Origin of the sequence: Longibacter salinarum, assembly GCF_002554795.1 — a bacterium.
GTDB lineage: Bacteria > Bacteroidota > Rhodothermia > Rhodothermales > Salinibacteraceae > Longibacter > Longibacter salinarum.
On record NZ_PDEQ01000003.1, the window covers coordinates 288,357 to 518,372 of the forward strand.

The 230,016-nt window shown below is 59.0% G+C and carries 184 protein-coding genes and 1 pseudogene (1 of these 185 cut by a window edge); 106 read left to right on the forward strand and 79 right to left on the reverse strand.

The window, feature by feature from the left end:
• On the reverse strand, positions 1-172 hold the 5' end (the start) of the coding sequence (gene chrA / locus CRI94_RS07525; RefSeq protein ID WP_098075062.1) for a chromate efflux transporter. It extends 1,058 nt beyond the left edge of the window; the window shows 172 of its 1,230 coding nt (coding positions 1-172); the start codon lies at positions 170-172; the stop codon falls past the left edge of the window.
• A 243-nt stretch (positions 173-415) separates the two neighbouring features.
• Between chrA and CRI94_RS07530 the strand changes: the two genes are divergently transcribed.
• Positions 416-856 carry a thiol-disulfide oxidoreductase DCC family protein gene (locus CRI94_RS07530; protein WP_098075251.1) on the forward strand — a complete coding sequence of 147 codons (441 nt, stop codon included), beginning with the start codon at positions 416-418 and terminating at the stop codon, positions 854-856.
• A 41-nt stretch (positions 857-897) separates the two neighbouring features.
• On the opposite strand, the gene CRI94_RS07535 is transcribed toward CRI94_RS07530, so the two are convergent.
• Positions 898-4,509, reverse strand: coding sequence for a DUF4175 family protein (locus tag CRI94_RS07535; protein ID WP_098075063.1), 3,612 nt, complete (start codon positions 4,507-4,509; stop codon positions 898-900).
• A 221-nt stretch (positions 4,510-4,730) separates the two neighbouring features.
• Here CRI94_RS07535 and CRI94_RS07540 point away from each other — a divergent pair, with 221 nt between their 5' ends.
• The 3 genes from CRI94_RS07540 (at position 4,731) to CRI94_RS07550 (ending at position 6,264) form a co-directional block, all read left to right on the forward strand.
• Positions 4,731-4,964 (forward strand): hypothetical protein, encoded by a 234-nt coding sequence (locus CRI94_RS07540; protein WP_098075064.1) that lies wholly within the window; start codon positions 4,731-4,733, stop codon positions 4,962-4,964.
• Positions 4,965-5,136: 172 nt separating this feature from the next.
• Positions 5,137-5,664 (forward strand): hypothetical protein, encoded by a 528-nt coding sequence (locus tag CRI94_RS07545; protein ID WP_098075065.1) that lies wholly within the window; start codon positions 5,137-5,139, stop codon positions 5,662-5,664.
• A gap of 144 nt (positions 5,665-5,808) precedes the next feature.
• Entirely contained in the window at positions 5,809-6,264 is a 456-nt protein-coding gene (locus tag CRI94_RS07550; protein ID WP_143815335.1) for a hypothetical protein, read from the forward strand.
• 61 nt (positions 6,265-6,325) lie between these two features.
• Here CRI94_RS07550 and CRI94_RS07555 read toward each other — a convergent pair whose 3' ends face one another.
• From CRI94_RS07555 to pyrF, 3 genes are all read right to left on the reverse strand, one after another.
• Complete coding sequence (locus CRI94_RS07555; RefSeq protein ID WP_098075067.1) at positions 6,326-6,643, reverse strand: putative quinol monooxygenase; 318 nt, start codon at positions 6,641-6,643, stop codon at positions 6,326-6,328.
• 105 nt (positions 6,644-6,748) lie between these two features.
• Positions 6,749-8,233 (reverse strand): DUF2851 family protein, encoded by a 1,485-nt coding sequence (locus tag CRI94_RS07560; protein ID WP_098075068.1) that lies wholly within the window; start codon positions 8,231-8,233, stop codon positions 6,749-6,751.
• 115 nt (positions 8,234-8,348) lie between these two features.
• The gene (gene pyrF / locus CRI94_RS07565; protein ID WP_098075069.1) at positions 8,349-9,182 is read right to left on the reverse strand and encodes an orotidine-5'-phosphate decarboxylase; all 834 of its coding nucleotides are present in this window, start codon (positions 9,180-9,182) and stop codon (positions 8,349-8,351) included.
• 831 nt (positions 9,183-10,013) lie between these two features.
• On the opposite strand from pyrF, the gene CRI94_RS07570 reads away from it, so the two are divergent.
• From CRI94_RS07570 to CRI94_RS07585, 4 genes are all read left to right on the forward strand, one after another.
• Entirely contained in the window at positions 10,014-12,113 is a 2,100-nt protein-coding gene (locus tag CRI94_RS07570; RefSeq protein ID WP_098075252.1) for an acyl-CoA dehydrogenase family protein, read from the forward strand.
• A 358-nt stretch (positions 12,114-12,471) separates the two neighbouring features.
• Positions 12,472-14,934, forward strand: a complete 2,463-nt coding sequence (locus tag CRI94_RS07575; protein WP_179862199.1) for an FG-GAP-like repeat-containing protein — start codon at positions 12,472-12,474, stop codon at positions 14,932-14,934.
• Between the two features lie 159 nt (positions 14,935-15,093).
• Positions 15,094-17,295: a GNAT family N-acetyltransferase gene (locus CRI94_RS07580; protein ID WP_098075071.1), complete on the forward strand. Its 2,202-nt coding sequence runs from the start codon at positions 15,094-15,096 to the stop codon at positions 17,293-17,295.
• A gap of 54 nt (positions 17,296-17,349) precedes the next feature.
• Positions 17,350-17,580: a hypothetical protein gene (locus tag CRI94_RS07585; RefSeq protein WP_098075072.1), complete on the forward strand. Its 231-nt coding sequence runs from the start codon at positions 17,350-17,352 to the stop codon at positions 17,578-17,580.
• A gap of 161 nt (positions 17,581-17,741) precedes the next feature.
• Here CRI94_RS07585 and serS read toward each other — a convergent pair whose 3' ends face one another.
• From serS to CRI94_RS07610, 5 genes are all read right to left on the reverse strand, one after another.
• On the reverse strand, positions 17,742-19,019 hold the full coding sequence (serS, locus tag CRI94_RS07590; RefSeq protein ID WP_098075073.1) for a serine--tRNA ligase: 1,278 nt from the start codon (positions 19,017-19,019) through the stop codon (positions 17,742-17,744).
• Between the two features lie 285 nt (positions 19,020-19,304).
• Positions 19,305-20,213 carry a dTDP-4-dehydrorhamnose reductase gene (gene rfbD / locus CRI94_RS07595; RefSeq protein ID WP_098075074.1) on the reverse strand — a complete coding sequence of 303 codons (909 nt, stop codon included), beginning with the start codon at positions 20,211-20,213 and terminating at the stop codon, positions 19,305-19,307.
• A 133-nt stretch (positions 20,214-20,346) separates the two neighbouring features.
• Positions 20,347-20,772 carry an RNA polymerase subunit sigma-54 gene (locus CRI94_RS07600; protein WP_098075075.1) on the reverse strand — a complete coding sequence of 142 codons (426 nt, stop codon included), beginning with the start codon at positions 20,770-20,772 and terminating at the stop codon, positions 20,347-20,349.
• A gap of 98 nt (positions 20,773-20,870) precedes the next feature.
• Positions 20,871-21,419 carry an acyl-CoA thioesterase gene (locus tag CRI94_RS07605; RefSeq protein ID WP_098075076.1) on the reverse strand — a complete coding sequence of 183 codons (549 nt, stop codon included), beginning with the start codon at positions 21,417-21,419 and terminating at the stop codon, positions 20,871-20,873.
• Positions 21,420-21,513: 94 nt separating this feature from the next.
• Positions 21,514-22,743 carry an asparagine synthetase B gene (locus CRI94_RS07610; RefSeq protein WP_098075077.1) on the reverse strand — a complete coding sequence of 410 codons (1,230 nt, stop codon included), beginning with the start codon at positions 22,741-22,743 and terminating at the stop codon, positions 21,514-21,516.
• Positions 22,744-23,060: 317 nt separating this feature from the next.
• Between CRI94_RS07610 and CRI94_RS07615 the strand changes: the two genes are divergently transcribed.
• Positions 23,061-24,587, forward strand: coding sequence for an asparagine--tRNA ligase (locus tag CRI94_RS07615; RefSeq protein ID WP_098075078.1), 1,527 nt, complete (start codon positions 23,061-23,063; stop codon positions 24,585-24,587).
• Positions 24,588-24,997: 410 nt separating this feature from the next.
• Here CRI94_RS07615 and CRI94_RS07620 read toward each other — a convergent pair whose 3' ends face one another.
• Positions 24,998-26,452 carry an Ig-like domain-containing protein gene (locus CRI94_RS07620; protein WP_098075079.1) on the reverse strand — a complete coding sequence of 485 codons (1,455 nt, stop codon included), beginning with the start codon at positions 26,450-26,452 and terminating at the stop codon, positions 24,998-25,000.
• 401 nt (positions 26,453-26,853) lie between these two features.
• Between CRI94_RS07620 and CRI94_RS07625 the strand changes: the two genes are divergently transcribed.
• Positions 26,854-28,038, forward strand: coding sequence for a hypothetical protein (locus CRI94_RS07625; protein WP_143815336.1), 1,185 nt, complete (start codon positions 26,854-26,856; stop codon positions 28,036-28,038).
• Positions 28,039-28,222: 184 nt separating this feature from the next.
• Positions 28,223-28,960, forward strand: a complete 738-nt coding sequence (locus CRI94_RS07630; RefSeq protein ID WP_098075081.1) for an SIMPL domain-containing protein — start codon at positions 28,223-28,225, stop codon at positions 28,958-28,960.
• Between the two features lie 48 nt (positions 28,961-29,008).
• On the opposite strand, the gene CRI94_RS07635 is transcribed toward CRI94_RS07630, so the two are convergent.
• Positions 29,009-29,878: an alpha/beta hydrolase gene (locus CRI94_RS07635; protein WP_245846113.1), complete on the reverse strand. Its 870-nt coding sequence runs from the start codon at positions 29,876-29,878 to the stop codon at positions 29,009-29,011.
• 186 nt (positions 29,879-30,064) lie between these two features.
• On the opposite strand from CRI94_RS07635, the gene CRI94_RS07640 reads away from it, so the two are divergent.
• The 6 genes from CRI94_RS07640 (at position 30,065) to CRI94_RS07665 (ending at position 38,305) form a co-directional block, all read left to right on the forward strand.
• Positions 30,065-30,730, forward strand: coding sequence for a nitroreductase family protein (locus CRI94_RS07640; RefSeq protein ID WP_098075082.1), 666 nt, complete (start codon positions 30,065-30,067; stop codon positions 30,728-30,730).
• A gap of 197 nt (positions 30,731-30,927) precedes the next feature.
• Complete coding sequence (locus CRI94_RS07645) at positions 30,928-31,530, forward strand: hypothetical protein (RefSeq protein ID WP_098075083.1); 603 nt, start codon at positions 30,928-30,930, stop codon at positions 31,528-31,530.
• A gap of 279 nt (positions 31,531-31,809) precedes the next feature.
• Complete coding sequence (gene secD / locus CRI94_RS07650; RefSeq protein WP_245846114.1) at positions 31,810-33,840, forward strand: protein translocase subunit SecD; 2,031 nt, start codon at positions 31,810-31,812, stop codon at positions 33,838-33,840.
• A 150-nt stretch (positions 33,841-33,990) separates the two neighbouring features.
• Entirely contained in the window at positions 33,991-34,902 is a 912-nt protein-coding gene (gene secF, locus CRI94_RS07655) for a protein translocase subunit SecF (protein ID WP_098075085.1), read from the forward strand.
• A 97-nt stretch (positions 34,903-34,999) separates the two neighbouring features.
• On the forward strand, positions 35,000-36,322 hold the full coding sequence (locus CRI94_RS07660; RefSeq protein WP_098075086.1) for an adenylosuccinate synthase: 1,323 nt from the start codon (positions 35,000-35,002) through the stop codon (positions 36,320-36,322).
• A gap of 570 nt (positions 36,323-36,892) precedes the next feature.
• Positions 36,893-38,305 (forward strand): sensor histidine kinase, encoded by a 1,413-nt coding sequence (locus tag CRI94_RS07665; protein WP_098075087.1) that lies wholly within the window; start codon positions 36,893-36,895, stop codon positions 38,303-38,305.
• Between the two features lie 151 nt (positions 38,306-38,456).
• Here the strand turns inward: CRI94_RS07665 and CRI94_RS07670 are convergent, their stop codons facing one another.
• Both CRI94_RS07670 and CRI94_RS07675 read right to left on the reverse strand, forming a co-directional pair.
• Positions 38,457-39,713 (reverse strand): hypothetical protein, encoded by a 1,257-nt coding sequence (locus CRI94_RS07670; protein ID WP_098075088.1) that lies wholly within the window; start codon positions 39,711-39,713, stop codon positions 38,457-38,459.
• 44 nt (positions 39,714-39,757) lie between these two features.
• Complete coding sequence (locus CRI94_RS07675; protein ID WP_098075089.1) at positions 39,758-40,624, reverse strand: SAM hydrolase/SAM-dependent halogenase family protein; 867 nt, start codon at positions 40,622-40,624, stop codon at positions 39,758-39,760.
• Positions 40,625-40,983: 359 nt separating this feature from the next.
• On the opposite strand from CRI94_RS07675, the gene CRI94_RS07680 reads away from it, so the two are divergent.
• Positions 40,984-41,643, forward strand: a complete 660-nt coding sequence (locus CRI94_RS07680) for a GbsR/MarR family transcriptional regulator (RefSeq protein WP_245846115.1) — start codon at positions 40,984-40,986, stop codon at positions 41,641-41,643.
• 58 nt (positions 41,644-41,701) lie between these two features.
• Positions 41,702-42,079, forward strand: a complete 378-nt coding sequence (locus CRI94_RS07685; RefSeq protein WP_098075090.1) for a YraN family protein — start codon at positions 41,702-41,704, stop codon at positions 42,077-42,079.
• 8 nt (positions 42,080-42,087) lie between these two features.
• Here the strand turns inward: CRI94_RS07685 and CRI94_RS07690 are convergent, their stop codons facing one another.
• The 5 genes from CRI94_RS07690 to CRI94_RS07710 all read right to left on the reverse strand — a co-directional run bounded on the left by CRI94_RS07690 (position 42,088) and on the right by CRI94_RS07710 (position 49,395).
• Positions 42,088-43,104 carry a class I SAM-dependent methyltransferase gene (locus tag CRI94_RS07690; RefSeq protein WP_098075091.1) on the reverse strand — a complete coding sequence of 339 codons (1,017 nt, stop codon included), beginning with the start codon at positions 43,102-43,104 and terminating at the stop codon, positions 42,088-42,090.
• A 162-nt stretch (positions 43,105-43,266) separates the two neighbouring features.
• Positions 43,267-44,487, reverse strand: a complete 1,221-nt coding sequence (locus CRI94_RS07695) for a carboxypeptidase-like regulatory domain-containing protein (protein ID WP_098075092.1) — start codon at positions 44,485-44,487, stop codon at positions 43,267-43,269.
• Positions 44,488-44,661: 174 nt separating this feature from the next.
• Positions 44,662-45,864, reverse strand: a complete 1,203-nt coding sequence (locus CRI94_RS07700; RefSeq protein WP_179862200.1) for a carboxypeptidase-like regulatory domain-containing protein — start codon at positions 45,862-45,864, stop codon at positions 44,662-44,664.
• 262 nt (positions 45,865-46,126) lie between these two features.
• Entirely contained in the window at positions 46,127-47,287 is a 1,161-nt protein-coding gene (locus tag CRI94_RS07705) for a carboxypeptidase-like regulatory domain-containing protein (protein ID WP_098075094.1), read from the reverse strand.
• Between the two features lie 128 nt (positions 47,288-47,415).
• Positions 47,416-49,395: an AMP-binding protein gene (locus CRI94_RS07710; RefSeq protein ID WP_098075095.1), complete on the reverse strand. Its 1,980-nt coding sequence runs from the start codon at positions 49,393-49,395 to the stop codon at positions 47,416-47,418.
• Between the two features lie 556 nt (positions 49,396-49,951).
• Here CRI94_RS07710 and ftsH (CRI94_RS07715) point away from each other — a divergent pair.
• The 7 genes from ftsH (CRI94_RS07715) (at position 49,952) to CRI94_RS07745 (ending at position 60,196) form a co-directional block, all read left to right on the forward strand.
• A complete protein-coding gene (gene ftsH, locus CRI94_RS07715) occupies positions 49,952-51,940 on the forward strand; it encodes an ATP-dependent zinc metalloprotease FtsH (RefSeq protein WP_098075096.1) in 1,989 nt (662 codons plus the stop codon).
• Positions 51,941-52,246: 306 nt separating this feature from the next.
• Positions 52,247-53,938: a hypothetical protein gene (locus CRI94_RS07720; RefSeq protein WP_098075097.1), complete on the forward strand. Its 1,692-nt coding sequence runs from the start codon at positions 52,247-52,249 to the stop codon at positions 53,936-53,938.
• Between the two features lie 144 nt (positions 53,939-54,082).
• Positions 54,083-54,496 carry a peptide-methionine (R)-S-oxide reductase MsrB gene (gene msrB / locus CRI94_RS07725; protein ID WP_098075098.1) on the forward strand — a complete coding sequence of 138 codons (414 nt, stop codon included), beginning with the start codon at positions 54,083-54,085 and terminating at the stop codon, positions 54,494-54,496.
• Complete coding sequence (locus CRI94_RS18005; protein WP_098075099.1) at positions 54,474-54,857, forward strand: CHY zinc finger protein; 384 nt, start codon at positions 54,474-54,476, stop codon at positions 54,855-54,857. The genes msrB and CRI94_RS18005 overlap by 23 nt, the downstream gene beginning before the upstream one ends.
• 74 nt (positions 54,858-54,931) lie before the next feature.
• On the forward strand, positions 54,932-55,120 hold the full coding sequence (locus CRI94_RS07735; RefSeq protein WP_098075100.1) for a YegP family protein: 189 nt from the start codon (positions 54,932-54,934) through the stop codon (positions 55,118-55,120).
• A gap of 481 nt (positions 55,121-55,601) precedes the next feature.
• Positions 55,602-57,473 carry an alpha-amylase family glycosyl hydrolase gene (locus CRI94_RS07740; protein ID WP_098075101.1) on the forward strand — a complete coding sequence of 624 codons (1,872 nt, stop codon included), beginning with the start codon at positions 55,602-55,604 and terminating at the stop codon, positions 57,471-57,473.
• 155 nt (positions 57,474-57,628) lie between these two features.
• Positions 57,629-60,196, forward strand: coding sequence for a zinc-dependent metalloprotease (locus tag CRI94_RS07745; protein WP_098075102.1), 2,568 nt, complete (start codon positions 57,629-57,631; stop codon positions 60,194-60,196).
• Positions 60,197-60,490: 294 nt separating this feature from the next.
• On the opposite strand, the gene CRI94_RS07750 is transcribed toward CRI94_RS07745, so the two are convergent.
• The 3 genes from CRI94_RS07750 to CRI94_RS07760 form a co-directional block, all read right to left on the reverse strand.
• Entirely contained in the window at positions 60,491-61,714 is a 1,224-nt protein-coding gene (locus CRI94_RS07750; protein ID WP_098075103.1) for a homogentisate 1,2-dioxygenase, read from the reverse strand.
• Positions 61,715-61,816: 102 nt separating this feature from the next.
• On the reverse strand, positions 61,817-62,962 hold the full coding sequence (hppD, locus tag CRI94_RS07755; RefSeq protein ID WP_098075104.1) for a 4-hydroxyphenylpyruvate dioxygenase: 1,146 nt from the start codon (positions 62,960-62,962) through the stop codon (positions 61,817-61,819).
• 241 nt (positions 62,963-63,203) lie between these two features.
• Entirely contained in the window at positions 63,204-63,941 is a 738-nt protein-coding gene (locus tag CRI94_RS07760; RefSeq protein WP_098075105.1) for an energy transducer TonB, read from the reverse strand.
• Positions 63,942-64,192: 251 nt separating this feature from the next.
• On the opposite strand from CRI94_RS07760, the gene CRI94_RS07765 reads away from it, so the two are divergent.
• The 6 genes from CRI94_RS07765 to CRI94_RS07790 all read left to right on the forward strand — a co-directional run bounded on the left by CRI94_RS07765 (position 64,193) and on the right by CRI94_RS07790 (position 71,236).
• Positions 64,193-65,533 carry an amidohydrolase family protein gene (locus CRI94_RS07765; RefSeq protein WP_098075106.1) on the forward strand — a complete coding sequence of 447 codons (1,341 nt, stop codon included), beginning with the start codon at positions 64,193-64,195 and terminating at the stop codon, positions 65,531-65,533.
• A 215-nt stretch (positions 65,534-65,748) separates the two neighbouring features.
• Entirely contained in the window at positions 65,749-66,996 is a 1,248-nt protein-coding gene (locus CRI94_RS07770; protein WP_098075107.1) for an amidohydrolase family protein, read from the forward strand.
• A gap of 409 nt (positions 66,997-67,405) precedes the next feature.
• Positions 67,406-68,413 (forward strand): MDR family oxidoreductase, encoded by a 1,008-nt coding sequence (locus CRI94_RS07775; RefSeq protein ID WP_098075108.1) that lies wholly within the window; start codon positions 67,406-67,408, stop codon positions 68,411-68,413.
• Between the two features lie 93 nt (positions 68,414-68,506).
• Complete coding sequence (locus tag CRI94_RS07780; protein WP_098075255.1) at positions 68,507-69,694, forward strand: NAD(P)/FAD-dependent oxidoreductase; 1,188 nt, start codon at positions 68,507-68,509, stop codon at positions 69,692-69,694.
• Between the two features lie 160 nt (positions 69,695-69,854).
• Complete coding sequence (locus tag CRI94_RS07785; RefSeq protein WP_098075109.1) at positions 69,855-70,625, forward strand: porin family protein; 771 nt, start codon at positions 69,855-69,857, stop codon at positions 70,623-70,625.
• A gap of 182 nt (positions 70,626-70,807) precedes the next feature.
• Entirely contained in the window at positions 70,808-71,236 is a 429-nt protein-coding gene (locus CRI94_RS07790) for a DUF4174 domain-containing protein (RefSeq protein WP_179862201.1), read from the forward strand.
• Between the two features lie 97 nt (positions 71,237-71,333).
• On the opposite strand, the gene CRI94_RS07795 is transcribed toward CRI94_RS07790, so the two are convergent.
• Entirely contained in the window at positions 71,334-74,435 is a 3,102-nt protein-coding gene (locus CRI94_RS07795) for a M1 family metallopeptidase (RefSeq protein ID WP_179862202.1), read from the reverse strand.
• A 299-nt stretch (positions 74,436-74,734) separates the two neighbouring features.
• On the opposite strand from CRI94_RS07795, the gene CRI94_RS07800 reads away from it, so the two are divergent.
• The 4 genes from CRI94_RS07800 to CRI94_RS07815 all read left to right on the forward strand — a co-directional run bounded on the left by CRI94_RS07800 (position 74,735) and on the right by CRI94_RS07815 (position 79,092).
• Entirely contained in the window at positions 74,735-76,024 is a 1,290-nt protein-coding gene (locus CRI94_RS07800; protein ID WP_098075111.1) for a zinc-ribbon domain-containing protein, read from the forward strand.
• A gap of 98 nt (positions 76,025-76,122) precedes the next feature.
• Complete coding sequence (locus tag CRI94_RS07805) at positions 76,123-76,647, forward strand: hypothetical protein (RefSeq protein WP_098075112.1); 525 nt, start codon at positions 76,123-76,125, stop codon at positions 76,645-76,647.
• A gap of 594 nt (positions 76,648-77,241) precedes the next feature.
• Positions 77,242-77,946, forward strand: coding sequence for a TPM domain-containing protein (locus CRI94_RS07810; protein WP_098075113.1), 705 nt, complete (start codon positions 77,242-77,244; stop codon positions 77,944-77,946).
• An 81-nt stretch (positions 77,947-78,027) separates the two neighbouring features.
• On the forward strand, positions 78,028-79,092 hold the full coding sequence (locus CRI94_RS07815; protein ID WP_179862203.1) for a TPM domain-containing protein: 1,065 nt from the start codon (positions 78,028-78,030) through the stop codon (positions 79,090-79,092).
• Positions 79,093-79,247: 155 nt separating this feature from the next.
• Here CRI94_RS07815 and CRI94_RS07820 read toward each other — a convergent pair whose 3' ends face one another.
• The 8 genes from CRI94_RS07820 to sufB all read right to left on the reverse strand — a co-directional run bounded on the left by CRI94_RS07820 (position 79,248) and on the right by sufB (position 88,863).
• Entirely contained in the window at positions 79,248-79,682 is a 435-nt protein-coding gene (locus CRI94_RS07820) for a VOC family protein (RefSeq protein WP_098075115.1), read from the reverse strand.
• Positions 79,683-79,729: 47 nt separating this feature from the next.
• Positions 79,730-82,705, reverse strand: coding sequence for a sigma 54-interacting transcriptional regulator (locus tag CRI94_RS07825; protein WP_098075116.1), 2,976 nt, complete (start codon positions 82,703-82,705; stop codon positions 79,730-79,732).
• A gap of 116 nt (positions 82,706-82,821) precedes the next feature.
• On the reverse strand, positions 82,822-83,238 hold the full coding sequence (locus tag CRI94_RS07830; RefSeq protein WP_245846116.1) for a DUF59 domain-containing protein: 417 nt from the start codon (positions 83,236-83,238) through the stop codon (positions 82,822-82,824).
• A gap of 48 nt (positions 83,239-83,286) precedes the next feature.
• Positions 83,287-83,712: a SufE family protein gene (locus tag CRI94_RS07835; protein WP_098075118.1), complete on the reverse strand. Its 426-nt coding sequence runs from the start codon at positions 83,710-83,712 to the stop codon at positions 83,287-83,289.
• Positions 83,713-83,745: 33 nt separating this feature from the next.
• Complete coding sequence (locus CRI94_RS07840) at positions 83,746-84,990, reverse strand: cysteine desulfurase (protein ID WP_098075119.1); 1,245 nt, start codon at positions 84,988-84,990, stop codon at positions 83,746-83,748.
• Positions 84,991-85,137: 147 nt separating this feature from the next.
• Positions 85,138-86,484, reverse strand: coding sequence for a Fe-S cluster assembly protein SufD (gene sufD, locus CRI94_RS07845; protein ID WP_098075120.1), 1,347 nt, complete (start codon positions 86,482-86,484; stop codon positions 85,138-85,140).
• Between the two features lie 54 nt (positions 86,485-86,538).
• Positions 86,539-87,309 (reverse strand): Fe-S cluster assembly ATPase SufC, encoded by a 771-nt coding sequence (gene sufC / locus CRI94_RS07850; RefSeq protein ID WP_098075121.1) that lies wholly within the window; start codon positions 87,307-87,309, stop codon positions 86,539-86,541.
• An 87-nt stretch (positions 87,310-87,396) separates the two neighbouring features.
• Positions 87,397-88,863 carry a Fe-S cluster assembly protein SufB gene (gene sufB / locus CRI94_RS07855; RefSeq protein WP_098075257.1) on the reverse strand — a complete coding sequence of 489 codons (1,467 nt, stop codon included), beginning with the start codon at positions 88,861-88,863 and terminating at the stop codon, positions 87,397-87,399.
• A gap of 650 nt (positions 88,864-89,513) precedes the next feature.
• On the opposite strand from sufB, the gene CRI94_RS07860 reads away from it, so the two are divergent.
• Both CRI94_RS07860 and CRI94_RS07865 read left to right on the forward strand, forming a co-directional pair.
• A complete protein-coding gene (locus tag CRI94_RS07860; protein ID WP_098075122.1) occupies positions 89,514-89,846 on the forward strand; it encodes a HesB/IscA family protein in 333 nt (110 codons plus the stop codon).
• A 110-nt stretch (positions 89,847-89,956) separates the two neighbouring features.
• Positions 89,957-90,286, forward strand: a complete 330-nt coding sequence (locus tag CRI94_RS07865; RefSeq protein ID WP_098075123.1) for a hypothetical protein — start codon at positions 89,957-89,959, stop codon at positions 90,284-90,286.
• Positions 90,287-90,339: 53 nt separating this feature from the next.
• Here CRI94_RS07865 and CRI94_RS07870 read toward each other — a convergent pair whose 3' ends face one another.
• The 5 genes from CRI94_RS07870 to CRI94_RS07890 form a co-directional block, all read right to left on the reverse strand.
• Positions 90,340-90,858, reverse strand: a complete 519-nt coding sequence (locus CRI94_RS07870) for a DUF192 domain-containing protein (protein WP_098075124.1) — start codon at positions 90,856-90,858, stop codon at positions 90,340-90,342.
• 49 nt (positions 90,859-90,907) lie between these two features.
• Positions 90,908-91,489 carry a DUF192 domain-containing protein gene (locus tag CRI94_RS07875; protein WP_245846118.1) on the reverse strand — a complete coding sequence of 194 codons (582 nt, stop codon included), beginning with the start codon at positions 91,487-91,489 and terminating at the stop codon, positions 90,908-90,910.
• Positions 91,458-91,982 carry a GNAT family N-acetyltransferase gene (locus CRI94_RS07880; protein WP_098075126.1) on the reverse strand — a complete coding sequence of 175 codons (525 nt, stop codon included), beginning with the start codon at positions 91,980-91,982 and terminating at the stop codon, positions 91,458-91,460. The genes CRI94_RS07875 and CRI94_RS07880 overlap by 32 nt, the downstream gene beginning before the upstream one ends.
• A gap of 304 nt (positions 91,983-92,286) precedes the next feature.
• Positions 92,287-93,459 carry a coproporphyrinogen-III oxidase family protein gene (locus CRI94_RS07885; RefSeq protein WP_098075127.1) on the reverse strand — a complete coding sequence of 391 codons (1,173 nt, stop codon included), beginning with the start codon at positions 93,457-93,459 and terminating at the stop codon, positions 92,287-92,289.
• A gap of 158 nt (positions 93,460-93,617) precedes the next feature.
• On the reverse strand, positions 93,618-94,685 hold the full coding sequence (locus CRI94_RS07890) for a hypothetical protein (protein WP_098075128.1): 1,068 nt from the start codon (positions 94,683-94,685) through the stop codon (positions 93,618-93,620).
• Positions 94,686-94,906: 221 nt separating this feature from the next.
• Between CRI94_RS07890 and CRI94_RS07895 the strand changes: the two genes are divergently transcribed.
• Both CRI94_RS07895 and CRI94_RS07900 read left to right on the forward strand, forming a co-directional pair.
• Positions 94,907-96,112, forward strand: a complete 1,206-nt coding sequence (locus CRI94_RS07895; protein WP_098075129.1) for a DNA double-strand break repair nuclease NurA — start codon at positions 94,907-94,909, stop codon at positions 96,110-96,112.
• A gap of 129 nt (positions 96,113-96,241) precedes the next feature.
• Positions 96,242-96,829 carry an HAS-barrel domain-containing protein gene (locus tag CRI94_RS07900; RefSeq protein WP_098075130.1) on the forward strand — a complete coding sequence of 196 codons (588 nt, stop codon included), beginning with the start codon at positions 96,242-96,244 and terminating at the stop codon, positions 96,827-96,829.
• Positions 96,830-96,890: 61 nt separating this feature from the next.
• Here CRI94_RS07900 and CRI94_RS07905 read toward each other — a convergent pair whose 3' ends face one another.
• Complete coding sequence (locus tag CRI94_RS07905; RefSeq protein ID WP_143815337.1) at positions 96,891-97,409, reverse strand: hypothetical protein; 519 nt, start codon at positions 97,407-97,409, stop codon at positions 96,891-96,893.
• Between the two features lie 326 nt (positions 97,410-97,735).
• On the opposite strand from CRI94_RS07905, the gene CRI94_RS07910 reads away from it, so the two are divergent.
• The 3 genes from CRI94_RS07910 (at position 97,736) to topA (ending at position 103,093) form a co-directional block, all read left to right on the forward strand.
• The gene (locus CRI94_RS07910) at positions 97,736-98,989 is read left to right on the forward strand and encodes an acyl-CoA dehydrogenase family protein (RefSeq protein ID WP_098075132.1); all 1,254 of its coding nucleotides are present in this window, start codon (positions 97,736-97,738) and stop codon (positions 98,987-98,989) included.
• A gap of 588 nt (positions 98,990-99,577) precedes the next feature.
• Positions 99,578-100,171 (forward strand): Dps family protein, encoded by a 594-nt coding sequence (locus CRI94_RS07915; protein WP_245846119.1) that lies wholly within the window; start codon positions 99,578-99,580, stop codon positions 100,169-100,171.
• A 288-nt stretch (positions 100,172-100,459) separates the two neighbouring features.
• Positions 100,460-103,093 (forward strand): type I DNA topoisomerase, encoded by a 2,634-nt coding sequence (gene topA / locus CRI94_RS07920; RefSeq protein ID WP_098075259.1) that lies wholly within the window; start codon positions 100,460-100,462, stop codon positions 103,091-103,093.
• Between the two features lie 249 nt (positions 103,094-103,342).
• Here topA and rsgA read toward each other — a convergent pair whose 3' ends face one another.
• A complete protein-coding gene (gene rsgA / locus CRI94_RS07925) occupies positions 103,343-104,350 on the reverse strand; it encodes a ribosome small subunit-dependent GTPase A (protein WP_098075133.1) in 1,008 nt (335 codons plus the stop codon).
• 50 nt (positions 104,351-104,400) lie between these two features.
• On the opposite strand from rsgA, the gene CRI94_RS17655 reads away from it, so the two are divergent.
• Genes CRI94_RS17655 through CRI94_RS07935 form a run of 3 tightly spaced genes read left to right on the forward strand, consistent with a single transcriptional unit; the run spans position 104,401 to position 105,289 of the window.
• Positions 104,401-104,538, forward strand: coding sequence for a hypothetical protein (locus tag CRI94_RS17655; protein WP_179862204.1), 138 nt, complete (start codon positions 104,401-104,403; stop codon positions 104,536-104,538).
• Between the two features lie 18 nt (positions 104,539-104,556).
• The gene (locus tag CRI94_RS07930; protein ID WP_143815338.1) at positions 104,557-105,015 is read left to right on the forward strand and encodes a hypothetical protein; all 459 of its coding nucleotides are present in this window, start codon (positions 104,557-104,559) and stop codon (positions 105,013-105,015) included.
• Between the two features lie 34 nt (positions 105,016-105,049).
• Positions 105,050-105,289 carry a hypothetical protein gene (locus CRI94_RS07935; protein ID WP_098075135.1) on the forward strand — a complete coding sequence of 80 codons (240 nt, stop codon included), beginning with the start codon at positions 105,050-105,052 and terminating at the stop codon, positions 105,287-105,289.
• Positions 105,290-105,445: 156 nt separating this feature from the next.
• Here the strand turns inward: CRI94_RS07935 and lon are convergent, their stop codons facing one another.
• Complete coding sequence (gene lon, locus CRI94_RS07940; RefSeq protein ID WP_098075136.1) at positions 105,446-107,968, reverse strand: endopeptidase La; 2,523 nt, start codon at positions 107,966-107,968, stop codon at positions 105,446-105,448.
• 468 nt (positions 107,969-108,436) lie between these two features.
• Between lon and CRI94_RS07950 the strand changes: the two genes are divergently transcribed.
• Positions 108,437-109,150, forward strand: coding sequence for an ACT domain-containing protein (locus CRI94_RS07950; protein WP_218919364.1), 714 nt, complete (start codon positions 108,437-108,439; stop codon positions 109,148-109,150).
• Positions 109,151-109,197: 47 nt separating this feature from the next.
• On the opposite strand, the gene CRI94_RS07955 is transcribed toward CRI94_RS07950, so the two are convergent.
• Positions 109,198-109,962: a LytR/AlgR family response regulator transcription factor gene (locus CRI94_RS07955; protein WP_098075138.1), complete on the reverse strand. Its 765-nt coding sequence runs from the start codon at positions 109,960-109,962 to the stop codon at positions 109,198-109,200.
• Positions 109,963-110,004: 42 nt separating this feature from the next.
• A complete protein-coding gene (locus CRI94_RS07960) occupies positions 110,005-111,186 on the reverse strand; it encodes a sensor histidine kinase (RefSeq protein WP_179862205.1) in 1,182 nt (393 codons plus the stop codon).
• 203 nt (positions 111,187-111,389) lie between these two features.
• On the opposite strand from CRI94_RS07960, the gene CRI94_RS07965 reads away from it, so the two are divergent.
• The 5 genes from CRI94_RS07965 to hemL all read left to right on the forward strand — a co-directional run bounded on the left by CRI94_RS07965 (position 111,390) and on the right by hemL (position 116,905).
• On the forward strand, positions 111,390-112,109 hold the full coding sequence (locus CRI94_RS07965; RefSeq protein ID WP_098075140.1) for an RluA family pseudouridine synthase: 720 nt from the start codon (positions 111,390-111,392) through the stop codon (positions 112,107-112,109).
• Between the two features lie 85 nt (positions 112,110-112,194).
• Positions 112,195-113,169: an oxygen-dependent coproporphyrinogen oxidase gene (gene hemF, locus CRI94_RS07970; protein ID WP_245846120.1), complete on the forward strand. Its 975-nt coding sequence runs from the start codon at positions 112,195-112,197 to the stop codon at positions 113,167-113,169.
• 332 nt (positions 113,170-113,501) lie between these two features.
• The gene (gene hemH, locus CRI94_RS07975; protein WP_281253310.1) at positions 113,502-114,728 is read left to right on the forward strand and encodes a ferrochelatase; all 1,227 of its coding nucleotides are present in this window, start codon (positions 113,502-113,504) and stop codon (positions 114,726-114,728) included.
• 71 nt (positions 114,729-114,799) lie between these two features.
• Positions 114,800-115,405: a class I SAM-dependent methyltransferase gene (locus CRI94_RS07980; protein ID WP_179862206.1), complete on the forward strand. Its 606-nt coding sequence runs from the start codon at positions 114,800-114,802 to the stop codon at positions 115,403-115,405.
• Between the two features lie 186 nt (positions 115,406-115,591).
• On the forward strand, positions 115,592-116,905 hold the full coding sequence (gene hemL / locus CRI94_RS07985) for a glutamate-1-semialdehyde 2,1-aminomutase (protein ID WP_098075143.1): 1,314 nt from the start codon (positions 115,592-115,594) through the stop codon (positions 116,903-116,905).
• A 549-nt stretch (positions 116,906-117,454) separates the two neighbouring features.
• On the opposite strand, the gene CRI94_RS07990 is transcribed toward hemL, so the two are convergent.
• From CRI94_RS07990 to CRI94_RS08030, 8 genes are all read right to left on the reverse strand, one after another.
• Positions 117,455-119,545 carry a WD40 repeat domain-containing serine/threonine protein kinase gene (locus CRI94_RS07990; protein WP_179862207.1) on the reverse strand — a complete coding sequence of 697 codons (2,091 nt, stop codon included), beginning with the start codon at positions 119,543-119,545 and terminating at the stop codon, positions 117,455-117,457.
• 441 nt (positions 119,546-119,986) lie between these two features.
• Entirely contained in the window at positions 119,987-121,039 is a 1,053-nt protein-coding gene (locus CRI94_RS07995) for an FHA domain-containing protein (RefSeq protein WP_179862208.1), read from the reverse strand.
• 57 nt (positions 121,040-121,096) lie between these two features.
• On the reverse strand, positions 121,097-122,611 hold the full coding sequence (locus tag CRI94_RS08000) for a hypothetical protein (protein WP_098075146.1): 1,515 nt from the start codon (positions 122,609-122,611) through the stop codon (positions 121,097-121,099).
• 582 nt (positions 122,612-123,193) lie between these two features.
• On the reverse strand, positions 123,194-124,024 hold the full coding sequence (locus tag CRI94_RS08005; RefSeq protein ID WP_098075147.1) for a protein phosphatase 2C domain-containing protein: 831 nt from the start codon (positions 124,022-124,024) through the stop codon (positions 123,194-123,196).
• Positions 124,025-124,655: 631 nt separating this feature from the next.
• Positions 124,656-125,393 (reverse strand): HAD family hydrolase, encoded by a 738-nt coding sequence (locus CRI94_RS08010; protein ID WP_098075148.1) that lies wholly within the window; start codon positions 125,391-125,393, stop codon positions 124,656-124,658.
• 609 nt (positions 125,394-126,002) lie between these two features.
• Entirely contained in the window at positions 126,003-127,631 is a 1,629-nt protein-coding gene (groL, locus tag CRI94_RS08020; RefSeq protein WP_098075150.1) for a chaperonin GroEL, read from the reverse strand.
• Positions 127,632-127,723: 92 nt separating this feature from the next.
• Complete coding sequence (locus CRI94_RS08025) at positions 127,724-128,014, reverse strand: co-chaperone GroES (RefSeq protein ID WP_098075151.1); 291 nt, start codon at positions 128,012-128,014, stop codon at positions 127,724-127,726.
• Positions 128,015-128,328: 314 nt separating this feature from the next.
• A complete protein-coding gene (locus tag CRI94_RS08030) occupies positions 128,329-128,934 on the reverse strand; it encodes a hypothetical protein (protein WP_098075152.1) in 606 nt (201 codons plus the stop codon).
• Between the two features lie 237 nt (positions 128,935-129,171).
• On the opposite strand from CRI94_RS08030, the gene CRI94_RS08035 reads away from it, so the two are divergent.
• The 4 genes from CRI94_RS08035 (at position 129,172) to CRI94_RS08050 (ending at position 136,487) form a co-directional block, all read left to right on the forward strand.
• On the forward strand, positions 129,172-130,509 hold the full coding sequence (locus CRI94_RS08035; RefSeq protein WP_179862209.1) for a BamA/TamA family outer membrane protein: 1,338 nt from the start codon (positions 129,172-129,174) through the stop codon (positions 130,507-130,509).
• Between the two features lie 62 nt (positions 130,510-130,571).
• The gene (locus CRI94_RS08040) at positions 130,572-132,371 is read left to right on the forward strand and encodes a hypothetical protein (RefSeq protein WP_098075154.1); all 1,800 of its coding nucleotides are present in this window, start codon (positions 130,572-130,574) and stop codon (positions 132,369-132,371) included.
• Between the two features lie 118 nt (positions 132,372-132,489).
• Positions 132,490-135,405: an Npt1/Npt2 family nucleotide transporter gene (locus CRI94_RS08045; protein WP_098075155.1), complete on the forward strand. Its 2,916-nt coding sequence runs from the start codon at positions 132,490-132,492 to the stop codon at positions 135,403-135,405.
• Positions 135,406-135,770: 365 nt separating this feature from the next.
• Positions 135,771-136,487, forward strand: coding sequence for a S24 family peptidase (locus tag CRI94_RS08050; RefSeq protein WP_098075156.1), 717 nt, complete (start codon positions 135,771-135,773; stop codon positions 136,485-136,487).
• A gap of 103 nt (positions 136,488-136,590) precedes the next feature.
• Here CRI94_RS08050 and CRI94_RS08055 read toward each other — a convergent pair whose 3' ends face one another.
• The gene (locus CRI94_RS08055) at positions 136,591-138,117 is read right to left on the reverse strand and encodes an XRE family transcriptional regulator (protein WP_098075157.1); all 1,527 of its coding nucleotides are present in this window, start codon (positions 138,115-138,117) and stop codon (positions 136,591-136,593) included.
• A 437-nt stretch (positions 138,118-138,554) separates the two neighbouring features.
• Here CRI94_RS08055 and CRI94_RS08060 point away from each other — a divergent pair, with 437 nt between their 5' ends.
• Positions 138,555-140,303, forward strand: coding sequence for a malate synthase (locus CRI94_RS08060; RefSeq protein ID WP_179862210.1), 1,749 nt, complete (start codon positions 138,555-138,557; stop codon positions 140,301-140,303).
• A gap of 103 nt (positions 140,304-140,406) precedes the next feature.
• The gene (gene aceA / locus CRI94_RS08065) at positions 140,407-141,711 is read left to right on the forward strand and encodes an isocitrate lyase (RefSeq protein ID WP_098075159.1); all 1,305 of its coding nucleotides are present in this window, start codon (positions 140,407-140,409) and stop codon (positions 141,709-141,711) included.
• 5 nt (positions 141,712-141,716) lie between these two features.
• Here the strand turns inward: aceA and CRI94_RS17660 are convergent, their stop codons facing one another.
• Positions 141,717-141,896 (reverse strand): hypothetical protein, encoded by a 180-nt coding sequence (locus CRI94_RS17660; protein WP_179862211.1) that lies wholly within the window; start codon positions 141,894-141,896, stop codon positions 141,717-141,719.
• A gap of 129 nt (positions 141,897-142,025) precedes the next feature.
• Between CRI94_RS17660 and CRI94_RS08070 the strand changes: the two genes are divergently transcribed.
• Positions 142,026-142,850 (forward strand): hypothetical protein, encoded by an 825-nt coding sequence (locus CRI94_RS08070; RefSeq protein WP_098075160.1) that lies wholly within the window; start codon positions 142,026-142,028, stop codon positions 142,848-142,850.
• Between the two features lie 57 nt (positions 142,851-142,907).
• On the opposite strand, the gene CRI94_RS08075 is transcribed toward CRI94_RS08070, so the two are convergent.
• Positions 142,908-143,222: a hypothetical protein gene (locus tag CRI94_RS08075; RefSeq protein ID WP_098075161.1), complete on the reverse strand. Its 315-nt coding sequence runs from the start codon at positions 143,220-143,222 to the stop codon at positions 142,908-142,910.
• Positions 143,223-143,522: 300 nt separating this feature from the next.
• On the opposite strand from CRI94_RS08075, the gene CRI94_RS08080 reads away from it, so the two are divergent.
• Positions 143,523-144,164 carry an OmpA/MotB family protein gene (locus CRI94_RS08080; RefSeq protein ID WP_098075162.1) on the forward strand — a complete coding sequence of 214 codons (642 nt, stop codon included), beginning with the start codon at positions 143,523-143,525 and terminating at the stop codon, positions 144,162-144,164.
• 103 nt (positions 144,165-144,267) lie between these two features.
• Here the strand turns inward: CRI94_RS08080 and CRI94_RS08085 are convergent, their stop codons facing one another.
• Both CRI94_RS08085 and CRI94_RS08090 read right to left on the reverse strand, forming a co-directional pair.
• Positions 144,268-145,335 (reverse strand): phosphotransferase family protein, encoded by a 1,068-nt coding sequence (locus CRI94_RS08085; RefSeq protein WP_098075163.1) that lies wholly within the window; start codon positions 145,333-145,335, stop codon positions 144,268-144,270.
• Between the two features lie 212 nt (positions 145,336-145,547).
• Positions 145,548-146,567, reverse strand: a complete 1,020-nt coding sequence (locus tag CRI94_RS08090; RefSeq protein WP_098075164.1) for an alcohol dehydrogenase — start codon at positions 146,565-146,567, stop codon at positions 145,548-145,550.
• Positions 146,568-146,864: 297 nt separating this feature from the next.
• Here CRI94_RS08090 and CRI94_RS08095 point away from each other — a divergent pair, with 297 nt between their 5' ends.
• The 4 genes from CRI94_RS08095 to CRI94_RS08110 all read left to right on the forward strand — a co-directional run bounded on the left by CRI94_RS08095 (position 146,865) and on the right by CRI94_RS08110 (position 150,958).
• Positions 146,865-148,850 carry an ABC transporter ATP-binding protein gene (locus tag CRI94_RS08095; RefSeq protein WP_143815339.1) on the forward strand — a complete coding sequence of 662 codons (1,986 nt, stop codon included), beginning with the start codon at positions 146,865-146,867 and terminating at the stop codon, positions 148,848-148,850.
• A 79-nt stretch (positions 148,851-148,929) separates the two neighbouring features.
• Positions 148,930-150,183 carry a nucleotidyltransferase domain-containing protein gene (locus CRI94_RS08100; protein WP_179862212.1) on the forward strand — a complete coding sequence of 418 codons (1,254 nt, stop codon included), beginning with the start codon at positions 148,930-148,932 and terminating at the stop codon, positions 150,181-150,183.
• Positions 150,180-150,641 carry a lasso peptide biosynthesis B2 protein gene (locus CRI94_RS08105; protein ID WP_098075167.1) on the forward strand — a complete coding sequence of 154 codons (462 nt, stop codon included), beginning with the start codon at positions 150,180-150,182 and terminating at the stop codon, positions 150,639-150,641. Before CRI94_RS08100 ends, CRI94_RS08105 begins: the two co-directional genes overlap by 4 nt.
• A gap of 8 nt (positions 150,642-150,649) precedes the next feature.
• Positions 150,650-150,958: a PqqD family protein gene (locus CRI94_RS08110; RefSeq protein WP_098075168.1), complete on the forward strand. Its 309-nt coding sequence runs from the start codon at positions 150,650-150,652 to the stop codon at positions 150,956-150,958.
• Between the two features lie 236 nt (positions 150,959-151,194).
• On the opposite strand, the gene CRI94_RS08115 is transcribed toward CRI94_RS08110, so the two are convergent.
• Positions 151,195-151,695 (reverse strand): HNH endonuclease, encoded by a 501-nt coding sequence (locus tag CRI94_RS08115; protein WP_098075169.1) that lies wholly within the window; start codon positions 151,693-151,695, stop codon positions 151,195-151,197.
• Between the two features lie 488 nt (positions 151,696-152,183).
• On the opposite strand from CRI94_RS08115, the gene CRI94_RS08120 reads away from it, so the two are divergent.
• Both CRI94_RS08120 and CRI94_RS08125 read left to right on the forward strand, forming a co-directional pair.
• Complete coding sequence (locus CRI94_RS08120) at positions 152,184-152,783, forward strand: hypothetical protein (protein WP_098075170.1); 600 nt, start codon at positions 152,184-152,186, stop codon at positions 152,781-152,783.
• Between the two features lie 14 nt (positions 152,784-152,797).
• Entirely contained in the window at positions 152,798-153,400 is a 603-nt protein-coding gene (locus CRI94_RS08125; RefSeq protein WP_245846123.1) for a hypothetical protein, read from the forward strand.
• Between the two features lie 144 nt (positions 153,401-153,544).
• Here CRI94_RS08125 and CRI94_RS08130 read toward each other — a convergent pair whose 3' ends face one another.
• The 4 genes from CRI94_RS08130 to CRI94_RS08145 form a co-directional block, all read right to left on the reverse strand.
• Entirely contained in the window at positions 153,545-154,963 is a 1,419-nt protein-coding gene (locus tag CRI94_RS08130; RefSeq protein WP_179862213.1) for a M56 family metallopeptidase, read from the reverse strand.
• Positions 154,956-155,393 carry a BlaI/MecI/CopY family transcriptional regulator gene (locus CRI94_RS08135; protein WP_098075172.1) on the reverse strand — a complete coding sequence of 146 codons (438 nt, stop codon included), beginning with the start codon at positions 155,391-155,393 and terminating at the stop codon, positions 154,956-154,958. Before CRI94_RS08135 ends, CRI94_RS08130 begins: the two co-directional genes overlap by 8 nt.
• Before the next feature lie 98 nt (positions 155,394-155,491).
• On the reverse strand, positions 155,492-156,178 hold the full coding sequence (locus CRI94_RS08140; protein WP_245846124.1) for a TIGR04283 family arsenosugar biosynthesis glycosyltransferase: 687 nt from the start codon (positions 156,176-156,178) through the stop codon (positions 155,492-155,494).
• Positions 156,175-157,068 carry a dimethylarginine dimethylaminohydrolase family protein gene (locus CRI94_RS08145; RefSeq protein WP_098075173.1) on the reverse strand — a complete coding sequence of 298 codons (894 nt, stop codon included), beginning with the start codon at positions 157,066-157,068 and terminating at the stop codon, positions 156,175-156,177. The genes CRI94_RS08140 and CRI94_RS08145 overlap by 4 nt, the downstream gene beginning before the upstream one ends.
• A gap of 368 nt (positions 157,069-157,436) precedes the next feature.
• Here CRI94_RS08145 and CRI94_RS08150 point away from each other — a divergent pair, with 368 nt between their 5' ends.
• Entirely contained in the window at positions 157,437-158,102 is a 666-nt protein-coding gene (locus CRI94_RS08150; protein ID WP_098075174.1) for a hypothetical protein, read from the forward strand.
• A 154-nt stretch (positions 158,103-158,256) separates the two neighbouring features.
• On the opposite strand, the gene CRI94_RS08155 is transcribed toward CRI94_RS08150, so the two are convergent.
• From CRI94_RS08155 to gap, 5 genes are all read right to left on the reverse strand, one after another.
• The gene (locus CRI94_RS08155) at positions 158,257-159,270 is read right to left on the reverse strand and encodes a hypothetical protein (protein ID WP_143815340.1); all 1,014 of its coding nucleotides are present in this window, start codon (positions 159,268-159,270) and stop codon (positions 158,257-158,259) included.
• 113 nt (positions 159,271-159,383) lie between these two features.
• Entirely contained in the window at positions 159,384-160,205 is an 822-nt protein-coding gene (locus tag CRI94_RS08160; RefSeq protein ID WP_098075176.1) for an ABC transporter permease subunit, read from the reverse strand.
• 66 nt (positions 160,206-160,271) lie between these two features.
• Complete coding sequence (locus tag CRI94_RS08165; RefSeq protein WP_098075177.1) at positions 160,272-161,246, reverse strand: ABC transporter ATP-binding protein; 975 nt, start codon at positions 161,244-161,246, stop codon at positions 160,272-160,274.
• 262 nt (positions 161,247-161,508) lie between these two features.
• Positions 161,509-162,705 carry a phosphoglycerate kinase gene (locus CRI94_RS08170; RefSeq protein WP_098075178.1) on the reverse strand — a complete coding sequence of 399 codons (1,197 nt, stop codon included), beginning with the start codon at positions 162,703-162,705 and terminating at the stop codon, positions 161,509-161,511.
• Between the two features lie 143 nt (positions 162,706-162,848).
• Positions 162,849-163,865 carry a type I glyceraldehyde-3-phosphate dehydrogenase gene (gap, locus tag CRI94_RS08175; protein ID WP_098075179.1) on the reverse strand — a complete coding sequence of 339 codons (1,017 nt, stop codon included), beginning with the start codon at positions 163,863-163,865 and terminating at the stop codon, positions 162,849-162,851.
• 692 nt (positions 163,866-164,557) lie between these two features.
• Here gap and CRI94_RS08180 point away from each other — a divergent pair.
• The 11 genes from CRI94_RS08180 (at position 164,558) to CRI94_RS18150 (ending at position 176,554) form a co-directional block, all read left to right on the forward strand.
• A complete protein-coding gene (locus tag CRI94_RS08180; RefSeq protein ID WP_245846125.1) occupies positions 164,558-165,316 on the forward strand; it encodes a tetratricopeptide repeat protein in 759 nt (252 codons plus the stop codon).
• Positions 165,317-165,467: 151 nt separating this feature from the next.
• Positions 165,468-166,847, forward strand: coding sequence for a sigma-54-dependent transcriptional regulator (locus CRI94_RS08185; protein ID WP_098075180.1), 1,380 nt, complete (start codon positions 165,468-165,470; stop codon positions 166,845-166,847).
• A gap of 100 nt (positions 166,848-166,947) precedes the next feature.
• Positions 166,948-167,703 (forward strand): ABC transporter ATP-binding protein, encoded by a 756-nt coding sequence (locus CRI94_RS08190; RefSeq protein ID WP_098075181.1) that lies wholly within the window; start codon positions 166,948-166,950, stop codon positions 167,701-167,703.
• A gap of 137 nt (positions 167,704-167,840) precedes the next feature.
• Positions 167,841-168,833 carry a quinolinate synthase NadA gene (nadA, locus tag CRI94_RS08195; protein WP_098075182.1) on the forward strand — a complete coding sequence of 331 codons (993 nt, stop codon included), beginning with the start codon at positions 167,841-167,843 and terminating at the stop codon, positions 168,831-168,833.
• 113 nt (positions 168,834-168,946) lie between these two features.
• The gene (locus CRI94_RS08200; RefSeq protein ID WP_098075183.1) at positions 168,947-169,450 is read left to right on the forward strand and encodes a hypothetical protein; all 504 of its coding nucleotides are present in this window, start codon (positions 168,947-168,949) and stop codon (positions 169,448-169,450) included.
• 254 nt (positions 169,451-169,704) lie between these two features.
• Positions 169,705-171,579: a sodium:solute symporter family protein gene (locus CRI94_RS08205; RefSeq protein WP_098075184.1), complete on the forward strand. Its 1,875-nt coding sequence runs from the start codon at positions 169,705-169,707 to the stop codon at positions 171,577-171,579.
• Between the two features lie 78 nt (positions 171,580-171,657).
• Positions 171,658-172,296, forward strand: a complete 639-nt coding sequence (locus tag CRI94_RS08210; protein ID WP_098075265.1) for an LON peptidase substrate-binding domain-containing protein — start codon at positions 171,658-171,660, stop codon at positions 172,294-172,296.
• A gap of 396 nt (positions 172,297-172,692) precedes the next feature.
• A complete protein-coding gene (locus CRI94_RS08215) occupies positions 172,693-173,550 on the forward strand; it encodes an MBL fold metallo-hydrolase (protein ID WP_098075185.1) in 858 nt (285 codons plus the stop codon).
• Positions 173,551-173,669: 119 nt separating this feature from the next.
• Positions 173,670-173,969 carry a histidine kinase dimerization/phospho-acceptor domain-containing protein gene (locus CRI94_RS08220; protein WP_245846126.1) on the forward strand — a complete coding sequence of 100 codons (300 nt, stop codon included), beginning with the start codon at positions 173,670-173,672 and terminating at the stop codon, positions 173,967-173,969.
• A 637-nt stretch (positions 173,970-174,606) separates the two neighbouring features.
• Positions 174,607-175,776, forward strand: a complete 1,170-nt coding sequence (porV, locus tag CRI94_RS08225) for a type IX secretion system outer membrane channel protein PorV (protein WP_143815341.1) — start codon at positions 174,607-174,609, stop codon at positions 175,774-175,776.
• A 568-nt stretch (positions 175,777-176,344) separates the two neighbouring features.
• Entirely contained in the window at positions 176,345-176,554 is a 210-nt protein-coding gene (locus CRI94_RS18150) for a PID-CTERM protein-sorting domain-containing protein (protein ID WP_425437377.1), read from the forward strand.
• A 134-nt stretch (positions 176,555-176,688) separates the two neighbouring features.
• On the opposite strand, the gene CRI94_RS08235 is transcribed toward CRI94_RS18150, so the two are convergent.
• Positions 176,689-176,907 carry a hypothetical protein gene (locus tag CRI94_RS08235; RefSeq protein ID WP_143815343.1) on the reverse strand — a complete coding sequence of 73 codons (219 nt, stop codon included), beginning with the start codon at positions 176,905-176,907 and terminating at the stop codon, positions 176,689-176,691.
• A gap of 680 nt (positions 176,908-177,587) precedes the next feature.
• Between CRI94_RS08235 and CRI94_RS08245 the strand changes: the two genes are divergently transcribed.
• The 7 genes from CRI94_RS08245 to CRI94_RS08275 all read left to right on the forward strand — a co-directional run bounded on the left by CRI94_RS08245 (position 177,588) and on the right by CRI94_RS08275 (position 189,231).
• Complete coding sequence (locus CRI94_RS08245) at positions 177,588-178,214, forward strand: TetR/AcrR family transcriptional regulator (RefSeq protein WP_098075190.1); 627 nt, start codon at positions 177,588-177,590, stop codon at positions 178,212-178,214.
• A 111-nt stretch (positions 178,215-178,325) separates the two neighbouring features.
• Positions 178,326-180,224, forward strand: coding sequence for an AMP-dependent synthetase/ligase (locus CRI94_RS08250; protein WP_098075191.1), 1,899 nt, complete (start codon positions 178,326-178,328; stop codon positions 180,222-180,224).
• A 271-nt stretch (positions 180,225-180,495) separates the two neighbouring features.
• The gene (locus CRI94_RS08255) at positions 180,496-182,907 is read left to right on the forward strand and encodes a 3-hydroxyacyl-CoA dehydrogenase/enoyl-CoA hydratase family protein (protein WP_098075192.1); all 2,412 of its coding nucleotides are present in this window, start codon (positions 180,496-180,498) and stop codon (positions 182,905-182,907) included.
• A 105-nt stretch (positions 182,908-183,012) separates the two neighbouring features.
• Positions 183,013-184,218 (forward strand): thiolase family protein, encoded by a 1,206-nt coding sequence (locus CRI94_RS08260; protein ID WP_098075193.1) that lies wholly within the window; start codon positions 183,013-183,015, stop codon positions 184,216-184,218.
• A 249-nt stretch (positions 184,219-184,467) separates the two neighbouring features.
• Positions 184,468-187,119: an acyl-CoA dehydrogenase gene (locus CRI94_RS08265; RefSeq protein ID WP_098075194.1), complete on the forward strand. Its 2,652-nt coding sequence runs from the start codon at positions 184,468-184,470 to the stop codon at positions 187,117-187,119.
• 223 nt (positions 187,120-187,342) lie between these two features.
• Complete coding sequence (locus tag CRI94_RS08270; protein ID WP_098075195.1) at positions 187,343-188,200, forward strand: SDR family oxidoreductase; 858 nt, start codon at positions 187,343-187,345, stop codon at positions 188,198-188,200.
• A gap of 305 nt (positions 188,201-188,505) precedes the next feature.
• Positions 188,506-189,231, forward strand: coding sequence for a hypothetical protein (locus CRI94_RS08275; RefSeq protein WP_098075196.1), 726 nt, complete (start codon positions 188,506-188,508; stop codon positions 189,229-189,231).
• A gap of 50 nt (positions 189,232-189,281) precedes the next feature.
• Here the strand turns inward: CRI94_RS08275 and hemG are convergent.
• Positions 189,282-190,682: pseudogene (hemG, locus tag CRI94_RS08280) on the reverse strand (protoporphyrinogen oxidase); the annotation flags it as partial.
• Between the two features lie 204 nt (positions 190,683-190,886).
• On the opposite strand from hemG, the gene CRI94_RS08285 reads away from it, so the two are divergent.
• The 4 genes from CRI94_RS08285 to trhA all read left to right on the forward strand — a co-directional run bounded on the left by CRI94_RS08285 (position 190,887) and on the right by trhA (position 194,859).
• Complete coding sequence (locus CRI94_RS08285) at positions 190,887-191,081, forward strand: general stress protein CsbD (RefSeq protein ID WP_098075198.1); 195 nt, start codon at positions 190,887-190,889, stop codon at positions 191,079-191,081.
• A gap of 303 nt (positions 191,082-191,384) precedes the next feature.
• Entirely contained in the window at positions 191,385-193,070 is a 1,686-nt protein-coding gene (locus tag CRI94_RS08290) for an acyl-CoA carboxylase subunit beta (RefSeq protein WP_098075199.1), read from the forward strand.
• A gap of 307 nt (positions 193,071-193,377) precedes the next feature.
• Positions 193,378-193,875, forward strand: coding sequence for a YkvA family protein (locus tag CRI94_RS17665; protein ID WP_179862214.1), 498 nt, complete (start codon positions 193,378-193,380; stop codon positions 193,873-193,875).
• Between the two features lie 342 nt (positions 193,876-194,217).
• Positions 194,218-194,859 carry a PAQR family membrane homeostasis protein TrhA gene (gene trhA, locus CRI94_RS08300; protein WP_098075201.1) on the forward strand — a complete coding sequence of 214 codons (642 nt, stop codon included), beginning with the start codon at positions 194,218-194,220 and terminating at the stop codon, positions 194,857-194,859.
• Between the two features lie 109 nt (positions 194,860-194,968).
• Here trhA and CRI94_RS08305 read toward each other — a convergent pair whose 3' ends face one another.
• From CRI94_RS08305 to CRI94_RS08320, 4 genes are all read right to left on the reverse strand, one after another.
• The gene (locus CRI94_RS08305) at positions 194,969-195,730 is read right to left on the reverse strand and encodes an MBL fold metallo-hydrolase (protein WP_098075202.1); all 762 of its coding nucleotides are present in this window, start codon (positions 195,728-195,730) and stop codon (positions 194,969-194,971) included.
• A gap of 181 nt (positions 195,731-195,911) precedes the next feature.
• Complete coding sequence (locus tag CRI94_RS08310) at positions 195,912-197,027, reverse strand: polyprenyl synthetase family protein (protein WP_098075203.1); 1,116 nt, start codon at positions 197,025-197,027, stop codon at positions 195,912-195,914.
• A 180-nt stretch (positions 197,028-197,207) separates the two neighbouring features.
• Positions 197,208-198,233: a FecCD family ABC transporter permease gene (locus CRI94_RS08315; protein ID WP_098075204.1), complete on the reverse strand. Its 1,026-nt coding sequence runs from the start codon at positions 198,231-198,233 to the stop codon at positions 197,208-197,210.
• Between the two features lie 39 nt (positions 198,234-198,272).
• Positions 198,273-199,091: an ABC transporter substrate-binding protein gene (locus CRI94_RS08320; RefSeq protein ID WP_179862215.1), complete on the reverse strand. Its 819-nt coding sequence runs from the start codon at positions 199,089-199,091 to the stop codon at positions 198,273-198,275.
• 588 nt (positions 199,092-199,679) lie between these two features.
• On the opposite strand from CRI94_RS08320, the gene CRI94_RS08325 reads away from it, so the two are divergent.
• The 3 genes from CRI94_RS08325 (at position 199,680) to CRI94_RS08335 (ending at position 202,710) form a co-directional block, all read left to right on the forward strand.
• Complete coding sequence (locus CRI94_RS08325; protein WP_098075206.1) at positions 199,680-201,065, forward strand: sigma-54-dependent transcriptional regulator; 1,386 nt, start codon at positions 199,680-199,682, stop codon at positions 201,063-201,065.
• 44 nt (positions 201,066-201,109) lie between these two features.
• The gene (gene deoC, locus CRI94_RS08330) at positions 201,110-201,955 is read left to right on the forward strand and encodes a deoxyribose-phosphate aldolase (protein WP_098075207.1); all 846 of its coding nucleotides are present in this window, start codon (positions 201,110-201,112) and stop codon (positions 201,953-201,955) included.
• Positions 201,956-202,146: 191 nt separating this feature from the next.
• Positions 202,147-202,710 carry an SPOR domain-containing protein gene (locus tag CRI94_RS08335; protein WP_098075267.1) on the forward strand — a complete coding sequence of 188 codons (564 nt, stop codon included), beginning with the start codon at positions 202,147-202,149 and terminating at the stop codon, positions 202,708-202,710.
• 76 nt (positions 202,711-202,786) lie between these two features.
• Here the strand turns inward: CRI94_RS08335 and CRI94_RS08340 are convergent, their stop codons facing one another.
• Complete coding sequence (locus CRI94_RS08340) at positions 202,787-204,223, reverse strand: pyridoxal phosphate-dependent decarboxylase family protein (RefSeq protein WP_098075208.1); 1,437 nt, start codon at positions 204,221-204,223, stop codon at positions 202,787-202,789.
• Between the two features lie 216 nt (positions 204,224-204,439).
• Between CRI94_RS08340 and CRI94_RS08345 the strand changes: the two genes are divergently transcribed.
• The 4 genes from CRI94_RS08345 to CRI94_RS08365 all read left to right on the forward strand — a co-directional run bounded on the left by CRI94_RS08345 (position 204,440) and on the right by CRI94_RS08365 (position 207,451).
• Positions 204,440-204,910, forward strand: a complete 471-nt coding sequence (locus CRI94_RS08345) for a MarR family winged helix-turn-helix transcriptional regulator (protein WP_245846127.1) — start codon at positions 204,440-204,442, stop codon at positions 204,908-204,910.
• Between the two features lie 159 nt (positions 204,911-205,069).
• Positions 205,070-205,429, forward strand: coding sequence for a nuclear transport factor 2 family protein (locus CRI94_RS08350; protein ID WP_098075209.1), 360 nt, complete (start codon positions 205,070-205,072; stop codon positions 205,427-205,429).
• A 133-nt stretch (positions 205,430-205,562) separates the two neighbouring features.
• A complete protein-coding gene (locus tag CRI94_RS08355) occupies positions 205,563-205,976 on the forward strand; it encodes a DoxX family protein (RefSeq protein WP_218919365.1) in 414 nt (137 codons plus the stop codon).
• Positions 205,977-206,365: 389 nt separating this feature from the next.
• Positions 206,366-207,451, forward strand: coding sequence for a hypothetical protein (locus tag CRI94_RS08365; protein WP_098075211.1), 1,086 nt, complete (start codon positions 206,366-206,368; stop codon positions 207,449-207,451).
• Positions 207,452-207,492: 41 nt separating this feature from the next.
• Here CRI94_RS08365 and CRI94_RS08370 read toward each other — a convergent pair whose 3' ends face one another.
• From CRI94_RS08370 to CRI94_RS08380, 3 genes are all read right to left on the reverse strand, one after another.
• Positions 207,493-208,524, reverse strand: coding sequence for a galactose-1-phosphate uridylyltransferase (locus CRI94_RS08370; protein WP_098075212.1), 1,032 nt, complete (start codon positions 208,522-208,524; stop codon positions 207,493-207,495).
• A gap of 124 nt (positions 208,525-208,648) precedes the next feature.
• The gene (locus CRI94_RS08375) at positions 208,649-209,485 is read right to left on the reverse strand and encodes a 2,3,4,5-tetrahydropyridine-2,6-dicarboxylate N-succinyltransferase (RefSeq protein WP_098075213.1); all 837 of its coding nucleotides are present in this window, start codon (positions 209,483-209,485) and stop codon (positions 208,649-208,651) included.
• Between the two features lie 138 nt (positions 209,486-209,623).
• Positions 209,624-210,304, reverse strand: coding sequence for a diacylglycerol/polyprenol kinase family protein (locus tag CRI94_RS08380; protein ID WP_245846128.1), 681 nt, complete (start codon positions 210,302-210,304; stop codon positions 209,624-209,626).
• A 401-nt stretch (positions 210,305-210,705) separates the two neighbouring features.
• On the opposite strand from CRI94_RS08380, the gene CRI94_RS08385 reads away from it, so the two are divergent.
• Entirely contained in the window at positions 210,706-211,650 is a 945-nt protein-coding gene (locus CRI94_RS08385) for a dienelactone hydrolase family protein (RefSeq protein WP_245846129.1), read from the forward strand.
• A gap of 240 nt (positions 211,651-211,890) precedes the next feature.
• Positions 211,891-212,958 carry a uroporphyrinogen decarboxylase gene (hemE, locus tag CRI94_RS08390; RefSeq protein ID WP_098075214.1) on the forward strand — a complete coding sequence of 356 codons (1,068 nt, stop codon included), beginning with the start codon at positions 211,891-211,893 and terminating at the stop codon, positions 212,956-212,958.
• Between the two features lie 157 nt (positions 212,959-213,115).
• Here hemE and CRI94_RS08395 read toward each other — a convergent pair whose 3' ends face one another.
• Complete coding sequence (locus CRI94_RS08395; RefSeq protein ID WP_098075215.1) at positions 213,116-213,334, reverse strand: hypothetical protein; 219 nt, start codon at positions 213,332-213,334, stop codon at positions 213,116-213,118.
• 325 nt (positions 213,335-213,659) lie between these two features.
• Between CRI94_RS08395 and CRI94_RS08400 the strand changes: the two genes are divergently transcribed.
• Entirely contained in the window at positions 213,660-215,990 is a 2,331-nt protein-coding gene (locus CRI94_RS08400) for an acyl-CoA dehydrogenase family protein (protein WP_098075272.1), read from the forward strand.
• A gap of 10 nt (positions 215,991-216,000) precedes the next feature.
• Here CRI94_RS08400 and CRI94_RS08405 read toward each other — a convergent pair whose 3' ends face one another.
• Both CRI94_RS08405 and CRI94_RS08410 read right to left on the reverse strand, forming a co-directional pair.
• A complete protein-coding gene (locus CRI94_RS08405; RefSeq protein WP_179862216.1) occupies positions 216,001-217,353 on the reverse strand; it encodes a M16 family metallopeptidase in 1,353 nt (450 codons plus the stop codon).
• Positions 217,354-217,581: 228 nt separating this feature from the next.
• Positions 217,582-218,085 carry a hypothetical protein gene (locus CRI94_RS08410; RefSeq protein ID WP_098075217.1) on the reverse strand — a complete coding sequence of 168 codons (504 nt, stop codon included), beginning with the start codon at positions 218,083-218,085 and terminating at the stop codon, positions 217,582-217,584.
• A gap of 238 nt (positions 218,086-218,323) precedes the next feature.
• On the opposite strand from CRI94_RS08410, the gene CRI94_RS08415 reads away from it, so the two are divergent.
• Positions 218,324-218,968 carry a hypothetical protein gene (locus CRI94_RS08415; protein ID WP_098075218.1) on the forward strand — a complete coding sequence of 215 codons (645 nt, stop codon included), beginning with the start codon at positions 218,324-218,326 and terminating at the stop codon, positions 218,966-218,968.
• An 84-nt stretch (positions 218,969-219,052) separates the two neighbouring features.
• Here the strand turns inward: CRI94_RS08415 and CRI94_RS08420 are convergent, their stop codons facing one another.
• Complete coding sequence (locus CRI94_RS08420) at positions 219,053-219,424, reverse strand: hypothetical protein (RefSeq protein WP_098075219.1); 372 nt, start codon at positions 219,422-219,424, stop codon at positions 219,053-219,055.
• A gap of 103 nt (positions 219,425-219,527) precedes the next feature.
• The gene (locus CRI94_RS08425; RefSeq protein ID WP_098075220.1) at positions 219,528-219,719 is read right to left on the reverse strand and encodes a hypothetical protein; all 192 of its coding nucleotides are present in this window, start codon (positions 219,717-219,719) and stop codon (positions 219,528-219,530) included.
• A 312-nt stretch (positions 219,720-220,031) separates the two neighbouring features.
• Between CRI94_RS08425 and porW the strand changes: the two genes are divergently transcribed.
• From porW to CRI94_RS08455, 6 genes are all read left to right on the forward strand, one after another.
• Positions 220,032-223,190, forward strand: coding sequence for a type IX secretion system periplasmic lipoprotein PorW/SprE (gene porW / locus CRI94_RS08430; RefSeq protein WP_143815344.1), 3,159 nt, complete (start codon positions 220,032-220,034; stop codon positions 223,188-223,190).
• Between the two features lie 280 nt (positions 223,191-223,470).
• Positions 223,471-225,651: an ATP-dependent zinc metalloprotease FtsH gene (gene ftsH / locus CRI94_RS08435; protein WP_098075222.1), complete on the forward strand. Its 2,181-nt coding sequence runs from the start codon at positions 223,471-223,473 to the stop codon at positions 225,649-225,651.
• A 444-nt stretch (positions 225,652-226,095) separates the two neighbouring features.
• Positions 226,096-226,470 (forward strand): 30S ribosomal protein S12, encoded by a 375-nt coding sequence (rpsL, locus tag CRI94_RS08440; protein ID WP_098075223.1) that lies wholly within the window; start codon positions 226,096-226,098, stop codon positions 226,468-226,470.
• 221 nt (positions 226,471-226,691) lie between these two features.
• Positions 226,692-227,162, forward strand: a complete 471-nt coding sequence (gene rpsG / locus CRI94_RS08445; RefSeq protein ID WP_098075224.1) for a 30S ribosomal protein S7 — start codon at positions 226,692-226,694, stop codon at positions 227,160-227,162.
• A gap of 206 nt (positions 227,163-227,368) precedes the next feature.
• Positions 227,369-229,471: an elongation factor G gene (fusA, locus tag CRI94_RS08450; RefSeq protein ID WP_098075225.1), complete on the forward strand. Its 2,103-nt coding sequence runs from the start codon at positions 227,369-227,371 to the stop codon at positions 229,469-229,471.
• Positions 229,472-229,637: 166 nt separating this feature from the next.
• Positions 229,638-230,016, forward strand: a 379-nt coding sequence (locus CRI94_RS08455; RefSeq protein WP_179862217.1) for a GTP-binding protein, incomplete at its 3' end; no start/stop codon positions are given.

A 230,016-nucleotide genomic window follows, 5' to 3' on the forward strand; every position in this document is an offset into this window, starting at 1 on the left:
CCATCATGGCGATATGCGCTGCCGGACCGCCGAACGCAATTACACCCAGCTTGAAGAAGAGTCGGGCTAGTTCGACGAGAGAGGTTTCATCGGTGTCGGAGGTCGACGTATCGTTTGTCGAGTCCGACGCCCGAGCATCGGCTGGATCAGGGCCCGGAGAGGAGTCCGCCATGGGTGGGGCAATCGAAAGGGGAGATCAAGGAAAGACGCGCGTACACGATACGATGTGTGGATATGAATCGACAGTCGTGCCTGTTACCCTATAGAAATGCTCCTGCTCTCTGGAAACTACAGGTTAAGACGGAAGGTTTGATGACGTGATGTAGACGATGGGTCATGACCGTCTCTCGCGGCTTGCACGCCACCTCTCGACTTCTTCCGGCTCGCTATGGAAACCGACGCTTCGACGTATCAGATGAACGGCCACATCAATCCTGCACACGTCGACACAGACGTTCTAAAGGATCATGGCGTGCTCCTCTTCGACGGAGTCTGTAACCTCTGCAATGGGTTCGTCAACTTTGTCATCGACCACGACCCCGGTGCGTATTTTCGGATGGCCGCCCTGCAGTCGGAGGAGGCGAAGCCGTACGTCGAGGCTTTTTCGATCGACACAGACCGTGTCGACAGTGTCGTTTTGATCGAAGGCGGACGGGTCTATCGGAAGTCAACCGCGGCGCTTCGTGTAGCGCTCCATCTACCGGCTCCGTGGCCGCTAACCGCCGCGTTTCTCCTCGTCCCGCGGGCCCTGCGTGACTACATCTACGACGTGGTGGCGGAGAATAGATACCAGTGGTTCGGCCAACGCAACTCCTGTCGTATGCCGTCCCCGGATGTCGATCGGCATTTTCTGTAGTCGACCGTCGCACGTCAAGCGACAAGACATCGACCTTCCGCTTATTCCTCGTTTTCCTCCAGTAGCTCGAAGTAGCGTTTGATTAGCCGCTCGTAGTCCGGAGCGTATCCGCTATCGAGTGCCCGGATAAGGTCGCGGCGGAGTTGCTCGATCTCTTCCTGTGGAGTGAGGTCCGCCGGAGAACGACGCTCGTAATCCCCGGGCTCTCGGCCTTCGCGCCGGTCATCTTTGCCCTGTTTGCGGAGAGAGCGCTGAGCGTTCAGAAGCCGCGTCAAAATCTGTTGTTGGCGTTCAACCGTCCGGCTGTTCTGCTGCCCACGCTGGAGCTCGCGGATGGTCTCTTCCATTTGTTCGGCAATCCGGTCGAGATCTCCAAGCACCTGGTTGCGCATCCCGTTCTCTTTGCCGAGTTCGTCCAGCTTCTTTTTGATCTCCGCCTGTTGACGAGCCATCTGCTGCAGCCGCTCCTTCTGGTCGACGGACAGACGGTTGCCCTGCATGTCGTTGAGGAATTGCTGGACTTGACGGTTGAGCTTCTGCTGCTGGCCTGACATCTGCTGCATTTGCTGAAGCATCTGCTGCATCGATTGACCGCCGCCTCCGCCCTGCGCGTTCTGCATCTGTTTGAGCAGATCCGCTAGGAGGAGCGCGAGTTCGTTCAGATGCGTCATGGATGCCTTCTGCGTACTGCTGGCCTGCGCGGCGTTACGTTCCGTCAGGGCCTCAGTTGCACGGTTCATTTCTCGCAATGCATCACCGCTTTCCTTCTGGACGACCCGCTTCATCTGCGGAATTTGCTTCGCCAGGGCCTGAATCGAGTCACTAACTGAAAGAAGACCGGACTTGAGCTGCTCCTGGTTTGGTGCATACGTGCGCAGGGTCGGGCTGTCTGCAGACAATTCGCGGACCGTTCCTCGCAGCGATTCCTGCCGCTCGGACAGCCGGAGTGTCGCTTGGAGCGCACGGTGGATGCCGGCGATGTTCATCTGTTGCTTCTGTCCGCTCATGCCCTGCTTCATTTGCTGCATCTGCTGGGACATCTGCTGCAACTGCTGCTGCATCTGCTGCTGACCCGACTGAGCGTCCTGAAGCTGGTCCTTGCGGAGTTGCTGGCTGTTCTGCTTCATCTGCTCCGGCATGTCTTGCTGCTTCAGACGCTGCTGCATCTGGCGCATCTGTTCGTTCGGCGCCTGCGGCGAGGACTGCATCTGCTCGGACAGCTCCTGCATCTCTTTCATGAGCTCCTGCATGCGCTCCCGCGCCCGGTCCTGCTCTCGCGCCAGGTCTTCGTTGGCACCGGCCTTCTGCTCCCCCGATTCGTCCGATGGCGTATTCTGATCGTTCGCCTGCTGGTTCTCCGATCCCTTCTCCTCTGACTGCTCAGACGGATTGCCCTCGCTCTGCTGCCCAGCATCTTCCTGTGAGGCGGCCTCCTGGTTTTCCGGGGAAGACGCTTCGTCCGGGGCGTTTTCATCCGCGCGTTCCGCGTCATCCTGTGGATCCGTGTCCTGCTCGTCCGCCTGCTCGTTCATACGCTCAGACGTCTTTTCAGAGAGCTTCTGCTCCGTCTGGCCGAGTTCGTCCAGGCGCCGCGAAAGCTCCTCCATTTTCTGGGACCGACGGAGTTGCTTAAAGAGTTCGAGGGTCCGATCGAGGCGCTGGCGATACTGCTCCTCGTTGAACTCGAAGTCTTCCATCGCCTTCTGCATTTGCCGGAGGTCGAGGTTTTCCATCGACTCCTGCATCTGCTTCAGGGCGTCCATCAGCTCCGGCGAGTTGATCTCTTCGATAACGCGCTGGAGCTCTTCGAACTTCTGCGCCGTCTCGGGACTTGTCAGGTTTTCCTCCTGCATCTGGCGCGTCATGTCCTCGACTTTCTTCGCCAGGTCGCTCACGCTCTTCTCGACCGACTCCTGCTGCTTCTTGAGGCGTTCGAGCTGCCGGCGGTCTTCCCAGCTGGCGTCTTGCTTCCGTCGGACTTCGTCACGGAGTTCGTTAAACTGGCGCTTTACATCGGAGGCTTCTTCGCGCAGGTTTTCGATGTCGGACGCCGTCTCCTCCTGCGTCTCGTCGAGGTCGCGGTATTTTTCAGTTAGGGAGGCCAGGCGCAGGCGCTGGGTTCCGGTGCGGCTGCTCTTGGCTCCCGCGAAGCCGTCGTTGTCCCAGACTTCAACGTAATACTCGACGACATCGCCGGGAACGAGGTCGAGGCCCGACTCCTGGGCGAGCAGCCAGTCATGCGTGGTGACCTGGTCGACCTGTCGGGGATTCTCGAGAGGCAATTCGATCGAGGAAAACTCCTTTTGTCCTTCTCCGAAGCGCTGCTCGGCGAGACGATAATGAAGTCTCAGTTTCGAGAAGCCGAAGTCGTCTCGCATGCGGAGGCGCAGGGAGGCAACCAGGTCTTCCTCGAGCTTGGCATCTGGTTCTGGCGCCAGAAACGCGATCGATGGTCGAGCGTCCGGGCGCGTGGAGATGCGGTACCGAATTGGATCGCGGTTAGCAACGCCGTTAGCGCTGTGGAGAACGATGTGGTATTGCCCGTCACCGGTGATCGGAAACTGACCGGTAACGGATCGATCGGCGACATTGAGCGAGATCGTGGAGCTGTCCTCGAATACGACAGCCGCAGAATCAAGCTCTGGGCCAGCGACGTCCGCCTGCAGCCGGACCGTGCTCCCGGGAAGTCCCGTCACGTCGCCCACGTTCGCATCGATTGCTCGCTCCGGTAGGCCCGTGTATCGCGGCGGTTGTACGCGAAGCTGGAGGCCTCGCACAAGGGGGCGCGCTTCGACATCGGCGCGGAACCACCCCGTTTCGACTCGCCCGGCCGTGATACGATAATCGATATCTTCCCGGACGCTCGCCAGCGTATGACGGAAAATGCCGGCGGTATCGGCGCGCAGCGTAATGGTGGATGATGGTGCATCCGTCGTGGGACGAAGGTCGAGTTGCAGTTCGTCCGGCACATCGCCCGCAGCTCGAACCGAGATCGACAACGAGTCACCACGGATGAGGCGGACGTCGCCGGGATACACATCGACGGTAAAGGGCGCCGGGCGCTGGAATGTCGTGCCGGGTGCAAGAAGGCGCTGCGAGGCGCCGAGGAACGTGGATGGCGCGACGAGGAGGAACGCGAGTACGCCGACGATCGGGAGCGATGCCATGCGTGCCGCCTTACGGGCCTCCGCAAAATCCTCCGTTTGCTCGAACGGCACGGTTTGCACGTCCTCGCTGAGGCGGCGGACAGCGGCATCCACCATTGCGTCGGGCGCGTGAGAGCGGCTTCCCCCCGCGAGTTGCAGCAGGTTCAAGAGACGGTCGGACACCTCCGGGTAGCGTTCGCCCACCGTTCGAGCGACCGATTCCTCAGATGGCTGCGACCAGAGGCCAATGAGTTGGGCGACCGGTCGGGCAAGGAAGACGGCCGATACGCCGAGAACGAGAAGCGCTGTGACGCCGGTGAGAACGGTTCGCGGTCCCTGGTTGAGCCAGAAGCCGGCTTCGACGGCCGTGGCAATGAGCCAGATCGCGGCTGCCACGCCGAGGACGACACTCGCGCCCCGGACGACCTGCGCCAGGGTGATGCGACGGAGCGTGTCGCGGAGCCGGGCGCGAAGATGTTCGACGAGTTGGGCCGTTTGCTCGCTCATGTGGGTCGGGCGCGGTCCTGCAGACGAGAGGGATCTGAATCGCTACTTGGTACTTTCGGGGAGGAAGGGGTGTTTCTAACGAACACGAACGGATCTTCATCTCTCCCTTCGTACGGGGCCGGTGATTTTTGTCGGCGCCAGTGGCGGTGGGGCAAACCCAAACGGAAAAAGAGCGTATTCTATGACAACTTGCGACTGCACTCAAAAAATCACGCACTGTCATGCTACTCGTAAATGTGGGAGCTCACACAATCAATGTTGAGCAGGCGCTCGCTTTCCACGACGATGGTGACACCGTGGAGATCATTTTTGCCTCAGATGGAGAAGAGGATGAGCGGTATACGATTGAGCTTGATGGCAAGCAGGCGGAGCGAATGCGTGCGTGGCTCGATCGGAATGCAGAGGGGGTGCGTGGGAACGAGCGCGCGGGTTTTCACATCGAAAGCGAGCACTAATCTCGACTCCCTCTCGGTGTGGTGAAAAAGGAAAAAAGATGCCTCGTCGGCATGTGATCCAGCCCGTCCGAGAGCTATACTTACTCTGTTTCCAACCTGTGTCCGACGATCGGAAGCCTACCCGGCCGTCTGATACACGTCTCATCCTTTCGTCGTCGAAGACCCGGACATTATGACCGTTCGTTCGTTCCGCCTCGTCCCCGTTCTGTTGCTCATCCTCGTCGTGACGGGATGCCGTACCTACGGAGACTATGGTACGGAAGCCGAGCTACAGGAGCAGATCGCAAAGATCACCAGTGACTTTGCAGACAATCTCGCGCGAACCGAAGCTGATCTTCAGGTTCTAGAGCGGGCCGCTGCCGATCGCGGGGACCTCGCGCCTCTGGTCGAGCGCTTCAAGAGCAACCTCGAATCCCACCGCGAGCTTCTGGCCCATCACCGCGACATTGCCGAGCGTCTCTCGGACTCCGGAAACTACCGGGCCCTCCACCGCAATTATGGTGCGATCACGACGGAGCAGCGCATGATGCGACAAGGATACAACCAGACGATTCGTCGGATTCAGACGGTCGTTAGCGGCGATGCATCGTTCGAACTGAAGCCGCTGCCCTTGCGGAGCTTCTACTTCGTCGAGCCGCTCGAGTACGTCCGGATGGAGAACCCGCGTCAGATTACCATGGAGGAAGCGCTGAACCTGTAATTGGGCACCGTGTGGTGCCATTTCCTCCGATTGCGCCAAGCCTGGAGTAGACCTCGCCCGGTGCCTCGCCGATTTGACTCGGACGGTTCCGGGCGTCTCTCTTTCGCCACCCCAAAACGATCCTTCGTCGACGCAAGTGTGTCCGTGCGACCTTGTCCTCACAATTCGGCTCACGTATCCGGCTGGTGCACATCGCTCCTGTTGGCAGCGCTGACGCTCGTCGTTCTTGTCGTGGGCGGCTGCGAGGACGGACCGTCTCCCGACACGCATCCGGGTGAGTTTTCAAGCCTGCTGCGTGTCGTGGCGGCCGATGCCAGTACGCAGGGCGACTCAACGGCTCTCTATCTGCGAAATGACGAGAACCCGCAGCTTCGGACCCGAATGCTTGCGTTGCGGATCGACTTCGTCCGCTATGATCGCCGGGCGGGCCTCGTCTGCATGTGGCGAGGGGGCGGAATGAGCAGGGCGGGCGGGTACGCCCATCCTTTGCCCGCGACGACGCCGGTGCCGATCGACTCCGTGGGGGAGGCATGTTATCGCACCGGTCCGTGTACGGAGGTGCGCATCGATAGCAACTGGACGCAGTGGACCTGTCCGTGACGGCGCCGAGCCGCTCGGGCCCGGACAGGGACGGCAACAACGCCCGGTCGCCGTACTTCCGTCACTTCGGCTCCACCTTCCGTGCGGGAGCATAGCTCTGTGCAACCGGTCGAGCGGCGAAGAGACGTTTGGCCGTCTGCCACGCTCCGCTAAACAGGTCGCTGTTGCGGTATGCGTCGAGAGCACCCTGGCTTTCCCAGTGGCTGTACGTCGTGCAGATGTTGGGATACCGAGCATCGCGCCACAACTCCAGGTGCGTGCAGCCCGGAAAGGATCGTATGCGCGGAGACACGTCGTCGAAGTGATCAATGAAATCGTCCACCGTATCCGGGTGGAAGGTCATTCGGACGATGCGAACGAGCGGCTCAGCGTCTGGCATAACGAGGGAGGTCCGATACGCGGTGTAAAAATGAGGGCGACCGGTGCGTCGTGCTCATGCACGGTCATCTTGAAACGTACAAATCCTTGCGCCGACAATGTAGCATCATCGCGGCTTGGCGGAATCTCCATTCGCCGTTTTTCCCTCTCGGTGGGAGAGAGGGCGCGAGAGCAGGTGGCGACCGATGTCGCATTGAAGGCATCCCCCGCTCGAGCAATAGTTGCGAAAGAGCTCGTGCATTCCCTGAGCTTCCGATGCCGATCGTGCCCGCGTGCCGAGGTCGCGAAAGCGTCGGATGACAGAGTCGCGCTTGGCGGGGAGCAGATCGAGCAGGCCTCGTGCATGATCTTCGTGATTGTCGCCGTCGCCGGTCTCGTATTCCGCCAGTGCGAGCAGGAGGGGAGCGACGGCGTTTACGATCAACGTGTCGATCCGTGAGCGACCGAGCGCAGCCGAATGTTCTTTCGTGCGTGCCGTGAGGCGATAATGCGTTCGCCAGAAGGAGGTCGGTGTGGCCGTAAGGAGATTGCGGATGGTTGGGATGGCACGTTCTGTACACGCTGCTTCGCGAAGACGGTCGACCGGGGATGTAGAGAACAGACCGCTCTCGCCGAACCAGGCGGCTGCCTGCGCGATTCGCAGCGGCGGAAGGTTGTTTGGGCGGAGCCGAAACGACGTCCATGCGGTAGGCTTCATGATGGGGACGGGCCGGTGTGCGTGGAGCCGGGCGAAGCGGGCACGGAGGTTCATGACCGCGTCTGCCGTCTCCCGGTCTGACGTCAGAAGTTTGCTCGGCTCTGGGAGCAGTCCGGCGATCCCGAGTAGCAACGCTTCCCGGTCTGTTGGATCCGAGATGTCGCGGAGGACGGAGGGAGGGGTTCGCCGCGCAAGATCCATCATTGGCGACGTATTTTTGGCGTAGCCGAGTCCGGCAAACAGGCGCTCGTGCAGCACGGTCGCGGGAGGCGTTCCCGTGCGAAGCCGCTCTCGAAGATGTTTAGCGCGGCGATAAAGGCGCTTTCGGCCGAGGGTGTCAATCCAAGTGCGCCGGATGCGTTTGGGTACGTCGTCCCACTGTGGAGCACACACCAGGTCGTCCCGGTCGCGCCGGTAGAAGGAGCGAAGCAAGGAACGAAGCGGACGCCTAAGGCGCGGGGCCAGGATAATCTCCGGGATGATCGAACCATCGCTTCGCGGAAGCGAACCGGTGTGGAGATCTGGATGGAGCGTGACATGCAGGACGACGCGGTCGTACCTCGGATCCTCATCGTGACCATGATCGAGCCAGGATCTTGACGTGACGTGGATTTCCACATCCCCGTACCAGTCGATGCCGTCGATCTGGATGTGGGCGTGGGAAAAGTCGGGGCCGGCATCGGTGTTCAGCTGACCCGGATCCAGCACGCGAACCGGTGCACCGCTCGTTTCTGTCAGATCGGTGCGGTCAAATCGTTGTGCGTCCCAGAGATCCTGGACGAGCGCCTCGGGAACGGAGGCGCCGTCCGGAGCAGGCTCATGCACCTCGACACGGTCTGTCGCAAAGCGAGGTTCATGAACACGCGAGAGTCGTCGATCGGGTACGCGGAGCATGGGGTACAGGCAGCGAGAAGATTCTCAGGACCGTCTACCTGTAAGACCCATCCAGAACCAATCGCATAACGTCATCCTTCGCGACCTTTCATTTGTGCAGCGCGATGCCTCAAGCTCAGGCGCCAGCATCGCCGTTTAGCACGTCGCGAAGACTTTTCGCTGCTCGCGCCGCGGCATCGGCATAGTCTTCGTCTTCAGACGCGTAAATGACGCTGCGACTGCTATTTACGACGACGAGGCCTTCGTCTGTTGCTGCTGCGTTCATGACGGCGGTCGGGTCGCCGCCCTGTGATCCGACGCCAGGCACGAGAAATGGGAGCGTCGGGCACGCCTGCCGCAGCTCGCGGAGGGCCTCCGGCGACGTGGCTCCGGCAACGAGGCCTGCTGTTCCCGCATGATCGTCGTTCCACTCATTCACGAGCTTCGCCGTCCGGAGATACAACGGCTCATCGTCGCACACGCAGGCTTCCTGAAAGTCGCGTGCGCCCGGGTTCGATGTGCGGGCCAGGACAAAGGCGCATGTATCCTCTTTTTCCAGAAACGGGGTTACGCTGTCCCGTCCCATATACGGAGCCACAGTAATCGCGTCGCAGTGCATGTGATCAAAGACTGCCGTTGCGTAAAAGCGCGCTGAATTGCCGATGTCGCCGCGCTTTGCGTCGCCGATGATGATGCAGTTCTCTGGAATGATCGATGCTGTGTGTTCGAGCACCGTAGCGCCCTCGGGGCCCAGCGCTTCGAAAAAAGCAAAGTTGAGCTTGAATGCGCACGCGTACTCTGCTGTCGCCTCTACGATCTCGTAGCAGAACTTCGCGACCGCATCGGCGGGAGCGTCGGCTCCGGACAACGGAGACGGCAAACGGCTCGGATCCGGGTCGAGACCTACACAGACAGCAGAATTCTTCGATTGCTGAATGGCGCGCAGTCGGTCGACAAATGCGTCGGGCATAACGGGGCGGGCTGGCAGGTGAAGGGCTGACGGAGATGCGTGCGGGACGGAATCACCGAAAGTGTACAGCCGATAAGCTATGGGAGCGCGGATCGTGTATCCACAAGCGACGATGAAAACGACCTGCGAACCCAATCTTTGAGACGTAGGGTCGAGAATGGACGTTATCACTGGAGTAGCCGTAGACACGCGGCTGATATGGACGTGCTTGCTCCGTGTCGCCGGATGCTTCAGTAAATGACGAACGCCCTCATCCGGGGAGACAGCAAAGAGGAATCGTCTGACAGATGACTCTGGCGTGGTGGACCCTGACGTACTGGGAAAAACGGCTCATACGGACGGGGATGGGCATGTAATGGGGCGGGTGGCCTGGAACCGACCCAATTCTCATACTTTACACGTCGCGAACTGTACTGGAAGCACTTCCAGAGGTACATTTGTTTACGGTGTTAAGTCTGTCTGCTTAAGAGGAGGTCGTCACGCGGGAGTAGCGGGGATCTGCTCTAGCGTAGACCGTCTCGTGCGGCACGTCAGCGTTCGTGGTTGCAATCGGCACGTCTACCACTGCAACCCGTACGTTACCGCAGGTTTCGGTTGCGTTCTGCGTGATGGCAGTCTCTCGAGGACGGACCGCGTTCCGTACGGTTATGGCAGGAAGAGAAAGCGATGGATGCCATCGTCTTCGAAAGAACCACGGGTTCCGCCATACAGACTGCACCGGAGTCTTCCCAACTTGCAGCACGACTGAAGAACACAATCCGTCCGCGGGGCCAGGCACGGCTTTCGTCGACGGACCGATCACTTGCTACTCAAGAGCGCACCGAACACGTTATGGCCAACAAAGGCTTAAGCAATATCAAGGGTGTCTCGAAAGCGGATCAGCAGATGATCCAGGACATCGAGACGATGATGGGTCCGGAGCCCGAAGACATGGGCTTCATGAAGAACGCTTTCTGGGGCCGGTTCCGTGAGGACCTCGTCTTTCCGTACCCTCGCGAGAGCAAGGACGAGCGGGAGAAGTGCGATGCCCTTCTCGAAGAACTGGAAGAGTACCTCGAGAACGAGCACCCGGCAGTTGAAATCGACCAGGAGCAGTACATCCCGCAGGAGTCCATCGATCGACTCTTCGATCTGGGCGTCATGGGAATGATCATTCCCGAAGAGTACGGCGGGCTCGGTCTGGGTGTGACGAGCTACAACCGCGTGCTAGAAATGATCGGTAGCTACTGTGCGTCGACGGCCGTCATGGTCTCGGCCCACCAGTCGATCGGTTGCAAGGCACTCGTTATGTTTGGTGACGAGCGGCAGAAGGAAGATTACCTTCCGATGGTCGCGCGTGAGAAGCTCAGCGCCTTTTGCCTGTCGGAGCCCAATGTGGGTTCGGATGCGGCCGGTCAGGAATCCTTCTCCGTGAAGACGGAGGATGGTGATTACATCCTGAATGGCGAGAAGAAGTGGTCGACGTCCGGCGCGTTCAGCGGTCTGATGACCGTGATGTGCAAGAACATGGTCAAGAACGAAGAGACCGGTGAGCTCGAGGAGCGTGGCGTCAACGCGCTTATCGTTACGCCGGATATGGACGGCGTCGAGATCTTCGAGAACAACCGCGCCAAGACCGGCATCCGCGGCACGTGGCAGGCACGTTTTCGCTTCAATGACGTCCATGTGCCGAAGGAGAACCTGCTTCACAAAGAGGGGGCGGGTCTCAAGGTTGCGCTCAACTGCCTCAACTACGGTCGTTGCACGCTGAGTGCCGGCGTCACGGGGGCAGCCAAAGCGGCCATGAACCAGGGCATCAAGTGGGCACAGACGCGCTATCAGTTTAAGCGGCCGCTTGCCGACTTCGAGCTCGTTCAGCAGAAGATCGCCCGGATGTCCGCGCTGACGTATGCGATGGACGCCATGCTCTACATGATGACGGGCATGCTCGATCGCGGCGACAAGGACATCATGGTCGAGACCGCCATCACGAAGGTGTTCTGCAGCCACTACGGCTGGGAGGTTATCGATGACGTGATGACCGTCATGGGCGGTGAAGGCTACATGGAAGAGAACGAGCTGGAGCGCTCCTGGCGCGACAATCGTATTCACGCCATCGTGGAGGGCTCGAACGAGGTCATGCAGTCATTCATCTTTGCGTACGGCGGCAAGCAGCTCGCCGAGCAGATGATCTCGATCCAGGACGCGCTAACCTGGGACACCGACGAGTCGATCGGGGACAATCTGTCGCGCATGTTCAACGCAGCGACGAACCCGACCATCATGCAGAAGGCCATCCCCCTCGGAGCGCAGCTCTTCCTCGGGTACAAGCCGAGCGCACCCGACATCCGGAGCGTCCACCCGGCCCTGCGCGAACAGGCCGAACAGCTTGCTACGCTTGTGCAGAAGCACTCGCACTACGTCAAGCTTGTCAGCAAGTGGGAGCGGGAGGACATCGTCAAGCATCAGGCGCAGCAGGCCCGCGTCGCCGACAACGCGATCTACATTTTCGCGCTGGCTACGTCGCTCTCGAAGATGGACGACCAGCTTCGCACCGGCGAGTACGGGCCGAAGTTTGAGCGCGATCGCGCCGCCTTCGAATACCTGTTCGACTGGTTCGACAACAAGATCCACCAGAACTTCGGCGAGATGCGTCGTAATGCCGACGAGAAGATGCGCGTGGCTGCAGAAGCCGCTCGCCGGTACAACGACACGCTCCCGAACAAGGAGTACTACATCCACGAAGGCTCGCCGCTCGGACGCGGGGCCGGCAAGGACGTGCCGACGGAGCACATCAAGCAGTTCCCGGGTGAAGGTCAGGATCCGCGTGCGATTGACCGTTCGCCGGGTGAGACCGCCGAGCTGGAGGTCGACGAGCTGGAGGAGAAGGCAGCCTCCGGCGATGGCGCGCCTGAAGAGCCGAAGCCGGCTGCAGAAGATGGTGTGGCATAAGGCAGTGTGAACGTATGAACGTGCGAAGGTGTGAACGTATAAAGGCCCTGCGGTGGTGATGTAGGGAATCGCGCCTTTGATCAAACGAAGCGCCCGCTCCCAGGATGGGGGTGGGCGCTTTTGTTTTTCCTACGAGGGATCGCTTGGCACCTCTGCGCGAGGATATTAACGATGCGTCGGAGCGGAAAATCAGGTTTTCGGCCCGGATTCCAGATCTCTCGCTTTTTGGCTGTGTCCGGTGTGAAATGAATTTGTCGCTATACAAGACGAAGGATCGGTGGGCATTTTACAGACCGCGCGTAATTCTGTGTGCCCGACCGGTACTACCCACGTCTTTCTTCATTTGTTAAATATGCAAATGCCTGACGATACGACGAAGAATCACAATCATCCTCCATCGGTTTCGCCGGGGGATTCCATCGCGGATCGCGTCCGTAGAAACCCAGGCGGCAGCGTCCTTCGGGATGTTCTGACGTACACGGCCCAGGCTGCGCTTCTCGGGGCAGTCGCTGGTGCCGGTGTTGCAGCCGTGCCTCAGACGGCAAACGCACAGGCGGACTTCACCGAGCGACCTGGGACGAACAACCCGCTCGATGGCGTTGACGTTGGCGACAACAGCACGCCGCAGTTTTTCGATTATGAGAGCGATGGCGACCTCGACATCGCCATCGGTCGCGCAGATGGCACCATTGCCTTCTTCGAAAATACCGGGTCCGCAACCAGTCCGAATTATGTGGAGCAGACGGGGTCGTCGAACCCGTTTGACGGGGAAGATGTCGGAGACAATGCCGCCATCGACTTTGGCGACATTGACGGAGACGGTGACCTCGATATTGTAGCGGGCAAGAATGCCGGCGCTCTTCTATACATCGAGAACACGGGTTCTGCTACGAGCCCCAATTATGTTTCACAGTCCGGTACGGACAACCCGTTTAACGGTATCGGGGTAGGGACGAATAGTGCTCCGAAGCTCGCTGACTTCGATGGCGACGGGGACCTGGATGTTGTTGTCGGCCGTGCCGACGGGACGCTCGCGTACGTGGAAAATACAGGGTCGGCTTCCAGCCCGAACTACGTACAGCAAACCGGAGCGTCCAACCCATTTGATGGTTTCGATGCCGGAGACGATTCCATACCGGGTCTCGCAGATATCGATGGCGACGGTGATCTCGATCTCGCGGTCGGTAAGAACGAGTCGACCGTGAGCAACTCGATCACATATTTCGAGAATGTTGGCTCGGCATCGGACCCAGACTATCAGCAGCGCACGGCATCGGACAATCCGTTCGACGGTTTTGCAGGCACTGACAGTGCGCCAGTCTTCGGCGACGTGGACGGTGACGGAGACGTTGACGCTGCGGTTGGGGCCGCGGATGGGCAAATCCGCTACCTGGAAAACACGGGCGATGTTACCCGTTCTGAATCGTTCGTCGAGGCCGAGAATAATCCACTGTCTGGCCAGAGCTTGACCGATGGCAACAGCGCGCCTGCCGTAGCCGACCTCGATGCCGATGGCGACCTCGACATCGTAGCCGGGAAAGGCGATGGTACGCTCGTTTACTTCAAGAATACCGGGAGCGCCACGAATCCATCGTACAGTCAGGAGTTCGGCGTCCTGCCCGGCAATGACTACGGTGAAGACTCGGCGCCACTGGTTGTCGACTTTGATGCGGATGGCGACTACGACATCGCTGTCGGTCAAGGGGATGGCAACGTTAGTTATCTCGAAAATACCGGTTCGGTCACGTCTCCTTCGTTCACCCAGCGTACCGGATCTAGCAATCCGTTTAATAGCATCGCGCTGCTCGACAAGTCGAAGTTGACGACAGCCGACATTGACGCGGATGGCGATCTCGACATTGTTGCGGGGAAAGGAGGCACGGATTCGTCCCTGCTCTACTTCGAAAACGACGGATCCCGTACGAGCCCGAACTACGTGGATGCCACGGACGGGAGCGCGTTCGATGGACTGACCGCGACCGATGGAGCGCCGGAGTTCGATGACGTCGACAACGACGGCGACTACGACCTAACCGTTGGTACCGGTAGCGGTGCGGTGAAGTACTTTGAGAATACCGGAACGAAGACAAATCCTTCGTTTAGCGAACGCACCGGGACGGACAATCCATTCGCCGGCGCGACGCAGAATGGGCAGACCGCACCACGGTTTGCGGATCTGGACGGCGACGGAGACCGCGACCTCGTTCTCGGTCAGGATGATGGATCGTTCGACGTCTATCGCTACGGCGACTCAGACGTCCTTCCTGTTGAGCTGACGAACTTCGCGATTCAGCCGGATGGGAATGCGGCCATGCTGACGTGGTCGACCGCGTCCGAGAAGAATAACTCGGGCTTTGAGGTTCATCGGATGCTCGGCGGAGGCATGTTCGAGAAGCTCGGCTTCGTCGAAGGTGCAGGTACGGTCAGCACGCCTCAGACCTATCGGTTCCGTACGGACGATCTGCCGAACGGCACACACCAGTTCCGCCTGAAGCAGGTCGACGTGGACGGCTCGTCCGAATACAGTAAGACGAAGACCGTCGAGATCACGATCGATAGCAAGTACGAGCTCACAGCGCCGTCGCCGAACCCTTCGAGTGGGGAAGCGGCCGTGAAGCTCACCGTCGAACAGGCTCAGAACGTACGCGTCGAGGTGTTTGACCTCCTTGGCCGCCGCGTCTCCGTCGTCTTCGACGGTCAGATGGGCGCCCAGAAGGAACAGCGCTTCCGCGTGGGCGATGACCTGAGCGCAGGTACGTACTTCGTGAAAGTGACGGGCGAAGGGTTCGAGAAGAGCCAGAAGTTCGTCGTGGTACGTTAACCTACAGCGCAGCATGAGGCATGGAGGCCGGGGCGGTTGTCGCTCCGGCCTTCTGTCGTTGATAGCGATGTAAGTTGATCGTGACGTAAGCGACAGATAGCCTTAACATGTAGCGACGCGTTTTCCTCGAAGTGACTTTCTCTACTACCCCAAGATTGTATGTCTTCCTTCGCGTCCTTTCCACCAACCGTTTTCCAGGGATCCGGTGATCTTCGGGACTGGCTACGGGAAACGGGGGCCAGTCTTGCACTTGCTTTACCCCGCTACAATCGCCTGGCTGTTCTCCGATCGGGGGCGACCCCGCAAAAGCAATCGAGCGAAGCGGTCCGTGATGACGAACGTCACGATTCTGACGCTCTGGCCGTGTCGCTTCATACCATCGAGACCCCGATGAAACTTCGGTCGAATGCGGAGCGCCTCTTCGTGTCGACTCGCCACCAAATGCACGAGTTCACCAATGTGCTTAGTGGCGATGCGACGTATCAGGGGCACGATTCTGCGTACATCCTTCGTCGTTCACACACGACAGGAGCGATTGGTGCTCACGATCTCGGATTCGGCGTCGACGGGGTTCTTCGGTTCGTGACGGCCCGCTACAATGCCGTTGCTGGACTCGACGACGTACACAGTTTCCGGTTGAGGTGGCAGTTGTCCGATCTCCGCGAGGAACTGCTTGGTTCCGACGCTCGACTGACGGGCATGGCTTACGATGCCGACGATCGGCCACGGTTTGCTGCTGTGGAAGGGATTCAGCCCAGCTCAAACGACTCAACGTCGACGACGGGAGGCATCGTGGATGTAGCGTCCGGGGACATTCTGGCGTCTCAGCTAGACGCGCCACAGCATCCTCAATGCTACGACGGGAAGCTGTTTTTCGTGACAAGAGGGGACCGCAGTCTCTGGTGGAATCCGACGGAGCCCGCAGGCGAGCCCAAGCGGATCGCAACACTGCCCGGCTATCCGGTCGACATGGACGTGCTCGACGGATGCGCGATCGTCTCTATTTCGGCGACTCCCCCCGATCGGTCACCGAAAGAGAATGGGACAGAGGCTTCTCATCACGCGCAAGGTGATGACCTCCGAAACGGACTTTGTGTCGTCGATCTGTCGACGGGTGACGTGATTGCAGAAACGCACGTCGCAGATACGCTCGGTCCAATCTCTGGCGTGTGCGTGCTCGACGACGCGCTCCATCCGACTGTTCTCACGGCGGATGACGATGAGCTTCGCCGCACAATCACGTTTGCGACGGATCAGGGCGCGGTGTATCACCGACTCCCTGATTCCGCCTCGTCCACATCCGGGGACAAGACTGAGGCTCACGCTGCATCGGCAAACGCTGAATCGACTCCGACATCGGCTGCTCCCGCTCCGTTTTCGGGGGGCTCTATCGATCAGTTAGACCTCGACCTCTCGGAGGCGCGCCGGCGTGACACTCGTGTTAGGGCGGGTCAGCCATATCAGCTCTTCGCCGGGCAGATGCTGGCAAAAGATGTGATTAGCCGGTTTCAAGAGCTCCTACCAGGTCGATTCGTGCGGCGGGTTAAGACAGGAGCGGTGAGCGGAGATCTTCCGCTCGTTGGAGTCGTGGCGGTCGTTGGAAAACGCCCCATCGGGATCGCCGTCGCCGCCATCCCGTCGAATGCTTCAGCCTCTACGTTGCATGCGTTGAGTGTGCTTCCGGCTCAGCGCGGTCAGGGTGTCGGAACGGCGTTGTTGCAGCGTCTTGAAGCGCTTATCCAGACGGGCGGAGCAGAGGAACTGCAGGCCGAGTACCGACAATCGAATTCCTCTCGACAGGCGCTGGAACGCGTTCTTGAAAAATCTGGATGGGACGCGCCACGCGCGAAACGCAAGCTCTATCAGGGAGATCGGGAAAACATTCCCAAACCGTTCCTGGAAACGTTGGCAAAGCGATCCCTGCAGGCCGGTGAGCTGTTTTCATGGAGTGACTTGACGACACAGGAGAAACAGAATTTGCAGGGTCGACTACGACCGGGGGCGGAACGGTCGATTCCCGTCCCTCTCAGTCCATTTCAGCTCGATGCCACGGTCGATTACGACTGTAGCCTAGGTCTTCGGCACGAGGATCGGGTGGTGGGCTGGATGATTACCCATCGCCTCGCACCAGAAGTTCTTCAGTACACATGCCTGTACGTCGAGCCGGACATTCGGGGGCCGGGTGTGGGGCTCTCGCTCCTTGCTGAAGCTATGCGTCGGCAGGCCGAGCGGACAGACATTCCCCGCTTCATCTGGATGATCGATGCCGAGAACACACGAATGCATCGGTTCGTGGAGGGACGCCTTGCCTCGGTGATCGATAAGCAGGATACGTTACTTCACGCCGTGACCCGTTTTTGATGGTTATCTTGGTTGAGTAGGGGCGTTGTCTTCGGCCGGCCGTCGCCCAATCCAGTGCGAAGCCAGCTGGCATTCACGCTCGGCATGGCAGAGAGCCGCCCGGTGCGGATCGTGATGTACGACCTCCTCGGCCGACCGGTCGCGATGCTGTACGACGGCACGCCGACAGCGGGGCAGGAAGAGACGCTCACGCGCTCGCTGCCGCGCCTCCCGAGCGGACGCTACTTCCTTCGTCTCGAAGGCGAGTCCGTAAACGCCGTCCAACCCGTCACTATCGTCCGGTAGCGCACGTGCCGTGAATGGCAAAGGCACCCGTTCACGCACCATTTTCTGAGCTAAAAGAAAGGGCTGCCCCTCCACGATCGGAAGGGCAGCCTTTTTACGTCATCTGAAGATGTTGATGAATCAATACGTCGACACGTCACCACATCCGTACCTCAACACGTTTATTCGATCGTGTCAAATCCGGTGTACGGCTGCAGAACCTCTGGTATCAGCACGTTGCCGTGCTCGTCCTGGTACTGCTCGAGAATGGCGGCGACAATACGGGGAAGGGCGAGCCCACTCCCGTTGAGCGTGTGGACCAACTTGGGTTTTGCTTCGGCTTCCGGGCGGTAGCGAATCGCCATCCGACGCGCCTGGAATGCCTCGAAGTTCGAGATGGACGAGACCTCCAGCCAGCGTTGCTGGCCCGCGCTCCAGACTTCCAGGTCGTACTTCTTCGCCTGTGTGAATCCCATGTCGCCGGTGCACATCAGGAGACGGCGGTACGGCAGGCCGAGATCATCGAGCAGGGCCTCGGCATTTTCGCGGAGCGATTCGAGGGCACGGTAGCTGTCGTCTGGCTCCACGACGTGAACGAGCTCCACCTTATCGAATTGATGCAGGCGGTTCAGGCCGCGCACGTCGGCGCCGTGCGACCCGGCCTCGCGGCGAAAGCACGGTGTGTAGGCGCACAGCTTGACGGGAAGCTCATCGGCCGAAAGAATTTCGTTCCGGAAGAAGTTCGTGACCGGGACCTCGGCTGTGGGAATCGGGAAAAGCTCATCCCGCTGAATCTCGTACATCAGATCCTCCTTGTCCGGCAGCTGACCGGTACCGCGGGCGCTGTCCTCGTTGACGAAGTGCGGGGCCTGTACTTCGCGATAGCCGTTTTCCTGCGCTCGGTCAAGAAAGAAGTTGATCAGCGCACGCTGCAGACGGGCACCCTTTCCAAGGTAGAACGGGAAACCCGCTCCTGTGACTTTCGCGCCTCGCTCGAAATCGACGAGGTCGTGCTGCTCTGTAATCTCCCAGTGCGGCTTTGGATCGAAGTCAAACGTCGGCTTCTCACCAACCTCCGCAGCCACCTCGTTGTCCTCCTCCGTGGCGCCGACCGGAACGCTTCGGTGCGGGACGTTCGGAATCTCCAGCAGAAGCCGCTGCTGCTTTTCCTTCACCTCGCGAACCGTTTCTTCCAGCTCTTTGACGCGGTCCTTGAGCCGACTCGTCTCCTCAATCTTCTCCTGCGCCTCCTCGTCCTTGCCCTCACGCTTGAGCTGGCCGATCGAGCGGGAGACCTTGTTTTGCTTCTCCTGTGTCTCCTGCATCTCCGTGATCGCCGCACGCCTCTCCTCATCCACCTCCAGTAGCTGGTCGACGATGGCCGGATCCCCCGCGCCTTTCGCCCGGATGGCCTCCTTGATTCGCTTCGGCTCTTTTCGGATGCGTTCGATGTCGAGCATACGGTACGATTCGGTGGTCGATAGATAAGGGCAGAACGGGGACGCTAACTATAAAACGTACGAAGCGAATTCCACTCCGTCGTCAAAAGGTTTTCGAATTGCGGATTGCGAAATGCAAAGCGTCGATTGGGAAATGCGGATTGTGAATTAAGGATTCCGGATTAGGTACGTTCGATTTTACGTACACTTCAGGAGCCCGAGAACGAAGCGCCGCTTTCCCATGGAATAGCACATAGGCCGTGGAAAAGAATCCAATCCACCATCCACGATTAACAATCGACTGCGTCACTTCATCTCATCCCGCACAGCGGCAAGCCCATCCCGCAGCGAATGCGGCGAATATCCGAGTTCGGTTTCTCCTTTCAGAATAATGAATCCGGTTCGCAGGGGACGATCGACGGCATCGTCGAAGTAGTCGCTCGAAACGGGACGGATGAGGGTGTCGTCAAGGTCGCAGACATCGGCGACGGTACACGCGAGGTCGTAGACGGACACGAGTTCGCGTCCAGAAAGATGGAAGACACCGTCTTTCTCGAAGTGCAGAAGACGCTCGATTCCCGTTGCGAGGTCGACAACGTACGTCGGTGTTCGGTACTGATCGTCGACAACATGAATGGTTTCGCCCCGAGACAGGGAATTGACCACCCAGAGCACGAAGTTGGACCGGCTGAGGCGGTTGGCAGTGCCGTAAAGAAGGATGGTTCGCACGATCGCCCATGAGCCGAGGCCGGATGCGCGGACGGCGTTTTCCCCGGCGAGCTTCGAGCGTCCGTAGTAATTTACCGGGTCCGGGCGGGCAGATTCGTCGTATGGACCGTCTTCGCCATCAAATACAAAATCGGTTGAGACCTGGACGAGACGAGCCCCGATCTTGCGGCACTCGTTCGCGAGCGTCTCGACCGCGGCTGCATTCACATTCCAGCACCGCTCTCGATGATTCCGGCACTCGCCGACGCTCGAAACCGCAGCACAGTTGACGACCACGTTCGGCGTGAAGTCCTGGAACGTCCTGTGGACGGCCGAGGCGTCGGTGACGTCGAGCGGCGCGTACCCGAACGACCCTTTGTCAAACCGGGGGCCATCATCACGAGCCGTTGCCAGCACATCGTACTCTGGCAGCCGGCTGAGTCGCTGAACGAGAGCCTGACCGAGCAAGCCATTCGCACCCGTTACGAGTACGCGATTGTACAGCATCGGCGACGGAGATAGACATCAGAAATGAGGGCAGTGCGACAACGCTGGCGTCGGACAGCAGGGTTCGACGTTTCACGTTACAAAGATGCACGGGAGAGAAGGACGCGGTGCAGCGGAGTGGGTTGGTCCGGTCCTAAAAGTAGTAGCGGAGTCCTACGCTACCACCAATGCGCGGTTTTACGTCGGGTTGGACTTGGAACCGAGGAATGATCTGGAGAAAGACTTCAAAGTGCTCGGCGTAAAAATTCAGACCGCCGATGGAACTGACGCCCAGGATGGGCGCCGGTTCGGTGGTCAGCTGTTCGGCTCCTCCGATGAGGCCGGGTCCAAAATAAATCCAGAGGGGCGATTCCGGGATGGGTTGTTCCCAGACGCGGTGGAGGTACAGGACGGCACGGTCGTCGAGGTCGGTGCTCACGAGTAGATCGTACGCTATGCTGTCCTCGCGGTACAGCTTCACGGAGGCACCACCGGGCAGACCGGCCTGTCCTCCCACGCCCAGAGCGCCGATCTGCCGCTGGGCGATCGCATCGGTTGGCCATGCGATAAGAAGGAGCACAAGGACAGGGATCCCAACACAAGCGCCTCGACCCGAGAGGGAAACCACTAGCTGTCGAAACGGAGAAGGAGGTGGAGGGGTTGCCAGACGGGTCGTCATCAGGAGTGAGATGGGGAGGCCTGAATGGCGGCGCGCATGTCCTCTCGCAGATTGGTTGCATCCTCCAGACCCAGACGCCCGGCGAGCACGAGGCGGATTTCGCGCCGCTTCGCCGCGGCATCATATCGTTCCTTTTCCTCTTCGGTCTCCGGTTGGATCGGTGGGATTTCGACAGGGCGGCTTTCGTCGTCGAGTCCGACGAACGTGTAGAACGCGCGGTTGGACTTCAGCTTCGTCTGCTGCTTTGGGTTTTCCGCCCAGACGTTCAACTCCACTTCCATCGACGTCCGAAACGCCCGGTTGACCTGGCTCTCGATGACGACGACATCCCCGCCTCGAATGGGAGCCTGGAACTCGACATTGTCAACAGACGCCGTCACGCACACGGTGTTGGCATGACGCTGCGCCGAGATCGCTGCGCATTTGTCCATCAGGTGCAGTAGCCGGCCCCCCATCATGTTGCCCAGACTGTTGGTATCGTTGGGCAGGACAATTTCGTTGATAATGGCGCGGGAATCCGCAACCGGCTTGGCCTTGGTCGACGACATAGAGGCAGAGAAGCGAAGGGAGAAGGGGAGGCGATTCGGTCATTCAAAACGTACCCACGACACAATAGCAAAGGCCACCGAAGCACCGACGCGCTTACGTCTTTTGCTTCTTTTTCTTCGCTGCGGGAAAGAGAATATTGTTGAGGATGAGCCGATATCCCGGAGAGTGCTTGTGGAGGGCAAGATCGGTCGGCGGGTCACCGACGAAGTGTTGGTAGTCTTCCGGGTCGTGGCCGGCGTAAAACGTGAAGGTGCCCTGGCCAAGCGTCCCGTGCAGGTAGCGAACCTGGTCACGGTTGGGCGCTTCCGCGAGAATCACAACGTCATCCTTGACGAGGCTCTTCTTGAACGCGGTCGTTTGCCCGACGAAACCCTTTACAGTCGCAACGTGGTTCTGCGTGAGCATTGTTGGCACCGGATCCCATTTTGCACTGAACTCGAACAGGGTGAAGTAGTCGAGCGATGGGTCGCGGAGCTGGGGGGGCGGTGGCCCAACATCGATGTTCGAGTGCTCGTACTCGTGCGGGTTGAAGTTCGGCTGGAAGTTTTCGAAGGCGATGGTGTTCGAAAAATCAAGCTTGTCTATCGCATCCGGGTCGACCGGATCGCCGTCGTATTCGCGCGGCACGATGTCCGTCTGGTGTGCAGCGAGAGCGATGTCGAACGTGTCCGTTCCCGAACACATCGAGAAGAGGAAGCCGCCCTGTGACACGTAGCCACGGATGCGTTCGGCGACCGCGAGTTTCAGTTCGCTGACCTTGCGAAAGCCGTGCTTCCGGGCGAGCGTCTCGGCTTCCTGCTGCTGCTTGATGTACCATGACTGGTTGCGGTAGCGGAGAAACTTCCCGAACTGGCCGGTGAAGTCTTCGTGGTGCATGTGGACCCAGTCGTAGTCCGACAGCTTCCCGTCTAGAACCTCCGCGTCGTAAATCATGTCGTGCGGCACTTCCGCGTACGTCAAGGCCAGTAGCACCGCATCGTCCCAGGGGAGCGTCGCATCGGGCGCGTACACGGCGATCTTCGGTGGCTTCTGCAGCCGAACGACGGACATGTTGCTCCCCTCGGCTTCGACTTCGGAGATCACCTTCGAAGCCGTCCCGCCGTTCAGGAGCTCGAAGGAGACGCCGCGGACGCGGAGCTCTTGTTTGATCGATGGAGAGGCGGGCGCCATGAACGAGCCCCCGCGGTAGTTGAGGAGCCAGTCGACATCGATGCCCTGCTCCAGAGCCCAAAAAGCTGCACCGTATGCCTTGAGGTGGTTCGTCTGCCGGTCATCCATCGGGACGAGGATGTCCTCGCCGTGGGCCGGGCGTACCGCGAGCATCAGCACGGGCACCAACAATACGAAAAGCCATCGAAGCCCCGCTTGCTTTGAGGGTGCCACTGCTGTTCGATGATCGAGAGAAAAACGCATGTCCGAACCGCGTCGCGCGTGGGAGGGAAGAATGTAGAGCGGTGATTCACAACGCTGAAGCCGGAAAGTCGTTCACTTTCGTGGGACCGATCGCGAGGGATACACCCATGTTCGCGCTACCAGACGCCGGAACATGAACGGTGCTCCGTGTATCACGCATGGGCCAAGACCCCGGCACCGTGTCCGGCCCTGTTCACCCTCTTTCCCACGCATCCAACTCGTTCTGAATGTCCCAGACGCCCGACCCGATCGACGACTTTACACGGATCGAAGACTTGCCTGACCACGTCGATGAGACGGTCACCCTCAAGGGGTGGCTCCATAATAAGCGTGGATCGAAAGGACTCTACTTTCTGATTCTGCGTGATGGTTCGGGCTTTGTGCAATGCGTGGCCGCGGAGGATAATCTCGATGATACGTCCTGGACGGCCGCCGACGATGCGAGTCAGGAAGCAGCCCTCGCCATAACCGGTTCTGTATCAGCGGACGATCGCGCCCCCGGAGGCTACGAGATTCAGGTGTCGAGCATTGAAACCGTCGGCTCATCCGGCGACTATCCGATCACGCCGAAGGAGCACGGCATCGACTTCCTGATGAACAACCGTCACCTCTGGCTGCGGAGCGAGAGCCAGTGGGCGGTCATGCGGATTCGCAACCGTACGATCATGGCGATCCACGAGTTCTTCCAGGATCGCGGCTTCATCCAGATGGACGCTCCGATTCTCACGGGGAACGCGGTCGAGGGAACGTCGACGCTGTTCGAGTTGGATTACTTCGACGATCAGAGCGCGTACCTGACGCAGAGCGGCCAGCTTCACGGCGAAGCCATGGCGATGGCGCTCGGCAAGATCTACACGTTCGGCCCGACGTTTCGCGCGGAGAAGTCCAAAACCCGGCGTCACCTGACGGAGTTTTGGATGATCGAGCCGGAGATGGCGTTCTACGATCTGGACATGGACATGGAGCTCGCGGAGCAGTTCGTGAGTCACGTGGTCCAGACCGTCCTCGCAGACTGCAAGGCAGAGCTGGAGACGCTGCAGCGCGACACCGAGGCGCTCGAGAACGTTCAGGCCCCCTTCCCGAGAGTCAGCTACGATGAGGCTGTCGACATCCTGCGCAGTGATGAAACGGCGGAGATGATTGACGAGCGAATCGAGTCGATCAAGCAGGAGAAGGAAGACCTCGAAACGGAGAAAGAGGAGAACCAGAAGGAGCGCGGCCAGGCGAAGAAGTGGCGCAAGCGCCAAATTGATCAGCGCGAGATCGAGATCAACAAGCGGATCGACGAGATCGAGGAGGAGCTCCGCAACCTGCCCGACTGGAAGGAGTCCGCGCAGACGTTCGAGTGGGGCAACGACTTCGGCGGAAGTGACGAGACGGTACTTACGTGGCACTATGATCGCCCGATCATCGTCCACCGCTTCCCGGCGAAGATCAAAGCCTTCTACATGAAGCGTGACCCGGAGGACGACCGTCTGGCGCTCGGCATGGATGTGCTGGCCCCGGAAGGGTACGGCGAAATCGTCGGCGGGGGCGAGCGTGCGACGGATCTCGATTTTCTGGAGGAGCAGATCGAAGCACACGGACTGCCGCAAGAGGTCTTCGACTGGTACCTCGACCTTCGCAAGTTCGGCTCGGTCCCACACAGCGGCTTCGGACTTGGCCTCGAACGAACCGTGTCGTGGCTCTGTGGTCGCGAGCATGTGCGTGAGACCATCCCGTTCCCGCGGACGATCGGACGGCTGCATCCGTAGGGTTCGTTGGTCGGTAGTTGATTGTGGATGGTGGACAACCTGTTTGGCGGATGGATCGCAAAAAAAACAAGGTAAGAAGCTTACGCCTCCGATAGGGCCGAAGGTTTTCATTTGGCACTGGCTTAGTGAACACGCAGCGCTAGATCCAAGACGATCCAGTGTTTGGAGCGTTGCGAGGACCGACCTCGGGAGGTCCGTACCCTTGGGGGCCAAAGGCTGTCCGCCAAACAGGTTCTGATTGGATCAGGGGCGGGACAAGACGCCTGACCGTATCCGATCAGCCCGACGCACTCGATCGATATAAAAAGCGCCTCTGCCGATTGCCGGCGAGGCGCTTTTTTGGTGCGTCACATTCATTGAGTGGCCCGGACCTGGGGCCGTATGATCGAACCCTCTTCGGGCATAAACTGCTACTGAACGACCGTAATCGGCTGCGTCACCTGACGAGAGCCGGTACGCGCACGGATCAGGTAGCGTCCGGGTGCGAGTCCGTCGGCTGAAATCGAAACCTCGTGGAGGCGACCCGGCGTCGGCGTTCCGTTGTAGAGCGTCCGGACGCGGCGCCCGAGCACGTCGAACAGGTCGATGACGAGGGGCTCGGCGGTTTCCACACCGTACTCGATTGCGCTCTGCGTTGAGAATGGATTCGGCCCAGCAGCTTGAAGAACGAGTGCTTCCGCGATGTCCACGCGTGCCGACACCTCAGGTGAGTATTCGGATGTGCCGTCGACATCGACCTGCCGGAGCCGGAATGTGTGCTCGCCGGGCTCGAGGTTCTCAAGCTGGTACCGATACGTCGTTGCTTCTGTCGTCGTATGCTGACCGTTGACGAATCCGACTTTTTCGAACCCGAAGTCAGTTTTATGCTCGATGTCGAATCCTTCATTGTTCGTTTCTGCGAGCGTCGTCCACTTCAGGATCACCGATCGGCCGCTGGCAGTTGCCGCAATCTCGCCGAGTTCGACCGGGATGGCTGTGTTGAAGTCGGCAACGCCCGTTGCGCACTCAACATCGTACCCGTCATCGCAGACCTCGTATTCGAAGCTGTCTGCCCCATCCGACGTTGGCGCGTATTCGAAGGAGCCGTCGCTGTTGAATGTTAGCGTTCCATTGCTCGGTTCGGTGGTGACGGACACCGTGAGCGGTCCGTCGTCGAAGCCGGCCGCAATGTCTGGGTCCGAGTCGTTGTCGAGCACGTTGCCCGTTACCGACTGACCCCACGTCGTACTGTAGCTTTCATCCGCAACCGACGGTGCCTGGTTGCTGTAGTCGTCGGTGCCGCGATCGTAGACGGGGACCTCCGTCACCGCTACGTTATCCAACTTCAGTACGCGTCCTCCGGCATTGTCTCCATTAAACTCGATTGCGATGCGCGCCCGGTCGATCGAACCGCCGACGGCAGTCGAAACCTCTGTCGATGTAAACGTGCGCTGGTACGACTGGAGCGTCGTGACATTGGAGAGGTCCACCTCATCGAGCGGATAATAGGAATCGTCGCGCGTGATCAAGACGACGCGAACGAAGGTATTGGGTCCCGGGCTGATGGGCAGATACTCAAATGAGACACACACGTCGCCATCGACCGTGACGTACGGCGTGCGGACCATGCGGTTGTCATTCGGGTCGTCGCCGTTCGCTCCACTCGTTAGAAAGCTCTGCTGTCCGTCAATGGGATCTTTCGTGGTGAACGAGGTACCAAAGGTTTCCCAGCCGTTGTTGCGGATTTCGCCGGTGTCAATGTTTTCGGCATCCTCGGTGATGGTCGCGCCTGTGCATTGAGCGAACGCTCGATCTGTGCTGGTTGAAGCAGCCAGAATCAGTAGAAGAGAAAATAGGAATGGTAGGTATTGGTATCGCTGGTGCATATCAGAAGGGGGGAAAGGGAATTGGCCTGGACTCTCAGTAAAAGAAGGCCCGTTGGGTTATGCAAGATTCTGGCTGCATATTTGGGGGAATCTCAAGTCGAAAAAGTGGGTGACGTCGACATGCGGTACGGGTCCGATCTACGATTCGCTGACGTTTCCACCTCGCTTCGTTAGCGCCTCCGCTGGCTCTCTTTTTCGACCACCTAAGGTATACTGGAAAATTGAGGACGGCTGTTACGGTGAATTTGTGAGGCAAGAATTTATTCGTAAACTATCGTGTGCCTACTTTCGGCTTGTGGCACTGAGGTCGATGTTGCAATAACATTTGGCATGTATTTGTGTCGGGGCCGTCTTCTTGAAGTCAGCGGTCTGGGCCTTTCAGAAAAAGCGAAGTGATCTCAATGTCTCGTATCTCGATCGGATGTGTTTCCCTTCTTCTCTGTGCGTTGGTTGCCCAACCGGTATTTGCACAGTCGGACGAGCCGGTTGTCACGAACCGAACACTGAGCTATCTCGGTCTGTCGGTCACCAACGATCCCGGTCAGTATGCGCTGGGGGGCGGGACCGTGGCGCTCCGTGGGCGACCGGGCGCTGTGGATGTGAACCCTGCGGCCATTGGGGAAAATGAGACGGTACAGGTCGGGGTGGATGTTGGAGGCAATCCGGTTCTACAGTCAGACTTTATCTTTGATCAAACGCTTACCAGCCCTTTCGTGACGGTAAAGTCCGGCAGATGGGCAGCAGGTCTTCAATTCCTCCAGTTCTCCTACGGCCGGTTTCAGCGCCGTGCCCCGAATGGTGATGTCGTAGGTTCGTACGACAAGCACCATCGTACCGTGAAGGCAGTCGGTGCGTACGAGGTATCACAGACCTGGACGGTCGGGACCGCACTCGGCTACAGTACGGAGAACTTTATCACGTTTCAGGAGACAGACGACGCGAGAAGCGTGACGATCGATCTTGGCATTCACGGTCGATGGGAGCGATCACTTGGAAATGGCGGCCAGCTTCGCCCCAGCATCGGCGCCTCTCTGACAGACTTTGGCTCGAACAGTCAGATTACGGATCGGACCGATATCGCTACGCCGACACGGCTTCATCTCGGCGGGGCCCTGGCCTACGAGTCCGGGTCGACGTGGAAGGGGCGTGCACGCTTTAAACTTCTCGGACATGTGGCGATGTCGAAGCAAATGGTAAGAATTGAGTCTGGCCGGAATGGTCGCGACGTTGCCGGTCCCTTTGCCGCGTTGGTAGAGACTTGGCGTCCATCTGACGGATCGAGTCAACCAGATCCAAACGGAGGCATCATTCGATCTTCAATTGGGGTATGGGGACAGATCGAGAAACATATGGGTGTCGAAGTGAAGGCATTCGATATTGCCTCTTTGCGGATCGGCAAAAACTTCGTCAGCGATCAATTTTCCAGCAGCGAAACGGTGGTCGGAGTCGGTCTGAACTTCGTTTACGTCCGCCTGGATTATGGGACAGCGATTGCTTCCTCGTCGGAATATCGAGAGGATCTCTCATTCTTGCGTATCACGGCGAGCATTCCCCTCGACGGGACGTTCGACCACCACTGGTGGTAGTCGGGGGCGTGCGACCGGATCAGCGCGAGCGGTCCTCGATACGAATGCACAGACTGTGGCCGTTTCAAATGAACCTCCGTCTGCATGCCCCGGTGATGTATTCTCCGGCGGAACGGTGTTGCAGCAATGCACATCCGCTTGCAGACTCCGCTCCCACTACCTTTTACTTGCTTTCTGATCGGCTATGCGCCTCCAATCGCTTCGCTTTCTGACGCTAATCGCGCTCTTTCTCGCTCTGCCGTTGACCGCCATGGCACAGACGGACGCTTCCGCCTCCACCGATCGCACGGTCACCGTCAGCGGCGAAGGAGAAGCCTCCGCCGAGCCGGACAAGGCGACCGTACGGTTTGCGGTCGTCTCGCGAGCAAAGGAGGCCGAAGACGCGCGTACAGCGAACGCGGACGCGGCGCGCAACGCCATGAATGCGGTTCGTTCGCTCGAGATCGACGAAGCCGACATCCAGATGGAGTCGCTGACGCTGCAGCCGCGTCGACAGTACAATCGGCAGACGGGGGAGACCGAGGAGCTGGGATATGAGGCCACGCGCCGGGTCCGCGTAGAGTTGTCGGATCTCGAAAAATTGCCGGCGTTGATCGCTGATGTTGTTGAGCAGGGCGCCAATCGCCTGGACGGTGTGCAGTATGATTTGGAAGACCGGTCGGCGGTGCGGAATGAGGCGCTACAAAAAGCAGCGGAATCGGCGCGGGAGAAGGCCGAACTGCTGGCGAGCACACTCGGCGCGTCGCTCGGTCCGGTGCATCAGATTCGCGAACAGCAGTATTCGGGTCCACAGCCCCGCTTCGATGTCCAGATGGAAGCGATGGCGATGAAGTCCGGGGAAGATAGCGGGGAGCCAGAGGCCTTTGCCGCTGGTCGGATTTCTGTCGAGGCGACGGTCCAGGTCACCTTCTTGCTTCAGTAGCATCGCGTCGTGATCCCGCCCTTGAGTCGAGGCCTGAACCAGCCGGTCCTACGCGTTCCGGGGCGGGAGCCGCTCGTCGAGCCACCGGCAGATGTCGTTGATCACCTCGTCGCGTTCCGGCTCATTAAACGTCTCGTGGTACAGCCCATCGTACAGGCGAAGCGTCCGATCGCGCGACTGCGCCTCGTCGTAGAGGCGCTGACTGGCTTCCGGGCTCGTCACCGAGTCGGCCGTGCCGTGGACGATAAGAAAGGGGAGGGAGAGCGCCGACTGCTTTTGCTGGATCTCCCGGTTGATGCGGAGGAATTCCGCACCGATGCGAGCCCGGATCCGGCCGTGATAGTTGAGCGGATCCTCTTCGGCTTCGTCCACGACGTCGGGATCGCGTGATATCCGGCCCTCGGGCGATGGTACGACGGGAAGTCGCGGAACGAGGGCCGACACAATGTGCGCCGACTTCCGCAAAATCGGCGCGATGTCTGGATCCACCTCAATCGCGGGGCTGCTCAGAATGAGTCCATCGATGCCGTCGTGTTGCCGCTGAAGAGCGTACTGCAGCACCACGGCTCCACCCATGCTGTGTCCGAACAGATACAGCGGCTGGTCATTGATGCGTCGGCGTACGTGCGCGATCGCGAGCTCCAGGTCGTCCACGTAATCGTCGAATGAATCCACGTAGGCGCGAGGCCCTTCCGACCGTCCGTATCCGCGTTGGTCATACGCGTACACTTCAATCCCTCTGTCATTCATCGCGTCGGCGACATGACCGTAGCGCCCGCTGTGCTCGCCGTAGCCATGCACCAGAAGAACGCAGCCGCGCGGGTCCGTTGTCGTCCAATGCTTTGTGACGAGATGTAGTCCATCTCTGGTCATGAGACTATGCATGTCGTCGGGTGAGATGCGGGGCGGAACGGGCATGTCGGTTGACCGGGAGGGAAGAGGGCGTCGACTTTGTGTCGTTACGCTCCGTATGTTCAGAAGTCGTTGGGACATCTGCAAGCGGTGTGGCCAGGCGGCTCGTAACGTTCCGACCTTCGGTGACACCAATGCAGACCCTGCCACACTCTGACCGCGTTCGCCCCTTTCGAAAATCAGCTCTCCCTCATGTCGTACACGCCGGTTCCGCTTAACTTCGACGTCAATTCGCCGGAGGAAATGGAAGAGCGGGCACGAAGCTTTTTCGAGGAGATGAACCGACGCCGATCGGTGCGCGATTTTTCAGATCGCGATGTACCCCGTGAGTTGATCGAGTACGCGATCAGAACGGCAAGCACCGCTCCGAGCGGGGCGCACCGGCAGCCGTGGACGTTCGTGGCTGTGAACAATGCCGACCTCAAACGTGAGATTCGGGAGGCTGTCGAGGAGGAGGAAAAGAAGAACTACGACGAGCGAATGACCGATGAGTGGCTTGAGGCACTCCACCCGATCGGGACCGACTGGCAGAAACCTTTCCTCGAAACCGTGCCCTGGATCGTCGTGTGCTTTGCGCAGAATTACGGCGTCGACGAGAATGGCGAGAAGGTGAAGCACTACTACGTGCAGGAGAGCGTCGGCATCGCATGCGGCTTCTTTATTGCGACCCTGCACCACATGGGCCTTGCGACGCTAACGCACACGCCGGCTCCGATGCGCTTTTTGACGGATATCTTGAACCGGCCCGACAACGAGCGGCCCTACATTCTCTTTCCCATCGGCTATCCCGCCGACGATGCGGAAGTGCCCAACCTGTCACGTCGCGATCTCGATGACGTTGTCCAATGGAATCGGTAGACCGCCAAACCTGATCGGAGGCGCCGGAGCGAGGTTGCGCCGTTTCGATACGTCGTTGGAGAAGCTCACCCGCGGTCCCCAGACTTTTCATCCAGGAGGCTTGAGAGGAACAATCGTGATGGATACGTTATTCCTCTGAATGCTGTCAATGTCCGGGACCGAAGCCGGTCCCTTCTCCGCGACGACTCTCTCGCCTGATGCATCACCTGCGTTCCACATGGCTGAGCCGGATCGTGGTGGCCGTTCTGGTCGCCTCGATGGTGCCGTTGCTGGCGTTTCAAATGCCGGAGCGTACGTACCAGGCGGATCAGCACGCGTCGTGGTTACGCTCCCAACTGTCGGTTCAGCTAGAGGCATCGGCTGCTTCGGCTGTTGACCGGGCGCTGGACATGGCCGCCGAGGAGTCGCCGGGTTCTCTCCGGGGATATACCGCGGCGTTTGCGACAGCCTACGAGCAACTCGTTGCATCGTCTCATGCAGCCGCCGACGTGCTGGAGGCTGATCGGCTTCCGTCGTTGAGCGCGCTGTTTGCTACCACCGATGTCGATGCAGCCACGCTGTTCTCGCATCTCCGCTACCGCGCGATGCAGGGGACGCCCCCGGCCGTTTTGCCACGTTTCCAGGCGACGCCTTCGGCCCCTGTTCCGTCTGATTCTCCCCGCGTACTCGGCACCTCACCGGCCAAGCACTTCCCGCCGGTGCCGTGCATTGACAGCGCAGACGCCCTTTTCGAAACACCGGCGCGCGTCTGGAGCGTCCTTCTTCGTACGCTGTGGTCAGCGCAGCCGCTCGGCCCCTAGCTACCCCGCGTACCCGTCCTGGTACGCTATGATCGTCGATTGTCCCTCGAAGCCTCGGTTCTGGTTCGCAGAATCCGTGGGCGAGTACGTCATCCTCCTGCACGCACCCTTTGACCTGCGTGCGGTTGTTTGAATGGCGTCCTGTCGAGCGTGCTCTTCACCTTTCATCGAGGTGCACGTCTCGATTCGTGCGAGCGGAGAAGTCGACACGTCCTCCCAAACACATTTCCGGGAACGTCCGCTACAGTTTGCCCGGCACCCGCGATATGATGGACGTCTGTGTCCATTGCCCAGGTGCGTCTCGGTGCAACTGTACCCGACCTCCCACGCCATTTTACGAACAACCCCACGCTCATGAAGGGTAACGGATTCAAAGTATTCACCACCATCGCCTTCCTCGGGCTTTGCCTGTGGTCGCTCTTCCCAAGTTTTCAGTCGTTCTACTATTCGCAGAAGATGAGCGACATGACGGCGGAGGAGCAGGCCGCCTACATGGACGAGAATCGCCAGAACATTCAGCAGGCTCGGTCGGAGTCGCTTAAGCTCGGTCTCGACCTGCTCGGCGGCATGCACGTTACGCTCGAGGTGCAAACGGGCCAGCTGATCGGTCAGCTCGCCACGAACCGCGACTCCACGTTCGACGCTGCACTGAAAGAGGCCATCGATCGCTCGGAGGCCGCAGAGACTCCGGTCGTCACCGCGTTCGTTCAGGAAATGGAGGAGCGCGATCCGAACATTCGCCTCTCGCGCTACTTCCGCGATGAGGACGATGGAATCACACGTCGCTCGGAGAACGATCAGGTCGTCTCGTGGCTTCGCGATCAGGCCGATGAGGCCGTCACGCGAGGCATGGAGATCGTCCGTAATCGTGTTGACCGCTACGGCGTGACCGAGCCGTCGATTCAGCGGAAGGACGACCGCCAGATTGTCGTGGAGCTTCCGGGGATCGACGACCCGGATCGTATTCGCGAGCTGCTGAAGGGGACGGCACAGCTGGAGTTTCGCCTGATGGCGGAGCCCGCTCGCCTGCAGCAGGTCGCCCAGCGTCTCATTCAGTATTACGAACCGTCGGATAGCGCTCTCGCCGCTGCACAAACGTCGACGGTGGACACCGCGGCTGCCGCCGATGGTGCGTCTGAAGAAGGCACGGCTCTCACCGATGGCACGCAGTTGACCGAAGCGGACACATCGGAGCAGGGTACGTCGCTCACCGGGCCGGATACCGGCAGCGACGCCGCTGGCCCGAGTAACCCGCTCGTGGAAGCGGTGCAGCAGTTCCTGCCGCAGGGACGTCCGGTTACGATCGCCTGGGCGACGGCGCAGGATACCTCCACGATCAACAGTCTGATGGCGGACCCCGGAGCTGCGCGAATCATCCCCGGCGATATCGAACTTCTGTGGTCGGCGGCACCGGTCGCATCCACGCAGAACGGGCAAGAGATCTACAGTTTGCTCGGCGTGAAGCGACAGGCCGAACTCACGGGAGACGTGGTTGTCGACGCGTCGGTTGAGTTCAGCCAGCAGACGAACGAGCCCAGCGTATCGATGACGATGAACGCCGAAGGTGCGCGGATCTGGTCTCGCATCACCGGTGCCAACGTTGGCAAACAGGTTTCGATCGTGCTGGACCGCTACGTGGTCTCATGGCCGAATATCAACGAGAAGATTGCCGGCGGTCGGACATCGATTACGGGTCTCGAGTCGCGCCAGGAGGCGCAGGACATCGTTACGGTGCTGAAGTCTGGTGCCCTGCCGGCGCCGGTCGACATCGTCGAAGAGCGGACCGTTGGGCCGAGCCTCGGTGAAGCCTCGATCCGCGCAGGATTCATCTCCGTCGTGGTCGGGCTGCTCCTCGTTGCGCTGTTCATGATCATGTACTACCGGACCGCCGGTATCGTCGCCGATGTGGCGCTTCTCTTGAACGTGATCCTCATCTTCGGTGTGTTGGCCGGCTTCAATGCCACGCTGACGCTCCCCGGGATCGCAGGTATCGTGCTTACGATCGGTATGGCCGTCGACGCTAACGTGCTGATCTTCGACCGTATTCGGGAGGAGCAGAATGCAGGCAAGACGCTTCGAGCCTCTGTGTCTTCGGGATATGAGAAAGCGCTCAGCGCCATTCTCGACGCGAACATCACGACGTTTTTTGTCGGCGTGATTCTGTATTCCTTCGGCGTCGGCCCCATCCAGGGCTTCGCCGTCACGCTGATGGCCGGTATCCTGTCGTCGTTGTTCACCGCCATCGTGGTCACGCGCCTCATCTTCGACTACATGATTCTGGAGCGGCAGATGAAGGTCAGCTACGGCTGACGCACGGGCCAGACTCATCCCCGGTCTGCTCATGCGGACCGGGGATGAGCTGCTGGCTGATCCGCACACCTTCATCCGTTGCATCCCGACGCGCGGCTGCACACCCCGTGTCGAGAACCCGCTCCACCATGGAGCACAATCCTGACTCACATGCGCATATTTGAAGAAGCAAGTTACTCGTTCATTCCGAACCGCCGGATTGGCTACATCATCTCCAGCATTCTGCTGTTGCTGAGCATTGGCTCTCTTTCCACGCGAGGCCTGCAGATGGGCATTGACTTCCGTGGGGGTATCGAGATCGTCGTTGAGAACGTCGAGGGCCTTGAGGCCACCGATGTTCGCGCTGCCCTCGCAGCCCCCCTCGGGTCGGATCCGGAGGTGAAGACCTTCGGTGAAACCGGTCTCCTCGTTCGTACGTCAACGGAGTTGGCGACGACCGAAGCTGAAGAGCTCGTCATTTCGACGATCGAAAGTGAGTTCGCCGGTGCCCAACCGCAGATCGTGAAAACCGACAATGTTGGTCCACGCTTCGCTGAAGAACTGAAACGCGGCGCGTTGTACGCCGTCATGGGGGCGCTCGCGATCATCTTCCTCTACATTCTCATCCGATTCGAGTGGCGATACAGCATGGGCGCGGTGGCTGCTCTCGTGCACGATGTCACGATTACACTCGGACTCTTTTCGATCCTCGCGGGACTGGTGCCATTCTCTCTCCAGCTCGATCAGTCGGTGATTGCCGCGTTCCTGACGATTGTTGGTTACTCGCTGAACGATACGGTGGTCGTGTTCGACCGCGTGCGTGAAGTCTCCAACATGTTGAAGACGGAGAAATTCGATGTGATCGTCAACCGGTCCATCAACAACACGCTCAGTCGTACGGTCGTCACGTCGACGACGACGCTGATTGTGGTCACCATCCTCTTCTTCTTCGGGGGAGAGGTGCTGAAAGGCTTCTCCTTTGCACTGATCGTCGGTGTGATCATCGGTACGTACTCGTCCATCTTCGTGGCGTCGCCGGTGCTTGTTGAGCTGCGCCACCGAATTGAGAAAGCCGCCGCGTAACGATCTGCCGGGGGCGATGCGCTGACGCGTCATCGTCCCCGCACGGTTGTGACAACCTGCGCACTTCTATTCTATCTAAACGAACGACACCCACTTTATGCCGGTCTCCATTGTAATTGGAAGCCAGTGGGGCGACGAAGGAAAAGGCAAGATCGTCGACCTGCTCAGTCAGAATGACGCCGACGTCGTCGCCCGCTATCAGGGCGGAGCGAACGCCGGTCACACCATCGTATGGGAGAATGAGGATGGCGAGGACGAAGAGTTCGTGCTCCACCTCGTACCCAGCGGCATTTTCCATCAGGGCGTCACCTGTGTCATTGGCAACGGCGTCGTGCTGGACCCGGAGGCCGTGATGGACGAGATCGACAAGATTCAGGAGCTCGGCGTCGACGTCGAGGGACGCCTGAAGATCTCGCACAATGCACACCTCATCATGCCGTATCATAAGGCGATTGAGGCCGCCCGCGAGAAGGCTCGGACGTCGGACGACGGGGATGACGCGATTGGTACCACCGGCCGCGGCATCGGTCCGTCGTACACCGACAAGTTCGCCCGAACGGGCATTCGGGTCGTTGATCTCCTTGACCGCGACGTTCTGCGGAAAAAGCTTCGCCGTTCAATCCAGGAGAAAAACCAGATTCTCCAACACGTTCACGATGCGGAGGCGCTCGACGTCGACCAGATCGTCGAGAAGTACGTCGAGTTTGACCAGCTCATCGACGAGTACGTCACCGATACGTCGGAATACCTGAACAAGCAGCTTGCGCAGGGCAAGCACGTCCTCGCGGAAGGCGCCCAGGGATCGCTTCTGGACGTCGACTTTGGCTCGTACCCGTACGTCACGTCGAGCCATCCCACGGCGGGCGGTTGCTGCACGGGACTTGGCGTGCCGCCGACGGCCGTCGATCGCGTCATTGGGATCGCCAAAGCGTACTGCACGCGTGTCGGAAACGGACCCTTCCCGACGGAGCTCTTCGATGACGCCGGCAAGCGCCTGCGTAAGATCGGTGCAGAATTCGGCGCTACGACGGGCCGTCCGCGTCGCTGCGGCTGGCTCGATCTCGTCGCTCTGCGCTACACGGCGATGATCAACGGCTTCAACGAGCTCACCATCACCAAGCTCGACGTTCTGAGCGGCTTCGATGAACTCAAGGTATGCGTCGCCTACCGCTACAATGGCAAGGAGACACGCCGTTTCCCGAGTGAGGCGCACACACTGGAGAAGATCGAACCCGTGTACGAAACGCTCCCGGGCTGGGATGAAGATATCACGGGCGTTCGCTCGTTCAATGACCTCCCGACCGAAGCCCGCGATTACCTGGACTTCGTGCAGGAAGAGATCGGCGTGCGCGTGAGCATGATCTCGAACGGTCCGAAGCGCCAGCAGATTATTCAGGCACCCGAGCGCAATCCGGCCTGATTCATCAGCACCACGTGATGCAAAAGCGCCGCTCCGGACGTTGAGTCTCCGGGGCGGCGTTCGTTTGTTTGGTTCAGGGTTCAGGGTTCAGGGTTCATAGACTTCGAGGCAAACCAGCGTCGCACGGCCGTGCGACGGTGGCTCAATCAGTTCGGACCTTCAAAAACCTGTTCGGCAGACAGGATTCGGCTATCCAACCGTATGGACCTCCCGACGGTCGCTCCTCGCCCCGATCATACTGCTAAGGTATCGTGCATGGCGCGCTAGGTGTCCAATGCATTCGTTCCAACAAATAACCTTCTGTTGTACCGGGAACGTGACCCCTCTGTCGTTTCATTTTTCGAGCCATTCCCCGCGCAGATTATCAGGGTTCTATTCGCGAGTTCGTGCTCTCACGCTCTCAAACTCCCAAACTTTCGTTAGCCCCTCCGCACGTCCACACCTCCGCACGTCCACACTTTCATACGTCGACCCGTCCATCCTTCCACACCTCTAATCGGATCGTCTTCCGCGTCGCAGCGTGCACGGTATCGTTGGATGCCTCCGTTCTTGTTCGTGTAGATTCCCAACATGAAAGCATACCGTCTCTCGGTCCGGTTGAAGCTGGGCCTGATCGTTTTCGCCGGTCTCATTGCGCTTGCCTCTCTCGCGTACACGCAGCGCCTCGTAGATCGTCTTCGGGACCGCGAACAGTCCGTGATCCAGCTCTGGGCCGATGCACAGGCGCAGGTGGCGCAGGCGCAGCAGCGAACGACCAATCCGTATCAGCAGGAGCTCAGCTCACTCGAGGCGTACCTGCAGGCTGCGTCTGCTGGCACGGTTGGAACGAGCGTAAATACAGCAGGCGGTACGGTGCGAGCGTTGTCGCCAGACGATGCAGCACGATTGCGAGAAGCCGTTGCCTGGGCGGAAACGATGCCTCCGACCGGGGAACTCAACTTCATTCTGAACGAGATCCTGGAGCCCAATCCATTTTCGATTCCAGCCATTATCACGGACTCGCTGCGCCAGGAGCCTCTCTTCTGGCGAAATGTGGATGTGCCGGAGTCGCTCGACGGTTTATCTGCATCTGACTCCGCTCGGGCCGTGCAAAAGCTGAAGCGGATGCGCCGCGAGATGGACGCGACGTACGAGCCGATCCCGATACGAATCGATCTTTCCGGCGTGGAGGCCGCCGATGGAGCGAAGCTTACGCAGTACGTTCATTACGACGAATCCTCCCTCGTCAAAGAGCTCCGCTGGTTTCCCTACATCCAGCTCATCTTCGTCGGGTTGTTCATCGCCGTTGGGTACGTCGGTTTCTCCTACGTGCGCCGAAGCGAGCAGAGCAACCTGTGGGTCGGGATGGCGCGCGAGGCGGCGCACCAGCTCGGCACACCGATCTCGAGCCTGATGGGGTGGACCGAGATTCTCCGGCTGCCCGATCTGGACGAGGAGCAGCGGATGGAGGCGGTGGAGGAGATCGATAAGGACGTGCAGCGGCTCAACCGCGTGGCCGCCCGGTTTTCGGACATCGGGTCGATGCCGAAGCTGGAAGAGCGAGATCTGGGGCCAATCATCGAACAGACGGCAGACTACATTCGTCGTCGTGCACCTCAGCGGGGCCGGCGCGTGACGATCAAGGTCGATATTCCGCATCCGGTGGTGGCCCGCGTGAACGAAGAACTCTTCGCCTGGGTGATCGAGAACCTTCTGAAGAACGCCCTGGACGCGATGGAGGAGGAGGGAGAGATTGAAATCACCGGTTTTGACGACGGGGAATATATCAATATTGACGTCCGAGACACGGGCTGCGGCATCGATCGACGGGAGTGGCGCAACATTTTCCGACCCGGTTTTAGCACAAAGAAACGAGGCTGGGGACTCGGGTTAAGCCTGGCGCGTCGGGTCGTGGAGGAGTACCACGGCGGGGCGATTCGCCTGATGGAATCCGTCCCCGGCGAGGGATCCACGTTTCGCGTCGAGATTCCGCGTGCGAGCTAGGATTGGTTGATTCAACCCGGGCACGACCAAGCCCGCGTGGCAGCGCCGGTGATGTAGAGACGCTCGGCCTGCCACAAAAACCGGGATATCGTCGCCGTTCAGGATGTGTCAGACAAGGGAGCACATCCATTCTGATACGATGTCGACCGGCCTACGGAGTAGGGCGGATACGTTTGGCCAGCGAGTCCACCGCTGCTGGTGTCACGGCGACGAAGATATCGTCTCGATGCCGCCAAAGTGAGATCTGAGTGTCGTCGACCCGACGGGAGATAAGACTATCGGCCGTGTCGAGTCCCCTCGCGAGGTCGTCGTCCAGTTTGTCGATGCGTTCGACTCGGTCGATCAGCGCGTAACTGTAAACGTAGGTCGTAATGCTGGATGTGGTTGTGGTATCGGTGTACAAGATCACCGGGACCGTCGCGGAGTCGACGGTAAGCGCTCCGATACTCGTCACGCGTGCCCCGTCGATTGTTGGTATTTGTACGCTTCGGTTGAATCGATTCCCGATCACGGCTGCGATGGAATCCGGGTCGCTGGACCGCACAAGGGGTTCAACGCCACTCACCTGGTGCGCGGAAAACTCCGTCAGCGATACCGACGCGGGAGGAGGGTCTGAAGTTGGCGTCGGTGTCAGCCAGGTGGCTGCGCCGTATGCGGCTGCACCTATCACCGTGAGGATCAAGAGCGCGAGGCCCGTGCGGCGGAGGTGGACGGAAATGCGGCGTTCCCTGTCCTTTCTGAGCGAATCAGCGTCCGGTTCCTCCCCTCGAAGACGAGCAGCTTCCCGCCGGACGAGTGCAGCAACTTCGGATCGCAGACGTGCGGGTGCTGGATGGTATGTGTCGGTCACGTAGGCGGTCAGTACCTCCTCGAGACGAGCGTCGGGTAGCGCCGTGTCGATGAGCATGCGCTCGGGCCCGGAGAGGATATCGCGAAGCGCGGCACGCAACTCGCCGTACGCTTCATCCAGCGCCGTCTCGATGTCTGACGCGATTGTTTTTGCGATCGGAGCGAGAACGTCGTTCGTACGCGTGCCAGAGACGTACAGCGTCAGCAGGGCGCGCTCCTGTTCGCTGCAGGCCGCGAGAGCGACTGGTAGAGCGCGTTCCGCCACTCCGCGTGCGACTTCGTGCCGAAATCCGCGCGTGTCGGCGAGCGACGGCTTGTCAGCGGCTTCCCGTACGTTCGCATCATCCGCGACGGGCATGGTGCCTTCACCGGCACGGACCTCGAGAATCAGTTGTACCAACCATGCTTCAACATCATCCGGCCGTTCCTCGACCGGTGTAGAACTCGCCCGTCGGTACGTCTCGCGAATCAGGCGCGGAGCCGTCTTGTCGCCAACGAGCACGCGGGCGATTGGATAGAGGGTGTCGATGTGCTGCGTGAGGGGCAGTCGGTCAGACATGCGTCGCGGGAAGAGACAGGAAGCGGAGCGATTCGGTTGGACGGTTACCCGGCTGCTGCGTCGTTTTGGAAGACCACCTTAATCGAGTCGCCCTTCCGAATGTTGAGCAGCTCCGCGGCACTCCCGGCATTCACTGCGACCTCGAGAAATCCTGAACTGCCGAAGAGGAGAAGCGGGTCGCCGTCGGCGACGGCGCCGTAGGTGCGGTGTAGATCGCGGATGACGGCGTTGCCGACGTACGCTTTGAGGGCCGGCAGATCGTCGATCGAGATCGTGTCGCCCGTGTGCTGCGCTTCATCGGCCGGATTGGCGTTCTCATCGTTCAGGCCGGTGCGCACGAGCGTCTGGCGACGGATGTTGGTGATGCAGTTGCCAAACCGATCGACGTGGGCGACGTACCCCTGCACGCTATGCGAATCGGTGATCGGCATGGCCCACCGTAGGGGGCGGAGGCCCTCGACGGGCGTGCCGATATCGGATGGGTCGCGTCCCGTATCAAGATGCGCCGCAACGGGCGCAAAGATGTCCCGCCCGTGGAAAGTGGTGCTGGGGGCGTCGGAGCGCCAGACCTCCGGCTGATCGAGCTCCAGAATCTCATCCGGCTCGGCATCGTCCATCACGAGCGGGAAGACGCCGTTGTCGGGCCCAACGAACCACTGTTTGCCGGACCGTACGGCGACGGCGCGCCGGTCCGTTCCCACACCGGGGTCGACCACCACCAGATGTACCGTTCCGCTTGGAAAATATGGGACCGTTGTACGGAGCACAAACGCGGCCTCCATCACGTCCTGAGGTTCAATCTGATGGGTGACGTCCACCAGTCGTGCCTCGGGATGGATCGACAGCATGACGCCTTTCATGGCAGCGACGTATCCGTCGCTCGTGCCGAAGTCGGTAGTGAGGGTGATCATGTAAGCACAGCGGCAGGTGCAGGAGAGAGTCGAAGGCTACGTACAAAACGTCAGCTAGAAAACGATTGTCCAACCGTGATTGTCGACACGGAGGGACCGGTGTTCAATCCCAACGGCACGTCCATGCCCGAGTTCAGCATGGTGGTGTTGGCGCTATCGGAGAAATCCTTTGTCAGGCATCCGGCAAGATCCGGAAGGAAAATATCCCTTCGTACAGCATCGTCAAAAGTACGAAGAGACAGGTCGGATGCAAACGGTATGACGCCAGCCGGGGAAACAAGATGCGGGGGCGCAGGAGTACGTTTTTATGCGACACACCTAGAGTAGGTCTCGGTCCGCGCTTTCGGGTTCGTCCGCCCATGCCAGATTCCACGGTTACATCACGAAACGGCTCCTCCCCGAGCGAGCGCTCCTCCAGTACGGATGATCCGTCTGCAATGGAAGACGGTGTGGCCCGGAAGGAATACGCCATGGAGCAAATCGTCGGTTTCTGGGGAGAGATGGCATCCAACTGGGGCATCAATCGGACGATGGCCCAGATCTACGCCCTGCTCTACCTCAGCGGCTCACCGCAACACACCGACGCGATCATGGAGCGCCTCGACATTAGTCGGGGAAATGCGAACATGAATCTACGATCGCTCGTCGAGTGGAATATTGTTCGTAAAACACGGCAGACGGGTTCGCGAAAGGACTTCTACGTCGCGGAAAAAGATCTCTGGGAGGCGACGGCTCAGATCATACGTGAGCGCGAGCGGCGCGAGATCCGACCAGTCAAAGAACAGCTTCAGGCCTGTGCAAAACATCTCGTCCGGGAAGACGAGAGGCTCGACGACCGACCGGCCGACGAGCAGGAGATGTATGTTCGATTGCAGGACCTGATCGAACTGGTAGAGGTATTCGAGTCCTTCTCGAAGGCATTGCTACCGCACGTTCGCCGGCAGAACGTTCCGGCGATCAAGCGCATGATGACGTTCGCACTGACGATGACTGACGCAGACCCGGACACCCGCGGGTGATTTCCGTGACGACGGTCCCATTTTGTCCTCTTTAAACCCTCTCTGTATCCCGTCTTTCATGAGCACAAAAGCGATCGGTGATCGCGGCGAGGCCATTGCCGCAGACCACCTGGAGGAGCAAGGCTACACGATCATGGACTCGAACTATCGGTTCGAGCGCAACGAAGTGGATTTGGTCTGTTTTGACCCGCACGCTCGGAAGGGGAGAGGCGAGATCGTGTTCGTCGAGGTGAAAACGCGGTCGAGTCTTAATTTCGGTGCCCCCGATGAAGCGGTGGATGAGGACAAGCGCTCCCGCATTGTGGGCGTCGCAAAGGCATATCTTTATGAGCGTCAACTGGAGGGGTCGCCCGCCCGGTTCGATGTCGTCGGCGTTCTGCTCAACCAGGGCGACGAGCCGGACGTCACGCACTATACCGATGCGTTCAAGGCGTAGTCTCCGCCTCAACGTTTCTGTGTCACTAAACCATTGTGCGCTTTGATGTAACCGGCGCGTTTGATGTCGAAGCCATTTTCATACGCGTACAAGCCGAGCTGGCGGGCATCCATCAATTCGCGGTACCCGTAGTTCATCAGATTACCCATGGCGACGTAAAAGAGCTTGGAGCGAAGTTGTCGCCGCGGTGTCGTCATGATGGCGTAGCCGCCAGGCTTGAGGAAGCGGCGGTGGAAATCGAAGACGAGCGGTTTGTACTCATCGGGAAAGTGTTCGATGAGACCGACGCTGATGACGATGTCGAATTCCTTTCCGTAGTCGAGATCCCGGATGTCACTGACCACGAAGTCAATGTCGAAGTCTTCGCGGTGATAGACCGTGTGAGAGCCGGTCGCCGGGTTATGTCCCAGAAAGGGATAAGCCTCTGGGAAATTGCCGAACCGGTCGGTTTTGCAAAATTCGTCGTAGTCAACGAGGACGGCGTGTCCGCCCGGGTACATGGCAAGCAGTTGCATGGCTTCATATCCGTCCGCCGCCCCGAGAAACAGGATGTTGGGCTTCTCGACATCGAGGCCCTCGAAAAGCGCTCGTTTGCCCCGCGGATCCCACACCGCATCCTGCACGCGGTGTACGTAATTCCAGATCTTCGTCTGCATTAGATCCCGTACGACCTCCACGGCACCATGGAGATCGGCCTCTTTGAGGTGCTCCATGAGATCCTGCCGGGCACGTACGGTCGCTTCGTCCGGATCCTCCATAAAGAGGGAGTGGAAGCGGCGGTTGAAATGCTCCCACTGGACTTCGACCGGCATGTCTTCGCCGTGTCGGTTCTCCCATTTCTCGCGCTCCGAGGAGTAGTTGTCCACCAAATACGGCCGTCCCAGATCAGACCACGTCAGACGGTTCCATTCCGTTGCAGACAGATCCTCAAAGACATCAGGAGGGGTAGTCCGGGTATCGTAGCGGTAATGCTGTGTTGTACCAGTTTGCTCGAGCGGGATCCGGCTGGCGGTCGAAACTTCCATGGCGCAAGACAAGACAAGGCGTAACGGGTTGGATACATGCTCTACGAGAGACCTTCACGTTTGTGCCCTTGATACCCTGCTTGGAGACGATGGCTGTAATAGCTCAAGGATGCCGACGTTTGCCTGGTCGGTACCACATCTTTGCCGAAATAGCTGAGACGGTCAGTTACGGGGTTGAAGATGCTTGAGGTCGGGTGGCGGAAGCGTCTGAAGGTGGACATCCGTTTCAGCATCGATGCCGACGTATGTCACCTCTTTGCCCGGCTCGTAATCGAGCGGAATCAGTTCGGCCAGACGCTCGAAGGCGAAGTATTGGTAGACGGTCGCTCCGTAGGGCTCGACGATCTTGCCGTGCCGATCTACGCGCACCGGGGGATCGTTGAGTTCGATCAGTGAGGTTTGAACGCGAGAGGGCGCACGCATTTCACGTCGCCACGCGCGATAATTGCGGCTTTCGGGTTCACCCCGATATACCACCTCGAGTCGGCCGTGAAAGTCGAGCTCCGTGACGTTATTTCCGTTGACCGACAGGATGTCGTCCCGGTCGGCGTGAAAGCGATCCGCGCGGTGGGGACTGGAGAACATACTGGCCCGTGGGAGTCGATAGATCTCGAAGTCTTCCTCTTCGAGTCGGTCGTCGAGAAGGGCTCGTAGAAAATGGCGAAAGGAGCCGAGATACGCCTGCCGGCGGTTTGTGCGCCACCGATCCGCCTCCTCGATGCTTGAGGCCGTGATGGGTGCGAAAAGAGGTTCGCCGTCCCAGCGGATCACGCCACCGCTTGCTTCGAACTCCTCCAGAAAATACTTGACGCGATAGCCGAGCGCGCGATTTTCGATGACGAGCGGCTCGGCAGCCTGCGCCGTAAACTTTCCCCACCAGCGCGAGGTGAATCGCAAAACCTCCGGATTTTGGATCCGGCACTCGCTCGCCCACTCCGATGACCCGAGAAAAAGGCGCTGGAATCGTTCGAGTCGTTTATGCCACTCTGGGTCGCGTTCGGCTTCTACGAGTACCCCCGGGCTTTCGATCACGCGGGGCGGAAGACGAAAGGCGAACGTGAGGGTTGTGTCCTCTCGCAGAAACAGGTCTACATGCTGCGGTTCATAGCCCAGCATGGAAGCATAAAGACGTTTCGCTCCGCGCCTAACGTCGTTGAGGGTGAAGCGGCCGTCCAGACCGGTCGTGGTGCCATTCATCGACTGCGCGATAAACACGTGCGCTCCGGGGAGCGGCGATCCGGTGGCCCGGTCCACGACAATGCCCGTCAGGGTAACGTCCGTTGCGCCCTGACCAACGGCCGACTGAGCGAGGGCACCGATCGTCAGCCATCCTATGAGGAGGGAGGCGAGGGATGTGTAGAGAAATGACAGACGATCGGGCATCGGGACGGGACCGTCCGGTGGTTCATATATCGTTTTGTGTTAATATGCATTGAAGACGGATTGGTTGCTGATACTCTCGCGGCCGGCAGGTCGATCGAAAACAAAAAGAGGGAGTCTACCATGGACTCATGGTGTCTCCCTCTCTTTAGCATCCCGGTGCACGAATCCAGCAGTCTACCGTGATGCGGAAACGCCCGGACGCGATAGGGCGTCTATGCGTTCTGTAACCTGGGGCATCAATGCTGTTTCGTCTCCAATGAACAGGGACTCATCATCCGGCACGTACTCGAAAGGTAGAAACCCTGCCGTCCGATGAAAGGCGAAATAACCGTCAACCGTTAAGGCGTATGGAGATTCGACACGGCCGGTTCGCCCGATGCGTACGGACGCTTGTTCGAGCCGAATTTCCGAGGACTGTACGTTGTCGGGTTGCTGATCTCCGTTTTCGTAGTCGGCGAACGCTTTTGTTTCCTGTGCGCCGTCGTAGATGACGCGGAGAGTGCCCGGGATTTTTAACCGGTAGACCGAGTCGGCGTCGACGTAGAGGATGTCATCGCGATCGACAGACCGGGGATTGGCGCCGAAGTGTTTGCTTTCTCTCTCGCCCCGGGTTGGAAGTTGAAACATGTGGAATCGCTCTTCCATGACTCGATCGCGAAGCAGCGACCGGAGAAAGTGGCGTAACGACCCGTGGTAAGCGCGCAAACGATTCCGTTCCCAGCGACGGGCTTCCTCAGGAGACGAGGGGGTCAGTTCGGAAAAGAGTGGTTCTCCCTTCCAACGCAAGAGCCGATGATCGGCGTCGAATCCTCTCAGGAAGTATTCAATCTTGTAGCCGAGTGCACGATTCTCGATAACGATGGGCTTGACGGCCCTCACGTCAAATTTTCCCCACCAGGTCGTCTCAAAGCGGAGAACCTCCGGGTTTGTGATGTGACAGTCTTTCGCCCATTGGGACGGGCCGAAAAACATTTCTTCGAACTTCTCGACATTGTCGACCCAATCTTTGTCGCGCTCGGCGCTGACGACGACGCCCTCCGCATTAACCACATCTTCGTTGAGTGAGAAGTCGTAACGAACGGCGTCGCTACGCCTCATAAAGAGCTCGAAGACGCGAGACTTAAATCCCATCATCGACACGTGCACGCGAGACGCCCCGCGAGGGACGTTGCCAAGTCGATATTCTCCGTTTTCGTTCGTGACGGTACCAATCATGGTTCCGGCAACGAAGACGTGCGCACCGGGAAGAGGAGCGTCCGTTTTTGCATTCGTAACAGTGCCGAAAAGCGTGAGACGGTTCGGATCATCCCCTTCCTCCTCACCTGACATCGTGTTCTGCGCGTGGACGCTGGAGAACATGCTCACGATCAGGAGCATGAGGACGCCGGCCGTGGAAACACGTGTGCGTATTCGCAATGACTCAGATGGCTGTGGGGTGTTGACACAAGAAGTCGTCGCGAAACGCATGTTTTTCTCCTACCTGTTTATAATCGTCGCACAATATATTAAGGAAGAGTAAAGACGAATTCCATTTGTGTCCTTCGGGCCGAATATGATACGATGGGATGGAGTTCATAATAGGTAGGTTTCGGGCTCTGGTACATCCATCCCGATGTCCACAGCGATGGGTTGACCGGTGCTACTGCGGCCGATATTCCTTCGGTACCTGATCTGCAACGCGTTCAAAGGCGAAAAAGCCGGAAACGGTGACGCCGTATGGATCGACAATGTCGCCCTTGTAGTCGATCGTGGCCGGACCCCGTTCGAGCCAGAACTGCGAGGTCTGAAACTTGGGCGCATTGCGGCGGATCGCGTCGCTCGACGCGTATTCATTGAGCCACGTTGTATACGCCTCCGTCTCCTTTTCTCCGAGATAGATGACTTCGGCCACGCCGTTGAAGTCGAGCACCCGTTCTGTTGCGACTTCGCCGTCCTTCATGATGTCGTCGACGGTCGTCGGATAGCGCTGGCCGCCTGAGATCAAGCTACCTCCCCCCAGTGGACCGCTGTCGGAGCCAAAGTTGCCGCCGGACGATGGACGCATGTACAGTTTGAAGCCATGCTGCTCGATGTTATTCGCGAGCATGGCGAGCATCAGATGGTGAAACGAACCGTAGAACGCTCTGCGACGCGCTTCGGCCCATTGCTCTCGCTCGTCCACGGAGCCCTCGAGTTCGGAAAACAGCGGCTCGCCGTTGTACCGCGTGCGGCCGGGGGTTGCGACGAACTCTTCCAGGAAGTACTCGACGCGATATCCCAGTGCCCTGTTAATGATAACAAGAGGTTCGACAGAGTAGGCTTCCAGCGAGCCGACGCCACCGTCGAACCGAAGGACTTCCGGGTTCTGGATCTCTGTCTGCTTTGCATTCGGCGTCTCGCCGATAAAGAGTCGCTGGAACTTCGCGTAGCGCTCCTGCCATTTCTCATCGCGCTCTGCTTCAACGGTGACGCCTTCTTCTTCGAGCACCGTGACCTGAAGCGCAAAGTCGACGTTGTATACCCGAGCCTCACGCAGATTCAGGTTGCGAGCGGCGGACTCATACCCGATGCTGGACACGTAGAGGCGGTGGGCACCGAGCGGAACGCGTTCGATGCGGTACCGGCCGTTTGCGTCGGTGGCCGTACCGGTCATGCTTTCTGCGATGAAGACGTTGACATCCTGCAGCGGATCGCCGGTTTCGGCATCGGTGACGACACCAGTCAGCACTGCACGACCGCTGGGTGTCTGCGGCTGGGCCTGTACGTCAGCGGCCGCGAAAAGGGTAAGAACGACGAGAACGACGGAGAAAAGACGCGTCATGGGGGCGGCAATTGAGGAAACGGGTGGCACGCACGTTCTAACGTCCGTGCACGGCGATTTCGTACGGCAACCTCAAAAACGAGCTATGGCCGTAACCGGTGTATCACATGTGCAGATCGCACGCCGGATTACTTCGCCTGCTGGATCGCGGTAATTGTACCCGGATCCTCGAGACTGGACGTGTCGCCGAGATCTTTTCCGAGATAAGCGTCGCGGATGAGTCGGCGCATGACCTTCGCGTTTCGCGTTTTCGGAAGGGCGTCGGTGAACAGAATCTCCCGCGGACGCAGCGGTTTGCCGAGTTCGGCGACCACCTGCTGCATGAGTTCGTCGCGCAAGTCATCGTCGGCGGTCTCGCCCGGGCGGAGAACGACGAAAGCGACCACTTCGCTTCCTTTGACTTCGTGCGGTACGCCGATGACGGCGCTTTCAGCCACAGCATCGTGCGCGTTCAACAGGGCTTCGACCTCGGCCGGTCCGAGCCGCTTCCCGGCGACATTGATCGTGTCGTCTGAGCGGCCGAGGATGTACCACAGGTCGTCCTCGTCGATGGCGGCAAAGTCGCCGTGGACCCACGTATCCTCGAAGCGTCGCCAGTAGGTGTCGAGATATCGCTGGTCGTCCTGCCAGAAGCTGCGCGTCATGCCGATCCACGGCTTCCGAATGACCAGCTCGCCGACTTCCCCGCGAACGGATTCCCCAGAGGGATTGACGACGTCGGCCGCCATGCCGGGGACGGGACCGGAGAAGGCGCCGGGCTTCAGGGGCTTGAATAGGTTTCCGCAAAGGATGCCACCGGAAATTTCCGTACCCCCTGAATAGTTCAGAATGGGCTTTTTACCGTTTAGCACCGTATTAAAGCACCATTGCCACGACTCCGGATCCCACGGGCTCCCCGTCGATCCGACCGCTCGGAGACTGGATAGATCATGGGACTCTACCGGGTCGCTGCCGTACGTTTTGAGGGCGCGGATTAGCGTTGGAGAGATGCCAAGATGGGTGACCTCGTGGTCTTCGACGAGCTGCCACAGGCGGTCGGGGGCGGGGTAGTCCGGAGCACCGTCGTAGAGGACCATCGTCGCGCCAATTGCGAGCGTCCCGAAGACGAGCCACGGCCCCATCATCCAGCCCATGTCGCTCATCCAATACATGGTTTCGCCGGGCTTCAAGTCCATCGCGTGATACATGTCCTGCGCTCCCTTGATCGGGAAGCCGCAGTGTGTGTGGACCGCGCCTTTCGGGGCACCCGTCGTCCCACTGGTGTAGATGATCATCACCATGTCTTCGGCTGCCGTGCGCTCTGTTTCAGCCGTTCCACTATGGCCCTGCATCGCATCGGACCAGTACATGTCGCGGCCTTCCGTCATTGGCGTGTCATCGCGGCCGAGGTGAGGATGGACGATGACGTGCTCGACGGTGGGGCACTGTTCGAGCGCCTCGTCGGCTGTTTCCTTGAGGTGAATTGGTTTGCCGCGTCGCGTGAAGCCGTCCGCCGTGAAGAGCGCCTTCGCTCCAGCCCCTTTGAGGCGCGTTGCGACGGCGCCGGCTCCGTATCCGCTGAAGAGGGGGCAGAGGACCCCACCGATCTTCACGATCGCGAGGAAGGCGATCACGATCTCCGGCGTCATCGGCATGAAGAGCCCGATCCGGTCGCCCTTTCCGAGTCCCATCGAGCGAAGAGCATTCGCGCACTGGCACACGCGATGGTTGAGTGCGCCGTAGGTGAGACTGACGGTGCTCCCGTCCTCTGCTTCGTAGCGGAGCGCGACGCGATCTTCGACGTCCGTATCCTGCCACTTGTCCAGCAGGTTGTGGACGATGTTCATCTCGCCGCCGACGCACCACTCGGGAAACTGGATGCCGTCGGACAGGTCGACGATGTCGTCGTAGTCCTTGTAAAACTCGATGCCGAGGTCGTCCAGCACGGCGTCCCAGAACCAGGCTACATCGTCCGTGGACCGGCGCTGCAGATCCTCGTAGCTATCGATTCCGTGTGCATCCATGAACGCCTTCAGGTTCGAGTTGGCCACCGCTTCGGGATCGGGTTCCCAGACGATTTCTTGGCCGAAAGGAAAAGCGGAGGTAGACGTGGAAGCGGTTTCAGACATGAACTGACGAGCGGGGATTGAGCCAGGTGAAGGTGAAGGCGAGCGCCGCACGACAGACGGTGCTCCATCTGTGTATGATACGGGCGAATCGTTGACGGTAGCAAACGCCCCCACACCGTGCGGGATGTCATTTTATGCGACTGGCATTGAACCGGCGGGCCAGCGGATTCACCGTGCCGATGGGCGGGATTGAAGGCGGGTTTCTCGATGGATTCGAGCGGGTAGGAGAGGGAACGTTTGTGTAACGCACCGTCAGATCGGCAGCAAATTCATACCTTTGGCAACGAATCGGCGAATCCCGGCGCTCCTGCAAGACACAATGTCCGAAGACACCGGTATGATGGATTGACTTTGCGATTGTCCGCACGTAGAGGCCGGTCAAATTGCAGTGCGATCTCTTCGCACAGCGGAACCGGACTCATGAATGCGGCGAAGCGTCGGTCCGCATCATACAGTTGACAACGGCGCTCCTCCATATCATCCCCACAACGCTGTACCGAACGTGGCTGATCGAGAACACCCTGAAGGACCTTCTAACGATAACGACCGCCCAAAAATGCCGGGACCACGCGAGAGCAGTGGTGGTCGTGGCAACATGATTATTTTCATTATCGCGGGTATTCTACTCGCGCTCTTTGCGTACCAACAGTTTACTGGCCCGACCGTCGGGGCGCAGGAGGTAAGCTACTCCGAGTTTCGACAGGAGGTACGCACTGGGAATGTTGACCAGGTGACGGTGCAGGGGCAACGCGTCGTCGGCGACCTGGTCAATGAGTCGAAGACGGCGACCGCTGAGGGCGATTCGACCTCGTACCAATCGTTCGTGACGTATTTGCCGTCCTTCGGCGACGAGAAGCTCATGGAGCTGCTCGAGGCGAATAACGTACAGGTCGTGACAGAGCCTCAGTCGGATTTCCCGTGGACGCTCGTCATCATGGGGCTTCTGCCCATCCTGCTCCTATTCGGAGTCGGGTATTTCTTCCTCCGGCGGATGCAGTCGCAGGGACAGGGCCTATTTTCCGTGCGTAAGAGTAAGGCCAAGTTGTTCGACAAGGGGGAAGAGGATACCACGTTCGACGACGTGGCAGGTGCGGAGAGCGCCAAGGAGGAAATGCGCGAGATCATCAAATTCCTGAAGAACCCGGAACGGTTCGAGCGGCTTGGCGGGAAGGTGCCGAAGGGCGTTCTCCTCGTCGGACCGCCTGGAACCGGTAAAACGCTTCTTGCTCGGGCCGTCGCAGGTGAAGCCGATGCTCCGTTCTTCAGCGTTAGCGGATCCGACTTCATGGAAATGTTCGTTGGTGTCGGGGCTTCTCGCGTCCGCGATATGTTTGAGGACGCCAAGGAGAACAGTCCGGCGATCATCTTTATCGATGAGCTTGACTCGATCGGGCGCCAGCGTGGGGCCGGCCTCGGTGGGGGCCACGACGAACGGGAGCAGACCTTGAACCAGCTGCTTTCTGAGCTTGACGGCTTCGAGGAGAATCAGGGCATTGTCGTCATGGCGGCTACGAACCGTCCGGACATTCTCGACTCCGCACTGACTCGCCCGGGACGTTTCGACCGGCAGATCACGGTGCCGCTTCCGACGAAGCAGGCGCGGAAGCAAATCCTGGAGATCCACGCGCGCAACAAGCCGCTGTCGGACGAGATCGACCTGGAGGTGATTGCCGGGAGTACGCCCGGATTCAGTGGTGCCGATTTGGAAAACCTTCTCAATGAGGCTGCTCTCCTCGCCGCCAGATTCGACCGCGAGCAGATCGAACGAGAGGATATCGAGGAGGCGCGGGACAAGGTGATCATGGGCCTGAAGCGCGAGGGCATGGTCATCGACGACGAGGAGAAGAAGCTGCTTGCCTACCACGAGGCCGGGCACGCTATTGTCGCCGCCGTCTTGCCCTACGCCGACCCAATTCACAAAGTGACGATTGTGCCGCGTGGCCAGGCGATGGGCGTCACACAGCAGATGCCCGAGAAGGAGAAATACTTGTACCGACGCGAGTACCTGCTGGATCGACTCGCCGTCGTCATGGGCGGCCGGGCTGCGGAAGAACTGATCTTCGACACGGCAACATCCGGGGCTGAGAACGACTTGAAACAGGTCCGGCAGATGGCGCGCAAGATGGTCCTCGACTGGGGCATGGGCGAACAATTCCGCCACATCGCTCTGGGCGACAACCAGGGGCGTGTTTTCCTCGGCGAAGAGCTTGCCAAAGGGAAGAATTACAGCGACGATACGGCCCGTCAGGTCGACGATGAGATCCGCGCGATTTCGGAGAATGCCTTCCAGCGCGCCATCGACACGCTCCGCGATAACCAGGAAGCGTTCGATAAACTTGCCGATCTTCTCATCGAACGAGAGGTTGTGCCGGGTTCGGATGTGCTGAAGCTCGTGAACGGTAACGCCGATTCATTCGATGATGTGCTTACGAACGGAACGGCAGGCGAGGATCAGACGCAATCCTCACGTGTCGACGGGCGGCATTCGACCGGAGGGGAATCTGGGTCGGACGCGTCGTCGAATGAGACGCGAGACGAAAGCTAAGGTCGCACAACAAAACGAGTAGCATTTTCGGTCGCCGCATGGAGCCTTTGCTCGATGCGGCGGCTTTCGTTTGCTCGAAGGGGATGCTTCATAAATCGATCGCTCTGGTGGGATAGCCGCCATTTGCAGCTACTGGAGAAGGGGGAGAATGGTCATATTTCGGCTTCAAGCATCATATTTATTAAGTTGCCGTCCGCAGCGACAAAAAGATGGCCGGTGCGACAGGACTCTTTCGCTCTTATCTATAGGCATCGGTCCCATCGGTGTGGCCTCTCGTCCCCTCTCTCTTCGTCTGACGTAGGTATCATGCGTATTTCTCTTCCATTTGCATCTCAAATCGGACGCATCTTCTCGGTCCTTTTCTCGCTCGTATTCATCGGGGCCGGTCTTGCCGTGATGTTTTTTGTGCCGGCAGAATCCGCGTCCGGGGACGGATTCAAACAGTATATTCCGTACGCCTTCGGCGGCATCTTCGTGTTGGCCGGCATATTTTCGCTTATCTCGTCGATCCGGAAGGGCAAGCAGCAGGCGGAGGCGAACCAAATGCTTGAAAAGCACTCCGATGAGCCATGGAAAGTACGACCTGAGTGGCGTTCGTCCGAAATCGTCGGGGAAGGATCACTGAGTCGTAGTGAAATCTTTTTCACGATCATCTGGAATGTGATTGCGTGGCCACTGGCCTATTTCATGATCTCAAAGGCGAATGTCGCGGAGGAAGGAGCCGTCATCTATTTGGTCCTTCTGTTTCCCCTCATTGGACTCGGCTTCCTTGGGAAGGTGGTGTACAACTACCTGCAGATGCGAAAATTCGGGACCACGATCCTGGAGATGGAATCCATGCCGGGCCGACTCGGAGAACGGTTGTCCGGGGTGCTGAAAACGGGCATGTCTGTGGACGGGCAGCCAGAGAACGGGTTTGAGGTGGAAATCAGTTGCTACCGCCAGTACGTACGGTACACGCGTGATTCGGACGGGGACCGCAAGAAGAAAATCGAGCGGGATCTCCTGTGGCGAGACGAAGCGCGCGTGCGGGGGCAGGCCTACGGTGATGGAACGAAGGTCCAGGTTCCGTTCTCCTTTCAGCTTCCGACGAATCAGCCTGCCTCATCACCGATGAAAACCGAGAGGCGAAAACTGTGGGAGGTCTCCATCGAGGCCGACGTGCCGGGTATTGACTTGAGCGATAAGATCGAAATCCCGGTCTTCGAGTCGGAAGGAACCGGAACCCCTTCTCAGCCAACTTCACCAGCGGACGGTCGTGAGTCTACGGGCGAGGCCGATGGGGAGGAAGCTTTCACGAAAGGAGACGGCGCCCCGGGATCCGACTCGGCCGTTTCTGCTGCGGTCGATCAGGCGGACGAGGCGCCCGCGTTTGACGAGGAATGGGAGTTCGATGAGCCGGTAACGAAGGGGATCACGATCGAGGATGCGCCGGGGAAATTCGAGATGCACTTCGGCTCGTCACGAAATCGGAGCGGTGGACTTACACTCGGTCTGATCGGCCTTGCTATGGTTATAGGCGGTTTCTTCCTGTTCGGTGCATCGTTCCTCTTTGCCCTGATCATGGTTGGCCTCGGCGGACTCATGGTGTATGGGGCGGTTCAAAACCTGACCAATGACACGGTCGTCTGGATTCGTAACGGTCAGATTGAGGTGACACACGACGGTATGGGGATGCCGGATGACGTCGCGTTTCCGGCATCGGAGCTGGAAGATGTCATGGTCCGGCTCGATAGTACGAACCAAAGCTCAGGGTACGGTATTTTCCTCGTCGCGTCAGAGTCAGCGGATCTAGGGGATCTGGAGAAGAAGGCGGCGAAAGCGAACAAGACACTATCTAACCTTGGCGTCAGTACCTCGAACCCCATGCGCAAACAGATGAAGGAAGGCATGGAGAAACCGCATGTGCGGGTGGCGAATCAGCTCGAAGATAAAGCGGAGGCGGACTGGCTCGCTCAACGAATCAAAGAGGCGGCCGAACGGGAGGCGTCGTTCTAATGATCAAAGCCGGAGGAGCAAAAGTCGTTACGCCTCCTCGCGCGCAGGAACGCGGGCAATAAATGGCAGGTGTACGTAATGTGCACGGCGGTCCGAAAGCGTGTACACGTCATGTTGACTCCAGGACGAGACTCACCTTTTACCATGGCTAAAGCTCCAAAGGCTCGAGACGCAAAGGATTTGAAACAGCGTCTTACCGATCAACAGTATCACGTAACTCAGGAAGCTGGCACCGAACGAGCATTTACGGGCAAATACTGGGATCACAAGGAAGATGGCACCTACGCCTGTGTCGTGTGCGGCACAGAGCTTTTCGACTCCGATACAAAATTTGAGTCCGGCAGCGGCTGGCCGAGTTTCTATGATGTCGTCGCTGAGGGAAATGTCGAGCTACGCCAAGACAACAGTCTCGGAATGCAGCGTACTGAGGTGGTTTGTGGTGAATGCGGCGCGCACCTCGGTCATCTGTTCAACGATGGACCGAATCCGACCGGGAAGCGCTACTGCATTAACTCGGCGGCCCTGAATTTCGAAGATGAGGACGACCGTGACGAATGAAGTGTCACCTTTTCCTGAATGCACCCTGGTGCACGGTGTCCCTGTCTGTGGAATCGACGTAGGCCCGGAGACGCGCTGCGCGCACTATCACGGAGACGCGGACATCATCGCCATTCGCTTCCCATGCTGCGACCGGTTCTATCCGTGCCATGCCTGCCACGATGCGGTCGCCGATCATGAGGCGGAGGTCTGGCCACGCGATGCATTTGACACGCCAGCCGTCCTCTGTGGGGCGTGCGGCGAGAAGTTGACCGTCTCCGAATACCTTCGGTCAAACTCGGCTTGCCCCGCGTGCAGCGAGGCCTTCAATCCAGGCTGCGCGCAACACCGGCATCTTTATTTTGAGACGCCACCTTCGTAGGATCTTGACACTTGTGTGGGTAGGCGCTAGATTCTCCAAAAAGCATATAGCCACTCACATACAAGCCTGTTGCTATGCCATACAAGTTCGAGATTTACAAAGACAAGTCGGATCAATTTCGATTTCGATTCAAAGCGCCGAATGGTCAGACGATGTTTAGCGGCGGTCAGGGATACGCCTCGAAAGCCTCACTCAAGAAGTCGATCGCGTCGATTCAGAAAAACGTTGCCGACGCGGATGTGGTAGAAGAGGCCGAAGCCTGATTACGCGTCGCCGGTCGTCGGCCTATGTGTCACGTTGATATGAAGCGCCGTTTTCCGGTTGGAAGACGGCGCTTACCGTTTCTAGGTACCTGTTTGGCGGACAGCTTTCGTGGATCCGAGGCTACGGACCTGCCGCCGGTTGATCCTTGCGACGTTCGCAACACGAGGCGCAGTTGATCTTGCGCACGGGATCCACTGCGTCATTGCAACGGAATTACCTTCAAGGCTGCGAATAGATATGAACGACCGCGAATGCTTGTTTGCGATCCATCGGCCAAACACGTTGTGAAGACCGCCATTTCCGAGAGAATATGAAATCGCCGAGTCGTTTATATTCTGGACATGAGGCTCGGGCTACGGAGAAGTGGGCGAGACCTCCGATCATGGCCAGGCCCCGTGCTACCGAAACCAGAAATACATAAACCGCAGACGTCACGTTTTCGTAGCCCTCTCACGTCGGAGTTGAATCATCTTGTTTCCTATGTCTTTGTCTCGTTTTCTCGCGGCCGCGTGTGCCGCTTTGCTCTTTCTACCCATTTCCGCCCAGGCGCAGGCGCCCACGGTCGATCGTGTTGACCCCTCCAACTGGTGGACGGGCATGGTGTGGAATGACGTCCAATTGATGGTCTATGGCGACCATCTCGACGCCGTCACAGCGCGTGCTCCAGCAGATGGTATCACAGTTACAGCCGTCCACTCGGTACCCAACGATGACTATGCGTTCATTGACGTGACGCTGGCGGAGGACCTTGCGCCCGGAAGGTATGATATCATCGTGTCATCGCCCGGCGGAGACGACACGATTGCCTTTCCAGTCCAGGAGCGCACCGTAGGCCCGGACGGACCGGACGGCTTTGGCCCGGACGATGTCGTGTACCTGATCACGCCGGACCGCTTTGCAAATGGAAACCCGTCGAACGACCGCGTCGAAGGCATCCGTGATGAGTACGATCCGTCCGATCCACGGATGCGGCACGGCGGCGACCTACGCGGCATCATTGAGCATCTCGACGAGCTCGAGGAACTCGGCGTTACGACGCTCTGGCTTACGCCCATTCTGGAAAATCGAGGGCGAAACAGCTATCACGGGTATGCAGCGACCGATCTCTATCGTGTCGATCCGCGCTTCGGGACGAATGACACATACCGGGAGCTCGTCGCGGAGGCGCACGAGCACGGACTGAAGGTGATCTACGACCATGTCAGCAACCACATCGGGATCGAGCATCCCTGGATGGAGAATCTGCCGCGGGAGAGCTGGGTGAACGGAAGCGTGGAGGATCATCACTCCGACAAGCACTACAAGATGTCGGTCGCCGACCCGCACGCGGACCCCGAGCAGGAAGAGTTGCTTCGAACGTTTTGGTTCGTCGACGCGATGCCAGACCTAAATCAGGAGGATCCATTTGTCTCCACCTACCTGATTCAAAACATGATCTGGTGGATTGAAACGACAGGACTCGATGGCATCCGCGAAGATACATATCCTTACGCCGACCCGGAATTTCTGTCTGAATGGGCAGAAGCTCTACAGGCGGAATACCCGAATCTTTCCATTGTCGGTGAGGTGTGGGATACGGCCCCTGCGTATACTGCGATGTATCAGTCCGGTAGTCCGTTGACGACGGGCGTTGAGACGCATCTTCCGTCCGTCATGGACTTCGCGCTCTCCACGGCGCTTCGAGATTATCTTCAGGGGGACGGCGGACTCTCGGACGTATATCAGGTCCTCGCTCAGGATCTCCTCTACGGCGACCCGATGCGTGTGATGACGCTTATCGACAACCACGATATGCCGCGTGCCGCCTATCTCGCTGACGGGGACCGGAAGCGCCTGAAGCAGGTGCTGACCATGCTGTTCACGCTGCGCGGTATCCCACAAATGCTGTACGGAACGGAAATCGGGATGGTCGGCGGACAAAGTCACGTTGAGCTTCGGGCGGACTATCCGGGCGGCTTTCCCGGGGACAAGCGGAGCGCCTTCACTCGCGAAGGAAGGACGGCATCCGAGAATGACATCTACGACCACATTCAGTCGCTACTCGCTCTTCGGTCTGAGCATGAAGCGCTTCGACGCGGACGCCTCGTTCAATATCCACCGACCTATGGTCACCCGGTGTACACCTACCGACGCGTGGGCGACAACGAGGAATTCCTAGTCATCGTTAATGGCGGTGATGAGGCTCGGCGCGTGGATCTAGAGGAGGAGCTGAACCATCGGACGGTGCCCGTACGTCTCGTCGATGCTGTGACACGTCAAGAGGCATCCCTCTCCGGCCAAACGCCATCCCGATCGATTGAGGTCGATGCTCGATCTGCAAATGTGTACCGGGTGGTTTCCCGGAAGAAATGATCGGTTGTTTTCTGTCATGAACGGGTCCGGAGAGCTGTAACCGTTTTCCTCGCTTCGTCGTATCAATAATGATTTGGCGAACGAACCCATGATGCCGACAGGCGGAAACGCCATGTATGGCGAAAGTAAGATTCCCTAGTCTAGATTCTGCACCCATGCGTATTCTCACATCACTGGTCGCCGTCGTCGTGGCGGCGCTTCTGCTGACAGGCTGTAGCTCGTCGGCACCCACAGCTCAATCGTCTGCGTCCGCAGAGGAGTCAGCATCGGGCGACGACTTCAAGAAAGCCCTCGCGAAAAGCGAGAAAATGGACGGTCTGTTCACCGTCTATCGCGACACCACAGACGGCTCTGTGCACCTCGAGATTAGTGAAGACCAACTCGGGAAGGAGTTCATCTATTTCACCCACACGGTCGACGGTGTCGTTCAGGCCGGCCACTTCCGCGGCGCCTACCGCGACAACGCCGTGTTCACGATCGAGCGACATTACGACCGCATCGAGTTCGTCGAGCAGAACACCAACTTTTACTTCGACGAGGAGAGCGCCCTCGCCCGCGCAGCAGCAGCGAACACGAGTCCATCCGTCCTGCATGCCGAAAAGATCGTCGCTCATGAAGACGACAGCGGCCGCATTCTGATCAAGGCCGATGATCTTTTCCTGACCGATGCGCTGCACCAGGTGAAGCCGTCACCGAATCCGAAGGCTCCCCCGACCGCGTTCAAGCTCGGCCGTCAGGACAAGGGCAAATCGAAGATCCGGTCGCTGCACAACTATCCCGAGAATACGGATGTTGTCGTCGATTACGTGTTCAGCAACTCCACACCGCTGAATGGTGGAGGCGAGGCGGTGACGGATGCGCGCAACGTTACGATCACGCTGCGTCACAGCCTGATTGAGATGCCGGACAACGATTATACACCGCGTTTTGCGGATCCGCGTGTCGGATACTTTGCATCGCAGAAGACAGACCAAACGTCCACGAGCGCGACGCCCTACCACGACCTCATCCATCGCTGGCACCTGGAGAAGAAAGATCCAGACGCCGAACTCTCCGAGCCGGTGGAGCCCATCGTCTGGTGGATCGAGAATACGACGCCGGAACGCATTCGCCCGATTGTGAAGGAAGCGGTGCTTGCCTGGAACGAGGCATTTGAGGCTGCGGGCTTCCGTAACGCTGTACAGGTCAAAGTGCAGCCCGACTCCGCGACATGGGATGCCGGTGACATCCGGTACAACGTGCTTCGCTGGACGTCCTCACCGCAGCCCCCATTCGGTGGCTACGGGCCGAGTTTCGTCAATCCTCGCACGGGACAGATCCTCGGGTCCGACATTATGCTCGAGTACGTCTTCCTGACAAACCGCGCCAATTACAATAAGCTGTTCGACATCACCGGTCTGACGAGCCTCAACGACGAGATGCCGTCGGATATGCAGAAAGGCGCGATGTGCAGCATCGGCACCTTCATGCACGCCAATACGATGTTTGGCCGTACCGCGGTTCGTGCGCTGTCGGATGACGGACCTACCGGTCTCGATGGTGAGATGACACAGCTGATGGAAGAGGGAATCTACTACCTTGCCCTCCACGAGGTTGGTCATACACTCGGCCTGATGCACAATATGAAGGCGAGTCAACTGCACGGACCAGACGAGGTCCACAATGCCGATATGACGCGCGCGTCGGGACTCACGGGATCCGTGATGGACTATCCCGCGATCAACGTCGCCCCACCCGAGACGAAGCAGGGCCAGTTTTACACGACCAAGCCGGGGCCGTACGACCTCTGGGCGATTGAGTACGGTTACACGACCGACGAAGATAACCTGGACGCGATTCTGTCGCGCTCGACCGAGTCGGAATTGGCGTTTGGAAACGACGCGGACGACATGCGGTCGCCCGGGAAAGCGATCGATCCGCGCGTGATGATTGGCGATATGTCCGCCGATGCTCTTCAGTACGCCGAGGATCGGATGGGGCTCATCGGCGAGCTGACGCCGGATCTCGTTAGCAAGTACGCTGATGCCGGCCAGTCCTGGCAGGAGCTTCGCGACGCCTACGGGATCATCATGGGTCAGCACGTCGGCATGATGCAGGCCGTTTCGCGTTACGTTGGTGGTGTATACGTCGACCGTGGGTTCGTGGGGCAGGAGGGAGCGGGTGATCCGTACACGCCCGTCCCCACAGAGGATCAGAAGCGTGCTGTCCAGATTCTGGAAACGCATCTCTTTGCTCCGGATGCGTTCGACAAACCGGCGGATCTCTACCGCCACCTGCAGCCACAGCGTCGAGGCTTCGAGTTCTTCGGTGATAGCGAAGACCCGAAGATTCACGCTCAGGCCCGCCGGGCACAGGAGAGCGTGCTCGCCCACCTGCTCCACCCGAATACGCTGGAGCGGATTACGGACACACGTCTCTACGGCAATGGCTACCGACTCATCGACTACATGGATGATCTCACGGACGCCGTCTTCGAGGCCGACGCCAACAGCAACGTCAACACGTTCCGTCAGAACCTGCAGCTTGCCTACGTGCAGGGACTCGCCGGTGTGTTGAGCGAAAAAGGTCGAAAGATGTACGACCCGATCGCGCAGACGGCCGCACTGCATAGCCTCAACCGGATCGAGGACATGATCGGCGACCGCCGTGGCGTGAATGCCGAGACGCGTGCTCACACCGAGCACATCCTCCTGATCGTGGAGAACGCGACGTCGGTGGACTAATGTCACGCAGTGTTTCGGTGTTGACGTGTTTGCGTTCGGTTGCAGACACGAGCATAGTAAGGGTGCCGCCTCCGATCGGGGGTGGCACCCTTTTTTTGTTTCGGCTGAAATGGTTTGCGCAGAGGCCGGGCCGAGGTAATACGCGGATGGTCCCGTCGCTTCGAAGTCGACGCCATGCGTAAGAAAGAAAAACGGCGCCCCCGCCCAAAGGCAGAGACGCCGCTCAATGCTGCGGAGAGAGACGACGGTTCAATCGTCACTCCCATCCACAATCAACAATCCACAATCAGCCCATCACGGCTTTGCCGGTTGCTCGCTCTGCACCTGTCCATCGCCGCCGGCGTGGCGCTCCGGCTGCCAGGAGTACGCGTAGTCGTTGTCTTCGACATCGAGCGCCGCTTTGGTCAGCTTGAGCGGGCGGAACGTATCGACCATCACGGCCAGCTCCTCGGTGCCTTCCTTGCCGATCGACGCTTCCGTCGAGCCGGGGTGCGGGCCGTGTGGAATGCCGCCCGGGTGGAGAGAGAACGAGCCGCGGGAGATACCGCGTCGGCTCATGAAGTCGCCCTCGGCGTAGAACAGCACCTCGTCGGAGTCGATGTTGCTGTGGTTGTACGGCGCCGGGATCGATTTCGGGTGGTAGTCGAAGAGGCGCGGCACGAACGAGCAAACCACGAAGTTATGCGCTTCGAAGTGCTGGTGCACAGGCGGCGGCTGGTGAATGCGGCCCGTGATCGGCTCGAAGTCGTGGATCGACGTGGCGTACGGGTACATGCAGCCATCCCAGCCAACCACATCGAAGGGATGGTAGCGGACAAAGTAGCGATGCAGCTTCCCGTGTTTTTTGATTCGGATCTCGAACGGACCCTCCTCATCGTACGCCTTCAGCTCCGTCGGCGGCCGAACGTCACGCTCGCAGAACGGGCTATGTTCGAGAAGTTGCCCGCGCTTGTTGCGATACTTCTTCGGGAAGCGAACTTCCGAGTTGGACTCGATCACGAGGAGCCGCGGTGGGTTTTCCTCGATGTCGCCATCAAAGACCCAGCGGTGCGCGATCGTCCGCGGGACGTGGACGTAGTCGCCCTCGGTAAACTCGACTGTACCCAGCGGGCTTTCGAGGCGTCCTTCTCCTTCGTGGACGTACACCAGCTCATCGCACGAGGCATTGCGGAAAAAGTAACCGTCCATCTGCTCCGTCGGCCGGACCAGGGCGAGGTTTACGTCCGAGTTGCCCATCATGTACGTCCGGCCCGAAAGCCAGTCGCCACCGGGTTCTACCTCAAAGCCCTTGATGTGGCGGTGCTGCAGGAAGTCCTCATCCGCGTATTCGATCTCATACGAGACCGGTTCCTCGATGCGATCGACGATCGTCGGTTGGTGGATGTGATACGCGATCGACTGAATGCCGCTGAAGCCTTCCGCGCCGATCACCTCTTCCGTATAAAGTTCTCCGTCAGGGCGGCGGAACTGGGTGTGCCGTTTCTTTGGCACATCGCCCATTCTCACGTAATATGGCATGGTGCGAATTCGAAATTTGGAATGCGAAGGTCGAAATGAGTTGCGGAGATCGATTCGCGAGGTCCGCCGGTGCTCCGACGGCCTCAGCGAACCCATGCAGTCTTACAGATTGCCGCGCTTTGCCTGCTCGCGTTCAATCGCCTCAAACAGGGCTTTGAAATTGCCGGCCCCAAAGGAGCGTGCGCCCTGGCGCTGGATGATCTCGTAAAAGACTGTCGGGCGATCCTGGATGGGCTTCGTAAAGATCTGCAGCAGGTAGCCGTCCGGGTCGCGGTCGATCAGAATGCCCAGTTCCTCGAGTGCGTCGATCGATTCGTCGATCTCGCCGACCCGATCCATCAAGACCTCGCGATCGTAGTAGGTGTCGGGGACGTGGAGGAAGTCGACGCCGCGACGGCGGAGCTCCTCAACCGTTTCGATGATGTTGTCCGTGGCGAGGGCGACGTGCTGGACACCAGCGCCGCGGTAGAATTCGATGTACTCCTCGATTTGGCTTTTCTTCTTGCCTTCCGCCGGCTCGTTGATGGGGAATTTGATCCGCTCATTCCCATTCGACATCACTTTCGACATCAGCGCCGAATACTCCGTCGAGATGTCCTGATCGTCGAACGAAATGAGGTTCTTGAATCCCATCACGTCGGCGTAATAGTCGACGTACTTATTCATGTCGCCGAGTTCGACGTTACCGACGCAGTGGTCGACGTACTTGAGTCCGACCGGGTCGGGCTGTTCCCAGAACTCGTTCTCCCACTCCTCAAAGCCGGGGAAGAAGAGGCCGTCGTACTCCGACCGATCGACAAACGTGTGGATCGTGTCACCGTACGTTGCGATCGCGGCCGTGATGACGCGGCCATGCTCATCCTCGTGAACGGTCGGTTCCTGGATCGGAATGCCGCCGCGCTTTGTGGTTTCGTTGAAACTCTTCTCTGCATCGTCAACCCAGAGCGCGATATCACGCACGCCGTCACCGTGCTTCTGAACGTGCTCCGCGATGAACCCTTCCGGACCCAGAGCGCTCGTTAGGACGAAACGGATTTTCCCCTGCTCGAGCAGGTAACTCACAGATTCGCGGTTCCCCGTCTCCGGGCCGCGGTATCCGCGGATCTGAAACCCGAGCACGTGAGCGTAGAAGAGCGCAGACTGTTTTGCATTGCCTACGTAAAACTCGACGTAGTCGGTGCCATTGATCGGAAGAAAATCCTCCGCAGTCTTGGCGCCAGGATGGGGAGCGACAGGTGTCTCTGCCATGATCAAAGAGGTGGTGGGTGACAGGGAACGGCGAGCGGTGTGGATGAGACGAGCGGTGCGTGGTGAAAGCGCTTCCGACCCGGTGGTACCCGGTGGAGGAGCAGCCCGGTTTGTAGAGTTTCCACTCGTCTCGATGAAGGGCGTGTTTACACGAAAACGTTTTCCTCACGTTCCTGTGGTCCCGCTTGATCTTAGACAGCCATTTCGAGACCGTCACGGCTCTGGCACGCATGCATCAAGGCTACGGGTGCCCGTCATCTGGACGTCGCTTGTTTGCCGTCAATTTCTCGGCATTCTCGTCCGCCGATATATCGACCGGGCGCGCAGCAGTGATCAGACGAAATCGGACGGGTAGCGACATCCGAATCGGCACAGGACGCCCGTCCACCTGGGCGGGCACGAATGCAGTTCGGCGTACGGCCCGAACGGCTGCGCTGTCGCAGAGCGCGTGGAGAGAGCGCAGAACCTCAACGTTCGATGTGTTTCCTTCCGTGTCGACGACAAACCTCAAGATCAGCCGCCCCTCGATTCCTTCCTCGATCGCTTTTCTCGGATAGGTAATGTTCAGGTAGAGGCGTTGCATGCCACCGCGAACTTTCGGCTTGAGGTCATCCGGGCCGAGAGTCGCCACCGAGCGCACCGGAGGACGAGTCGCCGGATCGGCTGCCGGATGGTCGCCAGCATGCGTATTTTCCTCGTTTCTCACGTCGGTGGTGAGCGACCTGGAGTCAGGAGAAGCTTCCTCGGTCACCTGTGGCGTCAGGGCCATCGCGGCGACGGCGCCGCCCAGATCATGCGCTGTGACCCGGTCGCCCCATCGATCTTTTCCCCATGGTGTTTTCTCGGCTGAGGGAGTACCGGGCAGGTTGACCAGAATGAGGAGTATCGCGAGGGCGGTAAAAAGACCAAGTTGAATGCGGATAACGTAGACGCCGAACACAGAAGTGGACGCGCCCCGTCGGTGATGTGCGGTTTCCATGATGGCACCGGGGCTTGCGTTAGCGGTAAATTCATATTATCAACGCGAGTTGAGCGCAGAAGTGCCCCGATATTTTGGTAGGTCACGCATGCAGCGGATGACGGTGCGTGCGTATGGGGATCGGATACGTTGCTTGTTTCCGCATGAACTCATAGCTTGCCTTTCCTGCATTTGCCGTCCGTTCCTCACTCTTCCCCGAACGAATCGCGGGCGAACGAACGTTTTTTCTTCCTGTCGAGATTATTCCGCATATGGACCGGTTTGCTCATTCTGCGTCATCCTGCCTTCTGGCGCTCCTCCTCGTCGTCGTTTCTGGGGCGCTGACAGCCTCGTCTCCCGCCCAAGCTCAACAACAAGTACAGGTCTTTCGAGGAGCCAAAGTCTACCCCATTTCCGCTGATCCGATCGATGATGGTGTTGTCGTCGTCCAGGATGGCGTGATTCAGGCGGTCGGTGCGGACGGTGAGGTCGAGATTCCTTCGGGAGCCACGGAGCACGACGTTTCCGGAAAGGTCATTATGCCGGGACTTGTGGATACCCACTCGCACATCAGCCAGGTAAACGGAGGCGATGGAGCGGCGCCAACGCATCCGGGCGTGCGTACCCTCGACGCCGTGAACGTTCGACACAGTTCCATTGGACGGGCGCGGTCCGGCGGGATCACGACGGTCAACGTGCTTTCGGGCTCCGGACACCTCCTCAGTGGTCAGACCACACATCTGAAGCTGCGCGACGGAGACACGGTTGAGGAACTGCTCTTCTGCGAGAACCCGCTGACGGATATTTGCGGCGGGATCAAGATGGCGAATGGAACGAACTCGATCCGCGACAACCCTGCGTTCCCGGGGACCCGCGCGCGCTCAGCGTCGATTGCGCGACAGATGTTCATCGACGCTCAGGAGTACAAGAAGAAGAAAGAAGCGGCAGAGTCGGAGGATGACATGCCGCCAATGGATCTCGGGAAAGAGGCGTTGATCGAGGTGCTGGAAGGACGCCGGATCGTTCACTTCCACACGCACCGCCACGACGACATCTTGACGGTCTTGCGCCTGAAAGAGGAGTTCGGCTTTGAGGTGGTTCTCCACCATGTGAGTGAGGGGTGGCGCGTCGCGGATGAAATCGCGGAGGCCGGTGTGCCGTGCTCCATCATTACGATCGACTCGCCGGGCGGGAAGCTGGAAGCCCGAAACCTCTATTTCCGGACGGGTGCCGTTCTCGAAGATGCGGGTGTCGATGTTGCCTACCACACGGACGACTTCATCACGGACTCCCGGCTCTTCCTTCGCTCGGCGGCTATCGGCGTTCGGGCGGGCATGTCCGAGGCAAAAGCTCTTGAGGCGATGACGCTTGCAGGGGCACGGATGCTGGGGCTCGAGGATCGCGTCGGATCGCTTGAGGAAGGAAAGGACGCAGATCTCATTGTTCTCTCCGGAGATCCGCTCAGCGTCTACACCAACATCGAGGAAACCTGGGTCGAAGGTCAGAAGGTGTTCGATCGCGAGAATCCCGACGATCGAGATTTCGCGACCGGCGGATACGGTGTCTACGACGACGGTACCCTCCATCACCATCACGGGCCCGCGCATGAGTAACCGATCGGCTAATGGGTAACCGCTGTGGGCACGAGTGTGATCGTTTCCACGTGTCGAGTCCATGCCCCGCCCGGTCGTCCGGTACACTACCGGCATGTCCGATCTCGTCCGGATATTCTTTGCTGGAGCGAATCCGGCGATCGGCAGACTGAACCGCCGCAAATGACTGCGTTTGCGTCTCCTCCTTGTTTCCGCTTGTAATCAAACCGACGTACATGTCTCGTTCGATTCAACATCGCTCGCTTTACAGTCTTACCCGTCGCGCGCTCGTCGGGCTGCTTCTGTTTCTGTTCGTCTCCTTTTGTGCGATGTCGGCCCACGCGCAAGTAGCGGTCATGGCCGACACCGTGTATACGATGGCTGGTGCCCCGATTGTCGACGGTGTCGTCCTGGCGAATGGACGCACGATCGAAGCCGTCGGCCCGGTCTCCGATATCGATATTCCCGATGATTACCGCCAGATCGAGGCGACGGTCGTCACGCCCGGGCTGATCGACGCCCGGTCCACCGTCGGTCTGTCGGGAATTGACAACGTTGAGGCGGATCAGATGCAGCTAGAAACGTCCTCGCCGATGCAGCCGGAGCTGCGCGCGATCGATGCCTACAACGCACGGGACGAACTGGTGAACTGGGTGCGGTCGCTGGGCGTCACCACGGTTCACACGGGGCACGGGCCGGGCGCGACGATTTCTGGCCAGACGATGGTCGTGAAGACGAACGGACGAACGATCGATGAGGCCCTCGTCGATTCCACGGCCATGCTCGCGATGACGATTGGACCGTCGGTCTCTCGCAACTTCGATTCGCCGGGCACCCGGGCGAAAGCGATTGCGATGCTGCGTCAGAAGCTCATCGAGGCGCAGCAGTATCGGGAGAAGCGTGCAGGCGATAATCCGCCAACTCGGGATTTGGGTATGGAGGTCCTGGTCGGCGTGCTGGACGGTGACATTCCTGCGCTCGTCACGGCACACCGTGCCCGCGACATCATGACAGCCATTCGTTTGAAGGAAGAGTTCGGCTTTGAGTTGGTCATCGACGGCGGAGCGGAATCGTACCTCGTCAAGGATAAGATTAAGGCGGAGGACGTACCCGTCATCGTGCATCCGCCGATGATGCGGACGTACGGTGCAGGGGAAAATGCAGCGTTTACGACACCGGGTGAACTCCATGAAGCGGGAATCCCGATTGCGTTTCAGAGTGGATACGAAGCGTATGTCCCCAAGACCCGCGTAGCGCTTTTCGAAGCCGCCGTGGCGGTTGCTAACGGTCTGCCTCGGGAGGCAGGGTTGCGCGCGCTCACGATTGACGCTGCCGAACTTCTGGGTCTATCGGATCAGATTGGATCGATAGAGGAAGGGAAGCACGCCGATCTCGTGCTGTATTCTGGCGATCCGTTCGAATACACGACCCAGGTGTGCACAGTGATCATCGATGGCCGGGTGGCAAGCAGTGAGTGTCAGTAACCCGTGACACCCGCATGTAGCGTTTATGCCCCGTTTGACGGACGGATCGAGACAACGTAAACGCGGTCGTTTGTGCCTATTCGCATGCTTGAAGGGTGACCTTTAACCCGGAAGGCGCGGTTTGCGAAATTGACGATCCCTCGTGTTGCGACAATAGCAAGGATCGACCGTTGGGAGGTCCATCCCTTTGGATGGCCGAAGGCTGTCCGCCAAACAGGTTCTTCTACCAAACCCAAATGACAATGTCGGGGTCACGATCGTCCGTGGAAGGGTTTCGCCGGCAGAATACGTTGATTCTTGCGTCTCGTCCCTTTTTTCGATCGAATCGACCCCAGATCCGAGGCACGGCATCTGGGCGCGATCATTTGGATTCAGTATTAGCCCTTTTTCTTCACATTCCGCCCCGCTCATGACCGATTCGTTCGAAGCATTCATCCTCGACCAGGAGGAGGACGGCGATGGACTTCATGGTAGTGTTCAGACGCTTGATCCTGATTCGGTCCCGGACGCGGACACGACGTTGCGCGTTCTGTATTCGAGCATCAATTACAAGGATGCGCTGGCGGTCCGCGACGCTGCGCCGATTATTCGTGGCGATGTGCCCATTGCGCCGGGAATCGATCTGGTCGGCCGCGTTGAACGATCTACGTCGGACCGGTTTCGTACGGGAGATCTCGTAATTGGGACGGGCTGGGGTCTCGGTGAGAACGTCTGGGGTGGCTACACGCAGCTGGCGAAGGTCGATAGCTCGAAGCTCGTTCCGCTTCCGGAGGCGCTTCCAGCCAAGCACGCCATGGCGATCGGCACGGCCGGCTTCACGGCCATGCTTTCCGTCATGGCTCTGGAAGAGCACGACGCGACACCCGGTGACGGCGAGATCCTCGTTACCGGTGCGTCCGGCGGGGCGGGAAGTATGGCAACGGCTATCCTTGCGGCGCTCGACTTCGATGTGGTGGCATCGACCGGGTCGGAGGATGCGCATGGATACCTCAAAGGGCTCGGTGCGTCCCGCATCATTCATCGCGACGAACTTTCGGGAGGTCCCAAGCGGCCGATGGAGTCCGGGCGGTGGGCCGGCGCGATCGATGCAGTCGGTGGAGACACGCTCGCGACGATCATCGCGCAACTCAAACGTCACGCATCGGTGGCATCGTTCGGAAACGCCGGAGGGCACGAGTTGAACACGACCGTCTTTCCGTTCATCCTCCGCGGCGTCAATCTGCTGGGCATCGACTCCAACACGTGTCCGAACGCACGGCGTATTGTGGCGTGGGAACGAATGGCCGGTATCTTGTCATCCGACACGATTGAGTCGATGATTCACTCAGTCGTTCAACTTGACAGGATCGACGAGGCGGCCCAACGGATTCTGGATACGGGCGTACGTGGTCGAATCGTCGTACGCGTCGGCGGATAGATCGGGTGCAGTTCTTGCCCACGTTGCTGGGACGGCGCTCCTCTGTGCCGATTTGTTTTTCGCGCTGCCGGATTCTACTTGTTTTTCCTTGTCATGACCGTATCCATCTGGCAACAGGCACAGCGCCGCCGCGCGGTGGCGTACGACGTCGCCGTCGTTGGTGGCGGAATCGTTGGGTGTTCGACGGCGTACTGGCTCCGTCAACGCGATCCGTCGCTCCGAGTGGCGATTGTGGATGCGAACTCGCTCGGCGCAGGCGCATCCGGGCGAAACGCCGGGTTCGTCTTGCTCGGTACGCACGAGGACTACCTTTCCGCAATACGGGAATACGGCGAGCGCACGGCCCACCGGCTGTGGCAGTTCACACGAGAGAACCGGCGGCTCATCTCCGAACTCGATGGATCCACATTCGGCTGGAGGGAGAAGGGAAGCCTGACCGTGGCGGGAGACGAGGAGGAAGATGACCGTCTCAGGCGCGCGCTTCCATACATGCGCGCAGCCGGCATCCCGGTCGTCTACTTGGGGCCGTCCGAGACGATGGAGCGCCTGCATGCGCAGGGCTTTCATGGAAGCCTCTACTGTACGACGGGGGCTGCGGTCGATCCGCTAAGGTTGGTTCGCTACCTGGCCGCCGAAAGCGGCGCCGATGCGCTCACGCATCACCGCGTGACGAAGCTGCACTCTGAGGGTGGAGGAGTCGTTCTGGATACGCCGCGTCTCCAGGTAAAGGCTGAGCGTGCTGTGCTCGCTGCTGGCGCCTACGTGCCCCAGATCGTGCCATCGTTACAGCAGTACGTCCGCCCGGTTCGGGCACAAATGCTTGCCACGCATCCTGCGCCCGATCAACTCCTTTCATCGCCGGTCTACTCGCACGATGGATATTTCTACGCCCGGCAGCTCGATGGCGGGACGATTCTCGCCGGAGGAGGTCGGTATCAGCACAGGGAGACCGAGGTTGGCTACGAGGACGCCACGACACCCGCGGTGCAGGCGGATATCGAGCGGTATCTGCATACGCACTTTCCGTGGACGACGAATCTCAGGATCGAATCTCGCTGGAGCGGCACCATGGGGTTTTCGCCGGACAACCGCCCGGTCGTAGGTCGTGTGCCGAACTGCCCGTCCTGCCTGTACGCAACAGGCTTTACTGGTCACGGGATGGGATATGGCGTTCGCATGGGACAGATGCTCGCAGACACGTTGGTTCAGGACGAGCCGCCCAAAAGCTACAAACTGTTCACTGCGGAACGTTTCCAATCAAAACCCTCCGTACCGGAGTGAGAAATCCTGCGTCAAGGATTTTTGGCTATCTTTTTTGGATAATTTGTGACCTTGCAACTCCTTGGAGCGGCTATACGTCATGCAGACTGATTGAAGCCGTACAAGCGGCAAACAGTCCATATCGATCCTCTCTCTTCGTTGTCATAACGATCTGCTCTCGATGCTTTCCCCGGTACTAGCCCTTTCTGCCCGTCTTCCGCGCACCGTCTGTGCGCTGCTCCTCGTGGCGATACTTTCGACATCGGTGGCGTTCGCGCAGAATGCTCCCGCCACGATGGGACCCCGAGGTCAAGGGAGTCTTAGCTTTACCGTCGGCGTTCCCGTCGGCGAGTTTGCAGACAAGCTCGATAATCTCGGATATGGGGCCAATTTATTCCTCGGCGGCATGTTGAAGAATACCCCGTTCACCGTCGGGCTCGATGCCTCGTTTCTAGTTTACGGTCGCTCAAGAAAGCGCGTCCCATTCAGTACCACGGTTGGACCTGCCGTAAATGTGGATGTCGTGACCACGAACTCAATCGTTCAGCCACACCTCGTCCTTCGCCTTCAGCCGGCTACAGGACCCGTCCGACCATATCTGGAAGGACTAATCGGCTTCAAGTACCTGTTTACGGAAACACGCGTCGAGGACGACCGAACGGACGAGAAGATCGCGTCCACCCGCAACTTCGATGACTTTGCCTGGAGCGGGGGCGCTGGCGCGGGAGTCGACATCCGCGTCGGTCAGAGTGTCAACCAAATGGGACGGCAACAGGCATTTTACCTCAAGCTTGGCGTACAGTATCTGCGTGGGCAGGAGGCAGAGTATCTCGCCGAAGGCGCCCTCGAAGATACCAACAACGATGGTGTGCTTAACGAGTCCGAGCTTCCGATTCGACGCTCGCGCACCAACCTGGTGCAACCGATGCTCGGCTTCGCGATGACATTCTGAGCGGTCATCTGTGCCCCCACGCCGTAACGATGTGGGACAGTGGTGGACAGGCATTGGTACCTGTGCGTACTCTACGCGTCTGATTTTCCATCACGGGTCAGCTTTACGTCATGACATCCAGGTCGAGAATTGTCCGGTACGTTGTGTTGGCCAGTTTCCTATTGCCCATTCCCTGTCTGGCCATGGCCCCACCAACCGACTCCCTCGCGGTCGACCTCGCGGAGCACGAATGGACGCATCGACTCGTGCTCGTGTTTGCGCCAACAGAGGACCATCCGGCGCTTGCCGAACAGATGGCGATGTGGAGTGCGGAGCGGAACGGGTTCGAGGAGAGAAAACTTCGCATCTACCGTCTGGTCGGAACCGGAAGCGGTCGGTTCTACAGGCAGCCAGATGCGGAGGGGCAACCGATCTCCGAGACGTCGGCGCGGGGACTTCGTGAGCGTTTCGGCGTGCCAACTGATGCGTTTGTCGTGATCCTCGTTGGGCTTGATGGCACGGAAAAGAAACGCCATCCAGAGCCGCTTGCAACGGACGACCTGTTTGCTACCATTGACGCCATGCCGATGCGGCGGGCCGAAATGCGAAAAGAGAATCGTGGACATCAATAACCTCGCGTCGGCTAGAGGCCACAAAAAACGCCCGCTACGGAAGCATTCGCGTGCTCCGTAGCGGGCGTTCGTATGGTGCGGGATGTCGATCGAGACATTACAGCTCAATTCCGATCAGCCAGCGTCCGGCTAGTTCATCCTGATCGCCGATGAGGTCTGGATCGCTCACGTAGAGGGGGAACCGGGCAACAAAGCTGAGGTCTTGCAGGACGTCGGACTGCTGTGTCCACCGACGGAGGGCGCCAACATCCGCCACGTTGTAGCGAACGCCGAAGCCGGCATCAGCCACGAGGTCGGTCGCGGTGAATCCGGCGAGGAAGGCGCCGTCGTTCCAGGCCTGTCCGATTCCGGAGAATGCTTCGACCCCGAGAGGTTTGAGCAGTCCGATGCCCGACGAGGCAAGCGGTCGGGCGCGAAGAGAGAGGCGCCCGGCGACGAGACGCGTTCCGCCAACCTGGCCAGTTCCGCTTCCCGTGAATCCGCGAAGATACCCGACGGGGCCGGCGGGACCGAACCCGACGAGGTGCGCATCATCTACGGGGTTTTCGAGCGCAGCCGCGGCGGTCCGGTACGCGTCGTTCTGCCACTGCGCTTCCACCGAGCGTCCGCCGAGCTGGAATTGCTTGAATCCGACGAGGCTACGCGTCCCAATTCCGAGCTGCAGGTCAGCCTGTGCGGTGAAGGGACCGAAAGATCGAGCACGCCGGGCCTCCAGCATGGCGCGAGTTGCGGCACCCGAAGGAGCGGTGGACCGCAGCGAACTGCCGGCCTCGACCATCAGGTGCACATGATTCTCGCCTTCTGCCACGCGGTAGTCCATTCGGGCCGAAAGCGTGTGCTCCTGCTGAAACGGATTGGCCGTCGCACCGCCTGTGGCGAGGCCGTCACGCGCGCCGAAGACCCGGTCGCTTCGGTTGTACTGGTGAAGGAGACCGAACCGGAGCGTTTTCGACCGGTCGGCGAGGTATGACGCAAGAGGTTTTTCCACCCGAACCTCCGATTCGATGAGTCCGAGTTTCTTCTCTGAGCGGAACAGCGTGGTGGCTCGTGGGCCGAGTGCGCGCGTCGGCGTCTCGTACGACAGCTCATAGTCGATGCCGCTGAGCCACGTGCCGCTATCTGCGGAAGTGAGCTCCACAGGTTCCGATCCGTTGCTCGCGATCACCTGTGGGTAAAGCGTCAGGCTGTACTCCGTGCGGTAGGAGTCGAACAGGTAGGCCCCGCGCGACTGCAGTCCGACACCGCCGCCGAACAGATAGCTGTACGTTCCCATCGGGCGCCATCCGACGCTGTAGGCATCCCAGTTCTGCTGCGGCGGGTGCAGGAAGCGCCGATCGACGGGGATGCTCGACGTGTTGTTGAGTCGGTTCTGATCGGGTGTTAGAAGGTTCGGGTCGAGCACGGCTCGCTCTGCCTTGGCGGGAACGGTCACCGTGACCTCATACTCAGGATAGGTCCACGGCCAGGGTTCAGCCACAACCCAGTCGTCTGGCACCGGCTTGTGGCCGTGCATCACGACGAGGGGAATGTTGATCCATTGCGTGCTGCCATCCGCGAGCGATAGTCGGATGTCCTGGGGCATCGCAACGGGCGCATGCCGCTTCAGGGAAATCGTGACCTCGTAGCCCTCAGCCGTCCGGTTTTGGTCCATCGACTCGATCCCGTAGTCGAGGGGACGCGTCGTGTTTGTGAACTGCTCGAAGTACCAGTCGAGCCGGAGTCCACTCACGTCCTCCGCGAACTTCTCCACGTCGAAGGGATCTGGATGCTGACCGGAGCGGCGTCGGAAATACTCTTTGAGCCACTGGTCTCGATTCTTTTCACCGATCACGTAGCTCATCATTTCAACGATCATCTCGCCGCCGGGGTATGCGGAGACGCCGTATCCGAGGTTCGTCTGAAACCAATCAGCCGGCGTGTTGAACCGTTCGAGCAAGCCGACATCCTTCGCGAACAGAACGCTCAGGAACGCTCCCGTATGGGCTGGATTCGTACGCCCGTTTACGTGTGCGACAGCCTCCGTCGTAGCGTAGCTGGTGAAACCTTCGTCCATCCAGGCGTAGTCGGCTTCGTTCGTGCCCAGGGCGCTGTAAAACCATTCGTGTGCGGCCTCGTGCGCTGTGACACCAAGGAGAGAGGCTGGGCTTCGTTTTCCAGTGAGAAAGTTGATCATCGGGTATTCCATTCCACCGTCGCCGGCCTGAGCCACGGTAAACTGGGGGTACGGATAGTCGCCGTACTGTTCGCTAAAGAAGTTGATAATGTCTGGGACCCACTGCTTCATCGGCTTCCACCGATCTTCGACATCCGGCTGGTAGAGAAGGTGATAGCGCGTGCCGGCGGCATCGGAGAACGTCTCGTGGATGTAGTCCGGGTCAGCCGCCCAGGCGAAATCATGCACATCCTCCGCGGAAAACCGCCACGTGAGCGAGTCGGTGCTCGTCTGCAGGTCGCCCGGACGCCACAGTCCTTCGTCCTGATCGTAGCCGTGACCGACCTCGGATGGATTCTGAAGGACGCCGGTCGAGCCCAGCGTGTACTCCGATGGGGCAGTGATGTTGACGTCGAAGGTGCCATACGGCGCGTAGAACTCTCGACCGACGTAGGGGTCCGGGTGCCAGCCTCGCTCGTCGTATTCGGCCATCTTCGGGTACCACTGGCTCATCGAAAACTCGATGCCCTCGTCATTCATCCAGCCACTCCGGCGCGTCTGCTTCGGCACCTGCGACTCGAACTCCATTTCGAAGGTCGACGAGGAGTTTGGGGGAATCGGCTCCGCGAGATCGACGCGAACGACGGTTTCGCGAATGGTGTAGTCGACCGAGCGCCCATCCTGTGCCAGCGATAGGATCCGATGATAGCCTCGCGTGTCTGCGTCCAAGTTGAAGATGCGTGGCACGATGCGTCCGTCTGGATCCGGAAGATGGCGGTTCCGCTCGGCCATCATCGAGTTCGGGTGGAAGGCGTTGAAGTACAGATGGTAGTACACCGTCCGAAGGGTATCCGGCGAGTTGTTGGTGTACGTCAGTCGTTGCGTCCCGCGAAGCTGATGTCGGTCTGCGAGGAGCGTGATGTCCATCTCGTAGTCCACGCGCTGTTGCCAGGGTTGCGAGGCCTGAGCATGGGCGGGACCGGGCGAGGTCATCCACGAGAGGGCGAGGAGGGCGCCGGCGAGCACACCGGCAAAACGGCGAATCATGAGTAGAGAGGCCTGGATGGGAGGGCACCGGAATGATGTGTTCAAATGACATCGAAGTCTTTCTCCGTACGGCGTGGATTGTTTCGGTCGCTTGGTCTATCCGACCATCTCGCAAAGAAACGGTCTCGCTTGTCGACTCGGCATGTTGCACGGCGCTGGGCATTGCGCAGCCCGGAAAGACACCCGCGATGAGGGATGCTTTTCGAATTCCCCGCAACAGTGAATCAAGGAATTCGTCGTGACGTTTTCCCTCAGGCACTACAGCCCCTGTATTTCCCTCTTCATCCCCGTCGCCTGACATGGCTGCCTCTTCCCGTTCTTGCCCGTCCTGCGGTGCTCGCATTCCTGAGGGTGCCGACCGCTGCGATCTCTGTGGTTCCAGCATTGCCTCTGAGAGCCAACCTGAGGACCAGGACGATTCGACATCTGACGTCGGCGCGACGGAGACCGATTCCGACTCGGCAGACATTACAGGCGAGGCGGCGTCTTCGCCAGAGGGGCAAAACGGGGGGAGAGGACCGGCGGACGGCTCACCGGAAGATCCGGATATGGTGTATTGCAACGCATGCGGCTCGTCGAACCCGGCCGATGCAAATTTCTGCAGTCAGTGCGGTGCGAAGCTCGAAGCGGTGCCGGAGGGAACGCGTCGGGTCGACCCTCGCCTGCCACAGGGAGAGCCGGAGGGCGCGAGTGAGAATGATGAAGGGGAGGAAGACGAACACCAGTTGATGTCACAGCAGCTCCTCCTCACCATCGGAGTGGCTGTTCTGGTTCTCATCGCATTGTTCTTCGTGACGCTCTGGAGTCAGAACCAGCAATGGGGGGACGACGAGCCGGCGACCCAGACGTCGGAGACGTCCGCCGCCCCTGCGAATGGCACGCCAGCAACGGGTACGCCGGCGCCGATGAACGCGCCCGACCTGAACACGCTTGTTGACGAAAACGGTGTCGATCTTTCTGATCCCGTGGAGCAACAGGCCGATTCCCTCGAGCAGCAATTGTCGAACGTCGACGGCCAGGTGCGACGCACGATTCAGGAGCAGCTCGTGAACTTGTACGTCGGCTCGGATGCCTTCGGGCGGGCCGCACGTCTACAGGAAGAGATGGCAGAAGAGACAGGAAACGCAGAGGACTGGCGTCGGTCGGGCGATCTGTTCTACAACTGGATGGAGTATGTTGGCCAGGAATCCAATGGTCAAAACCCTGCAATTGCCCCCATCGGTCGCCGCGCCATCTCATCGTATGAGAAGGTGCTCGAACAGCAGCCGGAGAACCACGATGTGCGCACGGATATGGCCACAGTGCTCCTTCGGTCCAACAACCCAATGCGCGGGGTGGAAGAGCTAAACCGCGTGCTGGAACAGGATTCCACGTTTGTGCCTGCGCGTTTCAACAAAGGGATCGCCCTTCTGTGGATCGGGCGGTATTCCGAGGCCATCGAGCAGTTCGAAGCCGTTCAGGATCTGACTGGAGAAGAGTCGCCGCAGTACCAGCAGGCCGAGCGGGCGATCCAGCTCGTAAAGGAGGAGATGAGCGCGAATGGTGGTGCGTCGCCGTCGGAGGCCCCCTCGGTGGCACCGACCGGATGATAGACGCCTCTCGTTTCGTCGAGAACGTGTCGACACACTCGAATGCGGATTTTGCTGCGCAACGCTACGGCTAGCACGCGAGGCCGCTGTACAAACGTATGCCCGATCATACCGACGTCTCCCGTGAGGTATCGCTTTCGTCCCGTCTTTTCTGGCTCGGGGCCGCTCTCTGGATCGTCGCTGCGAAGACCCTGGTGGTCGTGACCTGGACGCCGGTGGAAATCGTTTCGCCCCGCGTCCGCCTTCTGGCGTATGGCTTGGCGCTGGGCCTTCCTTGCGTCCCGCTCGTCCTAGTAGCGGCACGTAGCGCGGTGTTCGGTCAATGGCGACGCGGTCTCATCGCGTCGGCTATTCTGGGCGTTCTGCTCACGTTCGTTACGGCGTCGGGCATCACGTCTGCTGCGTTGCGAGCTGCCCATTCATGGGAGACGCACCAGGTGCTATATCGTCACCGCGACGAGGCCGACCGAACCATCGAGACCCAGCGACGAGTCAGTGACGCGAAAGGGGAATATCGAACCGTTCAGACGCGCCCGATCACGTCTTTCCTGTCGTACACCGAACCGATTGTGGGCGACCCGTCGCGGCGCAACTGGGTGTCTGTGTCTCCAGATAAGCCCTAGTGACCCCTCCGACATCCATCCAGCAGTCGGAACGTGTGGTGCGTCCTTCTAGGGAAAAGGAAGCACGTCAGGCAGTTGCTGAATCACCGACGCTAGCTACCGGTCCGTTTTGATTTCAAACCGGAATGTCTCCGTATGTCATCGACAAACGGACCTCGCATGTACACGCGTCTCGAAAGCGAGGCGTTATACCAAATCCAAATGACAATGTCGGGGTCACGATCGTTTGGATTCAATATGATCGTCGAACATAACGCACTCTCACACTTCCGTACCCACATACTCCGATGCATTTCGGAGCAGGTGCACCGGGGAATGCTGAAATGACCCACGCTCTAATGAAAGTGACCGGTAGGTAGTCACCGAACCTCAGGTTCATTGAAAGTGCAAAAAGTTGCCGATTGCCGTTTGGAGGCGGTGAAGAGGCCATAATGCGGGGATTCCTGTCCTGAATCGAGCTGAAATCCCGCGTATGTACGACACAGAAGCATATCCAAATATCGTCCAAGATCCGATCGGGTACGCAACCGTTCGGATCTTTTCTATATTGCGCCGACGCCCCCTTCGTTTTCGTCTTACGAATCGACCGGATTCATGAAGACCCTGATTAAAAATCTCGATCGCGATCAGATCGCAGAAGCTGTCGCGGAGGCTGAGTCTCGCACGGCCGGAGAAATCGTGCCCTACGTTGTGCCGCGAAGTGATACGTATGAGATCGCTATCTGGCGCGGCGCGTCGGCGGTAGCACTTTTGGCAATCACCGTGGCGCTTCTCATCGTGCAGTTTTACCAGGGGTGGGGACTCGGATGGCTCTTCACGCCGTGGGGCGTTGCGACGATAGCGCTCCTCGGTGGCGTTCTCGGGGCACTGCTTGGTGGATATGTTCCCTCGGTCGAGCGCCTACTTGCGGGAGGCGACGTGCTCGACTTGACCGTTCATCGGGCCGCCATGCAGGCGTTCGTCGAGGAAGAGGTGTTTTCAACGCGAGATCGGACGGGGATTCTACTCTTTGTTTCCCTTCACGAGCACCGGATCGAAGTTCTCGGTGACACGGGAATCAATGCAAAAGTAAGTGACGATGAATGGATTGATATCGTTCATCGCATTCGGAGAGGAATCGAGAACCGGAATCTAACCGCAGGGCTCGTCGATGCGATCGGCATGTGCGGCAAATTGCTCGAGCGCCGCGGCGTCGATATTCGGCCGGATGATGAAAATGAACTCAGCGACTCCGTTCGGACGCCCGGATTCGGGCCGTCGCATGAGTCCGAGGAAGATCCCGACGACGCCGCCTCCTGAACGGTGGAAGCACGCGGTTCTACCTCGTCGTCCTGTCGAAGACGCACTTACGATTACTCCATGTCTCGCCTCTCTCTCCCTATGCGTTTCGTCTCTCTCCGTCATTTCGCGCTACTCTTCGCGCTGCTGTTCGTTGCGGGGACATCAAGCGTTGCTGCGCAGTCCGTTCCCGAAGAGTCCATTCCGGAGCTCACGGGTCGCGTCGTAGATAGCGCCGATATGCTCGCGCCCACGACGGAGCAGGTTATTACACGTCAGCTCAAGCAACTTGAGGACTCGACGGGTAATCAGGTAGCCGTTCTCACGGTGGAGAGCCTGGACGGATACGCGATCGAGGACTACAGTCTGGCCGTTGCACGTGCATGGCAACTTGGCACCAGCGACTTCGACAACGGCGTGCTGATCACGGTGGCCAAGCAGGAGCGCAGAATGCGCATTGAGGTCGGATTTGGCCTCGAGGGTCAGCTACCTGATGCGACGGCCGATCGAATCATTCGTCACGAAATGCGCCCACGCTTCCGGGATGGCGACTTCGACACGGGCGTTCGTGCAGGTGTAACCGCTGTCGTTCAATCCATTGAGGGCACATACGAGCCGCCGGAGACGACCTCGGACGGGGTTCCTCCACGGGTCGGTGGACTGTTCGCACTCATCCTCGGCGCCGTCTTCGGAGTTCTACCCGCTTATCTTCTCCTGACGGGGACTGCAAAAAACGGTTTGGGTTGTATGCTTATCGGCATCCTATTTCTTGGCTTCATTCCGCTGGTCGGTACCGTTGCCTTCTTTAGCGGGCTGGGTCTGGTTCTCTTCGGCGAATCGGTGTTCGCTTTCCTCTTTCCGCTCATCGGTGTGCCGGTCGCCCTCATCGCCTTCATCTGGCACCTGGTCCTGATTCTGCGCAGCGACGACGTGCAGGAGATGCGCGACAAGTTTCAGGAGGGAGAAACGATCAAGCGCGATCTCAAAGTCGGGTGGCTCCATCTTCCGGCGAGCATGTGGACGAAGTCTACCGTGGTTACGTCGTCTGGTGGAGGCTTCAGCAGCGGCGGCTTCAGCTCCGGCGGCGGTGGGTTTAGCTCGTCGGTCGGTGGCTTCAGTGGCGGCGGCGGATCGTTCGGTGGGGGCGGAGCTAGCGGGAGCTGGTAGGACACGTGAGGGAGGCGTCACATTCAACAACAAAACGGCTGACGATCGCAGATGGGACGCCCCCTGCGGCCGTCAGCCGTTTCCTGTTTGAGCAACGCAATCGGGGCATGCTTCGTCCGATTGCATCGTCTGTTACACCGCGGTAAGCGGCGGTATCAATGCATCGCGTGCTCAATTTCTAAGACCAGTCCATCTGCATCTCGGACGAAAAGCCGCTTTTTCATTTCCTGGTACGGATAGCCCGCTGCGTCGAGGCGAGAGCGTAGCGCATGCCACTCCCGCTTTTCCAGAGAAAAGCCGAGATGGTGGATGCCCCCGCGTCCGGGTACCGAAGGGTGTTTCATCTCCGTCATCTCGATCAACTCGACGATGTCGTGCCCGTGCTCATCCGCCAGCATCGCACGGCGCCGTCCCTCGCGGATGGGGTCATCCTCGACGACGCGGCAGTCCAATCCCAGCAAATCCACATAGAACGAGACGGCCTCGTCGAGGTCGGTCGTCATGATGGAAGCATGGTCCAGGTGCAGGCGGAACGGTTCGGACGCCTGGCGCCCATTTTCTGAAGCTGATGGACGATCGGAAGCTTTCATGATCAACGAAGGAGAACTTCGATAGAGAACGCTGGCCGTGACGAATGTCAGGCCGAAGCGGTGGAAGGTTGAAAAGCGGCAGCGTCGATGTTGAGACGCTTCATTTTCTTGTAGAGGCCCTGACGGGTCAGGCCGAGCACATCGGCGGACGCGGTGATCTGACCATCGCACGTGGCGAGCACTCGCTTGATGACTGCAGACTCCGTGGCAGCCAGCACATCGCTCAATGAGGTGTCCGGTTGAAGGACGGTTTCGATTGAGGGTAGATGTCCGTCACCGCGCGATTCAGATGCCGGTGTGGGCTGCGAAACCGACGCCTCGTCTGCTGCGTCCCGGATGGGTTTGGCAAGGAGATCGTCATCAATGAGGGGCGCGGGCTCGGAATGCACCAGCAGAAGCGTCCGCTCGATTTCGTTGCGCAGTTGGCGCATGTTGCCAGGCCAATCGTACTGAATGAGAGTGTTGATCGCCTGGCTCGTGATCGAGACGGGCGGCGTACCGTCGGGTCGTAGCTCATCAACGTAGTAGCGCACAAGGAGCGGAATGTCCTCGCGACGATCCCGCAGCGGCGGAACGCGAATGGGAATGACGTTAAGGTGCAAGTACAGGTCTTCCCGGAATTGGCCGTCGCGGATTGCGGTCCGGAGATTGGTGGAGGAGGTCGCAACCACGCGTACATCGACCGGGGTTGGCGTCGTCGCTCCTTTCGGAACGACATCGCCCGTTTCAATCGCCTCGATCAATTGATCCTGTACGGACTCCGGGAGGCTGTCCACGTCGTGCAAAATAACCGTTCCTCCGTCTGCCGCCTGGAATGCGCCGGGCTCAAGTGTGTCGCCGCGCATAGCGCCGAAGAGCTGCGCGTCAAGGGGGGCCCGCTGCATGTTCGAGCACCGAACAACGGTACACGGTTCGCCCGCCCGTTCGCTTGTCGCGTGAACAGCTCTGGCCACGTGGAGCATGCCGGCACCGCGTTCGCCTGTTACGAGCACTGGGCTGTGGCTGGCTTCGATGCGGCGGAGTTGCTGCGCGACCGCCTGCATGGCTGGGCTCTCGGCCACAAAGCCGTCCACGGGAATGCGTGTCGATGACCCCTGGAGCGCGTTGCGTCGTGCGCGTACCTGATGCTGCTGCGCACGCTCAAGGGCCAGGCCGAGGACGGGCAGCCACGGACGGATGCGTTGGAGCGCATCTCCATCCGGGTCATCTGGACCGCTCGACCGAATCCCGAAGAAACACTGAGTAGGTGTAGCCCCGACGAGCGGCAGCCACATGATGTCCTCGGCGTGTCCGTTCGTACGAGCATCCGACTGTTCGATATCAGGGCTTGTCCGCTCCTGACCGGCGACGGCTGCCGGACCCGGCAGAGCATCGGGGTCCGACCCGGTCGCATGCAGCCGTTCGAGTCGGCCGGACGCCGTGCGCCGGTAGATACCGATCCAGGTCGAGGGGAAGAGCGGCTTTACGGTCTGAATCCACGTCTCGGCCACGAGCGGGACGGACCGAGAGGCATGGGAGAGGAGGGCACCGATCACTTCCTCGAACGAACCGCTGGTATCGTCGTCGGCTGAAGCGACGTAGGGTGGGACGAGTCCGCTAGCCTCGTTGGGTGGGGAGCCGCTGAGTTCAGACGACGCGGACTCAAACTGCTTCAGCCGGTTCGAGAGATCGTCGGTCGCTGCATCGTCTTCGATGACGGAGGCCGCCGAGCGCGCGACGCTGTATGCAACGCGGGCATCGCTAAACTGACCGAGGGCGCGTGCAACGTCCCCTTCTGCCGAGGCGCGGAGGACGACGTACGGTAGAACGGTGTCGTAATCGCTGTAGGCAGATGTCGACTCCATTACGCTGCGGGCCTCCTCTGGCCGATCGCAGTGGACAAGGAGGGTTGCACGTGTGCAGAGGCTTCGCAACTGGTGGCCACGGTGCCCCGTCTCGCGTGCATTTCGGAGTGCGCGTTGCACCCACGCATCCGCGTCTTCGTGCTGACCGTCGCGAGTCAAGAGCTCGGCGCGGAGGAGAGCGACGTGAGAACGGTGGAGCCCATGTGGAAGCTGATGAGCCTGTTCGAATAGGCTCTGCAGGAATTCCTCTGCTGCCTCCGTATCGTTCCGTCGCAAAGCAATGCGTGCACGCAGGGTTTGCAGGTGTGCTCGGCCCACCGGGTACTCCGCGGCGAACGTGCTGGCGCGGTCAATCACACGTTCTGCGTCGGAGAGTCGCTGCGATCGCAAGAGCGCTCCGACATGGGCATGGTAGGCCGCGAGAAGGGGGTACCTCGAGACCGCCGACGGGCTCGACAAGAGGCGTTGAGCCTGTTCAGCACGTTCGATGACGTGCTCCGGGTGCGCGCCGAGGTCATATGCGAGAGCCGCGCGCTGGGCGGCGGCATGTCCCTGAATGCGTCGATTGCCCTGTTCTTCTCCGATGTCAGCGAGCTGGTCGAGGTGATGACGGGCGTCGTCATACCGCCCCTCAAAGCGAAGGGCGGGAACGCGCAGATCGTGGAGCCACCGGGCGGCGAGCGTATCGTTTGCCTTCTCCAGTAGAGACGCCGCCTCGTCGAGCGCCCGGCGCATCAGGTTGTATTCGTCGAGCGCAAAGTATGCACGCGCCTGTCCTAGCCGGGCCCAGCAGCGTCCGCGGACGTTGTGGTGCTGTGTATACAGCGAAAGGGCTTCGTCTAGGAGCGAGAGTGCTCGTGCTTCCTCATCCGGCGTGGTGTCCCGGAAGATGTGAGCCCAGCCGAGCCAGAGAGCTAGATCAGCCCGCGCGGTCATGCTATATGCCTCACGGTTGTCGGCGCGTTCAAAGGCCTCCAGTCGCTTCATCGCTCTCTCCGGACGGCCGACATGAGCGATGTCGATGCACGCAGCGAGGCAGTGAAGACGAACGATTCCGTCATCCGCCTCCGCCGCATCGTCTAACGGTTCCAGCAATGGCTCCAGCATACGGGCTACGTCCTCTGCTCGCCCGTCGGCAAGCAGGTCGACCGCCATAGCAATGGTCTGGGCGTAGCGCATGAGAGCAGTGAGCGTGGAAACGGACAGTTTGTGAGAACGTCGAGCGCCATACCCGTGGGGGAGGTACAGCCATCGAGAATCAATCGGTAATCAGAAGCGAGAAGCTGACGACGGGTTTACATAAACCCAAGCTCCAGCTGTGCTTCCTCAGACATCATGTCGGGAGTGAAAGGCGGGTCGAACGTGAGTTCCAGATAGACGCTTTCGACGCCCTCTGTCATGCGTACGGCATCCTCGACTTGGCCGGGCAGAATGCCTGCAGCGGGGCAGTTGGGTGCCGTGAGTGTCATTAGCACGTCGACATGATTGTCCTCGTGTACATCGATGTTGAAGACGAGGCCGAGATCATAGACGTTGACTGGAATCTCAGGATCGTAGATCTCCTTGACGTTCTCCACAATGCGGCGCTTGAGGTCGCTTTCGGGCTCCGGCTGTATGTGGGCTGGGATGATCTCCGGACGCTCGAGCTCGCGATTTTCGTCGGAGCGGTCGGGCGCTTCGTCGCTGGTGTCGGGCGGGACCATGTTAGACATAGCAGGAGAGTGGTTCTAGGATCAGATCAGGGGGCGCGCAGCGAGGCGTTAGGAATAGCGCGAGGCGCGCGTTTTCATTTGCTCGATCATGGCTGCGAGGCCGTTGTTTCGCTGCGACGACAGGTGCTCACGCATGCCGATCTCGTCGAGAAAGTCGAACGTCGCGTTCTCGACCACGGCCGGGGGCTGCTTATCGAGCACGCGGATGATCAGCGCAGCGAGCCCTTTCGTAATTTTCGCGTTCGAGTCGCCTTTAAACGTGAGGACGTTCTGGCTCTCGTCGTAGTCGGTGCGGATCCAGACCTTCGACTGGCAGCCGTGAATCCGGTACTCGTCCGTTTTGTACGCCTCATCGATCAGAGGAATCTCGTCGCCCATCTCGATGAGGTATTGATACCGGCTCATCCAGTCGGGGAAGAACGCGAACTCATCTACAATCTCCTGGGCGCGGTCATCGACAGCAGTGGTGGGCATGGCGGGAATGAGAGAGCGAGAGAAAACACGTGGTTAGCGCAACATCGTGGCTGCTGTATCAAGAGCTTCGGCAAGCGCATCCACGTCGTCGCGCGTGTTGTAGAAGGCGAAGGAAGCACGCAGCGTGCCCGGGAGGCCGAGACGCTTCATGAGCGGTTGCGTGCAATGGTGTCCGGTTCGAACGGCAACGCCGAGGCGGTCGAGGATCGTCCCCACGTCGTACGGGTGGAGATCGTCGAATGCCATCGAGACGACGGATGCCTTCTCCGGCGCCGTTCCGACAATGCTGAGCCCGGGGATCATGGACACCTGCTCGGTCGCGTAGTCCAGCAGGTCGTGCTCGTGACGGGTCATCCCGTCGGTGTCAAGGTCCGAGATATACCGGGCCGCTGAAGCCAGTCCAATCGCGTCCGCGATATTCGGTGTGCCGGCTTCCAGTTTGTGCGGAAGATCGGCATATGTGGTTTTCTCGAACGAGACCTCGTCGATCATGTCTCCGCCTCCGTGATACGGTGGGAGGGAGGTCAACATGTCATGGCGTCCGTACAGCACGCCGATTCCCGTCGGGCCGCACATCTTGTGGCCGGAGAAGCAGAAGAAGTCGGCGCCGATGTCCTGGACGTCCACGGGACCATGCGGGACGGACTGCGCCCCGTCCACCAGGACAGGAATATCGCGCTCGTGGGCGAGATCCACGATCTCTTTCACAGGGTTAATGGTGCCGAGCGCGTTGGAAATGTGGACGACGGAGACGAGCTTCGTTTTCTCCGTCAGAGCATTTCGGAGGGCGTCCAGGTTCAGTACACCCTCATCGGATATCGGCACCACCCTCAGTTCGATGCCAATATCGTTTCGAAGCATTTGCCACGGAACGATGTTGGCGTGGTGCTCCATTTCTGTGATCACCACTTCGTCGCCAGCTTTGAGTCGCTTCCCAAAGGTGTTGGCGACGAGGTTGATCGACTCCGTCGTTCCCCGCGTGAAGATCACCTGCTCGTCCGTCGGGGCGTTGATGTAGTCCCGAATGGCCTCGCGCGCATCCTCGTACGCATCGGTCGCGTTCTGGCTGAGCCGGTGTACACCGCGATGCACGTTGCTATTTTCCTGCTCGTAGTACGTGCTCAGCCGGTCGATTACAACCTGAGGCTTCTGCGACGTCGCCGCGTTGTCGAGGTAGACGAGCGGGGTGTCGTCATACACATCCTGGTGCAGTGCCGGGAAGTCGCGCCGGACCTGCTCCACGTCGAACGTACGGGTCTTGGAGGCGGTGGTCGGCATGGCTACAGACGGAGAATGGGAGAGGGGAAAGCGATATGCATGCGGGCGGAGCCGTGCCGGAATACGCCACAGACCCCGCCCATTGCAGCCGATCCGGTTTCGGTGCAGAAGACCGGGTCAGGCTCATGCGATCGATCGGAGCTAGGGTTAGCTGCGATCGAAGTAGCTGGCGAAGCGCTCCTGTACGCGCTCCGTCATGTGCTCACGGAGGGCGTCGACACGAATCTCATCGACAATGTCCTGCGCGAACGCCTGCAGCATCAGGATGCGCGCGCGCTTCTCCGAGAGGCCGCGCGAGCGAAGGTAAAAGATGCCTTCCTCGTCGAGCTGGCCGGAGGTCGCACCGTGCGAGCACTGCACGTCATCCGCATAAATCTCCAGCTCCGGCTTCGTGTACATGTTCGCCTCGTTCGAGAGCACGATGCTCTTGTTCGACTGGTAGGCGTTGATCCGCTGCGAGTCTGGGCGGACGAACACTTTGCCGTTGAAGACGCCCTTCGATGCATCGTTGAGGACGTTCTTGTAGAGCTCGTTGCTCACGCAGTCGGCGTGCACGTGATCGACGAGCGTCTGATTGTCGACGTGCATGCTGTCTTTGCCGAGGTACAGCCCGTACAGGTTCGACTCGCAGAACTCGCCATCCGGGGTGATGGTGAGGTTGTTGCGGACGACCTCGCCAGAGAGCGTAATCGTGTTTGTCGAGAACACACTGTTGTCCTCGTGGTACGCGGCGGTCGTCTGGACCTGCGACGACGCATCGCTTTCGACCTGGCCGATGTAGTGGTCCAGGTTGCCGCGGGCACCGACGTATGCTTCGCGCACTGTGTTCGTGAACACGCGGGCGTCGGTGAGGGTGTGCTGCATCTCGATGATGGTCGCGATTCCGCCATCTTCCACCACGAATAAGTGGCGTGGCTGGATCATCACGTCATCGTCTGCGACCGTCAGGTGGACGGCGTAGATTGGCTTCTCGACAATCGTCCCGCTTGGCACATAGACGAACAGGCCATCCTGCACAAAGGCGGTGTTGAGCGCGGTTAACGCTTCGTCTTCGAAGTCGGCGTATTCGCCGTAATGCGCTTCGACAATGTCCGGGTGGTTGGCGCCCGCATCGGCGAGGCTCGATACTACGACGCCGTCGGGCAGGGTGCCGATATCCGAAAGGCCCTCGTGGACGCGGCCGTTGACGAGCACGATCCGGTGCGCATCGAGGTCGTCGATGAGCACGTCGTTCAGGTCAGACGGGTCGACGTCCGGGACATTCATCGACAGCGGGAGCGTGTACTCCCGGTCGACGATTTTCGAGATGTCAGTGTACTTCCAGGCTTCCAGCTTGTTGGTTGGAACGCCCAGTTCGGCAAACCGCTCGATGGCCGCCTCGCGGTGGCTCGAAATCGAGGCGTTTTTTCCATTCAGCGCCTGGCCACTGCTCATCTCGAAAGCCGAGAGAAAGCGGTCCTTGGCCGGGGCGCTTGTGTCAAGAGTTGTAGGCATAGTCACGGTGGATTTTCAGTTGAAGCAGACGGAGGATGGGGAACGGTTCCCGGGTTACGCGGCGGCCGTTGCCTCCTCACGGATCCACTCGTAGCCTTTGTCTTCCAGCTCCTTCGCCAGCTCTTTGTCGCCGGACCGCACGATGCGACCATCGACCATCACGTGCACGTGATCCGGCACGATGTAGTCGAGGAGGCGCTGGTAGTGCGTGATGACGAGGAAGCCTCGGTCGTCGCTACGTAGCTTGTTGACGCCCTCTGAGACCTGGCGCAGCGCGTCAATATCGAGGCCCGAGTCCGTCTCATCGAGAATGGCGAGGCGCGGCTCCAGCATGGCGAGCTGGAAAATTTCGTTGCGCTTCTTCTCACCGCCGGAGAAGCCTTCGTTGACCGCGCGCTTCGTAAGGTCAGCGCTCAGGTCGACGAGCTTGGCGCGCTCGCGGACGAGCTTCAGGAAGTCGCCGGCGCCAAGTTCTTCTTCACCCCGTGCTTCGCGGACAGCGTTGACCGCTTCACGAAGGAAGTTGGTCATGCTGACGCCCGGCAACTCAACGGGGTACTGAAAGGCGAGAAAGACGCCTTTTTCGGCGCGCTCTTCCGGCTCGAGTTCGAGCAGGTCTTCGCCGTCGTAGAGGATTTCTCCTTCCGTGACTTCGTATTCTTCGCGACCGGCCAGGACGGATGCGAGCGTGCTTTTGCCGGAGCCGTTCGGCCCCATGATGGCGTGGACTTCGCCGGTGTCGAGCGTGAGGTTCACGCCTTTGAGGATCTCAACGTCTTCATCTTCGACGCTGACGTGGAGGTTCTTGACTTCGAGGAGTGCCATGTGTGGTGTCGGTCTACAGGTGTTCAGATTCGATATGGGTGCAGGGGTCGGACGCGCCCGTTTGGGTCGGGCGCGTCCGAGGCAGGGTTATCCAACCGAGCCTTCGAGCTCGATCGCGAGCAGTTCTTTCGCCTCGACGGCAAATTCCATCGGGAGCTCAGCAAGGATTTCTTTGCAGAAGCCGTTCACGATCAGCTTCAGCGCCTCTTCTTCGCCGAGGCCGCGCTGATGGCAGTAGAACATCTGGTCCTCGCCGACCTTCGATGTCGTCGCCTCGTGCTCGACTTGCGCCGACGGGTTGCCGATCTCGATGTACGGGAACGTGTGCGCTCCGCACTGATCGCCGATCAGGAGCGAGTCGCACTGGGAGAAGTTGCGGGCGTTCTCCGCGTTCTTGCCGATCTTAACGAGGCCGCGGTAGCTGTTCTGCGCCTTGCCGGCCGAGATCCCTTTCGAGATAATCGTCGACTTCGTGTTCTTGCCGAGGTGGACCATCTTCGTCCCCGTGTCGGCCTGCTGGTGCCCCTTCGTGAAGGCCACGGAGTAGAATTCGCCGACGGAGTCATCTCCCTTGAGAATAACCGACGGGTACTTCTGCGTGACCGCCGAGCCGGTTTCGAGCTGCGTCCAGCTGATCTTCGCGCGATCGCCTTTGCAGATGCCGCGCTTCGTCACCAGGTTGTAGACGCCGCCTTCACCGGTCTCCGGGTTGCCCGGGTACCAGTTCTGGATCGTCGAGTACTTGATCTCGGCATCCTCATGTGCGACGAGCTCGACGCAGGCCGCGTGGAGCTGATTCTCCTTCCGCATCGGTGCGGTGCAGCCCTCGAGGTAGCTCACGTACGAGCCCTTCTCCGCCACGATCAGCGTGCGCTCAAACTGTCCCGTGCCTCCCTCGTTGATCCGGAAGTAGGTCGAGAGCTCCATCGGGCAGCGTACGCCCTCCGGTACGTAGACGAATGAGCCATCCGAGAAGACGGCCGAGTTGAGAGCGGCGAAGTAGTTGTCCGTGTACGGAACCACGGAGCCGAGATGCTCGCGCACGATTTCGGGATGCTTCCGGGCGGCTTCGCCGAAGGACATGAAGAGCACGCCCTTCTCCTTGAGCTTCTCCTTGAAGGTGGTTGCGACGGACACACTATCCATCACGGCATCCACGGCGACGCCCGTGAGCTGCTTCTGCTCCTGAAGCGGAATACCGAGACGCTCGAACGTCTCGAGCAACTCGTCCGGTACTTCATCCAGACTGTCGTACTGGGCCTTGTCTTTCGGCGCAGAAAAGTAGCTGATGTCCTGAAGGTCCGGCTTTACGTACTTGAGGTGCGCCCATTCCGGGTAGCTGTCCTCGTCCTCCATCAGCGTCTTGAAGTACCGGAAGGCCTTCAGGCGCCACTCAAGCAGCCACTCGGGCTCTTCTTTTCGCTCGGAGATGTACCGAACGATGTCTTCGTTTAGCCCCTTCGGAGCTTTTCCAGACTCAACTTCGGTGTACCAGCCGTGCTCGTACTCCTGGCTGGCTACCCCCTCTAGGTATTCGGTTTCAGACTGGCTCATAAAATCCTCGTCCTTAAGAAATTCGTGCGTGCTCGCGGCTGCGACAATGGCGCGTCGCATCGTGCAGGTCAGGCAGTGGGTGCGATGATGCTCCGCGCAGCAGGTCGTGTCATGCCTGCCGGGTTGTTTGGTCTGGCGTTAGGTCCAGGGTCGACATGTGGGCGTCGACCATCCAACGCGATGCGGCACACAACTCCGGTGGAGCATGTGTTGCATCGTGTGTAAACAACCGTTTACGCTTTGCTTCTGTGTCAACGCCCGATTACAACCACGGCCTTGATCCCGCGTTCCTGCAATTTATCGAGCCATTACGTCTTCATTGCAGTTTTCTAGAGTCACTCGAAGCAGGAGCCGGAGGACGACGGGCCAAGCAAATTTTGCGACGCTAAAGTGAGCTGATAGGATGTGCGTCCACGCGCGGACGGGATGGCGGACAGACACTGCCGTTTTACCGGAATGAATTATGGCGTGAATGACTGATCTGCAGACGCGTGGCCGAACGCGACAGAGAAACCTGTGAGGTGTAGATAGGTACAGATTGTGCAGTTAAAATTGGCTAAACTGGCCCCACGCGGCGCTTTGATGTGTCGACCACCTAGGGTCGGTACAGCGCCGAAAGATCTGTGACAAAACCTGTTTGAGTCGCTACTATGGACATTTCTATCACGCAAGAGGCGCTGTCGCAACTTCGAACCGTCGCCTCCGCGGAGTCTGTTGACCTCGATGATACCCTGCTCCGAATCGCCGTCGTACCAGGTGGTTGCTCCGGGCTTACATACGATCTCGGCTGGGACACGACGGTGCAGGACGAAGACCAACTTACAGAGATCGGCGGGCTCCGCGTCGTCCTCGACGCAAAGAGTGCGCTCTATCTCGACGGGTCTGAACTACACTTCACCGATGGACTCCAGGGGGATGGTTTTCACTTCTCGAATCCACAAGCAACCCGCTCTTGCGCCTGCGGTGAGTCCTTCGGCATGTAGCACGACGTGGCTACACGCCATGGGCCGGCACGTGATACGTACGCTGCGGTTGAACGGCCCGCTCGCCCATTAGCTTAAACGCAGTGTAAACAATCGTTGACACGTTGAAGATGGCGGAAACGGAAGAGGTTCAGTTAGAGCCGGGATCGCGTGAATCGCGGCTGTACGAGGTATTCGCGATCGATCTCTGGTGGAGCCTCGGAATGATGGCTGCAGGTCTCGTGATCGCAGGGGTTTTGTTTGCATCCATGAGCGCGGACGCGCTGCGAATCGCCGGCCTTGCTGTCGGCGCGGCGGGAGCACTCACGTTCGCCGCACGCCTGATTGCACTTCGCGGCCTCAAACAGACGCGGGTCGATGAGTGGCTGGTGATCCTGGGCAGTGTCGCCGTGTTTGTCGGCCTCACCGAGGCGGTCCATGCCCTTCTACAACTCTTTTAGGTCGAACCTGCGTACTCGCCTGCTCCCCACACCCGGCCCAATGACTACTGGACTCACGCGTCATCCGTCCGGGTCCATCGCACGCGGTCCCCTGCGACGAGTCCGTACGTGTCGGAAAAGCCGGCCGGGGTTTCGAGGACGTACTGCGCCGGTACGCCCGATTCGATGAGCTCGTCGGAGTACGGGCGCGTGTACTTCGAGATGCTGACGATGGTCGAGTCCGCGTCGATGAAGATGATGTCGAGAGCGATGGGCGTGTTCGACATATGAAAGTACCGCGGCTGTTCGTCTGCGAATGGAAACAGCATGCCGCTAGTCTCATCGGGGAAGGATTCGCGCTGCATCATCCCCCGCGTCTGTGCGGAGTCCGACTCGGCGATCTCAATGTCTATCGTCACGACCGTGTCCGCCGTGCCTTCCGTCATCACGGCCAAAGTCCCCTCCTTGTCGAAAGGAATATTAGTCGCGTCAGCCGACGAGGAGTCGGCATCCTTTCCCGAATCTGTGCCGCACCCTGCAACGGGTATCCAGAGGATGAGGGCGATTCCGAGGAGGAAGGGTAGTCGAGACATGAGGCGGTAGGTTGGGTCGGGGGCAGCGCGAGTGGAGACGTAGAGTCAGTCAAGACGCGGGCGATGGATCCGAGGTTCGCGTCCATTGCACGGTCATGCCGGGTTCGATGTTGAACCGGTTGGAAAAGCCTGCGCGAACCTCGACAACGTATCGTTTGGGAGCCTCAGGCTTGATGTTTTTCGTCGAAAAGGGTGTGGTGTTCTCGACGATATTTATGATGCTCGAATCGGGATCGAGAAACATGATGTCGAGGGGAAGCGGTGTGTTCTTCATCCAGAAGCCCGTGCGACTCGTCTCTTCCATGATGAAGAGCATGCCCCGATCATACCCAAGGGAGCGGCGATGCATCAATCCGCGGGCACGTGCAGCATCCGTCTCGGCGATCTCGACATCGATGGTGCGAACCGGCGTTCCATCGCTTTGAACGAAGGTCAGCGTTCCGTCTTTGCGGAACGAGGGTTCAGAGGCCGAGGGGGACGTTGAGTCCGAGGTGTCATCAGAGCAACTCACGAAAAAGAGAGAACCGGTCAGAAGGAGGAGGGGAAGAAGGTAACGGGTCCGCGGGGTCATGCAGGTTGCGAAGCGAGTGAGGAGTGCGTTAGAGTCGACGTTCGTAATAGACGACATCATCGAGCGGGTTGTGGTAATAGGCCTCCCGTTCTACGAAACCAAGATCCTGGTACACCGATCGCGCTGCCGTCATGGAGGCGACGGTATCGAGGCGCATGATATTGTACCCTCGCTCACGCGCCTCACGCAGGATCGCCTCGGCGAGCTGAGAGCCAAGGCCCTGTCCGCGGAATTCTGGGCGAACGTAGAGGCGTTTCATCTCGCAGACCCGATCTCCGTTCGGTTCCGGGTCGAGAGGCTTGAGTGCAACCACTCCGACCGCCCGTTCGGTCACGGTGTCATTCACGTACTGTGATCCACCAGGCGCGTCTACCGCGAGAAGCGCGACCCCTTGTGGAGCCGCGTACGGACCGGGTAAGTCCTGAAGTTCTCGCTCCACATCCTGAAAGTCGAGATCAAAGTCGAGTTCGGACAGGTATTGGCGGAAGAGAAGGCGCACGGCGGCCCATTCGTCACCTTGAGTGGGTCGAATCTGGATGGATGAAGCCGTCATAACCTGTTTGGCGGATGCATCGTAAAAAAGTGAACGTTGCCATTCGTGTCTATCACTAGATCCTAATCGCTAGGACGCGGTAGACACGGTGTGAGAGATTGATCAAGCCGGCTGTTGCTAGCACGCGAGCAAGCATCGCGAGCAAGCATCGCGTGCCGGCATCGCGTGCCGGCATCGCGTGCTAGCATTGCGAGGACCGACTGTCGGCAGGTCCGTACCGTTGGATGGCCGACGGCTGTTCGCCAAACAGGTTCTCATGAATGCTGCCGAAGCGACTGCGAAGAAAGAGGGGCAAAGGTGTCAATCAGGAGGGCATGAGGCGTTCGGTGATCCCGTCGGCTAGAAGACGGCCGGATCGTGTGAGACGAATACACCCCGTATCTGGCTCGTTGATCAGATCGTTCTTGACGAGTTTCTCGATCAGAGCACTGCGGGCGCTCAACAGATCGTACCCGTATCGGTCGCGAAGATCCGACAGATCCAGACCCTCGTGGGTCCGCAGCCGAAGGAAGATATATTCCCTGGCAAGAGAGATCCAGTCCGCCGTTTGGCGATACGCGATCGGCGGGTATCGGTTGCCCAGTAGCGATACGTAGCGATCGACATCCCGGATGTTCGTCCAGCGGGTTGCGCTCCGTTCTTCGTCACGGCCAGGCCACCAGAACGATTCGGCCGATGGCCCAACGCCAATGTAGCTTCCATGCGCGTAGATGTTGCGCAAATGGGCGGACTCATGACCGGGCCGTGCGAAATGTGTCAGTTCGTACGGTGTATAGCCGGCCTCTTCCAGCAGTTCGTTCGCCACTTTCAACATCCGTGCTCGTCGGACGCGATTCTCATTTTCGGCCGCCTCTGACTCTTTGTTCGGATCGGATGCGCGATCCGGTTGCCACTCCAGCAGCGTCACGGACGGAATTCCCATGTCGATGGCCTGCTGCAGGTTGTCCGTCCACCGCTCAATCGACTGCTCGGGCCAGCCGAACGCCATATCGATCGCTAACGTCTCGAATCCGACGTTGAAGGCCGTTCGAATGCTTCGCACGGCATCCGCGGGGGAGTGTGGAGCTCCGAGGTGTTGTAGGTCGTCCGGGTAAAAGGAGAGGACGCCCATGCTGAGCCGGTCGAATCCGACATTCCGAAGTCCGCTGAGGTACGGGCGCGTGGCATCTTCCGGGTTGATCTCGGCCGTTGACTCCTCGAACGTCGACGCGTCGAAGACATTGAGGACCGTATTGAGGAGGGACCGAATGTGACGGAGGCGCAGCAAGGAAGGACGCCCGCCTCCCGCGTGGATCGTTCGTACGGGTTCGTCCTCGGCATAATCCTGCGCGTACAGCTTCAACTCGGTGGAAAGGGCGTCGACGAATTGCGTCAGACGGGCATTGAGCCGTTGTTCGTCTGGGACGACTTCGTAATAGGAATCGTCATAGGAGCGCCGCGCGGTACGGAAGGGGATGTGGAAATACAGTCCAGCCAAAGCAGCGAGCCGCCGACGTGCGACGGGTTTCAGGGGGAGAACGAAAATGCAAGCATCAGGGGTAAGCCAAAGGTAGGTAGTGCAACGAACAGATGCAGGTGTTGCTTTGCAAATACGAGACGGTCGTCGTCTGCACGTAAATAGCAGTGTAAGGAGTGTTATGTATTGTTATTTATCGTCCCGTTGTTTTGGGGTACGGTGCGTTCCACGGAGCGATCCGGCCTCGGAACCTCCCTTCCCTCGAGTTTCCACTGCTGAATTTCCACGTGTTCCTTTATCAGATCGATCGATTGCAGCAAGATTGTTCGGGTCAATCGGTTCAGTCGCTGATCGTATTCACTGCTAAGGATGGCGTCGGTGCTGATCGATGTGATCTGGTTAATGACTTTGTCGTTTTCAACAGAAGCAACATCCGCCATCATCTGATCGATGACGTTAAAGACGATGTCACTGATGGCCCGCTCAAGAAGGGACGCCATCGTTCGGCCAACACCGGGAATCGCGGCGATTGTCCGGATCTCCTGGTTCCGATCGACGGCCTCGGCGATGACGTCTTCGACATACTCTCGGAAATCAGACTGATATGTGCCATACGCCTTGGCCGTCGCTTCCTGTAGCCGGTGCGTCATGGATTGGATGAGGAGGTCCCGCTGAGGCTCGATGACCTGCTTGGTCACTTGATCGAGAACGGGGTGACCGTCTCGCACCTCATCTTTGATACCGTCCAGGATGCGGACAGCGACGCGGTCGCTGAGTTCTTCGACAACGATGCCGCCATACTTCGAAAACGTCCGGTAGAGCGCGGTTTTTCGAAAGTCGACAACCCCCAGCCGCTGCATCTTTGGGACCATGGCGATGATGCGCAGCAATCGGAGTGAACGAAGCGAGCTGACTGGAATACACCCGAGCACGTCGTACCAGTGAACAAATGGGTAGAAGAACCAGCGGTGGTACCTGCCGCGGTAGATGGCCAGCCCCCACCGAATGAGGATTTCGACGATGAAGACAGACACGAACATCAGGTCCACGAAAAAAAAGTGTTCGTGGATCGTCGACGCATACCAGAAATAAAATCCAGGAATCCACTGCTGGAGGAAATCCTGAAACGTCGGGTTCTCGAACCCCCAGTCGAAGATGAGGAGGGTGAGGTTCGACACGATCAGAACGAGCATCACGACGTCGACGGTCAGTGACAGTCGCTCTTTCCAGGTTTGCGTTCGGGGCATGAAGCGTCGATGTTGATGCGGGGGCAAGCACGATACTGCGCAGCCGACGGACCCTAGGTGGACCGCCGCCTTCTGTGCATCGCCAATATGAGGGATGAATGAGCGAATGTCGATATTCTCCCGTGACATTCTTGAGTAAGAGCAAGCCAATGCCTTCGCGGCGCCGTTCGTACTGCCGTTGCGCCATCCCGCCGAGTCATTTCACTGAGTTGAATCTGTTCATGCTCGACTTACGCCAGCTTCGCGACCAGCTCGGGCGGGTACCCGAAACGCAGGCAGGAACGCGCGACCTAAGGGAGAAGCAGCGACGGCGAGCCCTCCGCGCGTTGCAGGAGGTAGCAGATGAATGGCAGCGTGTGCAGGCGCGTGTGCAGCAGACTCAGCCTGGTCATCTTGTGGCAGCCTTGCGGTCGAGCCCCACAATGACCGCCGCTTCTTCCGCGCGGCCGACGCCCATGACCGTCGTCTCGACCGATGGGTCGCAGATCTATCCTGATCGCCACATCGAGCCGACCTACTTTCTCCTCAACATCGGACGTGTCGCGTTTCAGTACGGAACCACCGAAAGTCCCGTCCTTGATGCCGTTCCGGATTTGCGCTTTCCGAGCGATCTGAACGACCACTTCGATGAAGTCCTTTCCACGATGACGACGGAAGTCGTTTCAGCGCTCCGAGACGAGCAGGAACTGGCCGAATTGCTGAGGCTTGCTCGCGAAACGCACGTGCCAGGTCGCCCGATTGTCGCTCTGGCTGACGGGACGCTGATCCGCTGGATGTTGCGCGGGATGCAGAATCGAGCCGTGGAAGAGGAGTTGATTGAGCGCTACACCGGTATGCTGCGCGAATTCAGGGAAGAGCAATTCCCGATCGCGTCGTACATTTCGATGCCGGGAAATACGGAACTGGTGAACCTGCTCCGATTCCACCTCGATGAACTGGAGGAGGAAGCCCCCCATCCGGCTACGGTGGACGAGGTGAATCCCGGTGAGGTGGATGAAGAGGAGCCGCCCCTTGCTGGCTTGCTCGATCGCCACGTGTTCGCGTCCGTTCTCGCACGGGGCGAACGTTCGGCTGTCTTTGGTTCGATGTCCCGGATCCAGCGCCAGTATCCGGAGGGCAACGAGATCTGCTACTTTTACCTCCACGTGCCCGTGAATGACCACGAGAGTGAAATCGCCCGTGTCGAAATCCCGGCGTGGGTGGCCGATGATCGGCCCCTCGTGGACCTCGTGCACGCCGTTGTGATGAGCGAGTGCCGGAAGGGAGAGGGCTACCCGCTTGTTTTGTCGGAGGCGCACGAGCGGGCGGTCATCCGAGCCCCGGAGCGGGATGCGTTTCAGCGACTTCTCGGGCGCACACTTCGACGCGCTGGACTATCCTCACCCCATTCGCAGAAACGCCGGAGTAAGCAACGTCCACGGGTCTGACAGCCGTCGGACAACGAGAAGCCGGATAGATCGGCCTCCTTTCGTATTTATATATTTACGGTCGGGCAGACGAGCAAGATCTCGCCGTGCCGGACAGACTGAATTCGTTCGTTAACTAGAGCCATCCGTATGAAAGTCGCAGAAGTCATCGAATCCAGCACCCGGTCCTTCGTTGCCGAGGTCTACAATGACAACGACGCCCCAGCGTTTGGCACGTGGGTTCGTGCCGATGGCCGTGACGGCAGAGATATTTTCGGGCTGATCAGCCACGTTGAGGTGGGCAGCTACGATGGCAACCGGCAGGCGGTGGCGCTCGGGGTGTCCGAGGAGGATCGCCAGCGCGAGTGGCCCATGGTACAGGAACTGCTACGGACGACGGTGCATGCCCAGATTCTCGCCCACCGGGACAGAGATGGCCGGGTTCGACAGACGCTTCCCGCGCAGCCGCCGGGGATTCATGCGTTCACCTATCGCTGCGAGGAAGACATCGTTCGTGAGCTCGGCGCGCCGTATGATTTCCTACGCACGCTGATCACGCAGCCCGCCGATAACGTTCCAGTTGACGACCTCCTCGTCGCTGTGCTTCGTCACATTTACACCGCCCATGGAGGCGAAACCGGGGGCCGGCCGGAGCTCGTACGGGCCGGGCGAACGCTAAGCCGTCTGCTCGATGACGACCACGAACGACTGCAGTCGGTACTGCGACGCATACTCTAGCGGATGGCCTACCTGTGCATTGTCTCGCTGAGGGCGAACATGGACACCCGGTCGCGCAGAGTTAAAAGATGACACCGACACGGACGGGAAAGAGAATGTTGGACGAGCTCTCGCCGATAACAAGCGCGGGGTCAATCTCGAAGAACACCGACGTGTCGCGAAGAAGCCAGACGCGTCCAAATCCGAAGTGAAAGAAGGGCGCCGCCTCCGGGGCCGTCTCGCCCAGTGGGACATATGCGCCCACACCGCCGAGGAAGTACGTTCCGCGTCCACCCATGACCGGCAGCGTCACAATGAGCGATGCCGTGGGGTCGAGTGCATACGTTGCCTCGTCCTGCCCTTCGAACACGTATCCTGTGAATGCAGACCCGACGGAAACGGAGAGGTCCCGGTTGATCGGGGCCGAAACGCGGAAGCGGATGCCGGGCCCGACGTTGTCTTCAATGCTACTCGCCATCATCTGGAAACCGATTCCGAAGCGGGGTTCGGTCTGCGCCGTGGCAGACTCTACACCGACGATCCCGACGAGCAGGATGGCAACGGCAATCCGGGTGCAAACGGCACGAAAGGAAGATAGCATGTCAGACGTGGATTCTCGGAAGGGGATGAGGCTAAGGACAATCGGAATCATGCCCTTAGGACAGCCGTAGATACAGCAAGAAAAGTAACGTAGGTGTTCAGCGCGACGGACGACTCGTCGCAACAAGGCGTCTCGACAGAAACGTATACCTCACGACGCCCACGGTCAACTGCGGCAACGAAAGTCCGGTGGTCTGCGCCAGACCTTCACCGTGGCATCACGTGTCCACGTACCGCTTTCACAGCGGTATGTGAATGCGAAGCGCTTCCAGTGAACCCTGCGTGCGCGATATCTCTCATCCCGCCTTTCACTCAAGGACCCTTTTTATGCCAGAATCGTCCTCCTCGTCCGCTGCACTCGCTGGTTCCGCCGCTACAAACGGAACGAGCCCTCCGCAAACATGGGATCCCGCCGACTTCGAGGCCCTCGATTACTACGCGATTGACGAACTGTTAACGGACGAAGCGCGCCAGATTCGAGATGAGGTTCGCGACTTTATGACGGCAGAAGTCGCGCCGATCATCGAAGAGCATGCGGAGAACGAAACGTTCCCGGATCAGCTGATTCCCGAGTTTGCGCGCTTGGGGCTGCTTGGGCCGAAGGTTCCAACCGAGTACGGTGGAGGCGGCCATGATAGCATCGTCTACGGCCTGATGATGCAGGAAGTGGAGCGAATCGACTCCGGGCTGCGATCGTTCTGCTCGGTCACGGGGTCGCTCGTCATGTATCCGATCTGGAAATACGGTAGCGAAGAACAGAAGCAGAAGTGGCTGCCGAAACTCGCGGCGGGGGAAGCGATCGGATGCTTTGGCTTGACGGAGCCGTACGTCGGCTCGAACCCGTCGGATATGCGCACGACGGCGACGAAGGATGGCGACAGCTACATTATCGACGGACACAAGCGCTGGTCGACCAACGCTTCGATCGCGGACGTGGCGGTGATCTGGGCCAAGACCGAGGACGGTGCCACCCGAGGCTTTTTAATTGAGACGGATCGTGAGGGTGTGTCGACCCCGCCAATCGACGATACGCTCTCGCTGCGCGCCGCCGTAACGAGTGAGGTGGTGCTCGATGAGGTCCGCGTACCCGCTAGCAACATTCTGCCGGACGTGTCGGGCTTGAAGGGACCGCTTTCGTGCCTGAACCAGGCGCGTTACGGAATCTGCTGGGGGGCGATCGGAGCCGCGATGGCATGCTACGATGTGGCGCGTCAGCACGTGACGACCCGTGAGCAGTTCGGTCGAAAGATCGGCGGTTTCCAACTCGTGCAGGAGCGGATGGTCGAGATGGTGCAAGAGATTACGAAGGCGCAGCTGCTCAACTGGCGTCTCGGCTCGCTCATGTCGGCCGGCAACGTGCGCCCGCAGCAGGTCTCGCTCGCCAAGCGCAACAATTGCAGCACGGCGCTTGATGTGGCTCGGTCGGCACGGCAGCTTCTCGGAGGAAATGGCGTCACGAAGATGTACCCGGTGATGCGACACATGGCAAACCTGGAGTCGGTCGTGACCTACGAGGGCACACACGAGATCCACACGCTGATTGTGGGACGCGACGTCACGGGAGAAAACGCGTTTACGTGATTCGCGGGCTCGGTCCTCGTTAATAGATGGACCCGAGTTGTTTGAGTAGAAGTACCGGACACGGAAGAGCGGGGCGCTGTCGTAGCGTCCCGCTTTTTCTATGTTCTCAGCACATCGTGGTCTATTACTACGGTCGCTGCTCCACGAGGATAAAGTCAGAGTACGGCGGTAGACGATCAGTGTAATTGAGCCGCGAGTGGATCGAAGGAAGATCGACGGTGCTGACAGGAGGGCAGGGGCACGGCTGACGATGCGTCGCCCGAGGAGCGTCAGAGTGGCGGGAATCCGCATGCCGTCACGTTTGATGATGCAGCGGCGAAGGAGAAGCTCCGTTTTGCGAGGGGATCCTGTAACGACCCCGAAATGGCTCAGAATCGCGATCGCATGGCACCTGCTTTGTGCTACCTACCATTCCATTTGATAAACGCGTGAGCGCATGATTTCGGCGATGAAATCGTATTGCTGTATCAGACCGCATTTACGCATCTGGGATGAGGTAGGTAGCGCATCGTCCCACTTGCTGTTGTATCGTCGCTGATTTTCGCACTCTCACTATTCCCGATTTCGATCAACCGAACGGACGCTGACATGAGTGCAACAACCACTGAACGCCGAACGACCGATACCGCCACGACCGATTCATTCGGTGAGCCGTGGCGCCCGCAGTCGATGATCGAAGACAACCCAGTCGGACTGCCGGAGGAAGCGGCTGAGAAGCTGATCCCCAAACTCGATGAGATCCAGTGCACGCTCTGGACGTTGTATCATCAGTATCACAAGCATCACTGGCTCGTGGAAGGACCTCAGTTCCGCGACCTGCACCTGTTCCTCGAAGAGAACTACGAGGAGGTGCACAAATACACCGACCGCATCGCGGAACGAATCACCGCGCTGGGGGGCATCCCGACGAGTGCTCCGGCCAATCAGGCTGAGCTATCCCACGTCGAACACGAGCCCGAGGGAACGTACCGCATTCGCAAAAGCCTTGAGCACGACCTCGCAGCCGAGCGTACGCTGGCCATTCTGGTTCGGGAAACGATCGACACTGCGCTGGAACTGAAAGACCACGGTACGAAGCGGCATCTCGAGCGCCTTCTGACGGCGACGGAGGATCGTGCGCATCATATCGAACACTACCTCGGCGAGGATACACTCGACACCGGTATTCTCAGCGAAGGATAAAATCTGCAGCCCATTTCGATCACAAAGACCCGTCCGGACTCCATCCGGGCGGGTTTTTATTGTAAAGACCACCATTCGGGCATCAAATGACCGGTTACTCGCCGCGTCACACGGGCTTAAGATTGGCTGCGGCAGAGGGCGGTCACCACGCATCAAACAAAGTCATCACGTAGGTTATGGAACGTCCGTGACGGGGGAAGCGTGGATAACGAGCCGCAAACGAACGGCGGAAGCACCAGCGACCGTCGATCTGCGATCCACGAGGTCACGAAAAGGAAGCCTGCCCTTATGAAGCGTTTAGTCGTCGTCGAGTCGCCGACGAAAGCACGTACGATCCGAAATTTTCTCCCACGCGACGGCTATCAGATTGAGGCCAGCATGGGACATATCCGCGATCTCCCGGCATCTGCGAAGGAAATTCCGAAGGATGTGAAGGGGGAAGATTGGGCCCGCCTTGGCGTAAAGATCGAAGACGGTTTCGAGCCGCTGTACATCGTCCCGTCCCGTAAAAAAGATGTCGTCAAGCAACTGCGCGACGCCATTTCTGATGCCGACGAACTCTACATCGCGACGGATGAAGACCGCGAAGGGGAGTCGATCGGATGGCACCTGGTGAAGGTGCTCGATCCGGATATTCCGGTGCGCCGCATGGTCTTCCACGAAATTACGAATGAGGCCATCCAGCGGGCGCTCACAGAGACGCGGGATATCGACATCGACCTCGTCGAAGCGCAGGAAACGCGGCGCATTCTGGATCGGCTGGTCGGGTACACGATTTCGCCGCTCCTCTGGCGCAAGATCAAGCCGAAGCTGTCGGCCGGCCGCGTGCAGAGCGTGGCGGTGCGTGTTCTCGTGATGCGTGAGAAAGAGCGCGTGACCTTCGTTCCGTCGGAATACTGGGACCTGAAGGCCCAAATGTCCAAGTCCGGTCTCGACTTCGAGTCGGAGATGACTCACCTCGGTGGTGTTCGTCTCGCTTCGGGTCGCGACTTCGATCCGGACACCGGCCGCCTGAAGGATGGTATTACGGAAGGGGAGGACGTTCTCCTCATGGACGAGATCCAGGCGACGGCGCTGGCGGAGCAACTGCCAGCGGAGACGTGGCGCGTTGCAGACGTGAAGACGCGCGACCGCACGAAGTCGCCGTACGCTCCGTTCATTACCTCCACCCTCCAGCAGGAGGCGAACCGAAAGCTCGGTCTGTCGTCGAGCCGGACGATGAGCATTGCCCAGAAGCTGTACGAGAACGGGCACATCACCTACATGCGTACCGACTCGACCAACCTGTCGAAGGAGGCGATTCAGGGCGCGCGCAAGGCGGTCGTCGATCGGTATGGAAGCGACTATCTGAACGACGACGTCCGAGAGTATAGCTCGGCGAAGAGTGCGCAGGAGGCCCACGAGGCGATTCGTCCCGCGGGTTCCGAAATGAAAACGCGCAAGGATCTGGGGCTCTCCGGGATGGCCGGGCGCCTGTACGATCTGATCTGGAAGCGTACCGTGGCGACGCAGATGGCTGAAGCCAAGATCCGGTACACCAATGTGTACTTTGAAGCCGGCGAAGGAGACGAAGCCGCCCGCTTCCGCGCATCCGGCAAGGAAATCGTTTTCCCGGGCTTCTTCCGCGCATACGTCGAGGGATCGGATGATCCGGAGGCCGATCTGGAAGATCGCGAGCGTCCACTACCGAGCTTCAACGTGGGAGAAACGTCGGAGCCGAGCGGCGATGGCGCCCCGGATTCCGTCTTTAATGTCGACGACATCGAGCCGATCGGCCATGAGACGAAGCCGCCATCGCGCTATACGGAGGCGACGCTCGTCAAGAAACTGGAGGAGGAAGGCATCGGCCGTCCATCCACCTACGCGTCTATTATCGACACCATCCAGAAGCGCGGATACGTGCGAAAGGAAGGATCGGCTCTCGTCCCAACGTTCACGGCGTTCGCGACGAATAACCTGATGGAGAAGCAGTTCGAGCGGCTGGTGGACACCCACTTTACCGCCGAGATGGAGGACGCCCTTGATGACATTGCTCGCGGTGCGCAGGACCCAGATCCGTATCTGAAGTCCTTCTACCTTGGCGACGAAGGCATCGAGCCGCGCGTTGAGAAGGGAATGGACGAGATTGATCCGAAGCAGATTTCGGAGATCTCGTTTCCGAAGCAGTGGGGCGACTACGTCGTGCGCGTCGGCAAGTACGGTCCGTACGTTGAGGGGCCCCTGGAGGATGGATCGGACGATACCGCCACGGCATCGCTTCCGGAAGATCTCGCGCCTGGTGATACCTCGAAGGACAAACTGAAGGACATCCTGGAGGAGGCCAATAAGGGGGACCAGGTGCTCGGCATTCACCCCGAGGCCGATATGCCGGTGATCCTGAAGTCGGGACCCTACGGCCCGTACATTCAGCTCGGCGATGATGACCAGAAGGGCAAGCCGAAGCGCGTATCGCTACCGCCGGGAGTTTCGCCGGAAGATGTCGACTTTGAGCTTGGCAAGAAGATCATCAACCTGCCTCGCGTTATCGGAGAGCACCCGGAGACCGGGAAAGAGATTGACGCGGCCATCGGGCGGTACGGTCCGTACGTCCGGCACAAGAAGAAAGGGAAGTTTACCTACGCCTCGCTTAAAGACAGCGACAATGTTCTCGACGTCGGGCTCGATCGAGCGCTCGAACTCATCGAGGAGAAAGAGGCGAAAAACAAACCGCAGCGCGTCCTGGGCGACCACCCGGAGACCGGCGAGCCCGTGGAGCTATGGAAAGGCCGCTACGGCCCGTACGTCAAGCACAAAGGCACCAATGCCTCGCTGAAAGACGGCCAGACGATTGAGGATCTGGAAATGGATGAGGCGATCGAGCTGCTAGATGCCAAGTCCAAGAAAAAGGGCAAGAAGAAAAAGAAGAAGGGTAAGAAAGCCTGACGCTTCGTCGCCAGGGCTGATATCAAGCGCCGTCTTCCAACTCGGAGGACGGCGCTTTTTTGTATGAAAGTGTGGACGTATTAACGTGTGCCGCAAAACGACGTCGACAGAGCCGGACCACGGAAACGTTCACGAACAAAACCAGCGTCACACGGCCGTGCGACGCTGTTAGGCTTGGTATCTCTGCATTCTGCCCGCCGACCCTGCCCACTTTCAAACCTCGACACGTCCTACCTTCAAACCCAAACCTTACCGTCCGATGCCTTCCTCGCCCTCCTGGAGCGAGTAGAGAATATTGAGGTAGCTCTCGTACCGACGTGCGTGGATTTCGCCACGGTCGACGGCATCCTTGACGGCACATCCCGGTTCGTGATCGTGCGTGCAGTCCTGAAACTTGCAGTCGTCAAGGTAGGGGACGAACTCGACGAAGAAATGTGCGAGATCGGCTGGGTGCAACTCTAAAATGCCGAACTCGCGAATGCCCGGCGTGTCGACGATGAAGCCGCCGCCGGAAATCGGGTGAAGCTCGGCGAACGTCGTGGTGTGCTTTCCTTTCTCCGTTTTCTCGCTCACCTCCCCGGTTTCGACATCGAGTCCTGGCTCGATCGCGTTTAAAAGACTCGACTTTCCGGCCCCGGACGGTCCCGCAACGACGCTAATCTTGTTCTCTAGACGGTCGCGTAGGTCCTCAATCCCCGTTTCTTCCGTCGCACTCGTTCGAAGTACCGGATACCCGAGCTCGTCATACATCTCAGCGATGTCTTCAATTTCCTCTGCATCCGCTTCGTCGAGCAGATCGATTTTGTTCAGGATGATCCCGGCGGGGACGTCGAACATGTCCGCCGAGATTAGAAATCGATCGATGAAGCCGGGATTGAGTTTGGGCATGCGGACCGCCTGTACCGCCCACGCGAAATCGACATTTGCGACAATAACATGCTCCTGGCCCGCTCGGCGACCCGCGGCGCGGCGGCTCAGCTTGGTCTCGCGCTCGTGAATGTCGATAATGAAGCCCGTGTCGTCGTCCTCGTTTATTCGGATCGTCACACGGTCACCGACGGCCACGGGGTTTGTCTGATCGGCCTCCTGCTGCTCCAGCCGGAATTTTCCTCGCACCCGAGATGGGATGGTGCGATCGCCGACCTGCACCTCGTACCAGCTACCCGTAGATCGCGTTACGACACCGTCGAGCAGGTTCGGTGCATCCGTGGATGCGTCGTCGGTTCGAGGGCTGGAAGAGGAGGTTGCGTCGCTCATTAAAGCATCGACGAAAGAAAGGAAAACGGAGCGAGAAACAGTCTGTCGACGTGCTACGTCTAGTCGGTGAAACGGCGGGAGACTTCGAAGACCGCATCGAGGCCATACGCGATCGGTGTGTCGACGCGATCGGCTCGTTGCCGCAGCAGTACATTCCGCGTGTACAGCACGCATACGACGCTCTCTAGATCCAATCTGACGGATCCATGACTACATCAGGCTCCTCGCACTCTTCTCCTCACGAACACGAGTCCCATCACTCCGAAGATGACGCTCACGAGACCTCGTCCACGCGCGACGATTCGTATCGGCGCATGCGAGACGAATTTGACGGCATGGGCATCGAGAAGCAGGCGACATTTCTTGTTGATGCTACGGTGTCGTTGCTTGCACGGGGCATCGAGTCAGCCGGGCGCGCAATCGCTTCCGAAATAGACAAGGCGACGAAGAAACGACGCGAAAAGGCAAATACGTCGACGGGCACGGGCGAGCAGGGGACGGCCCCGGGCAGCGAACCTGGATCCCCATCGTCCCGTTCACCAGGAGCATCTGACGCTTCTGATCCGTTGTCGGCCCCCAATGCTCCGGATCCGGGGGACGAACCTCCGCATAAACAGTCGTCCGGGCCGGAAGCGGGACCGGACCAAGGTCCCGGCTCGAACTAGTCGACCGAATCGCAGCTAACCATCGCCTGACGTTATGGCTTCCGACCGCTCCGAAAACCGCGTCCGGTTCAGCAACCTGAACTGGCTCGGAAAGACCGTCTACGCCGGTGCCTCCGTGCTCCGCGTGGCGGCAAAGGCCATTGATAAAACCGCGGATCGTGTAAACCAGATCGCTGAGGAGTCCCGTGAGGCATACCTTCGCGAGGTGGATCCCAATATCGAAGACGCGAAGGTCATCGAAGAGACGCCGCGCGAGACGCAACGCCGGTCCTGAGTGCTACCCGTCGCCTTCGACCGTTACGAGTCCGGTTGAGCCGGAAAAACGAAAACGCCCCGACTGCCGCCAATAGGCCAGTCGGGGCGTCCGTTTGTTCGATCGAGGTCGTCCGGCCATCATGCCCCGGGCGAACCTCGTCTCAAGACCGATTCGTCAGTTGACGGATGGTTCGTCCATCACGCCACTTCGGTTGTTTTGCTGGATGATCTGTTTCTCTGACTCCGGAAGGGCGAAAAACTCGGCCGGATCCTCGATCTGTTCGTCTTCGAGGACGAGATCGATGACCTGGTCCACACGCTCAACGTACGTCACGTCGATGCCATCGAGCGCTTCACCCGTAATTTCCTTCACATCCTTCTCATTTTTCTTCGGAAGGATCACCTGGTTGATTCCCGCACGCTTAGCGGCGAGAACCTTCTCTTTGATGCCACCGACCGGAAGCACCAGGCCCCGCAACGTGATTTCACCGGTCATGGCGACGGTGTGCTTCACGCGACGCTGCGTATATGCAGACACCAGGGCGGAAATCATCGTGATTCCGGCAGATGGACCATCTTTCGGGACGGCGCCAGCGGGGACGTGAACATGCAGGTCCCAGTACCGGAACGCGTCCTGAGGGATGCCGAGTTCGTCGGAGCGGGCTTTCACGTATGAAAGCGCAGCCTGGCCCGACTCCTTCATAACATCGCCGAGCTGGCCGGTGAGCGTCATGCGTCCCTGGCCTTTCGAGAGCGACGCCTCGATGAAGAGGATATCGCCACCGGTTGGCGTCCAGGCGAGGCCCGTTGCCACGCCGGGGACCTCGGTCCGTTCGGCCACTTCGGAGAAGTACTTGCGAGCCCCGAGATATTCCTCGAGGTCGTCGTCATGGATGTCCGCCGTCACGGCGTCGTCCGTAGCGACTTTCTTGGCGACGCCTCGGGTTACGGCTCCGATCGTGCGTTCGAGCTGTCGGACCCCCGACTCTCGCGTGTAGCCGTCGATCATCAGGCTGATCGCATCGTCTTCGAACTTGATTTTTTCGTCGTTCAGACCGTTTCGTTCGACTTGACGCGGGACGAGATACTGTTTCGCAATCTGCAGCTTCTCGTTTTGCGTGTAGCCCGTGATCTCGATCATCTCCATCCGGTCGCGGAGCGGAGCCGGAATACGATCGACGTAGTTCGCGGTCGCGACGAAGAGGACCTTCGACAGATCGTAGTCGAGCTCGAGGTAGTGGTCGTTGAACTGGTCGTTCTGCTCCGGATCCAGCACCTCGAGAAGAGCGGACGATGGATCGCCGCGGAAGCCGGAGTCCAGCTTGTCGACCTCATCGAGCATGAACACCGGGTTGTTGGTGCCCGCTTTCTTCAGGCCTTGCAGAACGCGACCGGGGAGGGCGCCCACGTACGTGCGACGGTGTCCGCGGATTTCGGCTTCGTCCCGGACGCCGCCCAGGCTCATGCGAACGAACTCGCGGTCGAGGGCCCGCGCGATGCTCTGGCCGAGACTTGTCTTACCGACACCGGGCGGTCCATGAAGGCATAGAATCGGCGCCTTCATGTCGCCCTTGAGCTTCAGCACCGCGAGATACTCAAGAATGCGTTCCTTGACATCCTCAAGGCCGTAGTGATCCTCGTCCAGCACGGTTTCGGCGTGCGAGATGTCGAGCTGATCCTCTGAGTACGTATTCCACGGAAGGTCGAGAATCCAGTCGACGTAGTTGCGGGTGACGGCATAATCGGGGGCCGCCGGATTCGTGCGGGCGAGGCGGTCGAGCTCGCGATTAAGGGTTTCTCGCGCCTCTTCCGGGAGGTCTTTTTTGCGGGCCCGTTTCCGCAACTCCTGAATCTCAGCATCGCCTTCCCCGTCGCCGAGCTCTTCCTGAATCGCCTTCAGTTGCTGACGAAGAAGGTATTCGCGCTGCTGCTCGTCAACGTCGGAGCGGACACGCGTCCGAATCTCTTCAGAAAGCTCCAGCACCTGCAGTTCTTCCTGCAGTTGCTTTAAAACGAGATCGGCCCGTTCCACGAGGTCGCTCGCACTCAGGATGTCCTGCTTGCGGCTCACGTCCGCCTGCAGGTTCGATGCGATAAAGTGAATCAGGAACGCCGGCGATTCGATGTTCTCGATCGCGTCGGCTGCTTCGCTGGGCAGGTTCGGCGCCTTGTGGACGATCTGGATGGCCAACTCCTTGATCGACCGGATGCGGGCCTGGATCTCAACGTCCTCCGAGTCGGCGCTGGATTCCAGCGCATTGACCTTCGCACGGAAGTACGGCTCCTGCTGCGTGTACTCTTCGACCGCAATACGCCGTTTCCCCTGGATCACGATGGAGCGCGATCCATCGGGCATCTTGATCAGCTTCAGGATCTCAGCGACCGTCCCAACCGGATACAGATCACCCGGATCGGGCTTGTCGATGTCAGCCGATTTTTGCGCTACGACACCGATCAGCCGGTCGTCCTCGAAGGCCTCACGGACGAGCTGGAGGGAAGCGTCCCGACCGACCGTGATGGGCAGGACGACACCAGGAAACAGGACCGTATTGCGAAGGACGAGGATCGGAAGTTCATCCGGGACCTCCGACTGCTTCATTTTCACTTCTTCGTCGGGCGTCGGCAGCGGAATCTGCTGCTCCAGATCGTTCGGCCCCTCATCATCATCGAGCAAGTCGAACAGTTCGTTCTCGTTCATATACCAGTTTTCCAATCACAATCAGGAATTTTAAGGGAACCGGTCGGGTTGTCCAGTAACTATCGAAAGGACGAAAACCCGTCGCGGGTCATCTCTCGCCTCAGATGAATACCAATCAGGCAGATGATGTGCACCGGGTGCTCGGCGTGATCGTTCCGGCGATATCGGAGGCATCCGTCATCCTTCACCGGATCTGTCCATCTGACATCGTGTATGGGGCGGAGACGAAAACACGAAACCACATTTCAGAGGCGAGTAGAGGTCAAGAATCAAGCCATCCCAAGAATACCAAGTTATTCTGACAACGTGGCAGAATGTATCAGCGGCGCGCGGAAACGATGAGGCGAATGACGGGTTCGTCGACCACGCTGTAGGGCGGCTTCGATCGACACACGTGGTGTAGTCGGTCAAGAAATGAGCTGCCGGATGATGGGCCCGATTCTGTTCTTCGTTGCCAAACCTCTCTCTATGCAAATTCTCGATATCGTTCGTGGTGCGCTCAACGGTGCGGGGGTGACCGCCCTTCTTCTCGGTGCGCTCCGAATTCTCGATATCTGGCAGGCTCCGGTTGAGCCGTGGATCCTCCTGGCCGTGGCCGGTGCCTTTTTCGTCGCAGGCGCGTTTATCCCGGCTCAAGATACGCGGCCCGCGGAGAGCAATGAAACGATGGGTGACGCGGGTGAGTCATCGTCCGATCCGCTGGCCGAGTCGCTTGCCCAGGCGGCGGAAGCGCTGTCCTCCCGCGGTACATCCGATCTTGGCACGCTGCTTTCGGATATGGGTCCGGTATTGCTCGACGACGAGTTTGTCTATCTGACCGTGCCGGACGATCCCGAGGAGTGGCCGGATGCACTCACGCAGGCAGAGCCTATCGGGACCTTTCGAGAGGAGGAGGGAGAGTCGTGGATCGTGGCACGAAGCGTAGCCGACGAGGCGGAGATGACGTACGATGTCGTCTTCCGCGGTATTACACTTTCTGTGCACTCAAGCCTGACTGCCATCGGCTTCCTGGCTGTTCTGACGTTTGCTCTATCCGAGCAGGGAATTGCCGTGAATGTCGTTTCGGCAACGTACCACGATCACCTGTTCGTGCCAAAAGAGCGAGTGCGCGAAACGATGGCTGTCTTGAAGGGCCTTCAGGCAGGCGGATCAGAGATTCAGAAGGACGTAGAGCAGGCGTAGAGGTGGCTCCGAGAGTGAGAACATCCATCGCCCGTGAGATTCGACTATCAAATCGCCCCATCGAAGAAGTCCGTCAGGTCGTCGCGGTACGAGCGACTCAGTTTTCGCTCCGTCCCGTCCTCCAGGACGACGATGAATTCGCTGTTTCCGTACGGACGCAATTCTTCGATCCGGCGCGTGTTCACGATTGTCGATCGGTGAATCCGTAAAAAGTCGTCTGGAAGCCGCTTCGTCATCTCCGCCATCGTCTCGCGAAGCAGGTGCACAGTGCCGCTGCTGTACAGCCGAACGTAATCGCCGGCGGCCTCCACCCAATCGATTGCTTCTGCCTGCACGAATCGGATTCGACCGCCCGATTTGATGACGAACCGGTGGTCTTCAGACATTTCGGCTTCGCTCAGCAGTGCGGCGAGGCGCTCGGTCATATCCTCGCGGTCGGTTCCCACGCGCTCCCGGCACCGCTTGATCGCTTCGACGAGTCGGTCGTTGTCGATGGGTTTTAGCAAATAGTCCAGTGCGTGCACTTCAAACGCACGGAGCGCGTGTTCGTCGTAGGCGGTAACGAAAATAACGGGTGGCATCGCTGATGCTCCGATCGTTTCGATCACGTCGAAGCCGTCGAGGCCGGGCATCTGGATGTCAAGGAGAACAAGGTCGGGCGAAAGCGACCGGATCGACGCGACCGCGTGTCGGCCGGAGTCGCACTCTCCGACAATCTGAACGCGAGGGATGCGGTTGAGGCGCGTGCGGAGTCCCCGTCGGGCAAGCTCTTCGTCATCTACAATCAGCGTTGCAAGCGGGCGCGGTGGCATAAAGCTGAGGGAACGTAGGGAAAGGGCGATGCGAACAGTAGCTCAAGTCAGCGTCGGCGGGTTGCGTGTGCTTGTTTGATCTGTATGCAAAGGAGAAGCGACGGGCGCGGTCTCCGTGCGGAGTGGGATGTCTATGGAAACGATGCATCCACCTCCGTCCGATGGCGCTATTTCGAACCGGTGGTTCCCATGGTAAAGGGCGTCCAGCCGGGCACGCGTATTCGACAACCCAATGCCCTCTTTCAGCTTCATACTTTCATTGAAGCCGCGTCCATCATCCTCGACCCGGAGAAGTAGGCGCTGTCCGGCCCGCCGGGCTGACACCCGGACCGTTCCACCCTCTTCGTTCGCCGCGATTCCGTGGCGAATGGCGTTCTCAACGAGGGGCTGAAGAAGGAGCGTAGGGACGCATGCGGACATCGTATCCGCATCCACGTCGATGGTCGTAGACAGGCGGTCCCCGAACCGAATCTGCTCGATCTCGAGATAGCGACGCGTGAAGTCGATTTCTTCTACCAATGGCGCCTCTGGTGCGGCGTCGTTCTCGAGCGTGAGGCGGAGGAAGTCGCTAAGCCGGGCGATCATGCGCTCGGCGTCTGAGCTGCGACCTTCTGCCACGAGGGTCGAGATCGCATTCATTGTGTTGAACAGAAAATGCGGATTCAACTGGTACCGTAGCGCCTGAAGTTCGGCTCGATGCGCGTGCCCTTCAGCCCGGATCGCACGCTCCCGTTCTGCTTCCATATCGCGGTAGTACTTGATGCCAAAGTACAGGACGCTCCACGCCAGCATGATGAACGTGTAGAAGAGGGCGCCGCTGAAGATCGAAGCGAAAGAAGGAAGATAGAAATCTTGGCCGGCGATCGACGCACGAATCACGCGGGCACCTATCTTAAAAAGTCCGCTCCAGATGACCGTGGCGACGTACGAGACGACCGCTGCAATCGATATCAGGGCGGGGATTGGGATCGTGCGCTCGTACAGGTACTGGTAGAAGGGGCGGAGACCGAGCGCCACGAGGCCACCGGACATCCCGAACCACATTTTGGCGAGAAGCGTGATGTATGGGTCGTCCACATGCGCAACAACGCCGAACCACATCGACAGCCCTATGGCAAGCCAGCCAAGCACGTGGAACGTCCAGAAGGAGGTAAGGACGCGGTGTGATGGCTTGGGAAATGAGGACTCCATGACGAGCACATGAGGAGGAACGGTCCGAGACATAATTTCAAGATGCCCGCTGCTGCATGTTCTGTCAACCGAACTTCTGGATGTAGCGTGGACGTTGCGACAAGCCGATGCCTCTGTACGATGAGTCGTTTCGGAGCGAGCGAATGTGGATCTCATGCAGATCGCATTCATGTCGCGAACGGTTCTTCTAGGCCATCGTAACGTCACGTCCGACCCGTTAGAGCATATTTGAGACGATGACTGAGACCGCTCTGTCCGATAGCGACGTACTATATGACGACGAGGCTCTGCTCGTCGTAAATAAGCCGGCAGGTTTGTTGTCGCAGGCAGATCATACTGGAGATGTGGATCTGGTTACCGCCGCGAAGCGCTGGTTGCGAGACGCTCGCGACGCAGGATCAGACCCGTTTGTGGGGCTGGTCCATCGTCTCGACCGCCCGGCGTCTGGCGTCATGGTTCTGGCGCGAACGTCGGATGCGGCGCGCGATCTGAGCAATCAATTCCAGGACCGGCTGGTCGAAAAGCGCTATCTCGCCATCGTCGAAGGTCGAATGACCGGCATGGGAACGTGTACGGACTATATCGCGAAAATCGATCGCGAGCCGACCCTGGTGGGGCCAGATCATCCCGAAGGCAAACGTGCCATTCTTCGTTGGCAAACACTGGCGCCGGGCGATTCTGTCTCGGTCGTCCAGGTGCAACTTGAAACGGGACGCCCGCATCAGATCCGTCTTCAGCTCTCGAATGAAGGCCACCCCATTCTCGGCGACTTCCGACACGGGGGGAGTCGCGAACTCGATGGAAAAAATCTCGCGCTGCACCAGGTCCTTCTTCGTGTTGAGCACCCGGACACGTATCGCATGATGACCTGGGCGGTGTCGCCACCCGCATCGTGGAACCACGTGCTAAGTTCTGATCAAGCCGCTGCCATTCGAGCCGCTGTGCAGCGCCGTTAGTCGAGTGTCGGCGAGCGGATGCAAGAGCGCTTGTCCCGAATCAAAGCAGCCATTTCGAACGTCAACCTTCCCAATTGCTAGGCCCATGGCAGATTCCTTCGAACGCGTCGACAAGTTGCGTGACGAGCCGCGCACCGATATTCCGATGGCGCATCGAATGCAGCGCTTCGTCGAGGCGTTGCAGATGCGTATTGTCAAGAAGCTCGAGGCCATCGACGACTCTACCTCGTTTCGTCTCGATCAATGGGAGAGAGAAGGAGGAGGAGGCGGTCTGACAGCCGTTATTGACGACGGCGAGGTGTTTGAAAAGGGGGGCGTCAACACGTCTGCTGTTCACGGAGAGCTGCCGGACCGGATGGTGGAAGCGTTCGGCGTAGAGCCCAAGCCGTTTTTCGCGACGGGCGTCTCGCTGGTGATCCACCCGCGTTCACCATGGGTGCCGACGGTACACGCCAACTTTCGATACTTTGCCCTGGGCGACGACCTCATGGAGCCGGACGATCAGTGGTTCGGGGGCGGAGCCGACCTCACGCCGTACTATCCGACGTTAGAGGATGCCAAGCACTTTCACCGTGTGTGGAAGCACGTTTGTGATCGTCATGACGTGGCGGATTATGGTGATTTCAAGCAGAAGTGCGACGAGTACTTTTATCTGCCGCATCGGAGCGAAGCACGCGGTGTGGGCGGAATCTTTTATGATTACCTGCGCGACGACCCGGAGGGGACGTTTTTCTTCAGCCGGGAGGCCGGTCGGCGTTTCCTGGATAGCTACGTCCCGATTGTTGAGCGGCACCTCGATACGCCATACGGAGAGGAGGAACGAACCTACCAGGAAGTGCGACGCGGACGGTATGTCGAGTTCAACCTGCTTTTCGATCGCGGGACGAAGTTTGGCATCGAGACGCGGGGGCGGACCGAGAGCATCCTCATGAGTCTGCCGAGAAGTGTGCAGTGGCGCTACGATTGGACACCGGAGCCTGGAAGCAAAGAGGAGAAGGCTCAGTGGTTTTTTGAAGCGCGGGACTGGCTGTCGCTCGATGAGTCTGACGTGCCTGAATAAAAAGATGAGTGAGCATCTACCCGGTGCTTCCGCCGGCTGAGCCGTAAGTGGATGCAAAACGTGTCTGCACGCCGATGATTTTCTGATGCTGAGCACATTATTTCCCTCGAACACGAAATGCGCACAGTCTTTTGGGGGAAAGTTCAACGCCGTACAGGAACGGGAGAGGCCGGTTTGACACATAAGTACCAGTCCAGTCAGGGCAATTTACGCCCGGAACAGCACCCGAGCAGATGACTCCTCGCGATTACGTATCCCATTATTCCACGGCAGCACCTGCAATCCCAGGTGTCCCGTCGTCTCCTGCGCCCTTATCTGTAGAAGATGGGGAAATGATCGGGATCGTGTGTATGGGCTCGGGCGGGCCATCCTCACTGGATGATGTGTCCCGGTTTCTGTATGACCTCTATATGGACCCGGCGCGACTGGAACTGGGGATGGGGGGCTTCCTGCGTCACCTATTTGCCCGCCTAATGTCGAATCTGAGGTCGTCTGTTGTTCGCGACCGATACGAAATGATCGGCGGACGCTCTCCACTGCTCCGGATGATGGGCGAGCAAACCGGAGCGCTAGAGCGCCATCTGATTCGCGAGTATCATGGTGCTGAGGTCGAATTTCGCACCTATGTCGCGCATCGACATGGGACGCCGAGTTTCGTGGATGCGGCGCGCCAAATGGAGGAGGACGGTGTGGATCGCGTCGTGCTCTTGCCTCTCGTGCCCCAGTACGCTCTCTCGCGGACCCGCTCGTGGATTCAGTACTGGGAAACCCTCGAGCACGCCGGCGAGATTCCGAGTTGGCCGAGAACCGCGGTTCACGAGTACGCCGCGAATCCCAAATACGTCCAGGCCTTGAGCGAGCGCATCGACGAGGCCACGCAGCGTTTTCCGAAGGAATCGCGGTCGGACATCCATCTGCTGTTTACAGCGGCCGGTCTCCCGCCGAGTGAGCGCGATCGCCGCTGTGATCCATCCTGCTGCCTCGTGTGTAGCACGGTCGATCATGTCATGCGCTATCGCGATCACGACCACCCGTTTAGCATCGCCTTTCAGCCGGAGGTCGGTCCGCCGATGACGCTCATGCCGTCTGTCGAGCGTGAGATTGACCGTCTCGCAGGAGCAGATGCGTCCGATGTGCTCGTCGTTCCGGTGTCGTTCGTAACCGACCGGCTCGAAACCTGCGTTCATCTCGACATCGAACTTCGCGACCACGCGTACGATGTTGGAATCGAAAGTTTCGAGGTGACGAGCGGTCTGAACACCCACCCCCTTTTCGTCGAGGCTCTGGCAGAGGCGGTCGTCTCGCAGTGTCACCTGTCTGACGATATGGTCCGCCGCGAAGCACAGGGTGACTCTGCTCCTTCAGGGTATCCGCTTCCGCCACTGCGTGATTTGGCGACGGAGCCCATGCACGAGCAGGCCGTCACCTGCCCAGCCTGCACCGGCGAGGTGCGTCCCAAGGTCTGGGGACAGACCGTCACGGAGACGATTCTCCCGCGCCCGTCTCCCCGTCCGTTCCGCATGACGCCCATGCGGATCGAGTCCAGTCGGGACTCGTGATCCGCTGCGTGTGATGTCGTTTTTGGGCTCGCCCCCGCGTGTTTTGATTTGTCGACCAGATGTCTCAACGTATGCAAGCTCCGTCCGACCACCTCCTTCGCACGATGGCTGCTGTGCCTGTAAACAGCTTCATCCTCGACCTGGGCTGCGGGGAAGGACGGCATACGGAGCCGTTGCTCCGCCTGGGCTTTCCCGTTCACGGCTGCGACCCTCGACCCGACGCGGTCGAGCGCACACGTGGACGTATCAAGGACATCGTCGGAGAAGAGGATGCCGAGAACTGTGTGCAGGTCGCCTCTCTGGCCGAGATGGATTATCCAGACGAGTCGTTCGACTGGGTCGTGGTTTATCACGGAGAAGTCTTCGGTGATCGCCCCGAAGACGTCTATCAGCTTCTCTCTGAGGCCCGCCGTATGTTGAAGCCGGGCGGATGGGCGTATGTTACGTTTCCCGCGGCGGCCGTTGACATCGATGATCAGGAAAGAACCGCAGGAGATGGTGCTCCCGCTTCGTCCCCGGCCCAAAGTGCGGCGGGTAGCGTCTCCATCGATGAGCTTGAGGCACAGCAGGAGCGGGCCAATCTAGCAACGGCCTCTGCCCCTGAAATCGCTGAAGAACCAGGCGCTGTCCGCGTTCGTGCGATTTTTCGCCGCGTGGATCCGAACACACCCGCGTGATCGGGGCCTTCGTGGGAGGCAACTCATTTCTTAGACGTGGCCTTTAGGCACCCGCTTCAGGGATCGACCTCGCGATTCGGTCATACGATACCCGGATGTGTCTCGGTGATTCAGCGCCGCATCGGGGCATGTGAGAGCCGCAGATTTCTCGGCGTTTCGTGATTCCTACAGCACGTGATGAAACACATGGATATTGCCCCACCGAAGATCGAGATTGGGAAGAGCAAGGCGCTCTACGAACAGGCGCAGAAAAGCATTCCCGGCGGTGTCAATTCACCGGCGCGGGCATTCAAGAGTGTCGGCGGCACTCCGCTCTTCATTGAGTCGGCGCAGGGCGCCTACATGACGGATGTCGACGGAAACGAGTACATCGACTACGTCGGATCCTGGGGGCCGATGATCTTTGGTCACGCCGATTCGGATGTCGTGCATGCGGTCCAGGACCAGGCGACGTCGTCCACATCGTTCGGAGCGCCAACCCGAATCGAGATTGATGTTGCGGAGCTCGTCTGCGACCTCGTGCCGTCCATCGAGTCTGTGCGCATGGTGAACTCCGGAACGGAAGCGACCATGAGTGCGGTGCGCGTGGCCCGTGGATTCACAGGCCGAGACAAGATCATCAAGTTCAAGGGCAACTACCACGGCCACGGCGATTTCTTCCTGATGGAGGCGGGAAGCGGCCCGCTCACGCACGGGACGCCGAATTCACCTGGTGTTACCGCAGGAAACGCAGAGGATACGCTTCTGGCCGAGTACAACGACGTTGAGAACGTGCGCAACCTTGTGGAGGCGCATGACGACAACGTCGCCTGTATCATCGTCGAGCCAATCGCCGGCAACATGGGCTGTATTCCGCCCGAGCCGGGCTTTCTCGAAGGTCTCCGCGAGATCTGCGATGAGCACGGCGTCGTCCTGATCTTCGACGAGGTGATGACAGGCTTCCGGGTTGCGCCGGGAGGAGCACAGGAGCGCTACGGTGTCACGCCGGACATGACGTGCCTTGGAAAGATCATTGGCGGCGGACTGCCGGTGGGGGCGTATGGCGGCAAGAAGGAGATTATGAATCACGTCTCACCGGTCGGGCCCGTCTATCAGGCAGGTACGCTCAGCGGCAATCCGTTGGCGATGCGAGCAGGCTACGCCGTTCTCTCCAAGATCAAGGAGACGCAGGATACGCTGTACGACGAGCTTGAGGCCTATGGAGCAGCTCTCGAAGAAGGGCTGGCGGACACCCTCGATCGGCTCGGACTGGATTACTACCAGACGCGGGTTGGAGCAATGGGCTGCCTGTTCTTTACCGAGGAAAAGGTGGTGGATCAGGCGACGGCGAAGTCGACCGATGCCGAAATGTATGCCAATTACTTCCACGGACTACTGGACGAAGGCGTCTACTTCGCTCCGTCACAGTTCGAAGCCTATTTCTTCGGTACGGAGCACGCAGAACGCGAACTTGAGACGACCCTTGAGGCCCAATACGATGTGTTGAAGCGCATCCACTGAGGTAGACATCCCACTTCGTCGAGTCATGTACACCCTCGATGCTATTCAGCGTCGAGGGTGTTCGTGTGTTGAGGTGTTCGCGAGAATGATCTCCGGGCGTGTTTTACCGTTGCCTTCGAGAAGAGGTTTGCTCGTGCATATACCGCTGCCTATGCACCGATTGAGGAGTCGAGAACGTGGTCGGCGGATGGATCGGGAGATCAGGTGGCGCGCGAGGTCCATGACGTTCTTCGTACTGGGAGCGTCGCGAGGGCCGACTGGGAATGCGAGCACGAGTATCCATGGTGAAGTCGGGCGTCGTCCACCATACAGATCCTAAATGGATTGAGTGGACGACGGAAGCGTCGAACCAAAACAGTGGTGCAAGGCCGTGCGCCGCCTCAGATTCCGGTTTGTTCGTGGGCTCAGAGGGCTCTTCTTGTCTACATCAGAGGTGTCTGCGCGGGATGCGGTGCACAACACATCCCGTCAAACAGCTTCTGAAACAAGAAAAGCCGTGCCCTCCGAACGGGAGAGCACGGCTGAAACTTGATGTTTTTCTAAGAAGCGTCAGGGCGTCCAGAGCTTGACGTCGTTGTCTTTGCTCCCGGAGAGCACATAGCGCCCGTCCGGCGAGAACGCGATGGCATTCACGCCGTCGGCGTCGCCTTCGAAGACATAGCCGAGGCTTCCTGTGTCCACCTTCCAGAGCTGGACTTTCATGTCGCTACTTCCCGAGAGAACGTACTGGCCATCCGGCGAGAACGAGACGGCGATGACGAGTCCCGAATGACCGTCGAACGTGCGCAGGAGCTCACCCGATTCGACATCCCAGAGGCGCGCTGTCATATCGTCGCTGCCAGAGAGAGCGTACCGTCCATCGGGGGAGAAGGAAACGGAGAACACGTACGTCGAGTCCCAGTCGCCTTCGTCGAAGGTCCGCACAACGGACCCCGATGCCGCATCCCAGAGCTTCAGGGTTCCGGACTGGCCGCTGCCGGTCAGGACGTATTTTCCATCGGGCGAGAAAGCCAGGGAGAAGATCGCTTCCGGGTTGTGGTCGAAGGTGCGGACCACGTTGCCGGTGTCGGTCTCCCACATGCGCAGCGTTCCCGCTTCCCCGCATCCCGACAGAACGTATTCGCCGTCTGGAGAGAAGGTGGCGGCGAGGACCGCTTCGGAGTGGCGTTCGAACGTACGCACGGCCTGACCGGACTCGACATTCCACAGGCGAACGTGGCCATTCGAGCTTTCCGAGACCAGGTGACTTCCGTCGGGCGATAGAGCGACGGAGATCGGCTGACTGTCGAGACCCGTGAACGTTTGGATCTGTCGGCCGGTCACGACCTCCCAGAGCTTCACAGTGTTGTCTTCGGCGCCGGAGAGGGCGTACTGGCCGTCGGGCGAGAAGGCGACGGCGTTAACCCAGTCGGCATTTCCGTTCAGCGATCGAACGATGTGAAGCCGCTGACGCTGAGGCTGGTTTTCGTTCTGTGAGGCGTCTTCGGACGCTTCTGCTGTAGCTGTTTCTGTCGAGGCAGCCGTCGCTGTTTCTGTTTCTGCACTGTCGTCGCCCGGGCGGTACACCTGCGTTTTCGGCGCATCCGGTGCGACTCCATTTCCGCCGCCGCTGCCGCCACCATCACCGCTTGGTGCGCTAACGGAAGCACCTCCACCGCCTCCCTGCGGGACCTCCACATCTTCACCGGGATCGTTGGCGTTCAGAGCATCTGCCACGTCCTGTCCCGTCTGGTACCGATCATCGGCATCCTTCATGAGGAGCTTGGCGATGATCATTTCCAGCCAATCCGGACAGTCCGGGTTATGTCGGCTGGGGGGCGTGTAGGACTCGTGCAAGACCTTATAGACAACACTCATCGGGTGACCGCCCGTGTGAGGAAGCGTGCCCGTGACCGTCTCGTACAAGACGACGCCGAGACTGTACAGGTCGCTCCGGGGGTCCACCTCGTTGCCACGAGCTTGCTCCGGACTCATGTATTCGGGTGTGCCGAGGACTGTGCCTGTCTGCGTGAGGCGGGACTCGCTGGAGGCATAGGCGATGCCGAAGTCCATGAGCACGGGACGACCGACGTCCGTCACCATTACGTTCGAGCTCTTGACGTCGCGATGGACCGTATCCCGTGTGTGGGCATAGCCGAGAGCTTCAGCCACTGGCGCGATGAGCGCAACGGCCTCATCGGAGGGGAGGGGACCACCTTCCTGAATGATCTCGTGGAGGTCGCGGCCCGTCAGGTACTCCATCGCCATGTAGTGCACCCCGTTCATCTCACCCTCGTCGAAGATGGTGACGATGTGCGGGTGATTGAGCATAGCTGCCGACTTCGCCTCACGGTGGAAGCGCTCGAGCAGCTTCTGGTCATGCGTGAGGCCCTGAGGTAAGACCTTCAGCGCAACGGGGCGGCCGAGACTGGATTGAACGGCTTTGTACACGATGGCCATACCACCGCGTCCCAGCTCCTTGTTGATTTCGTACTGCGACGCCATAGCGTCGCGAACGACGGTCTCGGGATTGGAAAAACTCCCCGTCCCCGCGGACGTCGTCGGCGGGTCTTCAAGCCACTCTCCGCAATGCTTACATTTGCGGGCTGCCGCGAGGATCTCTTCGTGGCAATAGGGACAACGCTTGTTAGCTTCGGACATGTCCTGGATGCAATTAGTGCGCGACATCCAGCGGGTCGGCGGCGAGGCCCGACCGCACCGAATGAGTGCGAGTAGGAGCCGGAGTGGAGGTCTCCGGTACGGCTAGTTATGTGTAAGGGGCCGGCGTTCATCGAGCACCTCTCATCCCACGATTCATAGTAACCGTTCGCGCGAGAGCATGAGGCAAAACGATTGCGCGAACGGACGTGCCGGAGAGAGGCATACCGGATTCTATCGACCCATAATGAGCAATAATTCTGCCAGCTTGTGACTATGATGCGATGCGTGCCTTAAGCTGCCAGCGGCGCCGTTCGATGAAGCGCGTAGCTCAAAAGTAGGCCCGAACCTCCGGAAGGAAGTCCGGGCCGCGGGGCAGATGAACCCAGGCTCGCCGCGGGTGTCGACGGTAGCCGGTCACCCGGGTGCTAACGCTGTGCTGAGTTAGTCCCGCTCGTAGCGGAGCATCATCTCGCCCATGCGAATCATGTCGCCATCATCAAGCTCAACCATCTTCTCGGCTTCGACCGGCTCCCCGTTCACCATCGTGGGGTTGGTCGTGCTCTTATTCTTCAGGTAGATGTCCTGATCTTTCTGCACGATCTCTGCCTGCATGCGCGAGACGGTACGGTAGGTGTCACCGAGCTGAATGTGGGCGAAGGCGCGTTCCCCTTCGACCTCAGCGCGACCCATCGTGACGACGTTGCCTTCGGGGGTCGGGTGGCCGGCGATGCGAAACTCTTTTCCTTGATCCGGTCCGGCTGCAACGACGAGCTTGCCGGGGATGAACTTCATGGTTTTCGGCGGGGCCTTGAACTTCAGCGTGGCCGGGCCGCCGCTTCCGCTTCCGGAGGAACTTGAGCTCGACTTGATGCGCTGCTCCGCATCACCTTCGTCGTCGCCCATCTCCGTCGCAGTGAAGTCCGTGCTGTTCAGGCCGGAGGCTGCTCGCTTAAGCTCTTCCTCCTGGCGTTTGCGTGCTTCGTCGGCTGCTTTCTTCGCCTTCTCTTCCGAGGACGAGTAGATAGAGTATCCGACGACGGCTATGATTGCAAAGCCGAGGAGCGTCAGACCGAAGATGGGCCAGAAGCCGATCCCTGGTTTCAGTTCCTCACTGACTCCTCCTTGGCCGCTACTCTGGGCGCTTCCGCCGCTAACGACCTCGCGAGAGTCTTCGTCGATGAATGCTGACTGATTAAAGGGACTGATCGAGACGACGCCCGTGACCTGAACCTGAGCCGTGACCGCCGGAGGTGCGTCCGTCGTGCGAACGCGTAGCGTCTCGCCTGTGTCTCCGCGGAGCATGTAGTTCATCGTGGAGTTGCTTCCGCTGGAGCTCTCCACGTGCTCATCAACGACCCCAGATACCGAGACGGATTGGTCGGAATACTTGCCCGGGTTTTCAACGATCTGCTTGATCGTCACCTGTTCCTGCGCCTGCGCTGGAATTGACAGCGCAAACGCAAGTAAGGCGACCATCCACAAAATGTTTTTCATAGGGATCACTTCTCGATGTAGGAGCCGATTAGACATGTGTGGTGGGGCTTCGACAGGTTAGTTCTCGCTTGTAATCCCGACACGAACAACACCACTCCACTGCTTGTCGTCATACAGGGGCCATACGACTTCGCGAAGAGGGGTGCCATTCTGCGTGACTTGATGATGGTACAGCGCGGGTGTTTTCGACGTTTTCGACCATTCACTATCGGTGTAGTCGATCTGGCCGCGCTCAAACGAGCGGGAGGTGATGACCTCGCCACTCTGGTTTTGTACAGCGTAATATTCGATGACGGATAGTCCGTCAATGACGTTGTTGAACGCTTCGACGTTATCACCTGCAAGGTAGGCAGCACCCAGGAGCGTCGCAACCGAACTTCCGGTTCCGGGGTATGCGGACCGGAATTCGTAATCGTAGAGCGCCTGCCATTCGGATTCATCCTGGATATTACTCAGGAGAGACTCCAGAATCACATTTTCCTCGGGCACGGTTGCTCGGTCGTACTGCACGAGCAGGTAGCCTGTATCGATCGGTGAGATGAGCCAGGCTCGTTTTCCATCGTCGGACGAAAGCAGGGAAACAGTTCCCGATGCGGTTTCGACCAACGAAGAGGAGGGAAGGCGAGCGTCGTCTGCGCCGTAAAACGCGACGTCCGCGCTAAGGGCACCGGTGACGGTATAGATGCTCTCGACGTACTCCGGAAAGCGAATCCGTGGGAAGCTGGTTTTGGCGTAACTCATGGCCGGACCTGCCGTCACACCGTCGAGAAGCTGGTTGCCGACACGTGCGATTGGCTCGAGCATGCGTCCGCGAGCCGCCATGACGGCCGTCATGATGGTTTCGGGTTGTGCATCACGGGTTGCGAGCCGCTTAGACAGGGAGAAGGCCTGCTCAAAGTTCGTTTGCACGAGGTAGAGTTTCGTCAGGCGTTCCGCCGCGGTGTCCCAGCTGAGCGCGTTTTGATCGGTGCTCCAGTTGTCGAGCATCCAACGGTAACGCGAGGCGGCCGCACCGTACGCACGCACTTGTCGGGCAGCTTCGCCACAGTAATAGTATAGCGTAAACGACTGCTTGGTGAGCGAAGGAAAGTTGCGACAGTAGACCGTTGCGTCGCGATAATTTTTGTTTTCGAACGCCGAGGTAACGCTGGAGGCGAGGTCGCCGGAGATCGTCGAGCGAAAGCGCGTGCGGGCACCGTCGGGAAGATATGATTGATTCTCGACGACGCGTAGAAACTGGCTGATCTGGCCGGTGGATGCACGAGACCCGAATGAGCGATACCAGCGCGACAGCGTATCCTCAATCTTGTTGCGCACTCGGGGGATGTCGCAATTCTCTGCGGCCGTCTGCAGTACGCGGAGGGCAGCCGAGAAGTTGTTCGCCCGAATCTGGCGATTGGCCAGATTGATTTGTCGTCCTGCAAAATCCTCACACACGACGGATGCCGTTGGACCGTCAAGATCAGGTCGCAAGGTGGCATCTACCACGGTGTCTGATGCACCGAGAGAAGGCGAGGGGGCCAGGGTCAGCAGCGCGAATAAGCTCGAAAGTAGTACGGTAGAGACGTTCATGCGGACTAAACAGTACCCTGAAAGGGGGATGGGTGCTCCAAGGCCAGGGGGAGTCAATGGGTGGTGCGAAACGCGGACCGGGTGGGTCGGTCGTACGCGGGGGCCGATCGAAGAAGCCGTGTGGTGGCAGCTTCAAAGTAAGCGGTTAAATCGGCATATGCGGACCGGATCACAGTGAAGGCTTCGGTGCGACCGGGCGCAATTTGACGGAAAGGAACAACGCGACGCTACGTCTTCGCAAACGGGAGCTAGCCACCCCACTTTGAAATCACCTACGAATCTCCGCCAATATAAACAGGTCCGAAGTGCAATGCGAACCTAAACACTCCGTCAGACACACGCACTTTAAAAGGTAACGTTCACATACTCCGTGCCTTTCCGGGCCAAACTTGCGCAGGGAAACGGAAAAATCACGGATTCCAAATCTTTCGGATCGATGCGCAGAGGTCGGGACGGACCCGAAGTCGGGTCGTTCATCCTGGCTCTGGTCGGTAGCACGCCGACCAGAAGATAAACTGCAGAATACAGTGTGATACGACGACGGGAAAACGTCAACAGCACCGCATGGACACCGCTTCGATCTTACGCGTGCTCCTGCTGCTTCGGAGGGAACGGATAGGTGCGCACCCGGCCAAGCTCGCGCTGTAGGCTGCCAGCCTCCGCAAGTACAACGGAAATGTTGTCGGTCGAGCCGGAATAATAGGCAAGGGAAACGAGAGATTCGGCCGCGGTCTGAAGGTCGGGTGTGCCGAGCATGTATGACTTAAACAGTTGCTCTTGCTCCTTCAATTTGTCGACGATTAAGCCGTCCGAACAGAGAAGGAACCCGTCGTGACCATCCAGGCGATAGGCTGGGTTTTCTTTCGGAAAAAAGTCCGGCTCGTCACCACTCCCGTCGAGCGTTTTGTTGATAATGTGACCGTACTGCGCGACGAACTGCGGATCCAGGTTTTCGTTGCCGGCCTTGTTCTTAAACTCCTGGAGGTACGAGTGATCTTCAGTAATCTGCTCGATGAGCTCGCCGTTCAGGTAGTAAACGCGCGAGTCTCCGAGATTGCCGACGACAAAGTGATCTTGAAAGCCAAGAACACAGGTGAGCGTCGTGCCCATACCTTCGAGAGAGGGATCCTCCTCGGTAACGTCGCGGATGGAGGCCTGTGCTCGCTCATACATTTCCGCGAGAATGTCCTTCAGGTCTGCAACGTCGACCTCGTAATCAAATCGCTCTGTTAAAAACTGCTCAGCCGTGGAGAGAGCCGTCTTGCTCGCGATCTGTCCGCCTGCAACGCCCCCCATTCCGTCGGCGACGGCAAAGAAGAACGCGTTCGGGCCTGGGTAACAATGTAAAACGTCATCCTGATTTACATCCCGGCGTCCGGGGAACGTCGTTCCGTGCGCAGAAATTGGGAGCATTGCAAACTAACCGGTGTTTCTGGAATCCGTGGCGCGGCGACGTCCCACCGCATGGTGAGACAAACGCCGGTGGAGAGCAAGCCCGTGCGCAGTGAAACGGTGAGAGCGCGAGTAAGCCTGTCACTCCGAATGATGATGGTACTGCGAATCCGACCGGAATTACAATTCGGATTGCTTGCCTCGCGTCAGCGACGATCAACCATAGATCGTAGGGCCGAGGCACGACGGAGGGTAGTCCGGATTCGCTAAGTTAAGCGGTGCTTCAAAGAGGCGCAATATACACACGAGAGAGGTCTTGCAGGTCGTAGAACACCCTGGACAGACTAGTTTCACGGGGTTTTCTGAAGGACAACCACCTCTCCTCGAACGACGGCGCACCAACGATGGACGCGCGTCGGAAATCGAGGTGCAGGAAAGAACCTCATTCCTCGTCGCGGTATTAGTCACATAAAGACCGTGCCACGAAGCGGTAATCTTCGTCGGTTGCGTTTCGTCACCCGGTTTTTGCGAAACTTCACCTCGAGCTCTGCGGAGCAAATGCTGACGGGCACGCCTTCGTTCCTTTGATGAGTCCGTCCCCTCGGGGCCGTGTCCAGAACGTCCTCGTGCTATGCGGGCCTCCTCGCAGAGGTCACGGGCGCTCTGGCGGCGAAGGCTCCACCGTCGAGCGTAAATGTTGCGTCGACGTCGGAACGTCCAGCGCCCGAAGCACATCGTCGAGCGCGCTCAGGTTATCGAGAATAGCGTCCGGGCCGTGAGACGAAAGGTCTTGGCGGGAGGCGTGACCGGTACAAACGGCAACCGCGCGAGCTCCTGCGGCTCGGCTGCACTCGATATCTCGTCGTGTATCACCGATGACCGTGACACAGGTTTGTTCAAAGCGAATGCCAGTATGCTGATGCGCCCGGTCGATGGCGAGGGCAGGGAGGCAGTTCCGGTTGGCGTTGTCACATCCAAATGCGCCAAACGAGAAGTACGTGGCCAGTTCCACGACGTCCAGTTTGCGGTAGGCCATCGGTTCCACGTTGCCCGTGACGAGGCCAAGGTGGATGTCGGATCGGTCGTGAAGGTGATCGAGGAGAGGACGAACGCCCGGCAACACGTCAACGTCGCTCGACATCAGGCCAGGTTCGGCAATGCTAACATATACGTCGAGTGCCTCCCGGATCAGGGTTTCATCGGCGTCCACACCATTGGCATCGAAGACCTCTGCCATGATCTGTAGGTCCGTCTTTCCGGAGAAACGAATCGCTCCGGTATCAAGCGGTCGCCCGACGAGTTCGGCGAGTGCGCGCTCGACGGCGTTGCGTGTCGACCCGTTCGTCCGAACGAGCGTCCCGTCAATGTCAAACAGCAGGAGTTTCTCCACGGGGCGGTGGTGGGGCGAGGGAAAGAATGCCGGGACTCAGTGCACACCGGGCGGAGAAACGTCTACGATGCGTAACCCGGCGGGTTCGACCCTGCCCGTAACGTCATCGTCCGTGGGGGGCCAGAAGGATATCTGCGTTGTCGTCGTGTCTGGAGCGAATGGAGCCGGTACGTACGAGTCCATCAGATGCTGCTTCCTCTGCACGTTCAGCAGAATGGACCGGGTGTGCGGAAAAGCACAGAGACGTGCGGTTTTACACAGCATGATCCGACGGAACCGGTGACGAGCGGCGACGAAAGCAGTTTCCGCCGTCGGCATGAGAGTTGAGTCCTTATACAACTGAGAAACGGTTGCGACGCGGTCTGTGAGAGGTTGACCACTCTCTTCAGATGTCGTGACTACACGAATGCGGAGGTTTAGCCGATATCAAACGGATCCTGTTAGTGGAATCGTTCGAGGCGCCAGGCGGCGCGGCTGAGTCTCCGCATTTTTCGTTTCAGCGAGCTCATCCGCGCATGAAGATCACGCGGCCTGCCAAATACAAACGGGACGACTCTCGAAAGAGCCGCCCCGTAGGTTTCGCGAAACTCGTTTTAGATCCGTGCGGACCTAAAAGTCCATGTCGAAGTCGCCCATGCCGGCTCCGCCGCCGTTCTTGTTTTTCGATGGAACGCGGGCCACGATGGACTCGGTCGTGAGGAGGAGGCTGGCGATCGACGCCGCATTTTCGAGAGCGGAACGGGTCACCTTCGTCGGGTCGATCACACCTTCGGACAGTAGCTGTCCGTAGGTGTCCGTCCGGGCGTTGAAGCCGTAGTCGCCGTCGTTCTCGAGCACGTTCTGGACGACGATCGAGCCTTCAAATCCAGCATTCTGTGCAATCTGGCGGAGCGGAGCCTCGAGTGCGTGCCGGATGATGTCGACTCCCGTCCGCTGATCTTCGTTCTCAACCTCTATGTTCTCGAGCGAGGCGAGGGTGCGAAGGTAGGCGATGCCTCCGCCCGGGAGAACCCCTTCCTCGACCGCTGCGCGAGTCGCGTGGAGGGCATCTTCGACGCGGGCCTTCGTCTCTTTCATCTCGGGTTCCGTCGCGGCGCCGATCTTAAGGACAGCGACGCCACCGGAGAGCTTCGCGAGACGCTCCTGCAGTTTCTCGCGATCGTAGTCAGATGTCGACGACTCGATCTGCTGCTTGATCTGGTTGACCCGCCCTGCGATCTGGTCCTGCTCACCGGCTCCATCGACGAGCGTCGTGTTGTCCTTCGTGATGACGATGCGCTTCGCCGAGCCCAGGTAACCGAGCGTGGCGTTCTCGAGGCGATAGCCTTTCTCTTCGGAGATCACCGTTCCGCCCGTGAGGACGGCGATGTCTTCGAGCATGGCCTTGCGTCGATCGCCAAAGCCCGGCGCCTTGACGGCGGCTACTTTGAGCGTGCCACGGAGCCGGTTCACAACGAGCGTGGCCAGCGCTTCGCCCTCGACGTTCTCGGCGATGATGAGAAGCGGCTGGTCGGATTGTGCAACCTTCTCGAGAATCGGCAGAAGGTCTTTCATCGACGAGATCTTCTTCTCGACCATGAGGATGGCAGCATCTTCGAGCACGACCTCCATCGTCTCCGAGTTCGTGACGAAGTAGGGGGACAGATAGCCGCGGTCGAACTGCATACCTTCGACGACGTCGAGGTGCGTGTCCAGTCCTTTCGCTTCCTCAACCGTGATGACACCGTCCTTCCCGACTTTGTCGAAGGCGTCAGCAATGAGGTCTCCAATTTCAGCGTCGTTGTTTGCTGAGATCATGGCGACCTGAGCGATTTCATTCTTGCCGGAGATCTCCCGCGACTGCTTGTGGAGGTCGGCGACCACGGCCCGCACGGCGGCATCGATGCCCCGCTTGAGGTCCATCGGACTGGCACCTGCCGTGACGTTCTTGAGTCCAGTGTTGATGATGGCCTGGGCGAGAACGGTCGCTGTCGTCGTGCCGTCACCGGCTACGTCGGAGGTTTTGGAGGCGACCTCCTTCAGCATTTGTGCACCGATGTTCTCGACATGATTCTCGAGTTCGATCTCCTTGGCCACAGTCACACCATCTTTGGTGACGACGGGAGAGCCGAACGACTTCTCGAGAATGACATTGCGGCCTTTCGGGCCGAGGGTGACTTTAACGGCATTGGCGAGCGTATCTACACCCCGCTTGAGGGCTTCGCGCGCCGGAGCATCAAAAAGTATTTGCTTCGACATAGGATCAGAAAGTCAGTTTAAGTGAATCGGTCGTCTATTCAACAGGCCGTTCGGATTTTTAAGGGTCTGCTCTACGGTTCTCGCTGACGAATTTAGTCGTCGATGCGACCGAGGAGATCGGATTCCCGCACGATCAAAATGTCTTCGCCAGCTAGCGAGATCTCGGTGCCGGCGTACGATCCGTAAAGCACGTCGTCGCCTTCCTTTACGCCCATGGCGATCGTCTGGCCGTTTTCAACACGTCCTGGGCCGACGGCGAGGACCGTTCCGCGCTTCGGCTTTTCTTTCGCGGTGTCGGGAATGTAGAGTCCGCCCTTCGTTTTTTCGTCAGCGGCCGCGGGACGAATCGCCACGCGGTCGGAGAGGGGTTTGAACGTCGTCATCGTTCGCTGTACTCGTTGGTTATATCTCGTGGTGAGATGATGGGCGAGGCGTGAAATGGAGTCGATGTCCCTCGCAATTCGGCGCCTAGTCAAACGGCGTACCGAACCGGTTTGGAGGGGCTACCGAGCCTGTTTTCTTCACAAACCAAAAAGAAAACCGCTCCGGCCGCCAGGAAGGCGGACGAAACGGCAGGATCGTCGGTCGAGGTGGCAGATGAGTAGGACACGTCGGTCTGCCAAAAATGTCAGATCAGGTGGAACGGGGCTCGCTCCCGTTGTCTGCGTCGCGGAATGTCCATCACGAACCGGGCACGTTAGGCGAGGGCGCCACCGTCCGGGTCGTCCCCAAGGAAGTCCGGTAGGTCCGGGGAGTCGTCGCTGTCTTCGGGACCGTTGTCCGGCGGATCTGGCGGCAGCGGGTTGCCCCGATCGTCGAATCCAGGTTCATCGCTACTGGCGCCATCGCCTCGCGCGCCCTCTGGGTCTTTTACCTCCTCGATCTCGTCTGGCGATTCGACCATGTCGGTATCGGCTGCGTCCCGGGCCGGCTGGTCGGAGTGGCCATTTTGAATTGCGCAGTCGGGAGGAGCAGGCTCTTTTTCGTACACATCAACGACGGTCGTCCCGTCCTGGAAGTTGATGGCGAGCACGGCCTCCTTCTCAGGATCGTACGTATCGATCAGATGCCGGACGATTTCGAGTTGGGTGCCCATCACGTCCTCTTTCGATCCCTTGAACGTGAGGTAGTTTAGCGGGAGCTTCCGGCCCCGGTCTCCACCTACGTTGGAACGAAAGACGACGGCTCCGCGGCCGCGCTCGTTGTACATGCGCCAGGCGTGACGAGCTGCCAGATTCCAGTGGCGCTCGGCAAATTGATTCAGAAGTTCGCCGGGGTTTGGCGGCACGGCGGAGGATGACATATACGTTTGGTCGGTTGTATCTATCTTCGTTCGTAGCGAGATTCCAGCGTCTCAACGCCAAGTTCTACATGGAGCCAACGTTGTAACGTCGGGAACTTCGGCTGTACGCACCGATGCAGATACCGACCGTTCCCGGTTTCTCCGACACTTGTCTCGTTTTTCCCTGTGCATCCAGATATCGATCCTGCGCGACCACTTCCAGCCGCGGCGTGTTCATCGTGCAATGAGCTCGTGCCCGTGGAGCGCAGGCGCCGGATCCCACGTCTGGGGTGGGCACTCGTGGTGGCGTTCATCCTGATCACCGTACCGGTGTCGGACGTTGCAGCGCACGACGAGCCCGGGGCTCGGGCTGGCCCGTCCCCCACCGTTTCCTATGCGTTCGTGGATGCCGACACGTCGGACGTCGATCCTCACCCTAACGCGGTTCCGTATCGTACCAACCGAAGCATCTGGGTGCATTTGCTCTCGGCGCCATCGTACGCGCTTTACGGGGTCACGCGCCCGCTGGGATGGGGCGTGAAGTACCTCGAACGTGAGTTCCCGACCCTGTTCGAGCCGAGACTGCCCGTTCGGGGGGCGCTACCAATCGTTGAACTGGGAGGACCGGTTGGCATTCAGGGTGGTGTCGCCCTTTTCGACCAGAACCTGTGGGGCGTTGGACATGACGCGCGGGTCTCTGCGCTTTACGGCTCAAGAAGCCGCTACGAGGTGCAGCTAGACTATGGACTCGGGTCAGCGCTCGGTTCGCGCACGGACCTGTCGTTCAGCGCAGACTTTTTTACACATCCGGAGCGCCGCTACTTTCTGCGTGGAAATCGCGCGGATAAGAAGGATGAGACGCGCTACTTCACCCGGCAGTTTGCCTCTCGCATCACGCTGGGACTGCAGCCGATCAACAAACTTTCGGGCGACATTCAGTTCGCATACACACGCTCCCAGAACAAAGCTGCCGACGGAGAGCTTGGTGCGAGACTTCCGACGACGCTTCCCGGACTCGATCGAATCACGAACCTCCTGTCGGCCCGGACCTCGTGGAGTGTCGACTTCACCGGGCGGACGGAAGCGCGCACCGTCCGCGGGACACGGTTTACGGTGGAGGGTGAGCTAACGAATGATCTGAATGGTAGCACCTTTCGCTACGTCCGATATGCAGCCGAGGTGCAGCAATACGTTCCACTGGTCGTGCTACCCCCTACGCGTCGCCTCGCGCTGAGACTTCGTCTCGACAAGGTCGAACCGGTTCGCGGGGGAGCAGCCGTGCCGTTTTTTCGATTACCGGGAATTGGAGGCCAGTCCACCGTTCGGAGCCTCGTCTTCGACCGGTTCGTGGAGGAGGGCGCGATCGTGGCCAACGCAGAATACCACTATCCCATCTGGAATCGGATGGATGCGGTGGTCTTCGTGGATGCTGGACAGGTGTTCAACGAGTTCGAGATGATCGCGCTCGATCGATTTCACGTCGGGTACGGAGCAGGCGTTCGCGTTCTTCGGGGGGGCGACCTTGCGTTTCGTCTCGACGTAGCCACGGGAGAGGAAGGCGTACGCGCTATTCTCACCGTTAATAAGACCTTTTAAAAGAGGAGAAGATGGGTCTCCTCCCCGTATTCTACCGATCGCACATCGCGTTTATCTGTCGAATGAAGCTTTTGTCTCGAGCCAAACTGGCGTTTCTCCTCATTGCGTTTGCCGTTTTTGCGAGCGGATGTAGTTCGTCGCGTCCGTACACGCTCGGCGCCCTAAAAACGGAAGATCCGGACCGCGAGCCGATTCCGGAGCCGCGCGAGATCGAGCAAAACTTCTACTGGGATCGCGTCGATCTGACGGTTTTCCATCAGCTGAAGAAGCCGCTGAACCTGGCGTGGACAGGTCGGAAAGCCGGCGCACTCGTCGGGATTGGCGATGGGGAGACGCAAGCCGATAACGTGAATGCGTTCGATGAGCCGCCGCGGTCGAGCTGGTGGACGCCTCGGCACTATTATCGTCCGATGACAGCCGAGGAATTGGCGATCGGGCCGAACACAGATGGTCGTACGGAGGCTGGACCCGATACGAGTGGGACATGGACGATCTGGAGGGGAAAGTCGGTCGGGGCGGCATCCGGCTTTTTTATCCAGGACGCGCGCGGGGTGCGCTACCTGCTCAAGTTTGACAAGCCGTCCTATCCCGAGCTTGCTTCGTCAGCGGAGGTCATTTCGACGAAAATCTTGCATGCGGCCGGATATCATGTCCCAGAAAATACAATTGCGCATGTGCATCCGGAGCAGATCGAGATTGGCGAAGGGGCGACCGTGCAGGACGGAAACGATCGTCGGCCCATGCGCCCCGACGACGTCACCTCCGTGCTTGAGGGACAGCCACGCCGCGATGACGGCAAAGTACGTGTTATGGCGAGCCGGTTCGTGGACGGCCACGTGCTGGGGCCGTGGAATTTTCGCGGTCGGCGCGACGACGATCCCAACGACCGCGTGCGCCATCAGGACCGCCGCGAACTGCGGGGGCTTCGCGTGATCAGTGCCTGGCTAAATGACACGGATCGCCGTGCTGCCAACACGCTCGCCGTGTACACCGACGAGCGATACATCAAGCACTACGTGCAGGATATGAGTTCGACGCTCGGGGCGAACACGGGCTCGCCGCACCGACCGATCCACGGACAGGCGTACATGATCGATCATCGGCTCATTCCGCAGGCGCTCGTCAGTTTCGGGTTGTTTCGGTTCCCCTGGTGGGAATACGATCCTTCGGCCGCGTTTCCGTCCGTTGGATACTGGCGCTCCGATGTTTTTCGCCCGGACGAGTGGGTACCCACGTATCCGAATCCCGCCTTCGAAAAGCTGACACGCCGGGACGCGTTCTGGGGCTCGAAAATCGTCACCGCGTTCTCCGATGACGACCTTGCCGCCATCGTGCAAACGGCCGAGATGTCGAATCCGGAAGCGGAGGCGTACCTCCTGCGTGTTCTCCAGGAGCGGCGCGACAAGACCGGGCGGTACTGGTTTCGCCGCATTGCGCCCCTCGATCGATTCCGCGTGTCGCAAGACTCCGGCTCTGCACTCCGGCTAGCATTCGACGACCTGGCCGTCGAGCGGGGAATGGAGATGGCCGATGCCGTGGCCTACCGGTACACGATCCGGCATGACGGGACGAAGCTCGATCATGGGATGGTCAGCGAGCGATCGGTTGGACTCCGAGTTGGGGAGAAAACGATCAATGAATGGCTGGATGAGCAAAACCTCACCAATCCAGATCATCGCGTCGTAAGGGTCGATCTTGCACCAGAATACCGGTCAGGGGACGACGTGCTGCGTCCGTCGGAAGTGCAAGTGTTCGTCTACCTTCCTGCCACGCCAACGCGTCCACTCGATGTCGCATCCGTGTTCAGCCGCGACGATATTGATCCGCACGCGCCCCGGGTTGTGGGGCTGCGTCGAAAGTAACGCCAACAGGTGGTGTTCAGGTCGGGCTGACGTCGGAGAAACCTTTTGGCTCGTGTAAACCGTTTTAGTTTTCTCTACGGGGTTTTTGACTCCAGCCGTCTGATTCATTACCGCCATTATGGCTCGTCTCCTCGCCTCACTTCTCGGTTTGCAAAAAGGGGAGCGGAAAATGGCGCTGTTAATGGCAGCGTATCATTTTCTGTTGCTCGTCATCCTCTATTTGCTCAAGCCCGTGCGGGACAGTCTGTTTCTCGCGGACCGAGGGCCGGCGGAGCTTCCGTACGTTTTTATTTTGACGACCGTCATGGTCGTCCCAGTCGTCATTTTGCACACGCGGCTTGGTCAATCGATGCGGGTTGGGCGACTGATTGACGGGGTAACGCTGTTTCTGGCAGCGAATCTTGTCGGTCTCTACTGGTTGGTCGCGCTCGAGACGGCCTGGGCGCCGTACATTCTGTATGCCTGGGTCAGCATTTTCAGTTTACTGGTTACCTCGCAGTTCTGGCTTCTGGCCAACGCCATCTTCGGGGCCTCGCAGGCGAAACGAGTTTTTACCGTACTCAGCGCGGGCGCGATTCTGGGAGCTATTGTCGGTGGGGAAGCGACGGGGCTGCTGGTCCGTACGGCCGGCATCGATAGTCACGCACTGCTGTTCATTGCGGCTGCTATGCTCGTTGGCTCCGTCGCTATGAGCCGATGGATTCGACAGCAGCACCAGGCGCGCGGGGGAGCTGTACAGGTCGCGGGATCAAATGAGGAGGTTCCGTTCTCTGGCGATGAGGCATCGGCCGACGCGCACGCCGACGACACAGATGCGTCTCCGGTTGAGGATGAGGATCCGACTGAGACAGCCGAGAAGCATGAGGCCTCGTCGCGCCTGTCCGCCCAAATGTCCGGCAGTTGGAAGGCGTGGTCGATCATCCGCAGTTCGCGCCACCTCCAGTTGATCGTCGGAGTGATCGCTGTCATGGTGATCACGTCGACCGTGGTGGATTTTCAGTTCAAAACCGTCGCAGCGCAGGCGTTCGCGTCTGAAGATGCACTAACCTCGTTCATGGGACGATTCTATGGGCGCGTGAGTCTCGTAGCTCTCGTCGTACAGTTCTTCATCGCTCCGCGATTTATTCGCATTCTCGGCATTGGGGGAGCTCTGTCTATTCTGCCGATTGCCCTCGCGGGTGGAACCGTGGCGATGATCCTCGTTCCGGGGCTGGTCGCTGGTGTGCTGATTCGAGGGGCGGACCAGACGCTCAAGCACTCCATCGACAAGACGGGGCGAGAGCTTTTATTTGTGCCGGTGTCACTGGAGAAGAAGAAGCAGGTGAAGGTGTTTGTCGACCTGTTTGTGGATCAGGGTGCACAGGGGGTGGCGGGTGCACTACTCCTTCTCCTTACGACCGTTCTAAGCTTCTCCGTGTCTGAGCTCGGATGGGTCGTCGGGTTCCTTCTTGCGGGTTGGGGCGTGCTGGCATACCTCGCCCGCCGCACGTACATCCACGAGTTTCGTAAACGTCTCCGTGCGCAGGAGGACACAGAGTCTTCTGATGAGGCGACGCCCGTATCGGAGACACTCGATGAATTGCTCGAGTCTCTCTGCAGCCGCAACGAACGCGAGACGCTCGCTGCGCTGGACCAGCTGGAGCATGGCGACGAAACCGTTCCGATTGACGCGCTCGTGTGCCTGCTCGATCACTATTCGCCGACGGTGCGGGAGCAGGCCATTCGCGTCTTACGGGTGCGTACGATCGAGGGGCTGGGGTCGGAGGTTGTGGAGGCGCTGACGGACCCCAACCCAGACGTTCAGTTGGAGGCGGCGCGGTACCTGTACTGTCAGAGCGGTGAGCGTATTGACCGGTTGCAGGAGGCGCTGGCGCACGATGACGTACGTATCCGCGCGGCGGCCGTTGGGCTGATTGCGGAAGAGGGCGGGCCGGACGCGTATCGTCTCATTACCGAGGCGACGCTCCGGCAGCTCCTCGATGTCCCAGGAGAGGCCGGCGAGGACGCCCGTACTCATGTGGCTCGCATCCTTGGTGTTCTCAATCGGTCGTATCGCATTGAAATGTTGCACTCCCTTCTGTTCGATGATTCCGATCAGGTGGTTGAGGCCGCGATTCGTGCCGCTGGACGCAGCGAAGAGAGAGCCTTCGTGTATCCGCTGTTGGTGCGTTTGAAAGAAGAACGTTTTGAAGGCGTCGCCCGTGAGGCGTTGTCTCGTTTTGGTGAGCGGGTGCTGGGTACACTCTACGATGTGATGGTTGACGACCGCGTCAATTTAGATGTTCGCGTACAGGTCCCGCGCATTTTGACCGAGCTCCATAACAACCTGGCGGTGACGGTTCTTGTCACCGCTCTCCGTGATGTACCGATTCCAGTTCAACACGCCATTGTCCGTGCCCTCAGTCGGCTTCACGCGTCCGGGTACGACTCGTTCGCGTTCGACGACATCGCGGAGGCGATTCGTAGCGAAATACGGTACTATGCAGCCCTCGGACAGGTCGTCCACATGATGCTTCGGACGGACCGCGACGCGGTGGGAGATGTCGAACTGTCGGATGTCCGAGGGGCGCGGGAGCGGAGCTTAGAGCGTATCTTCCGTCTCCTTGGACTGCAGTACGATCAGCGGGACGTGTACGACGCGTATCTCGGGCTTACGAGTGACGACCGGACGCTCCGCTCAAGTGCCATCGAGTTCGTCGATAACCTGGTGGACTACTCCACGAGCCGAATCTTGCTGCCGTTGCTCGACGATCCGGAGGGAAGGAAGGCATTGGAATATGGCCAACGATTTTTCGACCTGAACCTTCGGACTCCCTCCGATGCACGCGCCTTTCTTCAAGAGGTCGACAATCCGAGACTAGAGGGGTCTGAGTCGTCGGACCGCGGGGACATGTCTCCACCCGATCGAGGCGTGAGTCAGAGCGTCCAAGGACGTACATCCGGGTTTTTCGGGCAGGATGAGTCAACTGACGGCGTCGATGGTATCCCGCAGCGGCGCGCTCCGACGTCCGAGGGTATGTCGGATGCTTCGTGACGATCCACGGAGCGAAATCTTAATCGGTCGATTGACAGGGTAATTTGGCCGATCATCTCTGATAAATAAAACGGAGTTCCTTGGGGTAAGGATGCCGTGAGTAGGAGGCCGAGTACCCTTTATATTCATCGGCATATTGCTCGTCTCCCGTCTGTGACCGTATATTCGTGTACGCAGATGTAGGAACGCTGACATCGATCGACATCGTCAATCTTGTCGATGAGTGCAATGATAACATTTTCCTGCAGCGTGAGTATGAAATCAATATCCGAGACCACGGAGACGATGTGTCATCTCGGACCTCGTAGCGTGATTATGGCTACGGTAAAAATTTGTAAGAACATTATTTAGCCCTGTGTTGATTTATGCCAGTATCAACGCACAAACCGCCCCGTCCAATTGCCGAGGTTCGCGAAGAGACGCGCACGTGGCTCAATCACGTTTGCGATGAGCACTTCGGTGGCAACGTTCGCCGTATGGCGACTTCGCTGGGGTACGACGATGCAGGACGTAGTAAACTAGATCGGATCCTCAAGGGGAAGACGATCAAGATTGACTCTGAACTGCTCGTCGACGTGAAAGACTTTCTCCGAGAACAGGATATTGAGTTTTTAGAGCCTGGCTCACCGTACTCGGACCCTGACGCCGATCAGCATAATCTGTCCCTCACGTTCTGCAGCATTGAAGTTGTTCGTCGGAACGGGACGTATGTCGCAGAACGAATGGAGAAGGGGCGGTATCACGTCGACCCGGCCGAGGTGAACGATACGGATGTCACCGGAGACGACCTGTTCGTTATTCCTGTGGAAGGGGACTCCATGGATCCAGAGTTTCGGTCGGGTGACCGTCTGATCATCCAATCCGTATCCACGCCAGATTATCAGTTTATTCCGGGAGACGGCGTGTATCTTTACCGCCTGGAGGAAAGCATTCAGATCAAACGCCTCATGCGCAAGCCAAAACGCATCGTTCAGGTCGTTCCTGCAAACGCAAAGTACGAGTCGTACCAGATCCAAACGGATGATGCAGAGGTTGACATCGAAATCCTCGGACGGGTTTGGGCGCGAGTGAAGAGGTACTAGCGCCGAGTTGTTCTCGCTACAATCGAATAATCGGTCCGCTCGAGGAGTACGCATTTCGTATAGGAAGCCCCACCGCCGCTTGCACGGTAAACGTGCTTTCTGGTTATGCGTTACGAACCGCCTCCGTAAGTTCGGCCAGAGCCTCTTCGCGCCGCCGCTGAGACTGGTCGGCTTCGTGGAGTGTCGGTGACGCGACGCGATCGCCACATTCAGCCGGTGTGAGTGGGCACCGCTCGCACGTCAGGTTCACATCAAGCTGTGGGATGTCGTCGTCGTTCCAAAAGCGGACGTGTCGTTTGAAGTCGTCATTGATCAGAAAGCCCAGCGAGACACACGAGTTCGTCGTGGGCTGAAGAGCGAGCGGCCGCGCAGACGAGAGCACAAAGAATTCTGCATCGTCGTTCAGGTAATACGACCGCTGTGCTCGAATCCGGGGCTCCACGCTCGGCTGCATGCTGGTCGTACCATTGTGCTGTTCGCCAGAGAGGCGATGAAGAAGGCGCATCGCCGGCCAGCGACGACAGTAGTGCTCGCGAAGGCCAATGCCGTGCGGCACCGGGACCTGCGACATATTCAGCAGCTTCGTCAGCTTGAAGTCCGACGACCCGGCCTCGTGGTGGAACCGCATAAAGAAGATGTCTTCGAGGCCGAAGAAGCGAGGCACGAGTTCGGTGAGCCGATAGTAAAACATCTCCGGCGTTGCGTCGAACCGGGCCATGCATGTTCGAAGCGCATCTGGATCCCAGGTGGAAGTCGAAAATATGCTCTTCAGGTGATCCAGTAGCGGGTCCCGATCGATGAGGAGAGCGCCTGCGAAATACGAGGCGCGAAAGTTATTCAGCACCTGTTCGTAGCTTTCGACCTTTAGCCACGATGACGTTCGCGCGCGCTCCTCGACATCCATGATGCAGTACCCGATCTCCCGCGCATAAATGAACGCCCGCTGGATGTCCATCAAATCCCCGTTCAGCAGAAGCGTCGGCTGGTCGCCCTCGACGAAAACGGACCGAAAGTCTGATAGCTCGGGATGATCCGGAAGCGTCTCCAGATCGATATCGTAACCATACTCGTCCACCAGCACCGCATACAGGGCTTCGTGCGGGATCGACGTGCCGGGCGCCCACTCCTTGGTTCGCCGGTAGTCTTGCGCCAATTCCTCGAGTTCCTCGAAGTAGTTGCCGTGTAGCTGCTGATACGACCGCAGGGCCGCGAAGAGGAAGTGCTCCACCTGCATGTCGTACGTCCGCCCGATCTCCAGGAAGGTCCGGATCAGGGCGCCCGCTCGTGACGGCCGATCCGAGACGAGGGCAAACACGTCCTGAGGCTCAAGTCCGAAGACATCGAAGGGGAATTCCTGTATGAACGTGGAGGAAAACACCTCTTTGATTGGGTCGAGTTCATCCGTCACGTGCATCGATACCAAATCGTCGTACGTGACCCCGAGCGCATCTGCCAGATCGATGATCTTATCCGGTTTCGGATACTTTTTGCCCTTCTCGATCTCGCTGAGATAGGAAATGCTGAGGCCGGAATCCTCGGCGATTTCCTTGAGGGATGCGCCACGATCCTGTCGAAGCGTGCGGAGCTTCAGGCCGAGGATGAAGCGGAGATTCTCACTACTGACAGCCATGCGAGAGAGAAAGTGCGAGGGAAAAGAGGGGGGAGAGAAGGGGCGAGTCCCGAGCGGTACGAATGGATCACCTCGGTGGAGCGGGAAGCGCATGCGATAAATCGGCGGGCATACGAGCCTACATGCACCGGCAACCCATATCTCAGGCCTTGTGCGCCTTCATATCTATATGGAGCCAAAATCGTTCGCTGTGAGCGAAATTAAATGAAGCGAATGTGAAGAAACAGCTTCAGCCAACGAAATTATATCAGCAGCGAAATTTCGCTTGACAGCCACGCGGCCTTCACGTAGTATTTGCATACCATCAAGTCTGCCGGGACACCCCGCGTCAGCGACGCCTATTCGGAATGGAAGCGGTTCCGGGTGAATGTCTGCTGGCACATGGGCGCACTCCCGGGCCCTTTCGCCGCCCTTTTTCTATCCAAAGCAGGTACGACATGGCAATCTCAACATCCGACGCTGCGGCGTACACATCGAACGTCGACTGGACCTCCGTCGCTGACGGCGTAGAAATCAACGCAAAGGCGTGGACCGACGAGGCGAAGCAGCTTTTCCCGGAGGAACTGCTGTCGATCATAGCCTCTCTGCATCGAGCGCTGAATTCCGAACGGATGAACCTGCTGAAGGCTCGAAAGGCGCAGCAGAAGCGCTACGACGAAGGGGCACTGCCAGGGTATCTGCCTGCGGACGAACATCCGGACGCTCACGGAGACTGGCAGGTCGCACCTCTTCCTGATGACATCCTGCAGCGACGGGTCGAGATCACCGGGCCGGTCAACAACGCGAAGATGGTCATCAACATGCTCAGCCGGAACGAGGACGGGTCGATGGCTGATGCGGCGATGCTTGACTTCGAGGACTCGATGAAGCCGGCCTGGACGAATGTGCTTGCCGGAATCCGCAATGTGAAGGAAGCGGCAGAAGGGACGCTTTCGTACACGCAGTCCGCGACCAACGGCCGTCCCGCGAAGGATTACAATCTCGACCCGGATGACATGCCGCTCCTGATGGTTCGAATTCGCGGCCTCCACCTCGACGAATCAAACGTCCACGTGGATGGGGAGCCGGTCTCCGGCGGTCTACTTGACCTGGCCGCTGTTGCCTATCACACGGCTCAAGCGCTCATGAATCAGGGGAAGACGCCGAAATATTACGTGCCGAAGGTCGAGCATTATCTGGAGGCGCGCTGGTTCAATAAGCTCTTCGTCGGTGTGCAGAAGGCACTCGGCATCCCGGAAAAGACATTCAAGGCCACGTTCTTAATTGAAACGCTGCCGGCCGCCTTCCAGATGGAAGAGATCCTGTACGAATACCGGGATCACGCGGCCGGGCTCAACGGTGGTCGCTGGGACAAGATCTTCAGTGATATCAAGGTACTGCGGGAGCACGATGACCGCGTGCTTGCCGACCGCAACTGGATCAACATCCAGCGTCCGTGGATGGAGATGTACGTCAAGCAACTCATTCGAGTCTGCCACAAACACGGAGCGTTCGGCATGGGGGGCATGGCGCCTCAGACGCCAGGGAAAACGGAAGACCTGCGCGAAAAGCAAATTGCGGGCGTGGTGGACGACAAAAAATTTGAAGCGTCCATTGGACACGATGGATGCTGGGTCTCCCATCCCTACTTCATCGGCCCAGCGATGAAGCCCTTCAAGGAAAAGCTCGATGCTGAGGGCAAGAAGAATCAGCTAGACGTCATTCCAGATATCCCCGAGCAGCCCGATCTTCTACCAAAAGGCGGCGTCGGGCCGAAGACCGTGGACGGAATTCGGGTCAACGTTCGCGTTTCCATTGGCTACATGAAGGGCTGGAATTCGGATATCGGCGCTGTGGCGTGGGACAACCGAATGGAAGACCTCGCGACGTTTGAGATCTCGCGCGCGCAGACGTGGCAGTGGCTCCATCACAGCGTGACCCTGGACGATGGGACCGAGGTCACGAAAGAACTCATCCACCGAATCTTTGAGGAGGAGCTCGAAAAGATCGAGGCAGAGGCGCGCGATTTTTTTGCCTCTTACGGGGAGGATGCCGTCGAAACCCATGTTCAGCGATTTCGGAAGGCAGCGAAGGACGCGGAGCGCATCTTTACGGAAGACGCGATGCGACCCTTCCTCGCCTGCGAGTCCGAGCTTTTCGGCGTGGACGAGCACAAGGAGCATCTGCTCAAACACTCTGGCTGCTGACGCTACGTTCTGCAGCGGTCCCTGCGTCCCGTTCCGTCCGGACCGAGGCGGGACGGGGCCATTTTCAGCGGATCGGTCTCAACCATAATCAGAGGGTATCCCGATGGACGTACAAGCGAATGGCACCCCCACGACGGAAGAACAAATTGACGCACTGAAGGAAAAGTGGGCAAATGATCCGCGATGGGAGGGGATCAAGCGCCCGTACGACGCAGCGGACGTCGTCCGTCTGCGCGGATCGTTTAACATCAAGCATACACTGGCCGAAATGGGTGCAGCGCGCCTATGGCAACTCCTCCACGATGAGGAATACGTCAACGCGCTCGGGGCCCTGACCGGGAATCAGGCGATGCAACAGGTCAAAGCCGGTCTTAAGGCCATCTACCTGAGTGGGTGGCAGGTGGCCGCGGACGCGAACCTGAGTCGCCAGATGTATCCGGATCAGAGTCTGTACGCCTCGAACAGCGTTCCTGACGTGATCCGGCGGATCAACAATACGTTGAAGCGGGCCGACGAGCTGCATCACGCGGAAGGGGACGACTCTACGTATTGGATGGCGCCGATCGTTGCGGATGCGGAAGCCGGTCATGGAGGGGTGCTCCACGCCTTCGAGTTGATGAAGTCCATGATTGAAGCGGGCGCTGCTGGCGTGCACTTCGAGGATCAGCTCGCGGCAGAGAAGAAGTGTGGACACCTCGGCGGCAAAGTTCTCGTCCCGACACAGCAGTTCGAGCAGGTGCTCATCGCGGCCCGCCTTGCGGCGGATGTGATGGATGTGCCGACGCTCCTCATTGCCCGGACGGATGCGGACTCTGCTCAGCTTTTGACCAGCGACGTCGACCCGCGTGATCGCACGTTTATTAAGAGCAAGGACCGGACGAGCGAAGGTTTCTATCGGGTGAATGCGGGTCTGGACCTGGCGATCAACCGGAGCCTGAGCTATGCGCCGTATGCTGATCTACTGTGGTTTGAAACCTCCAAACCGAATCTCGAGGAGGCGAAGACGTTTGCAGAGGCGATTCACAAAGAGTACCCGAATAAGATGCTGGCGTACAACTGCTCGCCATCATTCAACTGGCGCGCCCATCTCAACGACGACGAGATCGCCGCATTCCAGCGCGAGATTGGCGAAATGGGATACAAGTTCCAGTTCGTCACGCTGGCCGGTTTCCATTCCTTGAACTTCAGCATGTTCAACCTCGCAGAGGGATATCGTGACCGAGGCATGGCCGCGTATTCCGAGTTGCAGCAGGCGGAGTTTGATGCGGAGGAACGGGGCTACACTGCGACGAAGCACCAGCGCGAGGTCGGCACTGGGTACTTCGACGAGGTCAAAAACGTGATCACGGATGGCACGTCGTCGACAGGGGCGATGGAGGGCTCGACCGAGTCTGCACAGTTCGCGTGATCGATCTACCCCTCACTCACCATCGATGAGCGGTCGTAGAGCGGCAGGCTTCGGGCCTGTCGCTCTTTTTTGTACAGCGGGTTGTTACGGCCATCAGGATCTGGGCGTACGCACAATGCCGGCGTCCACTCGGGGTCGAGCATGTCCGCCTCAGAAAGAAGGCGCCTGTACGACCTGATCGACACGGGAAACGGCGGGTGGCCGATATATCACAAGTGAGTGTTACTTTCCTGCAGTCATGAGCGGCTGAAGAAGTGCACGCTCGGTCCCACAGAGTGATGCTACCGTCCCCGTTTCGTAGTAGGATCAAATTCATGACCGTATCGACGCGCTTTGCCTGGCTACTTCTCGCGCTTGGAGCTCTATTGATCGCCGAACCCTATGTCGCATCCGCTCAGGGGCGTGGGCGCGGCCCGACGTCCGGGCGACCTGGTACGGCGGAATGGTGGTCGCCTCGACCGTATGCTCAGAAGGGATATGAACCCCGGCGCGCTGTTCGAAAAGATGCGCCTCCTTTCTGTCGCAATCGCCAGGGGCATCCCGTGCACGGCTGGCGTTGGTGCATCGAGAAAGGATTCGTTCGTCCGGAGGCCCGGCACGCCTGGCGCCCGTATCAGCCGAGCCGGGTTGTGGTCGTGCGGAAGCGACCGCGAATGGTCGTGCGTCCGCGTGTCGTCTTTCGCGCGGATATCATTGTCGATGTCCTCGGCATCGAACTGTATCGCAACGTGCTCGACTGGGGGCAGCGGTCTGGGTACCGTGGCGATCCCGTTGCGCGGTGGGTACCGTATGGTCGTCGAGGGTGGGTGCTACAGGTGAGCCAGGAAGGTTTTCCGCTTGCCGAGCTTATTGATCACAATGGTGATCGCCGCATCGACGATGTCTGGGTCTACGAGCCTGATCGTCTGCATCGCGACCGACAGCGTGACCGACGGTACCATGATCGCTACGACGACCGCTACGATGACGACGACCGCTTCGAACGTGAGCGCGAGTGGCGAGAAGAGCGTCGTGAACGTCGCGAAGAGAGACGTGAGCGGCGTCGGGAAGAAGACGAGGACCGACGCGAACGCCAGCGCGACCGCGACGAGGATTACGAAGAGGACCGCTGGGACGACCGCGACAGTTGGCAGAGCTGAACTGGCCGACCGTCGCGGCGCTTTTTTAAGCGAGCGCGTACCGTCGTAGACGATCGATTAGTGCAGCAGATCAGCGAGCAGGATCAGCGGAATACCGAATGAGCCGAGGAGAAGGGCTGTCAGACACCAGGCGGCGTATGGCGTGAGCAAACCGCGCCACCACAGGGTCCAGCGCAGTTGTAGCATCGGCCAGTTCGCGACGTGACAAAAGAGGAAGAGAAGGGCGAAGAGAAGGGCCTCGCTCTCGTCTGAGACCGCGAAAATCTTGATGATCGGGACGCTGATGATGAAGAGTCCGATGAACCCGGTCGAGAGCATCAAGGAACCGAGATGGTCCTGAAAAAGATCGCCGGCACTGATCGGTCTAGGCATAGGACAGCAGAATGGTGGCGTGGGGGTCCGGCGAACGGCATGGAATATCCGTGCAAACGGTACGCCGGAGTTTTGTACGAAGTTGCCTGGAGGTGGCGATCAATCGTGGTCTGTGTGGAGACCGTTTCAATCTGTATGAGGGGTTGATCCGGAGATGATATCGGCTCATATTAATACGTGCGTCTGAACGCGGGTTCTGTACTCGTTTTCTACGCCCCCATTCACCCGTTTCATCTTCCGCGCCGCATCGTGACTGTTTCTTGCTGTCATCTCCGCTCGTTCACCGCACTACGCCTCCCGGTGCTTCTATTCGTTTTTGCCGGTGTCTGGGTAGGATGCTCCGGCACTCAGTCCACGAGCCAGTACGGGGCTCAAACCGATGTGTCATCCGAGGTCGAACGCTTGGAGGAGGAGAATGCTGCGCTTCGCCAGGATCTGATTGATGCCCGGCGTCGGGCGAACTCCGGCGTGATGCGCAGAGGGGAAACCGTCGAAGTGCTGTCTACAGATCTGTACTTCGAAAGTGGCAGCGCGCAGTTGACATCGGAGGGCGTGGAAAAGTTAAAAAGCGTTGCTGCAACCCTGAAGCGAGAGTACCCGAATCGTGTGGTCCGTGTTGAGGGGTACACCGACGATCAACCCATTGGCGATAAGCTCAAGTCTAAATTTCCGAGCAATTGGGAATTGTCGGCGGGTCGTGCCGCGGCTGTGGTTCGGCATCTACAGTGGACCCACAATCTTTCGCCGGAGCGCTTCGAAGTTGTCGGCTTTGGCCCGTATCAACCCCTCGCGACCAATGAGACCGCCGACGGTCGACGTCAGAATCGTCGGGTGCGGATCGCCGTGCTGCCTGGTGACGACCCAGATGCTGTTGACGCGACGGAGAGCATAAGCGGTCCCCGTATGCAGGACCGCCGCGGAAATGCGCGAAAGGGATTTTAGATCGTCCCCCCGGAATGCTGTCGTTGTTTGATGGTCCCGGTGATGAAATCAACCACCGGCGGAAAGCAGAACGCCCGTTCGCTTCATCCGAGTCCGTTATCTGTCAGGCCTCCCAGTTGCCTTCGGCAACCTCTCGGGCGGCCTGAGCAGTGATGCGGATCATCGGGCCGAGCGCGGCGAACCGCTCATCCTTGGTCTGTCCGCGTTTGTACCGTATGTAGATTTGTGCGACGATCACGGTGAGGCGGAAGAGGCCGAGTGCATGGTAGAACCGAATGTTGCTCACGTCTCGGCCGCTGCGAGATGCGTAGCGGCGTACGAGTTCGGACCGGGAGGGAAATCGCTCGTCTACGGGCATCGTCGCAAACTTTTGAAACGGAGCCGGGTCCGTGGGCTGGATCCAGTAGGTGAGAAGTGCTCCAAGGTCGCTTAGCGGATCGCCCAGGGTGCACATGTCCCAGTCGAACACGGCCACGGGAGTGCCGGGGTCGTTCGGGGTCAGCATCAGGTTGTCGAGCTTGTAGTCGTTGTGGACAAGGGACGCCCGGTTGGAGTCTGGTCGATTCTCGCAGAGCCAATCATACACCTCGTTCATCGATCCGACATTCTCGTCTTTCGCCGCATTCCAGCGCTCGTACCAGCCTTCGATCTGTCGGTCGATGAACCCGTCCGGTCGCCCCAGATCTTCCAGCCCGATGGACTCGTAGTCGACCGCATGGAGATCAGCGAGTGCGTCGATTAGCGCGTGGGACATTCGCTGCGGCGCGTCATCAAGGTTACGATACGCATCCGGCATCGTATCGCGGACGACCACGCCTTGACGTCGCTCCATGACGAAGAATTCCGACCCGATGAGGGATGGGTCGCCGCAGTAAACCAGAGCCTCGGGGGCCAGGTCGTATGCCTGGTGAAGCTTTGAGAGCACCGAGTACTCGCGGTGCATGTCGTGAGCATTCTCCGCAACAGGGCCGAGCGGCGGACGCCGGAGGACGAGCTCGTTTTCGCCGTAATCGAGCAAGTACGTTAGGTTGGCTTTTCCCCCACCAAACTGACGAACGGTCGGAATGCCACTGGTTATCTCCAGACGATCGTTCAGAAATTCGGCGACAGCGTGAATGTCGAAGGACTCGTCCTCACGCACGTCGATGATCTGTTCAGAAGGGTCCGGCACGGGAGATTTGTTGGTCAATGGAGGGGGAGCGGTCACACGTCAATGATAGGGTTCTCCGACGAAAGTGCCAATCGTTCCGGTGAGGTGAACTCGGGCTCATGAAAGAAGGCGTTTACGTATAAAAACGAAGGCGCCCCATCCATGACGACCGGTTCCCTTGTGTCGGTATCGACCGTCATGCATGGGGCGCTCTGTACAAACGCCTGTCCTCGTTAGCCTTCCGGAACGAGCACGACGCGGAATCGGGCCTCGTTATTGATCATTCGATCGTATGCTTCGGCTGCCTCTGTGAGAGGAAACGTCTCGATCATCGGGGCCACGTCGTTCAGCGCGCTAAAGTCGAGCGTATCCTCCGAGTCGTCCGCGGAGCCCGATGGCCAGCCCTGGATCGATTTTCGACCCATGATCAGTTGCATGGGGGATATCTCGATCGGATCTGCCGTTGCGGCGACCACCATCAGTTTGCCGTCGCGCGCGAGTCCGTCAGCAACGTCTGTAATCGCCTGCGAGCTGGGCGCCGTGGCGAGAATGACATCGGCTCCCCCGAGGGCCTGAAGCTGCTCGGCCGTGTCTCCACTCGTCGTGTCGATGAAGTGGTGGGCACCGAGTTTGTGCGCGAGATCTTTCTTGTCGGTGCCGCGCGACAGGGCGATGACTTCGCAGCCAAAGCTCGCGGCATACTGGATTCCCAGGTGCCCGAGTCCACCAACGCCCTGAACGGCCACCCGTGCGCCGGGTGTGAGACCGCTGTTGCGGAGTGCGTTGAAGGTCGTAATGCCCGCACACAGGAGGGGGGCCGCCTCATCGAAGTTCAAATCGTCGGGCATGCGTGCGACAGCTTCCGCCGGGGCACACATGTACTCGGCATAGCCGCCGTCGAACGAGATGCCTGTGACTTTTCCATTCTGGCAGTTAACGAAGTCACCATCGCGGCATGCCGGACAGGTGAAGTCATGGCCACCGTGCCAGCCGACGCCGACGCGGTCACCTTCCGCCCACATCTCGACACCGTCGCCGACGGCATCGACAATGCCGGTCACTTCGTGGCCCGGAACGCGAGGATACTCCAGTCCGGGAAACGTGCCCTCCTTCACGAAGGCGTCACTGTGACAGATGCCGCATGCCTTCACGTTGATGCGTACCTCGCCGGGACCGGGCTCGGGTACGTCGAGCTCGACAACCTGAAGATCACCACCGGCTTCTTGAACCTGTACCGCTTTCATTTTGGCCATAAGCTTTTACATAGATGTGCTGATGATAAACGCGGTTGTATGCGAGAACCGAGATGTGAGCGAGGCGGTCCCTTTCGTATCACTTTGTTTCGATTCGTTCAGAATCCTGTGATGGAATCCTGACGCGCTGAAGCTACTGCTCGGATGGGTCCAAAGGAGCATGCGCACTTTCAGGCATAAATGGATGTTGCTTCCACCAATTCGGCGTTCCACACGTCATCTGTTTGATTCTGGTCTGGTCGCCCTGAGAGACGGGCACGTCTTCAGAGTCGCCCGATCCCCCATTCACCGCCCCGCGTGTTTCTGCATAATATGGCGCTGTCATCTGCTTCCATTCGCGAAGGACTCCGCCGTCTAACGTACGTCCCGGACGCGCTTCGTCTCGTGTGGGCATCCGCCAAAGGATGGACGGCGGGATGGTCGGTTCTCCTCGTGCTACGCGGTATCATTCCTGCGGCGACCGTCTATCTAACGAAGCTGGTCGTTGATGCGGCCGATGCCGCGATCGGGCAGGGGCTCGGCTGGGAAACCGCGCAGCCGGTCGTGGTGCTGGCAGCGCTGATGGCCGCGCTCATGCTCCTGCAGGAATTGCTGGGGGGATTGACGACGTGGGTCCAGACCGCTCAGTCGGAGTCACTGACGGATTTTGTGAAGGCGAAAGTTCACGAGAAGGCCGGGTCCGTCGACCTCGCCTTTTTCGAAAGCCCGGACTACTTCGACCTGATGTCGCGGGCTAATGAGGAGGCGAGTAGCCGCACCCTCTCGCTGTTGCAGAATATTGGTGCGATGGTGCAGAACGGCATCACGCTGGCCGGTGTCGCCATCATCCTGATTCCATACGGCCTCTGGATTCCGATCGCTCTTCTCCTGAGCACGTTGCCTGCACTCTGGGTCGTCGTGCGCCACAAGCGGATCTACCATCAGTGGTGGAGCGACACGACGGAGGATCGGCGATGGGCGCAGTACTTCGACCGCCTACTGACGTATCCGCAACCTGCACCTGAGGTCAGGCAGTTCGAGCTTGCACCCGCCATTCGGAGAGCGTATATCTCGCTCCGAAAAATGCTGCGCGAGAGCAAGATCCGGCTCATCGGGCGGCAGAATCTTGCCTCGTTCGGAGCTGCCACACTCGGCTTGTTTGTGACCGGCGGGGTGATGGTGTGGATGGGTGCGCGGGCTCTCTCGGGAACGGCGACACTCGGAGACCTGGCGTTGTTCTACCGCGCATTCAGCGAAGGGAGAGGGCTTCTACGATCGATGCTGGGCGGTCTTGGGAATTTGTACGCCGACACGCTCTTCATCCATCACTTGTTTACGTTCCTCGAACTGGAGCCGACCGTCACCGAACCAGAGGAACCGGTCACCATTCCGTCTCGAGCCGCAGCCGCAAACGGTCGACCGATGTCGAGTCCGGGTATCACGTTCGAGAACGTGACCTTTCGCTATCCGGCCAGCGAAGAAAATGCGCTCGACGGTTTCGACCTGCGCATTGAGGCGGGGCAGACGGTGGCTATCGTGGGCCCGAATGGCGCTGGTAAGAGCACACTCACGAAGCTCCTCTGCCGGTTCTACGATCCGCAGGAGGGGAGCGTCCGGGTCGATGGAGTCGATCTTCGCGACATGTCGCTGGAGTCGTTGCGCCGGATGATCACGGTGATGTTCCAGCACCCGATTCACTTCATCGCGACGGGCGTCGACAACATCCGGATGGGCGACGTCCGACAAGAGCCAGATCGACAGGATCTTGAGGCAGCAGCGCGTGCCGGCGGCGCACACGACATTCTCAAGCGACTGCCCGAGGGCTATCAGACGCTACTCGGCAAACAGTTTCGCGGTGGGGTCGAGCTAAGTGGCGGGCAGTGGCAACGCGTTACCCTCGCCCGTGCGTTCTTCCGCCAAGCGCCCATCGTTGTGCTTGACGAGCCGACAAGCTTCATGGACTCGTGGGCCGAGACCAAATGGCTCAACCGATTCTGCACGCTCGTTCAGGATCGTACAGCCATCATCGTCACGCACCGCTTCACGACGGCGATGAAAGCCGATGTCATTCACGTCGTAGACAACGGACGGGTCATCGAGTCTGGATCGCACGAAGAGTTGTTGGAGCAAGATGGTATCTATGCGGAATCCTGGCGTGCTCAGACAGCGACGTCGCGCCATCAGGTGACGCATGAACCGTCGGGAGACGGCGCGTCCACCATGCACGCCGATCCGATGGCTTCAGAGTCCGAACCTGCATCCACATCCCCTACTGTAGACGGCTCTTTTTCGTCAGCTACGTGATGTGATGACGACACTTGTTATTACACATTCTTTTTCTCGTCCCGAAGCTCGGCTCATCCAGCTGTGTACGCGGACACAGATGACCTCGGACATTGAGCGAGAGGTTCAGGACATCGTGTCATCCTCTCTCGATTGGATGTGGCTTGCACGGTTCGCCCGACGTCACGGAGTGGCCGCGTTGCTCGTTCATCATCTTCATCGCCTGGAACTGGGTGGACACATCCCGGATCAGGTTCGGGACATGTTGTGGTCGTATGGAAAAGCGGTGCTGACGCATAACGTACAGGCGATGGGGGAGTTGATACGCGTGATTGAGGCTTTCGACGCGGAAGGGATTGACGCAATGCCGATCAAGGGACCCGTTCTGGCGAATCGGTACTATGGGAATCTCGCATTCCGCAGGTTCGTCGACCTGGACATCGTTGTGCGGGAAGAACGGGTCCACGATGCTCTCGACGTGCTCGACCGAATGGGATACGAATTGGGCTATGAGCGCACGCCGGACGAACTTGAAAGCGCCATTCGCGGTCAACTCGGGATTGAGATGGTGGAGCGTGAGCGTCGAATGGTCGTGGAGGTTCATTGGGCGCTCTTAAACCGAACCTACAACATCCCGCTCGATCCGCCATCCGTTTGGGGACGGGTGCGACACCTCGCACTCGGAGACAAAACCGTAGCTGCGCTTTCGACCGAAGACCTATTGCTCTACCTCTGCGCGCATGGCACGAAGCATCACTGGGCCGGGTTGAAATGGGCATGTGACGTCGCGGAGGTGCTGCGTTCGGCAGATATCGACTGGGACGCACTCAATCGGCTGGCTCAAGAGCATCATTGCACCCGGATTTTACATCTTGGTCTTGCGCTCGCCTACCGATGGCTCGACGCTCCAGTACCGGAGCGGGTAATCGAGGCGGTGCGTGATGACAGCGGCATCAATCGGCTCATTCGCCAGATTGAAGATGGATGGCTGTGGACGGATCAGCCGCTTGAGCCGGAGGCCAGTCCACGAAAAGTCGCGTTCACGCTTGGGACGCGTACGCGCGTCAGGGACAACGCACGCTTCTTCTGGCACAACGTCGGCCTAATGGTCGGTCCGAACAAGAAGGATCGCGCCGTTGTGGACCTGCCGGGGTGGCTGGCGTGGGCCTACGTCGTCATCCGTCCATTTCGTGTGATCACGGATTGGCTAGAGGCAGATTCTGGGGAAGAGACGACCATCCGGAATGAATACGTGGACAAGCCCATCGACCGCCGGCCGGCCGCCCCCAGCAGTGAAAATGAGCAGTCTCGGGGATCGTCCTCGACCATACTCGTCGAAGAGGCCGCCTCATGACACGACTTATTTCGACATCACGACTTCGTCGACTGGTCTCCCGTTTTCGGCGACGGTCCTGGGCAGAGAGAATGGCCCTCGCCGAGGCATTCGTGGTTGTGCCGGCGGCGTGGGCGGCGCTACGACTCGTGTCCTTTCGCCGGCTTCTCCGTACGACACGTCCGCCAGACGGTCACGTGCAGTGGACTGCGCAACACCAGCGAGTATGCTGGGCCGTTCAGGCCGTCGCGAAACGATGGTTTCCATCTCGGCCCTGTCTCGTTCAGGCGCTTGCTGCCCTGTGGTTGTTGCGACCGCGGGGTGTCCGGCCGGACCTTTTTCTTGGCGTTGTACGCGAAGATGGGTTGTTTCGGGCACATGCCTGGCTCGAAGTCGACGGTGACGTTGTCCTCGGTGGACGGCGGTCGCCGGACGTATTCCAGCCGTTTCCTCCTCTCGTTCACTCCCCTTACGTGTAACTCCACCTATGTCTTCGAACCCCATGACGACTCAGAGCCCGAACCTGAATACGTGTCTCAAGGCTGACAGCCAACACGTTTCGTCTGATCTAGCTGGCGAGCAGGTCATCCTCAACCTCGACAACGGCGTGTACTACAGCCTGAACGAGGTCGGTAGCCAAGTCTGGTCGCTACTGAAGCAGCCACGTACGCTCCATGAAGTTGTGGACGACATCGCAGGCGATTATCCGGTCCCGCGCGACCGGATCGAAGCGGACGTCGTCACGCTTGCTGGAGATCTGCTTGAGGCCGGACTTGTCTCTGTCATCGAGGATTAGGAGCTGGCGGTGCACATCGCTTCGCTCCGTTCTTTCCGCTCCGTGTTGCGGGGCGAAGGCAGTGAGCGGCTGTTGGCGTGGTGTGCCGTCCCGACGCGTGTGATGCGCGCCGGGGATCCGTGAGGGTGTTCGTACCCTTCGGATGTCCGTAAAAAGCCGGTCGGCCGCCATCGTGAAGATGTGCAGCCGACCGGCTTCAATGTGTGGTGAAAGCGAACGAAGCGAGGTGGGTGAGGTCAGGAAAGAAAGAGGTATGGCTTCCAGGTATCGTCCACACTCCCGACGAAGTCACGGATGAACATGACGTAGCTCGGGCGGAAAGGGTCTCGATCGAGTTCCATGCCGACCTCTTCCGGCGTACGGTCTCCCTTTGCGTTATTACAGGAGACGCAGGCCGTGACGAGGTTCTCCCACGTGTCGCGCCCACCGCGAGATTTCGGCAGGACGTGATCAATCGTGAGGTCGTCCCGAGAGCCGCAATATTGACAGGTACTACGGTCGCGCTTGATAATATTCTTGCGCGACAGCATCACACGCTTGTACGGCACACTCGCGTACTGCTTCAACCGGACGATGCTCGGCGAAGGATAGCGAAGGTTCGGCGACCGGATGTATTGATCCGGTACGGCCTCCACAAGGTGGACTTTCTGGAGGTGCATAAGGATGACGGCTCGCTGAACGCTACATACCGTCAGCGCACTGTAATCCTGATTGAGAACGAGTACGTGACCGGTCATACGGGGTGACCCCCTGCCGACCTCGTAGGACGACGATTCGAACGAGGGAGGAACGGCGTCGGGGCGCGTCGCGGTCGCGTAACGTTGCATAGGCTAGTTGTTCTGAAGGAGAATTCCTCTCCCCGAAATCGGGGGATTGTGAGATGTCAACGAGTACAAAGCGGCAGGAAACCGTCAAGGATCATTCCGGATGGGCCTGCCATCAGCTATCTCGCATATCTAAACTTTCACCTTTTGTTTCCAAAATCTCCGTGGCACAGGCCTCCTGCGCTCTTAATCACAGTTGTATAACAGTACAAAGAGGGTGCCACGTCAGAGATTATCTGCTGAGGACGCTCATCCATCCACCACAAGAAGCTCATCCAAAAGACGATGAGTCTAATGAGCGATGAGCAAGGATGGGGGTCCTTTGGTTTGTATCTTTTAGTCGGTTTGTCGTGTGCATCTGCGACGCCCCCACGGTTTGTTGATCGCCCCTGCTAGGAGCAATGGCTCTTCCGTCACATCTTGCCATCATGCCGTTGAACTGGCGTCTGCACTCGGTCGCCTGGGCTGGGATTTTATTTGTCAGCAGTCTCGTTGGCGGTGGCATGACCTCTGGATCTGCGATTGCACAGGCGGGCGATCGTACATGGGTCGACACAACGGAGGGTACGGATGTCGCTCCCTATGCAAAAATTTGTGCGTCACGCACAGGCACCGACGCGACCATCATTTTTCCCGACACGGCCCGCGTCGTTGTTGACGGTGCACCGATCGAGCCAGGGGACCAGATTGCTGTTTTTACAAGCGAAGACCGCTGTGCGGGATACGTCACTTGGTCTGGATCATCCGTTGCTCTCGCAGTCTGGGCTGATGATCCGATGACGGAGGAGGTCGAAGGGATGAGGGCGGGGGAGAAGATGCGTTTTCGCATTCGCACAAAGGCCTCCCGGGTCAAAGGTGGGGATGACAACCGGAGGTTTGCTATTGCGCTCTCGGATGCGAAACCGTACCTAACATCCACGGAGACCTTCGTGCCAAACGGCATTTATGTCGTGAGAGAACTGAAATTCGGCCGGTTGGAGCATGCAGAAGCGGGCGACTGATCCACCTGTACTCGGTGGCTTCACGCCAAATCATCGGGGAGCGGCAGATCCTTGGCGCCACGCTTCCGTTTACGGTTTCAAATACCCTCTCGCCAAACCGTTTGCGTCCCGTGACTCGCCTCGTTGCTCGCGGTGCCTGGATCGTTCCGCTCTTCTTCTTTGTTATCGCCCTTCATCAATCAAAGACGGCTGTCGACCTCCAAGCGACGCTTGAACGTGGCACGCCGGCTACGGCTGAAGTTCTGGAGGTGCATGAAGAGAATCGCGTCGATGTTACCTACGACTGGATCTCAATCCGCGTCCCGCTAGACGACGGGCGTGTGATTACGAAAGAGGAACTCGCACTTCCCCACTCTCTGATTCCGCTCGTCGCGGATAAGGAAACCATTGATGTCCGGGTCAACCCCGGCGCGAACCAGGAGGTGGTGATCACATCTATCGTTAACACGCAGTGGCGAATTGCCGCCATGAACGCAGGCATCGCATTCGTGGCAGCCCTGTTGTTCGGTGGAGGCGTATGGTACTGGAATCGCAGTCTAAAAGAGGAAGGGGATCCAGCGGAGCGAGGTGTCGAAGAACCGGATCCGGACCACCCCGCGCGACAGGTGGCTCGGTGATCATCTGCACGCGCTATCGACGCCGACGAGTACGGCTCAAGCATCGTATTGCGAACAGAATGCCCCGCCCCTCAAATGAGAGGGGGCGGGGCATCTAACGTTAAATGCACGTGCTTGAACGAGCGTCAGGGTTGACGGCGAACACTACGACGCATCATCGTCCAACCGGTATGTGATCGGTAGCGTCATCTTAACCGGTACCGCTTCGCCACGGTCACGCCCGGGTTCAAACGTCATCGAACGGACGGCCTTGATCGCCTGAGCATCTAATTCTGGCGACAGGCTGCGAACGACCTCCGCATCGCTTATCTCACCGGTTTTCGTCACGACGAATTGCACGAAGACGCGCCCCTCGATGCCCTTCTCGGCTGCTTCTTTCGGATACTTAATTTCTCCTTGTAGAGCGGCGATTCCGCCCAGCAGCTTCGGTGGAGTATCAACTTTGACGAAGACGTCAGAGTCTGAGGGGGAGCTAGAGGTCGGGGGAGCCTGCTGCTCGGTTTTGTCATTGGCGTCCGGCGCCGTCACCTCGCCGTCTGACGACTCGGTACTACAGGCGATGATGCTCGTGACGAGCACGATGAGCAGGCTGAACGACAGCGTGCGTAGAAGACGAGGCGATGGAGAGAAGAGGGAGTGATGAGTCATCATTCGAAGTCGTTGCTCTAGGGAAGAAGTAGATTCGGATAGAGCAACAGCAGGAACGCTTGGAGACTTTGTGGCGACATCCGTGAGTAGACGGGCGTAGGCACCGCGACGGCACCGAAGCACGTCCAGGACACGCGCGTCACAGGCCGCCTCACGATCGACTTCAATCTGGCGGACGAGGAACCGAACCATCGGCAGTCCCGCGGCAATCGCCGCGATGACCTGCTCGAACAGAGCGGCATAGTCGTCGTAGCGGTCGAGGTGAACGAGCTCGTGGGTCAACGCCATGTCCAGTCGGCGGTCCGTGACTTCACCGTCCAGCATCCACGAGGGGAGGACGATGCGTGGCGGGCGACCGGGAAGAAGCATCGGTACGTCGCCGTCCGAGGCGTACACGGGGATGGCATACCGGGAAATGCGAGCCTGTCGTGCTAGAGTGGATAGTCTCTGCATCAGTCGGCCGCTTCGCGGAGCCCGCATCGAGTGCCAAGAGAACCGGTATAACCGGCCCATCTCGATGCCCAGTCGAGTCAACTGCATGAGAGCAGCCCCTATGGCGACGACCGTGACCACGCCAAGAACAGCGTACGCGGACAACTCGACCGACACCTCGGGGGAAACGGTCAGGGTAGGCAGTGTGATGTGGGCCGGATTAAGCGCCGAGACGGTAGGCAGGGGTGCAGTCGTGAACGGCGACTCGATTAGCCATGTGCCGACGACTCCCGCCGGCAGGGCCGCGAGAACTGTCTGACGGATCCTGTAGCGCACGAGTGCAGGCAGCGTCGGCAGCAATCGCAAGACGCCTTCCGTGAGTATGGCAGCCACGGTCCAGAGCAGAACCGGCAACCAGAATACCGGCCAGATGGATTGGCCGAATTCCCCAAGCCGACTCACAATCATCGGTAGATTAGGCATGGTCATCGGAGGAGTCGTTGGCGTCGTCAGAAGCATCGCGCTCGGCGTCAAGGTCATCAAGCTGGTCCAGAAGGGAGCGAATGGCGTCCTGTTCATCGCTCTCCAGCGACTCTCGCTGAATAAGCGTCTGTACCAGAGCTGACGGTGAACCGTGGAATACCTTCTCCATTAGCCTTCGAAGCAGCGTATGCTGCACCTCGCGCTGCGGGACGGCGGCAGCATAAACATACGACCGGCCCTCCTTTCGGTAGTCCAGGTAGCCTTTCTCGGCCAGTTTCTTGAGGACGGTCATGACCGTGGTGTATGCGACGTCGCGCTCGTCCAGGATTCTCTCCCGAACATCGGCGACGGTCGCCTCACCCAGGTCCCACACGTGGTGGAGGACTTCCATCTCCGTTTCACCAAGAGAGGTAAGCGATTTTTTGCGCATGTCTCAGAGCTTTGATCTGCTGTTGCTATTTAGATAGTACTACGTAGGTAGTATAAAGTCAAATGCCGCTATGGAGGCCATGAATCCAGCCTTCTGGTCTATTCCACGTGCTCAGAGGGAGATGGATACTCATAGAGGTCGGCAAGCGTATCGGGATGCGTGCCCGTGATATACTGGAGCCAGAGCCGCAGATTCAGCATCTGCTGTCGGACGATGCCTGTGCTTCGGAAGCGCCGCGCGGATGTCGTGACGACCTCATCGAGGAAGTGGAATGAGCCGGCCTCGTGAAGTCGCCTGGCGAGTTCGAGGTCCTCGAAAATGAGCCAGTCCGGGAAGCCGGCGACCTGTTCGAATGCGTCACGCGTGCAGAAGAGGCCGCGGTCCCCGAAGCAGATCCGAATCCACGGGATGCGCGTGCAGGCGGCATAGAATCGCAACATCGGTGACGGCATGTCGAACTGGAGCTGAAAAGTCCCGCTCGTGGCACCACGTTCGAGGGCCGAAACGGCCGCTGTGATCGCCGACGGCGGGCACAGGGTGTCGGCGTGGAGGAAGAGGTAGGCTGAGCCGGTCGCCACCTCCGCTCCGGCGTTCATCTGCCGAGCACGACCGCGGGAGCCATGGTGGACCGTCGCATGTCGGGCTGCAATCTCCGTGGTTGCATCCGACGAGCCCCCGTCAACGACGATCACTTCGTGCACGAGGTCCGAGCGACGGAGCGTGCGAAGCGTGGAGTCGATGACGGCGGCTTCGTTCAGCGTGGGGATGATGACAGAAAGAGTCACCAGATCATTTGCTTCATGCAAAAGACCGAGCCGCCCGATTTGAGAAATTCGCTGGTGTCCAGCTCTACGGGACGGAAGCCTGCTTCGCGAAGTCGCTTCATGGTCACCGTACAGCCTTCCTGAATGAATACATGATCGCCGTCCGGGCAGTGGGCGTTACACGCAAACTGATGACGAGCTTCGCCTTCGGGGGCGTCCACGACGGTGTCGAAGAACTGCTCGATCATAGCGATCCCGTCCGTGTCGAACGCACCGGGATAGATCAGGACACTGTTTTCATCGAGCACCGAGAAGCAGGTGTCGAGATGGTAGAACTCGGGATCCGAGAGTGCGAGAGCGAGCACGCGAACGCCGAGCAGGTCGGATAGCGCTTCGTACGTATCGCGATCCGTTCGAAAGCCGTAGCCTCCCCAGAGGAGAAAGCGACCGGGGTGCCAGATGGCGTCGCCCATGCCTTCGAAGTCGGTGTCGAGCCCGTCGGGCAGATTCAGCACCTCATAATCGACGGAGCGGAAGAATTGCTCGTAGTGCGGCACCTCGTTCTGACGCTCCGGCGCGTGCATGTTGCTGAGCACCACACCGGAGGTGTCCGACATCGGATTGTGAAACGGCAGTGTCTGGTTCGCACAGAAGACCATATCGGGCAACCCGGACTGCCCGTCAACGATGAGCGGCTCGATGTCAAGGGCGCTGTAGGCGGCGCGGAGCGCTTTCCATTGCTGCAGGGCGGCCGCACGATTCACCCCGCCGATGTTGCCACTCATGTGCGGATTGATGACGTACTGAACGTCGAAGTGGTCGGGAGACGTTAGCACGACCCGCTGCGGACGGGAGAGGGGAGGGCAATCGTCGAGCGTAAAGTCGATCGCATCGGGCGACGTGTAAACCATGCAGTGTCGGGTAGATAGCCGAAAGGACGTATGGAAAAGTGACGCACGGCGTAAGATGCGTTAGACGCAGCGAGATCACACCTGTGCGACCGTGAACATAGCGATTCTTGTGTGCAAAATAAATTGACGCACGGAATTAGAGTTGCACCCGAATCGACGGAACTAAGCATTATTCCCTATTGCGTGTTACCTTGAAGCGCCTGAGCGCGTCTAACAAACTGAACAACGCTCCGATTCTGGGTTCTTCCCGGTTTCGATAGACGCGTTCCGGCGGTTCGCAGCCGGCGTATCCCGATGGGCAGGCATCGGCCCGAAGCAGGAGACACCGGCTGCCGCTGTCGGCCCCTTTTCCAAAGCCCCCTTTACCCATGAAACGATCCATCTCTCCATTATCCGCCCTGAAGCGCTGGGCGTCCGTAGGCTTCATCATTCTCGCAGTCTCGCTGGCGTTTGGTCCGCGCGATGCGCACGCACAGCGGTGGCTCCAGACCACGCAGGTTGTGGCTCCGGTTCAGGCTGAAACAGCCACCCGGGCTCTGCTTGACACGCTAGTCAACGTGATCGACCGTTCCGACTCGCTGGTCGTGAAACGCTCGCCTGATGCACGAGAGAGGATGCCGGTTGAAGACCTCCGGAATATGCTGATCGACACGGAAGGAATCGGCCTTGCGAGCGCGAACAAGGTGTTTATCGACTATCGCTTTGAGGTCAACCGTGACGGTTTCGAGGAGTCTGTGACGGAGCTCTTCTTCATTTACCGTCCGCCGGGCGCGGGCGAGGAAGATATCCCGATCATGTACCTAAGCGCGAAGGATGAGTGGGTGAAGTCTGTTTTGCAGGAGAAGGGAACCGCGATGGTGACCAACGAGGCCGCGATCAAGCCGTTTGGTGACCAGATCGCCTTCGCAAAGCTGACCCGCGGTCAAGACGTTCAGGTTGTGGAAGTCGGCAACCGAACGGTCCGCGAGGGCTTCCGCACGAAGGAGCAGAACCTCATCGAACGAATCATGCGATTATCTTACTCCTCTCGATAAACACGTAGAGGGTGTAGGTAGAAGGATGGAAAGCGGCTCATTCCGACAGGAGTGGGCCGCTTTATTTGCTGAACGCTGATGGCGTACAATGCAAGAGACGCCCATCCCTGGAGTGGGGAGGGCGTCTCGCTAATACACAAGAACGTATCGGTGGTTAGAGCGAGGACATCTTCGATCTCCGATTGAAGCGCTGCTCAATGACCGATGCCGGAACGTTGCCGGTCATGGTCACCTCTGCGTCCCGGCTTTCGATCTCGACGCTTTGCAGCACATCCTGCAGGTCCGGCTCATCGTTCACGCGTCGCTTGGACAGTCCGAGGAGCCCGCGCATAACATCAGCGATGTTGCTGGCGGTTTCCGCATCGCCGGCCTGCACGAGAACGCGTGCATCAAGGTTGCCATTTTCAGCAAACGTGAGTGACATCGTGCCCGCTTCTGCAACGGATGCGATCCGGTCCATTTTGTCGGATCCGCTCTGTTTCATATCGTCCGGGACGGACATGAGCGCAGCCCACATGCTCTGCCCACGGGCAGCCTCCCGAAGAAGCGCCAGTTTCTCTTCGGACGCCGCGAGGCTCTCCTCGCTGTCATCGTCCAGTCGGGCCAGACCGGCTTGTACCTGTTCGTAGCTTCCGGCCATGATCAGCGACTCGTTTACCACGACCGCTGCGTAGGACCCGCGGTCATTGTCGGTTACGTATGCCGTGCGGCCGCCAATCTCGGTCGACCGTACCTTCGTGGTATCGTTTTGCAGCTCCGATTGCACGTGATCGTTGATTGCCTCCGGATCGAACGAACCGTACACCAGCAGGATCGGGTTTTTGCGATCGTCGGTGAGTACGCCTCCCACGTAAATTCGTTGTACGTCCTCGCTCAGGTCGACATTCATCGCATCAAGATGGGCGCGAGCCTTTGGCGAGTCCCGCATGTCTGCCAGCATGTCGTTGAAACGAGCTGCTGCCGTCGGAGAATACGACCGAACATGTTCGACGTCCATCATAGCGACCATGTCGCTCGTGGCAGGCAGGAGCGTGGCGGCCTGTTCTGTCTCGCTGCTCAATGGCGGAGCTTCGTCGCTGCTGCAGCCTCCAGCAACGAGCAGAGTGGCAAAAAGCGAGAGTACGAAGAACAGCTTGGCACTCAGATTAGATAAAGAGCGGCCGATCATAGGGAGAGAAAAGGTCGTGTCGAAGGATAAGAGCGGGCGGCTCATGGTTCGAGCCGTTCTTCACTGGCATCACGTAACCGGACGTCAGAGTGTTACGCGATCGATGAGCAACTCTAGAAATCCCGTCGATTAAATTGAATACCGCCGATCAGGTAGCACGCGGCCCCAAACAGCAGCGAAGATATGAACGGATACCAGTTCGCCACAGGATCTCCTTGCGAGAGCTTCGAGACGATGGTCGTGACCTCCGCGAAATTGGGAAGCGTATGGTAGAGGACAAGAAAGACGGCTTTGCTGACCGCTCCCAGTTGCTCCGTAATTTGCTGCACGCCTGCAAGAGCGAGTGACGTAATGATGAGGCCGTAGGTGACGATCAGGGACAGTGCCGTACTCCGCGTGAACGCGCCGATTGCCACGATCACGCCGTACATGACGCCAAACATCGAGAGAACGATGAGGATGGAAAAGAGGAAGCGTGGATTCCAGACCTCCGACTTAATCGACATGATGAGCCAGATGCCGCCGAGAAGGTAAATGCACAGGCCGAACATGGCGAGCCATACGCCGCCGACGTGTCCCGTTAGCAGTCGGGTTCGACTAATCGGTTTTGAGAGGAGAAGATCGATGTGACCTTTCGTCAGAAGGGTCGTGAAAATGGGGCCGGAGGCGAAGAGGGCGAGGAGAATGCCGAGCCAGTAGGCGGTGCCGGCCACGATGCTCTGGACCGCGAAGACGATGTTTTGAAGGTCGACGCCCCCGGACGTCTCAGCCCCGAATAGACGAGCACTCGCGAGCGTGCCGTCCACGACATCTAGGTTGAGGGCAAAGGTGACAACGAGGAGGACGAGGGAGCTGATCAGAAAGAGTCCCCAGATCACCTTCTTGGCGCGCAGTTCGCGAATGGTGAGCTGGAGCATGCCGAGAAAAGGAAGCACGGGCAGCAGGAACTAGTGTAACGGATCGAAAGGGGACAGCGGGAGCCTTGGACTAGACGGCCCAGGTTAGCCTGTGACCGTTTGTTGTGGCTTGACCACGTCGACGAAGTAGTCCTCGAGTGTCTGGCGAACCGGAGAAATGGAATCGATCTCCACGCCGGCATTGCGCAGGCGGTCGATCACATGGTTGAGGCCCGCGCGGTCCTCCGGGTGAACGCTGTAGCGCTGGAGCGAGGCTTCGTCCGCGCCCGAGCCGTTCTGCGACGCTACGGACGACACGTGCACGATATTTCCGAGTGCGGCGCGTGTCCCGTTTGGAATGGCTGTGCACACGAGCGTGTAGGTGCGATCGACAGCTGTGAGCTCGTCGATATTTCCCGTGCGGACGAGTTGACCGTCGTTCAGGATGGCGACCTCGGTGCAGACCTTTTCGACCTCCGACAGCAAGTGCGAGTTGATAAGGACGGTTTTGCCTTCCTCCTTGAGTTCGAGAAGGATGTCCCGGATCTCCCGACGCCCAACCGGGTCGACACCGTCCGTGGGTTCGTCGAGAATGAGCAGATCTGGCTCATTCAGGAGCGCCTGCGCGAGCCCGGCCCGCTGGAGCATTCCTTTGGAGAAACCGCTCAGCTTCTGTTCGCTCGCGTGGTCGAGACCGACGCGCTCCAGCAACTCCGGAATACGCTGGGCCCGAATTTCGTCGGGTACGCCGGCCATTTGGCCGTAAATATTGAGCATCTGCGGAGCCGTGAGGAAGTCCGGGAAGTCATGCTTTTCCGGGAGGTAGCCGACGCGCTCTCGGGCGACGGGATCGCCGGGTTCGTGACCAAAGAGGCGTGCTTCGCCTCCGGTCGCGTATGCCACGCCGAGGAGAATCTTTACCATGGTCGTCTTGCCAGCTCCGTTCGGTCCCAGCAGTCCGAAAATGGATCCCGGTGGAATGGTCATCGACACACCGTCGAGTGCACGGACGGCGCGTGATCGAAAGACCCCACTTCTGTACGTTTTCTCCAGCGAAGAAACAGAGACGGCAGGTTGCATACGTCAGGGATATCACGGTAAGAGGACGGAAAATAGCGCGCGGCAGGATGAACCAAGGGGTACCCGTCGGAGTTCGGCCTGCCGGCCGATGGTACCACGGCTCGGAGCCTGGCATCGTTACATCGAACGCTTGGCCTACAGCAACTTCAGCCGACGAGTCTCGGGGCAACGAAAAACGCGCATCCGGACGAATCCAGATGCGCGTGGATGGTGTGACCACGCCTTTGCAGGCATCACCGGCCGGGAAGGACCGAGCGAATACTTATTCGGCGTCGGTCAGTGCCTCGATTCCGGGAAGGGGAGCACCTTCGAGGAAGGCGAGCATTGCTCCCCCGCCGGTTGAGACGTGACTGATTCGGTCGGTGTATCCGGATTTCGCGAGGGCAGAGACAGAGTCGCCGCCGCCCACGACGGAAAACGCGCCGTTGTCGGTTGCTTCCGCGACGGCTTCGGCGATTTCCATCGTGCCCTCCGCAAACTTCTCCATCTCGAACACGCCCATGGGACCGTTCCAGACGATTGTATCGGCGTTCAGGATGGTCTCGCGATAGGTCTCAACGGTTTTCGGGCCAATGTCTAGGCCCATGTATCCGCCGTCAATGCCCCCCTCGACCACTTTCGATTCGGCATTGGCGTCGAACTCCGCTGCGACGACGTGGTCGCTCGGTAGGACGATGGCGCCATCCGCCTGCTCGTAGAGTTCCTCTGCGGTGTCGAGGCGGTCATCCTCCACGCGAGAGTCGCCGACCGCGTGTCCCAGCGCTTTGAGGAACGTATAGCTCATTGCTCCACCGATGAGGATGTTCTGGTACGAATCCATCAGGCGGCGCACCGTGCCGATCTTGTCCGAGACTTTCGCACCGCCGAGAATCGCGACGGTTGGAGGATCCGGCTCGTCTCTGACTTTCGTTAGAGCCTCGATTTCTTCCTCCATAAGGCGTCCCATGGCACACACGTCGACGTGCTCCGCGACTCCTGCTGTCGAGGCATGAGCGCGGTGTGCGGCGCCGAACGCATCGTTTACGTACACGTCGGCGAGTTCAGCGAGCGCAGCTGCAAAATCCGGGTCGTTTGCTTTTTCGCCCGACTCAAATCTGGTGTTTTCGAGCAGGATCACGCTGCCGTCGCCCATGCCGTCCACAACCTCACGGACGGTGTCGCCGACGGTGTTGCTCGAAAAGCGGACGCGCTCCTCAAGTATGCTTCCCAGGTGATCGGCAACGCACGCCAGGCTTAGGTCTGGGTTGGGTTGTCCACCTGGGCGACCGAGGTGACTGATTAATATGGCTCGCCCACCGTGGTCGAGGATGTGGCGGATGGTCGGGAGAGCCGCGCGAATGCGTGTGTCGTCGGAGACGGTTGGCCGCCCGTTCCCGGAGGAGAGCGGCACGTTAAAGTCCACGCGTACGAGCACGCGCTTACCGCGCACGTCGATATCGTCAAGCGTCAGCTTTTTCATGCGTACAGAGAGTTCGGCCTGGCGGAGAGAAGCAGACGTGCCGGAGGCGCTTACGCACACGGCGAAGCGGCGCCCCCGCGCTTATCTGCACAGAAAAGGATGCCGCGCCGGGGAAAACAGTGCGTCCCCGGACGGCCGGAGGCTTACGCCGTAGCCGCAGCCTTCATGAGGCGTTCCACGACGTCCACAGTGCGATTCGAGTAGCCCCACTCGTTATCGTACCAACCGACAATCTTAACCATCGAGCCGGCTGCCATCGTCGACGGTGCGTCGTAGATGCAGGAGTGCGGGTTATGAATGATATCCCGCGAGACGAGCGGCTCTTCGCTGTACTGAAGGACACCGTTCATCGCGCCATCCGCAGCTTCTTTGTACGCGGCATTGACATCATCGATCGTGACGTCCTGGTCCAGATTCGCCGTCAGGTCAACGATCGATCCGTCCGGTACAGGCACGCGCATCGCCATACCGTCCAGTTTGCCGTCGAGGTGTGGAAGTACGAGACCGACGGCTTTCGCGGCTCCGGTTGTGGTCGGAATGATCGACTCCGCGGCCGTACGTGCGCGACGGAGATCTTTGTGCGGACCGTCGACAATGTTCTGCGACGATGTGTAGGCATGCACCGTCGTCATGAGGCCACTTTTGAGCCCGAAGCTGTCATCGAGCACCTTGACCATCGGGGCGAGGCAGTTGGTCGTGCAACTCGCATTCGAGATGATTTCCTCGTCGCCGGTCAGGTCGCCGTCGTTTACGCCCAGCACGATCGTGGCGTCCACGTCGCTTTTTGCAGGAGCGCTAATAACGACCTTGTCGGCGCCGGCCTCCAGGTGCTTTGCTGCCCCCTCGCGGGTACGGAAGAAACCGGTGGCTTCGATGACAACGTCGGCGCCGAGTTCGTCCCACGGCAGATTCGACGGATCCTTTTCCTGCAGAACCGGGAAGCGATCGCCATTTACGACGAGCGTGTCACCATCCAGCTCGACCGTGCCCGGGAATTGCCCATGAACGGAGTCATACTTAAAGAGGGTGGCCAGCGTATTCGCATCGGTCAGGTCGTTCACGCCGACGATGTCGAAGTCGTGGTCCTCCCGCTCAAGGATAGAGCGGAAGACGAGACGGCCGATGCGGCCGAATCCGTTGATGCCGAGTTTGATAGACATAGAGCGAGTTCGATTCGAGTTTAATGTCAACGAGGTCAATCACAACGAGCCTTGATGATTGCGGACGCAACCGTTAGGCGGTCGGGTCTCGTGCGGTCCCGGGTCGTTGTGTGCTACTCTATTCTGCTACACTCTGTCCTGCATACCGCTTTCGTATGGTTGGTTGTCCTCTCTAGACGATCATTCCTGTCTGCTGGAACGACGTGCTTCGGGCAAGTTGCACCCGTTGTGAGTCTAAGGTGCGGCTGAGGACGACCGGCTCGCGGCACCCGCATGTATGAGCAAGCACGGGGCGTGTGCCGCAACCAGCCGGTTGTTATTGCAACTCCTTCCGAAAATCGTCTGTAAATAACGGGGTGGCGAGGACACGAACAAGCACCGGAAGCGCTTTTGTAATCACGCTCGTGGCTTCTTCGGGTCTTTCTCATCCAGAGACGCATTGTTTGGCGCGGGAGATGCGTCAAAATCGTCGGAAAGATGCAAAGCCGGGCCTGTCTCCGTAAAAATCACATGCAAAAGCCACGGCTCGCATCGTCGAGCGTAAAGGTTCGGAAACGATCCCGCATCGCTGCGTACAACAGCCGCTCTGGTTCAGGTAGAACCCTGTCCACCCTGCACGGACGCACGAAGATCAATTTCGACATTGCGCCCGGGCGGATCCCTCCGTAATCCCTCGACCGTACGTATTCCTCATGTCTTCCGTTCAGACGCCGCAAAAGCCGTCCTCCACCTCTGATTCGAGCGGAAATGCGCTGCTCGATCTAACGGCTCGATCGGTCATGTACTACCAGGAGAATAAAACCACCGTCTATGGTGCTATTGCCGTCGTCGTCCTGCTGGCGCTCGGTGTCGGCGGCTACTTCATTTACATGGAGCAGCAAGCAGATGTGGCCGCCGAGAAGCTGGGCCGCATCATGCCGGTGTACGAGCAGGGCGACTACCAACGGGCCCTGGATGGCGTCGAGGAACTCAGTCCCGCTGACCCACGCGCATCGCAGCCCGGTCAGGCGGAGCCCCGCATTGGACTGGTTGAAATAGCCGATCAGTACAGTGGCACGCCGGCCGGCAATCTTGCTGCATTCTACGCTGGAAACGCGTACTTCAACATCGGCGATTACGACCAGGCGCTCGAGATGTACGAGTCGTTCGATAAAGAGTCGAACTTCATCGGAGCGAGTACCTACGCGGCCGAGGCGACCATTTACGAATCCCGCGGAGAATTTGAACGCGCTGCCGATCTGTATCTTGAGGCGGCGGACGCGTTTGAAAGCGAGACGCGAACGCCGGAGTATCTCCTGGACGCTGCCCGCGCCTTCGAGAGTGCGGGGAACCTCTCTCGTGCCGAAGAACTGTATTCCCAGGTGACCGACGAGTATGCTGATTCGGCGGCGGCATCCGAAGCCCGCGTCTTCCTCGCGCGGCTGAAAGCGAAACAGGCAACGAATTCCTGATTCGCCGTCGACGGTTATTTTCTGCCTGCACGGACAATCACTGAACGCCGCCACTCGCTTGCCGGATCTTGTCGGCGGGCAGGCGGCGTTCAGTATGTTTTGCGCATCGCAACCCTATCGCTTTTTTCCTCACTAATCCACGCATCCGCTCATGCCGACGATCCTGATCGTGGATGACGAGCCGAGCATTCGGCGCACGGTCCGTGAGATTTTGGAGTACGAGGACTACGATGTCGAAGAAGCCGAAGACGGGCACGAGGCGCTCGAGAAAATCCGGTCGTCATCGCTCGATATGGTGCTGCTCGACATCAAAATGCCAGAAATGGACGGGATGGAGGTGTTGAAAACGTGTGCGGACGAATCGATCGAGGTCCCCATTGTGATGATTAGTGGGCATGGCAACATCGAGACGGCGGTCGAGGCGACCAAGCTCGGGGCGTTCGACTTCATCGAGAAGCCGCCGGACCTGAACCGCATGCTGGTCACGGTTCGTAACGCGCTGGATCACGGCCAGCTGGAGACGCAAAACCGCCGGATGCGTCAGGCGATCACCGAGCACAGCACGGGGGATCTGACGCCGATCATTGGGTCGAGTCCCGCGATTACGGAGATCAAGGAAACGATCGAACGTGTCGCTCCGACGGAGGCCCGCGTTCTCATCACCGGGGAGAACGGGACAGGTAAGGAACTGGTCGCTAAGTGGATTCACCACGAAAGCCCGCGTGCCAGTGGCCCGATGGTCGAGGTGAACTGCGCGGCCATTCCGAGCGAGCTCATCGAGAGTGAATTGTTCGGCCATGAGAAAGGAGCGTTCACCGGTGCGACGCAGCAGCGGATTGGAAAATTCGAGCAGGCAAACGAAGGAACGCTCTTCCTCGATGAAATCGGGGACATGAGTCTGTCGGCTCAGGCGAAAGTGCTCCGAGTGCTTCAGGAAAGCCGAATTCAGCGTGTCGGGGGAGATCGCTCTATCGAAGTCGATGTCCGTGTGGTTGCAGCGACGAACAAGGACTTGCTGGATGAAATTGAGGAGGGCAACTTCCGGGAGGATCTGTATCACCGGATCGGCGTCATCCTGATCAATGTGCCGCCGCTGCGGAAGCGCCGAGAAGACATTCCGCCGATCACACAGCACATCGCGCAGCGGGTGGCCAGCCGGAATGCACTACCGAACCGGGAGTTTTCTGACGAGGCGCTCGATCACCTGAAAAAATACGACTGGCGGGGAAACGTCCGCGAGTTACACAACGTGATCGAACGCGTCCTCATTCTGGCGGATGGCGACCGTATCGAGAAGGCGGATGTCCAGCGGTTCGTGACGCCAGGGGCGGAGGCGACGAGCGCGTCATCCGACCTGTTGTATCAGTACGAGGACTGGAATGAGGCACGGGACGCATTCGAAAAGCGTTTTCTTGAACACAAGCTGCACGAGTTCGAGTGGAACGTGACGCAGACGGCCGAGGCGATCAATATTCAGCGTTCGCATCTGTACAATAAGTTGAACAAGTTCAATATCGAACGCGAAGGCTAACCTTGCTGTCGCAATCCGCCCAGCCGTAACGATTCTTGTTGCGACCGACCTGACGCGTCGTTCTCCTACTTCTTACCGTTTCAGATCGAGCTTACCTCCGATGTCCGACCCCCTGCTGCGTGCGTCCAGTGTGACGAAAGAATATGATACCGGTGGGGAGACGCCGTTGGAGGTCCTGCGCGGTGTGGATCTGGACGTCGTGCCTGGCGAAATCGTTGCCGTTATGGGCGAGAGCGGGAGCGGGAAGTCTACGCTTCTCCACATTCTTGGTGCGCTGGAACGCCCGACGGCTGGAACGGTGGCGTTCGAAGGCCGAGATCTGTCCACCGAATCCGACGACGACCTTGCAGCGTTTCGAAATCGATCGATCGGCTTCGTCTTTCAATTTCATCACCTGCTGCCAGAGTTCACGGCGCTGGAGAACGTGGCGATGCCCGCACTCATCCAGCATCGGGGACTCGATGCCGCCGAGCCGCGAGCGCGGAAACTCCTGGATATGCTTGGATTGTCCGGTCGTGTCACGCATCGGCCGAACGCACTATCAGGCGGAGAGAAGCAGCGGGTCGCTGTGGCACGTGCTCTCATGAATGAGCCGGCCCTGGTGCTTATGGATGAGCCGACCGGAAACCTCGACGCGCAGACAGCCGAGCCTCTGCACCGTGAGATCCAGCGGCTGAGCGACACCATGGATCAGACGTTTGTCATCGTCACACATAACCCCAATCTCGCGGCGATCGCCGACCGCGTGCTGAAGCTTGAACATGGTGTTTTGCACGAAGTCGACATGGATGAGGGCGCATCCCTCATGCCCGGCACCACAGGCGAAGACCACACCGCCGAACAGGCGGAGCACTGAGCCACATCTGGGAACATTCGCGTTCCTTCTGCGAACGGATTTACGCGAGCATACGACCCGTTTGCTTCTCGATAGCCCTCTCCGGCAGGCGCGACTCAAGCCGTCTGTCTGACACCTCCCTCGCTGCACCCGATTTCATGACAGACGTAGCTGTACTCGATCCCGCGATCGGTTTTGTCGACGAAGACATTGATCCTACGATCGATCTTTTCGACGAGATCGAGCGGCTGAAGGTTGAAAAGAATGCGATCCTCCTCGCGCACTACTATCAGGAGGCCGCCATTCAGGATATCGCGGATTACATTGGCGACTCCCTTGGCCTGGCCCGTGAGGCCTCCGAGACCGATGCCGAGATTATCGTTTTCGCCGGTGTTCACTTCATGGCGGAGTCCGCCAAAATTCTGAATCCGGAGAAGAAGGTCATCCTGCCGGATCTCAATGCTGGATGTTCGCTGGCTGACACGTGTCCTCCAGATGCTTTCGAAGCGTTCTGCGATCAGTATCCGGATCACACGGTCATCACCTACGTCAACAGTTCCGCCGCGGTGAAGGCCCTTTCCGACATCATCTGCACGTCGTCCAGTGCGGCGCACATCATTAACCAGCTCCCCGAGGACGAGAATATCATTTTCGCCCCGGACCGAAATCTCGGCGAGTACCTGATCAAGGAAACGGGCCGAGACATGGTGCTGTGGGACGGCGTCTGCATCGTGCATGAGACATTTAGCGAGAAGAAACTGCTGCGTCTCCAGGCTCAGCACCCAGATGCAGAAACGCTCGCTCATCCGGAGTGCCGGGACGCCGTGCTGCGGCATGCAGATTTCGTCGGGTCAACGAGTCAGATTCGACGGTACGCGAAAACGAACGGTCCCGCCAAGTTTATCGTGGCGACGGAGGAGGGCATTCTCCATCAGATGGAAAAAGACCAGCCTGGTAATACGCTGATTCCAGCGCCACCGGAGAGTGGATGCAACTGCAGTCAGTGCCCTCATATGCGGCTCAACACGATCGAGAAGCTGTACCTGTGTCTCAAGCACGAAGCGCCTGAGATCACGATGGACGAGTCGCTTCGTACGGAAGCACTCAAACCGATCGAGCGGATGTTGTCGATGAGCGAGGGTGTAAAGTAGCCGTTTGCGATGCGAACCCATCGCGTTACGCCGCCGTTAGGAAGATTGCAAATCCGGCTTGCCCGGCCGGTCCCGACCTCCTACCCGTCTGAAGCAAACTGGACGTGACTCCTATGAACGTCGAACTCCTCGAAAGTGTACGGCAGGCGATTGTATTCTATCCGCGCCGTTTCTCGGCCGCGCAATGGGCTTTCGCCCGAAATGCGGATGCGGTGATTGAGAATGATGTTTCTCCGGAAGGATTCAAATGTTGTATTGCCGGGCACGTCCTGCTCGAATCTGACCGCATGACCGAACGAGAACTCTTGCGCGTCGGTGGGTTTCACACGGGCGGTGAACTGTGGGACGAGGCGGCACGCGCACTCAGCCTCACGGAGTCCCAGTGCCGCGAACTCTTTTTCCCGAGTCAGTGGGACAAGCCGTACAAGCAGAACTATTACCTCTGCTCAAGTGACGATGAAGCAGAGGTGGTGGCATCGTACCTGGAGTACTTCGTCCACAAGTACGGAACGGATGTCGAGCGCGAAGCTGCGACCCGTCTGGCCGCCGCGGCGGAACGTCCGATGCCAGTCCACGAGCCCAACCCGGTTGCTCCGCACGCCCGCGCAACGGTGTAAGGCCGTCAAGGGAGATGTTCTAAATGTCGCCGTCGTCCTGATGCCAGCGGTGCCCGCGTCGTCGAGCCCGCTGGCATTCGTGTGTTTGGGCGAGAGGAAGAGGCACGATGGTTGACGCTGATGTGTTGCTGTACCGCCTTGATGTATTGGAGCACTCGTTGGATGACAATATCCAGCGACGCCTCCGCACTTCCTGCCAGTCTCTGTGAGATTGTCGTCGTTTCGATTTACTGACCCGCCCTTTTCTTCGCCTCATGCAGACGATTGATTGGATCATCGTCGTGGCCTATATGGTCGGCGCGCTTGGCCTTGGCGCCTATCTTTCGCGTCGGGCCTCCGGTTCGATCGAGGACTTCTTCGTGTCTGGACGGTCGCTACCGTGGTGGTTGGCCGGCACGTCGATGGCTGCGACCACGTTTTCGATCGACACGCCCTTGTACGTTGCAGGGGTCGTCGGGACGCGCGGAATCGCCGGCAACTGGGAGTGGTGGGCCTTCGGGACCGGCCACGTTGTCTTGATTTACGTCTTCGCACGGTTGTGGCGGAGGAGTGAGATCGTCACGGACGCAGAGCTTACGGAAATTCGCTACGGTGGGAGGTCGGCAGCGATACTGCGAGGCGTCAAAGCCTTTCTCTTCGCGATTCCGATCAACTGCATCGGTATCGGCCTGGGTATGCTGGCAGCCGTGAAGGTTGTCGGCGGGCTCGAGATCTGGCAAAATCTTGGTTTTGTCGAGGGGCAACTCATTCTCGGTGCGGATCCGAAGCTCCTGAGCATCGTGGGTGTGTCGATGCTCGTACTGCTTTACGCGGGGTTGTCCGGTCTCTGGGGCGTCGTGGCGACTGATTTCTTCCAGTTCTTTCTCGCCCTCTTCGGGGCCGTGCTCGTAGCCGTATTCGCGATCGCGAGTCCAGAAGTTGGCGGCCTGAGCGGCCTGGTGTCGAAGGCGCAGTCCTTCACCGACTTCGATGTGCTTGCGTTCACACCGCTGACCTTTGATCCAGGAGCGACAGGGTGGTGGGGCATCGGGTGGAGCGCGGTTGCCGGAATTAGTGCGACATCCTTCATGGCTCACGTCTTCCTTCAGTGGTGGACGTTCCGACGAAGCGACGGAGGAGGAGAGTTCATTCAGCGCCTGGCCGCATCTCGTGACGAGGCGAGCGCCGAGAAAGCCGCATGGTTTTTCAACATCATGCACTACGTGATTCGGACGTGGCCATGGGTCCTCGTAGCTCTAGCAGCCGTGGTGCTCTACCCGGACATGACTGATCCCGAGCTGGCCTATCCGCGGCTCATGCTTGACTTTTTACCTGCTGGATTGCTCGGCATTGTCGTCGCCTCGCTCGTGGCCGCATTCATGAGTACCGTATCGACGCAGATCAATTGGGGCGCATCGTATCTCACGAACGACATTTACTGCCGCTTTCTCCGTCCGAATGCATCTCAGGCAGAGCTCGTAGCGTTTGGGCGACTCGCATCTGTTGTGATCACCGTGCTCGGGGCAGCTGCGGCCTTCTATGCCGATAGCGTGCAATGGATTTTTCAACTCGTGATCGCGGTTGGGACCGGTCCGGGCGTTGTCCTTATTCTCCGCTGGTTCTGGTGGCGTGTAAATGCCTGGGCGGAACTTGCTGCGATGGGAGCAGGAATGGCCGTCGGTTTGTTAACCTCATTAGGGCCCGCCACGATTAGCCTCTACGGTGCCGGCATCCCGGTCGAGATTCCCATTCTCGTTACGGACTTCGGACTTCGTCTTACCATGATTACGCTCGTGACGACGGGGATCTGGATTCCTGTGATGTATCTCACAGCGCCGGAAAAGCCAGAAACGCTGAACCGATTCTATCGGCTCGTGCGGCCGGGAGGGCCAGGATGGAAAGAGCAGCGAGAGGCTACGGGTCTGTCGCCAATTCAATCGTTGCGCGATAGCCTGATCCGTGCCGCTGCAGCTGTGCTGGTCTTGTACGGGCTCATGTTCGCGATTGGCGCTGCCCTGCTGCTGCGGCCCCTTCTCGCTGCTGGACTTGCCGCCGTGGCTGCGGTCGGAGGAGCGGTCCTGTACCAGCGACGCGGTGGACCCGAGGAGGCTTTGGCAGGAACTCAGAGCGAGATGTCCGGGCAAGGGTAACGAGGTGGTCGGACTGAAACACCGCTTTGCGGCGGATGGTTGTTTCTAGGCCCCGTTGAAGTATACAGAATGCGTCTCATGGCAACGTTTGAGTCCCTGCCTCTTTTTCCTCTTGGTCTCGTTCTTTATCCGAACGAGCAGCTCCCTCTACACATCTTCGAGGAGCGCTATAAGGATCTAACCGCCTACTGCCTCGAACATGATGTGCCGTTTGGGGTCGTACGTGTTGATGACGGGCGGCTCGCGAACGTCGGAACCACGGCTCGCATCGAACGGGTCGTGAATCGATACGAGGACGGACGCCTCGACATCATCGTGCGTGGCGAAGAGCGGTTTGCCCTAAACGCGGTTTACGAGCGAAAAAGCTACATGACGGCGGATGTCGAGGTCTTTGACATCGCACCCGTCCCGTTGGAGTCGAACCTGAGGGAGCGGGTGATCACGCAGCACATGAAGCTTCTCGAACTAGCCGGGCGAACCGTCCGCCCGGACCTGTACGTCGATGTGGAGGACTTAAGCTTCATTCTGGCACAGAACGCGGGACTAAGTGATGAGCAGAAGCAAGAGGTCCTCGAGATTCAGGATGAACCGGACCGCATTCGATATCTGATTCAGCACTTCGAGTCCCTCATTCCTCGCGTCGAACAGAAGGAAGATTTTCGGCGCAAAATCCGGTCAAATGGTCACTTCAAAGACTTTCCGCCAGAGCAGGTTTAAAACAGTATCACGTGGTTCCCCAGCCGGCTGAGAGGACAGAGAGCGTGAATTAAGGACCCTAACAAAACGTGCTTCGATGAGCGAGGGCGAGCGAGTCGGGCGGGATCCAGGCGCCTGAAGCAGGTGAACCCGAAGTGGTTCAGCGACGCAGCGGCGCGAAGCTAGTGCCTGTGGTGCGACGCGAAGCTAGTGTCCATGGCGCACAACGCCGAGCCCGGTTCAGACGCATGCAGTTCGGATGAGGTATTGTTAGGGCCTCGCAGTCCGATTAAGCGTTGGTCTTCCGTGCAACGCCTGAACGAGCGATCGACTCGGGTTTGGATTTCAGTTGTGCTTTTCGGATGTTAGGCGCGTCCGGTTTCTCCTTCACTTTTCTCGCCTTGCGCGCCTACCAACATGACCACAATCGGCGATTACACACTTCACGCGATTGAAACCGGCCGATTTGGTCTCGATGGTGGAGCCATGTTTGGGATCGTTCCGAAGCCCCTCTGGGCGAAGCGGATCGATCCCGATGAGCAAAACCGCATCCCGCTGGCCATGCGGTGTCTGCTTTTGCAATCCGAGTCCAGGACAATCCTCATCGACTGCGGGTTGGGGGATACGTTTGACGGCACGAAGTACCGGGAGATATATGCCGTTGATACCGAACACTCAGATCTTGAACACTCGCTAGCCAACGCTGGCGTTTCGCGCGAAGAGATTACGGATGTAGTATTGACGCACCTCCACTTCGATCATTGCGGTGGAGCGACGCGGGCTGCGGGTGATGAGAGAGAGCCAACGTTTCCGAATGCTGTCTATCACGTGCAGCGGGATCACTGGCAGTGGGCGATAGAAAGCAATCCGAAAGAGCACGGGTCATTTCGGACGGATACGTTCAAGCCGCTATCGACCAGCGGTCAGGTTGACTTTGTGGATGGGGAAAAAACGATTTTTCCCGGCGTGGACGTCATGCTTGTGAATGGACACACTCATGCTCAGCAGATGGTGAAGATTACCGGGCCGGAAGGCGTACTTGTGTATGTTGCCGATCTGTTACCGACATCCCACCATCTCGCTCCCGCGTGGACAATGGCGTACGACGTACGTCCACTGGTGACGATCGACGAAAAACAGTTATTCTTGGAGAAAGCGGTGGAAGCGGAATGGAACTTGTTCTTTGAACATGATCCCGATATCCACGTGGCGTCGTTGAAGCGAACCGACCGTGGTATTACCACATGTGATCATCGCCCCCTTCGGAACTTTTAGGTCGCTTTTCGCCTCGTCCTATCACGGATGGAGTCGTAGAGGCTCCCGAACGCACTTCCGAGGTATCGGGTCCCATTGCGCCATGTGATGACGGTTGTGCTTTACAACAAATGAAATGCATGACGTCATCCATCACTGTTTTGTCTCAACCTCACGAGCCGAGCCCGATGAACGCAAAGGAAACGACTGATCCATTGCCTGACGAGGCGCGCGAAGCCCTTTCGAAAGTGTATCATGACCTGAACAACCCGCTCTCTATTATTTCGGGCAATGCCCAGTTTCTCCTCGAAATTAGCCGGGATGCAGATTTAGACGATGCGTTCATTACCTCGGTCGAAGATATTCGGGAAGCTGCGGATCGAATGTCTGAGGCATTGAGACGTCTAACCGAAATTCGTCAGGCGGGTACGGAGGAATAGCGCCTGACTCATCGTATGTTGGAAAGACACCGTACGGACCGCACAAACGTCTTATGAGTCGTCCGATAGATGAGGGGAGCGCCTGCGATCACGAATGGCAGTCTCGGCATGTCAGCAGGCGGCCTCTTGCCTTGGACGACGGACGCGTTATAGCAATACGAATTCGCTCATCATCGACGTGGCACGGCTTGTGCGTCTGTTCTTTTTTGAATACCATTGGAGTGCGACACCACCTCTTTTATCTTTACTGTCTGCCTATCGGGGTATAACCGCTACGGACCACCGCTCGACCATTTCACGTCCCGACGAAAGTTGGTCTGTGTCTTCCATGAATGGAGAAGGTAAACCTTCTTTTCACGGTCGCCAGATCGAACGAGAATAAAAAGGAATCGTGTTCTCGCTTATCAGAAACGGAGTTGCGAAGTAACCCGCCGCGACGGGTCAGTCCATAGACGAATCAACATTGGACCCTTGTCTCGTTTGCCTTGTTACCAACCTGAAACTGGTAGCCGAGTCCCCCCTTTCTTTTTTTGCGATCGTTGGGTCACATCATATCAGCGGCTGAATTCACCGTTCGGTCGGGTTCGCGCGGTCGGTTACCTAGTACCCCAATGTATTCATTGAATCACCACTCTCCATGACGTACGGACGCCTTTTACCTGGGCAGTCGACGCTATCGGCAAGTCTCGTTGCATTGTTCTTGCTCCTCTTCGGACTTGCTCCCTCCGCACATGCCCAACTCGGGGAGTCGACGGCACTTTTTCTTCGCATTGAGCCCGATAGCCGCGCCGCCGGTATGGGCAATACCGGTGTAGCGCTTGCCGATAACGCGAACGCGATGTTCTGGAATCCTGCAGGTCTGGGTTTTCAGCGCGACATGCAGGTCGGTTTCACGCATGCAAGCTGGCTTCCAGAGTTCGATGCTGGACTCTACTTCGAGTATCTAGCAGGAACAGCGCACTTTGATGGTATCGGCACTTTCGGTGGCCACGTGACCTTTTTGAACCTTGGTGAGATCGAGGTGAGAAATGGAAACGGTGATCCCCTGAAGGTCGAGCGGTCCTTTGAGCTCTCTACCGGTCTTTCCTATGGTCGCCAACTCAATGATAATCTGGCCGTCGGCGGTGGTCTCCGGTTTATCTACTCGAAGCTCTCCCCGTCAACGGACGAGGTCGATGGTCAGGCAAGTACAGCCGCGATGGACTTAGCGGGTCTCTACCGTACGGACCCATTTGTTGTCGGTGGTACGGACGTGACGGTGTCGACGGGGATGAACATCTCGAATATCGGCGGAGGGATGAAGTATGATCGGGACCTCCAAGCGATGCCTACGATGCTCCGTCTCGGTTACGCCGTGACGATGGATTTTGACGAATATAACTCGCTTACACTCGCCAACGACTTCACAAAGCAGCTATCCAACGTTGACTACGTGGACTGTGAGCGAGACTCCAATCCACAGACCCAGGAGCAATGCTCGGACCCCGATACGTGGTTCACACCGATCTTCTCGTCGTGGTCCGCACAGCCGGGAGAACGTAACGCCGATGGCGATATAACCGAGTTGTCTGTGGCAGAGCAGGTTACCATGGGGGTCGGGCTGGAGTACTGGTACAGTCAACTCTTCGCCCTCCGCACGGGATACTACTATGAGGATCCTCAGAACGGGAATCGCGAGTTCCTTAACTTTGGCGCAGGTTTCCGATACAACATCATCGGTATCGATGTCTCATATATTTACACGCTTGAGCAAAATAACCCGCTCGCGAATACTCTCCGATTCTCGCTTCTTTTAGACATACGATGACACCGAGCCTCACCCCAACGCAGGCGCTATACGTTGGGGTGAGGAATGTCTGTTGAGGATTGTGTACGATGTGTTGAAACCTGGCACCGGTTTTGTTTACTTGAAGTAGACAGATTTAGCATCGGTCTAATGCAGTAAGTGACGCTACGAGCGCACCCAGATAAAAACGTCGGCTGTATCAACTGATGCAAAAGCTTCCCACGCCTGATACAATACCATCGGACGTCGCGATGATGCGAGTCCAGCACATGCAGCGTTGGCCGATTGGTAGCTGCCGGATGGCCTCAGGTTGAAACAATTAAGTGTGTTTGGTGCAAAGGCGTCATTATTGATCGATGACGATCGACTACGCCTTGACATTTACGCCGAATGCGCGCATTCTTACCCCGAGTACCCTGCACTCAGATATATGTCAACCACTATGGCGGACATCCGTTACGACCGCATCACCTGGATCCTAAGCGCGGCGTTATTATCACTTATGCTGGTCGCGCAGCCGGTACAGGCGCAGCAGGATCGGCAAGACCCTTTCTCTAGGCAGCCAGCCGAGTCCGAGCGCGGCTCATCAATGGGCCTCCCGTCGTGGGCCGAACCCGGAACGCGTTCTGCGATCGAGCCCCCTGATAATACCCCTGACGACACGCCACCGCCGCCCGGACCACCGACTCAGCAGGTACCAATAGACGGTGGGCTCGGGTTGCTTGCTGTTGCAGGGGCTGGCTACGCCGTATCACGGTTGCGACGAAAAGACGATGAGGACGAAGACGCGACTGCCTGAATAAACCAGCAGCGCGTAAGGCGTCTGCCACGCCCGTTCCATAGGTAGTGGAGTGCAAACGAAAAGAGGCACGTGACATTTGTCGTCACGTGCCTCTCGTCGTTTACGTAGCTGTGATCGGTTGGTCAGCGGCGTTACTTAGGTTGACCAGGCAATGAGTCAGTGCCAGAAGGGTCCGGAGAGATCCTCGCAAGCGAGTCCGGCGTAGCCGTTTGCGTAGAATCCTGGGCGGCCGGAGACTGGTCGAGCGCCGTCTCGGCGACATCCACGAGAAGGAAAGCCCCAACCGTGCCGAGCCCGAAGATGAAGACAAAGGCACCGACGACGAACATTTTCGATGCCCGCTTGCTCATGGGTTTCGTGCGTGGTTCTAAGCGGTCGGAACCGTCGGTCGAATTCTGGGAGGTGGGGGGATCCTGAGACATGCGACTGTCGGGAGGGGAATAGGACGAGTGGTTCGCTTGAGACCGTCAATCAGCAGACATATACTAACGGCCGATGCATAAAACCAACGGCTGGCGTGATGGATGGATTCAGGCATCGGATGAGAGGGGCCGCAGGGGTCCGATTTCTCATTCAGCGGGCTGATTGATGCGGGTGGTGAATGGGTCTGAGTTTCCTCTATGCCGACAAGCTCGAGCATCACTCGGGTATGGCGTTCATTTCTGACGCGTTTTGGAGCTCGGTGATAATGTGTCATGAAATTTCGTTTAGGGAGGAGGGAACGCTTTGTCGCCTCAGACATTGTGAAGAATACGTTTCCGACAACAGTTTGAAAACCTATTAGCTGCGGATCGATTCTGCGAGGCCCATTTGTGTTATGGGCGCCTGCATCTTGTCTCGACTCAACTCGCGCCCTCGCGTACGTTTTTGCCTCATGATTCGGCGTGCAGTCGCGCGTTAGGTATTGGAGCATGAGGGATGCGGCAAAGCAGGGTGACGTTGTCAGATAAACCCGCAATGCGCATCATGTGCGCCGTTTGCTCTTGACAAGTTCTTGATCACGTGTTTACTTAACGCTGTTAACTCACGCATGGGAGCACCATCGAAAAACGCTCAGAATGGCGATCTGCGCCGGCTCATCCTCGACACAGCGCGCCACCTTCTCGTCCAAGATGGGTATAGCAATCTCTCGATGCGGAGGATCGCGAGCGAGATCGACTACAGCGCCACGAGCATTTATCTTTACTTTGACAACAAAGATATGCTCTTGCATGCCCTGATTGACGAGGGCATGAACCAGCTGTTTGATGCGCTATCGACGATCGCAAAGCAACACCAAAGCGCACCTATCGATCGGTTGGAAGCGCTTTGTGACGGGTTCATATCGTTTGGGTTGGACAACCCGGAGTACTACGAAATCATGTTTCAACTTCGGCCCGAGAGAATGGAGCGTTACCCGCCGGAGAAGTATCGAGAGGCCCGGCGGAACCTTGACTTTTTTCGTATGACCCTCGCCGAGGGCGCCTCCGCGGGTGTCTTCGACGTGGTTGATCCACGTGTGTGTGCTAGTTCTGTTTGGGCCTCGTTGCACGGGACCGTGTCTTTACTTCTCGCAGAACGAGTAGACGTTCGAATCGATCGTGCCGACTTTATTCAAGCCGCCATTCGACAGACGCTAAGAAGTTACACCACATCGAAGACGGCGTATCACCCCTAAGTCCCCAGTGCATGTAACTCGTCACCGTCTGACCGCATTGCTTGCCAGTTTGAGGGTTTCCCCTATCTGGCACCTATCGTGGACCTTCCACCTGATCTCTCCTTCGGCTCTATGCCTGGTCCCATCTACACCGCCCACGAATCTGCCGGACCACCCATGCTCGGCAAAACGCTTCCGCAACTGCTCTACGAAGCCTGCGAGGCGTATCAGAATCCACGAGCCCTAAATCAGCCGGAGGGAGATGGTTGGGCGCCAATGTCCCTTGATGATTTCCGCGAGCGTGCAGAATATACCGCGCTTGGCTTACTGGACGCGGGACTGAATCGCGGGGACAAAGTGGCATTCCTCCTCCACAGTGACGTGAACTTTTGCGTCTCTGACATGGGATGCCTGATCGCCGGCCTGATCGACGTTCCGGTGTATCTATCGACGGCCCCGAATCAGATGCAGTACGTCATCGATCACGCCGAGGCGAGTGCTCTCGTCGTGGCGGACGAGGAGCAGTTGTCGGTGGCTGAGGAGATTCTTCCCCAACTCCCACGGATTCACACCCTCGTTCTGTGTGAAACCGATGGTGAGAAGCCAAGCCCGTCTCTTCCGGATGACGTGTCGTTCTTTACACTCGAGGAGATTCAAGAGAAGGGGAAGACATCTACGTCGGACGTGGAGGGAGCGATTGACGACCTCCTTGATAAGGTTCATCCTCAAGATCTCGCAACGCTCATCTACACGAGTGGGACGACGGGCAAGCCGAAGGGCGTGATGCTGTCCCACGAGAACATTTCGTACAATGCGACAACGTCCATTTCCGAACTCAGTGGGTTTGAGGCCGGGCCAGATGGCGAGGTCGCGATCTCCTTCCTGCCGTTGACGCACGTCTTCGCTCGGGCACTGCAGTATGCCTACATGTATAAGGGCATCAGCGTCTACTTTTGCCATCCCGACAATCTCGTCGACGCCCTTCCGAAGGTGCAGCCGACCGCCTTTGCTTCCGTCCCTCGCGTTCTGGAGAAGGTTTACGCGGGCATCCAGAAGAAAATAATGGAGATGGAAGGGCTGCAGAAAACCATCGGCACGTGGGCGCTTGGTGTCGCACGGCAGTACCGAATGGGAGAGCATGCGTCGTTGCCATTCACGTTGAAACGCAAGCTAGCGGATGCACTCGTGTTCAGTAAGTGGCGCAAGGCTCTCGGCGGACGCGTGAAGTACATCGTCGTGGGAGGCGCCGCGCTGCAACCCGATCTCGCGAATACCCTGGCGGCCGCAGGAATTGAGACGTTGCAGGGCTACGGTCTGACGGAAACCAGTCCGGTGATTGCGTTCACTCGGCCGGAGCGCAATAAGCCGGGAACGGTTGGAGATCCTCTTCCGGGCGTCGAAGTCCGAATTGCGGACGATGGCGAAATCCTGACGCGTGGGCCCCATGTGATGCAGGGCTACTACAAAGCGGCCGAGAAGACGGAGAAGGTGATGAGTGAAGGCTGGTTTCATACGGGCGACATCGGGGAGTTCGACGGCAATTTCCTCAAGATTACCGATCGGAAGAAGGACCTCTTCAAACTCTCGACCGGCAAATACGTGATGCCACAGCCGATCGAGAATGAACTCGGGAGTCAACCGCTCGTGGACAAGGCGATTGTGATCGGGAACGGCAGAAAGTTCTGTGCGGCACTCATCTTCCCGACGGAGGATCAGGTGCGAGCGCAAGCCCGACAGCTTGGTATCGACGATTCCCAACCGTTCGAGGAGTTGTTGAAAGAACGGGCTATTGTCGATGTCTTCCAGGAGTTGGTCGACGACGCAAACGAAGGGATGGACCACTGGTCCACCGTGAAACGATTTGCCTTGATTCCGGACGAACTGACAGTCGACTCTGGCCTTCTCACACCAACGCTGAAGGTTAAGCGTCCGAAAATCCGTGACGCGTATGCTGATGAAATCGATGCACTCTACGAAGAGTCGCCATCACCGGAACGGGAAACCAAGCGGAAAGCAGTGATTGTGGCATAAAGGAAACGCGACAGCGTACTGAACACATGCTTGTGATATATCATACGATAGACGACCTGCGGCGAGAGACATGTTCTCGTACATCTCGCCGCAGCGGCTCGGATGAAAGCGGTTCCAGCCCCTGAACTTCTCTTTTTGCGACCTGCTTAACACTGTTAACCGGCCGTGCTTCCGCTCATATCGATGTGATAACACGACTCGTGTCGTTGCATTCGCCTCCCCCGCCGGCTTACGCGGTCGCCTTTTTCACCATCATAACCAACATCAAAGTATGGAAACGAAGGCTCTCGACACGCGCTCTCTACATCTTTCCGCACCAGCAACGCATCCGCCGTTTCGCACGGCTACGGTTCTCGGAGCCGGGACAATGGGTGCGCAGATCGCCGCACACCTCGCGAACGCCGGGTTGGAGGTTCATCTCCTGGACATCGCACCAGATGATGGAGACCCAAACAGCATCGTTAACAAAGGTCTGAAGGCTGCGAAAAAAGCGAGTCCCGATCCGTTTCATACGGATGATGTCGCAGACCGGATTTATACGGGTAACTTCGAAGAGAACTTCGATCGGGTTGCAGAAGCGGACTGGGTGATCGAGGTGGTGGTCGAGCATCTGCCGATCAAGCGGGATGTTCATGCTCGGATCGAAAAGCATGCTCGCGAGGACGCGGTGATCTCGACGAACACGAGCGGCCTTCCGATTCATGAAATCAGCGAGGGACGGTCCGAGGCGTACAAGCGTCGCTTCCTGGGGACGCACTTCTTCAACCCGCCGCGTTACCTGAAGCTGCTCGAGATCATTCCCACGCAGCAAACGGATTCGGAGATCGTCGAACGGGTCGCGCAGTTTGGCCGAATTCACCTCGGCAAAGGAATTGTCGTTGCGAACGATGTGCCGTACTTCATCGGGAATCGGGTCGGCATCTTCGCGCAGCTGCAGGCGATGCGATACTTCACGGAGGGCGACTACTCGATCGAAGAGGTCGATACGCTGACGGGTAAGCTGCAAGGACATCCGAAGTCGGCCACGTTCCGGACCGCGGACGTCGTCGGCTTGGACGTGTTGGTCGATGTCACGAAGAATCTCTACGAGAAGGCGGAGGAGGATGAGAGTCGGGAAGAGTTTCAGGTACCCGACGTCCTGCAAAAGCTCGTCGACAAGGATCGCAAGGGGGCAAAGAGTGGGGCAGGGTTCTATAAGAAGGTCGATGGTGAAATCAAGTCACTCGACCCGGATACCTTTGAGTACACGTCCGCCGAAGAGCAGGACCTCGGCGACATCAAGTCGATCAAGAAAGCCGGGGATCTCAAGGCTCGGCTCAATGCTCTCTACGAAGACACCGGCCGCGCCGGAACATTCTTCCGTGATACCACGCTGTCGACAATAGGATACAGCGCGCGTCGCATCGGCGAAATTACCGACAACCCGGCCGATGTGGACCGGGCGATTCGGTGGGGCTTTGGCTGGGAAATGGGGCCGTTCGAGAAATGGGATGCCCTGGGATTCGAGACGGTGCTCAACGGCATGAAGGAGCACGACGTTGAGATCCCGTCCTGGGTTGAAACGATGGCCGATGACGGTATCGACTCGTTCTATCGCGTCGAGAACGGCGAACGTCAGGTGTATCTGCCGTCGGAGGGCGGTTACGTCAGCGATCCGACGCCGAGTGACGAGCTGTCGCTCGACCGCGTCAAGGCGGAGTCGTCCAACGAAGTCTGGACGAACGGTGAGGCTGCGATGCTCGACATCGGTGATGATGTGATGCTCTTCGAGTTTCGGTCGAAGTCGAACTCGCTGGGTCGGGATGTCATGACCGGTCTCCGCGAGTGCATCGACCGTGTCGAGAACGACCCGAACGTTCGTGGTCTGGTAATCGGCAACGAAGGCAAGAACTTTTCCGTCGGGGCGAACCTCGGCGAGATGGCCATGGCCGCCTCGCAGGGAATGTACGACCAGATCGGGGAGTACATCGCCGAGTTTCAGCAGACCATTCAGAAGGTCCACTACGCCACGAAACCCGTTGTTGTCGCGACACACCAGCGTGTCCTCGGTGGGGGCTGCGAGATGACGATGGCGTGCACCCACCCGGTGTGTTCAGCGGAAACGTACATCGGTCTCGTCGAACTCGGAGTCGGCTTGATCCCGGCAGGAACGGGAACGATGCGTATGGCGGCGTACGCTGCAGAGCGCGCCCCGGACGACCACCCGAGCAACATCCAGGCGTACCTGCGCAACTACTTTGAGACGATCGCGATGGCCGAGGTGGCAGAGAGCGCGCCACAGGCGATCGAGAAAGGCTTCCTTCCGGAGCACACGAAGATCGTTATGAATGAGGATCGCCGTCTCCACGTGGCGAAGGAAGAGGTGAAGAGCCTGAGCGAACAGGGCTACACTGCGCCTCCCGTGCGAAACAAGGTCCGTGTTCTGGGTGAGAAAACGCTCGCGGCAATCAAAGTCTCGCTCCGCGGCTATCGCGAAGGCAACTTCATCAGCGAGTACGACGAATTCCTGGCTACGAAGCTGGCGTACGTGATGTGCGGAGGCGATCTGTCAAGCCCGCAGGACGTGCACGAGGATTATCTACTCGAACTCGAGCGTGAGGTCTTCCTCAGTCTGCTCGGCGAGGAGAAGACGATGGCTCGCGTGCAGCACATCCTGGAGCACAACAAGCCGCTCCGCAACTAGCACACCGCACGACGACGCTCCTGAACCCGCCATGATCGGTACCTTCGTTCGTGGCGGGCGAGGAGTCCTACCTACGATTTCTACAGAACGCGAAGACGACAACTGATGGAAGCAGATAACGCAGCATACATCGTAAGCAGCGTGCGGACTGCGGTTGGCAAGGCCGGTCGTGGAACGCTCAAAGACTATCGCCCGGAAGAGATGGGTGCACAGTCGGTCAAGGGCGCGATGGACCGCGTCAATGGTCTCGAGCCTGAGATGATCGACGACGTCATGATGGGATGCGCTTTCCCGGAAGGTCCGCAGGGCATGAACGTCGGGCGCATCATTGCCCAGAAGGCGGGTCTTCCCGATTCCGTCCCGGGCGCGACGGTCAACCGATTCTGCTCATCCGGCCTTCAGACGATTGCTATGGCCTCCCAGGCGATCGCGACCGGTACGGCCGATGTCGTGGTGGCAGGTGGCGCCGAGTCGATGAGTGCCGTTCCGATGAGTGGGTTCTTCTTTCAGCCGGATCCACAGCTGACCGAAGATGACATCGACTACTACGTGTCGATGGGCATCACAGCGGAAAACGTCGCAGACAAGTACGGCGTGTCGCGCGAAGACCAGGACGCGTTTGCGCTCCGCTCGCACGAGCGCGCTGTCGATGCGATTGAGAATGGACGGTTCGAGGACGAAATTATCCCGCTCCACGTCAAGCAGACGCACTACAACGGTGCGGACTTCGGCAAGGGAAGCACGCATACCCAGGAAACCACGTTCAACACGGACGAGGGACCGCGGCGGGATACCAGCATGGAGGCCCTCTCCGGTCTGCGACCCGCCTTTCGTCGCGGCGGCTCGGTGACGGCGGGCAACTCGTCACAGACGTCGGACGGCGGCGCTGCCTCCGTCGTTATGAGCCAGAAGATGGTCGATGATCTCGGTGTTGACCCGCTCGCTCGACTCGTCGGATTCTCCGTCGCCGGTGTTGCGCCGGAATACATGGGGATCGGACCGGTCGAAGCCATTCCGAAAGTGTTAAAGCAGACGGGCCTGTCGCTCAATGACATCGGACTGGTCGAACTCAACGAAGCCTTCGCTGCTCAGGCGCTCGCCGTGATTCGTGAGACGGGCCTCGATGAGGACATCGTCAACGTGAATGGTGGCGCAATTGCTCTTGGACACCCACTCGGGTGCACCGGTGCCAAACTCACGTCTACGCTTATCCACGAGATGATCCGACGCGACGTACGCTACGGCATTTGCACGATGTGCGTGGGAGGTGGCATGGGCGCTGCCGGGGTCATCGAGAATCTCCGGCTGTAAACATCCGTCGATTTACCCACCAACGGGTTGCCCGCACACGCGGTGCGGGTGACTCGGACGTGGACAACTAGCCTCAGCCAGTACGATCTAAAAATGTTGCAGGTCTGTAAACAATTTTCGACTAACGCTGTATACCCAGTAGGTTAACGGTGTTAAGTGGTCCATACGCTCCACCGAGGCGGTTACCTGCACCGCAGACCTCGAAATACGGAGTCCCCAAACGGCAACAACCATTAGACGAACGTACTCATGAACTTACCCTACTTCGATGCTTTCTCCAGCATGCCGACCGCCGGTGTGGTTGCCGGGGTGCTGCTGGTGCTATTCGTGCTTGGCTTCATGGGGGCTCCGCTACCAATCTGGGCTGTCGCTGGTGCGGCTGCTCTGTATGGATTTGGAGCTCCGATGTGGCTCTGGATCCCGTACCTTGTTCTCGCAGTGATCTTTAACATTCCACCCATCCGGCGCGTCGTTAGCTCTGCCGTTATGAAGCTGATGGAAGCGCTTCAATTCCTCCCGGTGATTTCGGAGACGGAGCAGACGGCGATCGATGCCGGAACGGTTTGGATGGATGCCGAACTCTTCTCCGGCAAGCCGGACTTCAAGAACACGCTGGATCAGCTCTATCCGGAGTTGTCCGACGAAGAGCAGGCATTTCTCGATGGTCCCGTCGAGGAACTCTGTGCAATGGTCGATGACTGGGACGTTCACCAGCGCGGCGACCTACCACAAGAGGCGTGGGACTACATGAAGGAAAAGGGCTTCTTCGGCCTTATCATTCCGGAGGAGTACGGAGGCCTTGGGTTCTCCGCGGAAGGACGGAGCGCCGTCGTACAGAAGCTCGGGACGCGGTCGCTTCCGCTGTCGATTACCGTAATGGTGCCCAACTCGCTGGGACCGGGCGAACTGCTTCTTCATTACGGCACGGATAAGCAGAAGGACTACTATCTGCCGCGCCTTGCCGACGGCACGGATATCCCGGCGTTTGCTCTGACGGAGCCGAATGCCGGCTCGGATGCCGGGGCGATGACGTCGCACGGCGAGGTCTTCAAGAATGAGGACGGCGAGCTGATGCTGCGCCTGAACTGGGATAAGCGGTACATTTCGCTTGCCGCAATCTCGGGTGTCCTCGGCCTCGCGTTCAAACTAGAAGACCCGAACAACTACCTCGGCAAGGGCGAGGACCTCGGTATCACCTGTGCCCTCGTACCGTCCGATGCAGAGGGCGTCAAGCTCGGTCGTCGACATGACCCGCTTGGCATCGCGTTCTACAACTGCCCGACGGAAGGAGAGAATGTGGAGCTTCCCATCGATGCTATCATCGGTGAGAAAGACGGCGCCGGGCGAGGTTGGCAGATGCTCATGGATGCGCTGTCAGCAGGCCGAGGTATTATGCTTCCCGCGCAGTCGGCCGGTGGGCTCAAGTACTTCACTCGCGTCGCGGGTGGGCATGCCGCTGTGCGTCAGCAGTTCGGTCTCTCGATTGGTAAATTCGAGGGTATTGAAGAGCCGCTGGCTCGTATCGCTGGCTTTACCTACACGCTCGAGGCGGCCCGGAAGTATACGAATGGTGCGATCGATAGCGGCGAGAAACCGTCGGTCGTGTCGGCCATCGCCAAGTACAGCTTCACGGAGCTTCAGCGGCAGGCTGTCAACGATGCGATGGACATCCTGGCCGGTAACGGCATCTCGCGCGGCCCGAAGAACCTGCTCGCGAATGCGTACATCGGTACGCCGATCAGCATCACCGTGGAGGGGGCGAACATCCTGACGCGGACGATGATGATCTTCGGACAGGGCGCCATTCGCTGTCACCCGTACGCGCTGACGGAGATTGAGGCGCTGATGGAGGGCGATGTGAAGAAGTTCGACGGTGCATTCTGGAGTCACATCGGACACGTGGTCCGCAATGGTTTCCGCGCGTTCGGGCTCAGCATCTCGCGCGGACTCCTTGCTGGTTCGCCGGTTAGCGGTCCACATTCGAAGTATTACCGCAAGCTCTCCTGGGCCTCGGCAACCTTCGCTTTCATGGCTGACCTGGCCATGGGAAGTCTCGGCGGTGCGCTCAAGCGGAAGGAGAAGATTACCGGCCGCTTTGCTGACATCCTGATCTGGATGTACCTCGCCACCGCGACGCTTGCCCGTTTCGAGAAAGAAGGTCGTCCGAAGGAACAGGAAGACTTCATGCACTGGTCGCTCCAGTACGCATTCGCGCAGATTCAGGAAGCGTTCGACGGACTGTTCGCCAATATGAAGGTGCCGGGCCTGACCTGGCTCTTCCGTGGTGTGATCGGTCCGTGGTCGCGTTTCAACACGATCGGTTCGATGCCGAGCGACCACCTCGGAGGCAAAATCGCCCAGGCCGTCCAGGAGAAGGATGGTGCCCGCGACTGGATGACGGAAGGCATCTACGTCACCAAGGAAGAGGGTGAAGCCCTTGGCGATCTCGAGATTGCCTTCGAACTCAGCCGCGAGTCCTATCACATCGGTCAGACGATTAAGGACGCCGTGCGCGCCGGTCGCCTGCCGAAGAAACGTCCGCATGCTCTCCTCGATGAGGCGCGCGAGAAAGGTATCATCTCGGACGAGGACTATGAAACCGTGCAGCGCGCAGAAGAAGCACGTAGTCGCTACATTGCGGTTGACGAGTTCGAACTTGAGGAATACCGCCAGAACCGCGATATGCCGGGTGAACCGGTGGGTCGTGGGGCCCTCGCGTCTAGCATCGCCGATGAGGTGGACCGTGATCTCACGTCCACGGATACGTCTGGCGATCCCACGCCGAACGTGCCAGGTGCAGACACCGATGCTGAAGGCGTTCGTGGCGACGGAGCGCGCGGTGACGGTGCCGCGGGTCTGGAAGCGACGGATGACGACGCGGAGGAAGCGTCGAAAGCGTAGACGCGCGAACATCATTTCTTCAACGTCACGCCCGCCCGGAGACGAAATGTTCTTCGGGCGGGCGTTTTGATAGCCACACGGAGTGAAACGTTTCGTTGCGCCGGGCAACGGTCAGACGCGAGGCAACGCAGTTTTGCGCGTGCTTTTGTTTACTGTTCATGCCCGATGATCTGATTCGACCTCGCATACACTGACGATCGACCTTCTCTAAATCAACAGATTCATGAGTGAACCTTATTCCAGCACGCTGCTCGAAGACACACATATCGTCGTTACCGGCGGAGGAACGGGTCTCGGTCGAGCGATGGCCATGCGGTGTGCCGAGCTCGGAGCGAAAGTAACCATTAATGGCCGACGGGAAGAGCCGCTTGAAAACACGGTGACGGACATCCGGGACGCAGGCGGAACAGCCGAAGGGATTTCCTGCAACGTTCGGGATGTCGACTCCGTCAACACCTTCTTTGACGAGGCAGAAGATCGTCAGGGGCCGGTGACTCATCTCGTCAACAATGCTGCTGCAAACTTCCTCGCGGCCGCGGAAGACATATCACCGAACGGCTTCGACGCCATCATCAAAACGAACCTCTATGGGTCGTTCTACTGCACGCAGGCCTGCGGCAAACGGTGGATCGAAAGGGAGGAGGAAGGTGTCGTCCTCTCGATTGCGACGACCTACGCGGAGACAGGGAGTGCGTTCGTCCTCCCAAGCGCGATGTCAAAGGCGGGGATTGTTGCGATGACGCGATCGCTCGCGGCCGAATGGGGGGCGGCAAACATTCGGTTGAATGCCATCGCGCCCGGTCCCTTTCCGACGGAGGGTGCGTGGGAGCGCCTTGTGCCCGGAACGGACATGGAGGAGCAGATGAAGCAACGTATTCCGCTGCGGCGTTTCGGTGAACCAGAGGAGCTCGCCAACCTCGTCGTTTTCATGCTGAGCGATCTGGCGAGCTATATGAACGGCGAACTCGTTACCTTCGACGGAGGCGAGGTGCTAACTGCCGGTGGCCAGTTCAACGATTTCACGCGGATGTCCCGCGATACGGTAAAATCGATGATGGAGATGATGAAGCCGAAAAAGTAGTCGCTGAGCGTCATTAGGCTCAACCATTTTGCGACAGGACAGGAGGCAGGTGCCGGAAAGGCATCTGCCTTTTGTCGTTTCATGACGATCATTGCGTACTCCTAGCCCCGACTCAAACCGGTTACCGTTAGCAGCCAATTCCGATGAGTGATAACAAATGCTGTGTGATAATTGAGGTGTAGAGAATGCGTATAAATGTGAATTCGACCTCGGAGGTGTGCTGCGTGTGTCTAAACCGTTGATGTTGCGCCGAGGGCGTGTTAGATTTCTGTGAACCACATTGGCAGATCATCCCCCCGTAGCATATGCCATTAAGCGTAGAATTATTTACCGGTGCCGTCCACGATGTCGAGCGGACGCAATACGAGATTCTCGGTGGCCTGAAAACCGCGCGCGATGCCTTCTCAGATAACCGAATCTATCCTCATCTCGGACAGCTCGTTAAATTCTATCGGGCGATTACGACGATGCTCGAAACGAGCGAACAGATGCGATCCCAACGAAACGGCACGCTATCGGGTGTCGACTGGGACGACATGGAACTGACGTATGAATGGCCGCAACTGGACGGAGATGACATGTCGGTGGTCGCAGACCTAATCGAATGGGCACTCCCCTACGTTCAAGACACACTCAATGAGGGGAAGTCCGTGTTTGAATTCGTAGATGAGCAACTGGAGGTGGAGACCGTCGGCATTGTCCCGTCCTATCTAAAGGAGGGCTACCTTATGGTGCCGGATCGGACCGACCACGAGTTTCGGGTTTTTCGCTACACGATGTCCATCGTGCACGACGAGGGAGAGAAGGCGCGCATGCTACGGACGACGCTGTGCCGGTCTGTGTCCTGCGAAGACGTAGAGCCGCATCCGAGCACCATCAAGCTGGAACTGGTGAAGGAGCGTCGAGACCTGCCGAATCCCGCAACGTACTTCTTCGATAGTGGGGTGCCGTTTCCCTATGAGGAAACGATGTTGCCGGTCGTAAAGCGACGTCTGCTCCGTCACCTGACGCGCGAAACCGGTCGCGCGTAGTGCGGCGCGAAAGTCGAATGCGGGCGCGAAACCGTAGTGCGACACGACGGTCACGATGCCCCTGTCACGACGGACCGTGCGCTATGCATGGTCTCTTCGGCTGCGGCAACACCTGACTGCATCGCGTCACCGACGGAAATGCCAGAGCGATAGTTTCCAGCGAAATGGAGCCCAGGATGGCGCGTCTCGAGACGATCGAGAACAGCCTTGACGTGCCCGTGCTGCAGCGTGTACTGCGGGATGGCTCGTTGCCACTGGATGTGCCGAGTGAACGATGGTGCGCCCCGGATGCCGAGCAGCTCGTCCAGGTCTTGCAGAACCGTTGATCGAAGTTCTGCTGTCTCTTCCATCCCTAGCTTCGGGTGGCGTGCGCCGCCCGCAAAGGTTGTGAGCAACACCTGACCCTCGGGCGCCCGGTTTGGGAATAAGGTGGACGAGAAGAGGCAGCCGAGAAGTGAGTAATCATCTTCGACTTTCGGGACAAGCATCCCGAAGCCGTCGAGTGGGTGGTCAATGTCGCTGCGGTCAAAGCCCATCGCTAGGACGCTCACTGGCGGGTATGGAACGCGCTCGAGTGGCGCGAGATCGATCTCCGACGTGAGATCGATCCCAGGCAGTCGGTGCAGGGGGATGGTGCTAATTACGGCGTCAAAGAACCGCATCTCGGTTGCTCCGTCCGGCTCGCGGGTTGCAACGTGCCAGCGCCGGTCGTCGAGGCGAAGTGAAGTCACGGGCGTGTTGACATGCACACAATCGCCCAGGGCCTGTGTGAGAGCGCGAGGTAGCGTCTCAAGCCCATTCCGAAACGAGTAGATGGAGCGAGACCGGTTGCCTCCGTCGGACCGATTTCGGAATGCATGGATCAATCCGCGAAACAGCGAGCCATGCTCCTTCTCCATCTGGTGCAGGCGAGAGAAGGCGTGGGCGACGGAGAGGTCCGCCGGATCCCCGGCGAAAATGCCCCCAACAAACGGGTCGACTGCATAATCGAGAATCTCCCGACCGAGTCGCCGTCGTACGAAAGACGCGACGGTTTCATTCTCCTGAGCGTTGCCCGAACGAACGAACGGTTCCATGAGCAGGCGCAATTTACCGCGTGTACTCAGGAGAGATGTCGTCAAAAATGACAACGGCGAAGAGGGAAGGGGTTCGGGCTTGCCGTGTTTGACCACATATCGTTTTCGAGCAGACGCTGAAGCCTCGACAATCTCCTCCGTCAGATTGAGATCGCGAATGATCTCCGGGAGCAAGTCGTTCGTGTCGCGGAGCGAGTTGGGGCCGTGTTCAACGAGATACCCGTCGATGGATTCGCTACGGATCATTCCGCCCGTAGCGCTCGTCGCTTCGAGAACCGTGACCGGAATGCCTGCCTGTTTTAGATGATAGGCTGCGGTCAAGCCGGAGATACCTGCACCGATGATGCCGACAGACATAGAGGCAGACTGATTTAGATCAGAGAAGCGAAGAGATACATGATGCCCGACGTGATGGCAACGTCGAGAGGTCGGTCCTGTTCACCGTGAAATGAATCAAAAAAGGTCGGATCTCACGTGACTTACAGGGGCCCAAGACAGGGAAAATACGAAACCAGGATAGGGCTTATTCGGTAAATAACTGAGTGCGAACCTGAAAATAAGGCCCAAAGAGGTTGTACGATGGCAACAAAAGCAATGAACGAGAGCTGGCGCCGTGTCCGCGATCAGATCAAAGCGATCTGGGATGACGCGGAGTTTGACGACAAAGAAATGAAACGTGCGCGCGGCGAAATGCACAAGATCGTGGGTCTGATCCACGACAAGACGGGAGAATCGCCGGAGGAGATTCGCCGTAAGATGAGCGCGATCTTGTAGGGCCATATGGTCCGCACCGCCGGCCCGAGTAGAGGTCTCCGTTTTCGTTCAACCGCTGCTCACGTCCGGTTTAGATATCCAGCAGCATCCGGCGCCGCCTGTCCCCCATGGGATGGGGCGGCGTCGTCCGTTTTGGATGACTTCGGGCATCCCCACATGTGTTTCGTCAGCTCAAAAAAGCGAGCGTAGAGGCGAAGATACGATGCAATTTGCGGAGACTCCGTCGTTTTGAGGTTTCGTTTGGAGACGGCGCAAACTACGTTGAAGTCCCTTCGCTTCCCTGTGTCCTTATCTTCGATCTGTATGTCCTCGCCGATCACGTCCATTGGCTCTAGCGCCGATCCTGAAAGCGCTTCCTATCAGAAACGAGCGGCCCACTACGAGGCGCTCCTCAAAGAGCTTCGAGATCGCGAAGCAGAAATCCGGAAAGGAGGTGGCGAACGTCGCCTGCAGCGCGAGCACGACCGTGGCAAGCTGACCGCCCGGGAGCGCATCGATGCGCTGGTCGACGATCCAGATGCGTTCAAAGAGGTTGGCGTATTTGCCGGCGACGGCATGTACGAAGAGGAGGGAGGATGCCCGGCCGGCGGGACGGTGATGGGCCTTGGCCACGTCAACGGTCGCCGTGCCATGATCGTCGCCAACGACGCCACGGTGAAGGCAGGTGCGTGGTTTCCGATCACGGCAAAGAAAAACCTCCGTGCGCAGGAGATCGCGCTAGAGAACCACGTCCCGATCATCTACCTGGTTGACTCTGCAGGTGTTTTCCTGCCGAAACAGGATGAGATCTTCCCCGACAAAGACCACTTCGGCCGCATCTTCCGCAACAACGCGATCCTGTCCAGTCGCGGCATTCCGCAGATCGCGGCGATCATGGGGAGCTGCGTTGCAGGGGGAGCGTACCTTCCGATCATGAGCGATGAGGCCATCATCGTGAATGGTACGGGGTCGGTCTTCCTCGCTGGGCCGTTTCTTGTGAAAGCCGCGATCGGGGAAGATGTCGATGCTGAGACGCTCGGAGGCGCGACCACGCACTCGGAAATCTCCGGAGTGACGGACTATGAGGCGGATGACGACGAAGAGGCGATCGAGATCATTCGCAATCTGATGGGGCACATGGGACCGGAGCACCGGTTCGGATACACGCGGGACGAGCCCCAGGCACCGGCCTTCGATCCGGAGGATATCTACGGGTTGTTTCCCGACCAGGGGACATCGCAGTATGACATGCACGAGATCCTTGCGCGTATTGTAGACGAGGACTCGTGGACGGAATACAAGAAAGGGTATGGACGCTCGCTGCTGACGGGTTACGCACGGATCGACGGTTGGAATGTCGGAATCGTCGCCAACCAGCGGTCCGTTGTTCGAAATCGAACGTCTCACGAGAACCGGGGTGAGATTCAGGTAGGTGGCGTGATTTACGCCGATGCAGCAGATAAGGCCACGCGCTTTATCATGAACTGCAACCAGAAGGAGATTCCGCTGGTCTTTTTCCAGGATGTGACCGGCTTCATGGTTGGGAAGCGCGCCGAGCATGGTGGCATCATCAAGGACGGCGCAAAGATGGTGAATGCCGTATCCAACTCTACTGTCCCGAAGTTCACCGTCGTAATGGGCAATTCCTACGGCGCCGGCAACTACGCCATGTGCGGTCGTGCGTACGATCCACGGATGATGCTGGCATGGCCCACAGCCAAGATCGCCGTGATGGGCGGGACGCAGGCGTCCAAGGTCTTGAAGCAGATCCAGGTTCGTAAGCTCGAGAAGCAGGGCAAAGAGCTATCCGCTGAAGACGAGAAGGAGCTGCTCGATAGGATCCAAGATCGGTACGAGGAGCAGACGACGCCATACTACGCGGCGGCCCGTCTCTGGGTGGACGCGATCATCGATCCGGTGAAAACGCGGGAGTGGATCTCTGCCGGAATCGACACCGCAGACCTCAACCCGGAACTACCCAAATTCAATGCGGGCGTCATTCAAACCTGATGGCCCGCGGGATAAAAATGGTAGCAGTACAGAAACGGCTCGTCCATCGTTCGGCGAGCCGTTTTTCTGTCCCGGAGACACCTTGCTCGGTCGAGTGGTTCGTACTACGTGCGCGTTTTCGCACGAGCCGTTGCGATTGCCCCGTAACTCTGACGACCGTTGTGGCGTACGATGCGCGAGCAGTTCCCTAACAAGCGCCGAAGATGCCATGCCCTCAGAATCTTCCCGCATGCGTGATCGAATCGCGCAATTCTTTCGTCGAGGACGCAGCCGCGTTGAGTCCCGTGCATCCTCTGTACGGAATCGAGTGGCTGAACTGGACGCGGCCGACGTGCGACGCCGTCTGGAAGCGATGGATACCGACACGGTTCGCGAACAGCTGAATCGAATCGACCCCGGGTTTTTGTCGAAAGGGGCCGACCAGATGACAGACGCCGATATCGATCGCGTCATTCGCGAGGCGGATGACGTGGAGGCGTCCTTCGATCGGTCAGGGGCGCTCGGTCGTCTTCTCGACGATGGACGGTTGCTGCTGAACCTGGTTCGCGATGCGCGAACAGGGCGATACCGAAAGCTGCCGAGGTGGTCGCTCAGTGCGGCTGTATTCACGCTGCTCTACGTGCTCAATCCGATGGACCTCATCCCCGACGTGATTCCGGGCATCGGCGCGCTGGATGATGCAGCGGTCGTCTCTCTGTGCCTGATCATGATGGAGCAGGATTTGCTTGCATATCGGTCGTGGCGGCGGAAAATGATTTCGAATGGAAATCGTCCTGCAGAAGACACAGACGTAACCACGGGATAAAAACCGGGGCAGCCCGAGCTGGTTAAGGCGAAAAAGCCGCAACGATCAGCATAGCTTCGGGCCGGCGGCTGTATTTCTTCACTTCGGGTGCTATGATTTATTTGCAGGACGGACTTCTGCGTGCGTTGTACTGACGATAATTTCATCGCGAAGTGTGAGCCGGTGACGAGAACATGGGCGATTGAGTCAAAATCTCGACCGAATGCTTTCGCATTGCCGCCGTAAGAGGAACTCCCCAGGAGAGCTGCCGTCACGTTTCCTGCATTTCAGATCCATTGTTCGGGACTGCACTGGATCCTAACCCTCAAGTAGTCCTACACGCTTGACCGATTCTACATTTCGATGGACGACGCTGCACGACAGACATACGCAGAAGAAGTACTTAACAGCATTACGCATGGGATCGGTCTCGTGCTCAGCGCAGCCGGATTGGCGGTGCTCGTCGTGCTTTCCACATTGTTCGGCGACGTCTGGCACGTTGTGAGTAGCGCCATTTTCGGCAGTACGCTTGTCTTTCTGTACGGGGCGTCGACGCTGTACCATAGCGCGCGGACCCGGCGCATGAAGCGCATCCTCCGGATCGTCGACCATATCGCCATTTTTCTGCTCATTGCCGGCACGTACACGCCGTTCACGATGGGTTTGATGCGCGACGGTTGGGGGTGGATGTTGCTCTCGATCGTGTGGGGACTTGCCGTGATCGGCCTGCTGTTTAAACTATTCTCGCAGCACCGATTCCACTGGGCGGCCACCTCCATTTACCTTCTAATGGGCTGGATAAGCGTCTTTTTTATGGAGCCGATGGCGGCGGCCATTCCGTTTGGTGGCCTGATGCTACTCGTGGCGGGCGGCGTTGCGTACACCGCCGGCGTCGTTTTTTATGGTTGGCACTCGCTTCCGTATAGCCACGCCATCTGGCACGTCTTCGTACTGGCGGGAAGCATTTTCCATTATCTCGCCGTGGCATTCTACGTTCTGCCGTAACCCGTCCGATTCGGAGCCGGACCCTTCGCGGTTAAGGTACTGAGACATTTCGAGATTATAGGAAAGCCATCTGGCCATCGCGACTGGATGGCTTTTTGATGGAAGTCGCTCAAATATCATATCGACCGAGCTCCGTTCCGAGTTCAGTCGCCGGAAAAATCTCCTGTGCAGCGCGGAGGTCGTCCACCTTATCTCCATCGGGCAGGTGAACCAGGATGAGACGCTTCGCCCCTGCCTTTTTTGCCGCTTCAGCAGCTTGAACAGCAGAGGAATGGCCTTCCGTCTCACCGGTCGCTTCATGCACCAGCAGGTCGGCGTCGCGGCCCAGTTCAACCACAGCCTCACACGGCTCCGTATCGCATGAGTACGCGATCACTCGCCCCGAGGGGACATGTTCAAAACGAACGCCGATATTGTCGATTCCGTGGTCGACGGGCCTGGACGTCACCTTCCACGTCGGGTCATGCCACATGACCGCCTCCGGCTTGTAGTCAACTTCTCGGATGTCGATGCTCGGCGTGTCCCACTCTTCTGTGATCTGGGAAAACGCCTCCCAGCTTCTCTCGACCTGGGCAAGAGCGGCTGGAATACCGAGTACGGGAATCTCCGTGTGGTGACCGTGGAGCCACAGTCGTTCGATGAACAGGGGGAAGCCACTACAGTGGTCCGGGTGGGCGTGCGTCACGATGAGTCCGGCCACGTTCTGTACGGAGGCCCCGGCTTCCCGGAGCCGCTGCAACGCGTCTCCGCCGCAGTCGACCATCAGCGTGGACCGTTCTTCGGTCGTTTCATCGGTGACGGCAAGCATCGTAGCGGTGCGGTGCGGGTCGCTGACGGCGGCGCCTGTGCCGAGAAGGTAGAGGATGGGCATAATCGGACGGGTTCACGTGATGATTGCAGGACGAGGTTGGGCGCTTGATGGCGCCGCATGGCTCGGGGAGATGTGGCCGGCCTTATTGCAGCGTTTCCAAACAACGAATGAGCCTAAATAAAAACACCCGCTCTCTAGAACAGAGAACGGGTGGGCGTGCGGTTTATCCGCGAGACTAGCGTCAGCGTTTGCGCCGGATGGTGTACTCGGTCAGGCCGATCAGTGCGTCGCGCGAGGGTGAGGACGAACTGGCAGAGAGCGCCTGTCGCGCTTCATTTGCGAGGCCTTCCATTCGTCGCCGTGCGTAATCGAGACCGCCGTGATCTGCGACGAACGTTCCGACCTCTCGGAGATCGGACCGGCTCTTTTCATCCTTCTTGATGATTTTCATGATGCGCTTTCGATCTCGTGAACTTGCTTCACGAAGAGCGACGATGACGGGAAGCGTCAGCTTTTTCTCCTGCAGGTCAATGCCGATCGGTTTCCCGGCGTCCTGCATGCTAAAGTCGAAGAGGTCATCTCGAATCTGGAAGGCAAGGCCCAGTTTCTCGCCGAAGATCCGCATGCGCTCGACGTCCTCCTCATCATCGGTGGCGCTGAGCGCACCTGCCTTTGTGCAGGCGGCGATGAGCGAAGCGGTCTTGTCGGAAATGATGCGAAAGTATGTCTCCTCGTCAATATCGAGAAACCGCGACTTCTCGATTTGTAGCAGCTCACCTTCGCTCATGCGACGCACCGCATCCGACAGCGTGTGCAGCATGTCGTAGTCGTTGTGGTCGAGCGAAAGCAGCAGGCCGCGGCTGAGAAGGAAGTCGCCGAGGAGAACCCCAATTTTGTTCTTCCACAGTGCGTTGATCGAGAACATCCCCCGTCGCGTCTCCGCGTCGTCGACGACATCATCGTGGACGAGCGTTGCAGTGTGAAGGAGTTCGACAAGGGCAGCGGCCCGATAGCTCGTCTCGGTCACATCGCCGAACTGCTTGGCCGAGAGCAAAACGAGAACCGGGCGGATGCGCTTGCCCTTCTGACGGAGCACGTACTGCGTGATTTTGTCCAGCAGCATGTGATCCGATCGCATTGACTCCCGGAAGTAATCCCGGAAATGGTCGAGCTCGGACGCGACCGGCTCGCGGATCGCGTCCAGGGACGTCGGAATCGCGCGGTCCGCGACGGCGAGTTCTGGAGACGGGCCGGACGAGGAGTCTCCGGAGCCCTCGGTCAGTGCCTCATTGGGTGGGGAGGGAAGACCGTCGGGCGTACCGTCACCACGCTGTAAGTACTGGGACGCGTCGGGCATCGCGTATTTTCAGTCATCATTGAAAGATTCGGAGCCTGTAACGGCACCAGCCCCCAAAAGTTTGGCTACCGCGGAAATAATCCGAACCGGTCGTGAGTTGTGCCTACGAAGAAGAGGCGAGGCAGGAAATTGTCAGCCCTTTCTTGTTTTTCTGCCACACAACCGGCATCCATTCCTGGGTTACGACGACGTGGTGCCGCGTTGACGAAGCAGCCACAAGAAGAAGGGGACACCACAAAGAGCCGTAAGAATGCCGACAGGAAGTTCTTGAGCGGGCAGGAGGGTTCGGGCGGCGAGGTCTGCCCACACCATGAAGAGCCCCCCAGTCAGAAAGCTTGCCGGTACGAGCGTGCGGTGCGTGACGCCGGCGACCATGCGTACGGCGTGCGGGATGATGAGCCCGACAAAGCCGATCGCACCAGACGTGGATACGAGGACGCCGGTCACAAGGGCTGCAAGAACGAGGAGTCCCCGCTTTAGCGACTCGACCGGGACGCCAAGGTGGTACGCTGGTTCTTCTCCCATGAGCATCGCGTCAAGGGGACGAGCGAGCGCAGTCAGAAGGATGGCTCCGACAACAGAAACGACTGCTGCGCCGGGAATGAGCGCCCACCGTGCACCGCTAAAGGATCCGAGAAGCCAGAACAAGACGGCTCGAAGCGCATCGGGCTCCGGGGAGGAGAAGGTGATAAAGGAGGTGATCGACGAGGTGAGGGCTGACATGGCGACGCCTGCAAGAAGGAGGCGGGCGACCGATACACGCGATTCGGTCCGCGCGACCAGGTACACGATGACAATCGTAGCAAGTCCGCCGGCGAAGGCAGCGACTGGCATCGAGAGCGTTTTCGAGATCACCGGGGGAAGGAAGCCCAAGTAGAACAGAGATGCCCCGGCTGTAGCGCCTCCGGAGATGCCAAGGATGTAGGGCTCCGCGAGCGGGTTGCGAACAAGCGTTTGCATCGCAACGCCGATAATCGAAAGTCCTCCGCCGACAAGCATCGCGAGCACCACGCGTGGCATTCGCAAATCCCAGATGATTCGGTCGATCGTGGCTGGCGGGGCTGCATCCGCGACGCCGAGTCGCGACGCGATCACACGGACAACGTCCAGTAGGGCAATGTCCGTGCTTCCGATTGCTACGCCGCAGGCCACCGTCACAGCAACGGAGACGACGAGGACGAGACCGATGAGCCACTTCCGGATCATGGGTAGCGGGACGGGAGGTGAGGTCGGCGGGGTTCGTTATTACTGCGTGTTTCGGCGTGAGCGAACGATTCGGTCGGAATGTATAATCTGTGCCAAACGCCGTGTACCCTGAACGAGACGTGGCCCGGGCCGAAAAATCAGATCGCCGGATATGCTATATACCTGCCCGTTCCGTACCGCAGGGAGTGCATCGAACGCTGGATGGTGGTCAAGCAAGGTCTCTGGCATGGGCGCGTCGCCAAACGCACCGACAATAACGTCCGGTTCAGCCGTCAGGACGAATTCCTCGCTGAGCGTCGGAGCGCTTGCATCCATGTCCGCAGTGATGCTCTGACCTCCGGCTGCATCGACCAGCGTGTGAACGTAGCTGTCTTTCCCAAAGGAGTAGAGGACGTCACTTCCAGCGAGAACGAGAACGCGGGGCCGATCCGATGCCGTTCGGATCGTTTTTGCACGTTCCCGTCGGATGTCTCCGAATGCCGAGGCCAGTGCGTCAGCAGAGTCCGTCGCCACCCGGGAGGTACCGGCCAGCGTTCCGAGCACTCTGATCCCCTCGAACACACTCTCCACGGTCGGGAAGGAGAAGTAATAGACGGGAATGTCGAGTGCGTCGAATGTCTCAGCATCTCGCGTGGCATTCACCTGTGTTGTTGCGAGAACGAGATCCGGTTGTAGCGAGACGACCGACTCGAAGTCGACCGGCAGCACACTGACGTGCGGAAGCGAGTCGACGGCTGGTGGAAAGTTATCAGAGGGGCCGACCGCGACCACTTGTTCACCCGCCCCGGCTGCAAACGCCATCTCCGTGAGGTTCGGTGCGAGGGGAAGGAGGCGCCGGGTCGGTGGGGAATACGTCACCGAACGATCAAGATCATCCGTGACGACGTGGGTGGAGTCAGATGCTTGATTATCTGGTGGCGCGGCCTCGTTTCCACAGCCTGACACGACGCAAAGGAAAAGAAGGGCGGTCGCGACGATTCGTGTAAATGGTGCTGAAGGGGAAGACGACGTAATCAAAATGGACGGACGAAGTATCTGCAGGGACATTTGAAAGACAGGGATCATCCGACATTCTTTTCGGGCTCGACCGGACGAGTCGAGGTCGTGTTCGATGACTCATATTAGGTAGAAAGTCTCCAAACAAGAAAGATGAGTGGTCAAACTTTCCACGTCATGTCGATTAACTCAGGTGAAATCGACGGCTCATTACACTTTGGCGGGTCGCGAGCTTGGTTTTCTCTTCCGCGCTAATGTAGTTTCTACCACATGAGCAATTTGCTACTCCTTCGATACGAGAGTCCAACCTCCGGAGGAGTGTCTCTAATCTCGGACCGGCACCTGTACACAGCTACGCCGTCGCCGTTCGTTTTCGTCACGCTCGTCGAAGGCTGTTGTCGTGTGAATTTGTCGGAATGCCTCTCCTTGTTCGAATAGGTCCCATCCGCCATGAAGAAGAAAATCTACGTTGTCGACGACGAGCCGAAGATCGGTAAGTTATTTACCAACGTTCTCGAGCGGGACGGATTCGAGGTGATGGCGTTTATGAATCCGGTCAAGATGTTGAAGAAGCTCGAGGAAAAGAATGCCGTTCCGGATGTCATTCTTGCAGACATGATGATGCCGGAGATGAACGGGGTTGAACTCCTTGAAACTCTGACCGATCGGGGAGTGAACGTGCCGGTGATCATCATGACCGCTCACTCGTCGGTACAGACGGCCGTGGAGGCGATGCGGCACGGAGCGTTCCACTATCTCCAGAAGCCCGTTAACCTGGAGGAAATGCGGGCGCTGCTGGATAAGGCCCTGAAGCTGTATGGTGCGCAGCAGGAGCTTGAGGAAATCAAGACCAAGCAGAAAGCGAAGTATCCGATTGAAGGGATTCTCGGGACCAGTGATGCCATCGTCCGGGTCCGAGAAACGATCCAGACGCTGTGCAACGCTTCGAATACGACCGTTCTCTTTTCCGGGGAAACGGGCACGGGGAAGAACCTTGCGTCGAAAACGTTGCACTACAACTCGCCCCGGGCGAAGAAGCAGTTTACTGAAATTAACTGTGCGGCTTTGCCGGATAACCTACTTGAGGCTGAGTTATTCGGATACGAGGAGGGCGCATTTACGGACGCTCGCGACTCGAAGCAGGGACTCATCGAGGTGGCGGACGGAGGCACCCTGTTTCTCGACGAGATCGATTCGATGAGTATGGCGCTCCAGGCGAAATTGCTTTCATTTCTAGAAAGCCGTCAGTTCCGTCGTCTCGGTGGCGTGGAGGACCTCACGGTCGACACGCGCATCCTCTGCGCGACGAACGCGAATCTGGAGGAGAGTGTCAAGGACAAGCGGTTCCGGAAGGATCTGTTCTTCCGTATCAATGTCGTGAACGTCAAGCTTCCCGCGCTCCGTCATATGGACGAGGACGTTCTGGTTATTGCCGACCAGCTGATTCAACACTTCAGTCGTGACCTTGGGCGCGAGGTTGCGGGCCTTACCGAGGCAGCCGAACAGAAGCTACTGGATCATATGTGGCCCGGTAATGTGCGCGAGCTTCGAAATGTGCTGGAGCGCGCCATGATCTTCGCACGAGGAGATCACATTACAGCTGAGGACCTCACGCTTGCTCCTCCCGGGCGTCTGGGCGAGATGCATGCAGCGGGAGAGGCCTTTCAGTTCCCCATGAACCGTACGCTGAAGGACCTGGAGAAGGCTTACATCCAACGCACGCTCGAGACAAACGACAGCAGTTACGCCGACATTGCCGAGACGCTTGGGATTTCTAAGAAAACACTCTGGGATAAGCGGAAACGGTACAACCTTGATGAGGTGGTCGATCGTTAACCCAACTGCAACTTCTCCGACCGGACTGACGAACATTTTTTGCTATGGCTCTTCCTTCTCCTGACGCTGTCATCGACGAGCTAAACGACCTTCGCTCTTCCGTTAGTAAAGCGGGTGAGGTTCATGTCGATGCCGCCATTGCTGCTCTTCAGTCGCCGGCATCCCCGGGACTGGCAGGCCCCGAGCCGCAACCCTCGCTCTCCGTGAAGGGCCTTGCTGCGCGGATCGACCATACGCAATTGCGTCCCGAGGCGACCGACGCCGACATTGAGGCGGTGTCTCATGAGGCGATCGAGCATGCGTTCGCGAGCGTTTGCGTGGCTCCGACGTACGTCCCGCTCGTCAACGAGCTGCTTGAGGATTCCGGCGTTGCGGTCTGCACGGTGATTGGCTTTCCGCATGGAGCCAACCGCCCCTCCACGAAGGCGCATGAGGCCATGCAGGCCATCCGGGATGGTGCTGTTGAACTCGACATGGTGCTGAATATCGGTGCCCTCCGCTCTGGTGCGGTCGCGGATGTCGAGCAGGACATCGCGGAAGTCGTGAATGTGGCGCGGCGAGCCAGGGACGGCGGTCGCGATGTCATCGTCAAAGTCATCCTGGAAACGGCGCTCCTTTCCGACGCGGAGAAGGCCGTGGCGTGCATTGCCGCGAAGCAGGCCGGTGCGGACTTTGTCAAAACGTCTACGGGGTTTGCCGATGGCGGTGCTACCTTGCGTGACGTGGCGCTCATGCGGCAGGTTGTGGGTCCAGACATGGGCGTGAAAGCATCTGGAGGGGTCCGTTCAGCAGACGACGTCGAGGCTATGATGGCACACGGTGCGACTCGCATCGGCGCGAGCGGATCGGTCGCTATCGTCACGGGGGCGAAGACGGAGGCCTCCTACTAATCGGATCGGTCCCGTGCGAATGATACGATCTCTTTCGGCTCGGCCTGCGGGACGGTACAGCAGACCGGGCCCGCGCCGGGCAAGAAACGCCGCTCGTGTCCGGTCGTAGCACGTGCAGACCGGCCATCGTTCCCGTCGTCCACGTGCGACTGATTCCGCTCGCTCGACTCTTCGCGATTCGCTTTCGATCTATGCTTTCACGTCTTTCGCTGTTCACTCTCGCTCTTGCATTGATTCTTACCGCGTGCAGCGGTCCGCCAAAGACGGCGGATTCGGGTGATGACTCGTCGGATCGCGGGCCCCGGCCGGTCGATCGTCGTGATCGAGAAGAGCGCCGTGCGACGCTGGCCAGTGTGGAGACGTTTGATGTGTCTCAGTACCCGACACCGGCCGCGGCCCGCGAACTGGATCTGCGCCACCAGGTGCCGACGCAGTTGATGCAGGGACGCGCCGACGAGGGCGTGACGCAGACGATTGAAGGATTCCGTGTCCAGGTTTACTCCGCGCAGGACAAGCAGGCTGCCGAAGAATTTCGCGAGCGTGTGCGTCAGTGGTGGGCCGAGGTTCAGGACGACGCACCGGACGACGTTTTCCGCGGACGATTGCCCATCCTTGTCGAATACGGGCAGCCGTATTACCGCGTGCGCGTAGGTGCATTTGCGGATCGGGAGGAGGCTGCAGAGGCCCTCGAATTCGTGAAGCAGGAGTTTACAGATGCGTTCGTCGCCCGAAGCACCGTAACCGTCACCCGATAAGGTCGGTCGGCTTTTCGCGGCCATGCGACCCGTCCTGGTTGTACGGACGCAGGCGCATGCATCTTCGTGCGACGGTCTATACTACGCCTCGGGCGATGGTAGAAAGATGGTCGACAATGTCGGCTGCGTAGGTTTCGTGTTCGGGTTTCATCAGCACGCTTCGAAGAATGGCAGCGTCTTCCCGATCAGCGGTTAGATGTGGGAAGCGCGCAGATAAGCGCTCAGCGGAGAGGCGGTAGAGGCTGAGAAATACAGGTTCTTCCTCGTGATTCATCGCTGCATCGAACACCGCGCGACTCGCCGCATCCAGGGCGCTGAGCGACGATTCGCGGGGGACAGGAATGTAGCTCACAATGTCCGTTTCCGGCGCCGTGTACAATTCGAACGCGGCTGAGGCGTCGATCGTATCTGCCCACGTCCGGGCGGCCCGCATGCAGGCGGCGAGAATGGCACCAAGGCCATCGCTCGGCTCGAGCGGAAGGGCGCGAAGTGTCGTCCAGAGGGCCCCCGCTGCTGCTCCTGCGCGAGAGCATTCCAGCGAGATTTCGCCGAGGTGAAGGTCGTCGGACGTGAAGTACGTGTACGGCGAGTCGTGTTTGTAGAAGCGACCGACCGACGGATCACGAAAGAGCACGGCGCCACAACCGTACGGCTGTAGACCGTGCTTGTGAGGATCAATGGCGACTGATTCTGCATCTTCGATCGCGAGGAAATGACGGGCCGGAAATCCGTCGAAGGATTCGCTGTCGCCGTTCGCGAGAAGGCGGAAGAATCCACCGTAGGCCGCGTCCACGTGGACACGCACACCGGCTTCTCGGCATCGATCGACCACATCTGCGATTGGATCGACCGTGCCGAGCCCGGTCGTGCCGGCCGTCACCACGACGGTGCCAACGTCCTGCTTCGCGAGAATCTCCTCCAGCTTCTCCAATCGCATCCGGCCGTGGTTGTCCGTCGGGATGACGACCGGATTGACGTCCAGTACACCGCACATGCGTCCGTGTGTGTAGTGAGCATCGGCGCTGAAGGCAATCGTCTGGTTCGGGTGTTCTTCGCGCGCCACCCAGAGGGCTTCCAGATTGGCGATGGTGCCGCCGGCGGTGAGGTGACCCAGCGACTCTGCCGGAAATCCGAGCATGTCCGCAAGGTCCTCAATCACCTCTTTTTCCATCTCGCTCGTGGGAGGGCCTCCGTCCAGCGCGTGGTTATTCGGGTTCACGCACATGGCGGCCGCGTAGGCGGCGATAGCGACCGGGTGAGGCGGTTTGAGCATCTGACCCGCATATCTCGGGTGCCCGAACGGATAGTTTCCGCTCATTCGATCGGTGAACTCACCCAGCGCCGACCGGAGCCCAGCTCCATCTACGATGGTCGAGGGATGTGCCTCATACGGACCCCATCCGTCCGACCACTCTTGTATGGCTCCGACGGCCTCGCTGATCAACTCGTTCAGCGCCGGCTGTGTCGATGTCGTCGTCGATAATGAGAAGGGGGAGGAGGTATTGCCAGACATAGGCGATCGATGGACAAACGTGGCTGTGAGTTCTTTCGAAGGTACGTGGCGGAGCATGAAAAATCACTTGCCGTTGTCTCGGCGTTTTCTGACACCGACTGTGAACTCGTGACGTTCATGTGAGCCCGAACGGGTCGCGGAACCACCATTCACCAAAATGTGTGTTACACCACGCAACTTAGATGAGGACATCGATATTCATCGGCGACAGCAGGTATGGGAAGCATTTTGAAGCAGCGAATCAAGCAGGCGAAAGACTTTGAGTCGCTGGCGCAAGAGGCCATGCTCAACCTATTCGTTGCCGCAGCGCGGAGCCGCCGTGAGATGGAGACTGTGTGTCAGAATCACGATCTTCAGTTCAGTCACTACAACGTGCTCAGGATTCTCCGCGGAGTCCATCCCGACGGACACGCTCGGTGTGACATCATTGAGCGAATGATCGATCCGTCTCCAGACGTGACCAGGCTGATGGATAAGCTCGTTGAGCGAGACCTGGTGTCGCGGTCGAGAAGTGAGGAGGATCGACGCATGATGATCCATACCATCACGCCGAAGGGCCTTGACCTGCTGGAGCGAATGCACCCTGATGTTCAGGATGTGCAGAACTGGTTCGATGAGCGCGTCTCTGACCGTGATCTGCGACACCTGTCGCGTATATGCGAAGGAATCTACGGCAACGACGAGTAGTTGCTGTCAAAATAAGGCTCGACTTGATCTTGCTGCGAGACAGCAACGGTTTGTGTCCTCATATATGTGTTGCGACGCACAAATTAGCAGTTAGAACGGGCGCGCACTCAGCGCCCACCACCGAAGCAACCTGTTTTTCACCAAAACGAGTAACCGATTATGGCTACGTTTGCCGAACTTGATGCACAGCTAAACGATATGATTCTCCAGGGTAAGATTCTGGAGGCCTTCGAGAAGTTTTATGCCGAGGACGTCGTGATGGAAGAAGGAGACCAACGGCGGGAAGGCAAGGAGGCGAATCGAGAGTACGAAGAGCAGTTTGTTGGCGCGCTGACGGAGTTTCGTTCCGCAGAGATTCACTCGCGGGCGATAGATGAAGAGAACCGGGTCACCCTCTCCGAGTGGGAGAACGACTTCACGCTCGAGGGCGTCGGAGACGTGCTGCAGAAGCAGGTGTCGGTTCGCACCTGGAACGAAGACGGTCAGATCACGCACGAGAAATTCTACACGCTCAGTTAGCGCAGCTTCCGGCGGCTTCATACAGGGGGACACGCGTGTCCATCGAAAGCACCCTGACTTGATTCCGTTGGAAAAGGGGGCGGGCCCGTAAGGGCTCGTGCCCTTTTTTATTTTGCCACTCTCTCACTCGTGCATGCAGATTGATATGAACGCCTACTTCCCAACGATCGGTCGTATCCTTCTGGGTCTCATTTTCGTAGCCTCCGGGTTTAATAAGGTCATGCAGTTCGAGGGGACGCAGCAGTACATGGAGGCGAATGGTCTTCCCGCCACGGCTATTTTACTTGTGGGAGCCATCATCTTCGAACTTGGAGGCGGACTCATGGTGATCCTGGGGTTCAAAGCCCGCACCGGATCGCTGGCACTGGTACTTTTTCTGATTCCCACCACGCTTGTTTTCCACACCAACTTTGCCGAACAGACGCAGGTAATTCAGTTCATGAAGAACCTTGCTATCATGGGAGGACTTCTTTATGTGGCTGCCCACGGTGCAGGGCCGGCTGCGATCGAGAACGATTCGGTGTCATCGGACGTGGCGCCGTCGTGATATTGGAAGCGTGCGCGTCATCTCGGATAGACGATTTACCACGTCGCGAGTCGGCTCCAACATCGGGGTCGGCTCGTCGCTTTTGGTGAGGTCGATCCGGCCGTCCAAAAAAAGTTCAAGATCGGGGAACGTGCTGGAGGTTGCATTCGTGCATCCCCCGATGATGCCGTCCCAGTGTGGCTTGACGGTTGTATTGGGATTCTTCGGAAACGCATTTCCATGTCGGGGCATGACGTATCCGGAGGCATCGTCTCTGCGAGGACGTACACAGCGGCTCAAGCGATCATCGGTCGCTGTGTGCAAAGGCCGTCACCACTTTGCGAGCTTCGTCCCGATCGGTCGAAGTACCTTCACGTTCCCCCACGTCCCGAGCGATCCCACCTCTGATTATGCTGCCTGAATGGGCTCCGAACCTTCTCGTCTTTGCCGGTCACGCGCCACTCGTCCTCCTCGCGACCGGTCTAGTGATTGATCTTTTCGTTCTCCTTCGCCCGAAATGGGACGCGGGTCCGGCCGCTGCGACGAGTGTATATGTCGCCGCCGGTGTCGCTGCGGTCATTGTGTATCTGGCGGGGCCCGATGCCGTTGCCAGTGTGTATCAGGTGGACGGGGTGACGACGGTCTTCGAACAGCATGTAACATTTCGGTGGTACACGCTGCTTTTTGCAACCATCTACGGCCTGGTACGACTCGGTTTGTCATTTCTACCTGCGGTGCAGGAATTGATGATCACGCAGGTCATCCTCGTTCTCGTCGCAGCCGGCGGAATCTATCTGTCCTGGCAGACGACCACGGCGCAGGCCGAGCTGGTTCATCGATATGGTGTGGGTGTCCAACCCGTTGCGGAGGTGCGTCAGCAACAAGCAGAGGAAGAGGAAGCGACGCCGCAGGGCTTCACGGAACGGGAAGATGCATGGAGCTGGACCCCGACAACGCCCGGGGCCTGGAAGGATGCGATGACATGGGTCGATGGAGCCCCAACCGACGTTCAGAGCTTCATTTTTCAACCGGAAGGCGACGGTCCGCCCGGTCTCGCGCTGTATCTTCGTGACGCCACCGTTCTGTTCACGGCACCGGTCGAAATGAGAACGGCAGACATTCGTGCGTCACTAAACGTCGACGCATTTGATGGAACGGTTTCGATCGTCCACAACGTACGCGGGGCCGCCTTCTACGACTACTTGCAGCTCGACGAAAATCGACTCCGGCTCGCTCGCCGCGAGGGGAGTGCCGTTCGAGTTCAGGACGCGGCCGACTACGGACTGCAGGGCTGGCGCTCCTACCGGCTGATCGTGGAACGGGCCGACCGCAGCGGGTTTGTCGGCGACCAGATGGTGGTCTCAGGAAGTGACACGCCGGCCTCTCCCGGCACCGTTGGGCTGAGGCTAAGTGGGACCGGACTGGTGCGCCTTCGCTCGATGGCGGTGCAACCGATCCCTGTGGAGGCGACGGAGGATACCACCGACCAGCAGTAAGCCTCGGAGACATGGCGGCAATTATTATGAGCCCCGATCGTCTATGTCATGGCTTCACGGAGAACGTCCGCGTCGCGCTCCGGCAGTGAGGGATTGATCTTCATACCGGTCCCGATCTCGAAGCCGGCGTCGATGGACATACGTGGCCGAATTCGGAGACTCCAGTGTAGATGTGCGGCCTCTGATTCGTACGCGAGAGCGGTCCGGACGAAGAAGTTATAGTCTGGACCGCCAAGCGCCCGTCGAAGAGCACGAAGCGTGTCGCGCAGAATACTAGCTAGCGCGCCCTCCGTGCCGTTTATTCGCCCGAACTCAGGTTCGTGCGTCGTCGGCATAATCCACACTTCGTACGGGGATCGGGCTGCGTAAGGGACGAATGCAGCATATGCGTTATTCTCGCGAATGAGTCGCGTGCCACTGGTCCGTTCTTCGTTGAGCATTTCGCAGTACGGACATTCGCCTGTTTCATGATACTGTGCTTCGGCTCGTCGCTCTTCTTCGACGACCATCGCCGGCTCGATCGACGGAGCGATAATCTGGCTATGCGGGTGAGGAAGGGAAGCCCCGGCGCTCGCTCCGTGATTGTGGAAGATGAACGGTATCAGTTCATCCCCATCGGTGCGGAGCGTGTGATACCGAGACTGGTAGGTACCGATCAGGGCCTCGACGTGCTCGACCGACATCTGAGAGACGGCTTCGTGGTGTCGCGGTGTCGCGATGATGACTTCCTGTCGACCGAATCCGCTCTGCCAGTTGAACATCTGGCACGAGTACAGATCCGGCTCACCATTCGTCGTCAGCGCCGGGTATTTGTTCGGAACCGAGCGCGTTAGCCACGAACCCTCATCGCGAGGTGGCGGAGCGCCATCGCCACGGACCGACGCATTTTCGAACAGCACCTCGGGCAGCATATGTTCATGACCTGGGCAGAAGGGGCAGCCTTCGACGGGCCCGTCCGTCTCTTTGACGCTGGTATCGTCCTCAAACTGCTTCGGGCGGTCGCTTCGACCCGGCGCGCAGACGACCCACTGTTTCGTGATCGCGTCCTGGCGAAACTCGGAAGGGTAGGACATTCAATGGAGCGGTGTACGGGCGGAAAATGAACTCGGACCCGGAAAAAGAACAAACCGCACGCCACATGTAGGATGCAGACGCGCGGTTTGCTCAACTCGAAGCCGATGCTTGTGCGGTGGATGTCTACCGAAGAGCGTCCTCAAGTACCGTGGCAGCATCCGTTTTGGCGTCGCGGTATTTCACGATGACTGGAGCGTAGAGCGACAGGCCGTGTTCATCGCCGAAGTCAGAGTCTACCGATCGTGAACCCGGAACGACGACGGCACCCGAAGGCACTTCGAGCGGATCCTCGTTCGTGCCTCGGATAACCGTTTCATTCACGGTGTCATAGAGGCGCGTAGAGGCGGTGAGCGTGACGCCAGATGCCAGAACAGCGCCTTCGCGAACCACGCAGCCTTCGTAGACCCCGCACCCACCGCCGACGAATACGTCATCTTCGATCACGACGGGGGCGGCATTGACCGGCTCGAGGACGCCTCCAATTTGTGCTGCTGCGGATAAGTGGACGCGTTTCCCGATCTGCGCGCAGCTGCCAACCAGGGCGTGCGAGTCGACCATCGTGTTCTCGTCAACGTAGGCCCCGACGTTAATGTACATCGGCGGCATGCAGACGACACCGGACGCCAGATACGACCCGGTTCGGACCGACGAGCCACCCGGGACGATCCGCACGTTTTCCGATTTCAGCACCGGGCGTGGCGGGTAGGTGTTCTTGTCGAAGAACGGGAACCGTTCTGTCGAATAGTCGACAATTTGTCCGATCCGGAAGCCGAGCAGGATGCCTTGTTTGACCCAGGCATGGGCGGCCCAGGAGCCGTCGTCCTGACGGGAGGCCGCGCGAACATCGCCGCGATTGAGGGCGCGAACGAGATCGGCGACGGCATCGCCGGCGGACCCCCGGGCGACGTCGTCGCCCTGTTCTACGAGAGATTCGATGCGTTCACGGAGCGTCTCGGACATAAGTTGATCGATGGCTGGGAGAAAACGGGTGTTGTACCGTATCAACCATTCCGTCGAGGGTCAAGCGAGCGACGGGAAAAATACAACTCGTCGCCCGAATCCACCGGAAATACGATCGATCGACTGTGCAATGCGAAGCTAGAATGCCGGAGCAGGTCCCGCGACGGCGAGTCCCCAGACCACCCCGGAGGCGATGAGGGGGACAGCGATGTTGTCGTTAATCGGAAGGGGAATCGCTTCGGCAATCGACGCGGTGACGACGCCTGCGATTTGGAGGGGAAATGCGAGCGGAAAAAAAGACGTGACAATCAACCCTGTTGTAATGAAAGCAAGCGTTCCTTCCACGGTGTGCCGCCGTCCGGGCCACCGATACTGGCCGACCGCCCGACCGACGAGGGCAGCCGCGGCGTCCGCTATCATCGTCATGACGAACATCGGAACGGCGATCCAGAGCGGGAAGATGAGCGTAAGGAGCGTGGCGGCAACCAGTACGCTCGTAGCCCCATTGATCACGACGCCGGTTCCCACGTCGGGTAGCTCTTCCGTTCGCATCAGCGGTCCGAAAATCGTCCGAATCAGGCGGTTCACACGCGAAGAATAGGCGCGAAGAATATCAGCACCGACGGCGATGGCGGTCAGTGGTATGAGGACCCAGAGCGCTGTTTCGCGACCTAGCGCATCCATCCCGAATGGTACAATCAGAGCGAGGAGGTGCAGGGCCTTTCGCTTGACTTCTGCACCATACCCGAATCGATCGTCCGAGTGTCCTGGTGCTGATGCAGTTGAATTGGATGAGGAGTCAGACGAAGCCTCGGTCATGGGGGTAGGAGGGAATAGGAAAGCGATCGGGACCGCCAACCTGTCAAGACGACTGAAGTTCGTTTCGAACCGGCGCATGTGGACACGCTGCAGCCACCTGCACAATCCGTTCAGTAAATTGAATGGTCAGGTGAAGCGTGTTGAATCGTGGGAGGCGCGCCCGCGCAATGCTGTCAACCCGAACTAGGAACCCCACCGCATGCACCGGTCCATATTTGTGCACCGTTTATCCGTCATATCGCCAACAGGTAACAACTCTGTGCAGGCGCCGATTTTTGGGAACGGTTCGGCATGCGAGTCTTCCGACTCGTAGGACCTTAGGCCGTATGTAATCCAGCGATGACCAAGGGCGGGACACGTTCCGCGGCCATCGATCTACACTCTGATCATAACGTCGATACATGGACATGCTTTCCAAGCGCACGCTTCGACTCGCTTTTTCGTTTCTACTGATCGCCGGTGTCGTCACGGGATGTGGAGGGGAGGAGGCCTCCGATAGTTACAGTGATGACATGGCCGAGCAGCATCAGGATGATACCCCGCAGGCGACTGCGGCGGCTCAGGAGCCGATGATCCCGGTGCGTGCGAGCACCGTCACGTACGGTGCGACGGAGGCGGGGGAATCGATTACCGGGTACATGGCTGTTCCTGAAAATCCGGACTCGGTTCTCACCGCCTATGGCATGAATCCAAAAACCGATTCGCTGCCGGGCGTCGTTGTCATTCACGAGTGGTGGGGGCTGAACGACAATATCCGAACGGCCGCGCGCAGGATGGCCGGAGAAGGGTATCGGGTGCTGGCCGTTGATCTTTACGCGGGAAGCGTAGCGGATACGCCCGACGGGGCTCGTTCCCTGATGGAGCAGGCGATGAAGACGCCGGACCGACTCGCTGAGAATCTTGCATCGGCCAACGCGTATCTACGCCGCGAGGGGGGAGCATCCAGGACGGCTGTGATGGGATGGTGCTTCGGAGGAGCGATGACGCTTACTGCTGCCGTTACCCAACCGGATGGATACGAGGCGGGCGTGATATATTATGGTCGCGTTAGCGATGTCTCGCAGGAAGAACTCGAGCCCATTTCTTTTCCGATGATAGGCTTCTTCGGTGCAGACGATAGCAGCATCCCAGTTGAGTCCGTCAACGAGTTCGACACGAAGATGGACGAGGTCGGTAACACGTTCGAAGCGCACATCTACGAGGACGCCGGTCATGCCTTTGCGAACCCATCCGGAACGAACTACAATCCGGAAGCAGCCTCTGCTGCCTGGGACAAGACAACGGCGTTCTTGAAAGAGCACCTCTACGGTGCGACCGACATGGATGCTGAATCTGATGAAACCTAAACCGGCACACTCCGAAGGCCCAATCACCAGCTTGGGCTAGGACTACCGCCCGCCTCCGACGTCCTCGATATGGAATCGGTGCGGAATCGACGTCTAGGGCGAGCCATTCTGCGCCCAGGTGGATCGACCGCCTGCTGGATCCGTACAGTGCGCCGGACATCACGACGCTGGATCCTCCGGTGGTCCAGGCGTTGCGATGCTTCTCGATGCCATCCTTTCCGACACACGATTCTTGCCCGAATGCCTGACTTTCCACCATTGCAGAACGACCTCATTTTGCGTGTGGCTCGCGGCGAGTCCACTCGTCGAACTCCCGTCTGGATGATGCGGCAGGCCGGACGATATTTGCCCGAGTATCAGGCGGTCCGCGCCGAACATGAGTTCTTCGACGTGGTCGGGACGCCAGAGCTAGCGGCGGAGGTCACCATTCAGCCGATCGATCGGTTCGACCTGGATGCTGCGATTATATTTTCGGACATCCTGGTGATTCCGCAGGCACTCGGGCTCGAGGTCCAGATGGTCAAAGGGAAAGGACCACATTTCCCGAACCCGGTGCGCGAACCGTCGGAGCTGTCGCGCCTCACGGACGATCCGGATGTCCACGAGGAGCTTGGGCATGTGTACGATGCCCTAACACTGACGAGGAAAGAACTGAACGGTCGTGTACCGCTCATCGGATTCAGTGGCGCGCCGTGGACCCTCATGGGGTACATGATCGAGGGCGGTGGGAGCAAGAATTATAAGAAGGCGCGGGCCTGGTTGTATGAAGCTCCGGAGGCGGCACACCGGCTTCTGCAAAAGACGACGGACGTCATTATCGAGTATCTGATCGGGCAGGTCGACGCCGGTGCGCAGATGCTGCAGGTGTTCGACTCCTGGGCAGGCCTTCTCGGACCGAAAACGTTCAGAACATTTGCTCTGCCCTACCTGAAGCAGATCGCCGAAGGAGTCAAAGAGGCGCATCCGGAGGTTCCACTCGTCGTCTTCGCCAAGGGCGCGCACTACGCTCTCGAAGACCTCGTCGAGACGGAGTATGATGTGATCGGTCTTGACTGGACGATGGATCCGAAGGCGGCCCGGCTGGTCGTTGGTGAGCGGGTGACGCTGCAGGGCAATCTGGATCCGTGCATGCTCTACGGCGACGAGGAGACGATTCGGCGCGCCGTTCAGGATATGCTCGCCGGTTTCGGGTCCCATCGCCACATCGCCAACCTTGGACACGGCATGCATCCAGATCACGATCCTGAGCACGCCCGCGTTTTCGTCGACAGTGTGCACGAGGTGTCCGAACAAATGCGCCACGTCTAACCTTACGACCGGCCTTTCGGACATGAGTGAAAAGCAAAAAACGCCCTGCCGGTCTCATGCCGGTGGGGCGTTTTGTGTTGTTCGGCCAAAATGATTGCCCGGGGTGAACTAGGTTGCCCCGGCGTTTTGAACTGCGGGAACCTCGGCCTTGGCTCTACTACGCCGCATGCGGGCCGGCGTATTCCACGTGGCCTCGTCCGGCACGTCGCACAGCCATAGCATCTTCCATACGAAATGGACCATTCATGATGCGGATCGTGGCATCGTGAGCATGAGCCGCCCGTGCGAGCATCATGAGCTGCGAGACGGTAAAGTCGCTAGCATCGACGATTACGTCGTCGCCGCCTTCAATTCGCTTGACTACTGTGTCGTACAATGGAAGAGTAAGATCGATACAGTGAGGACATAGAGGTAAAACATATGATACGGCGTGGAGATTCCACATGAAGCTGGGCTAGACGGTGCGAATGCGTAATTTCACTGTGAATGTTGCTGCAGAGACTCCGTCTTCGGCTCTTCGATGTCCGTGGCAGTGCTTTGTGGTCCATGGTTGAGAACATGTAGAGTCCGTCGCAGAGACCCATTCGGCTCGGAATGAGATGTACCGTTGTCGAAATCGTCGTGACTGCCGACGGATCGTCACGTACGAAGACAGGTTTGAACGTTCGCTCATCCTGGTTCCACTCAACGCCTTGTTTTACATGTCCGAGGCCGACGTATCGCGACGAACACTGCCCGAATCGCCGGATGCTCTTGCCCTGCTTCCCATGCTGTACGTGGCCTGGGCAGATGGTGTGCTCACCCCGGCGGAGATCTCGCTTTTGCGGGATCGGATCGAATCCATCCATGACCTGCCGTCCGTCGTGCGCGAGGAGGTGTGCCCCTATCTCGATCCGTCCAATCCGCCATCGCCTGAGGCCTACGATCGATGGGTTCAGGTGCTTCGAGAGCACGTGGAGGCGCTGCCCCAGGACCGGCGGATGACGCTCGCAGAAGTCGGTCTGTCCATAGCATCGGCTGGAGGCGACGGAGCAGCGGTTTCGTCGTCGGTGCGGGCTGCGCTAACGGACCTCGAGGGAGCCGTCGGAGTGGACGGCCCAGGGATGGTCCGTGAGCTCCGAGAACAGCGACCGGAGCCGGCAACCGGAGACCGCGTTACGCGTCCGGCCCGTTTCGACATCGAGAAGCTCACTCGACATCTGGACGGTGACCGACACGACCACATCGACCACATGCGGACGCTGCTGTCGGATCCCGCGTTCGCGTACCCACCGAAGCTGACCACGCCCGAGTATCGTGAGCAGGTCATGGAATGGCTTACCATTCTTGCGGATCAGGGCTTGGGAGCCCTCTCTTATCCGGAGGAATATGGTGGAGGAGGGGATATGGGCGATTTCATCGCGACGTTCGAAGCGCTCGCGATGCACGACCAAAGTCTGGTGGTAAAGTACGGTGTCCAGTTTGGACTCTTTGGCGGAAGCGTGTATCGGCTTGGGACGCAAAAGCACCATGAGCGGTATCTTGATGGCATCGGCTCGCTGGAGATTCCCGGTTGCTTCGCGATGAGCGAGCTTGGTCATGGTTCGAACGTCCGCGACATCCAGACGACGGCGACGTATGACCCGGAGACGGAGACGTTCATCATCTCCACGCCATCCGAGGCGGCGCGCAAGGAGTGGATCGGAAATGCAGCGGTGCACGGAGAGCTGGCTGTCGTCTTTGCCCAGCTGAAGACGCAGGGCATGCATCACGGCGTCCATGCGTTCATCGTGCCCATTCGTACGCCGTCGGGGGAGGTGATGCCCGATGTGCGCATCGAAGACTGTGGCGAAAAGATGGGGTTGAACGGTGTCGACAACGGTCGGCTCTGGTTCGACGACGTTCGGGTGCCACGGGAGAATCTCCTTGACCGGTTTGGTACGGTGGCAGCGGACGGGACGTACGACAGCCCGATTCCGAGTTCCGGGAAACGGTTCTTCACGATGCTCGGCACGCTCGTCGGCGGGCGGATCAGTGTCGCGCGAGCAGGCCTGATGGCCGCAAAATCTGGACTGACCATTGCCGTGCGATACGGAAATCGCCGCCGCCAATTTGGGCCCAAAGACCAGCCCGAGGTTCCGCTCCTAACGTACCGGACCCATCAGCGGCGCCTGCTTCCGCGTCTCGCCAAAACATATGCGATCGACGCTGCCCTCCAGAACCTGACCGAGACATACATTTCTCGTTCGATCGACGAGGGGCTTGAGGATGTCGAGGCGTCAGCGAACGCTCTAAAAGCGTACGCAACGCGGCATACGACCGATACCCTCCAGGAGGCAAGGGAAGCCTGTGGCGGGCAAGGCTACCTCCACGAAAATCGGATCTCGACCCTGATGGCCGACACCGACGTCTTCACGACGTTCGAGGGAGACAATACCGTCTTATTGCTCCAGGTCGCGAAGGGATTGCTGTCCGATTTTCAGCGCGAATTCCGGGACCTCAATATTCTGGGTATGGTCCGGTTTGTCGCGAAAGATGTTCTCGAGCGCCTGTCCGAGACGAATCCGCTTACGTCCAGTCAGACGGATCCGGAGCATCTGCGTAGTCGCGATTTCCAAATGAACGCACTGGACTATCGAGCCGATCGGTTGCTTCAGACCGCCGCGCAACGTCTCCGAGCTCGGCTGAATGATGACATAGATCCATTCGACGCGTTCATCGACGTGCAGGATCATCTCAAAACTCTGGCGGAGGCCCACGCGGAACGGGTTACCCTCGAGGCCTTCATTCAGGAAAACGACACGGTAGAAGATGAGAGTGTACGTGCCGTGCTCGATCGTCTTCGGAGCCTGTTTGCTCTTCATGCGATCGAGACCGATCGCGGCTGGTTCCTCGAGGCTGGTGTCCTGGGAAGTGCAAAGTCGAAAGCCATTCGAACGGAGGTCAACCGACTCTGCGAAGAGGTGCGTCCGGACGCCGAAGCGCTGGTCGATGCGTTTGCGATCCCCGATGCCTCTCTCGCCGCGCCCATTGGTACCGGCGATCGTCACTAAGTCCAGTCGGCTAGGGCATCTGGCGCCGTACCGGTGCAATTTGCGGCTGAATGAGACGAGCCGGGCCGGTCAGAACGATGGACAAGTCGGATGGGGCAAGATATTGCCGGACGACGCGCTGTACGTCCTGCGGACGGACGCTGCGAATACGCGCCTGATACTTCAGAAAGTACGACTCGTCGAGGCCGTGTCGGTTCAAAAACATCATCTGGTCAGCCAACCCATCACGAGTGGAGCTCTGCATGAGAAAGCGGTCAACCAGAACGGTTTGTGCCCGGTAGACCGACGAGCTGTCCGGAGCGGTATTGCGGAGCTCTTCCAGGATTGCTCGAACCGTTTGCACCGCCGGGCGAGTCTGCGTTGGCCGGGTTGCTACGACCGCGGTCCAGTACGTTGTCTCCCGGTGCGGAACGAGCAGGCTGTACGGGGAGGAGGTGGAGGCGAGCGATGTCGACTGTGCGAGGCGAGATGTGTGGCCGCCTCCGATGAGTGTGGTGGCCACCTGTAGGGCAGCGTAATCTGTGTGGCCGGGCGCGACCGTCGGTGTGCCAATGGCAACAGCCACTTGTGACCGGTTGGGGCGATCAATGACTGTCACGTCGCCTCCAGGCCCAGTAGTAACCTGGAGCGGAAGGCCGGACGCGGTTCCTTTCCACGTGCCCAGGTGTTTCCGTGCACTCTCGATCGCATCCGAGGGACGAAAAGAGCCGGTGACGTACAGGGACGCGCGATCGGGTGCGACATGCCGGCGAATGAATGATGCGACGTCGGCGCCCGTGAAGCCGCGAATCTGCGCCTGTGATGGCAGCGGGCGCCCGTATGTTTCGTCCTGATACATCGTGCGACGAAGTTGCTGCCGCGCATCGGCCTGTGGCGAAGGGGAGTGGGTGAGGACTTGTGCGGCGTGCGTCCGTGCGGAGTCAAGCGCAGAACGTTCCGAAATATCGTCCAGCGATGTGTTGACAAGTTGCCGCATGCGACGGATGGCCACCGGAGCAGCGGACGCTGCGACATCGGACGAAAAGACCATCGCATCCGATGTCACCGTTACGTCAACAGCCATTTCACCTGGCGCGTCGGAGGTGCTCTGTAAACGAAGCCAACGCGCCGTCACATCGGCGAGGCCCGCCTCAGACTGCGATTCGTACGCCGTTCCAGCTTCAATGACGAATCGCACCGTGGCGCGACCGTCGGTATCGTACGGCGTAAGCGTCACGCGAACACCGTTGTCAAGTACGGTGGTACGTTGTGGATGCGGCCCCTCGTTCGATTCAATCGAGGGAGGAGTCGATGCCGACGCGGGTCGGAAAACGAGGGAAACCGCGGCAATCAGGCAGATCAGGAGAACGGCAGTCCGGGACATGAACCGGGGGGCGGAGGAACGGGGACGAAGTAGCGATGCAATCCAGCAGACGTGTGCCGGAAGAGAGAGGAGCGGGACCGAGACGTACGAAGATGAACGACCGGACCAGCTGTCACGAGATGGGGACGTGCTCGTGACGTACAGTGCTGGGGCACAAAAACGATACCTCGGGTTGCCATCGATGGCGGTCTGACGGTCCCTCATCGAATTCGCACAATAACATACCGGTTAGAAAAAATACCGGAATCCAATGGCTCCATCGAACCGAAGCTGAGACGCATCGGCGATCTGCAGAGTCGGGGCAACTTCAGCAAAAATATCTATCGGAGCATCACCGAGCATGTACGACACACCCATCGGTGCCCGGAGTGCGATGTTGGCATCCTGATTTTCGATAAACGTGAGCTGGAGTCCCGGTCCCACGTAAAGTGCCATTAGGCCGTCACCGACGGATACCTGCTCGAAATTGTGGAAAATGTAGTCCCCCTGGAGAACGAGATAGGATGCACCTGCGGCTTCGTCGCTGATCACAAACGACGTTGCACCCTGGAATGCATGACGCTCGGAAATCCAGAGCTTCATCGTCAGGCCAACCGGGTTCAGTCCACCATTCGAGACGCCAATCTGTCCGCCTGCTCCGATGCCGGTCGTCTGGGCGCGTGCATCCGTTATGATTGTTACCAGGAGACCGGCGATCAGAATAGCGAAAACGGTACGGGCAATTTGCGTCATGGCCGGGTGTGGTCGTGATGGAGTCGGTGCGGTGGATGGCGCGGGTCGGAAACGTTAACGCCACACGTTCAACGTCTGCAATCGAGGGATCGAAAGTCAACTGGCAGATTGGAAGTTGGCGCAAAACCATCCGCCGTGTTTCCGTTGGTGCCCGTGAACAAGCGACCGGGGTGTAGTGTGAAACGGTAGAGCGAGTGGCTCAACAACTGCCTTTCCCTTTCACTACCGTACGTCCGGAATGCGACGCGATCGTGTGTTCAATTTCTCGATGATCGCTCTTCTCTTGGTCGCAACCCTGAGTTGGGGCGGAACGGCTCGCGCAGAAGATGGCCGGGGCGGATCCACGTCGTCCAGGATTGCTGAAGAAGACGCCGTGGCTAGTGACTCCCTGGATGGGCCCGAGGCTGTCGCAGCGGCCTACCTGGATGCGTTTCGCCGAACGGACTGGGAGGGATGCGCGCGCCTGATGCATCCAGACGCCCTGCAGGCGCTAAAGGACGTCCTCATTCGTGCCGCCGAAGCCGATTCCTCTAGCGGCATTCCTGACGCTCTTTACGGAGATAATACACCGCGTGAGACGATTCGATTTGCGCCGCCCGCGGAACTGTATGCCCGCATGCTACGGGTCGTGTATCAGAAATCGCCGCAGGCAACGGAGGTGCTGGATGGCCTATCGTCGAAGGTGATCGGACACGTCGACGAGACGGACACCCTGGTTCACGTGATTGCGAGAACGCACGTTGATGGCCGGAGCGGAGATGAGCGTGGACAGGCTCTGTCCCAGATTGAAGTGTTTTCGCTCGAGCGGTATCAGGAAAGCTGGCGCCTTCGGCTCACCACCGACGTGAAAAATGTCGCCCGTGCAGTGCAGAAGCGTCAGTAGGTCGACGCCGAGACCATCGTGGTTGTGCGCCGGATGGAAACCCGGTGGGTCCAGGCAGTCCCGGTCGAAGACTCGGTTTTCTATCTAAAAGCTGACGCTGCTGTCGTCGATGCGCTCTTCGCCCTCATCGCTGAAGCGGGTCATGGTCCACGGGTCTTGCTCGTATCCATCCTGATCGCAGATGACTTCGTGGCCCAGGTCTTCAAAAGCGGCTTTCGCGCAGGCTCGGATCGTCGTCCACGGCAGGTTGGGCCCGTTGAACCAGACGCTGGTGTAGGGACCTCCCTCGATATTCTCGGCCACGAACACGCGTACCGTTTCCCCGGAATAATCGACCTCGTACGTCAGGGCGGGTTCGGTCCGAACCTGCTCAACCGAACCGAATTGGTTGCTTAACCACTTCTCGGCTTTTTCCTTCGACAGGTCGCGTACGTAAATTTCGATGGAGGCAGACATCCGCGTTCAAAGGCTAGGTCAAAGAGGGCGCGCTGATGCACCGGTGGTATGCAAGTTGACACCTGACGAGTTGCAATTCAGTTCCAGCAATGGATGCTCGACGTCAATTCGCATCGTCCTCTTCGGTCTCGTCTGCGTCGACGCGTGACACGGTGAGGTACAAGAGCGCCAACACGGCGAGAAATCCACCGCCGGCAAGCGCATAACTGAACTGTCGAGTAACGAGACCGAAAACGACCAGGCCGATATCGAAGATTGCGAGCATGACGATAGAGGCCAGCAAGAGACGAGACATTCGGCAGCCGGATCAGGAAGGGAGGAGGACAAGCGTGAGGGGCGCATCCGGCAATCGGCCGTCCGCGTTGCGTTGCGACCGATGATTTCGCGAACGTGGATGCGCCCCTATCGAGTTGACGGCAATCTAAACGACATTATCGGGGTCGCGTGAGTTCAATCGCACCATGAAACAGTGAAATCCGAGATGAAGGCCATCATTTACTGGTCCGCGATACCACGCTCGCCACTTTCATCGTTACTGAGACGACCATGCTTTAGTCGGAAGGGATCTACCGTCTGAAAATTGCATTTACCATCCAGCCGAGACGTGGTGTGCATCCCGATCACGGCGTTTCGGTCCTCTCTTTTCTTTCCCGTCGATGATTTCGCGATGCGCCGGCTGTTTGCTCTGATTTTTGCGCTGTCCTGCCTGTTCGTCATGGCCGGATGCAGCGACACGTCGTTCGTCGGTAAACGTGTTGACAACTTTACGGCATACTACAACACCTATTATAATGCCGAGAAGTCGTTCGAGGAGGGCGTCGAAGCGGTCCAGGACCGCCGCAGGTCCGAGCCGGTCGATATAACCGTGTACCTGCCGCTTTTTCTCGAGGCGCAGAACGGGAACGCAGAGGCATTTGAGACGGCCATCGAGAAGAGTGCCGATGTTTTGCGCGAGCACCCGAATTCCAAGTGGGTGGATGAGTCGTTGATGCTGATTGGGAAGTCATATTATTTCCAGCAGAACTACGTCGGCGCAGAGCAGAAATTTCGAGAGGTTCAGGACCTGGGAGGAGAACTGGAAGAGCAGGCGCGTTTCTGGCTCGTGCGGACCCTGGTTGCCGCCGATCGCCCGGAGGAAGCGGAACGCGTATCGGCGTCGCTTCTGACGGAAGAGGGTCAGGCCCTGGGCACGTGGACCGCCCGTACGTGGCTGTCTCGTGGGGATGCCTTTGTCCGACAGGGGCGATGGAATGATGCTGCAGAGGCGCTGACGACGGGGTTGAGCGGTGATCTTCCTCGACGACTACGAGCACGCGGGGCGTTCCTGCTCGGACAGGTTCGGGAAACGCTCGGTGATCCGTCGGGTGCGCGGTCGGCTTACGATCGATCCGTCGATGCTGCGAATGCATATGAGCTCGTGTATGCCGCTCGCCTGAGCTCCATTCGTGTGCAGGGATTGAACGGAGAGCCGGCTCGCGCACTGGACCGCCTGGAGGAGATGGAGGAGGACGACAAGAACTTCGAGCGTCTCGCCGCACTTCGCGTCCTACGGGCCCGGTTGCTCGATGCGCAGGGGAAAGCAGCAGATGCGAAGTCCGTACTCCAGGACGTTCTATATGAACCGCCACCTGCGCAGGGTGTCACCCAGGGTCGTGCGCATTATGCACTCGGCTCGTTGTATCGAGATGCGTACGACGACTTTTCGCGGGCAGCTGCTCACTTTGACACGGCTGCAACCTCTCTCCGTCAGCCAAGCAGCACATCCGAGTCGCTTCTGTTGACGCCGATGGCGATTACGAACAGTGAGTCGTTGGGCCGCCGGTTTCGCACAATTGCCCAACGCGCCTCGGCAGTTGCGCGAATGGATTCGTTACTTAGGCTCGGAGATATGTCGCGGGAGGAGCTTCGCGCCGAGCTTGAGGAAATTCAGGCCCAGCAGGCTGAGCAACGTCGCGCGGAGCGTGAACGCGAAAATCAGCGTGCAGCGGCTCGCCAGTTTTCGAATCGAAACGTCGTAAACCAGCGGAGTCAGTCGTCCCAGCAGCTCGCCGCATCGACCGGTAGCACCTTTCTTTTCCACGAGAATCCGACGCGCGTTCAGGAGGGGAGGCGGATGTTCGAACGGCAGTGGGGCCCGAGGCCGCGCGTGGATAACTGGCGTCGGAGCGCTGCGATCGAGCAACGCCAGGATTCGCAGGCGCCCGACCCAGATGCGAGAAACGACGGGGAGGCGGAGGCGGAAGCGATCGCGGATTCACCGACCGATCCTCCAGCCGGTGCTACGCCGATGCTCGATGTCGGCGAGATCCCGCGTACGGAAGCCGACCGGAAAGCCATGCGGGCAGACCGCGCAGTGGCCCAGTATGAGCTTGCGACCGCCCTTTTCCTCAATGCCGAGCGGCCCGATTCGGCTGCGACGTGGTATCGCCGGATCATCGAGGAGGATGCGCAATCATCGGTGGCGCAGCGGGCTCTATACGCGCTTGCAGAGGTGCGCACCGCAGAGGGTCGCCCCGAGGATGCACGGCGACTCTATCAGCAGGTGATCGAGGAATACCCGAACTCAGTCTTTGCCCAACGAGCGCGTCAGCGTCTCGGTCGCGCCGAGGTGGAAGTTGCCGACACAACCGCTGTTGCGGAAGCGGCGTACGCGAAGGCGTTCCGCGCGTGGCAGGACGGAGAGCGGGCGCGGGCGCAAGTCGAAATGGCACGTGTGGCACAAGATCACGACTCGTCAACGGTCGCTCCGCGCGCTATACTCGCGCTCGCGTCGATTGCGATCGACGACCTGCGCGGTCAGGAGTCGGTTGAGCCGGATTCCGTGGTGATGGCATTCCTGCGCAGTGACGTCGTGGATTCCAATATCGTAAAGAGCGGGCGGGATCGTCTGCGGGGCGCGATCGAGGAAAGCAAACCAGACACCGTGGCGTCCACACCGACAACCAGCTCGGGAGGGCCGACGCGTGGAGTGCCGTCCAGAGGGCGTGCACCCGGTCAGGCAGGGCCGCCGAGCGATTCGACCGTTCAGGGAGGTCGTCGTGTGCCGGATCCCGGTCGCACGTATCCACCCGCGGACTCTGTCGATACCGAACGGAGCGATCGCTCCGTCCCACCGGACTCAATGGTGAATATCGATCTGCTGAGGGAGCAGATGAACGCAGACAGCGTGGAGGTCGACACATCCGAGTCCACGGTACACGGAGGGGAGCGAGTTGAACTGGAACCGGACACGTCATCCATATCGCAACCAGATTCCGTGTCGGTGCGGGACACCATGGCCGTGCCCGATACGACAACACGTTCGGTTGTTGACTCGACCGCACGGGCCTACCGACCGATTGTGGATGTGTTGGCCTACCTTATCGAACGCTACCCGAACTCCAAGGAAGCGTCCAGAGCGGAGAAGCTGGGTGTCGCGCTGGCGACGCGCTTTAACGTGTTGCCCGATGAGCCGTCCACGAGGGCGGAAGATGCTGAAGAAGACGCGCCCGATGCCCCAAACGCCCGATCTCAGTCTCGCTCACAGCCAGCCAATCGCATGGAGCGATCGGTGCGACGCGACGTACGGCCTGACTCGTCACGCACGGATACGACGGGTTCACGGCTTGAGCGACGACAAGTGCGGTCTTCACCGTACGATGATGAACCCGATCGTGCGGACGCCGAGATCTTTCGATACGATGCGCGGCGTGATTCGAGTCGGGGCAGAGATACGACCGGGGCACCGTCTCCCGCACCGGTCGATTCGACGGACGCGTACGATTGACAGCACGTACGATGTCCTCCTTGCGTCTTCGATCGTCAAGGCTAGAGTCGCGGCCGCGCAGGTTGAGCCCTGATGCGGCCTGTCGATACGAATCACGGGCATAGCTACGTTTTCCAGGAACGCCCGATGTCTGCGAAACCCGTCAATTCCCTGCCTGCGTCCGTTGACAGCAGGAACTAAGGTGTGATAGACCTGGTTCGGTTCGGGCGCCGGGCGATACGTGCCGTTACGGACATGTCCCCGGTTTTTTACCGCATTTACCGATTGAAATCTTCTTTTTATGGCGCAGCCCGAGCGGAATCGAAACACACCGCGCCCTTCATCTTCAGACGACGGCTCGTCCAAGAATTCTGATCGCGGGCCTCGCTTCGCGTTGTGGATATACCTCGCCATTTTTCTGGCGCTGGTCGTTCACCTTTTCATTTACATGGGCGGCTCTGATGCCACGACGGTTGAGTATAGCCAGTTTCTCGATTACGTCGAACGTGGGTACGTTGAGCGCGTGGAGGTCGTCAATGATACGCGCATTCGTGGCACCTACGCTGAATCTGCCGTAAAGGAAGGTAAGGTCGAGGTGCCGTCGGGCGACGAAGGTCTGGTGTTAACGGACGGTGCGAGCGGGGAGGAGAAGCGCCGGTTCACGACGACGAAGCCGGATGATCACGAACTTACGCAGTTTCTCCGAGACTACAACGCGTCTGCTCGCGAAGCCGGTACCGAACCGGTTGCCTTCACGGCTGCGCAGGAGGAGGACTGGCTCGGCGGCGTCCTGATGTGGTTGATTCCCATCGGTCTGTTCGTTGCAATTTGGATTCTGTTCATGCGGCGCATGGGCCCCGGGTCTCAGGTTCTCAATATCGGGAAAAACAAAGCAAAGCTGTTCGATGCGTCCGAGGATCACAACGTCACCTTCGACGATGTCGCTGGATTGCAGGAAGCGAAGGAAGAGGTAATGGAGGTGGTCGACTTCCTGAAGAACCCCGAGAAGTTTACTCGGCTCGGCGGAAAACTACCGAAGGGGGTTCTGCTCGTGGGGCCGCCGGGTACGGGGAAAACGTTGATGGCGAAAGCCGTGGCCGGCGAGGCTGGCGTCCCGTTCTTTAGTATCTCGGGTTCGGACTTCGTCGAGATGTTCGTCGGTGTGGGCGCCTCCCGCGTACGCGATCTGTTTAAGAATGCCAAAGAGAAGGCGCCCTGTATCATCTTCATTGATGAAATGGACGCCATCGGTCGCTCGCGCGGCCGCAACTCCATGGTTGGCGGCAACGATGAGCGGGAGAATACGCTCAACCAGCTTCTCGTTGAGATGGATGGATTCGATTCCGACGCCGGCGTGATTATCATGGCGGCGACGAACCGACCGGACGTACTCGACTCGGCCTTGCTCCGTCCGGGTCGATTTGATCGGCAGATCATGGTTGATAAACCCGACCGGAACGCCCGGGAGCAGATCTTTGGGGTGCATGTCCGGAATCTCCTTCTTGGAGACGACGTGGACCTCGAAGTTCTCGCGGGACAGACGCCTGGATTTGCCGGCGCGGAGATAGCGAACGTCTGCAACGAGGCGGCCCTCCTCGCGGCCCGGAAGGACAAGGACGCGATTGAGATGAGTGACTTCGAGCAGGCGATTGATCGCGTCATTGCGGGTCTTGAGAAGAAGAACAAGATCATCTCGCCTGAAGAACGGGAGGTAATTGCGTTCCACGAGTCCGGGCACGCGATTGTCGGCTGGTTCCTCGAGAATACCGACCCCGTTGTCAAAGTCTCGATCGTACCGCGTGGTCTGTCTGCGCTCGGGTACGCCCAGTATCTCCCGGAAGAGCGGTATCTCTATTCCCGGGAGGCCCTGATTGATCGAATGACGATGGCGATTGGGGGCCGCGTTGCGGAAGAGATCGTGTTCGGCCGGATTACGACGGGAGCGCAGAACGACCTCGAGCGAATTACAAAGATGGCCTATGCTATGGTCGTCGACTACGGCATGAGTGAGGCCGTGGGACAGGTGAGTTTCAACATGAGTCAGCGCGAAGACTCACCCATGTTCGACAAACCATATAGCGAGTCGACGGCGGAGAAGATCGACGAGGAAGTGCGATCGATTATCGAGGAAGTACGCGAGAATGCGCGCCGACTGCTGATGCGGAAGCGCAGCAAGCTCGACGAGATGGCGCAGGCGCTTCTAGATCGGGAGGTTCTCGGCCCCGCGGAGTTGGTGGAGATCCTCGGCGAGCGCCCGCACGGCGAGTACGTAACCGTAAAGGGCGGCATCTCAACGTCGGACGGGTCCAGCGATGGCGGCGTCCCCGAAGTTCAGGCTGGCGCATCCATCCGCCAAAAGCAGGCGGATGATGCCGACCGCCCACGAGGCACGTCGGATGCCGACGGGGAAGCTGTGGGAGGTTCCAGTGAATCCAACTCCACTTCACATTCGGGCGAAACCAAGCGCAGCGAGGGGACGTAGACCCCAACCTGCAAACGAAACGGAAGCCTGCGAGGCAGGAGGCGGCGCTCAAGCGACGCCAACCCACCGACAAAAACTTCCGTCCTTTTGCAGTCCGGACGCCTGATGCTGGAGAGCATGTTGAGTGGTTCGCTTTTGCGACCGCGGCTCTCTTCGGCCCGGATCTGACGAAGAAGGCGAGTGATGCTCGCCTTTTTTTGTGCTTCAGCCTGAAAGGGCAATTGGTTTACCGGTATATATCGGTATAACGAATGGGCACCGGCTTCACGGCGTCTTCAGCCCCGAAATTATTGATTTGGTTGTCTCTTTACAGTCCGAGGCGAACCGATACGGGGGTGATCCTTTTATTCAAAAGCTGTACGGAGAGGTCAACGGCGCCTTCGCCACAAGCGGAGTCGTCAGTGGGCTATCCGCGAACTACGACACTCAAACGACGCGATCACCGTGCCGACGATACAGCAGCTGATCCGCAAAGGACGCAAGTCGAAGACCAAGAAAAGCACCTCGCCGGCGCTGGGTGATAGCCCGCAACGGCGCGGCGTATGTACCCGCGTGTACACCACGACGCCGAAGAAGCCGAACTCCGCCCTCCGCAAGGTTGCGCGTGTCCGGCTGACGAACGGCAACGAGGTGACCGCCTATATCCCAGGAGAGGGCCACAACCTGCAGGAGCACTCCATTGTGCTCGTGCGTGGTGGTCGAGTAAAAGACCTTCCGGGTGTGAAATACCACATTGTTCGTGGCGCGCTCGACGCCGCTGGTGTGGAAGATCGCCGGCAGGGTCGTTCGAAGTACGGAACGAAGAAGCCGCGCAGCTAAGCGCGCTGTATTCTCGCACTGTGCGGTGCGGGTGCAGGCCGTTCGGCGGAACCGTCCGTTGACCCTCGCGCCCGGCCCTTCTTCGGGGAGCCGCTCGTCTCGCACGCCCCTCGGGGTTTGGCGACCCACCGCGCAGCGCCCACATTATCTGTACCCCGCACGCTGGGGTGGGACACCTACTCCGGGCGTGCCTCACGATTGCCAACGACCACGTAGAACTTATGGCTAGAGACAAGGCAGCCAAAAAGCGCACCACGACGCCGGACCCCGTGTACCGGGACGAACTCGTTTCCCGGTTTGTGAACTCGATCATGCGCGATGGAAAGAAGAGTACCGCGCAGCGCATCATCTACGATGCGTTTGATGTGATAGAGGAGCGTACGGGTGAGCAGGGCATCGAGATCTTCAAGAAGGCCGTTAACAACGTTGCTCCCCTCGTGGAGGTGCGAAGCCGCCGCGTAGGTGGTGCGACGTATCAGGTGCCGATTGAAGTTCGCCCTGACCGTCGCGTGACCCTCGCGTTCCGTTGGATTATCCAGTATGCTCGGGCCCGCAAGGAGAAGAGCATGGTTAATCGTCTCGCAAGCGAGCTGCAGAGCGCAGCGAACGGCGAGGGCGGAGCGGTGAAGAAGAAGGATGACACGCACCGCATGGCCGAGTCCAACAAAGCATTCGCGCACTTCCGGTTCTAGCCTGGACGGCGCCCACAACCCCTTCGCACGTCGCTGGTCTGGTGATGCGCAGACGACCGGGTCTGCACATCCTGCTTCGCCTTCTCGAAGCGCCCCGATCGGTATAACCCACGGCATCCATCCCGGTGTGAGCGTGCCTGCGTTCGGTCCTCCCAAGGAGGAGGCCGCGCCCGGCACCCCAGCACTCATTACACAGGCAGCATATTATGGCTACCAGCAAAAACGAGAGCTTCCCGCTCGACAAGACGCGCAACATCGGCATCATGGCGCACATTGATGCCGGGAAAACCACGACGACTGAGCGTATCCTGTTCTATACCGGACGTCTGCACCGCATGGGCGAAGTCCACGACGGTGCAGCAACGATGGACTGGATGGAGCAGGAGAAGGAGCGTGGCATCACGATTACGTCGGCGGCCACGACCTGCTACTGGGACGATCACCGCATCAACATCATCGATACGCCCGGACACGTCGACTTCACCGTTGAGGTGGAGCGCTCGCTCCGCGTGCTCGATGGTGCGGTTGCCCTCTTTTGCGCCGTTGGTGGCGTGGAGCCCCAGTCGGAAACGGTCTGGCGCCAGGCCGATCGCTACGGCGTGCCGCGCATCGCGTTCGTCAACAAGATGGACCGTACCGGCGCCGACTTCGAGAAGGTTGTCGGTATGATGCAGGATCGCCTGAGCGCGAATCCGGTTCCGGTTCAGTATCCGATCGGCGCGGGCGACATGTTCCGTGGTGTGATCGACCTGATCGAGAACAAGGCCATCATCTGGGACGAGGAGGAAGGCATGACGTGGGATGTCATCGACATTCCCGAAGACCTCAAGCCCGTTGCCAAGAAGTGGCGCATCAATCTGCTGGAGAGCGTCGCGGAGTACGACGATGAGCTCCTGATGAAGTACCTCGAAGGCGACGAGATCGAGGCGTCTGAGCTCGAAGCTGTGATCCGCGAGGCCACCATCGCCCGCGACATCACGCCGGTCTTCGCCGGAACCGCGCTCAAGAACAAGGGCGTGCAGCGCCTGCTTGACGGCGTTATCAAGTATCTCCCGAGCCCCGACGACGTGCCGCCGGTGGAAGGACACCACCCGCAGGACGAAGACGAGAAGATCGTTCGGGCGCCGAACGAAGACGATCCCTTCAGCGCCGTGGCCTTTAAGATTGCCACGGACCCGTACGTCGGTAAGCTGACGTTCGTCCGCTGCTACAGCGGAACGCTCGAGTCTGGTTCGAAGGTCTACAACGCGACCTCCGACGAGATGGAGCGTGTCGGTCGTCTCATGTTCATGCACTCGAACGACCGTGAGGACATCGACATGATCCGCGCCGGCGACATCGCCGCGGTGGTCGGTCCGAAGAACCTCAAGACGGGGGACACGATTTGTGACCCGGATAACCCGGTCATCCTCGAGTCGATGGACTTCCCCGAGCCGGTCATCCGCATTGCGATCGAGCCGAAAACGAAGGCCGACCGCGACAAGCTGACGACCGGACTCGTGAAGCTCGCCGAAGAGGACCCGACGTTTAACGTGTCCACCGATGAGGAGACCGGCCAGACGCTGATCGCCGGCATGGGTGAGCTCCACCTCGAGATTATTGTGGACCGCCTCAAGCGCGAGTTCAAAGTGGAGGCCAACGTGGGTAAACCGCAGGTTGCCTACCGCGAAGCCATCACCAAGTCGGTCGACGAGCACTACACGCTCAAGAAGCAGACGGGTGGTCGCGGTCAGTTCGCCGAGATCTACATGGAAGTCAGCCCGAACGAAGAGGGCACCGGCTTCGAATTTGAAGACGAGATCGTCGGTGGTGCCATCCCGAAGGAGTTCATTCCGTCGGTGAAGAAAGGCATCCAGAGTTCGCTTGATCAGGGTCCGCTCGCCGGCTACCCGATCGAGGGAATCAAGGTCCGCCTGTACGATGGCGACTACCACGACGTTGACTCCGATCAGAACTCCTTTGAGATCGCCGGCCGCCTGGGCTTCCGCGACGCCGCCCGCCGCGCCAAGCCGGTTCTCATGGAGCCGATCATGGCCGTGGAGGTTATCACGCCTGATGAGTACATGGGCGACGTGATCGGTGACTTGAACAGCCGCCGTGGGCAGATTGGCAAGATGGGCCAGCGCAATGATGCGCAGGTCATCAACGCCAAGGTGCCTCTCAGCGAGATGTTCGGTTACTCGACCGACCTTCGCTCCATCACGCAGGGCCGCGCACTGTACACGATGCAGTTCGAAACGTACGAGCCGGTCCCGTCGAACATCGCGAAGGAAATCACGGACGAAGACGCCGTGGGAGCCGCTGCGTAACCGACCCCGCGCCGGGGTGTCTCACTGAGCGCACAGCGCACGAGGCACCCCGGTCGGCTTTCGGCTGCTCGACGGGTGGCGCGTTACGACGCACACGCCCCGCAGCCAACCAAGATTTGTAGTATCACATTACACTCCGAGTTTTTCACGACACACGCTAGACGCTATGGCGAAGCAGGCATTTGACCGAAGCAAGCCGCACGTCAACATTGGAACGATTGGGCACGTTGACCACGGGAAGACGACGCTCACGGCGGCGATCACGATTACGCTAGCCCGACGCGGCTTCACCGAAAAGGAGACGGCCTTCGACCAGATTGACAAGGCCCCCGAGGAGAAGGAGCGCGGCATCACGATCGCGACCTCGCACGTCGAGTACGAGACGGCCAACCGGCACTACGCTCACGTGGACTGCCCGGGCCACGCCGACTACGTCAAGAACATGGTGACGGGCGCGGCGCAGATGGACGGCGCCATTCTCGTGGTCGCCTCCACCGACGGCCCGATGCCGCAGACGCGCGAGCACATCCTGCTTGCCCGTCAGG

Excerpts from the sequence above, each read along its gene's own strand:
- CRI94_RS08130 (WP_179862213.1), bottom strand. The coding sequence starts at position 154,963 with ATGCCTAATCTACCGATGATTGTGAGTCGGCTTGGGGAATTCGGCCAA.
- CRI94_RS08345 (WP_245846127.1), top strand. The coding sequence starts at position 204,440 with ATGGGAAGCATTTTGAAGCAGCGAATCAAGCAGGCGAAAGACTTTGAG.
- CRI94_RS07840 (WP_098075119.1), bottom strand. The coding sequence starts at position 84,990 with ATGCCGACCACCGCCTCCAAGACCCGTACGTTCGACGTGGAGCAGGTC.
- sufB (WP_098075257.1), bottom strand. The coding sequence starts at position 88,863 with ATGAGCCAGTCTGAAACCGAATACCTAGAGGGGGTAGCCAGCCAGGAG.
- secF (WP_098075085.1), top strand. The coding sequence starts at position 33,991 with ATGCGCATATTTGAAGAAGCAAGTTACTCGTTCATTCCGAACCGCCGG.
- CRI94_RS07710 (WP_098075095.1), bottom strand. The coding sequence starts at position 49,395 with ATGTCTGAAACCGCTTCCACGTCTACCTCCGCTTTTCCTTTCGGCCAA.
- CRI94_RS08110 (WP_098075168.1), top strand. The coding sequence starts at position 150,650 with ATGTCTTCGAACCCCATGACGACTCAGAGCCCGAACCTGAATACGTGT.
- CRI94_RS07700 (WP_179862200.1), bottom strand. The coding sequence starts at position 45,864 with ATGCTCCTGATCGTGAGCATGTTCTCCAGCGTCCACGCGCAGAACACG.
- gap (WP_098075179.1), bottom strand. The coding sequence starts at position 163,865 with ATGTCTATCAAACTCGGCATCAACGGATTCGGCCGCATCGGCCGTCTC.
- CRI94_RS07635 (WP_245846113.1), bottom strand. The coding sequence starts at position 29,878 with ATGCCCGTTCCGCCCCGCATCTCACCCGACGACATGCATAGTCTCATG.
- trhA (WP_098075201.1), top strand. The coding sequence starts at position 194,218 with ATGGACGACGCTGCACGACAGACATACGCAGAAGAAGTACTTAACAGC.
- hemL (WP_098075143.1), top strand. The coding sequence starts at position 115,592 with ATGGATATTGCCCCACCGAAGATCGAGATTGGGAAGAGCAAGGCGCTC.
- CRI94_RS07895 (WP_098075129.1), top strand. The coding sequence starts at position 94,907 with ATGCTCGACTTACGCCAGCTTCGCGACCAGCTCGGGCGGGTACCCGAA.
- CRI94_RS07820 (WP_098075115.1), bottom strand. The coding sequence starts at position 79,682 with ATGAAAGCTTCCGATCGTCCATCAGCTTCAGAAAATGGGCGCCAGGCG.
- CRI94_RS08165 (WP_098075177.1), bottom strand. The coding sequence starts at position 161,246 with ATGCAACCTGCCGTCTCTGTTTCTTCGCTGGAGAAAACGTACAGAAGT.
- CRI94_RS08405 (WP_179862216.1), bottom strand. The coding sequence starts at position 217,353 with ATGTCCCGGACTGCCGTTCTCCTGATCTGCCTGATTGCCGCGGTTTCC.
- CRI94_RS08180 (WP_245846125.1), top strand. The coding sequence starts at position 164,558 with ATGTCTTCCGTTCAGACGCCGCAAAAGCCGTCCTCCACCTCTGATTCG.
- CRI94_RS07680 (WP_245846115.1), top strand. The coding sequence starts at position 40,984 with ATGCCAGATTCCACGGTTACATCACGAAACGGCTCCTCCCCGAGCGAG.
- CRI94_RS07955 (WP_098075138.1), bottom strand. The coding sequence starts at position 109,962 with ATGCCACCGCGCCCGCTTGCAACGCTGATTGTAGATGACGAAGAGCTT.
- CRI94_RS08215 (WP_098075185.1), top strand. The coding sequence starts at position 172,693 with ATGACCACAATCGGCGATTACACACTTCACGCGATTGAAACCGGCCGA.
- hemE (WP_098075214.1), top strand. The coding sequence starts at position 211,891 with ATGCCTGACTTTCCACCATTGCAGAACGACCTCATTTTGCGTGTGGCT.
- CRI94_RS07690 (WP_098075091.1), bottom strand. The coding sequence starts at position 43,104 with ATGGAAGTTTCGACCGCCAGCCGGATCCCGCTCGAGCAAACTGGTACA.
- CRI94_RS07865 (WP_098075123.1), top strand. The coding sequence starts at position 89,957 with ATGGCGGAAACGGAAGAGGTTCAGTTAGAGCCGGGATCGCGTGAATCG.
- CRI94_RS08335 (WP_098075267.1), top strand. The coding sequence starts at position 202,147 with ATGCTTTCACGTCTTTCGCTGTTCACTCTCGCTCTTGCATTGATTCTT.
- nadA (WP_098075182.1), top strand. The coding sequence starts at position 167,841 with ATGACAGACGTAGCTGTACTCGATCCCGCGATCGGTTTTGTCGACGAA.
- CRI94_RS07900 (WP_098075130.1), top strand. The coding sequence starts at position 96,242 with ATGAAAGTCGCAGAAGTCATCGAATCCAGCACCCGGTCCTTCGTTGCC.
- CRI94_RS18150 (WP_425437377.1), top strand. The coding sequence starts at position 176,345 with ATGGGCCTCCCGTCGTGGGCCGAACCCGGAACGCGTTCTGCGATCGAG.
- CRI94_RS07870 (WP_098075124.1), bottom strand. The coding sequence starts at position 90,858 with ATGTCTCGACTACCCTTCCTCCTCGGAATCGCCCTCATCCTCTGGATA.
- CRI94_RS07570 (WP_098075252.1), top strand. The coding sequence starts at position 10,014 with ATGGCCAACAAAGGCTTAAGCAATATCAAGGGTGTCTCGAAAGCGGAT.
- CRI94_RS08350 (WP_098075209.1), top strand. The coding sequence starts at position 205,070 with ATGGCTACGTTTGCCGAACTTGATGCACAGCTAAACGATATGATTCTC.
- CRI94_RS07685 (WP_098075090.1), top strand. The coding sequence starts at position 41,702 with ATGAGCACAAAAGCGATCGGTGATCGCGGCGAGGCCATTGCCGCAGAC.
- CRI94_RS08105 (WP_098075167.1), top strand. The coding sequence starts at position 150,180 with ATGACACGACTTATTTCGACATCACGACTTCGTCGACTGGTCTCCCGT.
- CRI94_RS08150 (WP_098075174.1), top strand. The coding sequence starts at position 157,437 with ATGAAACGATCCATCTCTCCATTATCCGCCCTGAAGCGCTGGGCGTCC.
- porV (WP_143815341.1), top strand. The coding sequence starts at position 174,607 with ATGACGTACGGACGCCTTTTACCTGGGCAGTCGACGCTATCGGCAAGT.
- CRI94_RS07535 (WP_098075063.1), bottom strand. The coding sequence starts at position 4,509 with ATGAGCGAGCAAACGGCCCAACTCGTCGAACATCTTCGCGCCCGGCTC.
- CRI94_RS08370 (WP_098075212.1), bottom strand. The coding sequence starts at position 208,524 with ATGTCCTACCCTTCCGAGTTTCGCCAGGACGCGATCACGAAACAGTGG.
- CRI94_RS08170 (WP_098075178.1), bottom strand. The coding sequence starts at position 162,705 with ATGAAAAAGCTGACGCTTGACGATATCGACGTGCGCGGTAAGCGCGTG.
- CRI94_RS07760 (WP_098075105.1), bottom strand. The coding sequence starts at position 63,941 with ATGGAAACCGCACATCACCGACGGGGCGCGTCCACTTCTGTGTTCGGC.
- CRI94_RS08060 (WP_179862210.1), top strand. The coding sequence starts at position 138,555 with ATGGCAATCTCAACATCCGACGCTGCGGCGTACACATCGAACGTCGAC.
- CRI94_RS07675 (WP_098075089.1), bottom strand. The coding sequence starts at position 40,624 with ATGATCACCCTCACTACCGACTTCGGCACGAGCGACGGATACGTCGCT.
- CRI94_RS07830 (WP_245846116.1), bottom strand. The coding sequence starts at position 83,238 with ATGTCTAACATGGTCCCGCCCGACACCAGCGACGAAGCGCCCGACCGC.
- CRI94_RS07720 (WP_098075097.1), top strand. The coding sequence starts at position 52,247 with ATGCGTATTTCTCTTCCATTTGCATCTCAAATCGGACGCATCTTCTCG.
- CRI94_RS08040 (WP_098075154.1), top strand. The coding sequence starts at position 130,572 with ATGAAGCTTTTGTCTCGAGCCAAACTGGCGTTTCTCCTCATTGCGTTT.
- CRI94_RS07805 (WP_098075112.1), top strand. The coding sequence starts at position 76,123 with ATGCCCGATCATACCGACGTCTCCCGTGAGGTATCGCTTTCGTCCCGT.
- CRI94_RS08045 (WP_098075155.1), top strand. The coding sequence starts at position 132,490 with ATGGCTCGTCTCCTCGCCTCACTTCTCGGTTTGCAAAAAGGGGAGCGG.
- CRI94_RS08235 (WP_143815343.1), bottom strand. The coding sequence starts at position 176,907 with ATGAGCAAGCGGGCATCGAAAATGTTCGTCGTCGGTGCCTTTGTCTTC.
- CRI94_RS07780 (WP_098075255.1), top strand. The coding sequence starts at position 68,507 with ATGACCGTATCCATCTGGCAACAGGCACAGCGCCGCCGCGCGGTGGCG.
- CRI94_RS08220 (WP_245846126.1), top strand. The coding sequence starts at position 173,670 with ATGACGTCATCCATCACTGTTTTGTCTCAACCTCACGAGCCGAGCCCG.
- CRI94_RS08155 (WP_143815340.1), bottom strand. The coding sequence starts at position 159,270 with ATGATCGGCCGCTCTTTATCTAATCTGAGTGCCAAGCTGTTCTTCGTA.
- CRI94_RS08420 (WP_098075219.1), bottom strand. The coding sequence starts at position 219,424 with ATGTCTGCCTCCATCGAAATTTACGTACGCGACCTGTCGAAGGAAAAA.
- CRI94_RS07625 (WP_143815336.1), top strand. The coding sequence starts at position 26,854 with ATGTCTCGTATCTCGATCGGATGTGTTTCCCTTCTTCTCTGTGCGTTG.
- CRI94_RS07965 (WP_098075140.1), top strand. The coding sequence starts at position 111,390 with ATGACTGAGACCGCTCTGTCCGATAGCGACGTACTATATGACGACGAG.
- CRI94_RS07540 (WP_098075064.1), top strand. The coding sequence starts at position 4,731 with ATGCTACTCGTAAATGTGGGAGCTCACACAATCAATGTTGAGCAGGCG.
- lon (WP_098075136.1), bottom strand. The coding sequence starts at position 107,968 with ATGAACGAGAACGAACTGTTCGACTTGCTCGATGATGATGAGGGGCCG.
- CRI94_RS07815 (WP_179862203.1), top strand. The coding sequence starts at position 78,028 with ATGCGTTTCGTCTCTCTCCGTCATTTCGCGCTACTCTTCGCGCTGCTG.
- CRI94_RS08310 (WP_098075203.1), bottom strand. The coding sequence starts at position 197,027 with ATGCCCGACGCGTCCCAGTACTTACAGCGTGGTGACGGTACGCCCGAC.
- CRI94_RS08030 (WP_098075152.1), bottom strand. The coding sequence starts at position 128,934 with ATGTCATCCTCCGCCGTGCCGCCAAACCCCGGCGAACTTCTGAATCAA.
- hemH (WP_281253310.1), top strand. The coding sequence starts at position 113,502 with ATGATCGGGATCGTGTGTATGGGCTCGGGCGGGCCATCCTCACTGGAT.
- CRI94_RS08050 (WP_098075156.1), top strand. The coding sequence starts at position 135,771 with ATGCCAGTATCAACGCACAAACCGCCCCGTCCAATTGCCGAGGTTCGC.
- CRI94_RS08415 (WP_098075218.1), top strand. The coding sequence starts at position 218,324 with ATGCGACGCGATCGTGTGTTCAATTTCTCGATGATCGCTCTTCTCTTG.
- groL (WP_098075150.1), bottom strand. The coding sequence starts at position 127,631 with ATGTCGAAGCAAATACTTTTTGATGCTCCGGCGCGCGAAGCCCTCAAG.
- msrB (WP_098075098.1), top strand. The coding sequence starts at position 54,083 with ATGGCTAAAGCTCCAAAGGCTCGAGACGCAAAGGATTTGAAACAGCGT.
- CRI94_RS07745 (WP_098075102.1), top strand. The coding sequence starts at position 57,629 with ATGCGTATTCTCACATCACTGGTCGCCGTCGTCGTGGCGGCGCTTCTG.
- rpsG (WP_098075224.1), top strand. The coding sequence starts at position 226,692 with ATGGCTAGAGACAAGGCAGCCAAAAAGCGCACCACGACGCCGGACCCC.
- CRI94_RS07890 (WP_098075128.1), bottom strand. The coding sequence starts at position 94,685 with ATGCCCCGAACGCAAACCTGGAAAGAGCGACTGTCACTGACCGTCGAC.
- CRI94_RS07785 (WP_098075109.1), top strand. The coding sequence starts at position 69,855 with ATGCTTTCCCCGGTACTAGCCCTTTCTGCCCGTCTTCCGCGCACCGTC.
- ftsH (WP_098075222.1), top strand. The coding sequence starts at position 223,471 with ATGGCGCAGCCCGAGCGGAATCGAAACACACCGCGCCCTTCATCTTCA.
- CRI94_RS08090 (WP_098075164.1), bottom strand. The coding sequence starts at position 146,567 with ATGGCCAAAATGAAAGCGGTACAGGTTCAAGAAGCCGGTGGTGATCTT.
- sufC (WP_098075121.1), bottom strand. The coding sequence starts at position 87,309 with ATGGCACTCCTCGAAGTCAAGAACCTCCACGTCAGCGTCGAAGATGAA.
- CRI94_RS08120 (WP_098075170.1), top strand. The coding sequence starts at position 152,184 with ATGGCTCTTCCGTCACATCTTGCCATCATGCCGTTGAACTGGCGTCTG.
- CRI94_RS08115 (WP_098075169.1), bottom strand. The coding sequence starts at position 151,695 with ATGACCGGTCACGTACTCGTTCTCAATCAGGATTACAGTGCGCTGACG.
- CRI94_RS08355 (WP_218919365.1), top strand. The coding sequence starts at position 205,563 with ATGCAGATTGATATGAACGCCTACTTCCCAACGATCGGTCGTATCCTT.
- CRI94_RS08210 (WP_098075265.1), top strand. The coding sequence starts at position 171,658 with ATGGCAACGTTTGAGTCCCTGCCTCTTTTTCCTCTTGGTCTCGTTCTT.
- CRI94_RS07770 (WP_098075107.1), top strand. The coding sequence starts at position 65,749 with ATGTCTCGTTCGATTCAACATCGCTCGCTTTACAGTCTTACCCGTCGC.
- CRI94_RS07670 (WP_098075088.1), bottom strand. The coding sequence starts at position 39,713 with ATGTCTGACCGACTGCCCCTCACGCAGCACATCGACACCCTCTATCCA.
- CRI94_RS08185 (WP_098075180.1), top strand. The coding sequence starts at position 165,468 with ATGCCGACGATCCTGATCGTGGATGACGAGCCGAGCATTCGGCGCACG.
- CRI94_RS08000 (WP_098075146.1), bottom strand. The coding sequence starts at position 122,611 with ATGAACGTCTCTACCGTACTACTTTCGAGCTTATTCGCGCTGCTGACC.
- CRI94_RS07825 (WP_098075116.1), bottom strand. The coding sequence starts at position 82,705 with ATGCGCTACGCCCAGACCATTGCTATGGCGGTCGACCTGCTTGCCGAC.
- sufD (WP_098075120.1), bottom strand. The coding sequence starts at position 86,484 with ATGCCTACAACTCTTGACACAAGCGCCCCGGCCAAGGACCGCTTTCTC.
- CRI94_RS07705 (WP_098075094.1), bottom strand. The coding sequence starts at position 47,287 with ATGACGCGTCTTTTCTCCGTCGTTCTCGTCGTTCTTACCCTTTTCGCG.
- CRI94_RS07575 (WP_179862199.1), top strand. The coding sequence starts at position 12,472 with ATGCCTGACGATACGACGAAGAATCACAATCATCCTCCATCGGTTTCG.
- CRI94_RS07810 (WP_098075113.1), top strand. The coding sequence starts at position 77,242 with ATGAAGACCCTGATTAAAAATCTCGATCGCGATCAGATCGCAGAAGCT.
- CRI94_RS08135 (WP_098075172.1), bottom strand. The coding sequence starts at position 155,393 with ATGCGCAAAAAATCGCTTACCTCTCTTGGTGAAACGGAGATGGAAGTC.
- CRI94_RS07910 (WP_098075132.1), top strand. The coding sequence starts at position 97,736 with ATGCCAGAATCGTCCTCCTCGTCCGCTGCACTCGCTGGTTCCGCCGCT.
- CRI94_RS07950 (WP_218919364.1), top strand. The coding sequence starts at position 108,437 with ATGCAAATTCTCGATATCGTTCGTGGTGCGCTCAACGGTGCGGGGGTG.
- CRI94_RS08265 (WP_098075194.1), top strand. The coding sequence starts at position 184,468 with ATGAACTTACCCTACTTCGATGCTTTCTCCAGCATGCCGACCGCCGGT.
- CRI94_RS08275 (WP_098075196.1), top strand. The coding sequence starts at position 188,506 with ATGCCATTAAGCGTAGAATTATTTACCGGTGCCGTCCACGATGTCGAG.
- CRI94_RS07740 (WP_098075101.1), top strand. The coding sequence starts at position 55,602 with ATGTCTTTGTCTCGTTTTCTCGCGGCCGCGTGTGCCGCTTTGCTCTTT.
- CRI94_RS07880 (WP_098075126.1), bottom strand. The coding sequence starts at position 91,982 with ATGACGGCTTCATCCATCCAGATTCGACCCACTCAAGGTGACGAATGG.
- rfbD (WP_098075074.1), bottom strand. The coding sequence starts at position 20,213 with ATGCTGTACAATCGCGTACTCGTAACGGGTGCGAATGGCTTGCTCGGT.
- CRI94_RS07530 (WP_098075251.1), top strand. The coding sequence starts at position 416 with ATGAACGGCCACATCAATCCTGCACACGTCGACACAGACGTTCTAAAG.
- CRI94_RS07790 (WP_179862201.1), top strand. The coding sequence starts at position 70,808 with ATGGCCCCACCAACCGACTCCCTCGCGGTCGACCTCGCGGAGCACGAA.
- CRI94_RS08315 (WP_098075204.1), bottom strand. The coding sequence starts at position 198,233 with ATGATCCGGAAGTGGCTCATCGGTCTCGTCCTCGTCGTCTCCGTTGCT.
- CRI94_RS07750 (WP_098075103.1), bottom strand. The coding sequence starts at position 61,714 with ATGCCATATTACGTGAGAATGGGCGATGTGCCAAAGAAACGGCACACC.
- CRI94_RS07660 (WP_098075086.1), top strand. The coding sequence starts at position 35,000 with ATGCCGGTCTCCATTGTAATTGGAAGCCAGTGGGGCGACGAAGGAAAA.
- CRI94_RS08205 (WP_098075184.1), top strand. The coding sequence starts at position 169,705 with ATGCAGACGATTGATTGGATCATCGTCGTGGCCTATATGGTCGGCGCG.
- CRI94_RS08270 (WP_098075195.1), top strand. The coding sequence starts at position 187,343 with ATGAGTGAACCTTATTCCAGCACGCTGCTCGAAGACACACATATCGTC.
- CRI94_RS07990 (WP_179862207.1), bottom strand. The coding sequence starts at position 119,545 with ATGTCCGAAGCTAACAAGCGTTGTCCCTATTGCCACGAAGAGATCCTC.
- CRI94_RS08100 (WP_179862212.1), top strand. The coding sequence starts at position 148,930 with ATGACCTCGGACATTGAGCGAGAGGTTCAGGACATCGTGTCATCCTCT.
- CRI94_RS07735 (WP_098075100.1), top strand. The coding sequence starts at position 54,932 with ATGCCATACAAGTTCGAGATTTACAAAGACAAGTCGGATCAATTTCGA.
- pyrF (WP_098075069.1), bottom strand. The coding sequence starts at position 9,182 with ATGCCCGACGCATTTGTCGACCGACTGCGCGCCATTCAGCAATCGAAG.
- CRI94_RS07995 (WP_179862208.1), bottom strand. The coding sequence starts at position 121,039 with ATGAAAAACATTTTGTGGATGGTCGCCTTACTTGCGTTTGCGCTGTCA.
- CRI94_RS07860 (WP_098075122.1), top strand. The coding sequence starts at position 89,514 with ATGGACATTTCTATCACGCAAGAGGCGCTGTCGCAACTTCGAACCGTC.
- rsgA (WP_098075133.1), bottom strand. The coding sequence starts at position 104,350 with ATGAGCGACGCAACCTCCTCTTCCAGCCCTCGAACCGACGACGCATCC.
- CRI94_RS07645 (WP_098075083.1), top strand. The coding sequence starts at position 30,928 with ATGCATCACCTGCGTTCCACATGGCTGAGCCGGATCGTGGTGGCCGTT.
- CRI94_RS07875 (WP_245846118.1), bottom strand. The coding sequence starts at position 91,489 with ATGATGTCGTCTATTACGAACGTCGACTCTAACGCACTCCTCACTCGC.
- topA (WP_098075259.1), top strand. The coding sequence starts at position 100,460 with ATGAAGCGTTTAGTCGTCGTCGAGTCGCCGACGAAAGCACGTACGATC.
- CRI94_RS07695 (WP_098075092.1), bottom strand. The coding sequence starts at position 44,487 with ATGCCCGATCGTCTGTCATTTCTCTACACATCCCTCGCCTCCCTCCTC.
- ftsH (WP_098075096.1), top strand. The coding sequence starts at position 49,952 with ATGCCGGGACCACGCGAGAGCAGTGGTGGTCGTGGCAACATGATTATT.
- CRI94_RS07665 (WP_098075087.1), top strand. The coding sequence starts at position 36,893 with ATGAAAGCATACCGTCTCTCGGTCCGGTTGAAGCTGGGCCTGATCGTT.
- hemF (WP_245846120.1), top strand. The coding sequence starts at position 112,195 with ATGGCAGATTCCTTCGAACGCGTCGACAAGTTGCGTGACGAGCCGCGC.
- CRI94_RS07905 (WP_143815337.1), bottom strand. The coding sequence starts at position 97,409 with ATGCTATCTTCCTTTCGTGCCGTTTGCACCCGGATTGCCGTTGCCATC.
- CRI94_RS07580 (WP_098075071.1), top strand. The coding sequence starts at position 15,094 with ATGTCTTCCTTCGCGTCCTTTCCACCAACCGTTTTCCAGGGATCCGGT.
- CRI94_RS08385 (WP_245846129.1), top strand. The coding sequence starts at position 210,706 with ATGGACATGCTTTCCAAGCGCACGCTTCGACTCGCTTTTTCGTTTCTA.
- CRI94_RS08145 (WP_098075173.1), bottom strand. The coding sequence starts at position 157,068 with ATGGTTTACACGTCGCCCGATGCGATCGACTTTACGCTCGACGATTGC.
- hppD (WP_098075104.1), bottom strand. The coding sequence starts at position 62,962 with ATGGCAGAGACACCTGTCGCTCCCCATCCTGGCGCCAAGACTGCGGAG.
- CRI94_RS07620 (WP_098075079.1), bottom strand. The coding sequence starts at position 26,452 with ATGCACCAGCGATACCAATACCTACCATTCCTATTTTCTCTTCTACTG.
- CRI94_RS07605 (WP_098075076.1), bottom strand. The coding sequence starts at position 21,419 with ATGTCGTCGACCAAGGCCAAGCCGGTTGCGGATTCCCGCGCCATTATC.
- CRI94_RS07615 (WP_098075078.1), top strand. The coding sequence starts at position 23,061 with ATGTCCCAGACGCCCGACCCGATCGACGACTTTACACGGATCGAAGAC.
- CRI94_RS07915 (WP_245846119.1), top strand. The coding sequence starts at position 99,578 with ATGAGTGCAACAACCACTGAACGCCGAACGACCGATACCGCCACGACC.
- CRI94_RS07640 (WP_098075082.1), top strand. The coding sequence starts at position 30,065 with ATGTCGTACACGCCGGTTCCGCTTAACTTCGACGTCAATTCGCCGGAG.
- CRI94_RS07930 (WP_143815338.1), top strand. The coding sequence starts at position 104,557 with ATGACTACATCAGGCTCCTCGCACTCTTCTCCTCACGAACACGAGTCC.
- CRI94_RS08325 (WP_098075206.1), top strand. The coding sequence starts at position 199,680 with ATGAAGAAGAAAATCTACGTTGTCGACGACGAGCCGAAGATCGGTAAG.
- CRI94_RS07935 (WP_098075135.1), top strand. The coding sequence starts at position 105,050 with ATGGCTTCCGACCGCTCCGAAAACCGCGTCCGGTTCAGCAACCTGAAC.
- CRI94_RS08400 (WP_098075272.1), top strand. The coding sequence starts at position 213,660 with ATGTCCGAGGCCGACGTATCGCGACGAACACTGCCCGAATCGCCGGAT.
- serS (WP_098075073.1), bottom strand. The coding sequence starts at position 19,019 with ATGCTCGACATCGAACGCATCCGAAAAGAGCCGAAGCGAATCAAGGAG.
- CRI94_RS07980 (WP_179862206.1), top strand. The coding sequence starts at position 114,800 with ATGCAAGCTCCGTCCGACCACCTCCTTCGCACGATGGCTGCTGTGCCT.
- CRI94_RS08190 (WP_098075181.1), top strand. The coding sequence starts at position 166,948 with ATGTCCGACCCCCTGCTGCGTGCGTCCAGTGTGACGAAAGAATATGAT.
- CRI94_RS07960 (WP_179862205.1), bottom strand. The coding sequence starts at position 111,186 with ATGTCTCGGACCGTTCCTCCTCATGTGCTCGTCATGGAGTCCTCATTT.
- CRI94_RS08340 (WP_098075208.1), bottom strand. The coding sequence starts at position 204,223 with ATGTCTGGCAATACCTCCTCCCCCTTCTCATTATCGACGACGACATCG.
- aceA (WP_098075159.1), top strand. The coding sequence starts at position 140,407 with ATGGACGTACAAGCGAATGGCACCCCCACGACGGAAGAACAAATTGAC.
- CRI94_RS08075 (WP_098075161.1), bottom strand. The coding sequence starts at position 143,222 with ATGCCTAGACCGATCAGTGCCGGCGATCTTTTTCAGGACCATCTCGGT.
- CRI94_RS08255 (WP_098075192.1), top strand. The coding sequence starts at position 180,496 with ATGGAAACGAAGGCTCTCGACACGCGCTCTCTACATCTTTCCGCACCA.
- CRI94_RS07765 (WP_098075106.1), top strand. The coding sequence starts at position 64,193 with ATGGACCGGTTTGCTCATTCTGCGTCATCCTGCCTTCTGGCGCTCCTC.
- deoC (WP_098075207.1), top strand. The coding sequence starts at position 201,110 with ATGGCTCTTCCTTCTCCTGACGCTGTCATCGACGAGCTAAACGACCTT.
- CRI94_RS08425 (WP_098075220.1), bottom strand. The coding sequence starts at position 219,719 with ATGTCTCGTCTCTTGCTGGCCTCTATCGTCATGCTCGCAATCTTCGAT.
- CRI94_RS08025 (WP_098075151.1), bottom strand. The coding sequence starts at position 128,014 with ATGACGACGTTCAAACCCCTCTCCGACCGCGTGGCGATTCGTCCCGCG.
- CRI94_RS07835 (WP_098075118.1), bottom strand. The coding sequence starts at position 83,712 with ATGCCCACCACTGCTGTCGATGACCGCGCCCAGGAGATTGTAGATGAG.
- CRI94_RS08410 (WP_098075217.1), bottom strand. The coding sequence starts at position 218,085 with ATGACGCAAATTGCCCGTACCGTTTTCGCTATTCTGATCGCCGGTCTC.
- CRI94_RS07610 (WP_098075077.1), bottom strand. The coding sequence starts at position 22,743 with ATGCTCGCGGTACGCCCGGCCCACGGCGAGGACATCCTCGTCCCGATG.
- CRI94_RS08380 (WP_245846128.1), bottom strand. The coding sequence starts at position 210,304 with ATGACCGAGGCTTCGTCTGACTCCTCATCCAATTCAACTGCATCAGCA.
- CRI94_RS08200 (WP_098075183.1), top strand. The coding sequence starts at position 168,947 with ATGAACGTCGAACTCCTCGAAAGTGTACGGCAGGCGATTGTATTCTAT.
- CRI94_RS08005 (WP_098075147.1), bottom strand. The coding sequence starts at position 124,024 with ATGCTCCCAATTTCTGCGCACGGAACGACGTTCCCCGGACGCCGGGAT.
- CRI94_RS07630 (WP_098075081.1), top strand. The coding sequence starts at position 28,223 with ATGCGCCTCCAATCGCTTCGCTTTCTGACGCTAATCGCGCTCTTTCTC.
- CRI94_RS07795 (WP_179862202.1), bottom strand. The coding sequence starts at position 74,435 with ATGATTCGCCGTTTTGCCGGTGTGCTCGCCGGCGCCCTCCTCGCCCTC.
- CRI94_RS08305 (WP_098075202.1), bottom strand. The coding sequence starts at position 195,730 with ATGCCCATCCTCTACCTTCTCGGCACAGGCGCCGCCGTCAGCGACCCG.
- CRI94_RS08285 (WP_098075198.1), top strand. The coding sequence starts at position 190,887 with ATGGCAACAAAAGCAATGAACGAGAGCTGGCGCCGTGTCCGCGATCAG.
- CRI94_RS07555 (WP_098075067.1), bottom strand. The coding sequence starts at position 6,643 with ATGCCAGACGCTGAGCCGCTCGTTCGCATCGTCCGAATGACCTTCCAC.
- CRI94_RS08245 (WP_098075190.1), top strand. The coding sequence starts at position 177,588 with ATGGGAGCACCATCGAAAAACGCTCAGAATGGCGATCTGCGCCGGCTC.
- CRI94_RS08250 (WP_098075191.1), top strand. The coding sequence starts at position 178,326 with ATGCCTGGTCCCATCTACACCGCCCACGAATCTGCCGGACCACCCATG.
- CRI94_RS08365 (WP_098075211.1), top strand. The coding sequence starts at position 206,366 with ATGCTGCCTGAATGGGCTCCGAACCTTCTCGTCTTTGCCGGTCACGCG.
- CRI94_RS07800 (WP_098075111.1), top strand. The coding sequence starts at position 74,735 with ATGGCTGCCTCTTCCCGTTCTTGCCCGTCCTGCGGTGCTCGCATTCCT.
- CRI94_RS07545 (WP_098075065.1), top strand. The coding sequence starts at position 5,137 with ATGACCGTTCGTTCGTTCCGCCTCGTCCCCGTTCTGTTGCTCATCCTC.
- CRI94_RS07560 (WP_098075068.1), bottom strand. The coding sequence starts at position 8,233 with ATGCTCCGCGTACCCGATCGACGACTCTCGCGTGTTCATGAACCTCGC.
- CRI94_RS08055 (WP_098075157.1), bottom strand. The coding sequence starts at position 138,117 with ATGGCTGTCAGTAGTGAGAATCTCCGCTTCATCCTCGGCCTGAAGCTC.
- CRI94_RS08290 (WP_098075199.1), top strand. The coding sequence starts at position 191,385 with ATGTCCTCGCCGATCACGTCCATTGGCTCTAGCGCCGATCCTGAAAGC.
- CRI94_RS08070 (WP_098075160.1), top strand. The coding sequence starts at position 142,026 with ATGACCGTATCGACGCGCTTTGCCTGGCTACTTCTCGCGCTTGGAGCT.
- fusA (WP_098075225.1), top strand. The coding sequence starts at position 227,369 with ATGGCTACCAGCAAAAACGAGAGCTTCCCGCTCGACAAGACGCGCAAC.
- CRI94_RS08260 (WP_098075193.1), top strand. The coding sequence starts at position 183,013 with ATGGAAGCAGATAACGCAGCATACATCGTAAGCAGCGTGCGGACTGCG.
- CRI94_RS07775 (WP_098075108.1), top strand. The coding sequence starts at position 67,406 with ATGACCGATTCGTTCGAAGCATTCATCCTCGACCAGGAGGAGGACGGC.
- CRI94_RS18005 (WP_098075099.1), top strand. The coding sequence starts at position 54,474 with ATGAGGACGACCGTGACGAATGAAGTGTCACCTTTTCCTGAATGCACC.
- CRI94_RS08375 (WP_098075213.1), bottom strand. The coding sequence starts at position 209,485 with ATGTCCGAGACGCTCCGTGAACGCATCGAATCTCTCGTAGAACAGGGC.